The following is a 170,140-nucleotide window of genomic DNA, read 5'->3' on the forward strand; positions in this document are numbered from 1 at the left end:
CTGACCGCCCGTACCGGCCCGGTCGCCGCGCACGGCACCGCCTCGCGCGGCTCCTAGGTGCCGGCGCTCGCGGGGTGATTCCCGGTTCGGCGAGGTCAAGTAGGCGCCGATGTCGGTGAATCGCAGCTGGGGAGGAACGGGCGAGGACCGACCTCGCCCCCGACGACGAGAGGCCCCGGAGGTTGCCGCGTTCCGCCATGACATCTCTCACCCGTGAAATGCGATGCGGTCCGTGCTGGTCGCGCCAGGGGTTTGTTAGATTGCGCAACTACGCAACCTAGGCGAAGTTCCTGCTTGGCCTGCCCGTACACCGCCGCGCACGCCCGGCCGCCCCCTCCAAGGCCCGGCCTGAGGGGCCCGACCGTTTCGTGGGAGTGGTAGATGAGCGACCGGTGGGACGGCGGCCCGGGCGGTCAGGTCACGCGCAGTCGCACCGGCGGGGTGCCGGGACAGCGGGACGGCGAGGGCCACGGACATCGCCCCGGCGGCCGCGCCGCGGCCCGGGCCGCGGCCCGCTCGCAAGGCGGCAAGCGGTCGCGTCGCCGGGCCCGTCCGGTGCGGCGCGGACGGCGGGTGCTGAAGATCGCCGGGATATGTCTGGCGCTCCTCGTCCTGGGCACGGCCGGAGTCGGCTGGTGGTTCTACCAGCACCTCAACGGCAACATCAACAGCGTCGCGCTCAACGGCAAGGGCGGCTCGGAGAAGGCCGACGCCTTCGGCCGCACCCCGATCAACATCCTGGTCATGGGCTCGGACGGCCGGACCAGCAAAGCGGACTGCAAACTGGGCGGCGGCTGCTCGCAGACCGGCGTGCAGAGCGGATACGGCAACGCGGACGTGCAGATGGTGGTGCACATATCCGCCGACCGCTCCAACGCCACCGTCATGAGCATCCCCCGCGACACCATGGTCGACATCCCGGCCTGCAAGGACAGCGAGAGCGGCCAGTCCACGTCCGGCTACTACGGCCAGATCAACGGCGCGCTGCGGTACGGCCCCGCCTGCCAGGTCGCCACCATCCACCAGCTCACCGGCATCCCCATCGACCACTTCGTCAAGCTCGACTTCTCCGGCGTGGTCAAGATGTCCGACGCGGTCGGCGGGGTCTCCGTGTGTGTCAACAGCAACGTGTACGACACCTACTCGCACCTGAAACTGTCCAGGGGCGACCACACCCTCAAGGGCGAGGCGGCCCTGGAGTTCGTCCGCTCCCGGCACGGCTTCGGGGACGGCGGCGACCTCGGCCGTACGGTCTCCCAGCACATCTTCCTCAGTGCGATGATCCGGAAGTTCAAGAGCGCGGGGACGCTCACCGACCCCACCGCGGTCTACGCCCTGGCCGACGCCGCGACCAAGGCGCTCACCGTGGACGACGGCCTCGGCAGCGTGAAGAAGCTGATCGGGCTCGCCGCCGACGTGAACAAGGTCCCCACCAAGCGGATGACCTTCACCACCATGCAGACCGCCGTCGATCCGAACGACACCAACCGGGTGGTGGTGGGCGCGGGTGCCAAGGCCCTCTTCTCCACCATCGCCGCCGACCGGTCCCTGAGCACCGGCTCCGGCAAGAAGTCCTCGGGGGCTTCCGCGACGGCCACGGCCTCGGCGGTCCCGGCCTCCCGGATCGCCGTGACCGTCGAGAACGGCACCGAGATCACCGGCCGCGCCTCCGATGTGGCGAACGTGCTCACCGGTCAGGGCTTCAGCTCCGCCACGACCACGGCCAACGCGCCGAGCCGGGCGACGACCACCACTCTCACCTACGGCACCGGCCAGAAGGCCGAGGCCCGGACCGTCGCCAAGGCGCTCGGGCTGCGCACCTCGCACCTTGAGCAGGGCACCGGCAGCGGCCTGACCCTGGTGATCGGCAGCGACTGGACGAGCGGCACCACGTTCCCGGGCGGCTCGTCCTCGGCGGCGCCCGCCGACGCGAAGGCCGCGGTGTCCAACGCCAACGCCCAGACCGCCGACGAGGCCAAGAAATGCGCCCAGGTCAGCACCTTCAAGACGGTCTCGCTCAACGGGGTCCCGATGACACCGGCGCAGGCGTACGCGGCGGCCACCGGCAAGAAGGACTCCGACGAGTGAGGCGGCCACCGCACCCTTGGTTGTACAGTTGCGCAAGCTGGCAACAATGAGCGCGGAGAAGGGATGTGCGGCATGCTGCGCAACGGACTGGAGCCCTGGCACCTGCTGATCGTGGCGATCATGATCATCCTGCTGTTCGGTTCGAAGAAGCTGCCCGAGGCCGCCCGCGGACTCGGCAAGTCCATGCGCATCCTCAAGAGCGAGGCCAAGGCCATGAAGGAGGACGGCACCGCGCAGAGCACCGTCACCCCGGCCGAGCCGGCCGGGCAGGGCGTCCCCACGGCCGAGGGCAACCCCGCCCACTGAACTGCCGCAGGCCACGCCGGTCCGCCGGGCCGTCCGCGGTCACGGCGGCCCGGCGTCGGCTTCGCCACCCTGCGCTGGGTGGCCGCGACCACGTCGCCGTATGCTCCCGCCCATGAGTGAGGCAGACGAGGGCCCCGGCAGACGAGTCGTCGACGGGCGCTTCGAGTTGGAGGCCCGTCTCGGCGGCGGGGGGATGGGCACGGTCTGGCGGGCCAGGGACCTGGTGCTGCACCGGATGGTCGCGGTCAAGGAGGTCCGTCCGCCCGACCGGGACCTCGCCGAGTACGACCCCGACAGCGCCCGGACCCTGCGCGAGCGGGTGCTGCGCGAGGCTCGGGCCCTGGCCCGGATCGACCATCCGAACGTGGTCACGATCCACCACATCGTCGACGGCGGCGACGGCACCTACCCGTGGATCGTCATGGAGCTGGTCAACGGCGGCTCGCTCGCCGACCGGCTCGCCCAGGGGCCGATGCCGGCGGCCGAGGCGGCACGGATCGGGCGGGGGGTGCTGGCCGCCCTGGCCGCCGCGCACGACGCCGGCATCCAGCACCGGGACGTCAAGCCCGCCAACGTCCTGCTGAGGTCCGACGGGCGCCCCGTCCTCACCGACTTCGGCATCGCCGCGATCCGCGAGACGACGAGCCTCACCGTCACCGGATCCATCATCGGCACCCCCGACTTCATGGCACCGGAGCGGATCTCGGGCCACGAGGGCGGCTCGGCCTCTGACCTGTGGTCGCTCGCGATGATGCTGTACACCGCCGTGGAAGGCCACCACCCGCTGCGCCGCGGCAACACGCTCGCCACGCTCGCCGCGGTCCTCCACGACGACGTGCCGCCGCCGGTGCGGGCCGGCGCGCTGGGGGACGTACTGATGAGCGTGCTCGTACGGGATCCGGCCGCGCGGCCGTCGTCCGACGTGCTGGACCGGCAGCTGGCCGCGATCGAGTCCGGGCGGGGCGGTCCGGCGAGCGCCTGGCCCCGGCCCGCCACCTCCTACCCGCTGAACCCGCCGTCCGCCGCCACGGCCCCTTCCTATCCGGGGGTCTTCGGCCCGCCCACGGCGCCCTTCGCCGGTGCCCCCGCGGGATTCGGTCCGCCCCCTGTCCCCGCGGCGCCCGGTCAGCCGACGACCTCGCCCGTGCGAGCCGGCGGTGGGAACCGGCCCGGTCCGGGCGTCCTGCTCGGGGTCTCGGGGACCTCCCTCGCGGGTGCCCTGGTGCTGCTGTGGTGGCTGGTGCCCTTCGGCGGGGACTCGGGCGGTGGGGGCGAAGCGGGCACCGGCGCCTCGTCCTCGGCCGTCTCGGCCCCGGCGTCGACCGGCTCACCGGCCGCGGCCCCGGCGGCCCGGCAGTCGAAGGAGACCACGGCCACGGCCACGACCCTGCTCACCCCCGCCGGCATCCGCACCGCCATCAAGGAGTTGGAGCGTGAGACCGGCCGGGACCGGTTCGGCGACTTCAGCGTGTACGACGACTTCGTGTCCGCCGAGGTGATGGTCGACGGCAGCGACAGCAAGTACGACACCTACACCTACCGCCCGGGACAGGGCGTGGAGAAGGGCATCATCAAGGGCACTCTGTCCGGCGGCGACCAGCCCTTCCGTCTCGGGGCCTTCGACTGGGACAAGGTGCCCACGCTCCTCGAAGAGGCCCGCAAGAAGCTCAACGTCGACCACCCGGAAACGCGTTACCTGCTGGTGAGACAGCCCAACGACACCTTCGACACCCCCCTCGGCATGGCCGTCTACCTCAGCAACGAGTACAGCCAGTCCGGTTATCTGGAGGCGAGCCCCAAGGGCAAGGTGACCCGCGTCATGCCCGCGGAGGACTGAGGGCGGCCCGGAGCACGGGGTACCGCTCTCAGAGGCCGATGACGACGAGAGCGGTGTCGTCCGTGTTGCCGGTGGGGGGCAGCAGGTCCGACAGGAGCGCGTCGGCCAGGTCCTCGGGGCCCGCGTGCCGGTGCCGGGTGAGCGCGTCGGCGAGCCGGGCCAGGCTGGTGTCGATGTCCTCGGTGCGGCGCTCGATCAGGCCGTCGGTGTAGAGGACCAGCGTGGCGCCCTCGTCGAAGGGAGTGGTCGCCTCCGGGCGGGTGCCGTGTTCGGGGCTGGCGCCGAGCGGCGGGTCGGTGGCCCGGTCCAGGAAGGACACCGAGCCGTCGGGGTGCAGCAGGGCGGGCGGCAGGTGGCCCGCGCAGCTGTAGGTGAGGGTGTGGTCGTCCCAGTCGATGAAGGCCGTGGCCGCGGTGGTCGACTCGGCGCCCGCGACGGAACGGGCGTACAGCCCGAGGGCCTCCAGGGCCCGGGCAGGACCGTCGGCGACGCGGGTGGCGGCGCTCAGCGCGCTGCGCAGCTGGCCCATGACGCAGGCGGCCGCCAGACCGTGCCCCACCACATCACCGACTGCGACGGCGAAACGGTCGCCCGGCAGGTCGACGAGGTCGTACCAGTCACCGCACACGTTGAGGGCGCCGACGGCGGGCCGGTAGCGGACGGCCGCCTGATGGTGGCCCAGGGGTCCGGGGGCGGGCAGCAGGGCCTCCTGGAGTGCCAGGGCGACCTCGCGTTCGCGGGCGTGGGCCTGGCGCAGGCGTTCGTTCACCTCCTGCAGTTCCCGGGCCCGGGTGTACATCTCGGCCTCCAGCACCCGTGCCCGGCTGTCGCCGCCCGGCCCGCCGCGGGCGCGGATGAGTTCGGTGACCTCCTCCACCCGGTGCACGACCAGCGTGACCTTCCCGTCGGTGCCGAGGACAGGGGCGTTGACCGGGCTCCAGAAGTGCTCCTGCCAGTGGCCGGGACGCTGGGGGTCCTCGATGTCGTAGCGCAGGACCGCCATGGTGTCGCGCTCGCCGGTCGCCACCGCGCGCAGCATCGACTCCCGTGTCTCACGCATCCCGGCCGCGGCCGAGTCATTGGGGTTCTCGGGGAAGGCGTCGAAGATGTAGCGGCCCAGCAGCTGCTCGCGGGTGCGGCCGGTGAGGCGCAGGAAGTCGTCGTTGACGTCGACGTACACCAGTTCGGGCGTCAGCAGTGCCACCATGCCGGGCAGGGCCCGGAAGACCGCCGCGTAGTCGATCTGCGGTTTCCTCATGTGCAGCCTGCCTCGACACGAGCCATCATGATGTGATTTTCCACGATAGAGGGGATCAGGCCGGCGTCACGACAGCTACCGTGATCACGCGGCAGTGAACGACCTGGTTCGAATCCGTCGTGGGCACGGCCCCAGGCCGGTCGCCCGAGTCCCGGAAGGACCCACTCGCATGCGTTACGCAGTCCTCGGAACCGGCATCGTCGGCCGGACGATCGCCGGAAAGCTCGCCTCCCTCGGCCACGACGTCGTCATCGGCACCCGCGATCCCGGGGCCACTCTCGCACGTACCGAACCCGACGGCATGGGCAATCCGCCCTTCGCCCAGTGGCACGCCGAGCACGGCCAGGTGCGTCTGGAGACCTTCGAGGCGGCCGCGGCCTTCGCCGAGACGGTCGTCAACACCACCGCCGGCGGGCAGAGCCTCAACGCCCTCCAAGCGGCGGGCGCGCCCAACCTGAGCGGTAAGGTCCTCATCGACGTCGCCAACCCGCTGGACTTCTCCGCCGGGATGCCGCCGACGCTGGACCCGGTCGACACCGACAGTCTCGGCGAACGCATCCAGCGCGCTTTCCCCGAGGCCAAGGTCGTCAAGACCCTCAACACCATGAACTGTTTCGTCATGGTGGACCCGGCCCGGGTGGCGGGGGAGCACACCGTGTTCGTCAGCGGCGACGACACCGGCGCCAAGAAGTCCGTCACCGCGCTGCTGGGCTCCTTCGGCTGGCCCGAGGCGAGCGTCATCGACCTGGGCGACATCACCAGCGCCCGCGGCGTGGAGATGCTCCTGCCGATCTGGCTGCGCCTGTACGGCACGCTCGGCCACGCCGACTTCAACTTCCACATCCAGGGGGCCCGGCCCGGCGCCTGAGACCGTTCTGGGCCGTACGGGTGTCTTCCCGGCAGCGTCCGGGCGGGGCCGCTGGAGCGACCCTCGCGGCGGACGGACCGTCGTCGCGCTTCAGGGCCGTCCCGCACCGGTAATCGGGACTGTTGGCCCTTCACCGCCCGTCGTGGACGGGGGCAGGGTGGTTCGCACGTAACAGCGGACGGTGAAGGTGGGACCGGTCATGTATCGCGACGACGGTTTCCGTGAGCTGGACCGGCAGGAGTGCCTGCGCCTGATGGCGAGGGCCCCTGTGGGCCGGATCGTGCACACGCGTCATGCTCTGCCCGCCGTCCTGCCGGTCAACTTCTGCCTGGACCACGGCGGAGCGGTCCTGCTGCGGACCGCGGCGGCCTCGGAACTGGTCCGCGCGGTGGACGGCGTGGTCGTCGCCTTCGAGACCGACGAGGTCGACACGGTCACCCGGTCCGGCTGGAGCGTCATCGTCACCGGCCGGGCCGACGTGGTGACCGACCCGGCCGAGCACGCGCGCCTGTGCCGGGTCGGGCCACGCTCCTGGGCGCCGTCGCCGGCGGAGGTCTTCGTGCGGATCGAGCCCGAGCTGATCACAGGCCGGGAACTCATCGCCGGACACACCCTGCACGGCACACGGCTGCCGTTCTGAACGGGGGCGGCCTCGGACTCCGTGTGTCGGGCTTGAACGGCGGGGTGGGGGTCCGTCCGGTGTCCCCCGCCCTCGCGCGCATTGCGGAGGGCTCGGCGGCGGATGGCACATGGTGGTTCTTCTGAGCGCGGGTGGTCGTGGCGGTGGCGTGCCGGGCTGGAACCGGGCCGCGCGTCGCAGGGGCGCACGGCATGGGCGCGGGGCCGTCCGGTCTTTGCCGGGGGCGCCGGCTGGTCCCGCGTCGTCGGGAGCGCGGTGGGGCGGGCTGTTGCGGGGGAGACGAGCACATGGGAGAGGGGACGGGGCCGGGCCGGGTCATGGCTGCACCGCGCGTGGTCGGCGGGGTGGAGGTGGCTCACGGTCGCCGTACGAGGGCGGCCAAGGAGGCCGCCGCGCGTCGGGGTGCCGGCCGGTCCGTCCTGTGCGCAGTGACCGGCTGTCACGGTCCTGGGCGGCTGGGTGGAGCGGTGGTCGGGTCGGTGGGGCTGTGGCTGGGGGTGCACGCCAACGGTCTGGCTCGGTCGTGCGCGGCGAGCTGTGGACGTGGCGGTGCACTCCCTGGTGGACTGTCCTGTACGCCGTGACTGGCTGTCACAGCCCCGGGTGGCTCGGCGGAGTGGTGGTCTGGTCGATCAGGCTGCGACTGGGGGAGCGCACCCGCGGTCTGTCCCGGTCGTGCGCGGGGACCAGTGGACGTGGGGGCGCACCCCTGCGTGTCCGTCCTGTTCGCCGTGACCGGCTGTCACGGCCCCGGGCGCAGTGGTGGCCGGGGCGGTGGGGCTGTGGCTGGGGGAGCGCACCCGCGGTCTGGCTCGGTTGTGCGCGGGGACCAGTGGACGTGGCGGCGCACCGCCTGTTGGGCTCCTTGGCGTCGGTACCCGCTGTCACCGGCACGGGGCCGAGCCGCCGCGGCGATCCCGCCGCCCCGTGGTCGTAGGTGAGGGGCACCCGGCCCCGGGGGGTGGCCCGAACGGCCCTGTCGGGTGCCCGGTCGGCGGGCGGAAGGTGGTGGGGCGCGGAAGAGTGCACATTCGCCCCCAGACCCGCCGAGGAAAGGGACACCCGATGTCCGTCGACACGCAGCAGGCGCCCGCCGAGCTCACGGACCACGAGCTGAAAGCCCTGGACGCCCACTGGCGCGCCGCGAACTACCTGTCCGTCGGCCAGATCTACCTCCTGGCGAACCCCCTGCTGAAGGAACCCCTGCGCCCGGAGCACGTCAAGCCGCGGCTGCTCGGGCACTGGGGCACCTCCCCGGGCCTGAACCTCGTGCACACCCACCTCAACCGCGTCATCAGGTCCCGCGGCCGGGACGCCCTGTGCGTCTGGGGGCCCGGACACGGCGGACCGGCCGTCCTCGCCAACTCCTGGCTTGAGGGCACCTATTCGCAGACGTATCCCGACGTCAGCCGGGACGAGGCCGGCATGGAACGGCTGTTCCGGCAGTTCTCGTTCCCCGGCGGCGTGCCCAGCCACGTGGCGCCGGAGACACCCGGGTCGATCCACGAGGGCGGCGAGCTGGGCTACTCGCTGTCGCACGCCTACGGAGCCGCCTTCGACAACCCGGACCTGCTGGTCGCCTGCGTGATCGGGGACGGCGAGGCGGAGACCGGCCCGCTGGCCGCCTCCTGGCACTCCAGCAAGTTCCTCGACCCCGTCCACGACGGCGCCGTCCTGCCGATCCTCCACCTCAACGGCTACAAGATCGCCAACCCGACCGTGCTCGCCCGGCTCCCCGAGTCCGAACTCGACGCACTCCTGCGCGGCTACGGCCACGCGCCGATCCATGTCACCGGCGACGACCCCATGGCCGTGCACCGGGCCATGGCCGCGGCCATGGACGACGCGCTGGAGCGCATCGACGCGATCCAGCGCAGCGCCCGCGAGGACGGCGTCTGCGAACGGGCCCACTGGCCGGTGATCGTGCTGCGCACCCCGAAGGGCTGGACGGGCCCCGCCGAGGTCGACGGCCTCCCGGTCGAAGGCACCTGGCGTGCCCACCAGGTCCCGCTGGCCGCCGTCCGGGACAACCCCGAGCACCTGCGGCAGCTGGAGGCGTGGCTGCACTCCTACCGCCCGCGGGAACTGTTCGACGAGCAGGGACACCCGAGCGCCCAGGTACTGGCCTGCGTGCCCGACGGCGCGCGCCGGCTCGGCGCGACCCCGCACGCCAACGGCGGTCTGCTGACGCGCGAACTCCCGCTGCCGGACCTGGAGTCGTACGCCGTCGAGGTCGACAAGCCGGGCGCGACGATCCACGAACCCAGCCGTGTTCTGGGCGACATGCTGGAGTACGTCATGCGCCGCACCGGTGAGCGCCGCGACTTCAGGATCGTGGGCCCGGACGAGACCGCATCCAACCGGCTCCAGGCCGTCTACGGGGCGAGCGGCAAGGCCTGGCAGGCGCAGACACTCCCGGTGGACGAACACCTCGAGCGGCACGGCCGGGTGATGGAGATCCTCTCCGAACACACGTGCCAGGGCTGGCTGGAGGGGTATCTGCTGACCGGACGGCACGGGCTGTTCTCGTGCTACGAGGCGTTCGTGCACATCGTCGACTCGATGGTCAACCAGCACATCAAATGGCTGCGCACCACCCGCCGGCTGGGCTGGCGCGCGCCCATCCCCTCTCTCAACTACCTGCTCACCTCGCACGTCTGGCGCCAGGACCACAACGGCTTCTCCCACCAGGACCCCGGCTTCGTCGACCACATCCTCAACAAGAGCCCCGAGGCCGTACGGGTCTACCTGCCGCCGGACACCAACACCCTGCTGTCCGTCGCCGACCACGTGCTGCGCAGCCGGGACTACGTCAACGTCGTGGTCGCCGGCAAGCAGCCCTGCTTCGACTGGCTGTCCATGGATCAGGCTCATGCGCACTGTGCGCGCGGCGCCGGGATCTGGGACTGGGCCGGGACCGAGGACGGCGGCCGGGAACCCGACGTCGTCCTCGGCTGCGCGGGTGACGTGCCCACCCAGGAGGTGCTGGCCGCCGCCCAGTTGCTGCGCCGGCACCTGCCGGACCTGACCGTCCGGGTGGTCAACGTCGTCGACCTGGCCAGGCTGCTGCCGCAGGAGGAGCACCCGCACGGCATGCCGGACGCGGAGTACGACGCGCTGTTCACCCGCGACAAGCCGGTGATCTTCGCGTACCACGGCTACCCGTGGCTGATCCACCGCCTGGCCTACCGCCGTGCCGGGCATCCGCACCTGCACGTGCGCGGCTACAAGGAGATCGGCACGACCACGACCCCGTTCGACATGGTCGTCCGCAACGACCTCGACCGGTACCGGCTGGTCATGGACGTCATCGACCGCGTGCCCGGTCTGGCGGTGCGGGCCGCCGCCGTACGACAGCGGATGGAGGACACCCGTCTGCGGCACCACGACTGGATCCGCGCCCACGGCACCGATCTGCCCGAGGTCGCGGACTGGACGTGGGACGGCTGACCGGCGGGACGGGCTGCCCGGGCCGCACTGTCCGCGTCCCGACCGGTTTCCGTGTCGGTCCCGGGCTCCGGACCATAACCTTGGCAGATGACGGCAAGAAGGCCGGCTGAGGGGTCTGGAGGACTGCTGGTGGGTGTCTCGGAGGGGACCGGGGAGGCCCGCGTCAGGCTGCCGCAGCTGAGGCTGGACGAGCTGCTGGAAGAGCTGCAGGCCCGGCTCGACGCGGCTCGCGGTACGCGTGACCGGGTGCACAGTCTGCTGGAGGCGGTGCTCTCGGTCGGCCGTGAGCTGGACCTGGAGCAGGCGCTGCACAGCATCGTCGAGGCGGCCGCGGCGCTGGTCGACGCGCAGTACGCCGCCCTCGGCGTGATCGGCCCCGACGGAAAGCGGCTGTCCGCCTTCCACACCGTCGGGGTCAGCGACGAGCAGATCGCGAGGATCGGCCCGTACCCGGAGGGGCACGGCATTCTCGGGGAGCTCATCCACCATCCCGAGCCGCTGCGGCTGGCCAGGCTGTCCGAGCATTCCGCGTCGTACGGCTTCCCGCCGCACCACCCGCCGATGAACACCTTCCTCGGTGTTCCGATCCGGGTGCGTGAGCAGGTCTTCGGCAACCTGTACCTGACCGAGAAGCGGGGCGGCGTCCAGTTCGACGAGGAGGACGAGGCGGTGCTGTCGACGCTGGCCGTGGCGGCCGGAGTCGCCATCGACAACGCCCGCCTGTACGAGGACTCCCGGTTGCGTGAGCGCTGGTTGCGGGCCAACGCCGAGATCACGCATCGCCTGATGTCGGGTGGTGCGCAGGCGGAGGTGCTGCGGCTGATCGCGGACCGGGCCCGGGAGAACACCGGCGCCGCCCTCGCCCTGGTCGCGATGCCGATGCAGGGCACGGACTCGCTCGGCGTGGAGCTGGCTCTCGGGAAGGACGCGCAGGCCCATCAGGGGCTCGTGCTTCCCGTGGACGGCAGCCTCATGGGGCACGCCTTCACCACCGGGTCTCCGGTGACGTGCGTGGATGTCTCCGTCGACGAGCGGGTGGCGGTCGCTCCGGAGCGTTTCGCCGGGCTGGGGCCGGCGGTCGCGGTGCCGATCGGGTCGGGGGCGGAAGGGGTGCGGGGCGTCGTCCTGCTGGTGCGCGAGGCGGGGCGGACCGTGTTCACCGACAAGGAGATCGAGCCGTTGAGGGGGTTCGCCGCGCAGGCGGCGGTGGCGATGGAGCTGGCCGAGCGCCGTCAGGACGCCGAGGAGATCGCGGTGCTCAAGGACCGTGACCGGATCGCCCGTGACCTGCATGACCTGGCCATTCAGCGGCTGTTCGCGACGGGCATGACGCTGCAGAGCGCGGGGCGTCTCATCGAGCACGCGGAGGCCTCGGAGCGGGTGGTGCGGGCGGTGGACGACCTCGACGAGACCATCAAGATCATCAGGTCGACGATCTTCGGTCTGCGGTCGCGTGAGGGCGGGGCCGGGTCGGGACTGCGGGCCCGGGCGGTCCGCGTGATCGGCGAGGCGGCGACCGTGCTGGGCTTTGCTCCCAGCATCCGGATGGAGGGCCTGGTCGACACGGACGTGCCCCGCGAGATCGCCGACGACGTGGTCGCGGTGCTCTCCGAGGCGTTGACCAACGTCGCCCGGCACGCGCGGGCCGGCCGCGCCGACGTGGTCCTGGAGACGGACGGGCGCGAGGTACGGCTGACCGTGACGGATGACGGGGTGGGCATCGCGGCCGGGGGCCGGCGCAGCGGACTGCGCAACCTGGCCGAACGGGCCGAGCGGTACGGCGGGACCCTGACCGTGGACCGTCCCGAGACGGGCGGCGCGAGGCTGGTGTGGCAGGTCCCGGTGGGGGACTGATACCGAGGCGGTCCCGTTTGGACGCCGGACGCCAGCACGGGGGCGGCGACCCCGCCGCCCCTGGGCCGGCCGCGCCGCCGTCCCCGGCTAGTGGGGAGACGTGCGGGACGACCCCGCCCGACCGCTGTGAGCGGACGGGCAGAGGGCTCGGGCGGGCACCACGACCACGGGTCCGGAGGCCTCGCGCACGACGTCGCGGGCCACCGCGCCCAGCTCACCGGTCCGGCTCCGGCCCACGACCAGCAGGCCGGCGTCCGCGGACCGCAGGATCAGGGCCTCGGCCGGCGGCAGATGCCGTACGTCCTCCAGGACCGCCACGTCCGGATACTTCTCCCGCCACGGCCGCAGCGCGTCGGACAGCAGCTGCACCTCGTGGTCCTCCCAGGCGGCGCGGTCCTCCTCCGGTACGCCGAAGGGCAGTTCGGCCGCGCAGGAGGGGAAGCGCCAGGCATGGACGGCACGCAGACGCACGCCCCACAGCCGGGCACAGTCGAAGGCGAAGCGGACCGCGCCGTCGGCGGGCCGGCGGGCGTCCACACCGAGCACGATCTCGGGGACCTGGTGCGTGGGCTGCTGCATGAGCGTGTCTCCTGCCGGTCGGTGGAGGTCCGTGCGCTGCGGCTCGTTCACGGGGGCGCCAGGACCACCGTTCAGCCCGCGGGGCGGGGGCGCAACCGCTGAGGGCGTCAAGCAGACGCGGGCCGACCCGCCCTCACGCCGCCGCGTCCGGGAGCCACAGGTCGGGGCCGAAGACCTCGTAGCGGATGGCGCGCGGCGGAACGCCCCGCTCCAGCAGTTGGGTGCGGACCGCGCGCATGAAGGGCAGCGGGCCGCACAGATACACGGTGGCGTCGACGGGCACGTCCAGCCCGTCGAGGTTCATCAGGCCGACGCGGGCATCGGGCTCGGCGGCGCCAGGGCGGTCGTACCAGAAAACGCTCCGCGCCCGCGGGAGTCGGCCCGTCAGCTCGCGTGTCTCGGTGCGCAGGGCGTGCTCGTCGGGGGAGCCGTCGGCGTGCAGGACGAGGACGGGGCGGGTGGAGCCGGTCGCCGCGAGCCGGGCGAGCATGCCGACCATGGGGGTGCAGCCGATGCCGGCGGAGGCGAGGACCAGCGGGGTGTCGGACTCGTCGAGGACGACGTCGCCGAAGGGCGCGGACAGGGTGAGTTCGTCCCCCGGCCGCACCATGCGGTGCAGCAGGTCGGACACCTCGCCGTCGGGGCCGCCGTCGGCGCCGGTGACCCGCTTGACCGTGATGCGGCGCAGATCGCCGCCGGGGTCGCCGGACAGGCTGTACTGGCGCAGCTGGTGCACGCCGTCCGTCATCCGGGTCCGGACGCTGACGTACTGGCCGGCCTTCGCCGCAGGGGCGGGCCGGCCGTCGGCGGGACGCAGCAGGAAGGAGACGACGCCGGGTGCCTCCTCGCGGCGTTCGACCACGGTCCACGGCCGCCAGATCTCGCCGGGGGCCACGCCGGCCGCCTGGTAGATGCGGGCCTCCTGGGCGATGAGCGCGCCCGCCATCAGCCAGTAGACCTCGTCCCAGGCGGCCGCCACCTCGGGGGTGACCGCGTCGCCGAGGACCTCGGCGATCGCTCCGAAGAGGTACTTGTGGACGATCGTGTACTGGTCCTCGGTCACCCCGACCGCGGTGTGCTTGTGGGCGATCCGCGCCAGCAGGGCGTCCGGCCGGGTGCCGGGGTCGGCGAGGAGGGCGGTCGCGAAGCCGGCGATCGACCCGGCCAGCGCCCGCCGCTGATCGCCGCTGGCCTGGTTGCCGCGGTTGAACATCCCGTCCAGTAGCTCGGGCCGGTCGCGGAACATGGCGGCGTAGAACCGGGCGGTGATCTCGTCGAGGGCCCCGGCCACGGCGGGCAGCGTGGCCTTCACGAGGGTGGCGGACTCGGCGGACAGCATGAAGCCTCCAGGGGTGGGGAGTTCGATGACCGCTGATCGCATGGCGGCCGACCCTGTATAGCAACAGGAATTCCGGCATTCAGGGGTGTTTCGGGCCTCGGTGAGGAGGGGCGGGACCATCGGCGCCGAGGTCGGGACCAAGGTCCCGATCCGTCGTGCCGGGCCGGGGCCGACCGGGCCGCGATCAGGGCCGTTCGGCCCACGGCCCACGGTGGACGGGCGGACGGGTAGACGGACAGGCGGATGGACGGGCAGGCCGTGCGGCGCCGAGGTCCGGCCGTGAGTGATCTCGGCACCACCGCTTTCCGTGACCGGTACCGGTACCGGCCTGCCCTCGTGTACCGCGCCGAGCGACGGCGGTCTCCCCGACCGGGGCCGACCGGCCCATGCGCTCCGGGCGGGAGTGGCGGATCCTGAAGACAGGCGTAGTTCCGCAGCTTCACCGGAGGCCGCCATGCCCGGCACCCCGCACACCGTCAGTGACGTGATGACCTGCACCGTCGTCGCCCTGAGCAGCGACACGCCGTTCAAGGACATCGTGAAGGCCATGGAACGGTGGAGGGTCAGCGCCCTTCCCGTCGTGGACGGTGAGCACCGGGTCGTGGGGGTGGTCTCCGAGTGCGACCTGCTGCCCAAGGAGGAGTTCCGCGACGGCGATCCCGACCGTTACGCCCGGTTGCGGCGGCTCCCCGACCTCGCCAAGGCGGGGGCACGCGTCGCCGAGGAGATGATGGCGGCCCCCGCCGTCACCGCCCCGGCCGACGAGACGCTGGCGAGGGCCGCGCGGACCATGGCGCGGTTCGGCGTCAAACGGCTGCCGGTGGTGGACGCCGACGGGGTGCTGCGGGGCATCGTGAGCCGTTCCGACCTGCTCAAGGTGTTCCTGCGGGACGACGAGGACATCGCCCGTGAGGTGCGCCGCGAGGTCGTCGCGTTGCTCTTCCCCGACCCCGTCGAACCGATCCGGGTGGAGGTGCGGGACGGGCTCGTGACCCTGACCGGCCGGGTGCCGGACACCTCGATCGTGCCCGTCGCCACGCGCCTCGTCCGGGCGGTCGAGGGAGTGGTGGACGTGGACTGCGCGCTCCTGGGCACACCACGCAGGCCGGACCTCGACCCGGACCTGCCCGCCGTCGCTCCCGTCGGCGGGGCGCACGAGGACCGTACGGACCGAACAGGCGACCGGCCGGCCTGAGGCCGCGTCCCGCGGCCCCCGGACGCCCGCCCGCAGAGGAGATGGGGTGACGGCTCATGGTGAGGACGGGTCGCGCGCGCCTGCGGAAGGTGTGGTGGTGGAGGTGGCGGCGCAATCCGCTGCGCAGGCGAAGCGACAGGCTGGAGGCATGGCTCGTCCTGGTCACCTGGACCCTGGCCCTGCTGGGCGGCCTGCTCGCCGGAGTGGAGGCGGGTGCCGCGATGGCGGGCGACCTCGCCGCCCGCCGTGCGGCCTTGCACACCGTGTCGGCCGTACTCGTCGAGAAGGCGGATCGCACGGGGACCGTCACGGCGGACGGTACCGCCGAGACGGTGCGGGCCAAGGTGCGCTGGAAGGCACCCGACGGATCCCCGCACACCGGACTGGCCCGGGTCGCACCGGGCAGTGCGGCGGGCACGTCGGTCACCGTGTGGAACGACCGTGACGGCGACCTCGTGCGTGCACCTCTCAACATGGCGGAGGCGCGCCTGCAGTCGGTGCTGACGGGCGTCCTGGTCGCGGCGGCCGCCGGCGCCGTCGTCTGCGGAGGCGGACACTGGGCACGGCTGCGGCTGGACCGCCGACGGCTGCGGGACTGGGAGGCGGAATGGGCGCGCGTCGCCCCGAGCGGCGGACGGACATGACCGGTTGACGGCGTCGGCGGGCTTCCGGGTGGGCTGTCGAATCAGCTCAAAGGGCGCCGATGCAAACAGCCGATACAAACAGGGGCCCATAGACGCAAAGGCTGACACAAACAGGGGGAGAGTCATGAGCGAGCAGTCGAGTGGCCGGTCCGGTGATCTGCGGGAGACCGTCCGGCAGCGGTACGCGGCCGCGGCCCTGAGGGTCGCCGAGGGCGCCGGCGCCTCCTGCGGACCCGAGCCGGTCGAGGCCGACGACACCTTCGGTTCGACCCTGTACGCCGCGGACGAGCGCGACACGCTGCCCGCCGAGGCCGTCGCCGCCTCCCTCGGCTGTGGCAACCCGACAGCCGTGGCCGAACTGCGCGAGGGTGAGCGCGTCCTCGACCTCGGCTCCGGCGGCGGCATCGACGTCCTGCTCTCCGCGCGCCGCGTGGGGCCGGCGGGCCGGGCGTACGGGCTGGACATGACCGAGGAGATGCTCGCCCTGGCGCTGGCCAACGCGGCGAAGGCGGGTGCCACGAACGTGGAGTTCCTCAAGGGCTCCATCGAGGCGATCCCGCTGCCCGCGAACACGATCGACGTCGTGATCTCGAACTGCGTGATCAACCTGTCGGTCGACAAGCCCGCTGTCTTCGCGGAGACCTTTCGCGTCCTCCGGCCCGGAGGACGCGTCGGCGTCTCCGACGTAGTCGCCGACGACGCCCTCACCGCCGAACAGCGGGCCGAACGCGGGGACCACGTCGGCTGCATCGCCGGAGCCCTGTCCTTCGCCGAGTACCGCGCGGGTCTGGAGGCCGCCGGCTTCACCGGCATCGAGATCATTCCCACCCACCCGGTCGCCGACGGCCTGCACTCGGCCGTCGTCCGGGCTCTGAAGCCTGAGGCCTGAGGTCAGCGGGGCCTCGGCGCGGGAGGCGGCCCCCGTCTTGCGGAGCAGATGCTCGATGTGGCTGTGAACCGTCCGCGGCGAGAGGAACAGAGCCTGCGCTATGGCCTGATTGGTCCGGCCGGTCGCCGCCCGGGTGAGCACCTCCAGTTCCAGGAGGCTGAGCCCGTACGGCAGCTCGATGGGCGCTTCGTGAACCAGCACCGCGTCCGCCGGGAGCGCCGAGTCCTGCCCATGCCTCCGGAGCATGACGCGGTACGAGACGCCGTCCTCTGGCCCCGTCCTGCGCCGGCTCGTCGAGCACGGCCACGGCTTCCACCCGCTCGGCCGCCCGACCCCGGAGGACCTGCGCACGCTCTCGGAGGCGACGGCCGCGGCCGGCCGGCACACCGCCGATCTGGAAATTCCCGCGCTCCTGGGCCTCAACCGCCCGCCACCGTGTCCACGTGCCGCATCACCTCGCGGCAGAACGCTCCGACCGCCTGCGGGTCGTCGATGAACTGGTTCGGTTTGGCGCAGAACGTGGTGAAGCCCTGAGGCCCCCCGCGGTCGCCGCCCCCGGTTCACCGCCCGCCCTCTCAGCCGGCCGCCGGCCGCACCGAGTCCCGGATCACGAGCTGTGTGCTCAGCACGACGTGGTTGTCGGACGCGAACTCCACCTCGCGTTCCAGAGCCAGACGTACGGCGGTGCGGCCCAGTTCCTCGTACGGGACCCGCACCGTGGTCAGGGCAGGTGTCAGGTCGGCGGCGAAGGGGACGTCGTCGAAGCCGACCACGGAGACCTCGTCCGGGACGCGCACTCCGGCCTCGCGCAGCGCGGCCAGCGCCCCCAGCGCGACCATGTCGGACCCCGCGAACACCGCTGTGAACCCGAGGCCCGCGCGCAGCGCCTCCCGGGTGCGCAGGTAACCCGACCCCCGGGTGTAGTCCCCGCTCGTGTCCAGTTCCCCGGCGAGCGGGATGCCGTGGGCGCGCAGCGCGTCCTGGTATCCGAGGCGCCGCTCCTCCGCGCTGCTGAAGCCGGGCGCACCACCGAGGAACAGGACCCGCCGGTGACCGGCCGTCAGCAGCTGCGCGGTGGCCTGGAAGGCGCCGCCGCGGTTGTCGTAGTCCACGACGGTGGCCGGCACCCCGGCGGGCAGCGGCGGCCTGCCGCACAGCACGAGCCGGGACCCCGCCAGGTCCAATGCCTCGGCATAGCCGGCCATACGGCGGTGATAGGCGTCGTCGATCACGGTGCCGCCGACGAGGACGACCGCCGCCGCGTGCTGTTCCCGCATCAGCTGGACCAGGTCGTCCTCGCGCTCGGGGTCGCCCTTGGTCGAGCAGACCAGGCTGAGGCGGCCCCGTCTGCCGGCCTCCTCCTCCACACCCGCCGCCACGTGGGCGAGGGAGGGGCCGGTGATGTCCCGCAGCACCAGGGCGATGGGCCCGGCGACCCGGCCGGAGAGTGCCTTGGCGTGGACGTTGACGACGTAGTGGAGGGAGTTCACGGCGGCCATGACCCGCTCCCTGGTCTCCGTGGACACCGGGTAGTTGCCCGCCAGCGTCCGGGAAACGGTTGCTACGGAGACACCGGCCTTCGCGGCGACGTCGCGAATCGTGCTGGGCCTGTCGGCCGGCCCTCTCCTCCGCTTGGCCCGACGCGTCTCCCGGGCGCCGGAGGGCCCGTCATCCTCGTCCGTCACGGCCCCGACGTTACTGCACCGGCTCGTATCGGTGAGCCGGCCGGTCGGGAACACCCCTGTCGATGCAGTAACCGTTTACGCGGCTCACCGGTCGAAGTAGGCCTCGGCGACCGCGTGCGTGTCCTCGTACAGGTGATAGCGGGTGATGAGCCCGTCCCGGACGGTGACGTGCAGGGCGAACGCGGTGTCGATGTCCCGGCCCGTCTTCCTGACCTCGGAGACCATGTGCCCGAGGAGCACCACGTCCGCGCCCTCGGCGATGACCTGACGGAGGCCGAACTCCTTGGGCCGCACATGGGTCTGCAGCAGTTCGAAGAACGTCCGCATGCCGTCCGCCGAGTCGACCTCCGGCACCCACGGAATGCCCGGCGGGTGCGGGATGGAGAAGGACACCGAGTCGGCGAACAGGGTCGCCGCCTCGGCGCTCTTTCCCTCGGCGAGCAACGGGAACAGGCGTTGCACGGTCTGTGCCGGTGACTCTGTCGTCATGTCGGCCGACCCTACCGGCCGGACGACGGCTCAGCTCGGTTTCAGGACGACCGCCTGGCCGCCCGCCGGTGCCATGGCCACGCTCAGGGTGCTCTCCGCGGTGACCGACAGGCTGCTGACCACGACCGGGGTCTGATGGGGCGCGGCACCGGGGGTGCCGTCGGCGTACACGGTCGCTGTGTACGCCCCGCCGCCCAGGAACGACAGCGGGACCGACAGGATCCGGGAGGTCTCGTCGGTCATGGCCCCGAGGTACCAGGTGTCGCCGCTCCGGCGGGCGACCGCCACGTACGCGCCGATCGACCCGGCCAGGGTCCGGCTCTCGTCCCAGGTCGTGGGGACCGACTCGAACCAGGGCAGTCCGGGCCAGCCGGCCGGGTCGGCGTACTTGGACGGCTTGTCGTACCAGAAGAGGAAGTTGAGGGGCTGGTAGTACACTGCGGCCATCGCCATCTGGTGGGCGTTGGTCGTCCTGTCCCGTGACTGGCCGTAGCAGATGGTGTAGTCCATGGGGCCGCCGATGTTGCGCGCGAAGGGGAGCGTCACGTTGTGCGTGGCGGTCGGGAACTGCTCGTTGCCCCGCACGCCCTCCAGGCTGATCCAGTTGGGGTAGGCGCGCTCGTGGCCGAACGGCCGGACGTCGTCGTGCATGTCGATCAGCAGCCGGTGTCCGGCGGCCGTCCTCGCCCAGTCGGTGATCCGGCCGGTCATCGTCTGCGTGCCGTCGTTGATGAAGCCGAGCTTGACGCCCGCGACGCCCCAGCTCCGGTAGAGCCCGAAGAGGGAGTCCGCGTCGGTCAGCGCGAGCCGGTTGACGTAGAGGAGGACACCGATGCCCTTGCTCGTGGCGTACGAGATCACGGAGGGGAGGTCGATGACGGCGATCGGCCTGGTGGCGTCGGTGGTGGTGAACTCGGGGCCGTACCAGCCGGCGTCGTACTCGACGTACTGCAGGCCCCGGGCCACCGCGAAGTCGACGCCCGCGAGTCCGGCGGCGGTGCTGAGCTCGCAGCGGAAGACTTTGCCCGGCTTGATCCACGAGGTGTCGGCCAGGGCGTTGGGCGGCGCCAGATTGAGTATCAGCTCGGCGTTGTCGACCAGTTCGGCGTGCGTGGAACCGATTACTACCGCGCGCCACGGTGTGGCGAAGGGGGTGGTGACCGTGGCGGTCGGCTCGACCGGGCCGGTGCCGCGGGCGGTGTGCTCCATCAGGAAGGCGGAGAGGGTACTGGGCTGTCCGTCGACCGAACCGAGCATCAGACGCGGGAAGTCGAGCCGGGCCGACTCGCAGACGCAGGCGATGAGCCCGTCCGTCAGGGTGGCGGTGAGGGGCAGGTCGGTCAGGGGGCCGTGGTCCGTGCCGGAGGCGCCGGTGACCGGGATGGAGCCGGGCGGCACCGGGAGGTAGGCGTCCTCGTCGCGGGCGCTGTAGACGGTGGTGCCGTCCGGGAAGGCGAACGTGGTCAGCTCGTCGGAGACGGTGGCCGTGCCCTCGTCGAGCAGGAGGTGGCGCAGGGCGACTCCGGTCCGGTAGGCGCGGATCTCGACGCCGAAGCGGATTCCCGAGACACGGTCCCGCAACTGCCAGCGCTGTTCCTGGTAGTGGTCGGTGACGGTGGCGTTGCGGCCGTACACCGGGTTCCAGGTGGTGCGGGCGGTCCGGTGCTGGTTCCGGGTCACCGTCACGTCGCTGCCGAGGACGGTCCCGTCGCTCAGCGCGAGTCCCAGGACGGAGGTGTCGACGACGGTCCTGCCCTGGTGCCGGACGGACCACCGGAGCGCTCCGTCCACCACCGACATCGTGATGGCGTTGGCGCCCATGCGCGCGGTCGCGCGGAACGGCGGCCTCGCCCGGGCAGCTTCGTCGGCGGCGTGGGCCGGCTGCGCCAGGGTCCCCGCCGCGGCCAGGCCGGCGGTGACGGCCGCGCCCTTGAGCACCCGTCGACGCGACGGCACCCCAGGGGAGACGGCTGCGTCCCGCGCGGGCTCTTCCCGGTCCTGTGTGGTTCTCATGGTGGGCGCGGCCTCTCCGTGGACGTGGAGTAAACGTTTTCTACGAGAGCATGGTGGACGGAGCGAGGAAGCCGGGTCAAGACCCGCGGAAGGCCCGGCCGCTGTGGGTCCGCCCGGCGGCCGGGGCGCGCCGCATGCTCAGGAGCCGGGCCGGCGAGGCCCGTCGAAGCCGTGCCGGGACGCTTCGTTCTTGCGCATCCGGACGGCCACGAAGAACGGAGTCCGGTGGGTCTTGAGGTAGCGGCTCTCGTCGACGCGACGGGCGGCCTCCGTGGCCCGGGGCTCCACGAACCGCTCCAGGGCGAACCCGGTGTCGAGGAGTTCGCCCAGGAAGGTCTGCATAGTCATGCGGCGGTAGGAGTGGGTGGTGCCGCTGTCCCCGAACCGCGTCTCGACCCGGTCCTCGTCGAAGTAGGACCCGCCGTGCCAGACCCAGTCCGCGGTCGGGTGGACCGTGGAGACCAGCAGGGTGCCGCCCGGACGCAGGACGCGGTGCGCCTCGGCCAGCAGTTGCCGCCGGGCCTCCAGATGATGGTGGACCAGGGCGATGACCACCAGGTCGAACGAGTCGTCGGACAGGAAGCCCAGGGGTTCCTCCAGGTCGTGCTGGTGCAGGGCGACGGCTACGTCGTCGCCGACGCGGGCACGGGCGTGGCGCAGGAGCGTCGCGCTGCCCTCGACGCCGACCACCTCGGCCGCGCCTCGTGCCCGCAGTTCCGTGATGTAGTGCCCGGCCCCGCAGCCGGCGTCCAGGACGCGCAGCCCGGTGACGTCACCGGCCAGGTCGAGCATGGCGGGCCGGTCGGTGTGGGCGTTGTAGGGGCCGTCGGTCGCGTTGTCGGCGAAGTGCTCGCCGAGGGCACCCTCGTGGGCGGTGTGGATGCGCATCACGGCATGCTGCCGGAGGGGTCAGGCGGGGACAACCGGTGCGGGCAGGGGGTCCCGGTCTCCGGCCAGCCGCAGTGTCGCGAGCGCCGCGAGGCCTGACATGACCCCGAAGGTGAGGGCGGCCGGGACGCCGGTGCCCAGCGCCGAGAACACGTGCACGGGCCCCCACACGGCGCCGGTGTCGTCGACCGCCATGTGCAGGACCTGACTCGCGAGCAGTCCCAGCACGGTCGCGCACACCGCGCCCAGCACCATCGCCGGCGCGGTGGTCCGGGTGAGCAGGCCCGGCAGCAGGCGCAGCGACCACCACACCACGACCAGCAGGAGCACGTCGGCGGCCCGGTACAGCAGCCAGTGGCCGACAGACGTGGTCGACGGGCCGCTCCAGGCGCCCAGCAGGAGCCACAGGCGCAGCAGGTCACCGGGCTCGGACAGCAGGCCCGACCCGCTGAACGACGTCTGGATCCAGGCCGCCACCGACTGGTACGACAGCACCACCAGCGACACCGCGACCACCGCCGTTCCGACGCCGGCGGCCGCGCGGGCGGCACGCGGCGGCACACTGCGCCGGGGGAGCGGGTCCGCGCCCTTCGCGGTGACCCGCGCCACGACCACCGTGAGGAGGGCGGTCGCCAGCCCCGCGAACACGGCGACCGGCCCGCTCGACGCGATCACCGCCGCGAGCTGCGGCAGGACCCGGTAGCTGCCGCGGCCCCCGGACGCGATCAGCCAGGGTGCGGAGACCGTCACGGCCAGGGTCGCGGCCACCGGGGCCCAGGCCCACAGCGCGAGCAGGGTGGCCGGGGTACGGCCCTGGGCCGGCGGAATCCTGCGGAGCAGGAGCAGCGCGCCCGCCAGGAAGAACGCGAACAGGGCCACGAACCTGATCTGCATCGCGGTGCGGTACAGATCGGAGTACCGGGTGGCTCCGCCCCCGTCCGTGCCCGCGCCGGCGGTCCCGTCGGACGACAGGGCCGTCGAGGGGTCGTACGACCAGGGTGTGAGCCAGCGACGGAGTTCGTTCACGGAGTCCACGTCGAACACGCTGGTGCTGCCGCGCAGTTGGAGTGCCTGCGCGCTCGCCCCCGCCCACCACAGCAACAACGTGATCAGCAGGCCGCCGACCAGGGCCGGTATCACCGCGCGCCGATATGTCATGTGTGTCTGCCCCCGCCTTGACCCGGTGTCCGTATGCGTTTCGGTCCGTAGGATTTTCGAACAGAGGAAGAGTAGGGCGTGGTGATCGCGGGCGGCGTGTGAGGGTGTTCACGACGTCGGCCCGCCGGTCCGTGGCCGCCACCCGGCCGGCGCAGCGGACCGGCACCGTACGGCGGCGCGGATTCGGTGGCGGCCGCACGAGGCTCCGGTACGGCTCCGACGCCGGCCGGGAGCATCATGATCCGCTGCCGCGAGGACCCGGAACCGGCCGCCCCGGATATTCGCTTGCATGCGCCCGTCACACGGGCCAACCTCGCCTGACCGACGACGAAGGCAGAGAAGTGACCACGCAGACCCACCCCGTCGACCACGAACTCGTCCAGGCCGCGGCGGATGTCGCCCGCACGCGTTGCCGGGGTGACAACCACACCATGGCGGCCGCGGCCCGTGCCCGGGACGGCCGGATCGTCACCGCCGTGAACGCCTACCACTTCACGGGAGGCCCCTGCGCCGAACTGGTCCTCATCGGTGCGGCGGCCGCCCAGGGCGCCTACGAGCTGGACACGATCGTCGCCGTGGGTGACCGCGACCGCGGTGTCGTTCCCCCGTGCGGCCGCTGCCGCCAGGTCCTGCTCGACTACTTCCCCGACCTCAAGGTCATCGTCGGGACGGACGCCCGCACCCGGACCGTGCGCATCACCGACCTGCTGCCCGAGACCTATGTGTGGGCCGATCACCAGCTCGACGCCGAGTGACCGCGCCGACCGTGTCGCCGAGAGCGTGGCATGGTCAGCAGTGGGGTGGACAGCAGCAGGGACAGCAGCCTCGCCGACCCTGCCACTGAGTCGGCGGCCGGCACCGGAACAAGGAGCGACAACCATGCGGTACCGCACACTCGGCAGCTCGGACCTGAACGTCTCGGAGATCTCGCTCGGATCCTGGCTCACCTACTCCGGGGGCGTCGAGGCGGACGCGACCCGCGCCTGCACGGAGGCGGCCTTCGACGCCGGCATCAACTTCTTCGACACCGCCAACGCCTACGGTCAGGGGGCCGCAGAGACGGCCTGGGGCGAGATCCTGTCCGCCCACCCCCGCGACTCCTACCTCCTGGCCACCAAGGTCTACTTCCCGATGTCGGACGACCCGGCGGACCGGGGACTGTCGCCCGCCCACATCGCCCAGCAGATCGACGCCTCTCTCACCCGCCTGCAGACCGACCACGTCGACCTGTACCAGGCGCACCGGTTCGACTCCAGGGTGCCGATCGAGGACACCGTCGAGGCGTTCCAGAAGGTCGTCGAGCAAGGCAAGGCCCGCTACATCGGCTTCAGCGAGTGGACCCCGGAGCAGATCCGGACGGCGATCGACCTCGCCGGTCCGGATCTGTTCGTCTCCTCCCAGCCGCAGTACTCCATGCTGTGGCAGGCCCCCGAGGCCGAGGTCTTCGGTCTGTGCGCCGCGAACGGCATCTCCCAGATCGTCTGGTCACCGCTCGCCCAGGGCGTCCTGACCGGTAAGTACAAGCCGGGGCAGCCCGTACCGGAGGGCAGCCGGTTCGCGTCCGCGGACATGGCGGTCTCCCAGGACCTCGTCTACAGCGACGCCATCCTGGAGGCGGTCCAGCGGCTCGTGCCGATCGCCGAGGGGGCGGGGATGAGCATGCCCACCCTGGCGCTCGCCTGGGTCCTGCGCCGCACCGAGGTCGCCTCCGCCATCACCGGCGCCTCGCGGCCCGAGCAGGTCCACGCCAACGCCGCCGCCTCCGGCGTGGAACTCTCCGAGGACCTCCTCACCGCCGTCGACCAGGCCCTCGGCGACGTCCCGGTCACCGAACCCACCCTCGCCCCCGCCGCCCAGGAGGGCATCAAGCACCGCTGAACCCGCGGGTTCCTGACCGCCCTTGAGGTCCCCGCGCGATTGACGCCCCCGTGGCGTCTGCCTACCGTCGCCCCAACACATCTGAACAGGCAGGTCGACGATGACAGACTCCTCGGGATCCCCCGACGACAGATCCTCCGACGCCGTGTCCACCGTCGGCGGATCCACCACCGAGAGATACACAGCCCGGCAACTCCAGGTGGAGACGCACGGCCTGGACGTGATCGGCGACTCCGAACGCAAGGGCACCCCGAGGACGCTGTTCTGGCCGTGGTTCGGGGCCAACGTCAGTGTCCTCGGGCTGAGTTACGGCGCCTTCGTGCTCGGCTTCGGGATCTCCTTCCGGCAGGCCCTGGTGGCCGGCGTGATCGGGATCGTCTTCTCGTTCCTGCTGTGCGGGTTCGTCGCGGTCGCCGGAAAGCGGGGTTCCGCACCGACGATGGTGCTCAGCCGCGCCCCCTACGGAGTGCGCGGCAACCGTCTCCCGTCGGTCGTCTCCTGGGTGCTCACCGTCGGCTGGGAGACCGTGCTGTGCGCCCTCGCCACCCTGGCCACGGCGACCGTCTTCGGACGGCTCGGCTGGGGCGGCGGCACCGGGACCCAGGTGATCGCGCTGGTCGTCGTCGGGGGACTCACCGTCGTCGGTGGGGTGATGGGCTTCGACCTGATCATGCGGCTGCAGACCGTGATCACCGTGGTGACGGGCGTACTGACCGTCGTGTACGTCGCTCTCGTCGCCGACCACATCCACTGGAGCACCGTCAGCGCCCTCCCTGCGGGCTCCGCCCAGGAGTTCATCGGCGCGCTGGTCTTCATGATGACCGGCTTCGGCCTCGGCTGGGTCAACGCCGCCGCCGACTACTCCCGCTATCTGCCCCGGAGTTCGTCGAGCCGGGGCGTGGTCGGCTGGACCACCTTCGGCGCCTCCGTGGCCCCGCTGCTCCTCCTGGTCTTCGGACTGCTGCTGGCCGGGTCGTCGACCAAGCTCGACGACGCCGTGGCCGCGGATCCGATCGGCGCGCTCACCACCCTTCTGCCCACCTGGTTCCTGGTGCCCTTCGCCGTCGTCGCGGTCCTCGGCCTGGTCGGCGGCGCGGTCCTCGACATCTACTCCTCCGGCCTCGCCCTGCTCTCGGCGGGCCTGAGGATCCCGCGCCCGCTGGCGGCCCTCGTCGACGGCGTCCTGATGATCGCGGGCTCGATCTACATCGTGTTCCTCGCCGACGACTTCCTGGGCCAGTTCATGGGCTTCCTCACCACCCTCGGCGTCCCCATCGCCGCCTGGTGCGGCATCCTGCTCGCCGACCTCTCCCTGCGCCGCCGCGACTACGACGAGACGGACCTCTACCGTCCGAGCGGCCGCTACGGCGACGTACCGCCCACCCCGCTGATCCTCACGCTCCTCGCCACCGGCCTCGGCTGGGGCCTCGTCACCAACTCGGCCGCGAGCTGGCTGGACTGGCAGGGCTACCTCCTCGGCCCGCTCGGCCTCGGCGGTACGTCCGGTGCCTGGGCGTACGCCAACCTCGGCGTGCTGGCCGCGCTGGCGGTCGGTTTCCTCGGCACCCTGGCCCTCGGCCGCGGACGGGTCCGCGCGCAGGAGGGCGCCGTATGACGACAGGATGGCTCGCCGTCATCGACATGCAGCGCGTCTTCGCCGAGCCCGACAGCCCCTGGGCCGCGCCTCGGTACGCCGAGGCGGCGGCAGGCGTACGACGACTGCTGCCGGCCTTCACCGAACGGGTCACGTTCACCCGCTTCGTCGCCCCGGCCGAACCCACCGGCGCCTGGCGGGCCTACTACGCGCGGTGGCCCTTCGCCCTCCAGCCGCCAAAAGCCCCGCTGTGGCACCTCACCGACGAGTTCGCCGACCGGGCAGGTCACGTCGTCAACGCGACCACCTTCGGCAAGTGGACCCCCGAACTGGCCGCCCGTGTAGGCCCCGAGGGCCGTCTGGTCCTGGCCGGTGTCAGTACCGACTGCTGTGTCCTGTCCACCGCCCTCGCCGCCGCCGACGCGGGCATCGAGACCCTGGTGGTGTCCGACGCCTGCGCCGGGGCCGACGACACCGCGCACACCAAGGCGCTGGACGTGATGGAGCTGTACGGGCCACTGATCCGGGTCGTCACCGTGGACGAACTGCTCTGCGCCTGACCGCACTTGGCGATATCCGGTCGGGCGGGAGATCATCGAACGCACCGCGGCCCCCGGGCCGGCGCTGCTGGCACGCCGGGCGGAGACCGAGCGGCTCACGCACTGTCCCGAGGACACTCACGACGACTTCCTGAAGGCCGGCCTCCACACGTCGGCCCGACAGCCCCGACCACGTCGTCCTCGACGGCACCTGGCCGTACTCCTCGGGCGCCCCCTGCTCCACCCACTACGTCGGCCAGACCCTGCGCGCGGGCGACCCGCCCGTCCCGCCCGTCCTGTTCGTCGCCCCGCGTTCGGTGTGGACGGTCCTCGACGACTGGCGCGGCACCGGATCCCAAGCCGCACGGCAACCCCATGTACGCGGGCCCCGCGCCCAGCTTCTTCCACGGCGAGCCGGCCGCCGTCATGATCGGCATCGCGTACGCCGCCGCCGACTGGACGGAAGCCTGCCGCCGCAACGTGAGCGAGGCACCCTAGGGCATCCTGTTCCGCACGGTCGGCTCCCGCCACGCGCGCGACGGCGAACGGATGCAGCGCTACTTCCGGGATGCAGCCACGTACTGGACCCATGTGGGACCCGGCAGGTACGAGCCGTTGCTGCGGCGGGTCGGATGCGACACCCTCGGTCTGCCCTCGGAGCACATCGCGCTGATTCCCTGACGTCCCGGCGCATGCTCTCGGCACGCTCGGGTACGCGAGCAGCACCGCGCCCTGGGCGATCATGCCCGGGGCGGGGCCGCAAGACCGCCGCTACCAGGGGATCTGCCATGGACACACCCGCCAATGACCACAGCACCACACCGGCTCAGCGGGCGCTGGACGCGCTGACGCAGAACACCGAGGACACGACGGCGCTGGACACGCTCGCCACCAGTGACGTGCTCATTCCGGTGCCCGACGACGCCGCGGACGAGGACACGACCGTGGCGCTGCCGGTACTGGAGCAGCAGGACGGTGCACCCGTGGTGCCCGTGTTCACCTCGGAGACGGAGATGGCCGAACTGCTTCCGTTCGTCTCCCGCTACCGTCTGGTGCCGCTGGGCGCGCTCGCCGCGCAGTGGCCGGACGGTGATCTCTCGCTCTCGATCGACGCCAGCTCCACGCACCCGCTGACGCTCACGTCCGAGGGCGTGCGCACGCTGCTGGCGCGGCCGCAGGGCTGACCGCGTGCCGGCCTCACACGGTGGGGCCCGGCCACCACGTGCGACGGAGGGGGAGCGGCCGGGCCCGCAGAGGGGCACGACCTGCTCCCGCTGCCGCACCCTGGTTCTCGCATGCGAAACAGGGATGAGCGGCGCCGACCCTGCTCATCCCCGGCGCGCTCTGCGATCGCCGTGACCCGACCATAGGACCGTTCCGGCAGCCCGTCGCTCCGGAATGCGTGGCGGATGTCCGCAAAGCGCGGCGGATGGGTGGGCGGGACGGCTCACCCGGCGCGCAGTGTCTGCGAGGGGGACTCCCCGAAGCGCTCCCGGTACCGTCGCGCGAACCGGCCCAGATGGACGAACCCCCACGTGTGGGCCACGTCCGTCACGGTCGTCGTCCCCGGCGCCGCCGCCCGCAGCTGCCGGTGGACGCGCTGGAGCCGCACCTCCTGGACGTACGCCATGGGCGACATGCCGACATCCCTGCGGAAAGCTTCCTGCAGAGTGCGCAGACTGACCTGGCCGATGGCCGCGAGCCGGTTCGCGTCGTACGGCTCGGCGGGCAGTTCCTGTACGGCGTCCATGACCCGCTTCACCGACACCGGGCGCATCGGCGGGGGAGGAGCCTCCAGCGCCGCGCGGAAGGTGTGGTCGGTGGCCAGCAACATCCCCTCCAGGAGGGTCTGTTCGAGCCGGCCGCGGATCATCGGCCGGCTCAGCAGACCGAGCGGGACGTCCCGCTCCAGCAGGTTCCACAACGCGAGGCGCATCCAGCTCAGGCCCGGTCCCCGCGAGACGTCCATGTACGGCTCGAAGCGCGGGGGTTGACGCACCGACCGGCCGAGCAGCACCTCCAGCTGCCGGAGCACCGCCGCCTTGTCGATCTTCACGGTCAGTGCCCGGCAGTCGGCGGACCAGGCGTCGATGTGGATGTCCCGGGCCGGATCGAACACCACCGCCCGCCGCTCGGTCGCCAACTGCACGTCCCTGTGCCCCTCCTGGACGCTGAAGCGGCCACCGAACGGCACGGCCACGTGGTACACGCCCGGCTCGCCGAAGCTCATCCGCATCTCGGTGCCGAAGCGGATGTCGCCCACGACGAGCGCGCCCAGGTCGACGACGCTGAGACTGGTCGCGAACTGCGCGCTCCGGCCGGTGACTTCGAGTCGCAGATCGTAGTAGTGGGCCGCGATCGCGTCGTGCGCCTCCTCCACCGAGGTCGTCGCGTAACTGCTGAACTCGGCGGCCCGCTCCGCTTCCCCGGCCAAGGCGCGTCAGCCCCTTCCCCGCTCGGCGTCTGCTGTTCAGCATGACCCGCGGACGGCTCCTCATACCCGGCCGAGGACGACGCGGATTTCACAGCGCCGTTCCGGGACCGGACGAGGCGGTGACGAGCCGGCCGCAGGCCTTCCGCCGTGTCCGGCGCGATCCCGTCGTCCGGACGGGCGGAAGGGGAACCCGGCGGCGCAAGCTGAGGTCGTGGACGTCGGTGGCCGGAAGGGGCGGAGAGGCTCGCGGCCCGGCCGCGGTCAGCAGTCCCTAGTCGTCGAGCATCTTCGCCAGCACCTCGCGCTGGAGAGGCAGCACCGCGGAGTGCAGGTCGCGGCCCTTGCGGGTGAGGGACACCCAGACGCCCCGCCGGTCCTCCACGCACATGGACCGCTCCACGAGGCCGTCCTTCTCCAGGCGGCCGATCAGGCGGGACAACGCGCTCTGGCTCAGATGCACCCGGCCGACGAGGTTCTGCACCCGGCACTGGTCGCCCTCGCGGGGCGACTCGGTGGCGAGGATGTCGAGCACCTCGAAATCGCTCGCACCCAGCCCGTGCGGGTGCAGCACGCGGTCGATCTCGCACATCGTTCGCGCGTGCACCGACAGGATGTCCCGCCACCGCTCCTCAAGGCCGGTCGCGACCGTGTTCACCGCCATACATGCACGGTAACACCGATCCGGCCTTTGTTGCCTGTGCAACTAGTGCGTATGCAAGCAAGCGTCAGGCCTGCGGATCCTGCGTGATCCCCACCAGGTTGCCGTCCGCGTCCTTGACGAAGGCGATCAGCTTGCCGCCGCCGACGTCCTGGACGTCCTGCAGTGTCTCCGCGCCCGCCGCCACCAGTGCCGCGAGCGTGGCGCGGATGTCGTCGACGTGCCAGTAGGGCACGGGGCCGGTCATACCCCTGGCGTGCCCGTTCGGGTCGAGGCCGACGTCCTGTCCCGCGTCCTTGAAGCCGACGTAGTACGGCTCGTCCGCGTACGGCTCCACCCCCAGCAGCGCGCTGAACAGGTCCTTCGCCGCGGCCAGGTCCTTCACGGGGTAGATGATCGTCTTGAGGCCGGCAGTCATGGTGTGCTCCTTCGCGTGGTGTCCCCGACGGTCCGTGTCGGTGGTTTCACGCTAGGCCGGGGGAGGGGAGTCGCGCTTCTCCGATCCTGATCGGTCAGAGGTGGCCCACATGCCGGCGTCCCCTCGTGGCCCGGCATCACGCCCGCGACCGGAGCCAAGGCCATGTACGCAGACTCCGGCGAGCGGGTGATGGCGACGGCGTACACGAGGCGGAGCCGACTCCGGGGTGCGTAAGCCGGCGCGTTGTGGTCGAGGTCCGTACGAGGCAGTACCCCGAGACCCCGCTCAGGTCGACTCGCGTCGCACCAGCTCCGTGGGGAGGATCACCGCCGCCGGATCCTCGCCGCCCAGCTGGGCCAGCAGCAGCCGGACCATCTCGGCGCTGATGCGGTCGTACGGCTGGCGGATCGTGGTCAGGGTGGGCGTGGCCTCCGTCGCCGCGATGGAGTCGTCGAAGCCGCCGACGGCCACGTCCTCGGGGATCCGGCGGCCCGCCCGGCGCAGTGCCGTCAGGGCGCCGAGCGCCATGAGGTCGGAGGCGACGAACACGGCGTCAAGGTCGGGTGCCTGGGTCAGCAGCCGTTCGGTGCCCGCCTCTCCGGCGGCCCGGCTGTAGTCGCCGGAGACGACGAGCCGCTCGTCGACCGCGAGGCCCGCCTCCGTCAGCACCTCCCGATAGCCGGCGAGACGGTCGACGCCGCCGGGCGAGTCCAGCGGGCCGGTCACGATGCCGATCCGGCGGCGGCCGAGCGAGAGCAGATGGCGGACCATGTCACGGGCGCCGTCGCGGTCGTCCGCGGCCACGTAACTCACCTTCGAGCCGGACCTCATGGGCTTGCCGCACTGCACGACGGGCACGCCCGCCTTGTGCAGTTCCTCGGCCACCGGGTCGGCGGAGTGGCTGGTCACCAGCAGGACGCCGTCGAGGTGGCCCGCCGTGATGAACCGCTTGATCCGGCGCCGTTCGTCCTCGGTCCCGGCCAGCATCAGCAGCAGCGGGATGTCGTGCGCGGCCAGTGCCTGGGTGCAGCCGCGCAGCAGCACGTTGAAGTTGGGGTCCTCGAAGAACCGCTCCTGGGGCTCCGTGAGCAGGAAGCCGACCGAGTCGGAGCGGCCGGTGATCAGGGAGCGGGCGTGCCGGTTGACGACGTAGCCCGTCTTGCGGATGGCGGCGTTGACCGCCTCCAGGGAGGGAGGGCTGACGTAGTGTCCGCCGTTGAGCACCCGCGAGACGGTGCCCCGCGAGACCCCGGCCTCGCGGGCCACGTCGTGGATCGTCGGCGGTCTGCGCCGGGCCCCCGCATTGTTCATGGTCAAGACTCTAAGGCCCCTGGGCGCCGGGAAAGGGCGCTCGTACCGCGGGACGGCGAGCAGGGGCTGGGACGGTTCTGGGATCGTGCACAGAAAAGTGTCAGGTCAGGCACTTGGCAAGGGTTACCTCTGTGCGGTTATCTTGGGCCGTGTACTGCTGGAGCAGTGTGTGCACGTTCCCAATCCATCGAAACGGGAGAGACCCATGCCGGAGACCACCCCCAGGGGCCTCACCAGGCTTGCCTTCGGCGGGGACTACAACCCGGAGCAGTGGCCCGAGAGCGTCTGGGACGAGGACGTCCGGCTGATGCGCGAGGCCGGGGTCACCATGGTCAGCGTGGGGATCTTCTCCTGGGCGCTCCTGGAGCCGGAACCGGGCGTGTACGACTTCGGCTGGCTGGACCGCATCCTCGGCCTGCTGCACGAGAACGGCATCCGCGTCGACCTCGGCACGCCCACGGTCGTCCCACCCGCCTGGTTCTACCGCGCCCACCCCGACGCCCTGCCCACGACAGCCGACGGTACCCGGCTCGCGTTCGGCTCCCGCGGCGCCATCTGTCACAGCAACAGCGCCTACCGGGCGGCCGCCGCGAACATCACCACCCGGCTCGCCGAGCACTACGCCGACCACCCGGCCCTCGCGATGTGGCACGTGCACAACGAGTACGGCGTCCCCGTCTCCGCCTGCTACTGCGACTCCTGCGCCGCCCACTTCCGCCGCTGGCTGCGGACGGCGTACGGCGATGTCGACGGCGTCAACGAGGCCTGGGGCACCGCCTTCTGGGGCCAGCACTACACGAGCCTGGAGCAGATCGACCCGCCACGCACCGCGGCCACCGTCGGCAACCCCGGCCAGGCGCTGGACTACAAGCGGTTCGCCGACGCCACGATGCGCGAGAACTTCGTGGCCGAGCGGGACATCCTGCACCGGCTCTCCCCGGGCGTCCCCGTCACCACCAACTTCATGACCGCGCTCAGCCAGTGCGACTCCGTCGACTACTGGGCCTGGGGCCGCGAGGTCGACATCGTCACCAACGACCACTACCTCATCACCGACGGCCGCCGCACCCACATCAACCTCGCGATGGCCGCCGACCTGACCCGCTCGGTCGCGGGCGGCGCCCCCTGGATCCTGCTGGAGCACTCGACCTCGGGCGTCAACTGGCAGCCCCGCAACCCCGCCAAGGCCCCTGGCCAGATGGCCCGCAACTCCCTGGCGCACGTGGCGCGCGGCTCCGAGGGCGCCATGTTCTTCCAGTGGCGCCAGTCCCGGCGCGGCGCCGAGAAGTTCCACTCGGCGATGGTCCCGCACGGCGGCACCGACACACGCGTGTGGCGCGAGGTCGTCGAACTGGGCGCCTGCCTCGACTCGTTGCGCACGATCCGCGGCACCCGCACCCAGGCGGACGTGGCGGTCCTGTGGGACTGGCACTCCTGGTGGGCGCAGAACCTCGACTGGCGCCCCAGTGAGGACCACGACGCCCGCGAGCGCGCCGACGCCTTCTACGAGGCCCTCTACGACCGCCATCTCACGGTCGACTTCGCCCACCCGGAAGCCGACTTGTCGGCTTATCCCCTTGTCGTCGTGCCCGCCCTGTACCTGATGACGGGGGCCGCGGGCGCCAACCTCAAGGAGTACGTCGAGCAGGGCGGCACCCTCGTCGTGTCGTACTTCTCGGGCATCGTCGACGAACACGACGCCGTCCACGAGGGCGCGTACCCGGGAGCGCTCAGGGACGTCCTCGGTCTGACCGTGGAGGAGTTCTCGCCGCTGCTGCCGGGCGAGTCGGTCCGTATCACCGGCCCCGACGGCTCCGAACTCACCGGCGACGTGTGGACCGAGTTCGTGGTGCCGGGCACTGCCGAGACCGTGTGGACGTACGCCGACGGTCTGGCCGCCGGTCACCCGGCCGTCACGCGCAACCGGCACGGCGAGGGCACCGCCTGGTACGTCTCCACGCGCCTGGCCGCCCAGGGCCTCGACGCGCTGCTCGGCTGGGCGGCCGAGGACGCCCGGCTCCCCGCGCGCGCCGACCTGCCCCACGACGTCGAAGTGGTCCGACGCAACGGAGAGTCCGGTTCCTACGTCTTCGTGGTCAACCACACCGCGTCGGAGGCCAAGGTGCCCCTGGATGCGGCGGGGACCGAACTGCTGACCGGCGAACGTGCCGCCGGACGACTCGCCGTCCCGGCCGGTGCCGTCCGGGTCGTACGACTCGACGGCTGAACCGACTCCCCTCCGCCCGCGAGACCACGAGCCGCGGGCGGAGGGGGCCCCAACTCCCTTTGCGCGGACCGCACTTCCCCTGCCCACCGCCGTGTCGCGGACCAGCTCTCCGCCACCGAGGAGCTCGATCTCGGACAAGCTCCGTGACCCCGGGACAAGGCGCCTTCGGCTGCGGGACAGTGGACAGACGCAGAAGGAGGGGCGGAGGGGACGAGATGCTGAGGACTCCGGCCGACCAGAGGCGCCTGGACATCCTGGAGTGGCTCAAGGACCCGGCCGCGCACTTCCCGTCGCGCCGGCACGGGGACCTCGCCCGGGACGGTGTCACCGCCGCCGCGATCGCGGGCAAGCTCGGCGTGCCCCGCTCGGTCGCGCAGACCCATCTCGGCCTCCTCGTGGACATCGGCCTGCTGCGCACCAGGAGAATCCGGTGGCGTACGTACTACCGTCGCGACGAGATGCGCATCGCCGAGGTGGCGCGCATGTTCGAGAAGGGCTGGTAGTGACCCGCACCGGAAGGGCAGACACTCGATGGACCGTCCCACCGCACTGATTCCCCGCCATTACGTCGCGATCGGCGGCCACGGTCCCGAGGACGTCGTCGCCGACGCCCGCGGCCGGGTGCTCGCCGGAGTGGAGGACGGTCGCATCCTGCGCATCGACGGACTGGCGGACCCCCGCTCCGCCCGCGTCGAGGTGCTCGCCGAGACCGGCGGCAGGCCGCTCGGCCTCGAACTCCTCCCGGACGACGCCCTGTTGGTGTGCGACGCGGAACGCGGACTGCTGGGCGTCGACCTGGCCGACGGCACCGTACGCGTGGTCGCCGACGAGGTCGAGGGGGAGCGGCTGAGGTTCGCCAGCAACGTGGTCGCGCTGTCCGACGGCAGCGTGTACTTCACCGTCTCCAGCTGTCGTTACCCTCTCGACCAGTGGATCGGCGACATCGTCGAACACACCGGCACCGGCCGTCTCCTGCGCCTGGCACCCGGCGACGACACCCCCGAAGTCCTCCTGGAGGGGCTGCAGTTCGCCAACGGCGTGGCCGCGAGCGGCGACGAGTCCTTCCTGGTCGTCGCCGAGACCGGGGCCCGCCGGCTCACCCGCTACTGGCTCGACGGACCACTGGCCGGGCGCGCCGAGCACTTCGCCGAGAACCTCCCCGGCATGCCCGACAACATCTGGCGCGGCGGACCCGACGGCCCGATCTGGGTCTCCCTCGCCGGACCCCGGGTCCCCGCGCTCGACCTGCTGCACCGCGCCGCCCCGCCCGTACGCCGGGCCGCCGCCCGCGTCGCCGTACGCGCCCCCTACCGGCCCACGGGCAGCATCGGCGTCCTCGCCGTCGACGACACGGGCGAGGTCGTCCACCACCTCGCCCGCAACCGGTCCCGCTTCCGCATGGTCACCAGCGTCTGCGAGGCCTCCGGCCACCTGGTCCTCGGCAGCCTCCGGGAGCGCGGCATCGCGCTGTGCGAGCCGCCCGCCGTGAAGTGACCCCGGCGGCGCCCCGGCGTTAGGCTGGTGCCCGGTCGCGATCATCCTCGCGGCGCGGCGGTGGGGCCCGCCGTACCCGAACCGCGGCGAAGGCGCCGCCAACGGTCCCTGCTTGCGAGGGAGCGCGCCCGTGTGTCCGGGCCCCGGCGAGTAGGAGAGAACACGGCCATGACAGCCCCGGAGAGTCTGCGCGCCCCCGCCGGACCCGCACGCCGGTCCCTCGGGCAGGGCCAGGCGCCCGTGGTCGCGGTGGTCGCGCTCGGCGGCGCCCTGGGCGCCACGGCCCGGTACGCCCTCTCCCTCCACTGGCCCACCCCGCCCGGCGGGTTCCCCTGGGCGACCTTCTGGACCAACGTCGTCGGCTGTGCCGTCATCGGTGTGTTCATGGTCGTCATCACCGACGTGTGGGCCGCCCACCGCCTGGTCCGCCCCTTCTTCGGCACCGGCGTCCTCGGCGGCTTCACCACCTTCTCGACCTACGCCGTCGACATCCAGAAACTCGTCGACCACGGCCGGCCAGCCACGGGCCTCGTCTATCTCGCCGCGACCCTGCTCGCGGCCCTCGCGGCGGTGTGGCTCGCGTCCACGGCGGCCCGCCGCGTGCTGAAGCGGAGGCAGCCATGACGCGCGTCCTGAAGTGGGGGCAGCCATGACGAGGCTGACCGGCAACGCCCTGCGCGTGACCGTCTACATCGGCGAGAACGACACCTGGCACCACAGGCCCCTCTACGCCGAGATCGTGCACCGCGCCCACGCGGCCGGTCTCGCCGGGGCCAGCGTCTTCCGCGGCGTCGAGGGCTTCGGCGCGTCCTCCCTGATCCACACCTCCCGGCTGCTGTCGCTCAGCGAGGACCTGCCGGTGGCCGTCGTCATCGTCGACACCGAGACACGGGTACGGGAGTTCCTGCCGCAGCTCGACGAACTCGTCACCGAGGGGCTGGTGACCCTCGACGCCTGCGAGGTCATCCGCTACGTCGGCCGCGACGAGAACCGGGGCATAGCGGACACGAAGGGTAAGAAGTCGTTGTGAACTGGCTGCTGGTCGTCCTGGGGGCCATGGTCGGCGCCCCGCTGCGCTATCTCACCGACCGCGCGGTGCAGTCCCGGCACGACTCGGTGTTCCCCTGGGGCACCTTCGCGGTCAACGTCACCGGCTGTCTGATCCTCGGTCTGCTCACCGGCGCGGTGGCCGCGGGGGCGGCCGGGGCCCAGCTCCAGCTTCTCCTGGGCACCGGCCTGTGCGGGGCCCTGACGACGTACTCGACCTTCTCCTACGAGACCCTCCGGCTCACCGAGACCGGGGCAGGTCTCTACGGTGTGGCCAACGTGGCCGCGAGCGTGGTGGCCGGGCTCGGGGCCGCCTTCGCGGGGGTGGCGCTGGCGCAGGCTATGTGGACGTAGGCGCGACGGCCTGAGCCGCGGGGCGGACCCTTGTCCGCGTGTAGTAAGACTGTGCCCTCCGCACCTGCCTTCCCCTGAGAAGAACTGGATCCCATGAGCGTCATCAGCGTCGGTCAGGCCGTCGTCCTCGGAGCCGTCGAGGGAGTGACCGAGTTCCTCCCCGTCTCCTCCACCGGCCATCTGAAGATCGTCGAGGGGTTGATGCACATCCCCGTCGACGACGACGCCGTCGTCGGGTTCTCGGCCGTCATCCAGGTCGGCGCGATCGCGGCCGTGCTCGTGTACTTCTTCAAGGACATCGTGCGGATCGTCTCCGCGTGGGGCAGGGGCCTGGTCAACAAGGAGGAGCGCTACCACCACGACTACAAGTTCGCCTGGTGGGTGATCGCCGCGACCGTCCCGATCGTCGTCGTGGGCCTGGCCGCCAAGCCGCTCATCGAGGGGCCGCTCGCCTCCCTGTGGGTGGTCGCGGGCTCCCTGATCGTCGGCAGCGGTGTGATGTGGGCGGCGGATCAGATGGGCCGGCACAAGCGCGGCGAGGACGACACCTCGTTCAAGGACGCGATGCTGGTCGGCAGCTCGCAGATCCTCGCGCTGCTCTTCCCGGGCTTCTCCCGCTCCGGCGCGACCATGTCCACGGCCCTGATCCTGGACCTCGACCGCGTGGCCGCTACCCGCCTCTCCTTCTTCCTCGGCATCCCCGCCCTCACCGGCGCCGGAATCTACGAGCTCAAGGACGCCCTGGGCGCGGGCGTGGGCGCGGCCCCGCTCGCCGTCGGCACCGCCGTCTCGTTCGTCGTCGCCTACGCCTCCATCGCCTGGCTGCTCAAGTTCGTGGCCAAGCACTCCTTCAACGCCTTCGTCATCTACCGACTGGTGGTGGGCCTGCTGCTCTTCGGCCTCCTGACCACGGGCACGCTCGACAGCTGACGGCCGGGGGAGGGGTGCGGGCCGTCCGATCGGCCCGTGTCGGCACGCACGAGGGTGAGGGAATGCCCGAGCCGTAGAAGTGCGGCGCACCTGACCAGCACGGAGTGCGGGCCCTGTCGCCGGAGCGCGAGTCGGTCCAGCGCCACGGGGTCACGCCACGAGGATGCGGCCCGCGCCGCGGGGTAGCCCGCGCCTCAGCTGTGTGGTGCACCGGAACCGAACGGGGTGTCAGGCCCCGTCGCAGGGGCGGGTGCAACTGGCCGGCACGAGAGGTGTGCGGGGGCGGCCGCGTCGGAGAGGTGCGGGGTGGCCGGCCAACCCCAAGGTTCCGGCGCCCCGCTCTGGCGCGGGGGCCAGGTGCGGCCGGTGCCGCAGAGGGTGGGGTAGCCGACCATCCGGGATGCGGCCCCCACCGCAGCGGCCAGGCTGCCTGCGCCAAAGAGGGTGCTCCGCAGGGTCGCAAGGCAGCTCACGGTCACGGGCGTGTGGGGCGGCCCGTGCCGGCGAAGTGCGGGGTAGCTGACCAGCCCGGGGTTCCAGCCGCCTGTCGGCGGTCGGCATCGCAGGGGCCAGGCGGCCTGCGCCACGCAGGCGCGCTCCGCAGGGCCGCAGGGCAGCTCACGGTCACAGGTGTGCGGGGCGGCCCATGCCGGTGACGTGCGGCGTAGCTGATCAGTCCGGGGTTCCAGCCGTTTCTCACCGCGGTGGGCACCGCACGGGCTGCGAGGCGGCCCGCCGGCGCGGGGCCCGGGGGGCCTGCGCCACGGTGACGCGCTCCGCAGGGTCCCAAGACAGCTCACCTTCACGGGCGTGCGGGGGCGGCCCGCACCGCAGGGCCTGCGCGTGGTCTGTCGGCGCCGGGGGCCAGGGGGGCGGCCTCCGCCTCGAAGGCGCGCTCCGCAGGGGCCGCGAGGCAGCTCACCGGCACCGCTGTGTGGGGGTGGCCCCGCCGCAGAGGAGCCAGGCCACCGACCAGCCCGGGTTCCAGCCCCCACACGGCGCGAGGCGGCCTACATCACTGAGGTGCGCCGGCGCAGGCGGCCGCGAGGCAGGTCATCCGAGCGAGGCGGCCAGGTGGTGGCCCCGTGTCGTGGCGCGTCGGGACCGCGATCGCGCGCACCCCGTGCCGCCGCCCCCTTGACAGCACCCTCCCGCCGCCCGGAGTATCACTCCCGTGAACCTGTCAGACAGCCGGACAGCCAGTCAGCCGCCGAGGCGTGTCAGCGCCATGGAGGCGGTGCTGGCGCATCTGCGCGACGCCATCGAGCGGGGGGAGTACGCCATCGGCGACAAGCTCCCGTCCGAGGCGGAGCTCTGCCGCACCCTGGAGATCAGCCGGCCCGTCCTGCGCGAGGCCCTCAGGGCCCTGCAGACCATGGGGCTGACCGTCTCCAAGACCGGCAAGGGCACCTTCGTCGTGGCCAACGCGGTGGAGGACCCCACCTTCGGCGACTACGCGGCCAGCGACCTCCTGGAGGTGCGCCGCCACGTCGAGATCCCGGTCGCCGGGTACGCGGCCCGGCGCCGCACCCACGAGAACCTCGACCACCTGGCCCACCTCCTGGACCGGATGGAACGGGAGACCGACACCACCGCGTGGGTCGCGATGGACACCCTCTTCCACCTCGCGGTGGCCGAGGCCGCCCAGAACCCGGTCTTCCGCCGGGTCATCGAGGAGATCCGCGACGCACTGGCGCGTCAGTCGGCCTTCCTCAACGAGCTGGGCGGCCGCCGGGAGCAGTCCAACCGCGAGCACCGCGCGATCGTCGAGGCGCTGATCGACGGTTCCGAGCACGACGCGGTGGAGGCGATGTCCCACCATCTCGACCGCGTCGAGACCACCCTCACCGACATCGTGCGTTCCCCGCGCACGGACAGTTCCACGGAAGGCGGATCAGAGGCGTGAGCGAGCAGTCCCTGCACGACGGCGTGCAGAAACGTTCCGGCCATGTCGATGCCGGAGACGAGGGGTACAGCAAGTCCCTCAAGTCACGGCACGTCAACATGATCGCCATCGGCGGCGCCATCGGCACCGGCCTCTTCCTCGGCGCCGGCGGCCGCCTGGCCGACGCCGGGCCCTCCCTGTTCATCGCCTACGCGGTCTGCGGCGTCTTCGCCTTCCTCGTCGTCCGCGCCCTCGGCGAACTCGTCCTGTACCGGCCCTCCTCCGGCGCCTTCGTGTCGTACGCCCGGGAGTTCCTCGGCGAGAAGGGCGCCTACGTCGCCGGCTGGATGTACTTCCTGAACTGGGCCACCACCGGCATCGCCGACATCACCGCCGTCGCCCTCTACACTCACTACTGGGGCATGTTCTCCGACATCCCGCAGTGGGTGATCGCGCTCGTGGCGCTCGCGGTCGTCCTCACCGTCAACCTCATCTCGGTGAAGATGTTCGGCGAGCTGGAGTTCTGGTTCGCCATCATCAAGGTGGGCGCGCTCGTGGCGTTCCTGCTGATCGGCGTCTTCCTGCTGGCCACCCAGCACCCGATCGACGGCCACCACCCCGGCCCGGCCCTGATCACCGACAACGGCGGCGTCTTCCCCAACGGCCTGCTGCCCATGCTGCTGATCATCCAGGGCGTCGTCTTCGCCTACGCCTCCGTCGAACTGGTCGGCGTCGCCGCGGGCGAGACCGAGAACCCCGAGAAGATCATGCCCAAGGCGATCAACTCGATCATGTGGCGGGTCGGTCTCTTCTACGTCGGCTCGGTGCTCCTGCTGTCGATGCTGCTGCCCTGGAACAAGTACACGGGCAGCGAGAGTCCCTTCGTGACCGTCCTGTCCAACATCGGCATCCCGGCGGCCGGCGGCGTGATGAACCTCGTCGTCCTCACCGCGGCCATGTCGTCGCTCAACTCCGGCCTGTACTCCACCGGCCGCATCCTGCGCTCCATGGCCATGTCCGGCTCGGCGCCCAAGTTCACGGGCGTGATGAGCCGCAGCCAGGTCCCCTACGGCGGCATCCTGCTCACCAGCGGCGTCTGCGTCCTCGGTGTCGGCCTCAACTACGTGGTCCCCGCCGACGCGTTCGAGATCGTGCTGAACTTCGCCGCCATCGGCATCCTCGCCACCTGGGGCATGATCATGGTCTGTCACCTGCTCTTCTGGCAGAAGACCGAGAAGGGCGACCTGACCCGCCCCGGCTACCGACTGCCGGGATCGCCCTGGACCGAACTCGTGACGCTGGCCTTCCTCGCCTCCGTCCTGGTCCTCATGTACGCCGACGGCGGCGCCGGCCGCACCACCGTGCTGTGCCTCCCGCTGATCGTCGCCGCCCTGGTCGCCGGCTGGTTCGCCGTCCGGGGCAGGGTCTCGCGCACCTCCCAGAACCCATCGACCGGCGCGTGATCGCTCGCGCGCGTTCCCGACCCGAACCCACTGGCACGCACGCGTGATCCGCGTGGCGTTCCCGGAGAAGCAGGAAGTGATGTACAGCAGTTCCGTCGCGGCCGCACCCCTGGTCCGTGAGCCCCTCCACGCCCCGGTCGCCCACCTCATCCGCGGTGGGCTGATCGAGGGCACCCACTACGGTTCCGTCGTCGTCCTCGGCGCCGACGGGGACGTCCGCTTCCAACTCGGTGACATCGAGGCCGCGTTCTATCCGCGGTCCGCGCTCAAGCCGGTCCAGGCCGTCGCCATGGTCCGGGCCGGCCTCCCGCTCGACGGTGAGCTCCTCTCGCTCACCGCGGCCAGCCACTCCGGCGAGGAACGCCACCTCGCCGGGGCCCGGCGCATCCTGGACCTGGCGGGTGTCTCCGAGGACGCCCTGCGCAACGTCCCGGACATGCCCTACGCCCCGCAGGTGCGGGACGAGTGGATCCGGGAGGGGCGCGGGCCGTCCCGGCTCGCGCAGAACTGCTCCGGCAAGCACGCGGCGATGCTGTACACGTGCGTGCTCAACGACTGGCCTCTGGAGGGCTACCTCGACCCGGCGCACCCGCTCCAGCAGGCGATCGCCGAGATCGTCGAGGACCTGACCGGACAGCGGATCGCCCGGGTCACCGTCGACGGCTGCGGTGCGCCCCTGTTCTCCGTCTCCCTGCACGGCCTCGCCCGCGCCGCCGCGCGCATCACCTCGGCTGCCCCCGGAACCCCCGAGGCCCGGGTCGCCGACGCGATGCGCGAGCACGCCGAGATGGCGTCCGGGGCGGGACGGGACGTGGCCCGGCTGATGAAGGCCGTGCCCGGACTGCTTGCCAAGGACGGGTTCGAGGGCGTTCAGGTCGCCGCGCTGCCCGACGGGCGGTCGGTCGCCGTGAAGATCTCCGACGGGGCGAACCGGGCGCGGGTGCCGGTCGCCGCGGCCGCGCTCGCGTGGGCCGGGGTCTCGCCGGATCTGCTCACGGAGTTCCAGGGTGAGGCGCTGCTCGGTGGTGGCGTCGAGGTCGGGTGTGTGCGGCCCGTTCGCTCCCTGGAGCCGGTTGCCGTGTCTGCTTGCGCCTAGAAAGCAGCCAGATCCCTCGGATGGCGACCGCGGGTGCGTAGGGGCTGGTCGCGCCCGCGCGGCGGAGCCGCACATCGATACAGCCCCGCGCCCCTGAAAAAAGCTCAACTGATCCTCCATGGAAGAAGGAACCGTTCCCTCATGACTGCCCTCGTCAGCCGCCGCGAGCACGATCTGCTGGGCGACCGGGATGTTCCGGTCGACGCCTACTGGGGTGTGCACACCCTGCGGGCCACCGAGAACTTCCCCATCACCGGGACCCGGATCTCCGCCTACCCCCATCTGATCGACGCCCTGGCCGCCGTCAAGGAGGCCGCCGCGCTCGCCAACGAGGAGCTCGGGCTGCTGGAGCCCAGGAAGGCCGCCGCGATCGTCGAGGCCTGCCGGGAGATCCGGGAGGGCAAGCTGCACGACCAGTTCGTGGTCGACGTGATCCAGGGCGGCGCCGGCACCTCCACCAACATGAACGCCAACGAGGTCATCGCCAACCGGGCGTTGGAGCTGCTGGGGCACCAGAAGGGGCAGTACTCGTTCCTGCACCCCAACGAGGACGTCAACCTGGGGCAGTCGACCAACGACGTCTACCCGACCGCCGTCAAGATCGCGACGGTCTTCGCGGTCCGTGGACTGCTCGGGGCGATGGCCGTACTGCAGGACGCGTTCGCCCGCAAGGCCGTCGAGTTCCGCGATGTGCTCAAGATGGGCCGTACGCAGTTGCAGGACGCGGTGCCCATGACGCTGGGGCAGGAGTTCTCCGCGTACGCCGTCATGCTGGGCGAGGACCGGTCACGTCTGGACGAGGCCGTCGAGTTGATCCACGAGATCAATCTGGGCGCCACGGCCATCGGGACAGGACTCAACGCCCCCGCGGGGTACGCCGAGTCGGCCCGGCGGCACCTCGCCGAGATCACCGGGCTCCCGCTGGTCACCGCGGCCAACCTGGTCGAGGCGACCCAGGACTGCGGGGCGTTCGTCCAGATGTCCGGTGTGCTGAAGCGGATCGCGGTCAAGCTGAGCAAGAGCTGCAACGACCTGCGGCTGCTGTCCTCCGGACCGCGCGCCGGTCTCGGGGAGATCAACCTGCCGCCCGTGCAGGCCGGTTCGTCGATCATGCCCGGCAAGGTCAACCCGGTGATCCCCGAGGTCGTCAACCAGGTCGCCTTCGAGGTGATCGGCAACGACGTCACCATCACCATGGCCGCCGAGGCCGGACAGCTCCAGCTCAACGCCTTCGAGCCGATCATCCTGCACTCCCTGTCGGAGTCCGTCACCCACCTGCGGGCCGCCTGCCTCACCCTGGCCGAGCGCTGCGTGGACGGCATCACCGCCAACACCGAGGCACTGCGCCGGACCGTCGAGAACTCCATCGGCCTGGTCACCGCCCTCAACCCGCACATCGGCTACACGGCCGCCACGGACATCGCCAAGGAGGCCCTCGTCACCGGCCGCGGGGTGGCCGAACTGGTCCTGGAGAAGGGGCTGTTGCCCGCCGAGACGCTCGCCGAGCTGCTGCGCCCCGAGGTCCTGGCGAACAGCGGCTCCCCCGTGGCCTGACAGCCCCACCTGCGCGGACACGCACCAGGACCGGCCCGGAGGCACAATAGTGATCATGACAACGACGTCGTCGCTCACCTTCCAGCCGGTCCTGGAGCGCATCGCCGAGGAGATCGAGCGGACCCCGGCCAGGGGCACGCCGGCCGACTACATCCCGGCACTCGCCGCCTGCGACCCGCGCAGCTTCGGCATGGCCGTCGCGGAGCTGGACGGCACGGTGTACGGCGTCGGGGACTGGCGCGAGCCGTTCTCGACGCAGTCCATCACCAAGGTCTTCACCCTCGCGCTCGACCTGGCCCGCGAGGGCGACGAACTCTGGGAGCACGTGGGCCGCGAACCCTCCGGCAACCCCTTCAACTCCCTGGTGCAGCTGGAGTACGAGAACGGCATCCCGCGCAACCCGTTCATCAACGCGGGCGCCCTCGTCGTCACCGACCGACTCCACAGCCGTACCGCGGACGCGGCGGGCGAACTGCTGTCGTTCCTGCGCGAGGAGAGCGGCAACCCGGCCCTGGACTTCGACGAGGAGGTGGCCGCCTCCGAGGCCGCCCACGGCGACCGCAACGCGGCCCTGGCCCACTTCATGGCCGCCTACGACAACATCGACAACGACATCCCGGTCCTGCTCGACCAGTACTTCCGTCAGTGCTCCGTCAAGGCGTCCTGCGCCGACCTGGCTCTCGCCACCACCTTCCTGGCCCGCCACGGCATCCGCGCCGACGGCACCCGCCTGCTCACCCTCAGCCAGGCCAAACAGATCAACGCGATCATGCTGACCTGCGGCACGTACGACGCGGCGGGCGACTTCGCCTACCGGGTGGGGCTCCCCGGCAAGAGCGGAGTGGGCGGCGGGATCATCGCGGTGGTCCCCGGCCGTTGCACGCTGTGCGTGTGGAGTCCGGGCCTGGACGAACGCGGCAACTCCGTGGCGGGAGTGGCGGCCCTGGACAGGTTCACGACGCTGACGGGTCTCTCCGTGTTCTGAGGCGGGGGAGCGCGCCCGCGCCCGACCACGCACCGGTCACACCCCGGTCGCCACCTCGTCGCTTTCCAGCCACCCACGACTGACACGCTGCCGATGTGTTGGCCAACGTTCCCGTCGATCTTCGCCGCTGCCGGATCCTCGGACTGGTCGGCACCGCCTTCCTCGCCGCGGGTGGGGAGAGCGCGGGAGCCCTCCCCGTCCGTGAACTCCTCACCCCGGCCTCGCCCCAGGCGGCTCTGGGTCTGGTCGGTGCCTACTTCGGCCTCGTCCTGCTGATCGCGGCCTGGCTCCTCCTCGGCCGGCTGGTGCGCAGCCCCGACCGGCGGCCCGGCCCGCGTGAGCTCATGGCCGTCCTCGTCGTCTGGTCGATTCCGCTGCTGCTCGCCCCGCCGCTGTTCAGCCGGGACGTCTACAGCTACCTCGCCCAAGGCGCCATGGCCGACGCCCACATGGACGTCTACGCCCACGGCCCCGCCCTGCTCGGCGGCCCCCTCGCGGACGAGGTGGCCCCCATGTGGCGCGACACGGGTGCCCCGTACGGCCCCGTGTTCCTCGGCCTGGCCTCCGCGCTGGCCAGACTGTCCCGCGGTGAACTCCCCGCCGGCCTGTTCGGGTTGCGGCTCGTCGCCCTGCTCGGTGTGGCCCTGATGGCGGCCGCGCTGCCGCGGCTGGCCCGCCACAGCGGTGCCGATCCGGCCGCGGCGCTCTGGCTCGGCGCCCTCAATCCGCTCGTCCTGCTGCACCTGGTCGCCGGTGCCCACAACGACGCCGTCATGCTCGGTCTGCTCGGCCTCGGCCTGGTCGCCGCCCTCGGCCGGTGGCCGATCCTGGGTGCCGTGCTCGTGACACTCGCCGCCCTGGTCAAGGCCCCCGCCGTGCTGGGACTCGCCGCGATCGTCGTGCTGCGCGTCCGGGCCGGCGACCGCCCGGTGAAAGCCGCTCTGACGGCCCTCGCCGCGGCGGCCGCCACCACCGTCGCCGCGACCGCCGTCGCCGGCACCGGCTACGGCTGGATCGGCGCCCTCAACACCCCGGTGTCGTCCGGGAACTGGGCCCTCACCAGCCTCCTCGGCCGTGCCACCGCGGCCCTGCTGGAACGGCTCGGCAGCGATCTGGCCCCGCTGGCCGTCCCGTTCTGGCACGCGCTCGGCATCGTCACCGCCGTCGCCGTCATCGGCCACACCTGGCTGCGCCTGCGTCCGCGACCCGTCTACGCCCTCGGCCTGAGCCTGGCCACGGTCGCCGCCCTCGGCCCGGCGATCCGGCCCTGGTACGCGCTGTGGGGGCTGTTCCTCATAGCGGCCGCCGCGCCCAGCGCCTCGGTACGCCACCGGGTGGCCGCCGTGACGGGCGTGCTCGCGCTCGCCACCCTCCCGAGCGGTGGCTCGGCCGACGCCGGGCAACTCGTCCTCGCCGTCTCCGGAGGGGTCCTCGCCCTCGTCGTGCTCGTCCAAGCCCACCAGACGGCCCAGGCCCCGGCCGCAGGGCGTACGGCATGAGGGCGCCGGCCACGGACCGCGGACGGCTGCTGCTGGTCCTCGCCGCCGGCACGGTCGTCACCGTGTTCACGGCGACCGTGCCGCTCCTGCGCGACTGGTTCGACCTGCGCGTCTACCACGGAGCCGTCGACACCTGGGTCCACCACGGCGGACGGCTCTACGACTACCGGGTGCCGGGGACGGCGTACGGCTTCACCTACCCGCCGTTCGCGGCCGTCGCCATGCTCCCGATGGCCCTGCTCGACCTGCGCGCCGCGATCGCGGTGGGCCTGCTGCTCAACCTGGCGGCGCTGGCCGTGGTCGTACGCCTGCTCACCGGCCGGGCCTGGCGGCGCCACGGCTGGTACGGCTGTGCCCTGGGCGCCTGCGCGCTCGCGCTGTTCGAACCGCTGCGGGACACCTTCAGCTTCGGCCAGGTCAACCTCCTGCTGCTGGCCCTCGTCCTCGTCGACGCGTGGCTGCTCGCCACCGGCCGGGAACGATGGGCCGGTGCCGGGATCGGCCTGGCCGCCGCGGTGAAGCTCACACCGGCGATCTTCATCGGCCTGCTGCTGCTCGCCCGGCGTGGGCGCGCGGCGGCGGTCGCCACGGTCGTGGCCCTGACGGCGACGGGGTTCGCGGCCCTCGTGGCGCCGGACGCCTCGCGCTTCTACTGGACCGACGCGCTGTGGGACACGAGCAGGGTGGGCCGCCTGGACTATGTCTCGAACCAGTCGCTGCAGGGCATCCTGGCCCGCCTCGGGGAGACGGACCGCGCGCTCTGGGCGGTGGCCGTGCTGCTGACCCTGGGCGTGTGGGCCGTACGGGCACGGCGGGCCGTGGCGGCGGGGGACTGGGCGGCCGCGTTCGCGCTGACCGGGCTGACCGCCTGTCTGGTCAGCCCGATCACCTGGGTGCACCACCTGGTGTGGCTGCTGCCGTCCTTCGCCGTTCTCGTGCGTACCGGGCACCCGCGGATCGCGGGCGCCCTGTACGCCGTGCTGTGCACCAGTGTGGTGTGGCTGTGGTTCGACGACGCGTCGGGCGTCGACGGCTTTCTCGGCAGCAACCTCTACACCTGGGTCACCCTCGGCCTGTTGCTGCGGCTGCCGGTGGGTCAGCCGGCCGCAGCCCGCCCGAACCGGGCCCGCAGCGCCAACGCCATCGAACCCGCGCCGAGCCCTGCGGCGCCCAGGATGGCCCAGGTCTCCAGCCAGCCGGGCCCGTCGGCCTCCGGTGCGACGGCCGCCGCGACCGGCGCCGCCTCGGGCCCGGGCTGCGGCCTCGCCCGGAGCGCGTCCAGCGAGCCCACCGGCTCCACCCGTCCGGCCGCGCCGAACCCCCAGTCGAGCAGCGCGCGCGCCTCCTCGTAGACCGTGAAGCCGCCGCCCGACTGAGGGTTCATCACCGTCACGACGAGCGTCCGGTCGCCCCGGCGGGCGGCGGCGACGAGCGTGTTGCCGGCGTGGCTGGTGTAGCCGTTCTTGATCCCGATCAGCCCGTCGTAGGGCTCCACCCCGTCGGCACCGGTCAGCAGCCGGTTGGTGTTCCGGATGCCGTACGACCAGCCGCCCCGGCCGGGGAACTGCGCCTCGGCCGTGCCGCAGTACCGCGCGAAGTCCGCGTTGCGCAGCCCCGCCCGCCCGAAGACCGCGAGGTCGTACGCCGAGGAGACCTGGCCCGGTGTGTCGTAGCCGTCGGGGGAGCGGACGTGGGTGTCCCGGGCGCCCAGGGCACGCGCCTTGGCCTGCATCCGGGCGGCCGTGGCGCTCCAGCCGCCGCTGAGCCCGGCCAGGACGTGCACGGCGTCGTTGCCGGAGTTGAGGAAGACGCCGCGCCACAGGTCGGCCACCTGGTAGGTCTGTCCCTCGGCGACCCCGACGAGACTGCTGCCCGGCCCGATGCCGGCGAGTTCGTCCGCACCGACGGTGTGCCGGAGGCCGCCGGGCAGCCCGGGCAGGACGGTCAGGGCGAACAGGGTCTTGAGCGTGCTGGCCGGCGGCAGCCTGCGGTGGGCGTCGTGGGCCGCGAGGACCTCCCCGCTGCGGGCGTCGGCCACCACCCACGACAGCGCGGACACCTCCGGCACCCGGGGCACTCCGGGGTGCGGCCGGACCTGGACACCGGGCCGGTACAGGAGGGCGGGTGCGGCGGCCGCGGGCGGTGGCGCGCCGGGGTCGGAGCCCGTGCGCGCGGCCGCCGTCGCGGGGGCGAACACCAGCAGCCCCGTCATGCACAGTGCGCAGGCCGAGACGGCAACCCGGGAGGGAAATCCGATAGTCATACTGCAAAGCTAGGAACGGACCGCCCGTACACCGCGGTGCCCGGGCCGTGCGGGGCGCGTGAGCACCCGGACGGGGGATGGCGGTCCGTCAGGCGGCGGGCAGGGTCGGCTGGATGCGGCGCAGGAAGGTCGCGTTGTCCGGCGTCTCGCGCATCCGCTGGAGGAGCGTCTCCAGGTTGCCCTGGCCGTCACCGTTCTGCAGCGCCCGCCGCAGTCCTCGTACGGCGGTCAACTCCGCCGGAGTCAGCAGGCGTTCCTCGCGACGGGTGCCCGAGGGGTTGACCGCGACGGCCGGGAAGACACGGCGGGAGGCGAGTTCGCGGTCCAGGCGGAGCTCCATGTTGCCGGTGCTCTTGAGCTCCTCGAAGTAGAAGTCGTCGGCGCGCGAGCCGGTCTCCACCAGGGCGGTGGCGAGGATGGTGAGCGAGCCGCCCTCCTCGGCGAGCCGGGCGGCGCCGAAGAACTTCTTCGGCCCGATCAGCGCGGTCGCGTCGACGCCGCCGCTGAGGGTGCGGCCGTTGCCGGGGGCCGCGTTGTTGTGGGCCCGGCACAGCCGGGTCAGGGAGTCGAGCAGGATCACGACGTCCTCGCCGGCCTCGACGAGCCGCTTGGCCCGCTCGATGACCAGCTCGGCGAGCGCGATGTGCTGCTTGGGTGTGCGGTCGAACGTCGAGGCGTACACCTCGCCGCGCACGGAGCGCCGCATGTCGGTGACTTCCTCGGGGCGTTCGTCGAGCAGCACCACCATCAGGCGGCACTCCGGGTGGTTGCCGGCGACAGCGGCCGCGATCTGCTGGAGCAGGACCGTCTTGCCGGTCTTGGGCGGGGCCACGATCAGCCCGCGCTGGCCCTTGCCGACGGGCGCGATCAGATCGGCGACCCGTCCGGTCAGGCCGGACGCCGGGTGTTCGAGCCGGATGCGCTCGCGCGGGTGCAGGGGCGTGAGGTCGTGGAAGGCGTGGCGGTTGCGGCCGGGTTCCTGGCCGTTGACCCGGGCGACCTCGGTGAGGGCGCGCTGGGTGCCGCGCACCCCGTCGACGACGTCCCCCTTGCGCAGGCCGAACCGGCGGATGAGGGCGGGGGAGACCTGGAGGTCGGAGGGCGAGGGCAGCAGGCTCGCGGCGCGCAGGTGCCCCTTCCCGCCGGCGTCGATGTCGAGGACGCCGGTGACGGCACGGACCGGAGGCTGCTGATGAACCGGAGGGGTATCGAGTGTGATGGTCATGAGGTGTGTCCTTTCGAGGACGGAAGGCATGGGACATGCGCAAGGAGGGGGAAGCCGCGAGAGGGAAGGCGGACCACGCCTTCGGGCGGCGGAAGACAGCACCCGCGGAATCTGCGAGGTACTGAGGAGAAGCCGGTACGACGACCGGCGAGGTGAGAGAGAACTGGCACCGGCGCCCCGAAACGGGCGTACACAAGTGCTAGCAGGACGGTACCACGGCGACTCAGCGTGTGGCGAGGAGTCCGTACAGCAGCGGGATCCGCGGCTCGGGGAGCCGCCACCAGCCGGACGGCGTGCGGGTCATCCGCGGCCAGCGCGGCCAGGGCAGCTCATCGCTCTCGCGGAGGCTGCGGACGCTCAGTCCCGCCCCCGTCAACGCCGTGACGACCTCTCCTATTCCGTGCATCCACTCGAAGCTCTCCGTGGCGCCCTCGACGGCCGGACCGTCGGTGTAGGTGTGGGTGGCGTCCCGGCGCACGGGGCCGTCGCCGCCCAGGTAGTCGTGGCGCAGGAGGAGTTCCGGCCCTTCGTCCGGGGCGGGTTTGGGGCCCAGCGAGTTGAGCAGCGGATGGAACTCGACCACGTACAACAGCCCGCCCGGGCGCAGCAGCCGGGCGATCACCTCCGCCCACCGTTCCAGGTCCGGCAGATAACACAGCGCGCCCTTCCCGGTGTACACGACGTCGAACTGCCGTCCTCCCAGCGCCTCGACGGCGTCGTACACGTTCGCCCGCACGAACTCGGCGTCCACGCCCGCCCGCGCCGCGATCCCCTGAGCGGCCGCGACGGAGGCCGTGGAGAAGTCCAGGCCCACGGCCCGGGCGCCACGGCGGGCGAGGGCGACCGTCTCCGTGCCGAGATGGCACTGCAGATGGAGCACGTCACGGCCGGTGAGCTCGCCGAGGTCCGCCCACTCGAAGGCGGCGAACCAGCGCTCCGGATCGAGGTCCTGGTCGAGGCCGTAGAACCGGCTGGCGAGGTGGACGGGGGTGCGGGCGTCCCAGTTGGCCTGGTTGACCCGCATCAGCCGAGCGTGCTCGTCGGACGTCATGAGCCCATCCAATCGTGGAGCGGGACTTTTTTCCGCGAGCCGGTGTCGATTCGGGCCGGTGCCGTTCGTCGGGTGGGTGTAGGAAGCTCATGAGGACCGGGAGGATCCATGAAGTACATGCTGCTCGTCTGCGGCGACGACACCAACGACGCCTCGGGCATGGCCCCCGTCGAACCCTGGGTCGAGGAGCTCGGCGACCGCCGTGCACGCCTGCACGGACACCGGCTCGCCCTGCCCGCGGATGCCGTCACCGTGCGGGTGCGCGGCGGTGAGGTGCTGCGCACCGACGGGCCCTTCGCGGAGACCAAGGAGTACGTCGCCGGATTCGACATCCTGGAGTGCGACAGCCTGGAGGAGGCGGTCCAGGCGGCCGCACAGCACCCCGTGGCGACCGTCGGAGCCATGGAGGTACGGCCGTTCTGGGAGGACGAGGACGGCGAGGCGGAGATCCGCCGGCTCGACGCCGCCCTGACCGACGCGGCGCGCGCGGGGGACGTGGAGCGGCTGCTCGCCTGCTACGCGCGGGACGCGCAGGTCGTGGACAGGGGCCGGCCCCACCGGGGCGTCGAGGAGCTCCGCAAGGCCTGGTCGGCGACGGCCCCGGTCGCCCGAGAGGTGTTGGAGTCCGCCGTCCACGTCGACGAGAGCGTCGCGTTCGGCCACGCCCTCGTCCGCACCGGCGACACCCTGCTGCGCGTGACCACCGGCTACCGCAACGTCGGTCCGCGCTGGCTGATCGTCCACGAGCACGTCACGGAGGCCACGTCATGAAGTACGCCCTGCTGATCTGCACCCCCGTCGCCGGCGAGGAGCTCAGCCCCGCCGAGATCGCCGAGGACCCCCGTTTCACCTCCTACATCGAGGAGGTCCGCAGCCGGGACGTCGTCAAGGGCGGCGCCCGGCTGCGCCCGGCCTCCGACGCCACCACCGTGCGCGTCCAGGGTGACGAGGTGCTGCTCACCGACGGCCCGTTCGTGGAGTCCAAGGAGTACATCGCCGGCATCGACATCATCGAGGTCGCCGACCTGGACGAGGCGATCTCCCTCGCGTCCCGGCACCCGGCCGCGCTCGGCGGCGGCTCGGTGGAGGTACGGCCGGTGTGGGAGTGAACCGGTGACCCCGGAAGAGGCCGTCGCCGCCGCCTTCCGGGAGGAGTGGGGCCAGGTCCTCGCCACCCTGATCCGGGTGACCGGCGACTGGGACCTCGCCGAGGAGTGCGCGCAGGACGCCTTCGCCCAGGCCCTCGACCGGTGGCGGCGCGACGGCGTCCCGCGCCGCCCCGGCGCCTGGCTCACCACGACCGCCCGCCACCGGGCCATGGACGTGCTGCGCCGGGAGGCCGTCGGAGCGCGGAAACTGCAGGAGGCGGCGATGCTCACGGCCCCCGAGGAGCCGTACGACGACAGCGGTGTCCACGACGACCGACTGCGCCTGATCTTCACCTGCTGCCACCCGGCGCTGCACATCGAGGCCCGGGTGGCGCTGACCCTGCGCACCCTGGCCGGACTGACCACACCGGAGATCGCCCGCGCCTTCCTCGTCCCCGAGGCGACCATGGCCCAGCGCCTGGTGCGGGCCAAGAAGAAGATCCGCAACGCCGGCATCCCCTACCGCGTGCCGCCCGCCCATCTGCTGCCCGAGCGCACGACCGGCGTGCTCGGCGTGATCTACCTGCTGTTCAACGAGGGGTACGCGGCCACCTCGGGCGCCGATCTCGTACGACGGAACCTGTGCGCGGAGGCGGTCCGGCTGGCCCGTGTCCTGGCCCGCCTCATGCCCGACGAGCCCGAGGCCCTGGGCCTGCTCGCGCTGCTCCTCCTGCACGACGCCCGCCGCGAGACCCGCGTGGACGCGGACGGCGAACTGGTGACGCTGGAGGACCAGGACCGCACGGCGTGGGACCACGCGGAGGTCGAGGAGGGCGCCGCCCTGCTGGAGACGGCACTGCGGCGCGGCCGTCCCGGGCCCTACCAGATCCAGGCCGCCATCGCCGCCTGCCACACCACCGCCGCCACGGCCGCGGACACCGACTGGGCCGACATCGCCGCGCTCTACGGCGAGTTGGCGCGCCTCGTGCCGTCCCCGGTGGTCCGCCTCAACCGCGCGGTGGCCCTCGGTATGGCCGACGGCCCCGACGCGGGGCTCGCCCTGGTCGCCGAACTGGAGCGGGAGGGCGAGCTGAACGGCTACCACCTGCTCCCCGCCACGCGCGCCGACCTGCTGCGCCGCAGCGGCCGCAGGACCGAGGCGGCCCGGGCCTACGAGCGGGCTCTTGAACTGGTGGAGAACGACGCCGAGCGGCACTTCCTCGAAAGGCGGCTCGCGGAGTGTCGATCGGCGTAGGACGCGTTCGTCGGTGGGCGGCGTGCGATCAGGAGGCGGTCCTCGCTTCCGACTCCCTTGCCGCCGCCTCCTTCGCGATCTCCTCGAACCGCGCCCCCATCGCCGCCGCCAGAGCCTGGGCCCCCGACAGCGGACGGACCATCACCATGAACCGGTCGATCAGGCCGTTCTCGTCGACATGGATGAAGTCGCAGCCGTCCAGCGCCCGTTCACCGACCCGGGTCGCGAACACCAGCGCGTGGTCGCGGCCGTCCTCGCTGCTCAGCTCGCTCACATAGCGGAAGTCCTCGAAGACCTTGACGACCGCGCCCAGGATCGCCGCCGTGATGGCCTTGCCCTCGTACGGCTTGAACACCACCGGACTCGTGAAGACCACGTCCTCGGCCAGCAACGCCTCCACCGCGCCGAGGTCCCCCGCCTCGACCGCTTCCCGGAACGCTCGCATCATGTCTCCATAGTCAATTTGTTGAGTAGGTGTGGAGTAGATTAATCACCCGCTGCTAGCCTGTCCATATGTCGCTCAAGTACGCCGTCCTGGCCGCTCTGCTGGAGGGTGAGGCCTCGGGCTACGAACTCTCCAAGGTCTTCGACGTCTCGCTGGCGAACTTCTGGCCCGCGACCCCTCAGCAGCTCTACCGCGAGCTGGAGCGCCTCGCGCAGGACGGGCTGATCGAGGCACGGGTGGTGCAGCAGGAACGCAGGCCGAACAAGCGGCTGTTCACCCTCACCGAGACCGGCCGGCGCGAGCTGAGCGCGTTCGCCGCCGAACCGCCCCGCAGGCCTGCCGCTCTCCGTGACGAGTTCCTGATCAAGATCCAGGCCATGGACGGCGTCGATCCCGAGGTCACCCGGGCGCTGTTCGAGGAGCGCCTGTCCTGGGCGCGCGGCAAACTCGCCCGCTACGAGCGGGTCCGCGACCGGTTCCTCGACGGCCGCACCGAGGAGCGGTACCTCGCGGAGGTCGACCGGATCGGCCCCTACCTCACGCTCCTGGGCGGAATCGCCCTGGAAACGGAGACCGTCCGCTGGTGCGAGCGCGCGCTGGCCATCCTGAAACGCCGCGCTCCCCTAAGCTGACGCGGTGTTCAGCCCAGAAGGCCCCAGCCTCCGCGAACTCGCCGTCCAGGCGATGTCGTCCGTCGAGCGCGGCTACGACCTGCTCGCCCCCAAGTTCGACCACACTCCCTTCCGTACGCCCGACGCGGTGCTGGACGCCGTCGCGTCCGCGCTGCGCCGGACGGGCCCCTTCGACTCCGGCCTCGACCTGTGCTGCGGCACCGGCGCCGGGGCCGGGGCGCTGACGCGGGTCTGCCGGGGGAGCGTGACCGGGGTCGACTTCAGCGCCGGGATGCTCGACGTGGCCCGGAAGCGGACCCGGTCCCAGGGGCCGCGCCTGTCCTGGGTGCGGGGGGACGCGCGTGCCCTCCCGTTCGCCCCCGCCTCCTTCGACCTGGTCGTGAGCTTCGGGGCCTTCGGCCACTTCCTGCCCCGCGAACTGCCCGGACTGTTCGCCCAGGTTCGCGCCGTGCTGCGCCCGGGCGGCTGCTTCGCCTTCCCGATCGTCGCCCCGCCCCGGCCGTCGTCCCCCGCCTACTGGATGCTCCATGGGTTCGACGCCGTGATGCGGGTGCGCAACGCCCTGTGGCGACCGCCGTTCGTCATGTACTACCGGGCCTTCCGGCTCGGGGACGTGCGACGGGAGCTGGAATGGGCGGGGCTTCGGGTGGACCTGCACGCCCTGCCCGAGTTCGGTGTGCGCCGGGACGGCAGTCCGCGGGTCCGGATGGTCGTGGCGAGGCGCCCGGACTAGTCGGTCCGAATTTCCAACTTACTCGTTTGATTTTCCAACTCGCCAGGTTATGGTGAGGCGCGTGACCACATCCACCGAGCATGAGACGCGGATCGACCCTCTGTGGCGGTCATGGGAGGGGGCGCACGGCGGTCATGTCGCCGCTGTCGCCCTGGCGGCCGTACGCGCGCAGTTCGCCGGGGGAGACCAGCCCGTGCGTACGCTGACCACGCACTTCCTGGCTCCGGCCGCCGCCGGTCCGTTGCACGTCTCGGGCGCCGTGCCCGCCTCCGGGCGCCGCACGGCCGCCTGCGTCTTCTCCGGTCACCAGGACGGCCTGCCGGTCGTCGTCGGATCGGCCCTGTTCGGCTCCGGGCGCCCGGGGACGTCGTACGACGGACAGCCCGCCCCGGACGTGCCCGGTCCCGAGGACCGCCGGGCCGTCGAGTTGCCGGGCCGGCTGGCGCCCTTCGCCCGGCAGCTGGAGATACGGCCCGCCACCGCCGACCTCCCGCTGGCCGGTGGTGAGCGGGCGGAGCTGCTGGCCTGGGTGCGGTTCACGGACGGCCGGCCGCTCGACGCGGGAGCGGTGGTCACCCTCACCGATGTGCTCCCGCCCGCGCTGTACGCCGTCTGGCGCAGCCCGCGTCCCGTGCCCAGCGCGGAACTCACCGTCCACTTCACCGACGCCGTCGACGAGAGCGCCGGTGACGGCTGGAGTCTCGTGCGGATCAGGACCGATCACGCGGGCGCCGGCTGGGCCGTCGACGACAGCGCTGTCTGGGCGGCCGGCGGCCGTCTGCTGGCACTGGGCCGCCAGTCCCGCGTGGTGCGCGGCGAGCGTCCCTGAGGCCGGTGGCGGGGCCCCGCGCTCACAGGGCGCTGTACAACGCCTCGATCAGTGCCGTCTTCCGCGGGTCGTCGGCGATGTGCGGCCCCATCCGGTTCATCACATAGCCCAGCGCGACACCCGCCTCCGGATCGGCCAGACCGCACGACCCGCCGAAGCCGTCGTGCCCGAAGGCCCGCGGATTGGGCCCGTACGAGCCGTTCGGCCCGCTCAGCCACAGACCGAGCCCGAGCTCCGTCTCCCTGTCGAGTCCCGCTCCGAGCACCAGGTCGCGGCACCTGCCCTGGCTCTCCCGGACCCGCTCGGCGGCCTCGGCGGACAGGACGCGGTGGCCGCCGTGGGAGCCGTGGCCCGCGAAGATGCCGTAGAGCGCGGTGACGGCCCGGGCCGTGCCGTGGCCGTTCGCGGCGGGGATCTCGGCGGCCCGCCACTCGGGCGTGTTCGCCTCCGCGGCGCCCACCAGGGGGTTGGTCAGGGCGGCGAGCGCCGCGGGAGTCAACTGGGCGAAGACCGCCGCCTGTTCGCTCGCCGACGCGGCGGGCGGATGCACCAGCTCGGCGGCCCGGCCGGCCTCCTTCTCCGGCAGGCCGACGGTGAAGTCGATGCCGAGCGGCCCCGTCACCTCCCGCTCCAGGAAGGCGCCCGGCAGCAGCCCCGAGACCCGCCGGACGACCTCGCCGACCAGGAAGCCGTACGTGAACGCGTGGTAACCGGACACCGTGCCCGGCTCCCACCAGGGCTCCGTCGCCGCGAGCCGCCGTGTCGTCAGTTCCCAGTCGAAGAGCTCGGCCAGGGTGTGGGGCTCGCGCAGTCCGGACAGCCCGGCCCGGTGCGACAGCAGGTGCCGTACCAGAACCCGCTCCTTGCCCGCCGCGGCGAACTCCGGCCAGTACGCGGCCACCGGGGCGTCGAGGTCGAGCAGGCCCCGGTCGGCGAGGAGATGGGCGCACAGGGCCGTCGGGCCCTTCGTCGTCGACCACACGTTGACCAGCGTGTCGTGCTCCCAGGGGCGGGTGCGGGCCGCGTCGGCCCAGCCGCCCCACAGGTCCACGACCATCTCGCCGCCGACCGTGACGCACACCGCGGCGCCCAGCTCGGCACGGTCTCGGAAGTTTTCCTCGAACGCCGTCCGTACGGCCGCGAAGCGCTCGTCGCAGTGGCCGTGGACAGCCGGCCGGTACTCGGACATGGGCCCTCCGTCGTCGCCGGAAACCCGGACCGCGACACCGCGATCCGGGGTCCCGTGAACATACCGACTGGTCGGCCTGGAGGGAAGGTTCCCTGCGGGACTCAGGCGTACGAGCGCAGCCAGCTCAGCTTCGCCGCCTCCTGGTAGGGGCCGCCGCCCTCGTGGTCGTTGAAGTCGTAGACCTCGATCGCCTTGTCGGCGTGGCCCCAGGCGTTGAAGGCCGCGAAGACGGTGGAGGGCGGGCAGGTCTGGTCCTCCAGCGCCGCCGAGAAGAGCGCCGGGGTGCGGGCGCGGCTCGCGAAGTGCACGCCGTCGAAGTAGGCGAGCGTGCCGAGGACGTCCTCGAAGCGGCCGCGGTGCGTCTTGAGGTACAGGCCGATCTCCCGGTACGGGTGACGGTCCGTCACGGTCGCCGCGCGTGGGAAGTCGCACAGGAACGGCACGTCCGGGGCGACCGCCGCCAGGTCCGGCACCAGGCCGCCGACCGCGATCGAGATGCCGCCGCCCTGGCTGCCGCCGAGCACGACCGTGCGCGCCGGGTCGGTCAGCGGGTGTGAACGGGCCGCCTCCACCGCCCGCACGCCGTCGGTGAACACCCGGCGGTAGTAGTAGTTCTCGGGGGCGTCGATGCCCCGGGTCATGAAGCCGGGGTACGCGGGCGCGCCGGCCACCGGGTCGGCGGTGCCACCGCCGCCGCCCCAGGCGCTGCCCTGGCCGCGGGTGTCCATCACGAAGTGCGCCCGGCCCGTCGACGCCCACAGCAGATGCTCGTGCGGCAGGCCGCGGCCGCCGCCGTACCCGATGAACTCCACGACCACCGGTATGGGGGCGGAGACCTCGGCGGGGAGGGTGAACCAGCCCTTGACCGGGTGGCCGCCGAATCCGGCGAAGGTCACGTCGTACACCTTCACCGTGGACAGACCCGTCTCGACGAGCTCGAAGCGGGCGTCCAGGTCGTGCTCGCGGGCCTCCTGAAGGGTCTTCGACCAGAACGCGTCGAAGTCCTCGGGCTCGGTGGACTCGCTGCGGTACTCGCGCAGCTCGTCGATGGGGAGGTCGAACAGGGCCATGCAGGACCGCCTTCGCGAAGGGACAGTGCCGGATGATCACACCGTACGTGCGTGGTCGGACGACTCGCCAGGCCTTTGCGGCACCGCCCGGCGGCTGCCGCCTCCTGGAGGGTGGTGGACCTGCTGGTCAAGGGCGCGGAGCCGCTCGTCGTGGACGGAGCGGGTGAGCACTGACGATCGGTCGGCCCGCGTGAATGGTCGGGTCACCGCCGTCGGCGTATCCCGGAGGTCGACGTCGTCAGGCCCGGCGGCGGGTCCACTGCGGTTCGGTGAGGGCCCAGTCCCGTTCCCACTCGGCGAGCCGGTGGCGGCCGGCCACACCGCGCACGAGGGAGTGGCCGAGGACGAGCACGGCGATCGTGGCGCCCGCACCGCAGGCGCCCATCACCAGGGTGTGCTGCCAGATCGCGGTCGCGTCCGGCGGCGGGGCCACGCTGCGGCCCCGGGAGTCGAACCACACGTCGACCCGCTCGCCCCGGTCGGTACCGGCCGGGACCCGGGCCGTGGCGGTCTTCGTCGCCCCGGCTTCCGTCCAGCGCACGGTCACCCGGTAGGAGCGCTCCCGGCCGCCCTGGACCGAGGGCCGCGAGTCCGGGACGCTGCCGACGACCTCCGCGCGGACCCGGTGACGTTCGGAGCGCTGCTCGGCCGCCACCGCCCGGGCGTCGTCATGCGCCCACCGGCCCACGACCGCGCCGATCAGCGGGGCACCCAGCAGCATCAGCACAGCGACGGCCAGCACTGTCCACGCCTCGACGACGTCCGACCGGCGCCTGAGCGGATTGCGCCGCCAGCGCCAGCCGCGCACCCGGGTTCCCATGTCGACCTCCGCACCACGCACCCCTGCGAGTGGTCACACAGATGTAGTACCCCTCCATCCGCGTCGTTCACTTGCGGGGTGCGCACCTGCGCAGCCGGCGCGCGGCTCACGTGCGTCAGCCGAAGCGCTCGATCCGGATCCGGTCCCTCGGCTGACCGGCCTCCACCAACAGCCGCGAGGCATGTTCGGCGAACGCGTTGGAACCGCACACATAGGCCTCCCACCCACCCTCGGGCCGCTCGGCCAGGAGTGGCGCCACATGTGCGGCCGACATGCGTCCCACGGGCACCCCGTCCGGGGCGCTCCGCGTGAACACGGGGGTCGTCTCCGCGCCGAGCTCCCGCGCGTAGATCAGCTCCTCGGGGCCGCGCGCCGACACCAGCATCCGCAGCGGCACGGACAGCCCGCGCGCCCGGTGGTGGCGCACCATCGACATCAGCGGTACGACCCCGGAACCGGCCCCGATCAGCAGCGCGGGCCGGTCGCCGGGCCAGGCGAAGAAGCCGCTCAGCGGCCCCCGCACCTCGACCTGGTCACCGGGTTCGGCCACCGTGTGGAACCAGCCCGAGACCTCACCGCCCTCGACATGATCCAGGGTCAGCTCGACATGCCCGGAGTCCTCCGGCGGCGACGCGATCGAGTAGTGGCGCTGGGCGGTGTAACCGTCCTCGGCGGTCAGCCGCAGCATCAGATGCTGGCCGGGCACATGCCCCTGCCAGGCGGGCACCGCGAAGCGGAACGTGGAGGCGTACGGGGTCTCGCGGCGGACCTCGGTGAGCGTGGCGGTCTGCCACACGGAGGCGACGCCGTCGCCCACGGCGATGCGCCCCGGCACCGCGAACCGCGTGACGGGAGCGAAGATCTCAGTCACCGGAGTACCGCTGCTCCTCCCACGGGTTGCCCCGCGCGTGATAGCCGTTCCGCTCCCAGAAACCCGGCTCGTCGTGGTCGAGCAGCGTCAGCCCCGCGACCCACTTGGCGCTCTTCCAGAAGTACAGGTGCGGCACCAGCAGCCGCGCCGGACCGCCGTGTTCGGCGGGCAGCGGCTTCCCGTCGTACTCCCACGCGATCCAGGCCCGACCGCCGGTCAGGTCCGCGAGCGGCAGGTTCGTGGTGTAGCCGGTGTGCGAGTGGGCCACCGCATGGGTCGCGGACCCATGGGGCCGCGCCACAGCCAGAAAGGCGTCCAGCGACACACCCGCGAACCGGACCCCGAACTTCGACCAGCTCGTCACGCAGTGGATGTCACCCTCGTAGGCCGAGGCGGGCAGCGCGTGCGCCTCGTCCCAGTCCCAGGTGTGGGGTCGTTCGACCAGTCCGTCCACCCGGAACGTCCAGTCCGCCGGCGACAGGTCCGGCGTGACCTCCGCGGACAGGACGGGCCAGTCGTCGCCCGCGTCGTACTGTCCGGGAGGCAGCCCGGCGTTGTCGACGCGGGGGCGTCCGGTGAAGCCTCGGGTGACCTTCATGCTTCAACCGTACGCTGTCGTCGGGCGTGCTCCGCCCCAGGTCAGTGCCCCGATTGTTGCGGCTGTACGAACTCTGTCCGAGCCCGGGAATAGCTGACGCGTGCCGCTCCTTGGCGCTGGAGTGCCGGGCCGGTGTCCCGGTGACAGTGCGAGGAGAGCGAGGAAGCAGATGCCCAAGGCGTACGTCTTCACGCGGTACGGCGGTCCGGAGACCGAGGCGTTCGTGGACGTGGACCGGCCGAGCCCCGGACCCGGCCTGCTTCTGGTGGCCGTCCACGCGGCGGGAGTGAACCCAGTGGACTGGAAGCAGCGCAACGGCTTCCGCCGCCCCGGTGAGCGCGACGAGCGGATCTTCCCCGCCGTGTTCGGCAACGAGGTCTCCGGTGTCGTCGAGGAGATCGGGGACGGCGTCGAGGGCTTCGCGGTCGGCGACGAGGTGTTCGGCAGCGCGTCGGCCGGGGGGTACGCCGAGTACACCCTGGTGCCCGCCGCCGTCGCCGCGCACAAGCCCGCGGAGCTGCCCCACACAGTGGCCGCCACCCTGCCCGTCGCCGCCGCGACCGCGTACGACGGCGTTCGCCAGCTCGGGCTCCCGCCGGGCGCCACGCTGCTGGTGACCGGCGCGGGCGGGGGCGTCGGCGCGGCTGCCGTACAGATCGCCCGCGCCTTCGGCCTGAGGGCCGTCGGTCTCGCGAGCGAGGGCAAGAAGGACTTCGTCGAGTCGCTCGGCGCCGTCCACGTCGCCTCCGGCCCCGGCTGGGCCGAGCGGGTCCGGGCGGCCGCCCCGGACGGCGTCGACGGGGTGTACGACCTCGTCGGCGGCGAACTGCTCGCCGAGTCCGCGGAGTTGCTCACCGACCGGACCAGGCTGATCACCGCAGGGGCCGCCGAGGAGGACGTGCGGCGGCTGGGCGGCGCCCGCGTGACACGGGCCCGCACCGCGGCCGTGCTGGAGGCGGTCGCCCGGCTCGTGATCGACGGGGACCTGGACCCGCACATCACCGGGACGTTTCCCCTCGACCGGGCGGGCGACGCGCTGCGCACGGTCGAGGAAGGCCACGCCCGCGGCAAGACGGTCATCGAGGTCGCCCGGTGACCGCCGGCGCGCCGCACGTCCTCGACAACCCGGCCCTGGCCTCCCTGACCGGCCCGCACGCCCACCTCGCCGAGAAGCATGGCCGGGTCCTGCGCTACCCCGTCGACGTGTCCCCGTGGCTCGCCCTGCCCGACGAGCCCGACGCCGGCGACTGGGCCGACCTCGCGGCGCTCGCGGGCGCCGGTGCGGAGGTGCCGCTGTCGGCCTACGCCGGCCCGGTGCCCGCCGGCTGGGAGATCACCTTCCACGTCGAGGGCGTGCAGTTCGTGGACGACGGTCTCGCCGCCGCGCCCGACCCGGAGGTGGTCCGCCTCGGCCCCGCCGACGTGCCCGAGATGCTCGACCTGATCGCCCGCACCCGTCCGGGACCCTTCCTGCCCCGCACCATCGAGATGGGCACCTACCTGGGCATACGACGGGAAGGAGCCCTCGTCGCGATGGCGGGGGAGCGGCTGCACCCACCGGGCTGGACCGAGATCAGCGCGGTCTGCACCGACCCCGCCGTCCGCGGTCAGGGTCTCGCGACCCGGCTGATCCTGGCCGTCGCCCACGGCATACGGCAGCGCGGTGAGACGCCGTTCCTGCACACCGGCGCCCGGAACGCCCAGGCCATCCGGCTCTACGAGTCCCTCGGCTTCCGGCTCCGGCGCACCACCGCCTTCCTGGCGGCCCGGGTCCCCGAGCGGTCGGCGGAAGGGGAGTCCCGGGCACCCTCGGACGGACTGCCCGAGCGGGCGCGCTAGGAACCCTCGGACGGACCGGGCCAGGCGTTGTAGCGCACGAGGTACCCCGCGAACCGCTCCAGGTCCTCCCGCGACCACTCCGCGAGCCGCTCGCCGACGGCCGCACGGCGGCTCACCGTGACCTGGCCCAGGATGCGTCGGCCGGCCGCGCTCAGGTGCAGCAGTTGAACACGGTGGTCCTCTGGGTCCTGGCGCCGCTCGACGAGTCCGGCCCGCTCCAGAGCGGCGACCTGGCGGCTCACGGTGGACTTGTCCAGCGCGTAGTGGGCGGCCAGGTCGGTGGCGCGGCAGCCGTCGTGCTCCTCCAGATGCCCGAGCAGGGTGTACGACACCAGTGACAGCTCGGGGTGCAGGCGGCCCGCCGAGGCCCGGGCCCGCCGCGCGAAGACCGTCATCTCGCGCTGGATCGTCTCCACGGCCGTTGCCGCTTCCATCGGACCTCCCTCACCGTACTGGTTGCAGAGTACAACTCACGCCGCCCTGAGGTAGGGTGGCCCTCCGGCTGAGGGCAGTCCCAGCCGTGACGCACCGAGGAGGTGAGACCCATCAACGCTGTGTCAGATCGGGTGCTCTCTCCTCGAATCGGCGCGGATCACGGCCCGTAGGCCCAGGTGACCGCGGGAGCGCCCTTCGGCTCTCGAAAGGCTCTCGGCTTCCATGCCTTCACTCTCTCCCCGCCGCACCTCCGCCGACTCCGTCGTCGCCGCCCTGCGCACCGCGGGCTGTGTCTTCGCCGAGGACGAGGCCCGGCTGATCCTCGCCGCCGCCCGTACCCCGGACGAACTGGCCGACATGGTCGACCGCCGGGTCGTCGGTCACCCCCTCGAACTCGTCGTCGGCTGGGCCGAGTTCCGGGGACTGCGGGTCACCGTGGCTCCCGGCGTCTTCGTGCCGCGCCGGCGCACCGAGTTCCTCGTCGACCAGGCCCTCGCTCTGGCGCCGGGCGCCCGCGTCGTCGTGGACCTGTGCTGCGGCTCGGGTGCGGTCGGCGCCGCGCTGGCCGCCGCGCTGGGCCCGGTCGAGCTGCACTCCGCCGACATCGACCCGGCGGCGGTGGACTGCGCCCGCCGCAACACCGCCGACGCGGGCGGCGAGGTCCATACCGGGGACCTCTTCGAGGCCCTCCCCGCCGGTCTGCGAGGGCGGATCGACCTCCTCGCGGCCAACGTGCCCTACGTGCCCACCGAAGAGGTCGCCCTGCTGCCTTCCGAGGCCCGCGACCACGAGCCCCTGGTCGCCCTCGACGGCGGCTCGGACGGCCTGGACATCCTGCGCCGGGTAGCGGCCGAGGCCCCGCAGTGGCTCGCCCCGGGCGGCCACCTCCTCGTCGAGACCAGCGAACGCCAGGCCCCCGCAGCCGTCGACGCCTTCGCCCACAGCGGCCTGACACCCCGCCTGGCGGTCTCGGAGGAGCTGTACGCCCACGTCGTGACCGGCACCAGGACCTGACGAAGCACTACTGGGCCCAGCCCGGTGCCCAGGTCCCCGCCCCCGGCTGTTCGGGCCGGGTGGCGTGCAGGTGCGCCCGGAGGGCGGCGAGGGACGGGTGGGAGTTGTCGGAGCGCCAGATCAGGGAGTGCGGATAGACCGGTGTGGGCCCGTGGACCGGGATGCGGCGCAGGTCCTGGTCGGACAGCCAGACCAGACGGGCCAGCCCACCGACGAGGGTCGCCAGGGCCGGGGCGTCGGCGATGGTGCCGAGCAGGGGGTCGACGGTGAAGACCGGGTCGGCGTTCCTGAGCCCACCGGGCCGGCGACGGCAGCGCGAGGGCCGGGGCCGCACGACGGCCGGCGCTCTCCCCGGCGTGCACGGCATCGGCCCGCGGGTCGGACCCCGGTCTTCTGCGAGGCCGGGGCTCAGGCGTCCCTCAGGGCACCGGTTTCTGCACGCGCGCGATGAGCAGCGCCACGTCGTCGGAGTTGTCCGGCTGGTGCAGTGTGCGCAGCAGCAGGTCGCAGACCTCCTCCAGGGGTCCGTCGGGGGTGTCGAGCAGGTCGAGGAGCGCGTCCAGGCGTTCGTCGAGCGGATGCTGGCGGGTCTCGACGAGACCGTCCGTGTACAGGACGAGCCGGTCACCGGGGGCGAGGTCGACGGTGGTCGTGGAGAAGGCGACACCGCCCACGCCGAGCGGCGCCCCCGTGGGCAGTTCGAGCAGTTCGGGGGGCCGGCCGGGGCGCAGCCGCACCGGGGGCAGATGCCCGGCGTTGGCGATCCGGCACTGCCCGAGCCGTGGATCGTGCACGGCGTACACGCAGGTGGCGATGGAGTGGTCCAGTTCCTCGGTGATCCGGTCGAGGTGTTCGAGGAGCTTGGCCGGGTCGAGGTCGAGCGAGGCCAGCGTGTTCGTCGCGGTGCGCAGCCGGCCCATCGTCGCGGCGGCGTTGATGCCGCTGCCCATCACGTCGCCCACGACCAGCGCGGTCTTGCCCTCGTCGAGCGGGATCACGTCGAACCAGTCGCCGCCGACCTCGGCGGTGGCGCCCGCGGGCTGGTAGCGGGAGGCGACCTCCAGGCCACCGGTCACGGACGGGTGGCTGGGCAGCAGGCTGCGCTGGAGGGTGAGAGCGGTGTTGCGGGCGTCCTGGTACCAGCGGGCGTTGTCGATCTGGACCGCCGCGCGGGCCGCCAGCTCCCGCGCCAGCAACAGGTCGTCCTCGCCGAAGGGCTCCGGATGGTGGACGCGCTTGAGGTCGAGGGCGCCCAGCACCTCGCCGCGCGCGATCAGCGGCACGGCCAGATAGGAGTGCACCCCGGCCCTGGCCAGCAGCGCGGCGGCCTCGGGTGAGCGGGCGATGCGGAGCAGGTCCTCGGGCCCGACCTGAGCCACCAGGACCGGGCTCCCCGTGCGCACGCACTCGGTGACCAGGCGCTCGGGGGCGTACCGGGCGACCTGCCCGGGCGGATCGGCCGCGCGCAGGGCGTCCGGGGCACCGGCCGCCTCGACGGCCAGGGGACGCATCACGGCGGGCTCCGTGGGCCGCAGGGTGCTCGGCCTGCCCTGCGCCACCGCCTCCAGCAGGTCCACGGCCGCCACGTCCGCGAGCTCCGGCACGGCCACGGCGGCCAGCTCGCGGGCCGTGCGGTCCAGGTCGAGGGTGGTGCCGATGCGGGCGGAGGCGTCGGCGACGAGCGCGAGGCGGCGCCGGGCCGTCTCGGCCTCCACCGTCGCCAGATGCTGCTCGGTGACGTCCAGCACCGAACCCGCCACCCCGAGGACCGTCCCCAGCGCGTCCTCCAGGCGGTACAGCGAGACCGACCAGGCGTGGTCCGTGTCGGGATCGGCGGGCGTACGGCCGACCGTGTGCTGGTCCACCAGTGGTGTGCCGGTCCGCAGCACCTCACGGGCGGCGGCCTCGAAGGCGGCCACGTCGAGCTGCGGCAGCACCTCGCCGATCTTCCGCCCGACGTGTTCCGCGGCCGGTACGCCGTTCATCTGCTCCAGAGCCGGGTTCACCGAGACGTAGCGCAGCTCGGCGTCCAGCACGGCCAGCCCGATCGGGGACTGGGAGACCATCCGGGTCGACAGCGCCACGTTCCGCTCCAGGCGGCGCACGGTCGACTGGTCGGCGCACAACCCGAGCGCGTACACGTCGCCGTGGTCGTCCAGCAACCGCATGTTGCGGAACTCCACCAGCCTGGTGCCGCCGTCCTTGCGCCGGACGGGGAAGGCGCCGGCCCAGCTCTGGCCGGTCTCCATGACGTCCGCGAACAGCTTGACGACCAGGTCGGCGTGCTGCTCGTGGATCATCAGGTGGGCGGCGTACTGCCCCAGCGCCTCCTGGGCGCCGTAGCCGAACAGTTCCTCGGCCTGCGGGCTCCACAGCACGATGCGGCCCTCGGCGTCCAGTACCACCGAGGCCATGCCCAATTCGTCGAGCAGCCCGCTCGGCCGTACCGCCCCGCGTGGGGGCTCTGCGCCCTCGGACGCGGGTATTCCGGCTGCACCCATTGCACGAACCGCCTTCGACCGTCCTCGCGGCACGCCGTACCCCCGTGCCGACTCCCCTTGTTCTACCGCGTTCAACCGCCTCCGTGACCACGCGGTCGTGTTCTTCCACCATCCCTCAACACGAGGGGGCGCGTCCGGTGAAGTGCGCCGGGGTGACGAAGGCCGCTTGTTCATTCGATTGGCCTGTACATGACCGGCTTGTGGGCGCCAGACTGTCCGCCGACCCACCTCACCCCCCGCTCCAGGAGCCTCAGGAGTCTTCCATGCCCCTGCGCGCCAGACAGCGTTGTCACGCGCTCCTCGCCGCCCTCGTCACCCTCACCGCGACGGCCCTCCTGGCCGCCGCACCGCCGGCCTCCGCCGCCGACACCTGGACCGAGGCCGGTTCCGACCGCGCCGACCCGCTCACCGAGAGCCAGGGCCTCACCTCGGTCGAGGTCCCCGCCGGCTCCGCCAACCGGTACACCGGCATCGGCACCATCCCGATCGGCGTCTCCACCCGCGGCTGGAACCACGTCGGCGACCCCGACGCCTCCTACGACGGCCACTACATCGAGCCCTACCAGGCCGACTCCGGCACCGCGAAGATGTACCGCGTGCAGGCGCCGAACGGGGCCTGGTCCGAGTACGTCCACACGCTCGGCCCGGGCGAGGCGCTCAACAACTCCTGGGTCGCCGTCTCGCCGGACGGACAGTGGATGCTGTCCGGTGAGTGGGGCACCATGACCCGCTTCCTGGTCTTCCCGACGCCCGGCGTCAACGCGAGCACCTCGCCCTCGGCGAACCTTCCCCAGGCGGCGACCGTCACCCTCGACCACGCCGTCCGGGACGTACAGGGCTGCGACTTCGTGAGCGCTACGCAGCTGCTGTGCTCCTCGGACGACCCGGCGGGCACGCTCTTCGGTTACACCAAGCCGCTCCTCCAGATCGACCTGAGCGCCGCCCCCACCGGCTCCGGGAACGTCTCCGGGCATGTCACGGCACTGCGTCAACTGCCCCTGAGGAGCTCCTGCTCGGGCTCGTTCGAGGCCGAGGGGATCGACTACGACCGCCGTACCGGGACCCTGCGGGTGATCGTCGTCTCGCCCGGCTTCTGCGTCCTGACGGACAGCAAGACGTACCGCTTCACCAGGAGTTGAGCCCCTGACGGGCGGGTGCCGGCCCTGCGCGAAATGAGGGTCGGCACCGATGGCCGGGCCCGGGGGCCGGATGCGACGGTGGGACGAACACCCCACGACACCAAGGGAGATCTCGCATCCACCCCCGTGAAACACAGCCTGTACGACGTCCCGCCGCACCCCCGGGGGAGGTGACCCGTGGGACACGCTGACACCCTGCTCGCCATGGGCGGCGCCTTCCTGGCCGCCGCGTTCCTGGCCCGTCTCGGCGGCCGGATCGGACTGCCGACGATCCCGCTGTTCATGCTCGCCGGCATCCTGCTCGGGCCGCACACCCCCGGCCTGGTCCTGGTCGAGGACCCGCACGACTTCGAGATGCTCTCCGCGCTCGGCCTGGTGCTGCTGCTGTTCTACCTGGGCCTGGAGTTCCACGTCGACGACCTGCGCACCGGCGGCAGGCGCCTGCTCGCGGCGGGCGGCATCTACCTCCTGGCGAACGTCGGCGCCGGTCTCGGCTTCGGGTTCGCGCTGGGCTGGGGGACCCGGGAGGCGCTGGTGCTCGCCGGGGTCCTCGGCATCTCCTCGTCCGCGATCGTCACCAAGATCCTCATCGACCTGGGGCGGATCGGCCGCCCCGAGACCCGGCTGATCCTCGGCGTGATCGTGGTCGAGGACATCTTCCTCGCGCTCTACCTGGCCGCGCTGCAGCCGGTCATCAGCGGTGCGCACGGACCGGTGGAGGTGCTCCTGCAGGCGGGCAAGGCCTTCGGGTTCCTGCTGGCGCTGGCCGCCGCCGCCCGGTACGGGACGCGCTGGATCGGCCGGCTGGTCCAGGTCCGGGACGACGAACTCCTGGTCATCAGCTTCCTCGGCGCCGCGGTGCTCGTCGCCGGGGTCTCCGAGGTGCTCGGCGTCGCCGACGCCATCGGCGCCTTCATGGTCGGGCTGATCCTGGCCGGCACCCCCTCGGGCCCCCGCATCCGCCGACTGGTGCACCCGCTGCGCGACGCCTTCGCCGCGATCTTCTTCTTCGCCTTCGGGCTCTCCATCGATCCCGGCGTCGTCACGTCCGTCGCCGGACCCGTCGCCGCGGCTGCGGCCGTGACCGTGGTGATGAACATCGTCGCCGGACTGCTCGTCGCCCGGCTCTACGGCTACGGCGCCCAGCCCGCCGCCGACATAGCCACCACCCTCGTGGCCCGGGGCGAGTTCGCCCTGATTCTCGGCGCGATGGCGGCCAGCGCGGGGCTGGACGCACGTCTGGCGCCGTTCATCGCCGGGTATGTCCTTGTCCTGGCCGTACTCGGCCCCGTGGCCGCGGGGCGGGCCCATCTGCTGGCCCGCGTCCTGGGGTCGCGTCGTCGGCCCCGGACGCCGGGGGAGGACACCGCACCGGCGCCGGTCTCCGTCGCGGTGGGGGCGGACGCCGAACGGTAGGGGCCGTGTGAAGGAGGAGTCATGCGCCAGCCCGACGACGAACACCTGGTCGATCTCGCGGCACGGCTGGAGCGTGACGACCCACGGTTCGCCCGTGCGCTGGGATCGGGCCGTCCCGCCCGGCCCCGCGAGTACCGGCGCACCGGCGCCTGGGGGACCCTGGCCGTCGCCCTGGCCCTGCTGGCCGCGGGCATGGCGGTGCCCGAGGGCCTTCTCGTGGCGCTGGGACTGGTGTTGGCCGGCATCGCCGTACCTCTGTTCGATCCGCAGCGGGATCGTCCGCAGCGCGGACCTCGTCGCCGGTAGTGCTCCGGGAAAGGTGGTGCTTTTCTGGGGGTGTGGCGCGGCTCGCGGGGAACCCGGCGGTCCGGTCATCGCCACGAGAGGAGCGACCACGATGGATCGTGAGCAAGCGCACGAGGAGTCCGTCTCCCTGGAGATCAGCGGATGCAGCGCGGAGGACGCGCGGATCGTCTTCGACACGCTGGCCGCGTGCTTCGAGTCGGACCGGGGTGCGGACGAGGCGCCGCAGCAGCTCCATGAATCGCGGCCGATGGTGTGGCTGGGGACCTTCGAGGTGACCGAGACGCGTTCCTGTCCGCCGCCCGCGCCGTTGTCGTCCTCGGTCGAGGCCGATGCGCAGGGGGGCTACTGGGCCATCGAGAGGCTTCGGACGACGTTGGACTCGATGTTCACGGTGAAGGACCTCGCGTCCGCGTCGGGGGATCAGGAGCGCGAACTGCACGTGCGGCTGGAGAGCCGCTGAGCCCACCGGCCGCGGCACCGCCGTGGCCGGTCGCGCAGGTCCCCCGCGCCCCTGAAGGGGCGCGGGGAGGTGTTCCCCCTGTGATCAGCCCTGGCGTACCGGCACCACCACCATCTCCGCCACGTTGACGTTCGGCGGCGCCGCCGTCGCGAAGGCGACGGCCTCCGCGATGTCCTGGGCGGTCAGGGGGTTCACCTCGGTGCGCATACGGGACAGCGCCGCCCGGGCCCCGGCGTCCCGCATGTCCCCGCCCAGCTCGGTCGTGGTGACCCCGGGCTCGATGTTCTTCACGCGGACGCCGCGCGGACCGAGCTCGGCGCGCAGATTGCGCGTGAGGTGGGCGACGGCCGCCTTGGTGGCGCAGTAGACGGACCAGTCGGGGAAGAGGAGATGCCCGCCCACGGAACCGACGTGGACCAGGTCGGCCGGGCCGCCGCGGGAGGCCGCTTCGAGAAGGTCGTCGGTGAAGGCGCGGGACGTGTGCAGCAGACCGCGCAGGTTGACGTCGATCATGCGATCCCATTCGTCGGTCGCGGCGCGCTCGAAGGGGGCGCCCAGCATCACGCCGGCGTTGGCCACGACCAGGTCGACGGTGCCGAGCGTCCCGGTGACGGCGGTGGCCGCCCGCGCCACCGCCTCGGCGTCGGTCAGGTCCACGGCGACGGGCAGGACGGTTCCGGTGGCGGAGGGGCGCAGTTCGTCCGCCAGCGTCTTGAGGCGGTCCTCGCGGCGGCCCAGCAGGGCCACACTCGCTCCGCCGTCGGCGAGGCGCCGGGCCGTGGCCGCGCCGATCCCGCTGGTGGCACCGGTGACGACCGCGACGCGGTGGGTGTGGTTCCAGGTGTGTGTCATGCCCTCCACGGTGGGCTCGGCGCCGGCCGGTGACCAGGCCGTGTCCCCCCGAGGAGAGCGGATCGTAGGAGTACCGCGGCCACCTTGCGGGCTCCCGTGGGGCCGCCACCCGCCCTAGGGTCGAGGGCATGGACAGTGACAACCGGCTCGGCCTGTTCCTGCGTGCCCGCCGTTCCCTCGTCCGGCCCGAGGACGCGGGACTGCCGGCCGGGAGCCGGCGCCGGGTGGCGGGCCTGCGCCGCGAGGAGGTCGCGGTGCTGGCCGGGGTCAGCACCGACTACTACGTGCGCCTGGAGCAGGGACGCGAGCGGAACCCCTCGGCGCAGGTGGTCGACGCGCTGGCACGGGTGCTGGGTCTGGAGGAGGACGCCGTCGACCATCTGCACGGCCTGGCCCGTCCCGTGGCCGACCGGTCCGGGGGCGGCCGGCGGTCGGAGGCGGTGAGCCCGGCGCTGCTGCGGATGATGGAGGGCTGGCACCGCACTCCGGCGGTGGTCCTGGACCGCTGCCTGACCGTGCTGGCCCACAACGTCCTCGGCGGCGCGCTGTTCGCCGGGCACACCCACAGCGGGGATCTGCTGCGGCTGGTCTTCCTCGACCCGGACGCCCGCGAGTTCTATCCGGACCGGGAGTCCGTGGCGGTGAACACCGTGGCCGCGCTGCGGGCCGCCGCCGGGACCGGTCAGGAGGATCCGGGGCTGGTCGCCGCGGTCGGTGAACTCTCGCTGCGCAGCGAGGAGTTCGGCCGGCTCTGGGCCCGCCACGACATCCGCCGCAAGACCCGCGAGAGCAAACGCTTCCGGCATCCGCTGGTCGGTGAACTGACCCTGGACTACGAGTCGTTGACCGTCAACAGCGCCCCGGGGCAGCAGCTGGTCGTTTATCAGGCCGAGCCCGGCAGCCCGTCCGAGCAGGCACTCGCGCTGCTGGGGAGCCTGGCCGCGCCCGGGACCGAGAAGTCCGGCGAGCCGAACGGCAGGGGCACGTACACCTGACGCGGCCGACGTGCTCCGGATCACCCCGCCCGGTTGTGCAACTAGTTGCATAAACATGTCGCGGTCCTCTACAACAGAGAGCACGAGACCGCGACGGAGGGGCCCGATGAGCCGTTACCCGCACCTGCTGAACCCGCTCGACCTGGGCTTCACCACCCTGCCCAACCGTGTGCTGATGGGCTCCATGCACGTCGGCCTTGAGGAGGCCGAGCGTGGCTTCGAGCGCATGGCCGCCTTCTACGCGGAGCGGGCGCGCGGGGGAGTGGGCCTGATCGTGACCGGCGGCATCGCGCCCAACGAGGAGGGGCGGCCCGCCGAGGGCGGCGCCAAGCTCACCACCGACGCGGAGGCCGAGCAGCACCGGACCATCACCGAGGCCGTGCACCGCGAGGGCGGCCGGATCGCGATGCAGATCCTGCACTTCGGCCGGTACGCCTACCACCGCGACCTCGTCGCCCCGAGCCCCCTCCAGGCGCCGATCAGCCCCTTCGTGCCCCGCGCGCTCACCGACGCCGAGGTCGAGCGGACCATCGACGACTACGCCCGCACCGCCCGCCTCGCCCGGCAGGCCGGCTACGACGGCGTGGAGATCATGGGCTCCGAGGGCTACCTCGTCAACGAGTTCATCGCCGCCCAGACCAACCACCGCACCGACCGCTGGGGCGGCTCGTACGAGAACCGCATGCGCCTGCCCGTGGAGATCGTGCGGCGGGTGCGTGAGGCGGTCGGCGAGGACTTCATCATCGTCTACCGGCTGTCCATGCTGGACCTCGTCCCGGGCGGCTCCACGCTCGACGAGGTGATCACCCTCGCCAGGGCCGTCGAGGCCGCCGGCGCCACGATCATCAACACCGGCATCGGCTGGCACGAGGCCCGCATCCCCACCATCGCGACCTCGGTGCCGCGCGGCGCCTACACCTGGGTGACGAAGCGGCTCATGGGCGAGGTGTCCATCCCTCTCGTGACCACCAACCGCATCAACACCCCCGAACTCGCCGAGGAGTTGCTCGCCGACGGGTACGCCGACATGGTCTCCATGGCCCGCCCGATGCTCGCCGACCCGGAGTTCGTGAACAAGGCCGCGGCCGGGACGCCCGAGGCCATCAACACCTGCATCGGCTGCAACCAGGCCTGCCTCGACCACACCTTCGGCGGGAAGATCACCTCCTGCCTGGTCAACCCGCGCGCCTGCCACGAGACCGAGCTGGTGCTGGCCCCGACCCGGCTGAAGAAGCGGGTTGCGGTCGTCGGAGCCGGTCCCGCGGGTCTCGCCTGCGCCGTCTCCGCCGCCGAACGCGGCCACGAGGTCACCCTGTTCGACGCCGCGAGCGAGATCGGCGGCCAGCTCAACGTCGCCCGCAAGGTCCCCGGCAAGCAGGAGTTCGACGAGACCATCCGCTACTTCCGCCACCAACTCGACGCCCACGGCGTGGACGTACGGCTGAACACCCCCGTGGACGCGGGGGACCTGTCCGCCTACGACGAGGTCGTCGTCGCCACCGGCGTCACCCCGCGCACCCCCGACATCCCGGGCGTCGACCACCCCAGCGTGGTCGGCTACCTCGACGTCCTGCGCGACGGCGCCCCCGTCGGCGACCGGGTCGCGATCCTCGGTGCCGGCGGCATCGGCTTCGACGTCGCCGAGTTCCTCACCGACGGCGGCGACAAGGCGCACGAGAACCCCGAGACGTACTTCCGCCAGTGGGGCGTCGACATGGACTACGCGGCACCCGGCGGACTCGCGGCCCCCGAGCGGCCCGCCCCGCCCCGCACCGTGCACCTCCTCCAGCGCAAGACCAGCAAGGTCGGCGCCGGGCTCGGCAAGACCACCGGCTGGATCCACCGCACCGAGCTCAAGCACCGGGGCGTCACCATGGTCCCCGGGGTGCGCTACGACCGCATCGACGACGCCGGACTGCATGTCACCGTCGGCGAGGAGAGCACGGTCCTGGAGGTCGACACCATCGTGCTGTGCACCGGGCAGGAACCGCGCCGGGACCTGTACGAGGAGCTCGTCGCCGCGGGCCGCAGCGCGCACCTGATCGGCGGGGCCGACGTGGCCGCCGAACTGGACGCCAAGCGGGCCGTCAAGCAGGGCACCGAGGTCGCGGCCGCCCTCTGAGGCGCGTCCCTAGGATGAGCCCATGTCACTCCCGCACGCGATCCTCACCGCACTGCTCGAAAGGCCGTCGGCGGGGCTGGACCTGACCCGCCGGTTCGACAGGTCGATCGGCTACTTCTGGTCGGCCTCGCACCAGCAGATCTATCGCGAGCTGGGAAAACTGGAGGCCGAGGGCCATATCCGGGCCATTCCGGCGGCCCAGCCGACCCGCGGGCAGAAGAAGAGCTACGAGGTCCTGCCCGCGGGCCGCGCCGAACTCGAACGCTGGACGGCCGCGGCGCAGGACCCCAAGCCGCACCGCGACACCCTGCTGCTGCGGCTGCGCGCGGCGGCCGTCGTCGGCACCGAGGGCCTGGAGGCCGACCTGCGCCGCCATCTCAACCTGCACCGGCGGCAGTTGGCCGAGTACGAGGAGATCGAGGAGCGCGACTTCCCGCCCGGCAACGACAGCGCGCAGGCCAGGCTTCAGCACCTGGTCCTGCGCGCGGGCATCGAGCTGGAGACCTTCTGGACGCAGTGGCTCACCGAGGCACTGCGCGAGTTCGCCGAACTCCCTGACAGCTGAGGGCTTTTCGCGGGCCTTCAGAGGCGGTACGGCCGCGAGCGGCGGCGCAGGAACCACCCCGCGGCCACCGCGCCGACCGCCACCAGGCCGCCGCCGACCGCCAGCGTCAGGGTGCCGTAGTCCTTGGTGGCGCCGCCGAGACCGCCCATGACCCCGCGGGACGGCGAGGCCGTGGCCGTCGCCGAGATCGTGGGTGTGGCGGTCCCCGAGACGATGATCGACTGGGTGCCCGCCGTGCTGTTGTCGAAGGCGCACATCACGATGACGGTGTACGTGCCGGGGCTCACGTTCGACCAGGCCGCGGACTGGAGCGAGGTGGTCCCCGACAGGGCCGCCTGCCGGCCCTGGCTGAAGTTCGCCTGGCTGCTGGTGAGGAGTGAGGCGGTGCCCCAGCCGCCGGTGGTCGCGGTACGGGAGCAGGCGGTCGTCGTGACGGAGACCGTGGATCCGGAGGTGCTCACGGAGATGCCCGATGCCGCGGCGGCCGGCCCGGCGGTCAGGGCGAGCGGCAGCGCGGCGACGGCCGCGACGGTCAGGCCGGAGCGGAGAAGTAGCTGTTCAGTGCGCATGGACTGCCCTCCGGCGGCACGGTTGGCGGTACATCCGTGGCGCCGCCTAGGTGGGGGAAGCCCGTGCTGCCTCAAGGACAGCCAATGGGTGCGGGGCCCGGGCCGCACGCGGAGCGCCGCCGGACAGGTGACGGGCCGCTCCGCCCGGCGTGGACGTGAGTGGCCGTCATGGGGCGGCGGGGGCGCCCGTCGTCACCGACCGCTCCGCCGACAGCCCGCCCCAGGTGCCGTCGGGCAGCCGCGCCCGGATCCGCACCCGGTGCCTCTCCCCGGCCTCGCGTCCCAGATAGAAGCCGTACGTCGCCCTCCCGCGCGGAGGTGCCCCGCCGAACACGAGCGAGGTGGCGGACCTGCCGTCGAGGTGGACCTGGTACTCCGTGACGACACCGTCCGTCCTGGGCGGCGTCCAGGACAGGTCGAGGTAGTACGCGCCGTCGGCCTGCCGCCGGGTGCTCGCACGGAAGTCCGTCGGTGCCGTGTCCCGGCCGTCGTCGGTGCCCGGCGTGGTGAGGCGGACGGTGTCCCCGGCGGGCGAGAGGTTGTCGGCGGCGTCCCGGGCCCGGACGGTGAAGGAGTAGCGGGTGCCCGGACGCAGCCCGGTGACCACGGCCACCGTCTGGTCGCCGCCCACACTGTGGATCTTCGTGCCGCCCTGATAGATGGTGTACGACACCACATCCCGGTCGTCCGCCGAGGCGGCCCAGCTCAGCTGGACGGCCCGGCTGCCCGCCGTCCGGCCCCGCAGCTCACCCGGACGGGTCGGGGCGGAGCGGTCCGCCGCCGCGGCCGCCGGAGTCGTGGCCCGCACCTCCCGGCTCGGCGGCCCGAGGCGCCCCTCGGTGTCGCGGGCCCGCACGGTGAGGACATACGGGGTGCCGGGCCTGAGCCTGGTGACATCCACCATGTGCTGTGAACCAGGCACATCCCGGACCTTCGTGGTGCCGCGATATACCTCGTAGCGCTCGATTCCCGTGCCGACGGCGTTCCACATCAGGTGCACGCTGGTCGCGCTGCCCGCGGCGGCGGTGACGCCCACGGGGGCGGCGGGCAGCCGGCCGCTCTCGCCGTCGTCCGGTCCGCCCCATCCGCAGGAGCCGACCAGGACGAGCGCGGCGCACAGGCACAGGGATACGGGAACGCCTCGCACGTCTCTGCCTCCCGGGAGAACGCCACGGCAATGGTCCGGACCAATATGGCGCCGGTCGGTTGCCCGCGGCAAGAGGGCGGCCGTGCGGGCGGGTCCGGGGAGGGTTACGTATGCTGAAGACCTTCTCGGCCGAACTCTCCACCAGGGAACCGGAGTTCGTGCCGGTGGCGCGGGCCGCTGTCGTCGCTGTCCCCGCGCCGTCGGGTGGCCGGGAGGCCGGAGTTCGTCGAGGACTCCGGTCCCCGGCCCCTGCCCCGTCCGGCCCCTCTGCGGTGGCCGCCCGGCTGAAGCGGCATCAGATTGGGCTGAGTGCCCGTCAATGCCCCCGAGGAGAGGGTCCCTTATCGTGCGTGTCCAGTCGCTGACGCTGGCCGCGGCAAGTGCCGCTCTGCTCGCCCCGACCACGCCCCCCGTCATGGAGCACGCCACCGCCCGGACGGAGCCGGTGGTGCGGGCGGAGGGGAAGGTCGCGGCCGCCGACCTCCTGGCCAGGGTGCGCAGCTGCGACCCCGTCTCACGCGGCAGGTACCGCAGTGACGACGGCACGGCCGCGAACATCCCCGTCTGCGGCACCCCGGAGGCCGTCTTCTGGAAGGCCGACATGGACATCGACTGCGACGGCCGGCCCGGCCCCCGCTGCAACCGGCGCACCGATCCGCTGTTCTCCGACGCCACCGCCTTCGAGCAGTCCGACGGCCGCTACCTGAGCGCCGAACGCCTGCCGTACATCGTGGTGCCGGCCCCGAGCCGGATCTGGGACCACCGCGAGCACGGGGTGCGCGGCGGCTCGGTCGCGGCCGTCGTCTACGGGGACCGGGTGCTGTACGCCGTGGTCGGGGACGTGGGCCCGGGCCACATCATCGGCGAGGCGTCCTACGCCACCGCGAAGGCCCTCGGGATCCGTCCCGATCCGCGCGGGGGCGGCACGCCCTCCGGCGTCACCTACATCGTGTTCAGGAACACGAAGGTGAAGCCGATCGAGGACCATGCCGCCGCCGTCGCGACGGGGGAGCGGCTGGCGGAACTGTTCGTCCAGCGGAAATGAACCCGCCGGGATCCGCCGCACCGCCGTCCGGCCGCCGTGGTGGAAGCCGTCACACCTTCCGGTAGGTGTACGCCTCCGCGGCCGCCGCCTCCACCGCCGCGAGGTCCGCTCCGGCCGCCGCCGTGACGACCGCGGCGACCGCTCCCTCGACGAAGGGCGCGTCCACCAGCCGGGTGCCCGCGGGGAGTTCGTCCCCTTCCGCCAGCAGCGCCTTGACGGTGAGCACCGCACTGCCGAGGTCGGTCAGGACGGCGACCCCGGCGCCCCGGTCCACGGCGGCGGCCGCACCGGCGATCAGCTCCGCACTCGTACCGAGTCCGCCGCCCTCGGTGCCACCGGCCGCCGCGACGGGTACCTCCGTGCCACCGCCCGCGAGCCCCTTCGCCAGTTCCGCCACGGACGCGGCGACCTCCGCGCTGTGCGACACCAGCACGATCCCGACCAGCTTCCCGTCACTCACCCGCGGCCTCCGCGAGTGCGGCGATCAGCAGGGCGGCCGAGGTCGCGCCCGGGTCCTGGTGCCCGATGCTGCGCTCGCCGAGATAGCTCGCCCTGCCCTTGCGGGCCTGCAACGGCGTGGTGGCCAGGGCCCCTTGCTCGGCGGCCGTCCGCGCGGCGGCGAAACCGTTGCCCAGCGCGTCGACGGCCGGCACCAGCGTGTCGATCATGGTCTTGTCGCCCGGGGCGGCCCCGCCGAGCGTCATGACCGCCTCCACACCCGCCCGCAACGCCTCGGCGAGCTGTTCGGCCGTGACCTCACCGGCGTCCCCGAGCGCCTTGCCGGTCCGTCGCAGCAGGGTCCCGTACAGGGGGCCCGAAGCGCCGCCCACCGTCGAGATGAGCGTGCGGCCGGCGAGGACGACGATCGCGCCCGGCGTGTCAGGGGCCTCTTTCTCCAGGGCCGTGGCCACCGCGGTGAAACCGCGTTGAAGGTTGCTGCCGTGGTCGGCGTCCCCGATGGGGGAGTCGAGGGCGGTGAGTCGTTCCGCCTCGCGGTCGACGGAGGCGGCCGTCGCCGTCATCCAGCGGCGGAAGAAGTCGGCGTCGAGCACTGGATCTCCTTGCGTGGTCGGTACGTTGATCGCTTGCTCACACTCCCCAGCGCAGCCCCGGAGTCCGCACCGGAGCGTCCCACAGGCGCAGCAGCTCCTCGTCCACCTGGCACAGGGTGACCGAGGCGCCGGCCATGTCGAGCGAGGTGACGTAGTTGCCGACCAGGGTGCGGGCGACGGCGACCCCGCGGTCGGCGAGCACCCGCTGCACCTCGGCGTTGAAGCCGTACAGCTCCAGGAGCGGGGTGGCTCCCATGCCGTTGACCAGGACGAGCACGGGGTTGCGCGGGCTCATGTCGTCCAGGATCGCGTGCACCGAGAAGTCGGCGATCTCCCGGGAGGTCATCATCGAGCGGCGCTCCCGGCCGGGCTCGCCGTGGATGCCGACCCCCAGTTCCAGCTCGCCGGCCGGCAGGTCGAAGGTCGGGCTGCCCTTGGCGGGCGTGGTGCACGCGCTCAGCGCGACGCCGAAGCTCCGGGAGTTCTCGTTGACCTGACGGGCGACCGCCTCCACCCGCTCCAGCGGCTGCCCCTCCTCCGCCGCGGCGCCCGCGATCTTCTCCACGAACAGGGTGGCGCCGGTACCGCGCCGGCCGGCCGTGTAGAGGCTGTCGGTCACCGCCACGTCATCGTTGACCAGAACCTTCGCGACCTGGATGCCCTCGTCCTCCGCGAGCTCGGTCGCCATGTCGAAGTTGAGCACGTCGCCCGTGTAGTTCTTCACGATGAACAGCACACCCGCCCCGCTGTCCACAGCGGCCGCCGCGCGCACCATCTGGTCGGGCACCGGGGAGGTGAAGACCTCGCCGGGGCAGGCCGCGGAGAGCATGCCCGGTCCGACGAATCCGCCGTGCAGCGGCTCGTGCCCGGAGCCGCCGCCGGAGATCAGGGCCACCTTTCCGGCCACGGGGGCGTCCCGCCGTACGATCACCCGGTTCTCGACATCCACGGTCAACTCCGGATGCGCGGCCGCCATGCCGCGCAGGGCGTCGGCGACCACGGTTTCCGGGACGTTGATGAGCATCCTCATGGGTATCTCCTGGTGGGATGGGCGGATGGGCTGTTACCTGTGTTTATCAGGTCACCGTGGGCGGGGTCGGTAGGGGATCTCGGCGGCCCGCGGACCTGGGGACGGGGTTTCCGGCGGTGCCGACGCCGGTCGGCTGATGGCTTTCGTGGCGGCCCGTCAGAGCTCCATCGGTGGTCGGCGGCGAACGGCGGTGACGCTGCTACCGGCAGTATCGACCTTGTGGCAGCGAAGGTCACGTGCGCGGATGCGCTCAGGTGCGCCCGGGGGCTCGGCTCGGGTGACCGCTGCGGCGATCGGCGTCATTCGATGCGCGGGGAGCGTGGTGGCACGGCACGCGGCGGGCTTCGCGCCCCGTGCCACGAGCCGGGCCGAGCCGAGTGCCGGGCTCACAGACCGTGGGCGGTGGGGTGCAGCGGTTCGTACAGGGGAAGCTCCGCGCCGCTGGGCAGCCGGATCGCCGTCAGCCTGCCCCAGCGCTGTTCGCTGACCTGGCGGGTGATCTCGACGCCCTGGGAGCGGAACTCCCGGAGCTGGGCATCGAGGTCGTCGCACATCAGGTAGAACTCGTGCCGGGGCGGTTCGTCGCTCGGGTGCACGGCGACTTCGGCCGGGGGCAGCTTGAGGACGAGCCAGCCGCCTCCCGCGTCGACGCCGGGAAACCCGAGGACGTCACGGATGAAGACACGGTCGGCCTCGGCGTCCTGGCTGTAGAGGATGACATGTGCACCGCTGATCATGGCTGGCTCCTGCCGTCGGCGTGCTGACCGGTTCCTCCAGGGTCTCGCAGCACGGGCCCCCAGGACGACTCTTGACCTGCTCCTTCACGTCGTGTCTCGCGCCGCGCGGTCACCTGTCGTCGACGCGGCGCCCGGTGCGTAGGTGGTGCCTACAATGGATCTGAAAGTCTTGTGACCTGGATCACAGGAGGAGCGGCAAAAATGAGCACCCCGACCACAGAAACCGGAAACATTGCGGACCCCGGCCCGCTCGGCCTCGCCGCCTTCGCCGCGACGACCTTCGTTCTCAGCACCTTCAACGCCGACCTGATCACCGACAAGAGCCTCGTCGCCGTTGTCCTTCCGCTCGCCCTCTTCTACGGCGGGCTGGCCCAACTCCTCGCCGGAATGTGGGAGTTCCGCAAGGGCAACACCTTCGGGGCGACCGCGTTCTGCTCCTTCGGCGCCTTCTGGCTGTCGTACGCCGCCTACGCGAAGTTCGTCGCGGGCGACCTGCCGGCGTCCACCGCGCACCAGGCCAGTGGGCTGTTCCTACTGGTGTGGGCGGTCTTCACGGTCTACATGACAGTCGCCGCGACCCGCACCACCGGGGCGATCCTCGCGGTGTTCGTCACCCTGTCCGCGACGTTCATCGTCCTGTGCGTCGCCGACTTCGCGCAGTCCCCCGACACCGTCAAGGCCGGCGGCTGGCTGGGGCTGGTCACGGCCGTGTGCGCCTGGTACGCCTCCTTCGCCGGCGTCACCAACTCCACCTACCACCGCTCGGTCGTGCCGGTCTTCCCGAAGATCGGCGAGCACCTGGGGTCCCGCCGTACCCACCACCGCGGTCCCTTCGGAGCCCACGCATGACCGACACCGGCGGCGAGACACTCTCCAACCTGCTGCGGGAGGAACGGCGGTTCCCGCCCCCGCCCGAGCTGGCCGCCGCGGCCAACGCCACCGCGGCGGACTACGAACAGGCCGACACCGACCGCCTCGCCTTCTGGGCCGCGGCGGCCGGTCGGCTGGACTGGGCGCAGCCGTGGGACGAGGTGCTGGACTTCAGCCGCGCCCCGTTCGCCCGGTGGTTCGTCGGCGGTCGCCTCAACGCCGCCTACAACTGCCTGGACCGGCACGTGGAGGCCGGTCGCGGCGGCCGGGTCGCCTTCCACTGGGAGGGCGAGCCGGGCGACACCCGCACCCTCACCTACGCCGAGCTGACGGCCGAGGTCTGCCGAGCGGCCAACGCCCTGCGGGAACTCGGGGTCACCGCCGGCGACCGGGTGGCGATCTACCTGCCGATGATCCCGGAGACCGTGGTGGCGATGCTGGCCTGTGCCCGGATCGGCGCCCCGCACACCGTGGTCTTCGGCGGCTTCTCCGCGGAGGCGCTGCGCGGCCGGATCCTCGACTGCGACGCGCGCGTGGTGATCACCGCGGACGGCGGCTACCGCCGGGGCAAGCCCTCGGCGCTGAAACCCGCGGTGGACGAGGCCGTGAGCGCGTGTCCCGACGTACGCAGTGTGCTGGTGGTCCGGCGCACCGGACAGGAGGTCGACTGGACCGACGGCCGGGACGTGTGGTGGCACGACCTGGTGGACGCGCAGCCCGCCCAGCACGAGGCCGAGGCCTTCGACAGCGAACACCCGCTGTACATCATGTACACCTCCGGTACGACGGCCCGCCCCAAGGGCATCCTGCACACCACGGGCGGCTACCTCACACAGGTGGCCTGGACGCACTGGGCGGTGTTCGACGTCAAGCCGGAGCGGGACGTGTTCTGGACGGCGGCGGACATCGGCTGGGTCACCGGCCACTCGTACATCGTGTACGGCCCGCTCGCCAACGGCGTCACCTCCGTGCTGTACGAGGGGACACCGGACACACCGCACCAGGGGCGCTGGTGGGAGATCGTCGAGAAGTACCGCGTGTCGATCCTCTACTGCGCCCCGACCGCGATCCGCACCTTCATGAAGTGGGGCGGCGACATCCCGGACGGCTTCGACCTGTCGTCGCTGCGTCTGCTGGGCTCGGTCGGTGAACCGATCAACCCGGAGGCGTGGATGTGGTACCGCAAGTACATCGGCGCCGACCGCTGTCCGGTCGTCGACACCTGGTGGCAGACGGAGACCGGCGCGCAGATGATCAGTCCGCTGCCGGGGGTCAGCGTGTGCAAGCCGGGCTCGGCCCTGCGCCCGCTGCCCGGCGTCGCGGCCGAGGTCGTCGACGACGCGGGCAAGCCGGTTCCCGACGGCTCCGGTGGCTATCTGGTCCTCACCGAACCCTGGCCGGCGATGCTGCGCACCATCTGGGGCGACGAGCAGCGGTACATCGACACGTACTGGTCCAGATTTCCCGGGATGTACTTCGCCGGGGACGGCGCCAAGAAGGACGAGGACGGAGACATCTGGCTGCTCGGCCGGGTCGACGACGTCATGAACGTCTCCGGACACCGCATCTCCACCACGGAGGTCGAGTCGGCCCTCGTCTCCCATCCGACGGTCGCCGAGGCCGCCGTGGTCGGCGCGACCGACGCCACGACCGGACAGGGCGTCGTGGCCTTCGTCATCCTGCGCGGTGACGCGGCGTCGGCGGGATCGGCCGATGCCGAGGAGGTGGCGGCCGAACTGCGCGCCCATGTCGCCAAGGAGATCGGCCCGATCGCCCGTCCGCGGCAGATCCTGGTCGTCGCCGAACTCCCCAAGACCCGCTCCGGCAAGATCATGCGCCGCCTGCTGCGGGACGTCGCCGAGCACCGCGACCTCGGTGACGTCACGACGCTCACGGACTCCTCGGTGATGGACGAGATCCGGGGTCGGCTGCCCGCGGGTGGCTCGGCCGGAGGCGAGGAGGTGTAGCCGGGCGGTCCCCGGCCGGGCGGTCATGCCGTGAGCAGTTTCCGGCCCAGCCGGTCGGCGGAGTCGTGGACACCGGGCAGGGCGAAGAAGTGGCCGCCGCCGTAGGGAGATGTAGTCGACGACGGACTCGTTGGTGACGGACGAGCCGGGGTCGGCTGCCCGCGGGTGGCTCGGCCGGAGGCGAGGAGGTGTAGCCGGGCGGTCCCCGTCGGGCGTGCCGGACTGACCCGGCGGGCGCACGCCGGGGGGCCGCGCCCAGCCCTGAGCACCCGCCCCTCGGCCCCGGGCACGTCGGCGTCGTCGCCGGCCGCCCGTCCACACCTGCGGCAACCGTGCCCAGGCGCCGGGCGCACCAGTGTGGGCGCCCCTCCCTCTCGGCCTGCCGTGGTCGCTGGTCGGCGAAAGCGCGCCTTGCCTGCGCCGGCCGCCATGAGGGCAGGGAGGCCGGCATCCGGTCGTGGAGCTGTCCGCGCAATGGGGCAGCAAAGATCGCCATCGGCGGGGCCGGGCGGCGAAGTCGAGGACGCACGCCGCCGGTGGCCAGGTGACGACCGGCCGGTGCCCGGCCCCGCGGCGGACCGGGCCGGGGTCAGCCGCGCAGGGGATTGGCGCGGGTCGTGGCCAGGAGGTACCAGGCGGTGGCGCCGGTGTGCCGGTAGGGGTAGTAGCCGAACCCGAAACCGGTGTCGAGCGGGCTGCTCGCCGAGACCACCCCGGAACGGGCCGGAAGGGCCGTGCCGCCGACGGTCTGGGCGTCGCCGAGGAGTTCCTGCGCGCGCTCGATCGAGCCCAACAGCCCGCGGGCGCGCTTCTCGTCGCCGGGGTGCCCCCGGTGGCGCAGGGCGAGCGCGAGGTGGGCGGTGCCCTCGAACCAGACGCCGTTGCGGTCCGGCCGGGGCTGACCGTCGGCGATGGGAGCTGCCTCGTTCGCCAGCAGGCTCGCGGAGCTGAAGGTGACGCCCTCGTACGACTGACCTGAGGGAACCGTGCTGTTGGGGCGGTCGGCCGTGTCCAGGACGGCCAGCTCGGCCGCGGCCCAGTCGAGGGAGCGGGCGTGGGCCCGGGAGGCGAGGGCGAGCTGGGTCCAGGTCTGGGTGTCCTCCGGGATCGGGGACCTGTTGACCGTCACGCCGTCGTTGGTGCCGGTGTAGAAGAAGCCTCCCGACGGCTCCCACATCTTCTCGACGAAGGCCCTGGCACGCGCGCGGCGCTCCCGCCAGACCTTGTCCCCGGTCAGCCGGGCGAGCCGCCCGAACAGGCCGACGAGGTCGGTGTTGTGCTCGGTCGAGGTGAACGGCAGCTTCTTGTCGGCCCCGTCGACCCCGAACTTGTAGCCGCCCAGCGGCTCGTCGGTCCGACCCACCCGCTCGATCCACTCGCCGATCCGCACCGCGCCGGTGAGGAAGCGCCGCCCACCGGTGCGTCCGGCGAGCGCGGCGAGCGCGATGCCGGCCCACGCCATGTCGCCCACGGCGGTACCGGTGAAGCCGAACTGGGTACCGACGTTGGCCGTGCCGTCCGCCCTGACGAACCCGTCCGGCTGCGGGGAGCCGTCGTAGAAGGTGTACGGCCCGACGTTGTAGGCCTGCCGCAGTCGGCCGTCGTCGTGCGCGGGGTCGTGGGCCTGCGCGTAGAGCAGCGCGTCACCGAGGGCCACGGCCCGCGACTCGCCGGCGGGGCACGCGAGATGGGCCAGGATCGCGAGGGCGTTGTCGTACGTGAACGCGGTGCTGAACAGTCCCGCCTGGTCCGTGTAGCTCTGGGTGAGCCGGATCGCTCCGTGGTCCGGGTAGGCGTCCATGGCGGCGGTCAGGAAGGCCTGCGCCCGGCGGGCCGCGGAGGCCGCCGACGGGCCCGGGGCCGCCTGGGCGGTGCCGGTGCCGGTCGCGGCGAGAACCGCGGCCCCGAGACCGGTCCCGATGAGCGTGCGGCGGCTGAGGGGCGGGCGGGGGCTGCCGGTCATGGGTCTCCTCGGGAGGTACGGGCCGGGTGTTCTGAGAGCGCTCTCAGAGGGCGGGGTCATTCTGCTGTCGTGTCGGAGGCGGGTCAACGTCTGGGAGGTGAGCAGTAGTTGGCCCCCGCTTGACGGCGAGGCGGTGTTCCTCCCCTCCGGCCCTGCGTCCACGTCCGGCTCCGCCGCCTTCAAGTCCGGTTCCGCCTTTTCGTCCGGCTCCGCCTTCACGCCGGGCCGGGAGGGATCAGCCTGCCCTGGGCGATGAGGGACGCGGCCTGTTTGAGGCGGCGGACGCGGATGCTGACGCTGTAGGCGTCGATGCCGGGGACGGCCGCCACCCGAGTCGTGAGGTAGCGATAGAAGTCCTCCGCGTCCAGGCAGTTGGCGACGACCATGATGTTGTGGTCGCCGCTCATGGCGCCGGCGAAGGCCACCTCCTCGTGGTCGGCCAACTCCTCGCCGACGCGCTGGAGATGGGCCGGAGCCGCCCGCAACCAGAGGATGGCGTTGAGGTGATGGCCCAGCCGCTCGGGGAGCAGGTCGACGTCGTACGAGAGGGCGCCCGAGGACTCCAGGGCGTCGAGCCGTCGGGCGACGCGCGCCTTGGACCAGCCGGTGAGTTCGGCGAGCCGGGTGTGAGTGGTCCGGCCGTCCTCGGCGAGGGCGTCGAGCAGGGGTGTGTCCTCGGCGGTGAGCGGCTGCAGGGGGCCGGTGGGCGTGGCCGGCCGGTCCGCGGTGAGCAGCGCCACCTGGTCCGGGGTGAGATGGCCGCCGTATCCGGACCATTCGGAGGCTCCGGCCGTGCCGAAGGGATGGATCAGCAGGTCGATGCTGACGTCCAGCACGGAGGCCGCCTTGGGCAGTTGCCGCAGCAGGATGTCGTCGCGGGGTGCGTCGACCGGTGAGTGGATCACGCAGATGATCTCCGAACCGCCCGAGGCGAGACCGACGTAGGCGATGTCGGGCCGGCGGGTGAGGGCGTCCGCGAGCGGGGCGACCCGGTCGGGGCGGCAGCGGATGCGGGTGATCCAGCGGGCCAGACCGTGCACCTCGGGGTTGATCAGGCCCACCACCCGCATCACCCCCTCGCGGCGCAGTGCCTGGTAGCGGCGGGCCGCGGTCTGCTCCGAAACGCCCGCCACCTCGCCGATGAGCCGGAAGGAGGCACGGGGGTGGTAGCGCAGCGCGCGGAGGATTTTCCTGTCGATCTCGTCGAACATGAGAGAAGTCTGCCAGTAGGGCGGGGTCCGGGTGGATGTTTGTGTTCACTTCTCGTCGTGACGTTGGAGGTTTGGCTCGCTGTCGCCGATGCTGGGGCGCCCGAGAACCAGTAAACGACCGCGGCGCGCGTCGCCGTAGAGGAGTTTCCCCGTGAATGTCACGACCCCGGCAAGCGGGCCGACCGACCGGCGGACGGCCACGCTCGTCATGGCCTGCCTCGGCGTCTTCGTCGCCTATCTGCCGGTCACCACGGTCGCCGTGAGCCTGCCCGCCGTCCAGTCGGCGCTCGGCGCGACGACCGCCCAACTGTCATGGGTCCAGGACGCGTTCGTCCTGCCCATGGCCGCGTTCATCCTGACCGCCGGTGCCGTCGGCGACGTCCACGGGCGAAAGAAGGTGTTCCAGGCCGGGCTGCTGTTCTCCGCGGCCGGTGCCGCCGTCGCGCTCACCGCGCAGTCGGTGCATCTGCTGTGGGTCGGGCAGGCGCTCGCCGGCCTCGGGGCGGCCACGCTGCTGCCCACCACGCTCGCACTGATCAGCCACGCGGTGCCCGACCACAGGGAGCGCGGCAGGTTCATCGGCCTGTGGGCCACCTCGCTGATGGCGGCGCTGGCCGTCGGCCCGATCATCGCGGGCGTGGTCCTGGACCACTTCGACTGGCGCTGGATCTACCTGCCGACGATCCCGGTCTCGCTGCTCGCGACCCTCTTCGCGGCACGGCTGCTGAGCGACTCGCGCGCGCCCTACGAACGGCGGCTGGACTGGCCCGGCCAGATCACCGCCACGGTTACGGTCACCGCCCTGGTCTACGGCGTCATCGAGGGCGGAGCCGACTCCTTCACCGCGCCGAAGGTACTGACGGCCCTCGCGGTGGCCGCCGTCAGCGGGATCGCCTTCGTGCTCGTCGAGCGGCGCGGCGACAGTCCGATGCTCGACCTCGCGCTGTTCCGCAGCCCGGCCTTCACCGCCACCACACTGGTCGCGATGATCACCTTCCTCGGGCTGATCGGTTTCTTCTTCCTGCTCAGCCTCTACTTCGGAATGGTGCAGCAGCTCGACACCCTGCAGGCGGCCTGGCGGATGCTGGTCGTGACCGCCTGCGCCATCCTGGTCGGCGGGCCCGTCGGACGCCTCATGCACCGGGTCTCCGCGCGCGTGCTGATCACGGGCGGCCTGCTGGTCGTCGCCGCCTCCCTCTTCTCCCTGGTCGGTGTCGACGCGCACACCTCCTTCCTCGCCCTAGCCTGGCGGCTGGCGCCGCTGGGGCTGGGACTGGGGGCCGTCATGACCCCGATGACCGCGACGGCCGTGGCCTCGGTGCCGCACCACCTGGCCGGCATGGCCGCGGCGGGCAACAACGCCTTCCGCCAGCTCGGCGGAGCGCTGGGCCCGGCGGTCCTGGGGGCGTTGCTGACCACCCGGGCGTTGGACCGCTTCCCCGGCCACCTGGCCGACGCCGGGCTGACCGGGGCGGCGCGGGAGCGGATCGTCACGGCGGCGGACCACGGGGGACTGGGCGCGGTCGCCGGACTCGACCTCGGAGCGGACACCGGGCGGGTCATGGGCGCCCTGGGGGAGGCCTTTTTGGACGGGTTGCGTCTGTGCCTGCTGGTCGCGGGTTCGCTCACGCTGCTGGCGGCGGTGGTCGCCCTCGTCCTCCTGCGCCGGCCTCGCGGCACGGGAGCGGGTCATACGCAGGTCGCCGCGTCGGGTGGGGCCGGTGGTACGGCGTCCATGGCTGGAGCTGCGGTGCTGTCGGGGAGCGACGGGGGTGAGGTGCGCGGGGAGGTGCGCGGGGAGGTGTGACGTGCGAGGGGGATGGCTGGGGCTGCTGTGGGCGGCGCTGCTTAAGGGGGGCGCCGGTCCGGAAAGGCGGCTGCGCTGCTCAGCGGGTGGGATGGCGATGGTGCCGGTGCCGGTGCCGGTGTCGAGGGGGCGGGATGGCGGTCGGCTCGACTGCTTCGGCGAGGCCCTGCTGTTGCTCGCGCCCCCAGAACGCTGCGGGCGCCTGGGTGAGGGGCACGGGAAGGCCGTGGAGATCGCCGTGCGGGCCATCTCCGACCGGTGGCGTCAACCCGACGCGGGGATCTGGGAGTTGAACGACCAGGTGTGGACCCGCAGCAGGTTCATCTGCGTCGCGGGCCTGCGGGCCGTGGCCGCGACGGCGCCCGCCATCCGCCCGCCGAGACCTGCATCTCCCTGGCCGACACCCTCCTCGACGCCGCCCTGCTGCCCGGCCTACGCGATGCCCTGTCCGCCGCAAATCCGCGCCCCCGGGCCACCGTCGCCCTCGCCACGTACCGTCGGGAAAGGCCGTGGTTCGCCCGCAACCGCGGCGGCCACGGGGCCTCGGGGCTGTACGCCGAGGAGTTCGACATCGCCCGGCGTCAGCTGGGCGGCAACCTCCCGCAGGTCTTCGTCCCCGCACTGCTGCTGGAGGCGGCCGCCCGGCTCGGTGAGTGACCGGGCGGCCGCCTCCAGCAGTCCCAGAGCTGTTCCGGACGGTTACCGCGGGGTCGGCCGCACGACCGGGTCCGCGACATGGCCGTGGACGTCAGCCGCCTCCCGGCCCGCCGCTGCCGAACGAGCCGCTGCTGCCCTCGTCCCAGCGGGGACGTTCGCTCCCCGAGCCGGTACGGGTCGGGCTGCTGCCGTGGTTGCCCAGTTCGTGCGGGGTCAGCCGGGTGTCGCTCCGGGGCACCTCGTCGGGCTCCCGGTGCTCCCTGACCTCGCGGACCGGCCCGCCCTCGGGCAGCCTCGGCTGCTCCTCCGGAGTGGGTGGACGCGACTCGCGGCGCTTGACCCGGGCGCCCAGCCAGAAGGCGCCGATCAGCACCGCCACGACCACCACACCCGCCACGATCACTCCGGCCGCGAGGCCGCCCCGGCCCGCGGCCAGGTCCATCCATTCGCTGTTCAGGGCTTGGTTCATGGAACGCGAGTACCCCCGGACCCCCGGGCGAACCGACCCGCCCCGCAGGGCCGAAAACCCCGGAAACCCCCGGGAACCCCGGGTTTGACGGCCCGGACCCCGGCTACCCGCACCGTGTGACGACTTCGACTTCTCAGCAGGAACTCTTCCGGTTCCTGGAGGACCGCTTCGCGTGCGCCCAGGCGTGCACCGAGTGCGCACGGGCCTGTGCGCTGCGCGCGAGCCTGGTCGATCCGGAGGGGACCGAGGAACAGGAACTACTGCGGCGCAAGGGCATCATGTGCGCCGAGGTGTGCGACGCGACCTGTCGCGTGCTGTCCGAGGAGAGCCATCTCGACGAGGCCGGCATCCGGGTCCAGCTGGAATGGTGCCGGTCGGTCTGCCTGGAGTGCGCTCAGGTCCTCGACCGGCACGCCGGCGCCGAGGACGCCGCCAAGGCGTGCCGGGAGTGCGCGCAGGCGTGCACGGATTTCATGGCGACCCTTCTCTGAGACCTCCGCGCCCACCCCTGCGAAACCTCCGCGCCCGACGGACCCGCCTCACGGACCTCCTCCCGGCCGTTCCCAATTTCTGGAACACGTTCTACGGTGTGCGCCGTCAGGACCGGTCCCGGGAGCCTGGAGGCGCCGTGCATCTCGACCACACACCCGAGCAGCAGCGGCTGCGCAGCGAACTGCGCACCTACTTCGCCGACCTGGTCCCCGACAACGCGCACGCCCGCTTCACCGACCGGGACGCCCAGAAGCGCTTCTACCGCGACACCATCCGCCGCCTCGGCGCCGACGGCTGGCTCGGCGTGGGCTGGCCCAAGGAGTACGGGGGCCGCGGCCTGACCGCGATGGAACAGTTCATCTTCTTCGACGAGGCCGCCCAGGCCGGCGTACCGCTGCCGCTGATGGCCCTCAATACCGTCGGGCCGACGATCATGCGGTTCGGCACCGAGGAGCAGAAGTCCTGGTTCCTGCCCCGCATCCTCTCCGGTGAGATCGACTTCGCGATCGGCTACAGCGAGCCCGGCGCGGGCACCGACCTGGCCTCCCTGAAGACCCGCGCGGTACGGGACGGCGACGAGTACGTCGTCAACGGCCACAAGATCTGGACCACCAACGGCGACACCGCCGACTGGGTCTGGCTCGCCGTGCGCACCGACCCCGACGCCCCGCCGCACAAGGGCATCACCATGCTCCTGATGCCGACCACCGACCCGGGCTACTCCTGCACCGTCATCAACACCCTCGCCTCGCACGACACGACGGCCAGCTACTACGAGAACGTCCGCGTCCCCGTCTCGCACCGGGTCGGCGAGGAGAACCAGGGCTGGCGGCTGATCACCAACCAGCTCAACCACGAGCGCGTCACCCTGGCCGCCCACGGCACCATGGCGATCCGGGCCCTGCACGACGTCCAGCGCTGGGCCATGGAGACCAAGCTCGCCGACGGCCGCCGCGTGATCGACCTGCCCTGGGTGCGCCGCCTCCTCGCCCGGACCCACACGAAGCTCGACGCCCTCAAGCTCCTCAACTGGCGGATGGTGAACGCCGTCCAGGACGGCACCCTCACCCCGCAGGACGCCTCCGCGGTCAAGGTCTACGGCTCCGAGGCCCGCCGGGACGCCTACGCGTGGCTCATGGAGATCGTCGCGGCGGCCGGCGCGCTGAAGGAGGGCTCGGCGGGCGAGGTCCTCCACGGCGAACTCGAACGCGGCTACCGCTCGGCGGTCATCTTCACCTTCGGCGGCGGCAACAACGAGATCCAGCGGGAGATCATCTCCTGGATCGGCCTGGGTATGCCGCGGGTACGGCGTTAGCCTGCGCGTATGACGGACGCGGCGAGCTTCGAGGCGGACGACCCCGGGCTGTTCACCCCGGCCTCGGTGACCTGGCAGATGCACGGCGACCCGATGATGTGGGTCGCCGGCATCCGCGCGCTCTACCTTCAGGCCCTGCACCCGCGGGCGGTGCGCGGGGTCATGCAGAACTCCGACTTCCGGCGCGACGCCTGGGGCCGGCTGATGCGCACCGCGAACTTCGTCGGCACCACCACCTACGGCACCACCGAGGCGGCGGAGAAGGCCGGTGCGCGGGTCCGGAAGATCCACAGCATGCTCGGGGCGACCGACCCCGCCACCGGCGAGCGCTACGGCGTCGACGAACCCGGGCTCCTGCTGTGGGTGCACTGCGCCGAGATCGACTCCTACCTCCAGGTCGCCCGCCGCTCCGGCTTCCGCCTCACCGACGAGCAGGCCGACCGCTACATCGCCGAACACCGGGTCAGCGCCCGCCTGGTGGGCCTGGACCCGGACGCCGTACCGGCGGACCAGGCGGAGATGGCCGCCTACTTCGAGAAGGCGCGCCCCGAACTCGCCGCTACGCCCGAGGCCCGCGCGGTGGACGAGTTCCTGCTCCGCCCGCCGACGCACCCGCTGCTCGTCCCCGCGCGTGAGGTGCTGTGGCGGCGCGTGGCCCAGCTGGCGTACGCCGCCCTGCCGCCGTACGCCCACGAGCTGTACGGCAGGAGAGCCGCCGAACCCACCACCGTCACCCGCCAGTTGCGTGCCACCGGCACCCTGCTGCGCTGCGTTCCCGCACGTCTGCGCTGGCAACTCCCGCCCAAACACATCCTCCGCGCCATGGCCCGCCTCGGCCCGGGCTCCCGGCCCGCCCCGTACAAACTCGGACGATAGGTCGCCATACTGGACGAGCCATGGGAGGGCGGGGCGAACTTTACGGGGGCGGTCGCAGGAGATGGGGGACAGCAGGCTCATCCAGGGGCGGTACCGGCTGCTCGACCTGATCGGGCGCGGCGGCATGGGCGAGGTGTGGCGGGCGCGCGACGAGTCCCTGGGCCGGCATGTCGCCGTGAAGTGTCTCAAGCCGCTGGGCGGGCAGCACGACCAGTCCTTCACCCGGGTCCTGCGGGAGCGGTTCCGGCGCGAGGCGCGCGTGGCCGCCGCCCTCAGCCACCGCGGCATCACGGTCGTCCATGACTTCGGCGAGTCGGACGGCGTCCTCTACCTGGTGATGGAGCTCCTGGACGGCCGCAACCTCAGCCAGCTCCTGGAGGACAACGAACAGCACCCCCTGCCCGTGTCCGACGTCATCGAGATCGCCGACCAGGTCGCCGCCGCGCTCGCCTACACCCACCAACAGGGCATCGTGCACCGGGACCTGAAGCCCGCCAACATCGTCCGGCTGACCGACGGCACCGTGAAGATCTGCGACTTCGGCATAGCCCGCCTCGGCCACGACGTCGACTTCACCTCCCGGCTGACCGGCACCGGCATCGCGATGGGCACCCCGCACTACATGTCACCGGAGCAGATAGGGGGTTCCGAGGTCGACCAGCGCAGCGACCTGTACTCCCTGGGGTGTGTGCTCTACGAGATCGCCACCGGGGCCCCGCCGTTCGACCTGGAGGACGCCTGGGCGATCCTCGTCGGCCACCGCGACACCCCGCCCCGGCCGCCGCGCAGCCACCGCGCCGAACTCCCGGAGTACCTCGACAAGGTCATCCTCGACCTGCTGGCCAAAGAGCCCGGACAACGCCCGCACGACGCACGGGAGCTGGGCCGCCGGATCACCCTGGGCCGCACCACCCCGGCGTACGTGCCCACCGTGGTGACCCCGCGGCCCGACCTCCGGCCGCCGGCCCCCTCCGAACCCGGCCGCCCCCGTGAGACCCGGCTGCCGTCCTGGACCCGGGGCATGACCACCGGCCACAAGGCCACCGGCGCCGGACTCGTCACCACGCCCCCGGACGCCGGGGCCGGTCTGACCGGCGAGTGGATCGCCCGCCCCGCCGGCGGCCGCGTCGAGGAGCCCGCGCCGGACGAGCCGCCCCTGCCCTCGGCGCAGGCCCTGACGGCACTCGCCGGGCGGCACAACGCGGGGCTCAGCCTCGGGCGCCTGGGCCGGTGGGCCGAGGCCGGCGAGGTGCACCGCGCGGTCGCCGCCGAACGCGAGCACCTGCTCGGCCCCGACCACCCCGACACCCTGGCCAGCCACTACGAGGTCGCCTTCACCCTCAGCCGCACCGGCCGCGCCGCGGACGCCCTGCGCGCGTACAAGCACGTGGCCGCGACCAGGACCCGCACCCTGGGCGCCGACCACCCCGACACCCTCGCCGCCCGCCAGGAAATGGCGTACGTCCTCGGCCAGTTGGGCCGCCACCTCGACGCCCACCAGGTCTACCACTCGGTGCTCGCGGCCCGGGAGCGCGGGATGGGCCCGGACCACCCCGACACCCTGCGCTGCCGCCACAACCTCGCCTTCAACCTCAGCCGGCTCGGCCGCCTGGAGGACTCCTACCGGATGGCCGTCGAGGTGGCCGCCGCGCGCGCCCGGGTGCTCGGTCCCCACCACCCCGACACGCTCGTCACCCGATACGAAGTGGCCTATGCGCTCGGCCAGTCGGGACGCTGGGCGGAAGCCCTGCAGACCTACCACGAGGTCGCCGAGGCGCGCGCCCGGGCCCTCGGCCCCGATCACCCCGACACCCTCGCCGCCCGCTACGAGGTCGGCATCAGCCTCGGCCGCCTCGGCCGCAGCGCGGACGCGCTGCGGCTCTACCGCGACCTGATCGAGGACCGCACCCGCGTCCACGGCCCCGCCCACCCCGAGACCCTGCGCGCCCGCCACGGCCTCGGCGTCAACCTCGGCCGCCTCGGCCGCTGGGAAGAGGCCCTCGCCGAGTCCCGGGACGTGTGCGCGATCCGCGCGCGCGTCCTAGGCCCCGACCATCCGGACACCCTGGTCAGCCGTCGCGAGGTCGCCGTGGGTCTCGGCTGGCTCGGCCGCTGGACGGACGCCCTCACCGAGTACCGCACCGTGGCCGCCGCCCGCGAGCGGGTCCTCGGCGCCGACCACCCCGACACCCTCGCCAGCCGCAACGACGAGGCGCACTGCCTGGAACAGCTCGGCCGGGGCGCGGAGGCGGTCGAGCTCTACCGCAGAGCGGCGCTGCTGCGCCGGCAGCGGGAGCCGGGAGCACTGTGACCCGGGGCGTGGGCCGGGTGCGCTCCCCCTCTGGCCGACCTAGATCACCACGTGTTACGAAGAACCATGCCTGCACACGAGGGACTCCACCGCCGCTACGACGCCGTCATCGTCGGCGGAGGTCACAACGGACTGGTCGCCGCCGCCTATCTGGCCCGGGCCGGGCGGTCCGTACTGGTCCTGGAGCGGCTCGGGAACACCGGGGGAGCGGCGGTGTCCACGCGCCCCTTCGCCGGAGTGGACGCCCGGCTGTCCCGGTACTCGTACCTGGTCAGCCTGCTGCCCAGGAAGATCGTCCGCGATCTCGGCCTGGACTTCCGCGTCCGCACCCGCAACGTCTCGTCGTACACCCCCGTGGAACGCGACGGCAGGCCGACCGGACTGCTCGTCGGCGGCGGCGAGCGCCGCACCCGGGAGGCCTTCGCCCGGCTCACCGGCGGTGAAGGCGAGTACCGGGCCTGGCAGCGGTTCTACGACATGACGGGCCGGGTGGCCCAGCGGGTGTTCCCCACGCTCACCGAACCGCTGCCCACCCGGGACGAACTGCGCCTGCGGGTGGACGACGAGGAGGCATGGCGGGTCCTGTTCGAGGAGCCGATCGGTGTTGCCGTGGAGGACCGTTTCGCCGACGACCTGGTCCGGGGTGTGGTCCTGACCGACGCGCTCATCGGCACCTTCGCCGACGCCCACGACCCCTCCCTCAAGCAGAACCGCTGCTTCCTCTACCACGTGATCGGCGGCGGGACCGGCGCCTGGGACGTGCCCGTCGGCGGCATGGGCGCCCTCACGGACGCCCTGGCCACGGCGGCACGCCAGGCCGGCGCGGTGCTCGCCACCGGCCACGAGGTCATGGGGATCTCCGCGGACGGCAGCTCCGCGGAGATCACGTACCGCACCGCCGAGGGCGAGGGCACCGTCGCGGCCCGGCACGTCCTGGTCAACGCCTCCCCGCGGGAACTCGCCGCGCTCACCGGCGACCTGCCGCCCACGCCCACCGAGGGCGCCCAGCTCAAGGTCAACGTCCTCCTCAAGCGGCTCCCGCGGCTGCGCGACAGCGAGGTCGATCCGCGCGAGGCGTTCTCCGGCACCTTCCACATCGCCGAGGGCTACCAGCAGCTGGCCACCGCCCATGCCGAGGCCGCCGCCGGCCGGCTCCCCACCGCCCCGCCCTCCGAGATCTACTGCCACTCCCTCACCGACCCGACGATCCTCGGCCCGGACCTCGTCGAGCAGGGCTACCAGACCCTCACCCTGTTCGGCCTGCACACCCCGGCCAGGCTCTTCGACCGGGACAACGACGCCGTACGGGAGGAACTCCTCAAGTCCACCCTCGCCCAGCTCGACGCCCACCTCGCCGAGCCGCTGGCCGACTGCGTGGCCACGGACGCGGACGGCCGGCCGTGCATCGAGGCGAAGACCCCGCTCGACCTGGAGCGGGACCTGCGGCTGCCCGGCGGCAACATCTTCCACCGCGAACTGTCCTGGCCGTACGCCGAGGAGGGCACCGGCCGGTGGGGCGTGGAGACCCGGCACCCGAACGTGCTGCTGTGCGGGGCGGGCGCGGTGCGCGGCGGCGGGGTGAGCGGGGTGCCGGGGCACAACGCGGCGATGGCCGTGCTGGAGGAGCTCGGCGGCTGAAGCGCCCCGCCCGCCGGCGTTCTCAGGCCCGGCTGCCCCCGTCGACCTGGAGCACCACGCCGGTCACGTACGAGGCACGGTCGCTCAGGAGCCAGGCCGCGGCCTCGGCGATCTCGGCCGGGTGGGCGCCGCGGCCCAGCGGGGTCTGCGCGACGAGCTGCTCGACGATGCCCGGGGAGCTTGTCTCCCACTCGTCGATCATCTCCGTCATCGTGGTGCCGGGGGCGACGGCGTTGACCCGGATGCCCTCCGGGCCGTACGTGGCGGCGGCTGAGGCGGTCAGGCTGTTGACCGCCCGCTTGGCGGCGCCGTACGCGGGCAGCCAGGGGTTGGCCATCAGGCTGCCGATACTGGAGTTGTTGACGATCGCGCCCGTCCCGGCGGTGGCCCGGATCGCGGCGATCTCGGCGTTCATCGCCAGCCAGGGGCCCTTGAGGTTGACGGAGATGACGTGGTCGAACTCGGCCTCGGACAGCTGGTCCAGGGGGCCGGGCCGCTGAATGGTCGCGCCGTTGTTGAAGGCGACGTCGAGCCTGCCGTACAGCTCGACGGCCCGGTCCACGGCGGCCCGGATGCTCGCCGGGTCGGCCAGGTCGCAGTGGACGTGGTCGGCGGTGCCGCCCGCGGCGCGGATCTCCTCGGTGACCGCCTTGAGTTCGGTCTCGGTGCGGGCCGCGAGCAGCACACGGGCGCCTTCGCGGGCGAACAGCCGCGCGGCCGCGGCGCCGATCCCGCGTCCGGCGCCGGTGACGAAGGCGACCTTGTCGGCGAGCAGAGCAGTGGTGGTCGTGGTGTTGTCCATGCCGACGAGCCTGCTGCCGGTGCCCCGGCTCATCCAGGCATCGGCAGTACCTGGCTGGGCACCGCGGCGCCCGCGCACACTGGGAGCGTGGACCGACGAGAACTGGCTGACTTCCTGCGCAGCCGGCGCGAGCGCATCACCCCCGCCGACGTGGGGCTGGCCGCCGGGCCGCGCCGCCGCACCCCGGGCCTGCGCCGCGAGGAGGTGGCGCAGCTCGCGTACATCTCCACCGAGTACTACACCCGGCTGGAGCAGGCACGCGCACCCCGTCCCTCCCTGGAGGTACTGGCGCAGGTCGCCCGTGCCCTGCGCCTGTCGGACGCCGAACGGGACCACCTCCACCATCTCGCCGGCACCCCGCCGGGCCCGCCGCCCGGTCCCTCCCGCGAGGTCCGCCAGAGCATCGTCGACCTGTTGCACCGGCTGCCGCAGGCCGCAGCGATCGTCATCTCGGCCGCCCACGAGGTCATCGCCTGGAACGACCTGGCCGCGGCCCTCATGGAGGACTTCTCCGCCCTCTCGCGCCGTGACCGCAACCTGGTCCGGCGGGCCTTCCTCGGTCCGCACCCGAAAAGCGGGCGCCTGTACGGGGTGTCGGACGGTGCGGAGTTCGCCATCTCCTCGGTCCAGCATCTGCGCGCCGCCTCCGCCCGCTATCCCGGCGATGCCGAGCTGACCGGTCTGGTGGCCGAACTCCTCGACGGCAGCGAGGAGTTCGCCGCACTGTGGGCGGCCCACGACGTCACGGCCAGCCCCACCCTGTGCAAGACCTTCCACCACCCCGTGGTCGGCGCGGTCGTCGTCAACTGCGATGTCCTGGACATCGCCGACCGCGACCAGCGGGTCGTGATCTACACGGCCGCTCCCGGCTCCCCCTCCGAGGAGGCGCTACGGCTGCTCTCGGTCGTCGGCACCCAGCGCCTGGACGTCCCCGGCTGAGCCCTCCACCCGCGGACGCCGATTCCGACGGGCCGCATCCGACGGGCCGAATCCGGCGACGTGAATCTGACGGAGCATCAGAAAACCTCTTCCGTCGTCCGGAGGTCTGCGGCATCCTGCGGCCATGCAGACGGAGCTGAGCAAGAAACTGGGAGTCGAGCACGCCGTCTTCGGCTTCACGCCGTTCCCCGCCGTCGCCGCGGCCATCAGCCGGGCCGGCGGTTTCGGAGTGCTCGGCGCGGTCCGCTACACGGCCCCCGACGAGCTCAAACGCGACCTCGACTGGATCGAGGCCCACGTCGACGGCAAGCCGTACGGCCTGGACGTCGTCATGCCCGCCAAGAAGGTCGAAGGGGTGACCGAGGCGGACGTCGAGGCGATGATCCCCGAGGGGCACCGGCAGTTCGTCAGGGACACCCTCGCCAAGTACGGCGTGCCCGAGCTCGCCGAGGGCGAGGCGTCGGGGTGGCGCATCACGGGCTGGATGGAGCAGGTCGCCCGCAACCAGCTGGACGTCGCCTTCGACTATCCGATCCGGCTGCTCGCCAACGCCCTCGGCTCCCCGCCCGCCGACGTGGTGGCCCGCGCGCATGAACAGAACGTCCTCGTGGCGGCGCTCGCGGGCAGCGCCCGGCACGCGGTGAAGCACAAGGAGGGCGGCATCGACATCGTGGTCGCGCAGGGCTACGAGGCCGGCGGCCACACCGGTGACATCGCCTCCATGGTCCTCACCCCCGACGTCGTCGACGCCGTGGACCCGCTGCCCGTGCTGGCGGCGGGCGGCATCGGCAGCGGTCAGCAGGTGGCGGCCGCACTGGCACTCGGCGCCCAGGGCGTGTGGCTGGGCTCCCTGTGGCTGACCACCACCGAGGCCGAACTGCCCTCGCCCAAGCTGATCGAGAAACTGTTCGCGGCCGGCTCCGGCGACACCGTCCGCTCCCGCGCGCTGACCGGGAAGCCCGCGCGCCAGCTCCGTACCGAATGGACCGACGCCTGGGACTCCGCCGACGGGCCGGGCACCCTGCCCATGCCCCTGCAGGGTCTGCTGGTCGCCGACGCCGTCTCGCGCATCCAGAAGTACGAGGTGGAGCCCCTCCTGGGCACCCCCGTCGGCCAGATCGTCGGCCGGATGACCAGCGAACGCAGTGTCCAGGCCGTCTTCGACGACCTCACCCGCGGCTTCGAGGAAGCCGTCGATCGCATCAACCGCATCGCCGGAAGGAGCGGCCAGTGACGAGCACGCCTCCCGCGGGCTTCTGGGCCCAGGCCGCCCAGGACCCCTCCCGTACGGTCCTCATCGCCCCCGACGGCACGCCCTGGACCGCGGGCCGCCTCCTGGGAGCCGCCAACCAGCTGGTGCACGGCCTGCGGGCCGCCGGCCTCGAACGCGGGGACGCCTTCGCCGTCGTCCTGCCCAACAGCGCGGAGTTCTTCACCGCGCACCTCGCCGCCAGCCAGGCCGGTCTCTACCTGGTCCCGATCAACCACCACTTCGTCGCCCCCGAGATCGCATGGATCGTCGCCGACTCCGGAGCCAAGGTGCTCCTCGCCCACGAACGCTTCGCCGACGCGGCGCGGCAGGCGGCCGACGAGGCGGACCTCCCGGTGAGCCACCGGTACACCGTCGGGGAGATCGAGGGCTTCCGCCCCTACGCCGAACTCCTTGACGGGCAACCGGAGTCGGCACCCGAGGACCGCGAACTCGGCTGGGTCATGAACTACACCTCCGGGACGACGGGCCGCCCCCGCGGCATCCGCAGGCCGCTGCCCGGCAAGCGGCCGGAGGAGGCGTACCTCGGCGGCTTCCTCGGCATCTTCGGCATCCAGCCCTTCGGCGACAACGTCCACCTCGTCTGCTCGCCGCTCTACCACACCGCCGTCCTGCAGTTCGCGGCCGCGTCCCTGCACATCGGCCACCCTCTGGTCCTCATGGACAAGTGGACGCCCGAGGAGATGCTGCGGCTGATCGACGCCCACCGGTGCACCCACACCCACATGGTCCCGACCCAGTTCCACCGGCTGCTGGCCCTGCCCGAGGACGTCCGGGCACGCTACGACGTCTCGTCCATGCGGCACGCCATCCACGGCGCCGCCCCCTGCCCCGACCACGTCAAACGGGCGATGCTCGACTGGTGGGGGCCCTGTGTGGAGGAGTACTACGCGGCCAGTGAGGGCGGCGGTGCCTTCGCGACCGCCGAGGACTGGCTGAAGAAGCCCGGCACGGTCGGCAAGGCCTGGCCCATCAGCGAGCTCGCGATCTTCGACGACGACGGCAACCGGCTGCCGCCCGGTGAACTGGGCACCGTGTACCTGAAGATGAACACCGGCGGCTTCGCGTACCACAAGGACGAGGCCAAGACGAAGAAGAACCGCATCGGCGACTTCTTCACCGTCGGCGACCTCGGCCTCCTCGACGAGGACGGCTATCTCTTCCTCCGCGACCGCAAGATCGACATGATCATCTCGGGCGGGGTCAACATCTACCCCGCCGAGATCGAGTCCGTGCTGCTCCAGCATCCCGCCGTCGCCGACGCCGCCGCCTTCGGCATCCCGCACGACGACTGGGGCGAGGAGGTCAAGGCCGTGGTGGAAGCGGCCCCGGGGCACACCCCCGGGCCGGACCTGGCCGGCGACATCCTCGCCCACTGCGCCGCGCAACTCGCGGGCTACAAGCGCCCGAAGAGCGTCGACTTCATCACCGAGATGCCCCGCGACCCCAACGGCAAGCTGTACAAGCGGCGCCTGCGGGACCCGTACTGGGAGGGGCGCCCGCGACCGGTGTGAGCCCGCCCGGCGTCAGGAGCGCACCCGCACGATCCGCAGCGCGGGCGAGGTCAGGATGTCCTTCTCGCAGAACCGGGACGTCACCCACCTCTTCTCGGAGAACAGCCGGGTCTGGTCGCTGAAGTGCGGCGAGTTCGGGTTCGAGGACTGGGAGTACGTCAGCAGGGTCCGGGCCACCGGACAGCGGCCGCCGTCCCAGCCCACCGCCTGGATGTAGCTGGACCCGGTCGTCACCTCCGTGTATCCGCCGCCCGCCGGGTCCCACACCGGCTCGACCTTGTTCCACACCCCCAGCGACTCGGTGCCGCCCGGAACGGGGACGCGCTTGCCGTTCCGTACGACGAACTGGTGCTCCCCGAGCCGGGAGTCCAGCGCGATGCCCGCCGCCCGGAGTTCGGCGACCGTGTCCGCGAGGGCCGTCGTGAAGGCGGGTGAGCCCGTGTTGAGGGTGTTCGGCGTGTTCACCGGGTCGGCCGCCGAGAACGGCACCTTCCACAGCTGGGCCACGGGCAGCCGCCGCCACAGCCGGTCGAACAGCAGGGCGCCCCGGCTGCCGGTGTTCACGGAGTGGTCCCAGGCCGCGAGCACCCCGCAGGCCTCGCGGACGTCGACGGCCTTGCCGTCGCTGCCCGTCGCCGTGCCGCCGGGCAGAGCCGCACATGCCGTCGCCGCGTCCGCCGCCACGAGGTCGCCCGCGGGCACCCGGTCGGCGAACTGCTGCGCCTGGAGGTCCCGCACGGTCAACCGCCCCCGCGCGGCCATCGCGGACACGTCCTGCAGAGCACCGCGCGTGCGCAGCGTGCGCTGCGTCCCCAGCGTGCCGAAGACCCGCTCGTAACCCGTCAGCGGCCGCTCGGCGTTGGCCAGCCAGGCGCTGTCGTTGGAGTTCTCCGCGTACGGCGCGTCCTTCAGGACCGGCATCTTCGCCGGCCCGAAGATGCCCGGCTGTACGGCGTCCGGGTCACTGCCGAGAGCGCAGTCGCCGTGCGAGCCGTCGAGGATCGCCACCCCCGAGGCGGGGTAGGTGACTTTGCCCAAGGGGGTGGAGCAGCGCTGTGCCAGTTCGTCGGTGATCCGGGGGAGCACCTGGGACTGCGTGAACAGGGTGTGCCCCCGAGCGTCGGCGGCGATCGTGTTGACCCAGGGCAGCCCCTGCGTACGCCGCACCGCGTCCAGCACGTCGCTCGTGCCGCGGGCCCTGCTGAAGCCGAGGGCCGTGTCGGAGGCGCGCAGGTTGGTGGCGTTCGGGTCGTTGAGGGCGTACGCCGTCGTGGTCGTCCAGGGCAGCGGGAGCGTGGCCCCGAGCGAGGTGACGACGGGGCCGTACCGCGTCCACCACTGGGCCCTCGTCACCGGTGCGCCGCCTCGGACGGCGACGGTCACCTCGCGCCGGGTCATCCGTTCCGGCCTGCCGTCCACGAGATACGCGGTCGGGTCGGACGGGTCCAGGGTGAGCTGGTGCAGGTTCAGGGGGACGCCGGTGGCCACGGTGTGGCTCCAGGCCACCTGCGCGTTGTGGCCGATGGAGATCGTCGCCGAGCCGAGCAGCGAGCCGCCCGCGATGTTCAGTTCGCCCGGGATGGTCTGCTGCGACTGCCAGAAGCGGCGGCCGCCCTGCCAGGGGTAGTGCGGGTTGCCGAGGAGCAGCCCGCGGCCGTTCGCCGTCGTGGCCCCGCTGAAGGCGACGGCGTTGGAGCCCATGTCGGCGGTGTCGGCCGCGAAGAGCTCACGAGCCGCCCGTGCGGTGTCCCGGGCGTCCGGTGCGCCTGCCGTCGGGGTGGTGGACACGGGCGGCTGGGCGGCGGTGATGCCGTCCACGGCCCGGCCCTGACCGCCGAGCACGGCCAGCGCGAAACTGCGCGCGGCCACGTCCTGGACCGACACGGGACGCACCCAGTCGGCGCCCTTGCACGCCGGATCGGTGATCCGGTTCTTCTCCAGCCAGGTGTTGTAGCCGGCGGCGAAGCCCCGCATCAGGTCCTTCACCTCGCGGCTCGGACCACGCGGCGCCGGCTCGGCCATCAGCCTCTCCACCGTGCCCGCCTCCCGCACCCCGCGGAAGTACAGGTCGCCGGCGAGGTTCTTCGTGGCCGAGGAGAGCGCGGAGTCCGAGGCCGCGTCGGCCCCGAAGTACCGCGAGCGCTCGCCGCGCACGGTCACGAACCCGTCGGCGAGCGCGCAGACCTGGTCGGCGGCCTGCGCCCACCCGGTGCCGAAGCCCAGGTCCGCGTATTTCTTCGCGAGGATGTGCGGGATGCCGTACTCGGTGTAGCGGATGGTGGCGGACAGACCGCCGTGCGACGGATGGTGCTGTGCGTGCCGGTCCTGCGCGGCTGCGGCCGGCAGTGTGCCGACGGCGGCGAACAGGGCCACGGCCGTGACGACGGCGCGTCTGGGGCGGGTGCGCATCGTGCCTCCCAACGTCATTGAGGGAAGGAGCGGTTGAGCGTACCAACCGGTAGGTTGTCCCGTATGACGCCTGGACACGGCAGTACGGTTGACGGGGTGCTGCGGCGCAGCGCCCGGCGCACCCCGGCGCGCGTCGCGGTGGAGTACGGCGAGCGCTCATGGACGTACGAGGAACTGGACGACGCGGTCTCCCGCGCGGCGCGCCTGCTCCTCGACCAGGGCCTCGACCGCGGTGACCGGGTCGGTGCCTACGGCCACAACTCGGACGCGTATCTGATCGCCTTCCTCGCCTGTGCCCGCGCGGGACTGGTGCACGTGCCGGTCAACCAGAACCTCACCGGCGACGATCTGGCGTACATCGTCGGCCAGTCGGGCAGCACCCTCGTCCTCGCCGATCCCGGCCTCGCGGGACGGCTGCCGGCCGGTGCGCGCACGCTGCCCCTGCGGGACTCCGCCGACTCGCTGCTGACCCGCCTCGCCACGACGCCGCCGTACGACGGCCCCGAGGCGCGCGGCGAGGACCTGGTCCAGCTGCTGTACACCTCCGGGACGACGGCCCTGCCGAAGGGCGCGATGATGACCCACCGCGCCCTGGTGCACGAGTACCTGAGCGCGATCACCGCGTGCGATCTGAGCGCCGGTGACCGCCCCGTGCACTCGCTGCCGCTGTACCACTCGGCGCAGATGCACGTCTTCCTGCTCCCGTATCTCGCGGTCGGCGCGACGAACATCATCCTCGACGGGCCCGACGGAGACCGCCTTCTCGACCTGGTCGAACAGGGTCGCGCGGACAGCCTGTTCGCCCCGCCCACGGTGTGGATCGCCCTGGCCAACCGTCCCGACTTCGCCACCCGTGACCTCGGCGGACTGCGCAAGGCGTACTACGGCGCCTCGATCATGCCGGTGCCCGTCCTGGAGCGGCTGCGCGAGCGGCTGCCGAAGCTGGCCTTCTACAACTGCTTCGGCCAGAGCGAGATCGGCCCGCTGGCCACCGTCCTCGCGCCCGACGAGCACAAGGGGCGGATGGACTCCTGCGGCCGCACCGTCCTGTTCGTGGACGCGCGGGTCGTGGACGAGGACGGCAAGGACGTGCCCGACGGGACGCCAGGCGAGATCGTCTACCGGTCGCCGCAGCTGTGCGAGGGCTATTGGGACAAGCCCGAGGAGACCGAGGCGGCCTTCCGGGACGGCTGGTTCCACTCCGGCGACCTCGCGGTCCGGGACGCGCACGGCTACTTCACGATCGTCGACCGGGTGAAGGACGTCATCAACTCCGGGGGCGTGCTGGTCGCCTCACGCCAGGTGGAGGACGCGCTGTACACCCACGACGCCGTCGCCGAGGTCGCCGTGATCGGCCTGCCCGACGAACGGTGGATCGAGGCCGTCACCGCGGTCGTCGTCCCGCGCGGGGAGGTCACCGAGGCCGAACTGATCGACCACGCGCGCGAGAAGCTCGCCCACTTCAAGGCGCCGAAGCGGGTGCTGTTCGTGGACGAGCTGCCGCGCAACGCCAGCGGGAAGATCCTGAAGCGGGAGCTGCGGGACCGGTTCGCCGGCTGAAGGACCCACCGTCGTTCGCGCGGGGTGTTCTGCCCTCGGCAGAGCCGGGCCGCCGCCGTCCGCCGTCGCGGATACGGTCCCCGGTATGGACACCGTCAAGGCGAACGGCATCACCCTCGCGTACCGGACCTGGGGCCCCGAGGACGCCCTGCCCGTCCTGCTGCTGCACTGCCGTGGTGCCGACGGAGCGGACTGGGCCCGGGTCGCCGAGCGGCTGGCGGCGGGGCCGCGTCCGCGCCGTGTGTACGCTCCCGATCTGCGCGGCCACGGTCGCAGCGACTGGCCCGGAGCGTACGCGTGCGAGGCGATGCGCGACGACATGCTCGGCTTTCTCGCCGCGGTCGGGGCGGGGCATGCCGACGTCGTGGGCCATTCGCTCGGCGGGACCGTCGCCTGTCTGCTCGCGCAGGACGCGCCCGCTGTCGTACGACGGCTGGTCCTGGAGGACGTGCCCGCGCCGCTTCCCCTCGATCCGCCCAGACCGCCCGCTCCGGCCCCGGACTCCGCCCTGCCCTTCGACTGGGCCATGCTGCGGGCCACCGACGCGCAGCGCAACGCGCCCGACCCCCGGTGGTGGGACCGCATGGGGCGGATCACCATGCCCACGCTCGTCGTCGCAGGCGGGCCCTCCAGCCTCGTCCCGCAGGACGAGGTCGCCGCGGTGGCCTCAAGGATCCCCGGCGCCCGCCTGGTGACCGTCGGCGGTGGTCACCTGGTGCACGAGACCAGGCCGGAGGAGTTCCTGGCCGTCCTCGTGCCCTTCCTGGAGGCGCCCGCCGTCACTTCGCGAACGCCGTCATGAAGCGGTCGCGGAACTTGTCCATGCCCCACTCGGGCGCGTTGTCGGCGGGCTTGAGGCCGTCCGTCCAGTGCCAGTCCTCGACCCGGTCCAGGATCCTCGGGTCCTTGGCGACGATGGTGATCGGCACGTCCCTGCTGGTGGAACCCTTGGTGACGGTCGGGACGGGCTGGTGGTCGCCGAGGAAGACCAGGACCGTGTTCTCGTCGCCGTAGCGCTGCATCCACTGGGTCAGGCTGTCCACGGAGTACTGGATGGCCTTGCGGTACTCGGTGCGCACCCGCTCCTGGCTCTTCCAGACCTCCGTCGGGTTCGTGCCCTCCTTCTTGATCTGCTCGAAGACCGAACCGTCACCGAGGTCGTTCCAGTCGATCGTGTGGGCGATCGGCGACCAGGGGTTGTGGCTGGACGCCAGGATGATCTCCGCCATGATCGGGTCGCGGTTCTTCTTGCCGTGCTCCAGCTTCTGGAAGGCCTCCAGGCTGAACTGGTCCGGCACGGGCGTCCAGCTGAAGTAGGGGCCCTTGTAGCCGAGGTGCGTGGAGTCGTAGATGTGGTCGAGGCCGAAGTACTTGCCCTCGGGCCAGGACTTGCGCACACCCGGCACGATGCCGACCGTGCGCCAGTCACCGGTCTTCTGGAAGTAGCTGGTGAGGGTGGCGCGTTTGCTGGAGGTGAGGTTCAGGTACCGCTGCTGGTTCTTGACCCACAGGCCGGACAGGAACGTGGAGTGGGCCATCCAGCTGCCGGCGCCCGTCACCGGGGACCTCAGCCAGCCGCTGCGCGACGCGAACCCGGCCGCCTTGAGCGTCGCGTCGCCCTTCTTCAGCGTCGCGTCCATCTCCGGCGCCATCGCCGGGTCGTCGATCGCCACCCGGCCGTAGCTCTCGATGAAGGTGAACAGGACGTCCTTGCCGCGCAGCCCGGTCAGGAGCTGGTCGGGCGGGGTGGCCGCGAAGGCGTCGACGGCGGACTGCTTCTCGAAGACCTGGGCGTCGCCCAGCCCGTTGCGCACCTGCTGCACCCGGTTGGCGAGGAACTCGGTGTTGCCCTTGGTGGCGAACGAGACGCCGCCGAACTGCACGCCCACCGTGAAGCAGGTGACCCACACGGTGCCGAGGACGAGGATGGTGCCGACGGACCTGGAGCGGTGCCGGGACATCACGTTCGTCAGCCGTAGCGTCGCCCAGGTGCACAGCGCGAGCAGGGCGAGGAACAGGACGATCACGCCGATCACCGCGAGTACCTCGCCGGTGCGGCCGAACGTCTCCTTGAGCCAGTCCGTCGCGTTGCCCAGCATGATCCAGTCGAAGACCAGGTCGAACGGCCGGGCCAGGGTCTGGTAGAAGCCCATGTCCATGAACTTCATGACCGCGAACAGCCCGAGGAACAGCCCGGAGACGACGGCGGCGATCCGGCGTGCCCTGGGCGGCAGCACGAGGAGGACGGCCACCAGGACGATCGCCTCGACGGGCAGCCGGAAGAACGACCGCAGGTTCATGTGGTCGAGCCGGTTCGGGAAGAGCAGCACGAGCAGCACCAGAAGACCGGCCAGCACGCTCGTCCCCACGGACACACCACGGGCCGTACGGGGGAAGCGGCGGCGCCAGCCGAACCAGCCCGGGCGCGGGGAACCACTCGGCGGGGGAGTGGCCTGGTCACCGGTCTCCGAGGTTTCCGAGGTCTCCGTCTTCCCGGGCTCCCCTGTGGCCTCTTCCGTCGCGTCCGCCCCCGTCGCACCCCCACCGTCCGTGTCCTTCTCGCCCCCAGTGATGTCCGGCAGTTGACGAGAGCGAGTGAAGAGTGACACCCGGTGGTCCTTCCGTGCGGTCTTGCTGTGACGTGCGGTCCTGCCGCGACGGCATGACGAACAGGGCCCGCTGACCGAGCCTGCCCTCACCAGTACGGTCGCACGTCACGTTCGGTTCAATCGCACGGGGCCCCGGAACGGACGGTCACCCGTCGGCCGCCACCGCCACCTTCTGCGCCCAGCGGTAGTCCGCCTTGCCGCTCGGCGACCGCCGGATGGACTCCGCGATCACCAGCTGGCGCGGCACCTTGTAGCCCGCGAGCCGTGCCCGGCAGTGCGTCTGGAGGTCGTCCAGGGACATCCGCCCCGCCCCCGCCCGCAACTGCACGACGGCCGCCACATGGTGCCCCCACTTCACGTCCGGCACTCCGGCGACGAGCGCGTCGTAGACGTCCGGATGTGCCTTGAGCGCCTGCTCGACCTCCTCCGGGTACACCTTCTCGCCGCCCGTGTTGATGCACTGCGAGCCGCGCCCGAGGACGGTGACGACGCCCTCCTCGTCGACGGTCGCCATGTCGCCGAGCAGCACCCACCGCTCACCGTCCTTCTCGAAGAAGGTGTCGGCGGTTTTCCCCTGGTCGTTGTAGTAGCCGAGCGGCACGTGGCCGCACTGCGCGACCCGGCCCACCTCGCCCACCGCGACGGGTTCGTGGGTCGCGGGGTCGACCACCTGGGTACGGGAGTTGACCCGCACGCGGAAGCCGCGCTCGGGGCCCGAGTCCTCCGTGGCCGTGCCGTTGAAGCCGGACTCGGAGGAGCCGAAGTTGTTGAGCAGCATGGCGCCCGGGACGAGCGCCCGGAACTGCCGGCTCACCGTGTCCGACATGATCGCGCCCGAGGAGGACACGCTGAACACCGACGACATGTCGGTGCCCTTCATCGGACCCTGCAGCGCGTCGATGAGCGGCCGCAGCATCGCGTCGCCCACCAGCGACATGGCGCTCACCTTCTCCCGCTCGACGGTCCGCAGCACCTCCTCGGGCACGAACTTGCGGTGCAGTACGACCCGTTGGCCGAAGTTGAAGCCGATGAGGGCGGTCAGCGTCGAGGTGCCGTGCATCAGCGGGGGCGTGGGGAAGAAGGTGATCCCCGGCCCGCCCGCCGCGACCCGCTCGGCCAGCTCCTCGGGTCGCTTCACCGGCTCCCCGGTCGGAGCGCCCCCGCCGAGCCCCGAGAAGAACAGATCCTCCTGGCGCCACATCACGCCCTTGGGCATCCCGGTGGTGCCGCCGGTGTAGATGATGAACTGGTCGTCGGCCGACCGCCCCGGGAACCCGCGCTCGGGCGACCCGGAGGCCTCGGCGTCCGTGAAGTCCACCGCCGGCAGCCCGTTCGGCTCCGCCCGTCCGACCCGCACCAGGTGCCGCAGCCGTTGCGTGTGCGGCAGCGCGGCCGCCACCCGGTCCGTGAACTCGCCGTCGAAGACCAGCCCCACCAGATCCGCGTCCCGGTAGAGATAGACCAACTCCTCCTCGACATAGCGGTAGTTGACGTTCACCGGGACGATCCGCGCCTTCAGGCACCCCAGCAGCGTCTGTACGTACTCCACCCCGTTGTAGAGATGCAGTCCGACGTGCTCACCGGCGCGTACTCCGCTGTCGAGGAGATGGTGGCCGATGCGATCGGCGGCGGCGTCCAGTTCCGCGTACGTCAGCCGGCGCTCCGCACCCGTACCGGGAATGTCGAGGTACGCGAGCGCCTCACGGTCCGGCACCACGTCGACGACCGACTCGAACAGGTCGGCAAGGTTGTACTCCACCGTTCCTCCTGAACTGGTCCCGGCCCGGCTCTGTGACGGTTCGCCGGTCATCAGAGCAAAGGGCGGCGTGACTGTGAAGGGTTCGCGCGAAGAAATCTGACTGTCTGTCAGAAAACCCTTGAAGTGCACCGGCGCCTCCTGCAACCTGTTCTCGTTCCGGCAGAGGGGAGAGGGTCGATGGGTGGGACGGAACACCTCGACATCCAGCGCGAGGGCGCCACACTGGTGCTCACGCTCAACAGGCCGGAGGCGAAGAACGCGCTCTCGTTGCCGATGCTGGTCGGCCTGTACGACGGCTGGGTGGAGGCGGACGCGGACGACTCGATCCGCTCGGTCGTCTTCACCGGCGCGGGCGACTCGTTCTGCGCCGGCATGGATCTCAAGGCCCTCGCCGGCCGGAGTACCGGTGGCGAGCGGTACCGGGACCGGCTGAGTGCCGACCCCGACCTGCACTGGAAGGCGATGCTGCGCCATCACCGCCCCCGCAAACCGGTGATCGCGGCCGTCGAGGGGTACTGCGTCGCGGGCGGCACGGAGATGCTCCAGGGCACCGACATCCGGGTCGCCGGCGAGTCCGCCACCTTCGGCCTCTTCGAGGTGAAGCGCGGCCTGTTCCCGATCGGCGGCTCCACGGTCCGGCTGCAACGCCAGATCCCGCGTACCCACGCGCTGGAGATGCTGCTCACCGGACGCCCGTACACCGCGCGCGAGGCCGCCGACATCGGCCTGGTCGGGCACGTCGTCCCCGACGGAACGGCACTCGACAAGGCCCTGGAGATCGCCGAACTGATCAACGCCTGCGGCCCCTTGGCCGTGGAGGCGGTGAAGGCGTCGGTCTACGAGAGTGCCGAGATGACCGAGACCGAGGGCCTGGCCGCCGAACTCAAGCGCGGCTGGCCGATCTTCGACACCGCCGACGCGAAGGAAGGCGCCCGCGCCTTCGCGGAGAAGCGGCCGCCCGACTTCAAACGCGCCTAGCGAGGGAGCCCCCGTGCCCGAAGTCCTCAAAGCCCCCCTGGCCGTCGAATTCCCCTTCACCCGCTCCCTCAGCCCCGTCCAGAGCGCTTTCCTGACCGGACTGCGGGAACGCGTGATCCTCGGGGTCAGGACCCGCGACGGCCGCACCCTGGTCCCGCCAGTCGAGTACGACCCGGTCACCGCCGAGGAGATCGGCGAGCTCGTCCACGTCGGTGTCACCGGCACCGTGACCACCTGGGCCTGGAACCACGCGCCCCGCCGTGGCCAGCCGCTGGACACGCCCTTCGCCTGGGTCCTGGTGAAGCTCGACCACGCCGACACCGCCCTGCTGCACGCCCTCGACGCTCCCGGTCCCGACGCCGTCCGCACCGGCATGCGCGTCCGCGTCCGGTGGGCCGAGGAACGCACCGGCGCCATCACGGACATCGCCTGCTTCGAGCCGTACGACGGGCGGGACTCCGAAGTCACCGTCAACGCGGGCGAGTTCGAGGACCCGGTGCACGGGATCGTTGCCCAGGCCCGTCTCGACTACACCTACTCGCCGGGCCGCGCCCAGACCGCCTACATCAACGCCCTCGCCGAACGCCGGGCCGTCGGCGAGCGCTGCCCGTCCTGCCGCAAGGTGTACGTGCCGCCGAGGGGTGCCTGCCCCACCTGCGGTGTCGCCACGGCGGAACAGGTGGAGGTGGGCCCGAGCGGCACGGTCACGACCTTCTGCATCGTCAACATCAAGGCGAAGAACCTCGACATCGAAGTGCCGTACGTCTACGCCCACATCGCCCTGGACGGGGCCGACCTCGCGCTGCACGGCCGGATCGGCGGCATCCCGTACGACCAGGTGCGCATGGGCCTCAGGGTCGAGCCGGTGTGGACCGAGGGCGGCGGTTACCCGGACCACTACCGGCCCACCGGCGAACCCGACGCGGAGTACGACACCTACAAGGAGCTGCTGTGACCCGTGACATCGCGGTCGTCGCCTTCGCCCAGTGCGACACCCGGCGCTCCACCGAGGAACTGTCCGAGGTGGAGATGCTCATGCCGGTCCTGCACGACGTCCTCGCGCAGACCGGCCTGAAGACCGCCGACATCGGCTTCACCTGCTCCGGTTCCTGCGACTACCTCGCGGGGCGGGCCTTCTCCTTCACCCTCGCCCTCGACGGCGTGGGCGCCTGGCCGCCCATCTCCGAGTCGCACGTCGAGACGGACGGGGCGTGGGCGCTGTACGAGGCGTGGACCAAGCTGCTGTCCGGGGACGCCGACACCGCTCTGGTGTACTCCTACGGCAAGTCCTCGCCCGGCTCCCTCCGGGACGTCCTCACCCGGCAGCTCGACCCGTACTACGTCGCCCCGCTGTGGCCCGACTCCGTCGCGCTGGCCGCCCTCCAGGCCCAGGCGCTCATCGACGCGGGCGACACCGACGAGCGCGAGCTGGCGGCGATCGGCGCCCGCAGCCGCGCCACCGACAACCCGCGCGCACAGCTCAAAGGCCCCGTACCGCAAGGGGATTACCTGGTACGACCGCTGCGCACCGGGGACTGCCCGCCCATCGGTGACGGGGCCGCCGCCGTCGTCCTGGCGGCGGGGGAGCGGGCCAGGGAACTGTGCGAGCGCCCCGCCTGGATCCGCGGCATCGACCACCGCATCGAGGCGCACTCGCTCGGTGTCCGCGACCTGACCGACTCGCCCTCCACCCGGCTGGCCGCCGAGCGGGCCGGAGCCTTCGAACGGCCCGTCGACACCGCCGAGCTGCACGCGCCGTTCACCTCGCAGGAGGTCGTCCTGCGCAAGGCCCTGCGGCTCGACGACGCCACGCGGATCAACCCGTCCGGCGGGGCCCTCGCCGCCAACCCGATGATGGCCGCCGGGCTCGCCCGCATCGGCGAGGCCGCCGCCCGCATCCACCGGGGCGAGTCCGACCGCGCCCTCGCCCACGCCACCTCCGGGCCCTGTCTCCAGCAGAACCTGGTCGCCGTACTCGAAGGGGATCCCCGATGAGCAAGGAGCCCGTGGCCGTCGTAGGCATCGGCCAGACCAAGCACGTCGCGGCGCGCCGGGACGTGTCGATCGCCGGGCTCGTCCGCGAGGCGGCCGTACGGGCGCTTGAGGACGCCGAGTTGGCCTGGGCCGACATCGACGCCGTGGTGATCGGCAAGGCGCCCGACTTCTTCGAGGGCGTCATGATGCCGGAGCTGTACCTGGCCGACGCGCTCGGCGCGGTGGGCAAGCCGATGCTGCGGGTGCACACGGCGGGCAGCGTCGGCGGCTCCACGGCACTGGTCGCCGCGAACCTGGTGGCGGCCCGGGTGCACGCCACCGTCCTCACCCTCGCCTTCGAGAAGCAGTCCGAGTCCAACGCCATGTGGGGGCTGTCCCTGCCCATCCCCTTCCAGCAGCCCCTGCTGGCCGGGGCCGGCGGTTTCTTCGCCCCGCACGTGCGCGCCTACATGCGGCGCACCGGTGCGCCCGACACGGTCGGCTCCCTGGTGGCGTACAAGGACCGTCGCAACGCGCTCAAGAACCCGTACGCGCATCTGCACGAGCACGACATCACCCTGGAGAAGGTCCAGGCCTCGCCCATGCTCTGGGACCCGATCCGCTACTCGGAGACCTGCCCCTCCTCCGACGGCGCCTGCGCCATGGTGCTCACCGACCGGGCCGGAGCCGCGCGGGCGCCCCGGCCGCCGGCCTGGATGCTGGGCGGCGCCATGCGCAGCGAACCCACGCTCTTCGCGGGCAAGGACGCCGTGTCGCCGCAGGCCGGCAAGGACTGCGCGGCCGACGTGTACCGGCAGGCGGGGATCGCCGACCCGCGCCGGGACATCGACGCCGTCGAGATGTACGTGCCGTTCTCCTGGTACGAGCCCATGTGGCTGGAGAACCTCGGCTTCGCCGACGAGGGCGAGGGCTGGAAGCTCACCGAGGCCGGGGTCACCGAGCTGGACGGGGACCTCCCCGTCAACATGTCGGGCGGCGTGCTGTCCACCAATCCGATCGGCGCCTCCGGCATGATCCGCTTCGCCGAGGCCGCCCTCCAGGCCCGCGGACAGGCCGGGGAACACCAGGTCGACGGCGCCCGCAAGGTGCTCGGGCACGCCTACGGCGGCGGCTCCCAGTTCTTCTCCATGTGGCTCGTGGGGTCTGAGCCCCCTGATGGGTGAACCGACTCCCGAAAGGTCCCTCTCACGTGGCCTGTCGGCGGTCGGAGTCGATCGCTAGGCTGGCCGCGGACGAAGCAATCGGGAGGAGCACGGACGTGGCCGAGACCACCATCCAGCAGCAGCCGCTCATGGGCTGGGAGAAGCCGGAGCTGGACCTGAGCAACGCCGACTGGCACTCGAGCAGCCGCGGTCGGGGGGATGTCCAGATCGCCTTCGTCGAGGGGTTCATCGCGATGCGCAACAGCGGCCGCCCGGAGAGCCCTTCCTTGATCTTTACCCCCGCGGAGTGGGGCGCGTTCGTGTCAGGGGCGCGGGAAGGAGAGTTCGACCTCACCTGAGGGTGAGAACAGAGAGGGCGTAACCGACGGGCCGATCCGGCGGTGTTCCTTCCGTTTTTCCGGACACGCGACCTTGAGCACCTTCCCTGGGCCGACGCCTGAGCGAGGCTGACCCCCAGGAAGGGGAGGTCGTTTCCGGAAGTGAGGAACACATGAGCACCCTGCCGGTGATCGCCGCGGTGGACGGTTCGGACGACAGCCTGCGCGCCCTGGACCTGGCGCTCGACGAGGCCCGTCGCCGGGAGGCGCCGCTGCGGGTGGTGCACGTACGGCAGTACGCCGCCTGGGCCCGGCCCGACGTCTTTCTCGCCGGTGCCGCCGACGCGGACGACGATCCCGTCCTCGACCGGGTACGGACCTACCTGGAGGACCGGCCCGACCGGCCGCGGACGGAGTACCGCGGCGTCGAGGGCGCACCCGGTGCCGTGCTGCCCGAACTGGGCTCCACGGCCCAGCTCCTGGTGCTCGGCTCCCGGGGCCGCGGCGGCTTCGCCAGTCTGCTGCTCGGCTCCAACGGCATGGCCGCCGCCCGTGACGCCGAGTGCCCCGTGATCGTGGTGCCCCGCCCCGGGCGCGAGGTCGAAGGCGAGGCGCCTGCCGGCCCAGGCCCGCGCGTGGTCGTCGGCCTGCACGTCGACAGCCCCGACGACGCCACCCTCGACTTCGCCTTCACCGAGGCCGCCCTGCGCGGCGCCCGCCTCCAGGTGGTCGCCGCCTACCAGTGGCCCCTGCGCAGCTGGGCGGTACCGGCCGAGCTGGTCCCGACGATGATCGACCAGGACGCCGTGGCGAACGAGACCCGCGCCCTCGCCGAGGGCTTCCTCGCCCCGCACGCCACCCGCCACCCCGGGGTCGTCGCCGAGCCGTACGTCCCCGCGGGCGGCGCGGCCGGCCACCTGGTCGCCGCCTCCCAGGGCGCCGACCTGGTCGTCGTCGGCCGGCATCGCCGCCGCCTGACGGCGCCGGCCCGCATCCTGGGGTCCGTCACCCAGGCCGTCCTGCTGCACGCGGCGAGTCCGGTGGCGGTGGTTCCGCCGGGGGCGGTGGAGCCGCAGGACTTGCCGGAGGAGTGAGGTCGACCGGGAGTCGGGCCGGTGGCGGGGGCGGCTGTATGTGGTCGCGGCCTCCCAGGGCGCCGATCTGGTCGTCGTCGGCCGGCATCGCCGCCGCCTGACGGTGCCGGCCCGCATCCTGGGGTCCGTCACCCAGGCCGTCCTGCTGCACGCGGCGAGTCCGGTGGCGGTGGTTCCGCCGGGGGCGGTGGAGCCGCAGGACTTGCCGGAGGAGTGAGGTCGACCGGGAGTCGGGCCGGTGGCGGGGGAGTCGCAGGAGCTGCCGGAGGCGTGAGGGCCCGCGGGGGGCCCGGCCGGTGGCTGTGGTGGCGCCTACCATCAGCCGTATGCAGGACACGACCACCAGCGACAGCCGGCTCGCCCTGGACCTGGCCCTCACCGTCCGGCACGACGGACACGGCGGTGTCGCCGACGACCTGAGCGACCTCGCCGGTCTCACCGCCTGGGTCCGGGAGCACGCCGAGACCTTGCCGGACGCCTCGGAGCTCGTCCTCGACGAGGCGACCCTGGCCGCGGTACGTGACCTGCGGGCCGCCGTCCGCGCCCTGTTCGCCCGCGCCGTACGCCCCGGCGCGCCCAGCCCCGCCGACGCGGCACACCTCCTGCCGGTGCCCGAGGCCGTCGCCCGGCTCAACGCGGCCGCCGCCCGCACCCCGACCGTCCCCGTGCTGCACTGGGCCGACGACACCGAACCCGTCGTACACCGGCAGCCGTCGGCGCGGGAGGCCGACCTCACGGCCGTCCTCGCGCAGGCCGCGATCGCGTTCCTCTCCGGAGCCGACCGGCGACGGCTGCGGGCCTGCCCCGCCCCGCGCTGCGTGCGCTACTTCCTGAAGGACCACCCCCGGCAGGAGTGGTGCAAGCCCTCCTGCGGCAACCGCGCCCGGGTGGCACGCCATCATGAGCGTCACCGGCACGGAGCAGACCGTGACGCCGAAGGCCGCGCCCACCCCGCGGCGGGCTGACTCCCTCGTGGGCCGACAAGGGCCCGCCCGGCACCCCCGAGGCGTACGCTGAGGTGCCTGTAGGTCACGGTGTGCGCCCGCTCCCCGCGCGGGTGTGCCGCCGTGACGGGGGGTGCGCCATGATGCAGCGCGGTGTTCGCAGCAGAAAGACTCTCCTGGAGCGGGAGAGCGAACTCGCCACCGTCGACGAGGCGTTGGGCGAGCTCACCGGGCTGCGCCCGGACGGTGCCGAACCGCACGGGCGCCCCCGCGGAGCGCTGCTCGCCGTCGCCGGCCGCCCTGGCATCGGCAAGACCACCCTGCTCACCGAGGTCCGCCGCCGCGCCGCCGCCCGGGGCTGCACCGTACTGGCCGCCCGCGGCGGCGACCAGGAGCAGCGCGTCGCCTTCCACGTCGCCCGGCAACTCCTCCAGCCGCAGTTCGCCGGCGCGGGCGAAGCCGATCTCCGTGCCCAACTGGGCAGTTGGTACGACATCGTCGGCCCCGCGCTCGGCCTGTGCGCCCCGACCGACGGAGCACCGCCCGACCCGCAGGGCCTGCGCGACGGACTCGACTGGGTCCTCACCCATCTCGCCGTCCTGCGCGCCCCGATGGTGCTGGTCCTCGACGACGCCCACTGGGCCGACCCCGAGTCCCTGGGCTGGCTGTCCGCGTTCGCACCCCGGGCCGAGGAACTCCCCGTGCTGGTCGTCGTCGCCTACCGGCCCGACGAACTCCCCGAGCACGCCGAGTCGTTCAGGGCCCTGCCCGGCCGGGCCGGCGGACGTCCGCTCGACCTGGAACCGCTCAGCGCCGTCGCCGTCGCCCGCCTCGTACGGGAGACGCTGGGCGCGCACGCCGACGACGCGTTCTGCCGGGAGTGCTGGGCCGTCACCGCGGGCAACCCCTTCGAGACGGTCGAACTGACCGCCAAGGTGCACGACCGCGGGGTCGCCCCCACCGAGGGCGCCGCCCACCTGCTCCGCGACCTCGCCGCCGCGGTCAAGGGCAGCGGCCTGGTCGCCCGCCTCGAACGCCTCGGCGCCTCGACCGTCCGCTTCGCCTGGGCCTGCGCGGTCCTCGGCACCGAGATCCATCCCCAGCTCGCCGCGGCCGTCGCCGGACTCGGCCACGAGGAGGCCGCCGACGCCGCCGACGACCTGCGCGGCGCCCGCATCCTCACCGGCGTCGAATCCCTGGAGTTCGTCCACCCGCTCATCGCCACCGCCGTGTACCGGGCCATCCCGGCCGGCTTCCGCGTCGCGCTGCACGGCCAGGCCGCCTGGTGCGTCGTGGACGACGGGCGGGGCCCCGCCGCCGCGGCCCGCCACCTCCTGGAGACCCATCCCGACGGCGACCCCTGGGTCGTGCAGCAACTGCGCGCCGCCGCGGCCGAGACCCTGCGCTCCGGCGCCCCCGACGCGGCCCGCAGCTACCTCGCCCGCGCCCTGCGCGAACCCCCGCCCTTCGAGGACCGCGCCGCCGTCCTGTACGAACTGGGCAGCGCCTCCCTGCTCACCGAACCGGCCACCACGGTCAACCACCTGCGCGCCGCCCTCGAAGAGCCCATCGCCGAACCCGACCTGCGCCACCACGTCGTCTACCGGCTCTCCCAGGTCCTCGCCCACAGCGACCGCCTCGCCGAGGCCTCCGACACCCTGGCCCGCGAGATCGAGGTCACCGGCGACGCCCGCGTCAAGCTGCGCATGGTCGCCGAACAGTTCATGTGGGACGCCTTCCGCGCCGACGAACCCGAACACCCCTCCCGCTCCCGCCGCATGGCCCGGCTCGCCGACCGGCTCACCGGCCGCGACCTGACCGAGCGGTACATCATCGGCCTGCGTGCCTGGGACGCCGTCCTGCGCGGCGAACCCGCCCCGGTCGCCCTCCACCACGCCGAGCGCGCGCTGGCCGGCGGCCTCGGCTGGGCCGAGCCCGACCGCGGCTTCGAGGTCCCCGTCCTGGTCGCCCTCGCCTTCACCTACGCCGACCGGCCCGGTCGCACCGAGGAGCTCTTCTCCGCCGGGATCGCCGACTTCGAACGCCAGGGCTGGCGCGGCGCCCACCTCTCCTTCGCCTACACCCTCCTCGCCTACGTCCGCTTCCGTCGCGGCCGCCTCGCCGACGCCGAGGACTTCGTGCGCGCCGGGCTGCGGCTGGCCGAGCGCGTCGGTCCGGGCACCCCGGCCCACTGGTACGCCCTGGGCATCCTGATCGAGGTCCTGCTGGCGCGCGGCCGGGTCGAGGAGGCCGCGCAGATCGCCGAGGACTACTCCTTCGGCGCTCCCTATCCGGCCGCGGTGGTCTTCCCCGACGCCCAGACCGTGCGCGGCGAGCTGCTGCTGGCCCGCGGCCTGACCAGGGACGCGGCCGCCGAACTGACCGCCGCCGGCCGCCGCCTGGAACCGCGCGGTGTGCGCAACCCCGCGTGGTGCCCCTGGCAGCTGCACCTGGCCCGCGCCGAGAGCCACGACACCCCGGAGCGGGCGGTCGCCACGGCCCTCGAAGCGGTGCGACGGGCCCGGCAGTTCGGGGCCCCGTCCGCCGTGGGCCAGGCACTGCGACTGGCCGCCGAGGTCTCGGCGGGATCGGCCCGGGTGAAGCTCCTGGAGGAGTCGGTCACCCATCTGGAACGCTCTCCGGCCGCGTACGAGCTCGCCTGCGCGCTGGTGGCGCTGGGCACGGAACTCCGTCGCGCCGGCCGCGCCCGGGAGGCGGCGGAGAACCTCTACCGTGGCCTCGACACCGCCGTCCAGTGCGGCGCCGACGGCCTGATCGAGACCGCCCGCGACGAGCTGATCGCTGCGGGCCTGCGCCCACGCCGTCTGCACAGCACCGAGACGGACACGCTCACCGCACGCGAACGCACGGCGGCGGACCTGGCGGCGCGGGGGTGCACGGACGCGGAGATCGCGAAGGAACTGAACGCCGACGACCAGACGGTGACCCGCCTGCTGTCGGCCGTCTGCCGCAAGCTGGGAACGGACAGCACCGGCCTGCGAACGGTGAGTGATCCGCCGTAGGGACGCGGGGAACCGCCCGGCCGGCCCGCACGCACCTGCACCCGCACGACCACGTGATGGCCCATTACCATGGGCGCATGTCGTTCCTCCGCCGCCGCAGCGCAACCCCCGCCGGTCCAGACTTCGACGTGCTGGCCATGGACCCGGGCGACTGGCCCGGCAACCTCGGCGCGGGGCTCCTGCCCGCCCCCGACGGCACCTGCCAGGGCGTCTTCCTGCGCTACGACCTCTTCGGCGGCCGCGGCCCCGCGATGATCATCGGCAACCTCCCCGAGGGCTCGCCGGCCCGCGAGGTCCCCGAGGGCCAGGTCCCCTTCGAGGTGGCCCAGCTGCTGCTCGCGCTGGAGAACGACGAGGAGGTCACCGTCACCGACACCGAGGACGTGCCGGTGATGCAGGGCGACAACCTCCTGATCGTGCGCCGTCTCAAGCTCTCCGAGAGCCGGATCTCCTGTGTCCAGTTCGACCGCAGCGACAACGTTCTGGTGACCATCGCCGCCTGGGACCGCCCGATCACGGACGACCTGTACGCCCTCCTCAAGCCCCTGCCCGCGGAGCTCTTCCAGCAGGGCTGACCCTCACCGGCAGCTTTGCACCGCACCCGGAAGGCCATGTCCCAAGACTCATGGCCTTCCGAGCCGCCCGCGTCCGTCAGCGCCGAACGGACGGCTTCACATCGACGTCGGCCGCCCGCACGAACGCCACCCGGTGGCCGTACTGGATCTCGTAGTACCGGTCCTTTCCGACCACGACCTTGTGCGAGTCCGTCGTGAAGGTGACCGCGTAGTAGTACTCACCGGGCACCCGGTCACCGATCACGTACGTCTGGCCCTCCGGCACCTTGTACGGCAGGGGCGACACCGCCTGCGCGGGAACGCCCGCCGGATAGGCGGAGGCCTCGGGGTAGGCGCGGCCGTACACCGGGACGCTGCCGAGGCCCTTCTTCGGTGTCACCACGAGGCCGGCCGCGTTCACCGCGGTCGGGCTGCTCGCGGGGTTCCTGAACCAGGCCTTCTGGCCCAGGTACCAGATCGCCGTCCAGTCGCCGTCCCGGCCGGCGACCGCGTACTGCTGGCCGGTGGAGACCCGTGAGGACAGGTCGTTGACGTCGATCGTCGGCGCCCTGCCGCCCAGACCGATGTCCGTGACGAGGGCGGAGCTCTCGTCGGGCGCCGAGTAGAGCCGCACCTCGCTCGAACCGTGGGACGCGCAGGGCTGGCCCTTGGTGACACAGCCCGTGTACTGCGGCCGGTTGGTGGCGTAGTCGGGCCGGATCGTCACCAGGCCGCCGTGCTGGGGGGCGGTGGTCCTGAACGGGTGGCCCAGCAGCTCGAAGTAGTGCCGCCAGTCCCAGTACGGGCCGGGGTCGGTGTGCATGCCCGCGACGGTCGAGGTCGTCGGTCCCGGCACGTTTTCGTGGCCGAGGATGTGCTGCCGGTCCAGCGGGATGCCGTACTTCACGGAGAGGTACTTCACCAGCCGCGCCGAGGACCGGTACATCGCCTCCGTGTACCAGGCGTCCGGATTCGCCAGGAAGCCCTCGTGCTCCAGACCGATCGACTTGGCGTTGATGTACCAGTTGCCCGCGTGCCAGGCCACGTCCTTCGCCTTCACATGCTGGGCGATGTGACCGTCGGTCGAGCGCAGGGTGTAGTTCCACGACACATAGGTGGGGTCCTGCACCAGGTTGAGGACCCCCTCCCAGGAGCCCTCCGTGTCATGGATGACGATGTACTTGATGCTCTGCGAGGCCGGCCGGTCGCCCAGGTCGTGGTTGCCGTAGTCGTTGTCCCCGAACTCCTCGTACGGCGCCGGGATCCACTCGCAGGACACCGTCCGCGGGCACTCGGTGTCACCCGCGTCCGGCTTCCTCAGACCCGCCCGGGCCAGCTGCGCGGTGTCCGGGGCGAGCTTCGGCCGGCCCGCCAGGGCGATCCGCTGGCCGGCGTCGGTGGTCCGTTCCCCGCCGGTGCGCAGCACGTCGAAGACATCGTTCGCGTACGCCGCCGCGGTGGCGCTGTCGTCCGCGCCGGAGAAGCGGGCCACCGCGCCGTACCACTCCGCGGGGTCCTGGCTCAGCGGCTCACCCAGGTCCCGCTGGGCGGCGGCCAGCAGCGCGGCGCCGCCGGCGACGTTCGCCGCGGGGTCGGTGCGCAGGTCCTGCTTGCTCAGGCCGGTCAGCTCGGCGGCCTTCGGAAGGGTTTCCAGGCGGGCGGGCAGGTCGGCGGGTACCGGGATCCTCGCGTCGGGCAGCAGAGCGGCGCGGGCGCTGTCGCCGCGCGCGTCCTCCGTGCCCTCACTGTGGTGCGGCGCCGAGGCGAGCGCGGTCCGGGCGTCGGTCAGGTGCATCGGGCCGTAGCCCCCGGTCACGCTCGGCGCGCCGGCGTGCGTGTCCCAGCGGGACTGGAGATACGAGACGCTCAGCAGGACACTCTGCGGCACGTGGTACTCGGCGGCCGCCGTGGCGAAGGCCCGCTGGAGACCGGCGGAGGCGTCTTCGGCCGAGGACGGGGCCGCGCCGAGCAGGGGCAGCAGCAGGGCGGTGCCGGCCAGCGTGCCGACCACCCGCCGGGTGGCTCTGTTGGGGTCGGTGGCGGATCCTCGCAATGCAGCCTCCAGGGACGATCGAGCGCGATGAGCCGAGCGTGGCCGGACGTGCGTCAGTGCTACCGGCTTGTCGACGATCCGTCAATCATGCCCACAGGCAGGAGAATTCCCATGTCAATGAGGGGGCGCGGGAGTTTCGTGGCGCGAGCCCGCGGGCCTGCGGAGCGTCAGTGGCGTACACCAATGACCGGCGCCCCGAAGGCCCCCACGACGCCACGGCCTGATGACATACGAAGGTCCGCGGCACGCCGCTCCACAGGGCGCGCCGCGGACCTCCGTCCCCTTCAGCGAGTACCGACCGCCGCGCGTACGGCCCGGCGGGCCAGCTGGCAGTCGTCGTGCAGCCGCCTCAGCAGCAGCCGCTGTTCCTCGCCGGACGGCGCAGCACCAGGGTGGGCCGCGCCCGGTGCCGCCGGGGTCGAGTCGTGCATCGAACGCTGCACGGCCGTCTCGTAGGTACGGATCTCACGGGTCAGCACCAGCATCAGGTTCACCAGGAAGGCGTCCCGTGAGGCCGGGCCCGCCGACTGCGCGATCTGGCTGATCTGACGGCGCGCCACCGGGGCGTCACCGAGGACCGCCCACAGCGTCGCCAGGTCGTAGCCCGGCAGGTACCAGCCCGCGTGCTCCCAGTCCACCAGCACTGGACCGGCCGGTGAGAGGAGGATGTTCGAGAGCAGTGCGTCGCCGTGGCAGAACTGGCCCATGCCCTGCCGGCCCGCCGAGTGCGCGATGCCGTGCAGCAGCTTCTGGAGGTCGCCCAGGTCCCGGTCGGTCAGCAGCCCCAGCTCGTGGTAGCGGGAGATGCGGGCCGCGTAGTCGAGCGGGGCGTCGAAGGTGCCCGCCGGTGGCCGCCAGGCGTTGAGCCGGCAGACCGCGCCGAGCGCCGCCCTGATGTCCGCGCGGGGCGGGGCCTCCGCGGGATGCCGGTGCAGCGCCGCCACCCGCCCGGGCATCCGCTCGATGACCAGGGTGCAGTTGTCCGGGTCCGCCGCGATCAGCCGCGGCACGCGCACCGGAGGCCGGTGCCGGACGAACGAACGGTAGGCGGCTATTTCGTGCCGGATCCGCTCGGCCCATACCGGGGAGTGGTCGAGTAAACACTTGGCGACGGCCGTGCTGCGTCCCGTCGTACCGACCAGGAGCACGGAGCGTCCGCTGCGGCGCAGCACCTGCACCGGGGCGAACTCCGGGCAGATCCGGTGCACCGACGCGATCGCCGTGCGCAGCTGGGCGCCCTGGGGGCCGGACAAGTCGAGTCTCCCGCTGAGCGGTTGGGTGCCGAGCCCCGGAACGCGCCGTGCCCTGCCCGCACCCGGTACGGGGGCCGTCGGCCGCGCGGGGTCGAGGTAGGGGCCACCGCCCGGGCGGAGATGCGGCGACCGGGGCGGGGCGGACACGGAGGACGATGCTGCGTACATGGGCGAGACAGATCCCTTCGTGTGCCTGCTGTGCCTGGAGAAGCAGTGCGCCGCCCGACCCGGATCACCGGGTGCACCCTGGGGAATGTCCCTGTGCGGTCCGGGTCGGGGTGGCGCGTTCCTACCTCACCGCATATGCCACGTGGCACACCATCTGGCGAACCCTGGCGAACCCTGGCGAATAGTCCCGGAGCAACTGACGCGGGGCTACTGTCAACTCAGCCGAGAACCTGGGGGCTTGACGTGAGCGGACAACCCAACGCCCGACTTTCGGACCTGTTCGGCCTGGCCGGCTGGTCCAAGGGTGAACTCGCGAGGCTGGTCAACCGGCAGGCGGCGGCCATGGGCCATCCCCAGCTGTCGACCGACACCTCCCGGGTGCGGCGCTGGATCGACATGGGAGAAATCCCGCGCGATCCCGTGCCGCGGGTGCTGGCGGCTCTGTTCACCGAGCGTCTCGGCCGTGTCGTGACCATCGAGGACCTCGGTCTGGTCCGGCACGGGCGTACGGGGAAACGGCAGGGCGACGGGAGTGCGGAACATCCCGACGGCATGCCGTGGGCGCCCGACCGAACCGCTGCGGTCCTCACCGAATTCACGGGAATGGACCTCATGCTCAACCGACGCGGCTTGGTGGGTGCGGGTGCCGCGCTCACCGCGGGATCCGTACTCAGCAGCGCCATGCACGACTGGCTGCACACCGATCCGGCCCTCACCGCCGATGCCCCCCAGTTCGACGACCCCCTGCACGCCGACCCCGCTGGGTTCGACCGTTACGAGGCCGCCCCCATCGGGTCGCAGGAGATCGAGGAGCTGGAGCGCTCGGTCGAGGTGTTCCGGGCCTGGGACGCGGCCCGCGGGGGCGGGCTGCAGCGCAAGGCGGTGGTGGGCCAGCTCAACGAGGTGGGCGGCATGCTCGCCTACCGTCACCCCGACCATCTCCAGCGGCGCCTGTGGGGCGTCGCCGCCAACCTGGCCGTCCTCGCGGGCTGGATGTCGCACGACGTCGGCCTCGAACCCACCGCCCAGAAGTACTTCGTGATCGCCGCCCATGCCGCGCGCGAGGGCGGTGACCGGCCCCGTGCCGGCGAGGCGCTCTCCCGGGCGGCCCGTCAGATGGTGCACCTGGGCCGGCCCGACGACGCGCTCGACCTGATGAAGCTCGCCCGGTCCGGCTCGGGCGAGCAGGTGCTGCCCCGCACCCGGGCGATGCTCTACACCATCGAGGCCTGGGCGCAGGCGTCCATGGGCAAGGGCCAGGCGATGCGCCGCACCCTCGGTCAGGCGGAGGACCTCTTCGTCTCCGACAAGAGCGACGTGCCGCCGCCGAGCTGGATGCAGACCTTCAAGGAGGAGGACCTGTACGGCATGCAGGCCCTGGCCTACCGCACCCTGGCGGAGCACGAGCCGGGCGCGGCCGCGCACGCCCAGCACTACGCGGAGAAGGCCCTCGCGCTGCGGGTCGACGGACGGCAGCGGTCGAAGATCTTCGACTTCCTGTCGATGGCCTCGGCCTGCTTCATCGCCGACGACCCCGAACAGGCGGACCGCTACGCGCGGTTGGCGCTGGTCTCGATGGGCTCCAACTCCTCCCACCGCACCTGGGACCGGCTGCGCCAGATGTACCGGCTCACCGCCGAGTACTCCAGCTACCCGAAGATCAACGAACTGCGCGAGGAGATCAGGCTGGCACTGCCGAAGCCGAAGGGAAGGGGTGGCAACAGCACACGGGCCTGAGCCGGTCCGGATGAACGTGCCGGCACGAGTTGGTCATGACGTCACCTTGGCGACGAGCACGCAGGCGCCGTCCTCGCGCTCGGTCTCGCCGAACTCCTCCATGACCGTCCGCACACAGTCCTGCGCGGTGCGCGCCCCGCCGAACCGGGGGGCCAGGTCCAGGAGACGGTTCACGGCAGCCGCGTTGTCGCGCCCGGGCACCAGTCCGTCCGTGTGCAGCAGGAGCAGGTCGCCCGGTTCGAGGGTCTCCTCGGCCTGCGCGTAGACGGCTCCCGAGGTCGCGCCGAGGAGCACGCCGTCGGGGGAGTGCAGTCGGCGCCCCGTCCCGTCCCGGAACAGCAGCGGGGCGGGGTGCCCGGCCTGCGCCCAGACCAGGGTGCGGGTCCGGGGGCGGTAGCGGCAGCAGACCGCACTGCCGAGGGCCGGCTGCACGGTGGCGTCGAGCAACTGGTTGAGCAGGGCCATCAGCCGGCCGGGTTCGGTGCCCGCCATCGCCATGCCGCGCACGGCGCCCAGGAGGGTCGCCATGCCGGAGGCCACGGCGACTCCGTGACCGGTGAGGTCGCCGACGCTGAGGAGGGTCTCGCCGTCGGCCAGTTCGAGGGCGTCGTACCAGTCGCCGCCGATCAGGGCGCTCGACGACGACGGCAGATAGTGGGCGGCCAGGTCCAGGGTCTCGGCGCCGTGGTGCGGGAGTCTCAGGGAGCCCCGCCAGGGCGGCAGCACGGCCTCCTGCAGTTCGACCGCGAGCCGGTGCTCGCTGTGCGCGCGCTGCCGGTGGCGTTGTAACGAGTCGCGGGTCTCGCTCACCGCCCGTTCGCTGCGGCGCAGTTCGCTCACGTCCCGCAGCACGGCCCACATCGAGGCGGTGCTGCCGTCGGCGGCGAGCACGGGCTCGCCCATCATGTGCACGGTGCGCACCTCTCCGTCCGGGTGCACGACACGGAACTCGCCGTCGATGCGCCTGGCGTCGACCAGGCAGTCCGTGACCATGACCGTCAGCCTCGGCTTGTCCTCGTCGAGCACCAGGGAGGGAAGCTCGTCGAGGGTGAGCGGGGGAGCGGTGCGGTCGCGGCCCAGGATCTCGTACAGCTCCCCGGACCAACTGGCCTCGTCCGTCAGCAGGTTCCACTCGGCGCTGCCGACCCGGCTGAGCAGCGAGCCGCGCCGGGGAGCGGGCGGCGCGGTTCGCGCGGACGACTCCGGCCCGGGTGCCGAGGGCACGGGCGGTGGACCGTCCCGCAGTTGGGCCAAGTGCGCGTCCAGGTCGCTGAGTTGGTGCAGCGCGAGGTCGTACAGTGCGCGCTGCCAGCGCTCCTGGGGATCCGAGTCGTCGCCGGGCGCGTCCCGTCGTACGGCGTCCACGTCGCCCTTGAGCCGCCGCGCCTGCGATATGAGCGCGTCGACCGATCCGCCTCCTGGCGGCTGGGCGGCGGGGTGGTCCGCGGAGAGGTGGGACGGCATGACGCACTCCGATGCGGGGACGGTTCGGCCAAGGCGGGACGGAGAGGGACCGTTACGACTGTTGCACAGGCCGCGACGCGCTGTAAGGGATTTGGCAACACACGATACGGTGGTGCTTCTGGCATATGTCACAGTCTTCACGGAGCGGTCGTACCGGACGTGTCGTCTACCCTGTTCGGCGCCCCAAGTCGTAGGTGGCGTACGTGACTTGGCGGGTCCGTGAGGTGGCGGAGCCGGTGTTCATTTATGTGTTCGACGGTCTTGTGTTCTAAGGAGTGTGGCACGGACTGATCGGACGGTAGGGCTGTGATGCAGGTCACATAATTGACCCTCGTTCAGGCGTAATGCAAAGGGGGTCTGCGTGCTCCTAAGAACATGGACACGACCTTCGAGCAGCCCGCCCGCGCCCGCCTGATCACCGCGGAGAACCAGGAACTGCCCGTTCCCGCCCTCCTGCGCTACGGCTCCGCCGACCCCCTGGCGGTGTGCGTCGACTTCCCGCCCGAGGTCTCCCTGGACGGGCGGGGGGTGACCTGGACCTTCGCCCGTGCCCTGCTGGAGGAGGGGTTGCGCGGGCCGGCCGGCGGCGGGGACGTGCACATCTGGCCGTGCGGCCGGGACACCACGGTCGTGGAGTTCCACTCGCCGTACGGCCTCGCCCTCCTCCAGTTCCCCACGCCCACCCTGCGCGGCTTCCTGCTGCGGACCTACACGGTGGTCGGCGCGGGGCAGGAGGATCTGAGCGAGACCGTCGAGCGGGGGCTCAGCGCCCTCTTCGGGAGCGTCTGAGCGGTCCGCGGCGGCTCGGCGACCGCCTCCCGCTCAGTACCGCAGCACCCCGGCGATCCCGTCGGAGCCACCCAGCGTGCCGTCCGGTACGAAGCGGACGTCGGCGCCGGTCTCCAGGCACTGCTCGACGATCTCGTCCACGATGTCCTCACCGGCGTCGAGGTCGCCGCTCTCGGCCGGGGTCAGATGATCGCCGCCCTCGTCGCGGACGGTCACCCGGTAGTTCTCCTCGACGGCCAGCAGCCGCACCCGGCCTTCCCGGGCGCTCTGCCAGATCTCGTCGACGCCGGCCGCGAACGCCCGCCGTCCGCGCGCCGATTCGAGCTCGCGGGTCACCGCGTCGGTGCTCTTGCGGGCCTCCGCGGCGATCAGCGGGCCGACCGCCTGCCACACCGCGTCCGGGGTGCCGTGCGCAAGGCCGCCGTGCGGGACGTGCACGGCGTCCTTGGTGAGGCTGCCGACGTCGGCCAGCGCGGACAGCGCCGCGGTCTCGCCGGTGACGTACAGCGGTCGCGGGTCCTCGCGCAGCAGCTTGGACATCGCGGTGTCGGTGTCCCGCAGGAAGTGCCGGGTGTCCTCGTCCCGGAAGGTGCTCGGCATGTCGCCGATCCGCTCCAGGCGCTCGGCGTCGAAGTTCTGGCGGGTCCTGGTCAGCGGGAAGCCGCCGCCGCGGTGCTCGGTGACCCGGTCGACGCCGCCGTTCCACAGGGTGGCGCGGTCGGCGGAGACCGACAGCACCCAGAAGGGCCGCTCGGAGGCCTGCGCGGACACGAGGTTGCGGGTCAGGAAGGTGTCCGAGAGCACCACGCGCTCGGGAACGGCACGGGCCAGGGACCACACCTGGTGCTCCCCCGGCGCGGCGAAGATCACCAGTCCGTCCTCGGCGTGCGCCAGATCGACCTCGGCCAATGCCTGGTCGAGCTGTCGGGCGACGTCGATGCGCCGCTCCCGGGGGACCGCCGGGTCGGTCTCCAGCTGCTTCTTGGCCTCGGCCACCACATTGCGCAGCCGGACCGGATCCTGGGTGTTCTCGGGTTCGCGGCGGTGGGTCGGCGTCAGCACGGACACCGCCGGGTAGGCGCGCGGGCGGCGCAGTTCGGAGAGGGTCGCAGGGCTCAGTGCGTGCTCCATAACAGCACCATAGGACCGTTCGGCCGATCAGGCATTTGGGGCAACTTGATCGGGCATTCAGGGCATTTCATCGTTAGCTTGATCATCTCATGGCACAGAACGACACCGAGACCGGTCGGCGCCGGAGTGTTCTCGCTGCCCAGCCGGTTCGCGCAGGAGACGGGCGTGGCCGGGGCGCTCATCGCCTGGGCCGTGGCCGGCACCGGCACGCTGATGCCGGCCTTCGTCTTCCGGAACCTCGCCGTCCGCCGGCCGGACCTCGACGCCGGTGTGTACGCCTGCGCCAAGGCGGGCTTCGGCGAATACCTGCATCGCCCTGGCCCGCGAGTCCACCGGCGTACGCGAGTACCTGATGCCGCGCTGCCCAACGCCCGAGACCGGCGCTGCCTGGCCGCCGCGGGGGTCACCACGGCCCAGCTCGGCGCGCTGTTCGCCGTGCGGGACGAGCCGGGCATCACCCAGCAGCGGCTCGCCCGCGCACTCGGACTGCGCGAGTCGGCGGTGACCGCTCTGGTCGGCCGGCTCACCGCGGCGGGTCTCGTCGGCAAGAGCGCGTACTGGAGTTGACCGTCCCGGGAGCCGACGCCCTGCGGGCCGCCCAGCCGGAGATCGACCGCTTCGACGCGGAGCCCTAGGGCGCCCAGCGCTCGGGACGTGCCACGTAGATCCAGTCGAAGCCGTCGTAGCCCTCGGTGTCGAGATGCGGGGCCCGGCTGAGTCCCGCACGTTCCGCCACGCGCTGTGAGGCCGTGTTCGTCGGGCGCACCCGGGCGATCAGCGCGAGGTCCGGCACGTGCGCCGCGGCCCAGGCGGTGACCGCGGTGGCCGCTTCGCCGGCGAAGCCCCGGCCCCAGGCCGAGGGGGCGAAACGGTAGAAGAGGTTCAGCACCGGTTCTCCGTGGAGCTCCATCGGCTTGATCCCGCAGAAGCCGAGCTGCCCGGCACGGCCGTGGCGTCCGACGACCCAGTAGCCGTAGCCGTGCCGCGCCCACTGCTTGTCCCAGCGCCGGTACCGCTCTTCGGCCTCCTCGTGCCGGGTGAGCGCGTCGGAGGGGTTGTGCGCGCACGCCTCGGGGGCGCTGTGGACGGCGAGGATCATGTCGACGTCGGTTTCGGCCGGGCGTCGCAGCCACAGTCGGGCGGTCCTCAACTCCTCGGCCGACGTGCTGGGTTCACTCATGCCGAGATCGTAGTTCGAGTGGACCTCACTCCTCGCGTTCGGCCCCGCACGAGCTGCCGTTCGGCGGCAGGCTGCCGTACAGCAGGTAGTCGTCGACCTTGCGGTGCACGCACTTCGAGGAGCCGTAACCGGTGTGGCCCTCGCCCTTGTTGTCGAGGACCACGGCCGAGTCGCCGAGGCGCTTCGCGGTCTCCACGGTCCAGCGGTACGGCGTCGCCGGGTCGCCGCGCGTGCCGACGAGCAGGATCTTCGAGGTGGGGACGTCGCGCACCTTCTCGCGGATGAAGTCGGTGCCCTTGGGACGGCCGTAGCACATCAGGTACTCGGTGAGCCGGTAGCGGCCGAAGACCGGGGACGCCTGTTCGTAGGCCGCGCGCAGCCGGGCCAGGTCCTCGGTGATCCTGGCGGCGCCGGGACGGTCGGGATCGTCCGCGCAGTTGACCGCCATCAGCGCCGCCGGGAGATTGTCGAGCGGCACGTCCTCCGCGTCCACGAGAGGCGCGTGCGTCGGATCGTCCGAGGGCGGGCGCGCGTGGGTCACGAAGCCGGAGCCGCCGCCCGCGAAGCCGAGGACCCCCGTCGTGTCGCCGTCCTCCACGAGTTCGGCGAGCGCCCGCTCCAGTGAGGGCCACAGGTCCTCGCTGTAGAGGGCCTGGCCGATGGCGCCCACCAGGTCCTGTCCGGTGAAGTCGGGGCCGAATCCCGTCGGCACCGGGTCCTCGTCCAGCGACGCCACGAGTCGTACGACCTGCTCCCGGGCGCCCCGCGCGTCGGTGCCGAACGGACAGGCCACGTCCTTCACGCACCAGTCGACGAAGTCCTCCAGTGCCGTCTGCTGCCCGGCCGCGCCCGCCACACCCTGCTCGGACAGCGGCTCGGTGAGGGTGTCCACACCGTCCAGGACCAGCCGGCCCACCTTCTTGGGGAACTGGGCCGCGTACACCGCGCCGAGCCGGCTCCCGTAGGAGAAGCCGAGGTAGTTGAGCTTCTTGTCGCCGAGGGCCTGGCGCATGATGTCCAGGTCGCGGGAGGCGTTCACGGTGCCTATGTGCCGCAGCACGGGCCCGGAGTGCTTGGCGCACTCGGCGGCCGCGTCCCGCAGCCTCCCGAGCACGGCCCGTGGGTTCTGGGCCACGGCCGTCTCGTCGTCGGTGGCCGCCAGCGCCTCGTCGGTGCCGGCGCCGCAGCTGACCGGAGAGGACCGGCCGACGCCGCGCGGGTCGAAGGACACCACGTCGTACTCGTCCGTCAGGCCCATGAAGTCGTCGCCGTAGGCAGCGAGCGAGGGCACGCCCGCACCGCCCGGGCCGCCGAAGTTGATCAGCACGGAGCCGCGCTTGTGCCTGGCCGTGGACCGGTAGCGGGCGAGTGCCAGGTCGAGGCTGCCCGCGCGGGGCTTCGCGTAGTCGAGGGGAACAGTGACCTTTCCGCACTGCAGATCCTTCGGTGCCTCCATGCCCACGCACTTCGACCACCTGATCTTCTGGCCGTAGAAACGCGACAGGTCCGGTCCGGAGCCGTCCGCGGCCACGGCCGGCAGCCCGGCGCCGAGCAGGGCGAGCCCGACAGCTCCGGACACAGCGCATCGTCGCCTCGTCACCTTGGCGAACATCCATGCCTCCAAGGACGCCCATCGGCGCCCTCGATCACGATAAGCGTCCCTCCGACGGCCCGCCTCCGGACGAGCGGGAGCACGGGACGTGCCCTGCCCCGCACCTGCGGTGACCGGCTCCCGCTCACCCCCGCCCGTCCGCCGTCACCGCCGTGAGCAGCACCATTCCGGAGTCGCCGTAGTCCGGGAGGGTGGGATCGGTGTCGACGCGGGTGACGGACAGTTCCCGGGTCAGGGGCGCGAACACCTCCGTGACGGTCTCCGGGCTCACGGGACAGCCCGGCCAGCGCGAGGTCGGCCCGATGCGGTAGGTCGGCATGTTCTCCATGAACGCGGCCACCAGATACCCGCCCGGCACCACACAGCGGGCGAAGGCCCGGCAGAAGTCGGTGAACTCGGCCCGGTCCTCCGTGGCCCCCTCGGCGACGAAGTGCATGGACGCCAGTTCGTAGCCGCCCGGCTCCAGGTCCCGGACGTCCGCGTGGACGACGTGCACCTGCGCCAGCGACCCGGCGAGGGTCCTCGGCAGATCGGGGTTGAGACGCCGGCACAGGGCGTGGAACGGCAGCCAGCTCGCGTCCGGCCCGCAGACGATCTGCCGGTGCAGATAGGCCACGTTGCCCGCGCCGGCCTCGACGGCCTCCACCCGCCGGCTCGCCGCGGACGCCAGGATCAGCGGATAGAGGTTGGGCCCGGCACCGAACTCCACCGAGCGCGCGACCCCGCCCGGTGGCAGACGCCGGTAGAACGCGGAGTGGTGGGCGATCACTTCGGCGTCCGCGGGGTGCAACTCCCGGTAGTTCTCGGCGAGATAGTCGGCGACCGGCCAACGGTCCCAGTCCACGTCGTCGTTGTGCGTCATCATCACCGTATCCACCTCCTCAGACCTTCGGCTGCAGCCGGAACCGCTCCGCCAGCGCGGTCAGTGTCGCGTTGAGCCGGTCGATGTCCTCGTCGGAGTTGAGCGCCGTGATCTGCGCCCGGAAACCGACCCGGTCGCGGGCCACGAGCGGGTGGGCGGCGAGCGTCACGTAGATGCCCTCCTCCCACAGGAACGCGGCGACCGCGTCGAGGTCGGCCGGGTCGGCCAGGGGGATCTCCACGATGGGCAGCCGGTCGGTGTTGAGCGTGCTCACGCCGAGGTCCGCGAGATGGTCGAGCACCCGCACGGTCTTGCGGTACAGGTCGGCCCGCAGCACGTCCCCCCGGCTGTCGTTGACCTCCAGCCCGGCCAGTGCGGTGGCCAGCGACGCCGTGGGCGAGGGACCCGAGTACAGATAGGGCGCCGCGGCCGTCTTGAGACGGTTCTTGAGGCCGGTCGGCAGCGCGAGGAACGCGAGCAGCGACGAGTACGCCTTGGAGAACCCGCCCGCCAGCACGATCCCGTCGTACGACTCCCCGGTGTGCCGCACCACGCTGTTGCCGCGCCGGCCGTACGGACAGGGCTCGTCGGGCGTGCGTTCCCCGATCACCCCGAAGCCGTGCGCGTCGTCGACGTACAGCGTCGCGTCCCGCTCACGGCACAGCGCGGCCAGCACCGGCAGGTCGGGGAGGTTGCCGGTCATGCTGTTCACGCCGTCCATGCAGACCAGCCGGGTGGTGCGGGCGGGCACCGAGGAGAGCAACGCGTCCAGTTCCTCGGGCCGTTCGGCGTGGAAGCGGTGCAGGGTGGCGCCCTGGCCGCGGGCGACCACGCAGCCGTCGTACACCGTCCGGTGCGCGCTCGCCTCGACGAAGATGTGACCGTCGTCGGCGAGGACCGGGATCACCGAGGCGTGAATGAGGGTCAGGGTCGGCAGCAGCAGGGTGTCGGGGGCGCCCAGCAGCGCGGCGAGACGTTCCTCCAGCGCGGGATACAGCCGCGGACTGCCCAGCAGCCGTGACCAGCTGGGGTGGGTGCCCCAGCGGCGCACCTCGGGATCGATGCGGGCGGCGATCTCCGGGTCCCAGTCGAAGCCGAGGTAGTTGCAGGAGGCGAAGTCGATGAGCCAGCGGCCGCGGCTGCGGATGCGGCGGCCGCGGACCTCGTCGATGACCGCGTCGCTCATCGGACTGGTGCGCCGCAGATGTTCGAGGTCCGCCGTGCGCTTCTCGGCGGTGACCGAGGGAGCGGAACGGCGGGCCGGGCGCCCGTTGGTGCCCGCGGAGCCCGGTGCGCAGCGCCCGCCGTCCTGCCGCAGCACCCGCTCGCTCTGCTCCACCGTCATGGGCCGGGCGAACAGGAAGCCCTGCCCGAACCGGCACCCCATCGCGGCCAGCATGTCCCGCTGCGCCGGCACCTCGATGCCCTCCGCGATCACCTGCAGACCGAGCGTGTCGGCGATGCGGACGATGCCCTCGACCAGGGCGACCTGCCGGGCGTCGCGTGTGATGTCGTCGATGTACGTCTTGTCGATCTTCAGTATGTCGATGGGGAAGTCCCGCAGATAGCGCAGTGAGGAGAACCCCGTGCCGAAGTCGTCGACCGCGATGTGCACCCCCAGCTCCTTGAGGGTCTGCAGTACCGCCTGGATCTGGGCGTCCCGGCGCAGCAGCACCGTCTCCGTCAGCTCCAGCTGGAGCGTGCCGGGGGCGAGCCCGGGAGTCCGCAGCGCCCGGTCGACCTGGTCCACGAACCCGGCGTCGCGGAACTGGCGCGCGGACACGTTCACGCTCACGTACGGCGGAGCCGTCGGCCGCGGCACCTGCTGCAGGCCCGCTATGTCACCGACCGCGTTCTCCAGCACCCATGAGCCCAGCGGGGCGATGTGCCCGGTCTCCTCGGCCAGGCTGATGAACCGCTCGGGGGAGACGGGCTGGTGCGGGGCCTGCGGCCAGCGCACCAGGGCCTCGAAGCCGACCACGTCGCCCGCCTCGATGTCCACGACCGGCTGGTAGCGCAGGGTGAACTCCTGCGCGGCGACCGCCCGGGCGAGTCTGCTCTGCAGGTCGTGCCGCTCGACCATGCGGGCGTGCAGCATCGGCTGGAAGCGACGCCACTGCCGTTTGCCCGCCGCCTTGGCCGCGTACAGCGCGAGGTCGGCGTGCCCGAGCAGTTCCTCGGCGTCCGTGCTGTCGCGGGCCGTGGCCACGCCCACGCTGGCCGAGACGGTGACCGTCTCGTCGCCCAGCACGAACGGCCTGGTCAGCGTCTGCACAACCTGGGCCGCCAGCAGTTCGGCGTCGAGCGGTTCCCGGGCGTCCTCCATCAGGACGGCGAACTCGTCGCCGCCGAGCCGGGCCGCGGTATCGGTGCGCCGGAGGGTGCGGGTCAGCCGGTTGCCGACGTCGAGCAGGAGGTGGTCGCCCGCCGAGTGCCCCATGGTGTCGTTGACTTCCTTGAAGTCGTCCAGGTCGATGAAGAGCAGACAGGTCAGGGACGACTCGCGGCGGCCGCGCAGCAGGGCGCGTTCGATCCGCTCCAGCAGCAGCGTCCGGTTGGGCAGCCCGGTCAGCGAGTCGTGGAAGGCGCGCTGCGTCAGCTCGTGCTCCAGCCTGCGCTGCTCGGTCACGTCGCGCAGGGTGACCACCAGCCCGGCCACGGTCCGCTCGTCCCGGAAGTCGCTGCAGCGCACCTCGACCTCCACCCGCCCGGTCCGGTGCCGCACCCACCAGTGGTCGTGGGCGACGCGCGGCCCGTGGTCGCGGACGGCGGTCAGCTCACGGGCCGCCCGCTGCCGGTCCCGGGGATCGACCAGGCCCGGCAGCGACGCCCCGACGAGGTCCGCGGTCCCGAACACGGCGGCGGCGGAGGGGCTGGCGTACCGGATGGTGTCGTCGTCCTCGACGATCAGGATGACGTCGGAGGTGTTGCGCACCAGGGTGCGGAAGTAGGCCTCGTTCTCGCGGCGGATCACCTCCTGGCGCAGCAGCACCCGCTCCATGGCGAGCCCGGCGTGGGAGGCGAGGATCTCCAGGGAGCCGTATGTCTCGGTGAGCGGATCCGCGGGACCGGCGACCAGCAGGACACCCGGGTCATGGGTGGCGGGGCGGTCGGGCGAGGTCATGGGGCACACCTGGACGGCCGGCAGCCCGTCCAGCCGGGCCGCGATGTCGGGGCCGAGGTCCGCGGGGGCCACCCGACGGGCCACACCGGGCAGCAGGGGCGCGGCCTGCTCCGCCGACAGCAGCAGGGTCCGGTGACGGACCGCGGGCCCCAGCAGCATGCCGACGGCCACCTCACAGCTGCGCACGACGTCCTGCTGCCGGACCGCGGACACCAGGGACCCGGCCGCCCGGCGCAGCGCCAGTTCGCGGGCCATGGCGCCCCGGTGGGCCACGACCATGCCGGCCAGCCGCAGGATGACCAGCAGGAACAGCACGGCCGAGAAGGCGCCGATCACCGCCGCGTGGTGGTCGCGGTGGCCGACCGCCCCGTACAGCAGCATGGCCGGGGCGATCAGGGTGACCGCCGCCAGCGTCACGAGCCGGTGGGGCGGCGGAAGCGGAGCCCGCTTCTGGGGTACGGCGGCGGTGAGCGCGGCCATCGAAGGGTGCAGCGCGGCCAGGCCCCAGGCCGTGTAGAAGACGATCCACCCGGAGTCCAGCAGGGTGCCCGCCTGCCACAGCGAGTTGAGCTGGAGGATGCCGTACGCGATGTCGAAGCCGAGCAGGGTCACCGTGCCGACCACCAGCAGCTGCACCGACCGGTTGTTGCCTTCGACCGGACTCGGAGTCAGCAGCCGGGCCAGCAGCGCCAGGACCAGCACGTCACCGAGGGGGTAGGCGATGCTGATGGCCCGCTGCTGCCAGGTCAGGCCCTCCACCTCGGCGAGCGGCTGGACCAGGTACACCCACACGGGCAGGGCCAGCCCCGCGGTGAAGATCAGCGCGTCGAGCAGGCTGGGCAGGTCGGTGCCGGCCCAGCGGTAGCGGATGAGGCCGTACAGGCCGGTCGCGAAGAGCGGGTAGGTGGCGAGGTAGAAGGCGTCCGCGGGGGAGGGGAAGGGGTTGGAGGCGTTGAAGTATTCCTCCATGACGTTGTAGTACGTGTCGCCCGTGATGAAGGTGAGCAGGCCCGCCGCCAGGGCCCACCAGGGCCAGCGGTGGGTGGGCCGGTACAGCCGGATGCCGACGAGCACGGCGCAGACGCCGGCGAGTCCGATGACGGCCCACACCGGGGTGCGCGCGGCTGGGACCGTCATGTAGACGAGAGTGGCGACGGCGACCAGAGTGACGTGGACGGCCATCGGCCGACGTGCCGACTGCACGGGGCAAGCGCCTCCCTGGCCACTGGAGGAGACCGGGGCTTCGACCTGGTCCCGGGATCCTTTTCGATCGTAGGCACGGGGGACAGGTGCTGCATCCCGGGAGATCGGCAGTCAGCGCCGATGGAACCGATGGTGCAACTGCCGTACACGCTCCGTGAACTCGGGCACCGGCCCCGTCACGACCACACCGGGCGCGACCTCGTTGACCGGCAGGGTCCGCACCGGTGGCGCCGGCACACCCAACTGGCTCAGCCACTCGGCCAGTTGCTCGGACGAGGCCGCGTACACGATGCGTCCGAGGCCCACCCAGGCGTGCGCGGCGGCGCACATCGGACAGTGCTCGCCGGAGGTGTACACGGTGGCCGCGGCCCGCTCCTCGGGCGTGAGGTGCGCCGCCGCCCAGCGGGCCAGTTCGAACTCGGGGTGCCGGGTGCGGTCACCGGAGGCCACGCGGTTGTGGTCCTCGGCGAGGATCTCGCCCCCGGCGCTCACCAGGACCGAGCCGAACGGTTCGTCCCCGGCCTCCAGGGCCTCGGCGGCCAGCTCGACGCAGCGGCGCAGATACGGCAGTTCGGTGTCCTTCACGACCATGCAAAGAGCCTAGGAGCATCCGCGCCGCGGCGGAAACGCGGTTCGCCGGTTGAGGACGACCACCCCGAGAGCCACCCCGACCAGCGGCAGCGCCGTCCACGGCAGGGCACCCGCCCCCAGGTCCGCCAGCACCACACCGCCGGTCAGCGAGCCCGTCGCGATCCCGGCGTTGTACACCGTGGTCTGCAAGGACGTGGCCGCGTCCGCCCGCTCCGGGCCCGAGACGTCGACCAGCGCCGTCTGGATCAGCGTCGGAGCGCCCCCGAAGGCGACGCCCCACAGGGCCACCGCGACCAGCAGCACGCCCGGCACCCCGGCGGCAAGCCCCAGCACGGGCATCACGGCCGCGCACAACCCCAGCGCGCCCAGAAGCGCCGCCCGCGGATGCCGGTCCACCAGCATCCCGGTGACCCAGATCCCCACCACCGTGGCGGCTCCGAACACCAGCAGGACCACTCCGGTGCGCCCGAAGCCGGCCTGCGCCGCGAACGGGGCGACATACGTGTACATCGCCTGGTGCCCCACCAGCAGGAACAGCGTGACGCCCAGCACGGCCGGGACGCCCGGCAGCGCGGCGACCCGGACGAGCGGCACCCGCGCGTGCGGCGCCTCGCCCGGCAGCGGGGGCACCCGCCACCGCACCCAGCCCACCAGCAGCACCGCGAGCCCGGCGAGCAGCCCGAACGCCGTGCGCCAGCCCACCGCCCCGGCCAGCGCGGTACCGGCCGGGACGCCCAGGGACAGGGCGAGGGTGATCCCGGCGAGCACGATCGCGATCGCCCGGCCGCGCCGGTCGGCCGGCACCAGCCGGGCGGCGTACCCGGCGAGCATCGCCCAGAGCGTTCCGCCCATGCCCCCGGCGACCAGTCGTGCGGCGAAGGTGAGGGGGTACGACGAGGAAAGCGCCACCACCGCGTTGCTCACCGCGAAGCCGAGCAGGGCGCCGACGAGCACCGCCCGGCGCGGCAGCCCGCGCAGCAGCGCCGTGAGCGGGACGGCGGCGGCGAAGGACGCGGCCGCGTACCCGGTGACCAGAAAGCCGATCCGGGCCTCGGAGACGCCCAGGGACGGCGCCATCCGCGGCATCAGACCCGCGGGCAGCAGCTCGGTCAGCACTGCGGTGAAGGCGGCCGTCGACAGGGCGAGGAGCCCGGACCACGGCAGTGGTTCGGACGCGGGCAGGGTCGTGCCCTTGGCCGGGGAGAGGGTGGACATGGGACCATGCTCGGACCTTCACATCAGTGTGAAGGCAAGGGCGATCCGGGAGCGCGTCATGAGAATCGGTGAACTGTCCCGCCGTACCGGAGTCCCCACCAGGCTGCTGCGCTACTACGAGGAGCAGGACCTGCTCCACCCCGAGCGGGCCGACAACGGCTACCGCGCCTACGGCGAGGCGGCGGTCGGCGACGTCCAGCAGATCCGCGGGCTGCTGGACTCCGGCCTGACCACGGAGATGATCCGCACGATCCTGCCGTACCTGTCGGGGCCGGAGGAGATCCTGCTGCCGCCCGAGCAGCTGACCCCGCAGACGGCCGCCCTCCTGGAGGCCCATGTCGACCGCATCCAGGCCCGGATCGACTGCCTGGCCCGCAACCGCGACCGGCTCAGCGCCTACCTGGCGGCGGTGCGCGCGGAGGCCGGGCGGCCGTAAACGGCGTTGCCGCGCAGGCCTCCGGGTGATGAAGTGAGCCCATGGATCATGTCGCGGTACTCGCCCTCTTCGACCGGAACATGCGCGAAGGCGCCCAGCCGGACGGTCCCGGTGCCCGTGTGGAGCGGGTCGGCAGGGTGGTCCGCCAGGTGGCCGCCGAGCACGGCTGGAACGGCATCGTCTGGTCCGACCTGGACGAGGCCAGTGCCGACGAGGCGATCGCCGAGCAGATCGCGTACTACACCGGGCTCGGCCGCGAGTTCGAGTGGAAGCTGTACGGGCACGACCTGCCCGTCGACCTGGGAGAGCGGCTGCGGGCCGCCGGGTTCACCCCCGAGCCCGAGGAGACGCTGATGATCGCCGAGGTCGCCGACCTCACCCTGGACGTCGAGCCGCCCGAGGGGATCCGCTTCCTTCCGGTCACCGACCGGGCAGGCGTCGATCTCGTGGCGGACGTGCACGTGAAGGCCTTCGGCACCGACAGCTCGCGGCTGCGGCACCAGCTGCTCGCCCGGCTGCGGGACGAGCCCGACACCGTGGTCGCGGTCGTCGCGCTCGCCGGGGACGAGCCGGTCAGCGCGGCCCGTATGGAGCTCGTGCCCGGCACCCGCTTCGCCGGCCTGTGGGGCGGTGGCACCGTCGAGAGCTGGCGCGGCCGCGGCATCTACCGCGCTCTGGTCGCCCACCGCGCCCGCGCCGCCGTGGAACGGGGATACCGCTACCTCCAGGTCGACGCGATGGCCACGAGCCGCCCCATCCTGGAACGCCTCGGGTTCACGCCGCTGACGATCACGCAGCCGCACGTGTACCAGCCGTAGCGGCTCCCGGGCCGGGATGTCACATCCGGGTCCGCCCGATCCGTCGCACCCGTATGACGACGAACCAGCACCAGAACATCCTCCTCGCCGGCGCGAGCGGTGTCCTCGGCCGCCACATCGACCGGGCCCTGACCGACGCGGGTCACAAGGTCACCGGGCTCGGCCGGAGCGAGGGCAACGGGGTCCAAGCCGACCTCATGGACCGCGACGCCCTGCTGCGGGCGGTGGACGGACGGCACTTCGACACGGTCGTCCACGCGGCGACCGCCCTGCGCAAGCCGCCGATGGGCCACCGCGACATGTACGCCACCGACGCCCTGCGCACCGAGGGCACCGCCCACCTGATCGAGGCGGCCCTGGCCACCGGAGCACGCCGTTTCGTCACCGAGTCGATGGTCTTCGGATACGGCTACGGCGACTTCGGCGACCGGACGATCACCGAGGACGACGAGTTCGGCCCGCGGGGCGCCGACCCGCAGCTGGAGCGGCATCTCGCCGGCATGCGGGCCAAGGAGCAGCTCACCTTCGGGACGCCCGGACTGGCGGGCGTCGCACTCCGGTTCGGCCTCTTCTACGGCCCCGGCGGCACCGAGGCCCTCCTGCCGATGCTGCGCAAGCGGCAGCTGCCCGCCCCCGCGGACCGCGGCCGGGTCCTGCCCTGGGTGGAACTCACCGACGCGGCCCGCGCGGTGGCCGCAGCGGTCGAGCACGGGCGCCCCGGGCAGGCGTACAACGTCGCGGACCGCACCCCGATGGGCTTCCGTGCCCATCTGCTGTGCGTCGCCGAGGAGTTCGGGCTGCCGAAGCCCCTGTCCGTGCCCCTGTGGCTGACCAGGCCGATGGCGTACGCGCACACGCTGTTCTCGTCGAGCATGCGGGTGTCGGTGCAGAAGGCCGAGCGGGAGCTGGGCTGGACGCCCGCGTACCCCTCCACCCGGGAGGGCCTGGCCGCGCTGCGGGCCGCGACGACCCGGTGATCACAGGTCGAGCTGGTACTCCACGGCCTGGTGCGTCGGTACGTATCCGAGCGAGGCGTTGACGGCCTGCATCGGTTTGTTGCCGGCCGCGGTGTCGGTGCGGAGCCCGGCCAGTTCCGGGTGCCGTGCGAGGGCGTGCCGGACGGCCGCGGCCTTCATCCAGCGGGCGAGGCCACGCCCCCGGTGCTCGGGGAGGACGGCGGTGCCGTAGTGCTGTCCTTCGCCCGTCCCGTCGCCGGGCACCACCAGTTCGGAGAAGCCGACCACGCCGCCGTCTGCGTCCAGCACGGCGACGGTGTGCAGCAGTTCGCCGCGCCGTGCGACGGCCTCCGCGGCCGCGACCACCCGTTCCACGTCCCAGACGACCCTGCCGAAGTCCGTGCCCTCCATCGGCATGTCGTCCATCGCCCGCCGGGAGTGGGCGAAGGACTGGGCCAGGGCGTCCGGCACGGTGCCCTCCCACTCGGTCAACCGGTAGCCGGGGTGCGGCAGTTCGAGGAGGGCGTCGATCGCGGCACGATCGACGTCGGCCAGCGGGAGCCGGGCGTACGTGAGTGCGAGGACCTGTCGGAAGCCCCGTGCGGCCAGGAACAGATCGGCGGGGGAGTCCTGTTCCGCCTCGGCGATCACGGACCGCCGCCGCTCCGTCCTCGCCGCGTCCACGGCGGCCTCCAGGAGCCGGGTGCCGACGCCCCGCCGTCGCTCGGTGCCGTGCACCGCGAGCCGCAGTTCGGCGAGGTGATCCTGCCCCTCCTTCGTGAACAGCCGCAGGAAGGCTGACCCGAGCGGGACACCGTCGGCCCCGGAGGCCAGCCAGGCCAGGCGGCGGCTTGCGGGGGCGGGCCGGGGATCGGTGAGGGGGGTGATGTCGAAGGACAAGCGGGTCTCCGTCGGGGAGTCAGGGGCGGCGGGCGCTCGAAGCCTGCCGCCGGATCCCGGCGCGCGCAACGGGATTTGCCGTCACGCGGCGCACGGCGGCGCACGGTGGTGAACACGCCGACCCCGGACCGGTACGCAGGGCGTGTCCCAACCGCCGGTCAACAGCCGGTCAATCCTCGTCGCGCGGGCCGGAGCGGTTCTGTTCAGCCTTCTGGCTGTCATGTACCGTTCAAATTCATCATGTATCTATGCGCGTAGTTCCCGTCCCCGCATCACCCTTCCCCAACTCCTCACGGAGGTATGCCGGATGCTCGGGCTCACCCTTCCCCGCCACGGACTCGGCGCCGTCCTCGCCGGCCTCGGTCTCCTCGCCGCAGGCGTCACCGTGCAGGCCACCGCCACCCCCGCCGCCGCTGCCACCCCGCACCGGATCCTCTTCGACGACGGCCACGCCGAGGAGGCGGGCAACGCGGACTGGATCGTCTCCACCAGCAAGCCCGACCCGCTGGGTCAGGACTCCTCGCCCTCCGCCGAGACCGACTGGACCGGCGCCCTCTCCTCCTGGGGCGTCGCCCTGCAGAAGACCGGCGACTACAGCCTCAAGACCGCGACGAGCGCTCTCACCTACGGCGGCTCCTCCGCCACCGACCTGTCGAACTTCGACACCCTGGTCCTGCCCGAGCCCAACACGCTCTTCACGACCGCCGAGAAGACGGCGATCATGACCTTCGTGAAGAACGGCGGCGGCCTCTTCATGATCTCCGACCACACCGGCGCCGACCGCAACAACGACGCCGAGGACGCGGTCGAGATCCTCAACGACCTGATGACCGACAACAGCGTCGACTCCACCGACCCGTTCGGCTTCTCCATCGACTCGCTCAGCATCAGCTCCGACTACCCGAGCGCGATCAGCGACAGCGGCAACCCCGTGCTGCACGGCTCCTTCGGCACCGTCACCAAGAGCCTCATCGCCAGCGGCACCACGGCCACTCTCAAGCCCGCCGACAACGCGAACGTCAAGGGCCTGCTCTACCGCACCGGTTACTCGGGCAACACCGGCGCCTTCTTCGCCACCAGCACCTTCGGCAGCGGCCGGGTCGCCTTCTGGGGCGACAGCTCACCCATCGACGACGGCACCGGCCAGTCCGGCAACACCCTCTACGACGGCTGGAACGACTCGGGCGCCACCAACGCGGCCCTCGCCCTCAACGCCACGGAATGGCTGGCCGGCGGGAGCAGCAGCGGCGGCGGGGACGACGGCGGCGGTTCCACCTGCGCGTCGGCACAGCTCCTCGGCAACAGCGGCTTCGAGTCGGGCAGTTCGACCTGGACCACGAGCAGCGGTGTGATCACGAACTCCACCGACGAGTCCGCCCGCACCGGCTCCTACTACGCCTGGCTCGACGGCTACGGCTCCGCGCACACCGACACCCTGTCCCAGTCGGTGACCGTCCCGGCCGCGTGCACCACGGCCACGCTCAGCTTCTACCTGCACGTCGACACCGCCGAGACCACCACCAGCACCGCCTACGACACCCTCAAGGTGCAGGTGCTCAACAGCTCGGGCACGGTACTGAGCACCCTCGCCACGTACTCGAACCTCAACGCGTCCTCCGGCTACACACAGCGCAGCCTCAACCTGGCGGGCTACGCCGGCCAGACCGTCACCCTCAAGTTCACCGGCACGGAGGGCTCCACGCTCCAGACGTCGTTCGTCATCGACGACACGGCACTGAACGTCAGCTGAGCCGCGCCGGGACCCACCCGGTGGCGGCCGTCACCTCGGCCGCGAAGCCGATCACCGTGCGCCCGTCGGTCACCACGCGCAGCGTGCCGGCGGGCGCACGCTCGACGAGGCGCCGGGAGCGAGTCCGGCGCGGGGGAAGCCCCCGTCGATCACGGCACGGGCCACGGGGTTTCAGGGGCGCAGCCGCCAGGTGCGAAGCACGACCTCCCGGCCCCGAGACACCCTCCTGACCGGCGGCTCGTCCGTGAGCTCGAACGCACAGGCCCGGGCGACCGCCTCGCTCGCCACGTTGGCGGCGTCGATGCGCAGCACCACCCGGCGCGGCCGGATCTCCCGGACGGTGTGCTCGGCGGCCAGCCGCACCGCCCGTCCGGCCAACCCCTGCCCCCGATGGGCGGGTCCGACCCCGTAGGCCAGCTCCACGTCCTGTTCGTCCGCCCCGCTGCGGAACAGCAGGACCTCACCCCGGGGAAGGCCCCCGTCGGTGGTCACGGCCAACTGGATCCTCCGCCCCTCGGCCCGCCCCTCCCGTGCCCCGGCCAGGTACGCCCGCGCCGCGTCCAGGTCGAACGGCGAGGCCACGGGCGTCCACCGGGCCATCTCGGGATCGTCGTAGAGCGCGACCAGGTCGGCGAGGTCGGCCTCGGACCACTCGCGCAGCCGGACGCCGTAGCCTTCGAGACGCACCGGTGGGACGAGGGTGAGGGTTCGGTTCGTGTCCATGAGCCGATCCTGCCCCGAGGAGGCGCTCAGGTGGAGGAGTCCGTGCTCGGCGGCGGCGCCGTCAACGAGGTCGTCCGGGTGGGAGACACCGTGCGGCGATCCCCGTCCGAACGGTCGGGATTCGTGCGGGAGTTGCTCGCCCTGTTCGAGGACGTCGGCTGGCGGGGCGCGCCGCGGTTCCTCGGCGCCGACGCGTGCGGCCGCGAGACCTTCGGGTACATCGCCGGGCGGGCCGCCGTGACCGCGCCCGAGCGCGCCGCGGCCCGCACCGACGAGGCCCTCACGGAGGTGGCCCGACTCGTCCGCGCCTTCCACGACCTGACGCACGGCACGGCGCTCGCCGGGGACCGGGACGTCGTCTGCCACCACGACCTGGCGCCGAAGAACACCGTGTACGCGGCAGGGCGGCCGGTCGCGTTCATCGACTGGGACCTGGCCGCGCCGGGCGAGCGGATCCACGACCTCGCCCATGTGTGCTGGCAGTACCTCGACCTGGGGCCGGGCGTCACGGACGTACGCGCGACCGCCCGCCGCATCCGGCTGATCTGCGATGCCTACGGGCTCGACGAGCGGGACGGGTTGCTGGACACGGTGCTGTGGTGGCAGGACCGCTGCTGGAGGGGGATCGAAGCGGGGGCCCTGCGGGGGGAGCGGGCCATGATCGGGCTGCGCGAGCGGGGGGCGGTGGCCGAGGTGCGGGCCGCGGAGAGATGGGTCGCGGGGCACCGGCACGAACTCGGGGCGTTCCTGCGATGACTCCTGCCGCGGCGCCGCGTACCGCTGTCTTCTGCTGGCTCCTGTGCCGTAGATCCTCTACGGCCTGGGGGCGCTCTTCGCCGCCGTGACGGTGCACATCAGCCCCAGGATCACCGCGAGGGCACCGATGACGATGTTGTTCAGCGCCACACCGGCGTCGGGGCTCTCGCCGACGATCCAGGGGGCGATGATCATCCAGATGCCGACCGCGCAGAAGGCCCAGCTCAGGCCGTACATGCGCTCGGGGGTCTGGGTGAATCCGAGGGCCAGCAGACCGATCGCTATGCCCACGATGAGGTTGTGGGTCACGAGGGCGGGCTGGCTCGTCGTGTAGTGGAGTATCCAGGGGGACACGGCGCAGTACAGACCGAGCAGGAACACCGGTCCGTCCACGAGCGCCACGTCGCGACCGCCGAGCATGCGGGCGTAGCGCTCCCGCATCTCCGAGGCATCGGGGTGGCTGGTGATGTCCCCTCTGGTGTGCGAGACGTTGGCCATGACTCGTCTCCTTCGACTTGCTGGCCTGACCGCGTCTGGTGCGGTGTGCGGTAAGCGCCGCCTGGATCCATTCTGCGCTTATTTTTCCTTTATGTGTAGAGGTGGGAGGGCCTGGGCGCGGAGGTGGCGCCACCGGAGCGGCCCGGCGCTCGGGTCCGGAGGAGGATCACCGCACCGTTTCTGCATCGAATGCGATTCAGGGTTCGTGATCCGGCGCCACCCTTGCCGCAGGCGTTGTTTGGGAGCGGGGGCATCAACTCGCATCGGTTCTGCGTCGTATAGTCGCCCCATGACTGACATACCGGACGAGGAGGGGGCGCGGACCCGGCCGGGATCGCCCGACGCCGCGACGCGCCTCACCACCGGAGCCCTGGCCCGTCGTCTCGGGGTCTCGCCCACCACGCTGCGCTCCTGGGACCGCCGCTACGGCATCGGCCCCGCCGTCCGCACCGACGGCAGGCACCGTCGCTGGACCCCGCGTGACATCGCCGTGCTGGAGTCGATGTGCCGGCTCACCTCGACGGGGGTGCCGCCCGCCGAAGCGGCCCGCGCGGCCAAGGAGTCGGCGGCGTCCGGGCCCGGTGGCGCAGTGCCGCCGGACCCCGCGACCTCCGTCCGGTCCCGGGCGGCCGGCACGCTCCCCCTGGGCGATGTGCGCCAGGAGTGCCGTGGCCTGGCCCGCGCCGCCGTCCGCCTTGACGCGCCCGCCGTGGAGGAGCAGTTGGCCGCGGCGATCGAGACCCACGGTCTGGCCGTCGCCTGGCAGGAGGTGATGGTGCCCACGCTGCACGCCGTCGGCCGCAAGTGGGCCTCGTCCGGGGACCGTTACGTCGAGGTCGAGCACCTGCTGTCCTGGCACATGTCCACCGCCCTGCGCCGCCGCTCCCGCCCCCCGGCCCGGCAGGGCGACACGCTCGGCGCCGGTCCGGTCGTGCTGGCCGGCGTCCCCGGCGAGCAGCACACCCTGGCGCTGGAGGCGCTCAACGCCGGCCTGGGTGAACTGCGCCTGCCCACGCGGATGTTCGGGGCCGCCGTCCCCGTGGAGGCGCTGACCGCCGCGGTGGACCGGCTCGGTCCGGTGGCCGTCGTCCTGTGGGCGCAGGCCCGCTCCACGGCGAGCCTGCCACTGGCCCGGCACATCGCCGGAGCCCAGTGGGGCGTGAAGGGCGCCCGCAGAAGGCCCGTGGTGATGCTCGGCGGGCCCGGCTGGGTCGGCCGCTCCGGCCAGGGCATGCTGCGGCCGACGAGCTTCCAGGACGCCCTGGACAGCCTGGCCGCTCTGTACGCGGCCGGGCCGCTCACGGCGCCCGCCTGACCTCAGTCGCGGCCCCGCGCCTGCTTGAAACGGGCGAGCCCCTCGGACAGCTCCACGATCGGATCCGGATAGTCCAGCGCGGCCCGGTCCAGCCCCCGCAGCTTCCACGGCTCGTGCACCGCGGGCCCCTCCAGAGCGGCCAGTTCGGGCACCCAGCGGCGGACGTACGAGCCGTCGGGGTCGTACCGCTTGGCCTGGGTGACCGGGTTGAGGACCCGGTTGGGGCGGGTGTCGGTGCCCGTGCCTGCCATCCACTGCCAGTTGAGCTGGTTGTTGGCGAGATCCCCGTCGACGAGCAGGTCGAGGAAGTACCGGGCGCCGATCCGCCAGTCCACGTACAGCGTCTTGGTCAGGAAGCTCGCGGTCAGCAGGCGGCCGCGGTTGTGCATCCAGCCCTCGTGACGCAGCTGGCGCATCGCCGCGTCGACGATCGGGTAGCCGGTGCGGCCCTCCTTCCACGCCTCGATGTCCTGGCCGGCGGTCCGCTCGGAGCGCCAACGGTCGTGCTGGGTGCGGTAGTCGGCGGCGGCCGCGGCGGGGCGGGCGGCGAGCACCTGGCGGTGGAAGTCGCGCCAGGCGAGCTGCCGTACGAAGGCTTCGGCGCCCGGACCGCCCGCCCGGCGGGCCCGGTGGACGAGTTCGACGGGGGAGAGGGTCCCGAAGTGGAGATGCGGGGAGAACCGTGAGGTCGCGTCGCCGGCCAGGTCGTCGTGGCGGTCCTCGTACCCGGCCAGGCCGGTCCGAAGCCAGGCGGTGAGCCGCTTGCGGCCCTCCGTCTCGCCGCCCGCGGCGAGTCCTTCCGAGAGTCCGGGCACGTCGTCGCGGGAGGGCAGCGGTTCGGAGTCGACGCCGTCCGGGACCGTTACCGTGCGCGGGGCCGCGAGCGGGTCCCGCAGCCGCTCCTGGGACCAGCGGCGGAAGTAGGGCGTGAAGACGGCGAAGTGGTCCGAGCCGGCCGGGACCACCCCGCCGGGGGCGACGGCCGTGGTCACCGTGTCGTGCACGTGCAGCCGTACGCCCTCCGCCTCCAGGACCCCGCGCAGCCGCTCCTCCCGGCGGTGGGCGTGGGCACTGACGTCGGACGTCATGTGCACCTCGTCGGCGTCCGCCTCGGCGGCGACCTTGCGCACCTGGTCGACGAGGTCGCCGGAGCGCAGGACCAGCCGGCCGCCCCGCTCGCGCAGACCGGCGTCGAGGTCGCGCAGACAGTCGGCGAGGAACGCCAGCCGGTTGGGTGCGGCGAACCCTGCGGCGTCCACGGCCCGGTCCCGCACGAACAGCGGCACGACCTGCTCGGTGCCGTCGAGGGCCGCGGCGAGCGGCGGGTGGTCGTGCAGGCGCAGGTCACAGGTGAACAGGACGACCGAGATGCTCATGGTGCGTACTCCGGGGTGCGGTGAGGAGCCGGGAGGTCAGTGGACGGGGGCGTGCTCGGGATCACGGGATGTCGAACTCCCCGCGGCCCGGGCGATGTTGCGGGCCATGCCGCCGAAGACGATCGCGTGGAAGGGCGACACGCTCCACCAGTAGGCCTGGCCGAGCAGACCGTGCGGATGGAACAGGGCGCGCTGCCGGTAGCGGGTGCGGCCGCCGCTGTCGGTCGCCACCGACATCTCCAGCCAGGCCAGGCCCGGCAGCCGCATCTCCGCCCGCAACCGCAGCAGCCTGCCCGGCTCGATCGCCTCCACCCGCCAGAAGTCCAGCGAGTCGCCGACCCGCAGCCGTGCCGCGTCCCGGCGCCCCCGGCGCAGCCCGACACCGCCGACCAACCGGTCCAGCCACCCTCGTACCACCCACGCGAGCGGGAAGGAGTACCAGCCGTTCTCCCCGCCGATGCCCTCGACGACCCGCCACAGCGCCTCGGGCGAGGCGTCCACGAGGAGCTCCCGGTGGTCGCTGTAGAGACTTCCGCCGGCCCAGTCGGGATCGGTGGGCAGCGGATCGCTGGGGGCGCCCGCCACCGAGGCCGACGACCACCGGGTGGTGACCCGCGCGTCCCGCACCCGCTGCAGAGCCAGTCGTACGGCGTCGTCGAAGCCGATCGGATCGGTTGGCGGGCCGGGGAGACGGCGGACGATGTCGTTCTCGTGGCAGACCACCTCGTGCCGCAGCGACTCGGTGAGCGGCCGGGCGATCGAGGCGGGCACCGGCGTCACCAGGCCCACCCAGTGGCTGGAGAGGCCGGGCGTGAGCACCGGAACCGGCAGGATGACCCGGCGCGGCAGCCCGGCGACCGCCGCGTACCTGAGCATCATCTGCCGGTACGTCAGCACCTCCGGGCCGCCGATGTCGAAGGCCCGGTTGACGTCGGCCGGCATCCGGGCGCTGCCGACCAGGGCCCGGAGCACATCGCGGACCGCCACGGGCTGGACGCGGGTGTGCACCCAGCTCGGCGTGACCATCACGGGAAGGCGTTCGGTCAGGTAGCGCAGCATCTCGAAGGAGGCCGAACCCGAGCCGATGACGACCGCCGCCCGCAGGACCGTGGTCGGGACCCCGGAGTCGAGCAGGATGCCGGCCACCTCCGCGCGGGAACGCAGGTGCGGCGAGAGCTCGGCCTCGGGCACGCCCGCCGGGATGAGTCCGCTGAGGTGCACGATCCGCCGCACACCCGCCTTCCGGGCCTGCTCGGCGAAGATCCGCGCGGCCCTGCGGTCGGTCTCCTCGAAGCCCTTGCCGGAACTCATCGAGTGCACCAGGTAGTACGCCACGTCCACCCCGTCCAGGGCCCGGGCGACGGACGCGGCGTCGGTCACGTCACCCGCCACCACCTCGGCACGTCCGGCCCAGGGATGGTCGCGCAGCCGGTCGGGGGAGCGGGCCAGGCACCGGACGCGGTGCCCCGCGTCGAGCAGTTCGGGAACCAGGCGCCCGCCGATGTATCCCGTCGCACCGGTCACCAGACACCGAGGTCCCGCACGCGTGCCGTCGTGGTCCATCACGTCGTCGCCCTTCCTGTGGTCCCCTGCTGATCACTTCGACCGCCGGGTCCGGTTCGGATGCGGCCCGGGCCCGCGGGAGCGCGGCGCTTCTATACGCTGATCACGTGGCCACAGCGAACCAGCGGGACCAGGACGAGCGACCGGAGTCCGGCACGGGCGGGGCGCCGACCGACCTGTACGCCTTCGCGGTACGGCTGCGCCGGATGAACGGCGAGATCAACCGCCTCGTCCAGGGCTTCGCCGGTGACCACGGTCTGCACGCCACCGACATCCAGGCGCTCGCCGCGATCATGGACGCGGAGGAGCCGATGACGCCCAGCGGGCTGCGCCGCCACCTCGGTCTCACCTCCGGCGCGGTGACCGCCTGCGTGGACCGGCTGGAGCGGGCGGGCCACATCCGCCGGGTGCGGGAGAGCGCGGACCGCAGGGTCGTCCATCTCCACTACGAACCGGACGCCCGGGCCGCCGCGCGCTCGTACTTCCGCCCGCTCGCCGGGGCGACCGAGGCGGCCCGGTCCCGCTTCGGCGAGCAGGAGCTGGCCGTGGTCGTGCGCTTCCTGGAGGCGCTGAACGAGGAACTCGCCGCGGTGCGGCCGAGCGGCGGCTGATCCAGCCCGCACACATCGCCGACCCCCGAACATCGCCGGCCCCCGCACATCGCCGACGACCCGCGGAAGACGGCACTGATCGAGGCGGCCCAGCGCCGGCAGACGGCCGTCGGCCGCCCGGACAGCGCTGTCGTCGACGGGCCAACCGGCGCCCGCGTGATCGGCCCTGATCCGCACGAGACTCCAGGCGTCACCGCCGTAGGCGGGTGCATCCGCAGACCGGCCGTCGGAGGAAGCACAGGCGTCGTCTACGATCACCGGCACGATGTAACTCGATCATTGAGATTGTTTTTCATTGAGTTACCTGTCCCCGAACCCTGGAGACCGATGTCCCCCGCCCGACGCACCCGTGTGCTCGTCCCGCTTGTCCTGCTGGCCCTCTGGCTGGTCGCCGGAGGCGCCCTCGGCCCCTTCGCGGGCCGTCTCGGCGAGGTCGCCACCAACGACCAGGCGGCGTTCCTGCCGCGCAGCGCCGAGTCGACCGCGGTCATCGCCGAGGAGAAGAGGTTCCGGCAGAACGAGACCCTCCCCGTGATCGTCGTCTGGACCGGCGGCGCGGCGGCCGACCGCAAGCCGGACGCCGACCGGGTGCTCAGCTCCCTCGCCGACGTGCCGGGAGTCGCCGGCGAGGTGTCCCCCGCGATCCCCTCCGAGGACCGAAAGGCCCTGGAAGGCGTGGTCCCCCTCCGCCCCGACCTCGGTGACAGCCTGCCCGGCACCCTCGACGCGATACGGTCCGCCGCCGAGCGCGTCCCCGGCACGACCGTCCGGCTCGCCGGACCGGCCGCCACCCAGGCCGACCTGTCCGACGCCTTCGCCGGGATCGACGGACTGCTCCTCGCCGTGGCGCTGGCCGTCGTCCTGGTCATCCTGCTGCTCGTGTACCGCAGCGTGCTCCTGCCACTGGTGATCATCCTGGGCTCGGTGTTCGCCCTGGGCGTCGCCTGCGCCGTCGTGTACGCCCTCGCCGACCACGACGTCGTCCGCGTCGACGGGCAGGTCCAGGGCATCCTGTCCATCCTCGTGATCGGCGCCGCCACCGACTACGCCCTGCTGCTCACGGCCCGCTACCGCGAGGAACTCGCCCGCGGCGCCGACCGGTTCAGGGCCGCGCGGGCAGCGCTGCGGCAGTCCTGGGCGGCGATCGTCGCCAGCGCGGCCACGGTGGCGCTCGGACTGCTCGCCCTGCTGCTGAGCGACCTCACCAACAACCGCGCCCTCGGCCCGGTCGGCGCCATCGGCATCGTCTGCGCCGTCCTGACCTCCCTGACCTTCCTGCCCGCCGCCCTCGCCCTGCTGGGCCGCGCCGCCTACTGGCCCGCCCGCCCCCGCACCGCGGACGATCAGCGCGAGGGCGTCTGGCACCGGGTCGCCGCACTCGTCGACCGGGCCCCGCGCAAGGTCTGGGCGCTCACCCTCGTCGTCCTGCTGGCCGGTGCCGCCTTCGCGCCCTCCCTCGCCTCCAAGGGCGTTCCCCTCGACGAGACCTTCGTCGACGACGCCCCCTCGGTGACCGCCCAGCAGACCCTGAGCCGGCACTTCCCGGCAGGTTCGGGCAACCCCGCTGTGGTCGTCGCGGACGCCGGCCGGCTGACCGAGGTGGTCCGCGCGGCCCGGCAGACCGAAGGGGTCGCCTCGGCCACGCCGGTGAGCGCCTCCGGCCGCCCCGGCGCCGATCCGCTGGTCGTGGACGGCCGGGCCCGAGTCGACGTCACCCTCACCGCGGCTCCCGACAGCGACACCGCCAAGCGGACCGTCGCCCGGCTGCGCACCGCCCTGCACGGGGTGCCGGACGCCGACGCCCTCGTCGGCGGCTACACCGCCCAGCAGTACGACACCCTGCGCACCGCGGAGCACGACCGCACGCTCATCGTCCCCGTGGTCCTCGCGATCATCCTGTTCATCCTGGTCGTCCTGCTGCGCTCGCTGCTGCTGCCCGTGCTGCTGGTGGCCACGGTGGCCCTCAACTACCTGACCACGCTGGGTGTCTCGGCCCTGGTCTTCCGCCATGTGTTCGGCTTCACCGGCACCGACCCCTCCGTGCCGCTGTACGGGTTCGTCTTCCTCGTCGCCCTCGGCGTCGACTACAATATCTTCCTGATGTCCCGGGTCCGCGAGGAGTCGCTGCGGCACGGAGTGCGGCAGGGGATGACCCGGGGGCTGGTCACCACCGGCGGGGTCATCACCTCCGCCGGCGTCGTGCTGGCCGCCACCTTCGCCGCCCTCGGGGTGATCCCGCTGGCCTTCCTCGCCCAGATCGCCTTCATCGTCGCCTTCGGTGTCCTGCTCGACACGCTGGTCGTGCGGTCCCTGCTCGTCCCCGCGCTCGTGCGGGACATCGGGGCCCGCGTCTGGTGGCCGACCTCCGTCGGCGAAACCACGAAGACGTGACATGTACTCCCGGATCCCGGGCAAGCGGACAGGTACGAGACGGTTCGTCAGCGATGTTGGAGGTGTCCGCCGCTATGAGCGCGAAGGTGTTGGAGCGGTTTCCAGCGGGAGCTCCGCGCGGGTCGTGGCCGGCCGAGGAGTACGCGGCGCAGAGGCGGGCGCAGGGTGAGCCGGCGACCGTCGTGATGGACATCCAGTCCGACGCGTTCCTCGTGGTGGTCCCCGGGCGGGACGAGGACTGAACAGGCGGCTCAGCCGGGCGGGGTGAGCGTCCCGCCCAGCCGGCCGGCCCGGCGCACGAACGCCTCGTGCAGGTCCCGGGCGGCCCTCGGCACGGACTCGGCCCTGCGGCGCTGGAGCATCAGCAACACCCGGGTCGAGTCGCCCTCGATCGGCCGGTGGGTGATCGTGCCCTGCCGTTCCAGCGGATCCCCGACCACGCTGAAATCCGGCAGCACGGTCACCCCCAGCCCCTCGGCCACCATCAGCTTGCCCATCTCGGCCCCGTCGGTGGAGTAGGCGAAGGCCGCGTCACGGCCGTCCAGCAGCCGGTGGACGAAACGATGCATGACATAGCCGGTCCGCATCGCGATCAACGGCTGGGCCAGCAGTTCGTCCACGGACACACACCTGCGCGCGGCCAGCGGACTGTCCGGGCGCAGACACACCACCGGCCGCCCGTGCAGCAGCCGCGTGCACTCGTATCCGGCGGGTGTGTCGTCGCCGTCGAGGTGGTTGACCAGCCCCAGGTCGAAACCGCCCTCCGCCAGGGCCCGTTGGATCTCCGTCTGCTGCGCGCCGACCACCTCCACCTGGGTGACCGGATGAGCGGCCCGGAAGTCCTCGACCGCCGGGATGAGCAGCGGCACGGTCGCCGCGTTCACCGTGCCGACGCGGACCATACGGCTGACGCGGTGCTGCTCGCCCGCCGCCGCCCGCAGCCGGTCCACCGCCTCCAGCACCCCGGCGATGTGCGGCAGCAGCTCCCGGCCCTCCGCGCTCATCGTCGCCCCGGACCGCTTGCGCTCCAGCAGGTCGACCCCGAGCTCCCGCTCCAGATTGCGCACGGTCTCGCTCAACGCGGGCTGCGACAGACGCAGTTCCTCCGCCGCCCGGCGCAGTGAACCGAGCCGGGTGACCGCCGCTATGTATTCCAGCTGTTCTGTTCGCACGCCCAGCAGAATGCGGGCCCATTCCCGGCCCGTTCAAGGGTTTCCCTGTCACACGTTCGTGAAATTCAATGGTCCGCGATACGAGACCGGTCGGGTTTTCCTTGACGCCTCTCGCCGCCGGCTGTCACGATCGACGACATGAAGATGCGACTGGACCTCACGCGGCGACGCCATGTCGACCTCGCGCGCGTCTCCAGCGCCTCCTGTTGCGCAGCGGCCTGATCAACCTTCCTCGATCCGCCGCGTTTTCCTCTCCCTCCGAGAGTTTCCACGCCTGAATTCCGTGCGCCCGCGCACCTATTGAATTCGGCGTGCCCGAAAACATTCCGCAACAGGAGTCACGCATGCCTGCCGCGCCCGTGCAATTCGCCTACTGGGTCCCCAACGTCAGCGGGGGACTCGTCACCAGCAAGATCGAGCAGCGCACCGACTGGGGCTACGACTACAACCGCGAACTCGCCGTCCTCGCCGAGAACAACGGCTTCGACTACGCCCTCAGCCAGGTCCGCTACATGGCCAGCTACGGCGCCGAGTACCAGCACGAGTCGACCAGCTTCAGCCTCGCCCTGCTGCTCGCCACCCAGCGTCTGAAGGTCATCGCCGCCGTCCACCCCGGCCTGTGGCACCCGGGCGTCCTCGCCAAGCTCGGCGCCACCGCCGACCACCTCTCCAAGGGCCGCTTCGCCGTGAACGTCGTATCGGGCTGGTTCAAGGGCGAGTTCACCGCCCTCGGCGAGCCCTGGCTGGAGCACGACGAGCGCTACCGCCGCTCCGAGGAGTTCATCACCGCGCTCAGGAAGATCTGGACCGAGGACCACGCCGAACTCGCCGGTGACTTCTACCGGCTGCGAGACTTCTCCCTCAAGCCCAAGCCCCTCAACACCGAGGAGCGGCCGCACCCGGAGATCTTCCAGGGCGGCAACTCCACCGCCGCCCGCGCCATGGCCGGGCGGGTCTCCGACTGGTACTTCTCCAACGGCAAGGACTTCGACGGGGTCACCGAGCAGCTCACCGACGTCCGCAAGGCCGCCGCCGAAGTCGGCCGTACGGCACCGAAGTTCGGCCTCAACGGCTTCCTGATCGCCCGCGACACCGAGGCCGAGGCCCGCGAGACGCTCCGGGAGATCGTCGCCCGGGCCGACCACGAGGCCGTCGAGGGGTTCGGGGCGGCCGTCAAACAGGCGGGCCAGTCCACCGGCGACAAGAAGGGCATGTGGCAGGACTCCTCCTTCGAGGACCTCGTCCAGTACAACGACGGCTTCCGCACCGGCCTCATCGGCACACCGGAGCAGATCGCCGAACGGATCGTCGCCTACAAGCAGCTCGGCGTGGACCTCCTGCTGCTCGGCTTCCTGCACTACCACGAGGAGGTCGAGTACTTCGGCAAACGGGTGCTGCCGCTGGTCCGCGAGCTGGAGGCCCAGCTGCCCGAGTCCGTCCCCGCCCAGGTCTGAGGAGGCCACCGACATGAGCACCGTCACGCACACCGACTGGAGCACCCGCCCCGCCCCCGCCACCGCGCGGGAGTGGATCGCCCGCGCCGCCGAGGTCGCCGCCGTCCTCGCCACCGACGCCGCCGCCCGGGACCGCGCCGGCGCCACCCCGTACGCCGAGGTGCGGCTCCTCAAGGACGCCGGCCTCGTCACCCTCCTCGGCCCCACCGAGCACGGCGGGGGAGGTCAGGACTGGACCACCGCCTACCGGGTGATCCGCGAGGTCGCCAAGGCCGACGGCTCGATCGGCCAGCTCCTCGGCTACCACTACCTGTGGTTCTGGGCGGCCCGCCTGGTCGGCACCCGCGAACAGTGGGAGCAGGTGGAGGCCGAGGCCTCCCGTAACCGCTGGTTCTTCGGCGGCGCGGTCAACCCCCGCGACCAGGACGTCATCGTCACCGAGGACGGCGACGACCTCGTCTACACCGGCCGCAAGACCTTCTCCACCGGCAGCAAGGTCTCCGACGTCACCGTCCTCGAAGGCGTCCTGGAAGGCACCGACCAGCACATCTTCGCCATCGTGCCCTCCGACTCCGAGGGGCTGACCTTCCACGACGACTGGCACAACATCGGCCAGCGCCTCACCGAGAGCGGCGGCGTCACCCTCGACGGCGTGCGCACCCCGTGGGCGGGCGCCGCCGGGTACGTCGACAAGGTGTTCCAGCCGCGCGTCTACAACACCCTCAACGTCCCCACCATCCAGCTGGTCTTCGTCAACTTCTACCTCGGCATCGCGGGCGGCGCGCTGGAGACGGCGGCCACCTACACCCGGGAGAAGTCCCGCTCCTGGCTGCACGGCGGTTACGAGCGCGCCGTCGACGAGCCTTACGTCATCGACACCTACGGCGACCTCACCGCCAAGCTCTGGGCGGCCGAGGCGCTCGCCGACGCCGTCGCCGCCGAGGGACAGCAGCTGCACGACGACCCCGACGCGGTCACCGAGAAGACCCGCGGCGACTTCGAGGTCCGGGTCGCCGCCGTCAAGGCCCGCGCCACCGACGTGGCCCTGGAAGTCTCCGGCCGGATCTTCGAGGTGACCGGTGCCCGCTCCACGGCCGCCTCGGAGGGCCTGGACCGGTTCTGGCGCAACGTCCGCACCCACACCCTGCACGACCCCGTCGCCTACAAGCGCCGCGAGGTCGGCCGCTGGGTCCTCGAAGGCGAACTGCCCGAACCCACCTGGTACTCCTGACCGCTTCCCCGGGGCGCCCCCTCCTGAACAGGGGGCGCCCCCTCCTCCCGAAAGAGGACCCCATGGCCACCGTCCTGTCCGTCTCCGGCAGCCCCTCCGCCTCCTCACGCACCAACCGGCTGCTGCGCCACCTCGACCGGCGCCTGGCCGCCCAGGGCCACGAGGTGATCCCGCTCGACGTGCGCACCATCCCCGCCCAGGCCCTGCTCGGCGCCGACTTCAGGCACCCGGCGATCGTCGAGGCCACCGAGTTGTTCGCGCGCGCCGACGGGGTCGTCGTCGGCACCCCCGTCTACAAGGCGTCGTACTCCGGAGTCCTCAAGGCGCTCCTGGACCTGCTCCCGCAGTACGCCCTCGCAGGCAAGACCGTGCTGCCGCTGGCCACCGGCGGCTCCACGGCCCATGTCCTGGCCATCGACTACGCGCTCCGCCCGGTGCTCAGCTCCATGGGTGCGGCGCACATCGTGCAGGGCTGGTTCACCCTCGACAAGGACATCAGCGTGCACGAGGACGGCTCGCTGAGCGTCGCGCCCGCCGCGACCGAGGCGCTGGCCCAGGTCGTCGACCAGTTCTCGACCGCGCTGGGGCGGCGACCGGTGCTGGCGGCGGCGGGCTGACGGACATGACCGCCCATGTGATCGCCGACGACGCGGAGGCCCTCGCGGTCGCCGCGTCGCTCGCCGGGGAGTTCCGCGCGGGCGCCAGTGCCAGGGACACCGAGCGCAGGCTGCCGCGCGCGGAGCTGGACCGCCTCTCCGCGTCCGGGCTGCTCGCCGTCACCGTCCCCGCCGAACACGGGGGAGCGGACGTGAGCACCGCCACCCTCGCCGAGGTCTTCCGGCTGCTCGCCGCCGCCGACGCGAGCCTCGCCCAGATCCCGCAGAGCCACTTCGTGTACGCCAACGTGATTCACCGTCAGGGCACCGAGGAGCAGCGGAAGTTCTTCTTCGCCGAGATCCTCGCCGGCCGCCGCTTCGGCAACGCGCAGTCGGAGGCGGGCACCAGGCACGTCCTGGACATCCGCACCCGCCTGCACCCGCGGCCGGACGGCTCGTACCGCCTCGACGGTGTCAAGCACTACTGCACCGGCGCCCTGTTCGCCGACTGGATCCCGGTGCTGGCCCGCGCGGAGGACGACGAGCTGCACGTCGCCTACGTTCCCGGGGACGCCCCCGGCGTCACCGTGATCGACGACTGGGACGGCCTCGGCCAGCGGACGACGGCCAGCGGCACCGTCCGCCTGGAAGGCGTCGAGGTCCCGGCCGACCGGGTCCTGCCCCACCACCTCACCTTCCAGGGCCCCCAACTCCACGGAGCTGTGGCCCAGTTGCTGCACGCCGCCATCGACGCCGGGATCGCCGGGGGCGCGCTCGCGGAGGCGGCGGAGTTCGTCCGGACGAAGAGCCGTCCGTGGTTCGAGAGCGGAGTCGACTCGGCGGCAGAGGACCCCCTGCTGATCCAGCGTTTCGGTGAACTCGCCCTCCAGGTGCGGGCGTCCGAGGCGCTGCTGCGGGAAGCGGCCCGAGCCGTCGACGCCGCCCGCGCCGACCTCGCCGACGACTCGGCGGCCGAGGCGTCCATCGCCGTCGCCGCGGCCAAGGTGCAGGCCGCCCAGGCCGCGGTGGACGTGGCGAGCGCCCTGTTCGAGGTCTCCGGTACCCGGTCGGCACTCAACGCCCTCAATCTGCACCGGCATTGGCGCGACGCCCGCACGCACACCCTGCACGACCCGACCCGCTGGAAGATCCAGCACATCGGCCGGTACGTGCTCAACGGCACCCGGCCGCCCCGCCACGGCCTCCTCTAAGTGACACCCGAACGGAGACCCCACGTGTCCCTCACCTTCCACTGGTTCCTGCCCACCAACGGCGACAGCCGCCATGTCGTGGGCGGCGGTCACGGCACGCCCGCCACCGTCTCCGGACGGGACCGGCCCCCGACGGTCGCCTACCTGAGCCAGATCGCCCGCGCGGCCGAGGACCTGGGCTTCGTCGGGGCGCTCACCCCCACCGGCGCCTGGTGCGAGGACGCGTGGCTGACCACCGCGATGGTGAGCCAGCACACCGAACGGCTGAAGTTCCTGGTCGCCTTCCGGCCCGGTTTCGTCTCGCCGACCCTCGCCGCGCAGATGGCGTCCACCTTCCAGCGGCAGTCCGGGGGACGGCTCCTGCTGAACGTGGTCACCGGCGGGGAGAGCCACGAGCAGCGGGCCTACGGGGACTTCCTCGACAAGGACGCCCGCTACCGCCGTACCGGCGAATTCCTGGACATCGTAAGGGGGTTGTGGGAGGGCAAGACCGTCGACCTGCACGGCGAGCACCTCCAGGTCGAGGACGCGAAACTGGCGCGGGTGCCCGACCCGGTGCCCGAGGTCTACTTCGGCGGCTCCTCGCCCATCGCGGGTGAGGTCGCCGCCAAGTACGTCGACGTCTACCTCACCTGGGGCGAGCCGCCCGCGCAGGTCGCCGAGAAGATCGCCTGGATCCGCGGACTGGCGGCGAAGCAGGGCCGCACCCTGCGCTTCGGGATACGGCTGCACGTGATCACCCGGGACACCTCCGAGCAGGCCTGGGCCGAGGCCGACCGGCTCCTGGCGGGCTTCGACCCCGAGACGGTCAGGTCGGTGCAGGCCGGACTCGCCCGCAGCGAGTCGGAGGGCCAGCAGCGGATGCTCGCCCTGCACGGTGGCGGGGCCCGCGACGGCCTGGAGATCCACCCCAACCTGTGGGCCGGCATCGGCCTGGTGCGCGGCGGCGCCGGCACCGCGCTGGTCGGCAGCCACGACGAGGTGGCCGAGCGGATCAAGGAGTACCACGCCCTCGGCATCGACGAGTTCGTGCTCTCCGGTTACCCGCACCTGGAGGAGGCGTACTGGTTCGGCGAGGGCGTCCTGCCGCGTCTCGCCGCCCAGGGCCTGTGGCGGCACCCTGCCGGCGAGCGGGCCGAGTCCTCGCCGCAGGTGCCGTTCGCGAGCTAGCGCGTCACCACGTACGCTCACGGGCTCGACCCGCGCAACCGTCGAGAGGAACAGCCCGTGAGCGACTGGCCGTTGACCAGGACCTTCCGCAGCAGCTCCGGTGAGGTCCGCTGGGACAGCCTCGGGGATCCGGGCCGGGACCCGGTCGTCCTCCTCCACGGCACGCCCTTCTCCTCCTACGTCTGGCGTGCCGTCGCCCGCGCCCTCGCCCGCCGCCACCACGTGTTCGTGTGGGACATGCCCGGCTACGGAGCCTCGGAGATGTTCAGCGGCCAGGATGTCTCCCTGGCGGCCCAGGGCAGGGTCTTCACCGAGCTCCTGGCTCACTGGGAGCTGGAAGAACCCCGGGTCGTGGCCCACGACTTCGGCGGTGCCGTGTCCCTGCGGGCCCATCTGCTGCACGGCGCCCGCTACCGTTCGCTCACCCTGGTCGACCCGGTCGCGCTGGCCCCGTGGGGATCGCCGTTCTTCGAACTCGTCGGCCGGCACTCCGAGGTCTTCGGCCAACTGCCGCCCGCCCTGCACCGGGCCCTCGTCCGCGAGTACGTCGGCTCCGCCAGCAGCCCGGGCCTGCACCCCGCCGTCCTCGACCGCCTCGTCGCGCCCTGGCTCGGCGACCCGGGACAGGCGGCCTTCTACCGCCAGATCGCCCAGGCCGACCAGCGCCACACCGACGAGGTGCAGGACAGGTACGGCGCGATCACCATCCCGGTTTTGGTGTGCTGGGGTGAGGACGACACCTGGATCCCGCTCGACAAGGGGCACGAACTCGTCGCGCTCATCCCGGGCGCACGCCTCGAAACCGTCCCCGGCGCCGGGCACCTCGTCCAGGAGGACGCTCCGGCGCATCTCACGGCCGCCCTCGTCGACTTCCTGGGCTAGATCTCCGCCAGCGCGTCCAGATGCGCGCGGCGCACCTCCGTCGTCTGTCCCTGCACGAGCAGGAACATCCCCTCACGGAACAGCCGTTGGGCCGTACCGCCGAGATCCATGGCCCGGCCGCCGCCGGCCACCACGGCCGCGGTCGTGGCGGCCCGCATCAGGTCGTACGACCGCGTCTTGAGCGCCAGTCTCTCGGCGACGCGCTCGTACGGGACGGGGTGTTCGGCGAGGGCGTACACCTGCCCGCGCACCTCGTCGAGAGGGCCGCGAAGAGCCCCCGCGACCTCGGACTCCCCGGCGTCCTCAAGGACTTGGAGCGCCGCGTACGCCACCCCGAAGACGGCGGGGGAGGCGTTGGTGTTGCGGGGCCGGTCCAGCAGCGCGAACTTCTCCTGCGGGGTGCGCAGCACCAGCGCGTCCTCGGGCAGCCACAGGCCGTCCAGGGCCAGGGAGACCGTCCGGGCCGCGGTGAGCGCGGCGAGCCGCATCGGCTCCGACGCACGCAGTCCCGGCTGCTCGCGGGCCTCCGTGAACGCGAAGACCACCTCGTCCGTCTCGCTCACCCCGGCCAGCAGCATCACGTCGTTCAGGCCCCAGCCCGTGTACCAGGGCACCCTGCCGTCGAACCGCCAGCCGCCCCGCTCGGCCGTGACCCGCACTGGCACCCGGGGAAACGCGCGGACGTGCGCGAACGCGATGCCGGACAGCAGCTCGCCCCTCGCGAGCGGCCCGAGCAGTCGTTCCCGCACCGACTGGTCGGCCTGCGCGAGCATCCGTACCGGTGAGTGGTGCTGCGTCTGCACGAACCAGGTGGAGCAGCACGCCCCGGCGAGGATCTCCTGGACCTCCCGCGCCACCGCGTCGGGGGCGCCCGCCCCGCCGTACTCCGGCGGCGCGCTCACCCCGAGCAGACCCGAGCGCCGGATCGCGTCGAGGTGAGCCGCGGGCACGCCCTCCTGGTCGACCCGCGCCGCATGCGGGGCGAGGAGGCCGTCGGCGAGGGCCCGGGCGGTGGCGAGGAGCGGATGCGGTGCGGTGGTCATGACGAAGATTCTCCCGACTCCGTCGCGCGCGGTGTCGATCCGGGGGTGTGCCGTTCGTGTAGGAGGTGAGACAGACTCACAGGAGGAGATGGACATGCAGTACTACCTGCTCAACGTCATGCAGCCCGGCTGGGACGAACTGCCCGCCCCCGAGGTGCTGGCCGAGATCGGCAAGCGGCTCGACGCCTTCCACCAGGAGCTGCGCGAGGCCGGGGCCTGGGTCTTCGCCGGGGGACTGCACAGCCCCGACGCCTCGACCGTGCTGCGGCCCCGGGACGGCGACGTGCTCATCACCGACGGCCCGTACGCCGAGGGCAAGGAACAGCTCGGCGGCATCTGCATCGTGAAGGCGCCCGACCTGGACGCGGCCCTGGAGTGGGGGCGCAAGGCGGCCCTGGCCACCACCCTGCCCATCGAGGTGCGGCCCTTCCAGCACGAGTCCGAGGACTGATGACCCTGGACATCGAGGGCGTCTTCCGCGAGGAGTACGGCCGTGCGGTCGCCGTCCTCGTGCGCTTCCTCGGCGACATCGACCTCGCCGAGGAAGCGGTCCAGGACGCCTTCACCACGGCCGTGCGGCGCTGGCCCGAGACCGGTCCGCCGCCCAGCCCGGCCGGCTGGATCATCACCACCGCCCGCAACCGCGCGATCGACCGGCTGCGCCGCGAGTCCACCAGAGGAGCCCGGCACGCCGAGGCCGCCCTGCTGCACGCCCCCGACGCACCGCCCGAGGAGGGCCCCGTGCGCGACGAACGGCTCCGCCTCGTCTTCACCTGCTGCCACCCCGCGCTCGCCCCCCAGGCCCGGGTCGCCCTCACCCTCCGGCTGCTCGGCGGCCTCAGCACCGCGCAGATCGCCCGCGCCTTCCTGGTCCCCGAGCCGACGATGGCCCAGCGCCTCGTCCGCGCCAAGGCCAAGATCCGCGACGCCCGCATCCCCTACCGCGTCCCCCGCGACGCCGACCTCCCCGACCGTCTCAAGGCGGTGCTCGCCGTCGTCTACCTCATCTTCAACGAGGGCTACGGCGGCACCCCCGATCTGTGCGCCGAAGCCGTACGCCTGGGCCGGCTGCTGACCGAACTGATGCCGGACGAGCCCGAGGCCACCGGGCTCCTCGCCCTGATGCTGCTCATCGAGTCCCGCCGGGCAGCCCGCACCGACGACCGCGGCACACTCGTCCCGCTGCCCGAACAGGACCCGTCCCGGTGGGACCACGCGCTCATCGCCGAGGGGCAGTCACTCGTACGGCGGTGTCTGCGCCGCAACCAGCCGGGGCCCTACCAGATCCAGGCAGCCATCCAGGCCGTCCACAGTGACGCCCCCACCGACTGGGGGCAGATCCGCCGGCTGTACGACCAGCTCATGGCCGTGGCGCCGAGCCCCGTCGTGGCCCTGAACCGCGCGGTGGCCGTCGCCGAGACCGAGGGATCCGCGCCGGCCCTCGCCCTGGTGGACGCGCTGGACCTCGACGGCTACCACGTCCTGCACGCGGTCCGCGCCGACCTGCTGCGCCGCCTCGGACGCGACACGGAAGCCGCGGACGCCTACGCGAAGGCCGCGGAACTCACCGAGAATCCGGCCGAGCGCAGCTATCTCGACCACCGTCGCCGGTCGCTGTGACCCGGTCGCGGAAAGTACCGGCCGCAGCCCGGAATGCGCCCGGCCGTGAAAAGGTTGCAATATACATCTGACCGTTCGAGACCCAGGCCGCAAGGCCCGCGCACCCCCAGCGAGGCACCCGTGAACCACCCCGCCCCCGAGCAGCCCGCCGACGTCGTCGCCCGACTGCGCGCCACCTTCCGCAGCGGCCGCACCAAGCCCGTCGAATGGCGTACCACCCAGCTGCGCCGCCTGCGCGACCTGCTCACGGAGAACGGCACGCAGCTGGCCGCCGCCCTCCACGCCGACCTGGGCAAGAGCTCCACCGAGGCCTTCCGCACCGAGATCGACTTCACCGTCCGCGAGATCGACCACACCCTGGACCACCTCGCTGACTGGCTGCGTCCCGAGTCCGCCCCGGTCCCGGCCCACCTCGGCGCCGACGCGAGCGCCTGGACGCAGTACGACCCGCTCGGTGTCGTCCTCGTCATCGCCCCCTGGAACTACCCGGCCCAGCTGCTGCTCGCGCCGGTGGTCGGCGCCCTCGCCGCGGGCAACGCGGTGGTCGCCAAGCCCAGCGAGCTGGCCCCGGCCACCTCCGCCGCCGTGGCCCGGCTGCTCCCCGCCTACCTGGACACCGACGCGGTCGCGGTCGTCGAGGGCGGCATCCCCGAGACCACCGCCCTGCTCGCCGAGCGCTTCGACCACATCTTCTACACCGGCAACGGCACGGTCGGCCGCGTCGTCCTGCGCGCCGCCGCCGAGCACCTGACCCCGGTCACCCTCGAACTGGGCGGCAAGTCCCCGGCGTTCGTCGACCGCGACGCCGACCTCACCGTCGTCGCCGACCGCCTGGCCCGCGGCAAGTTCCTCAACGCCGGGCAGACCTGCGTCGCCCCCGACTACGTCCTGACCGACCCGGAGACGGCGGCCGCCCTGGAGCCGCTCCTGAAGAACGCCGTGGAGACGCTGTACGGCAGCGACCCCGCCGACTCCGGTGAGTACGGCCGCATCATCAACGAACGGCACTTCGACCGGCTCACCGGCCTGCTCGACTCCGGCCGCACGGTCGTGGGCGGCACGAGCGACCGTACGACCAAGTACATCGCGCCCACCGTCCTCGCCGACGTCGACCCCGAGGCGCCGGTCATGCGGGAGGAGATCTTCGGCCCCGTCCTGCCCATCGTCACCGTGCCCGGCCTGGACGCCGCCATCGACTTCATCAACGACCGGGACAAGCCCCTCGCCCTGTACGTCTTCACCGACTCCGACACGACACGGCGCCGCATCGCCGAGGAGACCTCCTCCGGCGGCCTCGGCTACGGCCTGCCCCTCGCCCACCTCACCGTCTCCGACCTGCCGTTCGGCGGGGTCGGGGAGAGCGGCATGGGCAACTACCACGGCCGCTACTCCATCGAGACCTTCAGCCACCGCAAGGCGATCCTGGAGAAGCCGCTCGGCTAGTCACCGTCACCGGACGCGATGGGCGGCTGGGCCCGGGAGACCCCCGGGACCCGCTGGGCCATCTGCGCGCGTTCCGCGTCGACGGACCGACACGGCCACCGGCTGCTTCTAGGCTCGGTGGCGAGGACCCGAGAACCGACGACGCACCGTCCGCACGGAGGGAGGGGGAAGCGCCGATGCACGACTGGGCGATGCCGACGACCCGGGCAGCCTCGGTCGAGGCCCGCTCGGGGGACGGCTTCCTCGCCACCCCCTTCTCCGAGCGCTGCGCGGCCCTCGTCGACGCCGGACACCACGTGTTCCTCGGGATCAGCCCCGGCAACGGCTACTTCTCCGAGAACCGGCTCGTCGCGCTGCTGCGCTGGGCCGCCGCCCGCTTCGCCCGGGTCGAGATCGCCCACCCCGACGCCGACACCGTCGCCTGCACCTACCTCGGCCGCGGCTACGAACCCCGGCACGCCCGGGTCCGCGCGCGCCGCGACGTGCGCCAGACGGCCAACCGGATCTCCCGCGCCGTGACCGCCACGCGGATCGACCCGCCCCGGCTGCGGGTCGCGCAGTTCTCCGACTTCTACGACACCCTGGCCTACCGTGCCGCCCTCGAACGCGTCACCCGCGCGCACCGGGAGCAGCCCGCGTTCCACGCCACCCACGCCCGCATGGTCACCGGCGTCCTGCGCACCACGATGCCCGCCGACTGGGCCCCGACCGCCGACCAACTGGCCGCGGGCGGAGAGTACTTGGACCGCGAACTCCCCTTCCTCCTCGACACCCCGGCGGTCCTCGGCGTACCGGCGTCGGTCTTCGCCTACCGCGCCACCCCGGCCCTCGCCGATTTCCTCTACGGCCCGAACGCCAGGCTTCCGGCCGTCGGCACACAGGGATTCGTCACCGTGGAAGCCCTCCCGGCGACGTGACCGCCCACCCGCCCGGGCTCCTCCGGACCCAGTCCGGCAAGCTCGGTGCCCGAAAGAACATCCGCACCCCCGCAGGGAGTTGACGTCATGACCGACAAGCTCACCGTGAGCGTCCTGGGCACCGGCATCATGGGTGCCGCGATGGCCCGCAACCTCGCCCGCGCCGGACACACCGTCCGCGCCTGGAACCGCAGCGCGGGCAAGGCACGGCCGCTGGCCGCGGACGGCGTCGAGATCGCCGACAGCCCCGCCGAGGCCGTGCGCGGCGCCCATGTCGTCCTGACCATGCTGTACGACGGCCCCGCGGCCCTGGACGTCATGCGCCAGGCCGCCGGGGGACTGCGCCCGGGCATCTCCTGGGTGCAGTCGACCACTGCGGGCGTCGAGGCGATCGCCGACCTGGCCGCCTTCGCCCGCGAGCAGGGGCTGGTCTTCTTCGACGCGCCCGTCCTGGGCACCCGGCAGCCCGCCGAGGCCGGTCAGCTGCTGGTCCTCGCGGCCGGACCGGTCGAGGGGCGCGACACGGTGACCCCGGTCCTCGACGCGGTCGGTGCCCGCACGGTGTGGACCGGTGAGGACGGCGCCGAGGGCAGCGCGACCAGGCTGAAGCTGGTCGCCAACAGCTGGGTGCTCGCGGTGACCAACGCGGCCGGCGAGACCCTCGCCCTCGCGAAAGCCCTCGGCGTGGACCCGTCGGGCTTCTTCGACGCCATCGACGGTGGCCCCCTCGACATGGGCTATCTGCGGGCCAAGTCGGGACTGATCCTCGACGGCACACTGTCACCGGCCCAGTTCGCGGTCTCCACCGCCGCCAAGGACGCCCGGCTGATCGTGGAGGCCGGTGAGCGGGGCGGAGTCCGGCTCGACGTGGCCGCCGCGAGCGCCGAGCGGTTCGAGCGCGCCGCCGCCCAGGGCCACGGCGACGAGGACATGGCCGCCGCCTACTTCGCGAGCTTCGACGAGAAGTCCTGACCCCGGGACCGGAACACACGGCGCGGGAACGGACACCCGGAGACCGGAACGTCCGACCGCGAGACCGGAACATCGCCCGACACCGAGGAGGAGCCCCCATGTCCAAGCCCCCGCTGCCGCCCGAGGCCGTCGACCTGCTGAGCCGCCCCAACCCCTGCGTGATGGCGACCCTGCGCTCCGACGGAACGCCGGTGTCGACCCCCACCTGGTACCTCTGGGAGAACGGCCGTGTCCTGATCAACCTGGACGAGGGCCGGATCCGGCTGAAGCACCTGCGCCGCGACCCCCGGGTCACCCTCACCGTCCTGGACGGCGACAGCTGGTACACGCACGTCACCCTCATCGGCCGGGTGATCGAGACGTACGCGGACGAGGACCTCGCCGACATCGACCGTCTCTCCACCCACTACGGCGGCCGTCCCTACCCGAACCGGGTCCGGGGCCGCGTCAGCGCCTGGATCGAGGTCGAGCGCTGGCACGGCTGGGGCGAGATGAAGGACAACGACCAGGCCTCCGGCTGACGGCGACCCGCAGGAAAGGGCGAGGGCGCCGACCGGGGCCCTCGCCCTTCCACGTCAGGCGTCGCTGCTCAGGGGATGGCTGAAGCCCTGGTCGGAGATGAGGCGGGCGCCCGCGGCGAGCTCCGTGGCGAAGCGCTCGACGGCCTCGTAGGGGAAGCGGTGGCTGGGGCCGCTCAGGGAGAGGGAGGCGACGACCTTGCCGGTGCGGCCCGTGACCGGGACCGCCACGGCGGTGAGCCCCTCGTCGAACTCACTGCTGCTGACGGCGTAGCCGCGCTCGGCCGCCTCCGCGACCCAGGCCCGCAGCCGTTCGACCTGTGCCTCGCCCTGCGGTGAGGCGGCCGCGACCCGGCGCAGGAACGCCTCGGAGGCACCCCGCAGCAGGATCTTCGAGGAGGCGCCGGCCCACAGCGGCTGCTCGTCGCCGACGTCGACGACATGGCGCAGCGGATGCGGACTCTCCTCGTGGGCGACGCAGATGCGGTGGACGCCCCGGGCGACGAACAGGTTGACGGTCTCGCCGAGCCGGTCCGCGAGATCACGCATGACCTTCCGGGTCTCCTGCGGCACCTCCCACTGGCCGCGCGCGAGATAGGCCCAGCGCCACAGCGCGGGCCCGGCGGTGAAGCCGTACGGGTGCGAGCTCAGCAGGCCGGTCTCCTCCAGGGTCTGTACCAGCCGCAATGCGGTCGTCTTGGCGAGCCCGGTCGCGCCGGTGATCTCCCGCAGGGTGATCACCGGCCGGTCCTCGGTGAGCAGGGTGAGGATGTCGAAGGCCCGCCGCACACTGCGCACCCCGCCCGCGTGCTGGTCGGCGTCGCCTGCCACCGGCGTCCGTCCCTCGCTCACCCGCTGCCTCCCCGTGTCGTCCCCACGGCCCCTGGCCGCTGTCGCCTCCGACCGTAGTCCGCTCTGCGGACCGAGGAAACCGTGACACAGGAGAAGTCCGGGAGATCCGCACAGTGGAATCGCGGGATCGTGGTCCTGCCGTCCTGCCGTCCTGCCGTCCTGCCGCCGCCCTTGTTCAGACCTTGTTCAGGGAACCGAGGCCGCCTAGGCTGACCGCACAGTGGATCGATCGGACCATCTAGCGGTCACTGGGAGTCCCAGTGACCGACCGCGGGAGCGAGCATGCGTGACACCTCGGAAGACCCCACCCGCGAGTCCTCGCGAGAGACCACCCGCGCGTCCTCCGGAGCGAGCATGCGCAAGTCCATCGCCACCGTCTGCCTCAGCGGCACCCTCACCGAGAAGCTGACCGCCGCCTCGCGCGCCGGCTTCGACGGTGTCGAGATCTTCGAGAACGACCTCCTCGCCAGCCCCCTCGCCCCCGAGGAGATCGCCGCCCGCACGGCCGACCTGGGCCTGCGCATCGACCTCTACCAGCCGATGCGGGACATCGAGGCCGTTCCGGAGGAGCTCTTCGCCCGTAACCTGCGGCGCGCCCGGCACAAGTTCGAGCTGATGCGCCGGCTCGGCGCCGACACCGTCCTCGTCTGTTCCAGCGTCTGCGAGCAGGCCGTGGACGACGACGGCCTCGCGGCGGAGCAGCTGGCCCGACTCGCGGACCTGGCCCAGGAGTCCGGCGTCCGGGTCGCCTACGAGGCGCTCGCGTGGGGAAGGCACGTCAGCACGTACGACCATGCCTGGCGGATCGTCGAGGCCGCGGACCACCCGGCGCTCGGCACCTGCCTCGACAGCTTCCACATCCTCTCCCGGGGCTCCGATCCCAAGGACATCGAGGACATCCCCGGCGACAAGATCTTCTTCCTCCAGCTCGCCGACGCCCCGCTGATGGCCATGGACGTCCTGCAGTGGAGCCGCCACTACCGCTGCTTCCCGGGCCAGGGCGGATTCGACGTCGCCGGACTCCTGCGCCACGTCCTGAACGCCGGATACGACGGCCCCCTGTCCCTGGAGGTCTTCAACGACGTCTTCCGCCAGGCGGACGCGGGCCGCACGGCGCTGGACGGGCTGCGCTCCCTGCTCGCCCTGGAGGAGAACGCCGGAGTGTCCCCGCTCCCGGCTCCGGTGATCCCCTCGGGCGTGGCCTTCGCCGAACTCGCCACCAGCGACCCCGAACCCGTCGGTGAACTCCTCACGGCTCTCGGCTTCACCCGCACCGCCCGCCATCACGGCAAGCCGGTCGACCTCTGGGAACAGGGCGACGCCAGGGTCCTGGTCAACGCGGGCACCACGGGCCGCCGTACCGACACCACCCTGGCCGCCGTGGGTCTGGAGACGGCGGATCCGGCCGCCTCCGCCCGACGCGCGGAGGCCCTGCTCGCGCCAGCCCTGCCCAAGCGCCGCGCCGCCCAGGACGTCCCGCTGGAATCGGTCGCGGCCCCGGACGGCACCGAGGTCCTGTTCTGCGCGACCGGCCGCCCCGGACTCCCCAGCTGGACCGACGACTTCGCGTACACGGCCGAGAGCGCGCACACCCGCGCCCTCACCATCGACCACCTCGCACTGACCCAGCCCTGGCAGCACTTCGACGAATCGGTGCTCTTCCACCGCACGGTGCTGGGCCTCAGCCCGCACGACACCGTCGAACTCGCCGACCCCTACGGCCTGTTCCGCAGCCGTGCGCTGTCCGCCTCCTCCGACGGGCCGCGGCTGGTCCTCAACCTCGCGCCCACCGCGGAGGAGGGCGGTGAGACACGGGCCCGGCACGTGGCGTTCGCCGTCGACGACATCGTCGCCGCCGTCCGCCGCTTCCGGGCGGCCGGGGCAAGGCTGTTGCGCGTCCCGGCGAACTACTACGACGACCTGGAGGCCCGTTTCGCTTTCGAGGAGGGGGAGTTGGAGACCTGTCGCGAGCTCGGCATCCTGTACGACCGCGACGAGCGGGGCGGCGAGTTCCGGCACTGCTACACGGAGACGGTCGGCCATGTCTTCTTCGAGTTCGTGCAGCGATCGGGCGGCTACGCCGGGTTCGGCGCGGCCAACGCACCCATCCGGCTGGCAGCGCAGCGCAGGTAGGAGTTCGGGAAGCGTCGCCGGGGACGGGCCGGCGGTGTGTCATCATCCGCCGATGACCTCCGAAACGATCACCGCGGACGCGGCAGGCACCTGGACACTCGGCGATCTCACCGTCAACCGCATCGGCTTCGGCGCGATGCGGCTGACCGGCAGCGCCGCCTTCCACCTCGGCACCCCGAGCGACCGGGATCGGTCGATCGCCGTGCTGCGCAGGGCGATGGAGCTCGGCGTCAACCACATCGACACGGCGGCCTTCTACTTCTCCTCGCTGCGCTCCGCCAACGAGCTCATCAACAGCGCGCTGTCCCCGTACGCCGACGACCTCGTCATCGTCACCAAGGTCGGGCCGTACCGTAACTACGCGGGGGAGTGGGCCACTTCGGCCCGCCCGGACGATCTGCGCGGTCATGTGGAGGAGAACCTGCGGCAGTTGGGCCGCGATCACCTCGACGTGGTGAACCTGCGGCGGATGCGCCAGGACTCGATCGCCGAGCACTTCGGGGCCCTGGCCGAACTGCGCGAGGCGGGCCTGATCCGGCACCTGGGCGTGTCGGACGTCGAGCCCCGCCATCTCGCCGAGGCGCAGGCGATCGCGCCGGTGGTGTGCGTGCAGAACCGGTTCGGGCTGGACTCCCGCAACCCCGGCACCGACGAGGTCCTGCGGATCTGCGGCGAACAGGGCATCGCGTTCGTGCCGTTCTTCGCCATCGCGGGCGAGGGCGGCTCCCACGGTGCCACCGACGGCCACGACGAGGAGGTCCTGGCCGTCGCGCGGGCGCACGGCGCGACCGCCGCCCAGGTCCGGCTCGCCTGGACCCTAGCCCAGGGGCCGCACGTCCTCGCCATCCCCGGCACCGGCAACCCCGACCATCTCGCCGAGAACGTCGCGGCGGGCGCCCTCCGGCTCACCGACGAGGAACGGGAGACGCTCGACTCGCTGCGCCAGCAGGCCGGTTGAGAGGTCAGACGACCCACACGCCGTCCGCCATGACGTGCCGCCCACGCATCTCGTGCACGCCGTTGAGGGCCTGAACGGCGTGCGGGCGCACCTGGAAGAAGGCGTAGGCGGCGCTGTCCTCGCGCGGATCCCAGCCCGTCTTGGCCCGGAAAGCGTCGATCGCCACGGCCGGCACCTCCGTCCCGCCGTACGTCCGCACCTCCCCGTCGATGAGTACGACGTCCTGGGTGTCCCCGAGGGCCAGCCGGGTCCGGCCGCCGTCCCGCAGGTTGCGGCCCGTGGGATTGGTGATCCGCGTGGACAGCCAGACGGACTCACCGTCCCAGACGAACCACAGCGCGACCAGACACGGCAGCCCGTCGGCGTCCGCCGAGGCCACCCAGATGTCCCTCTCCCGCTCCAGACGGGCCAGTACGTCCCGCTTGCGCTGTTCGGCGGTGCGGCTCTCGGTGATCGTCATGCCCGGGACGCTACCGCCCCCCTCTCCCCGCCGCCTCGGTCCGGGGTCCTACGACCACGGACCGAGGCGACCACTCCTGGGTCCGTTCCGCGCCACGGGGCGGCCTGAAGCGCCTGCGCGGTTTCATCCCGGCCGCGTCGCGGTCACCGCTCCTCGGGCGGCATCGGCCCGGGCGGGGAGCTCGCGCGCTGAGGCGGGGGCCCCGCAAAGGGCGGCGCCCCGACGGCGACGTCCGCGGTCGCACGCACGGCGGATCATGCCGACCGACCCCGTGGGCCTGACGTGCCCCTCGGCAGGGTCTTTGGCCGCGTCGTCGTCACCGCCCCTCCGGGTGGCAGCCGCCCCGTTCGTGGGACCGGCGCGGGCGGGGCGCTCGCGCGGTGAGGCGGGGCCTTCACCACGCGCTCCCGGTGCGGACCGGCCCCGCACGCCCCCACAGGGGCAACGCCCCGACGACGATCACGGCGGATCATGCCGCCCCGTGGGCCTGACGCGCCCTCTCGACGCGGTCCTTGGTCGCGTCGTGGTCGCCCTCCCCGGCCAGGTCCCGCCGTCCCCGGCCGTCCGCGCACCGCGATCCACGGCGCGGCCCCCGCCACCTCGCGGTCCCGGCGCGGGCCGGTCCGGCACGTCCCCCGGGCGGACGTCCGGATAGGCGGGCCGCACGGAGGGCAACGCCCCGACGACG

General features: G+C 72.4%; 154 protein-coding genes and 6 pseudogenes. 101 read left to right on the plus strand and 59 right to left on the minus strand.

Annotation, left to right across the window (positions count from 1 at the left end; genetic code table 11):
* The first annotated feature begins 381 nt into the window (after positions 1-381).
* The 3 genes from AQI94_RS19180 (at position 382) to AQI94_RS19190 (ending at position 4,231) form a co-directional block, all read left to right on the plus strand.
* The gene (locus AQI94_RS19180; protein ID WP_225890215.1) at positions 382-2,088 is read left to right on the plus strand and encodes an LCP family protein; all 1,707 of its coding nucleotides are present in this window, start codon (positions 382-384) and stop codon (positions 2,086-2,088) included.
* Positions 2,089-2,160: 72 nt separating this feature from the next.
* Positions 2,161-2,394: a Sec-independent protein translocase subunit TatA gene (tatA, locus tag AQI94_RS19185; protein ID WP_031053477.1), complete on the plus strand. Its 234-nt coding sequence runs from the start codon at positions 2,161-2,163 to the stop codon at positions 2,392-2,394.
* Between the two features lie 112 nt (positions 2,395-2,506).
* A complete protein-coding gene (locus AQI94_RS19190; protein WP_062229864.1) occupies positions 2,507-4,231 on the plus strand; it encodes a serine/threonine-protein kinase in 1,725 nt (574 codons plus the stop codon).
* Between the two features lie 28 nt (positions 4,232-4,259).
* On the opposite strand, the gene AQI94_RS19195 is transcribed toward AQI94_RS19190, so the two are convergent.
* Positions 4,260-5,489 (minus strand): PP2C family protein-serine/threonine phosphatase, encoded by a 1,230-nt coding sequence (locus AQI94_RS19195; RefSeq protein ID WP_031045893.1) that lies wholly within the window; start codon positions 5,487-5,489, stop codon positions 4,260-4,262.
* 169 nt (positions 5,490-5,658) lie between these two features.
* On the opposite strand from AQI94_RS19195, the gene AQI94_RS19200 reads away from it, so the two are divergent.
* The 4 genes from AQI94_RS19200 to AQI94_RS19215 all read left to right on the plus strand — a co-directional run bounded on the left by AQI94_RS19200 (position 5,659) and on the right by AQI94_RS19215 (position 12,301).
* Entirely contained in the window at positions 5,659-6,357 is a 699-nt protein-coding gene (locus AQI94_RS19200; RefSeq protein ID WP_031045890.1) for an NADPH-dependent F420 reductase, read from the plus strand.
* Between the two features lie 199 nt (positions 6,358-6,556).
* The gene (locus AQI94_RS19205) at positions 6,557-6,997 is read left to right on the plus strand and encodes a pyridoxamine 5'-phosphate oxidase family protein (protein ID WP_031045888.1); all 441 of its coding nucleotides are present in this window, start codon (positions 6,557-6,559) and stop codon (positions 6,995-6,997) included.
* Between the two features lie 1,065 nt (positions 6,998-8,062).
* On the plus strand, positions 8,063-10,447 hold the full coding sequence (locus tag AQI94_RS19210; protein ID WP_031045884.1) for a phosphoketolase family protein: 2,385 nt from the start codon (positions 8,063-8,065) through the stop codon (positions 10,445-10,447).
* 87 nt (positions 10,448-10,534) lie between these two features.
* Positions 10,535-12,301 carry a sensor histidine kinase gene (locus AQI94_RS19215; protein ID WP_404817919.1) on the plus strand — a complete coding sequence of 589 codons (1,767 nt, stop codon included), beginning with the start codon at positions 10,535-10,537 and terminating at the stop codon, positions 12,299-12,301.
* An 87-nt stretch (positions 12,302-12,388) separates the two neighbouring features.
* On the opposite strand, the gene AQI94_RS19220 is transcribed toward AQI94_RS19215, so the two are convergent.
* Together AQI94_RS19220 and AQI94_RS19225 are read right to left on the minus strand one after the other, a co-directional pair.
* Positions 12,389-12,880 carry a universal stress protein gene (locus AQI94_RS19220; protein ID WP_051832231.1) on the minus strand — a complete coding sequence of 164 codons (492 nt, stop codon included), beginning with the start codon at positions 12,878-12,880 and terminating at the stop codon, positions 12,389-12,391.
* Positions 12,881-13,013: 133 nt separating this feature from the next.
* On the minus strand, positions 13,014-14,219 hold the full coding sequence (locus tag AQI94_RS19225; RefSeq protein ID WP_031045876.1) for a globin domain-containing protein: 1,206 nt from the start codon (positions 14,217-14,219) through the stop codon (positions 13,014-13,016).
* Between the two features lie 454 nt (positions 14,220-14,673).
* Between AQI94_RS19225 and AQI94_RS19230 the strand changes: the two genes are divergently transcribed.
* The 3 genes from AQI94_RS19230 (at position 14,674) to arsM (ending at position 16,947) form a co-directional block, all read left to right on the plus strand.
* On the plus strand, positions 14,674-15,414 hold the full coding sequence (locus AQI94_RS19230; RefSeq protein ID WP_031045872.1) for a CBS domain-containing protein: 741 nt from the start codon (positions 14,674-14,676) through the stop codon (positions 15,412-15,414).
* Between the two features lie 56 nt (positions 15,415-15,470).
* A complete protein-coding gene (locus AQI94_RS19235; protein ID WP_031045868.1) occupies positions 15,471-16,058 on the plus strand; it encodes an Rv1733c family protein in 588 nt (195 codons plus the stop codon).
* A gap of 124 nt (positions 16,059-16,182) precedes the next feature.
* Positions 16,183-16,947 carry an arsenite methyltransferase gene (gene arsM, locus AQI94_RS19240; RefSeq protein ID WP_031045865.1) on the plus strand — a complete coding sequence of 255 codons (765 nt, stop codon included), beginning with the start codon at positions 16,183-16,185 and terminating at the stop codon, positions 16,945-16,947.
* Positions 16,948-16,968: 21 nt separating this feature from the next.
* On the opposite strand, the pseudogene AQI94_RS42890 reads toward arsM, so the two are convergent.
* The 7 genes and pseudogenes from AQI94_RS42890 to AQI94_RS19265 all read right to left on the minus strand — a co-directional run.
* Positions 16,969-17,193 (minus strand): annotated as a pseudogene (locus AQI94_RS42890) (response regulator transcription factor); the annotation flags it as partial.
* A 173-nt stretch (positions 17,194-17,366) separates the two neighbouring features.
* Positions 17,367-17,480, minus strand: a pseudogene (locus AQI94_RS45645) (F420-dependent oxidoreductase); the annotation flags it as partial.
* Between the two features lie 42 nt (positions 17,481-17,522).
* A complete protein-coding gene (locus AQI94_RS19245) occupies positions 17,523-18,545 on the minus strand; it encodes a LacI family DNA-binding transcriptional regulator (RefSeq protein WP_225890222.1) in 1,023 nt (340 codons plus the stop codon).
* Positions 18,546-18,716: 171 nt separating this feature from the next.
* Positions 18,717-19,121 (minus strand): nuclear transport factor 2 family protein, encoded by a 405-nt coding sequence (locus AQI94_RS19250; RefSeq protein WP_031045859.1) that lies wholly within the window; start codon positions 19,119-19,121, stop codon positions 18,717-18,719.
* A 30-nt stretch (positions 19,122-19,151) separates the two neighbouring features.
* Positions 19,152-21,134, minus strand: a complete 1,983-nt coding sequence (locus AQI94_RS19255) for a glycoside hydrolase family 97 protein (protein ID WP_062229835.1) — start codon at positions 21,132-21,134, stop codon at positions 19,152-19,154.
* A 138-nt stretch (positions 21,135-21,272) separates the two neighbouring features.
* Positions 21,273-22,022, minus strand: a complete 750-nt coding sequence (locus AQI94_RS19260) for a class I SAM-dependent methyltransferase (RefSeq protein ID WP_051832622.1) — start codon at positions 22,020-22,022, stop codon at positions 21,273-21,275.
* 21 nt (positions 22,023-22,043) lie between these two features.
* A complete protein-coding gene (locus AQI94_RS19265; RefSeq protein WP_062229836.1) occupies positions 22,044-23,180 on the minus strand; it encodes a hypothetical protein in 1,137 nt (378 codons plus the stop codon).
* A gap of 341 nt (positions 23,181-23,521) precedes the next feature.
* Between AQI94_RS19265 and AQI94_RS19270 the strand changes: the two genes are divergently transcribed.
* From AQI94_RS19270 to AQI94_RS19290, 7 genes are all read left to right on the plus strand, one after another.
* On the plus strand, positions 23,522-23,935 hold the full coding sequence (locus tag AQI94_RS19270; protein ID WP_031060294.1) for a cytidine deaminase family protein: 414 nt from the start codon (positions 23,522-23,524) through the stop codon (positions 23,933-23,935).
* 124 nt (positions 23,936-24,059) lie between these two features.
* Complete coding sequence (locus AQI94_RS19275) at positions 24,060-25,058, plus strand: aldo/keto reductase family protein (protein WP_031060291.1); 999 nt, start codon at positions 24,060-24,062, stop codon at positions 25,056-25,058.
* A gap of 100 nt (positions 25,059-25,158) precedes the next feature.
* Entirely contained in the window at positions 25,159-26,673 is a 1,515-nt protein-coding gene (locus tag AQI94_RS19280; protein WP_031060287.1) for a purine-cytosine permease family protein, read from the plus strand.
* Positions 26,670-27,212, plus strand: coding sequence for a cysteine hydrolase family protein (locus AQI94_RS19285; RefSeq protein ID WP_031060283.1), 543 nt, complete (start codon positions 26,670-26,672; stop codon positions 27,210-27,212). Before AQI94_RS19280 ends, AQI94_RS19285 begins: the two co-directional genes overlap by 4 nt.
* A 354-nt stretch (positions 27,213-27,566) precedes the next feature.
* A complete protein-coding gene (locus AQI94_RS46240; protein WP_263973305.1) occupies positions 27,567-27,689 on the plus strand; it encodes a hypothetical protein in 123 nt (40 codons plus the stop codon).
* 51 nt (positions 27,690-27,740) lie between these two features.
* Positions 27,741-27,872, plus strand: coding sequence for a hypothetical protein (locus AQI94_RS46245; RefSeq protein ID WP_263973306.1), 132 nt, complete (start codon positions 27,741-27,743; stop codon positions 27,870-27,872).
* 107 nt (positions 27,873-27,979) lie between these two features.
* Complete coding sequence (locus AQI94_RS19290; protein WP_031060280.1) at positions 27,980-28,375, plus strand: SseB family protein; 396 nt, start codon at positions 27,980-27,982, stop codon at positions 28,373-28,375.
* 263 nt (positions 28,376-28,638) lie between these two features.
* On the opposite strand, the gene AQI94_RS19295 is transcribed toward AQI94_RS19290, so the two are convergent.
* The 4 genes from AQI94_RS19295 to AQI94_RS19310 all read right to left on the minus strand — a co-directional run bounded on the left by AQI94_RS19295 (position 28,639) and on the right by AQI94_RS19310 (position 32,018).
* Positions 28,639-29,625 carry an AraC family transcriptional regulator gene (locus AQI94_RS19295; protein ID WP_031060278.1) on the minus strand — a complete coding sequence of 329 codons (987 nt, stop codon included), beginning with the start codon at positions 29,623-29,625 and terminating at the stop codon, positions 28,639-28,641.
* A 271-nt stretch (positions 29,626-29,896) separates the two neighbouring features.
* Positions 29,897-30,286, minus strand: coding sequence for a MarR family winged helix-turn-helix transcriptional regulator (locus AQI94_RS19300; protein ID WP_031060275.1), 390 nt, complete (start codon positions 30,284-30,286; stop codon positions 29,897-29,899).
* A gap of 64 nt (positions 30,287-30,350) precedes the next feature.
* Positions 30,351-30,701 (minus strand): VOC family protein, encoded by a 351-nt coding sequence (locus tag AQI94_RS19305; RefSeq protein ID WP_031060273.1) that lies wholly within the window; start codon positions 30,699-30,701, stop codon positions 30,351-30,353.
* A 285-nt stretch (positions 30,702-30,986) separates the two neighbouring features.
* Positions 30,987-32,018, minus strand: coding sequence for a LacI family DNA-binding transcriptional regulator (locus AQI94_RS19310; RefSeq protein WP_031060270.1), 1,032 nt, complete (start codon positions 32,016-32,018; stop codon positions 30,987-30,989).
* Between the two features lie 199 nt (positions 32,019-32,217).
* Here AQI94_RS19310 and AQI94_RS19315 point away from each other — a divergent pair, with 199 nt between their 5' ends.
* The 14 genes from AQI94_RS19315 (at position 32,218) to AQI94_RS19380 (ending at position 47,898) form a co-directional block, all read left to right on the plus strand.
* Complete coding sequence (locus AQI94_RS19315) at positions 32,218-34,239, plus strand: beta-galactosidase (RefSeq protein WP_031060267.1); 2,022 nt, start codon at positions 32,218-32,220, stop codon at positions 34,237-34,239.
* Between the two features lie 215 nt (positions 34,240-34,454).
* Complete coding sequence (locus tag AQI94_RS19320; protein WP_031060264.1) at positions 34,455-34,742, plus strand: ArsR/SmtB family transcription factor; 288 nt, start codon at positions 34,455-34,457, stop codon at positions 34,740-34,742.
* Between the two features lie 28 nt (positions 34,743-34,770).
* Entirely contained in the window at positions 34,771-35,733 is a 963-nt protein-coding gene (locus tag AQI94_RS19325; protein WP_031060261.1) for an SMP-30/gluconolactonase/LRE family protein, read from the plus strand.
* 168 nt (positions 35,734-35,901) lie between these two features.
* Positions 35,902-36,357 carry a fluoride efflux transporter CrcB gene (crcB, locus tag AQI94_RS19330; protein ID WP_031060258.1) on the plus strand — a complete coding sequence of 152 codons (456 nt, stop codon included), beginning with the start codon at positions 35,902-35,904 and terminating at the stop codon, positions 36,355-36,357.
* 25 nt (positions 36,358-36,382) lie between these two features.
* Entirely contained in the window at positions 36,383-36,763 is a 381-nt protein-coding gene (locus AQI94_RS19335; RefSeq protein ID WP_031060255.1) for a DUF190 domain-containing protein, read from the plus strand.
* Positions 36,760-37,134: a fluoride efflux transporter CrcB gene (gene crcB / locus AQI94_RS19340; protein ID WP_062229837.1), complete on the plus strand. Its 375-nt coding sequence runs from the start codon at positions 36,760-36,762 to the stop codon at positions 37,132-37,134. The genes AQI94_RS19335 and crcB (AQI94_RS19340) overlap by 4 nt, the downstream gene beginning before the upstream one ends.
* Before the next feature lie 93 nt (positions 37,135-37,227).
* Positions 37,228-38,064: an undecaprenyl-diphosphate phosphatase gene (locus AQI94_RS19345; protein WP_031060247.1), complete on the plus strand. Its 837-nt coding sequence runs from the start codon at positions 37,228-37,230 to the stop codon at positions 38,062-38,064.
* Between the two features lie 1,174 nt (positions 38,065-39,238).
* Positions 39,239-39,970 (plus strand): FadR/GntR family transcriptional regulator, encoded by a 732-nt coding sequence (locus AQI94_RS19350; protein ID WP_078902994.1) that lies wholly within the window; start codon positions 39,239-39,241, stop codon positions 39,968-39,970.
* Positions 39,967-41,412, plus strand: coding sequence for an amino acid permease (locus AQI94_RS19355; protein WP_031060241.1), 1,446 nt, complete (start codon positions 39,967-39,969; stop codon positions 41,410-41,412). Before AQI94_RS19350 ends, AQI94_RS19355 begins: the two co-directional genes overlap by 4 nt.
* Positions 41,413-41,491: 79 nt before the next feature.
* Positions 41,492-42,508, plus strand: coding sequence for an asparaginase (locus tag AQI94_RS19360; protein WP_031060238.1), 1,017 nt, complete (start codon positions 41,492-41,494; stop codon positions 42,506-42,508).
* Between the two features lie 141 nt (positions 42,509-42,649).
* Positions 42,650-44,062 (plus strand): aspartate ammonia-lyase, encoded by a 1,413-nt coding sequence (aspA, locus tag AQI94_RS19365; RefSeq protein WP_031060235.1) that lies wholly within the window; start codon positions 42,650-42,652, stop codon positions 44,060-44,062.
* A 55-nt stretch (positions 44,063-44,117) separates the two neighbouring features.
* Positions 44,118-45,047: a glutaminase gene (locus AQI94_RS19370; RefSeq protein ID WP_031060233.1), complete on the plus strand. Its 930-nt coding sequence runs from the start codon at positions 44,118-44,120 to the stop codon at positions 45,045-45,047.
* Positions 45,048-45,142: 95 nt separating this feature from the next.
* Entirely contained in the window at positions 45,143-46,546 is a 1,404-nt protein-coding gene (mptB, locus tag AQI94_RS19375) for a polyprenol phosphomannose-dependent alpha 1,6 mannosyltransferase MptB (RefSeq protein ID WP_062229838.1), read from the plus strand.
* Positions 46,543-47,898: a glycosyltransferase 87 family protein gene (locus tag AQI94_RS19380; RefSeq protein WP_062229839.1), complete on the plus strand. Its 1,356-nt coding sequence runs from the start codon at positions 46,543-46,545 to the stop codon at positions 47,896-47,898. Before mptB ends, AQI94_RS19380 begins: the two co-directional genes overlap by 4 nt.
* A gap of 83 nt (positions 47,899-47,981) precedes the next feature.
* Here AQI94_RS19380 and AQI94_RS45650 read toward each other — a convergent pair.
* From AQI94_RS45650 to AQI94_RS19395, 3 genes and pseudogenes are all read right to left on the minus strand, one after another.
* Positions 47,982-48,809 (minus strand): annotated as a pseudogene (locus tag AQI94_RS45650) (D-alanyl-D-alanine carboxypeptidase family protein); the annotation flags it as partial.
* Positions 48,810-48,897: 88 nt separating this feature from the next.
* The gene (rho, locus tag AQI94_RS19390) at positions 48,898-50,145 is read right to left on the minus strand and encodes a transcription termination factor Rho (RefSeq protein ID WP_404817921.1); all 1,248 of its coding nucleotides are present in this window, start codon (positions 50,143-50,145) and stop codon (positions 48,898-48,900) included.
* 112 nt (positions 50,146-50,257) lie between these two features.
* Positions 50,258-51,085: a class I SAM-dependent methyltransferase gene (locus tag AQI94_RS19395; protein WP_031048690.1), complete on the minus strand. Its 828-nt coding sequence runs from the start codon at positions 51,083-51,085 to the stop codon at positions 50,258-50,260.
* A gap of 108 nt (positions 51,086-51,193) precedes the next feature.
* On the opposite strand from AQI94_RS19395, the gene AQI94_RS19400 reads away from it, so the two are divergent.
* The 3 genes from AQI94_RS19400 to AQI94_RS19410 are packed head-to-tail and all read left to right on the plus strand — an operon-like array spanning position 51,194 to position 53,428.
* Positions 51,194-51,856, plus strand: a complete 663-nt coding sequence (locus AQI94_RS19400; RefSeq protein WP_031048693.1) for a YciI family protein — start codon at positions 51,194-51,196, stop codon at positions 51,854-51,856.
* Positions 51,853-52,194 (plus strand): YciI family protein, encoded by a 342-nt coding sequence (locus AQI94_RS19405; RefSeq protein ID WP_031048695.1) that lies wholly within the window; start codon positions 51,853-51,855, stop codon positions 52,192-52,194. The genes AQI94_RS19400 and AQI94_RS19405 overlap by 4 nt, the downstream gene beginning before the upstream one ends.
* Positions 52,195-52,198: 4 nt before the next feature.
* Positions 52,199-53,428 carry an RNA polymerase sigma factor gene (locus AQI94_RS19410; protein ID WP_031048697.1) on the plus strand — a complete coding sequence of 410 codons (1,230 nt, stop codon included), beginning with the start codon at positions 52,199-52,201 and terminating at the stop codon, positions 53,426-53,428.
* 28 nt (positions 53,429-53,456) lie between these two features.
* Here AQI94_RS19410 and AQI94_RS19415 read toward each other — a convergent pair whose 3' ends face one another.
* Positions 53,457-53,873: a nuclear transport factor 2 family protein gene (locus AQI94_RS19415; protein ID WP_031048700.1), complete on the minus strand. Its 417-nt coding sequence runs from the start codon at positions 53,871-53,873 to the stop codon at positions 53,457-53,459.
* A 68-nt stretch (positions 53,874-53,941) separates the two neighbouring features.
* Here AQI94_RS19415 and AQI94_RS19420 point away from each other — a divergent pair, with 68 nt between their 5' ends.
* The 3 genes from AQI94_RS19420 (at position 53,942) to AQI94_RS19430 (ending at position 56,067) form a co-directional block, all read left to right on the plus strand.
* Positions 53,942-54,505, plus strand: a complete 564-nt coding sequence (locus AQI94_RS19420; protein ID WP_031048702.1) for a PadR family transcriptional regulator — start codon at positions 53,942-53,944, stop codon at positions 54,503-54,505.
* A 4-nt stretch (positions 54,506-54,509) separates the two neighbouring features.
* Positions 54,510-55,238 carry a class I SAM-dependent methyltransferase gene (locus tag AQI94_RS19425; protein WP_031048704.1) on the plus strand — a complete coding sequence of 243 codons (729 nt, stop codon included), beginning with the start codon at positions 54,510-54,512 and terminating at the stop codon, positions 55,236-55,238.
* 61 nt (positions 55,239-55,299) lie between these two features.
* Entirely contained in the window at positions 55,300-56,067 is a 768-nt protein-coding gene (locus AQI94_RS19430) for an acyl-CoA thioesterase (RefSeq protein ID WP_031048705.1), read from the plus strand.
* Between the two features lie 22 nt (positions 56,068-56,089).
* Here the strand turns inward: AQI94_RS19430 and AQI94_RS19435 are convergent, their stop codons facing one another.
* Entirely contained in the window at positions 56,090-57,256 is a 1,167-nt protein-coding gene (locus AQI94_RS19435; RefSeq protein WP_031048707.1) for an EstA family serine hydrolase, read from the minus strand.
* 101 nt (positions 57,257-57,357) lie between these two features.
* Positions 57,358-58,326: an acetylxylan esterase gene (locus tag AQI94_RS19440; protein WP_031048710.1), complete on the minus strand. Its 969-nt coding sequence runs from the start codon at positions 58,324-58,326 to the stop codon at positions 57,358-57,360.
* A 51-nt stretch (positions 58,327-58,377) separates the two neighbouring features.
* Here AQI94_RS19440 and AQI94_RS46250 point away from each other — a divergent pair, with 51 nt between their 5' ends.
* Entirely contained in the window at positions 58,378-58,500 is a 123-nt protein-coding gene (locus tag AQI94_RS46250) for a hypothetical protein (RefSeq protein ID WP_263973307.1), read from the plus strand.
* Between the two features lie 64 nt (positions 58,501-58,564).
* Here the strand turns inward: AQI94_RS46250 and AQI94_RS19445 are convergent, their stop codons facing one another.
* The 3 genes from AQI94_RS19445 to AQI94_RS19455 all read right to left on the minus strand — a co-directional run bounded on the left by AQI94_RS19445 (position 58,565) and on the right by AQI94_RS19455 (position 60,615).
* Complete coding sequence (locus AQI94_RS19445) at positions 58,565-59,146, minus strand: Rv1733c family protein (RefSeq protein ID WP_031048712.1); 582 nt, start codon at positions 59,144-59,146, stop codon at positions 58,565-58,567.
* A gap of 115 nt (positions 59,147-59,261) precedes the next feature.
* Complete coding sequence (locus AQI94_RS19450; protein ID WP_031048714.1) at positions 59,262-60,017, minus strand: ferredoxin reductase; 756 nt, start codon at positions 60,015-60,017, stop codon at positions 59,262-59,264.
* Positions 60,010-60,615 carry a sulfite oxidase-like oxidoreductase gene (locus AQI94_RS19455; protein WP_031048716.1) on the minus strand — a complete coding sequence of 202 codons (606 nt, stop codon included), beginning with the start codon at positions 60,613-60,615 and terminating at the stop codon, positions 60,010-60,012. The genes AQI94_RS19450 and AQI94_RS19455 overlap by 8 nt, the downstream gene beginning before the upstream one ends.
* Positions 60,616-60,784: 169 nt before the next feature.
* On the opposite strand from AQI94_RS19455, the gene AQI94_RS19460 reads away from it, so the two are divergent.
* Positions 60,785-61,711, plus strand: coding sequence for an NADP-dependent oxidoreductase (locus AQI94_RS19460; protein WP_062229841.1), 927 nt, complete (start codon positions 60,785-60,787; stop codon positions 61,709-61,711).
* The gene (locus AQI94_RS19465; protein WP_051832618.1) at positions 61,708-62,454 is read left to right on the plus strand and encodes a GNAT family N-acetyltransferase; all 747 of its coding nucleotides are present in this window, start codon (positions 61,708-61,710) and stop codon (positions 62,452-62,454) included. The genes AQI94_RS19460 and AQI94_RS19465 overlap by 4 nt, the downstream gene beginning before the upstream one ends.
* Here the strand turns inward: AQI94_RS19465 and AQI94_RS19470 are convergent.
* On the minus strand, positions 62,451-62,888 hold the full coding sequence (locus AQI94_RS19470; RefSeq protein ID WP_031053691.1) for a MarR family winged helix-turn-helix transcriptional regulator: 438 nt from the start codon (positions 62,886-62,888) through the stop codon (positions 62,451-62,453). The two genes, AQI94_RS19465 and AQI94_RS19470, sit on opposite strands and share 4 nt — an antisense overlap.
* Before the next feature lie 223 nt (positions 62,889-63,111).
* On the opposite strand from AQI94_RS19470, the gene AQI94_RS19475 reads away from it, so the two are divergent.
* Positions 63,112-63,903 (plus strand): putative protein N(5)-glutamine methyltransferase, encoded by a 792-nt coding sequence (locus AQI94_RS19475; RefSeq protein ID WP_062229842.1) that lies wholly within the window; start codon positions 63,112-63,114, stop codon positions 63,901-63,903.
* A 7-nt stretch (positions 63,904-63,910) separates the two neighbouring features.
* Here AQI94_RS19475 and AQI94_RS19480 read toward each other — a convergent pair.
* Both AQI94_RS19480 and AQI94_RS19485 read right to left on the minus strand, forming a co-directional pair.
* Positions 63,911-64,180, minus strand: a pseudogene (locus tag AQI94_RS19480) (LysR family transcriptional regulator); the annotation flags it as partial.
* A gap of 142 nt (positions 64,181-64,322) precedes the next feature.
* Positions 64,323-66,404 carry a SpoIIE family protein phosphatase gene (locus AQI94_RS19485; protein WP_062229843.1) on the minus strand — a complete coding sequence of 694 codons (2,082 nt, stop codon included), beginning with the start codon at positions 66,402-66,404 and terminating at the stop codon, positions 64,323-64,325.
* 263 nt (positions 66,405-66,667) lie between these two features.
* Here AQI94_RS19485 and AQI94_RS19490 point away from each other — a divergent pair, with 263 nt between their 5' ends.
* The 4 genes from AQI94_RS19490 (at position 66,668) to AQI94_RS19505 (ending at position 69,725) form a co-directional block, all read left to right on the plus strand.
* Entirely contained in the window at positions 66,668-67,543 is an 876-nt protein-coding gene (locus AQI94_RS19490; RefSeq protein ID WP_031049350.1) for a hypothetical protein, read from the plus strand.
* Positions 67,544-67,720: 177 nt separating this feature from the next.
* Positions 67,721-68,959: a cation:proton antiporter gene (locus AQI94_RS19495; RefSeq protein ID WP_031049349.1), complete on the plus strand. Its 1,239-nt coding sequence runs from the start codon at positions 67,721-67,723 to the stop codon at positions 68,957-68,959.
* A gap of 21 nt (positions 68,960-68,980) precedes the next feature.
* The gene (locus tag AQI94_RS19500) at positions 68,981-69,265 is read left to right on the plus strand and encodes a DUF3040 domain-containing protein (RefSeq protein ID WP_031049348.1); all 285 of its coding nucleotides are present in this window, start codon (positions 68,981-68,983) and stop codon (positions 69,263-69,265) included.
* Positions 69,266-69,356: 91 nt separating this feature from the next.
* On the plus strand, positions 69,357-69,725 hold the full coding sequence (locus AQI94_RS19505; protein WP_031049346.1) for a hypothetical protein: 369 nt from the start codon (positions 69,357-69,359) through the stop codon (positions 69,723-69,725).
* An 84-nt stretch (positions 69,726-69,809) separates the two neighbouring features.
* Here the strand turns inward: AQI94_RS19505 and AQI94_RS19510 are convergent, their stop codons facing one another.
* A complete protein-coding gene (locus AQI94_RS19510; protein WP_031049344.1) occupies positions 69,810-70,577 on the minus strand; it encodes an SDR family oxidoreductase in 768 nt (255 codons plus the stop codon).
* Positions 70,578-70,705: 128 nt separating this feature from the next.
* Here AQI94_RS19510 and AQI94_RS19515 point away from each other — a divergent pair, with 128 nt between their 5' ends.
* From AQI94_RS19515 to AQI94_RS19525, 3 genes are all read left to right on the plus strand, one after another.
* Entirely contained in the window at positions 70,706-71,572 is an 867-nt protein-coding gene (locus AQI94_RS19515; RefSeq protein ID WP_031049342.1) for a helix-turn-helix transcriptional regulator, read from the plus strand.
* A gap of 106 nt (positions 71,573-71,678) precedes the next feature.
* The gene (locus AQI94_RS19520) at positions 71,679-73,694 is read left to right on the plus strand and encodes an NADPH-dependent 2,4-dienoyl-CoA reductase (RefSeq protein WP_031049339.1); all 2,016 of its coding nucleotides are present in this window, start codon (positions 71,679-71,681) and stop codon (positions 73,692-73,694) included.
* A gap of 22 nt (positions 73,695-73,716) precedes the next feature.
* Positions 73,717-74,259, plus strand: a complete 543-nt coding sequence (locus tag AQI94_RS19525; RefSeq protein WP_031049337.1) for a PadR family transcriptional regulator — start codon at positions 73,717-73,719, stop codon at positions 74,257-74,259.
* Between the two features lie 17 nt (positions 74,260-74,276).
* Here AQI94_RS19525 and AQI94_RS19530 read toward each other — a convergent pair whose 3' ends face one another.
* Together AQI94_RS19530 and AQI94_RS19535 are read right to left on the minus strand one after the other, a co-directional pair.
* On the minus strand, positions 74,277-74,828 hold the full coding sequence (locus AQI94_RS19530; protein ID WP_031049335.1) for a hypothetical protein: 552 nt from the start codon (positions 74,826-74,828) through the stop codon (positions 74,277-74,279).
* Between the two features lie 166 nt (positions 74,829-74,994).
* The gene (locus AQI94_RS19535; protein WP_062229844.1) at positions 74,995-75,975 is read right to left on the minus strand and encodes a fibronectin type III domain-containing protein; all 981 of its coding nucleotides are present in this window, start codon (positions 75,973-75,975) and stop codon (positions 74,995-74,997) included.
* A gap of 346 nt (positions 75,976-76,321) precedes the next feature.
* Here AQI94_RS19535 and AQI94_RS19540 point away from each other — a divergent pair, with 346 nt between their 5' ends.
* Positions 76,322-77,020, plus strand: coding sequence for a glycoside hydrolase family 75 protein (locus AQI94_RS19540; RefSeq protein ID WP_031051154.1), 699 nt, complete (start codon positions 76,322-76,324; stop codon positions 77,018-77,020).
* Positions 77,021-77,069: 49 nt separating this feature from the next.
* On the opposite strand, the gene AQI94_RS19545 is transcribed toward AQI94_RS19540, so the two are convergent.
* From AQI94_RS19545 to AQI94_RS19560, 4 genes are all read right to left on the minus strand, one after another.
* Positions 77,070-77,480 (minus strand): PTS-dependent dihydroxyacetone kinase phosphotransferase subunit DhaM, encoded by a 411-nt coding sequence (locus AQI94_RS19545; RefSeq protein WP_031051149.1) that lies wholly within the window; start codon positions 77,478-77,480, stop codon positions 77,070-77,072.
* Positions 77,473-78,072, minus strand: coding sequence for a dihydroxyacetone kinase subunit DhaL (gene dhaL / locus AQI94_RS19550; RefSeq protein ID WP_031051145.1), 600 nt, complete (start codon positions 78,070-78,072; stop codon positions 77,473-77,475). Before dhaL ends, AQI94_RS19545 begins: the two co-directional genes overlap by 8 nt.
* Before the next feature lie 37 nt (positions 78,073-78,109).
* Positions 78,110-79,102 (minus strand): dihydroxyacetone kinase subunit DhaK, encoded by a 993-nt coding sequence (gene dhaK / locus AQI94_RS19555; RefSeq protein WP_031051138.1) that lies wholly within the window; start codon positions 79,100-79,102, stop codon positions 78,110-78,112.
* 386 nt (positions 79,103-79,488) lie between these two features.
* Entirely contained in the window at positions 79,489-79,839 is a 351-nt protein-coding gene (locus AQI94_RS19560; protein WP_031051136.1) for a VOC family protein, read from the minus strand.
* Between the two features lie 201 nt (positions 79,840-80,040).
* Here AQI94_RS19560 and AQI94_RS19565 point away from each other — a divergent pair, with 201 nt between their 5' ends.
* Positions 80,041-80,688, plus strand: a complete 648-nt coding sequence (locus AQI94_RS19565; protein ID WP_031051119.1) for an acetate uptake transporter — start codon at positions 80,041-80,043, stop codon at positions 80,686-80,688.
* Positions 80,685-82,676, plus strand: coding sequence for an acetate--CoA ligase (gene acs, locus AQI94_RS19570; RefSeq protein ID WP_031051092.1), 1,992 nt, complete (start codon positions 80,685-80,687; stop codon positions 82,674-82,676). Before AQI94_RS19565 ends, acs begins: the two co-directional genes overlap by 4 nt.
* Positions 82,677-83,265: 589 nt before the next feature.
* Here the strand turns inward: acs and AQI94_RS19575 are convergent.
* Complete coding sequence (locus tag AQI94_RS19575) at positions 83,266-84,639, minus strand: hypothetical protein (RefSeq protein WP_062229845.1); 1,374 nt, start codon at positions 84,637-84,639, stop codon at positions 83,266-83,268.
* Positions 84,640-84,854: 215 nt separating this feature from the next.
* Positions 84,855-85,850 (minus strand): Lrp/AsnC family transcriptional regulator, encoded by a 996-nt coding sequence (locus AQI94_RS19580; protein ID WP_031061768.1) that lies wholly within the window; start codon positions 85,848-85,850, stop codon positions 84,855-84,857.
* A gap of 151 nt (positions 85,851-86,001) precedes the next feature.
* Between AQI94_RS19580 and AQI94_RS19585 the strand changes: the two genes are divergently transcribed.
* Together AQI94_RS19585 and AQI94_RS19590 are read left to right on the plus strand one after the other, a co-directional pair.
* Positions 86,002-87,657, plus strand: a complete 1,656-nt coding sequence (locus AQI94_RS19585) for an MFS transporter (RefSeq protein WP_225890216.1) — start codon at positions 86,002-86,004, stop codon at positions 87,655-87,657.
* A 303-nt stretch (positions 87,658-87,960) separates the two neighbouring features.
* A complete protein-coding gene (locus AQI94_RS19590; protein ID WP_062229846.1) occupies positions 87,961-88,314 on the plus strand; it encodes a hypothetical protein in 354 nt (117 codons plus the stop codon).
* A gap of 91 nt (positions 88,315-88,405) precedes the next feature.
* Here AQI94_RS19590 and AQI94_RS19595 read toward each other — a convergent pair whose 3' ends face one another.
* Entirely contained in the window at positions 88,406-88,783 is a 378-nt protein-coding gene (locus AQI94_RS19595; protein WP_031061775.1) for a DUF6479 family protein, read from the minus strand.
* Between the two features lie 116 nt (positions 88,784-88,899).
* Between AQI94_RS19595 and AQI94_RS19600 the strand changes: the two genes are divergently transcribed.
* The 5 genes from AQI94_RS19600 (at position 88,900) to AQI94_RS19620 (ending at position 95,415) form a co-directional block, all read left to right on the plus strand.
* Positions 88,900-89,274, plus strand: a complete 375-nt coding sequence (locus AQI94_RS19600; RefSeq protein ID WP_031061778.1) for a ferredoxin — start codon at positions 88,900-88,902, stop codon at positions 89,272-89,274.
* Positions 89,275-89,411: 137 nt separating this feature from the next.
* Positions 89,412-90,590, plus strand: a complete 1,179-nt coding sequence (locus AQI94_RS19605; RefSeq protein ID WP_031061782.1) for an acyl-CoA dehydrogenase family protein — start codon at positions 89,412-89,414, stop codon at positions 90,588-90,590.
* A 9-nt stretch (positions 90,591-90,599) separates the two neighbouring features.
* Positions 90,600-91,466: an oxygenase MpaB family protein gene (locus tag AQI94_RS19610; RefSeq protein WP_031061785.1), complete on the plus strand. Its 867-nt coding sequence runs from the start codon at positions 90,600-90,602 to the stop codon at positions 91,464-91,466.
* 61 nt (positions 91,467-91,527) lie between these two features.
* Positions 91,528-93,777, plus strand: a complete 2,250-nt coding sequence (locus AQI94_RS19615; protein ID WP_062229847.1) for a serine/threonine-protein kinase — start codon at positions 91,528-91,530, stop codon at positions 93,775-93,777.
* Between the two features lie 66 nt (positions 93,778-93,843).
* Positions 93,844-95,415 (plus strand): phytoene desaturase family protein, encoded by a 1,572-nt coding sequence (locus AQI94_RS19620; RefSeq protein ID WP_031043934.1) that lies wholly within the window; start codon positions 93,844-93,846, stop codon positions 95,413-95,415.
* 22 nt (positions 95,416-95,437) lie between these two features.
* Here the strand turns inward: AQI94_RS19620 and AQI94_RS19625 are convergent, their stop codons facing one another.
* Positions 95,438-96,250 (minus strand): SDR family NAD(P)-dependent oxidoreductase, encoded by an 813-nt coding sequence (locus tag AQI94_RS19625; RefSeq protein WP_031043937.1) that lies wholly within the window; start codon positions 96,248-96,250, stop codon positions 95,438-95,440.
* 54 nt (positions 96,251-96,304) lie between these two features.
* On the opposite strand from AQI94_RS19625, the gene AQI94_RS19630 reads away from it, so the two are divergent.
* From AQI94_RS19630 to AQI94_RS19640, 3 genes are all read left to right on the plus strand, one after another.
* Entirely contained in the window at positions 96,305-97,156 is an 852-nt protein-coding gene (locus tag AQI94_RS19630) for a helix-turn-helix transcriptional regulator (protein ID WP_031043940.1), read from the plus strand.
* Between the two features lie 124 nt (positions 97,157-97,280).
* Positions 97,281-98,390 (plus strand): nitronate monooxygenase, encoded by a 1,110-nt coding sequence (locus tag AQI94_RS19635; protein ID WP_031043943.1) that lies wholly within the window; start codon positions 97,281-97,283, stop codon positions 98,388-98,390.
* Positions 98,387-99,940 (plus strand): acyl-CoA synthetase, encoded by a 1,554-nt coding sequence (locus tag AQI94_RS19640; protein WP_031043946.1) that lies wholly within the window; start codon positions 98,387-98,389, stop codon positions 99,938-99,940. Before AQI94_RS19635 ends, AQI94_RS19640 begins: the two co-directional genes overlap by 4 nt.
* 12 nt (positions 99,941-99,952) lie before the next feature.
* On the opposite strand, the gene AQI94_RS19645 is transcribed toward AQI94_RS19640, so the two are convergent.
* Positions 99,953-102,349 carry a penicillin acylase family protein gene (locus tag AQI94_RS19645; protein ID WP_031043949.1) on the minus strand — a complete coding sequence of 799 codons (2,397 nt, stop codon included), beginning with the start codon at positions 102,347-102,349 and terminating at the stop codon, positions 99,953-99,955.
* Between the two features lie 63 nt (positions 102,350-102,412).
* On the opposite strand from AQI94_RS19645, the gene AQI94_RS19650 reads away from it, so the two are divergent.
* Together AQI94_RS19650 and AQI94_RS19655 are read left to right on the plus strand one after the other, a co-directional pair.
* A complete protein-coding gene (locus AQI94_RS19650) occupies positions 102,413-103,909 on the plus strand; it encodes an acyl-CoA synthetase (RefSeq protein WP_031043952.1) in 1,497 nt (498 codons plus the stop codon).
* An 85-nt stretch (positions 103,910-103,994) separates the two neighbouring features.
* A complete protein-coding gene (locus tag AQI94_RS19655; protein WP_037942165.1) occupies positions 103,995-104,711 on the plus strand; it encodes an alpha/beta fold hydrolase in 717 nt (238 codons plus the stop codon).
* Here AQI94_RS19655 and AQI94_RS19660 read toward each other — a convergent pair.
* Entirely contained in the window at positions 104,689-106,518 is a 1,830-nt protein-coding gene (locus AQI94_RS19660; RefSeq protein WP_031043958.1) for an LTA synthase family protein, read from the minus strand. The two genes, AQI94_RS19655 and AQI94_RS19660, sit on opposite strands and share 23 nt — an antisense overlap.
* Positions 106,519-106,663: 145 nt before the next feature.
* Entirely contained in the window at positions 106,664-108,277 is a 1,614-nt protein-coding gene (locus tag AQI94_RS19665) for an acyl-CoA synthetase (RefSeq protein WP_031043961.1), read from the minus strand.
* Between the two features lie 177 nt (positions 108,278-108,454).
* Between AQI94_RS19665 and AQI94_RS19670 the strand changes: the two genes are divergently transcribed.
* The 10 genes and pseudogenes from AQI94_RS19670 (at position 108,455) to AQI94_RS19710 (ending at position 118,366) form a co-directional block, all read left to right on the plus strand.
* Positions 108,455-109,255 carry a crotonase/enoyl-CoA hydratase family protein gene (locus AQI94_RS19670; RefSeq protein ID WP_031043964.1) on the plus strand — a complete coding sequence of 267 codons (801 nt, stop codon included), beginning with the start codon at positions 108,455-108,457 and terminating at the stop codon, positions 109,253-109,255.
* Between the two features lie 13 nt (positions 109,256-109,268).
* A complete protein-coding gene (locus AQI94_RS19675) occupies positions 109,269-110,210 on the plus strand; it encodes a Zn-ribbon domain-containing OB-fold protein (protein WP_031043967.1) in 942 nt (313 codons plus the stop codon).
* On the plus strand, positions 110,207-111,250 hold the full coding sequence (locus AQI94_RS19680) for a thiolase domain-containing protein (RefSeq protein WP_031043970.1): 1,044 nt from the start codon (positions 110,207-110,209) through the stop codon (positions 111,248-111,250). Before AQI94_RS19675 ends, AQI94_RS19680 begins: the two co-directional genes overlap by 4 nt.
* Positions 111,247-112,413, plus strand: coding sequence for a thiolase domain-containing protein (locus AQI94_RS19685; protein WP_031043972.1), 1,167 nt, complete (start codon positions 111,247-111,249; stop codon positions 112,411-112,413). Before AQI94_RS19680 ends, AQI94_RS19685 begins: the two co-directional genes overlap by 4 nt.
* 95 nt (positions 112,414-112,508) lie before the next feature.
* Positions 112,509-112,751, plus strand: coding sequence for a DUF397 domain-containing protein (locus AQI94_RS19690; protein WP_028807758.1), 243 nt, complete (start codon positions 112,509-112,511; stop codon positions 112,749-112,751).
* Between the two features lie 152 nt (positions 112,752-112,903).
* The gene (locus AQI94_RS19695) at positions 112,904-113,824 is read left to right on the plus strand and encodes a universal stress protein (RefSeq protein WP_062229848.1); all 921 of its coding nucleotides are present in this window, start codon (positions 112,904-112,906) and stop codon (positions 113,822-113,824) included.
* Positions 113,814-114,041 (plus strand): annotated as a pseudogene (locus AQI94_RS42905) (universal stress protein); the annotation flags it as partial. The gene AQI94_RS19695 and the pseudogene AQI94_RS42905, both read left to right, overlap by 11 nt.
* A 109-nt stretch (positions 114,042-114,150) precedes the next feature.
* Complete coding sequence (locus AQI94_RS19700; protein ID WP_037945554.1) at positions 114,151-114,789, plus strand: CGNR zinc finger domain-containing protein; 639 nt, start codon at positions 114,151-114,153, stop codon at positions 114,787-114,789.
* Between the two features lie 122 nt (positions 114,790-114,911).
* Positions 114,912-117,791: a helix-turn-helix transcriptional regulator gene (locus AQI94_RS19705; protein WP_404817920.1), complete on the plus strand. Its 2,880-nt coding sequence runs from the start codon at positions 114,912-114,914 to the stop codon at positions 117,789-117,791.
* A gap of 77 nt (positions 117,792-117,868) precedes the next feature.
* Entirely contained in the window at positions 117,869-118,366 is a 498-nt protein-coding gene (locus tag AQI94_RS19710) for a hypothetical protein (RefSeq protein WP_031045328.1), read from the plus strand.
* Positions 118,367-118,442: 76 nt separating this feature from the next.
* Here AQI94_RS19710 and AQI94_RS19715 read toward each other — a convergent pair whose 3' ends face one another.
* Both AQI94_RS19715 and AQI94_RS19720 read right to left on the minus strand, forming a co-directional pair.
* Complete coding sequence (locus AQI94_RS19715) at positions 118,443-120,398, minus strand: N-acetylmuramoyl-L-alanine amidase (RefSeq protein ID WP_031045326.1); 1,956 nt, start codon at positions 120,396-120,398, stop codon at positions 118,443-118,445.
* Positions 120,399-120,682: 284 nt separating this feature from the next.
* Positions 120,683-121,819: an aminoglycoside phosphotransferase family protein gene (locus tag AQI94_RS19720; RefSeq protein ID WP_031045325.1), complete on the minus strand. Its 1,137-nt coding sequence runs from the start codon at positions 121,817-121,819 to the stop codon at positions 120,683-120,685.
* A gap of 243 nt (positions 121,820-122,062) precedes the next feature.
* On the opposite strand from AQI94_RS19720, the gene AQI94_RS19725 reads away from it, so the two are divergent.
* The gene (locus AQI94_RS19725; RefSeq protein WP_031045321.1) at positions 122,063-123,556 is read left to right on the plus strand and encodes a DNA-binding protein NsdB; all 1,494 of its coding nucleotides are present in this window, start codon (positions 122,063-122,065) and stop codon (positions 123,554-123,556) included.
* Positions 123,557-123,589: 33 nt separating this feature from the next.
* Here the strand turns inward: AQI94_RS19725 and AQI94_RS19730 are convergent, their stop codons facing one another.
* The gene (locus tag AQI94_RS19730; RefSeq protein WP_031045317.1) at positions 123,590-125,020 is read right to left on the minus strand and encodes a PP2C family protein-serine/threonine phosphatase; all 1,431 of its coding nucleotides are present in this window, start codon (positions 125,018-125,020) and stop codon (positions 123,590-123,592) included.
* A 375-nt stretch (positions 125,021-125,395) separates the two neighbouring features.
* Here AQI94_RS19730 and AQI94_RS19735 point away from each other — a divergent pair, with 375 nt between their 5' ends.
* On the plus strand, positions 125,396-125,809 hold the full coding sequence (locus AQI94_RS19735; protein ID WP_031045313.1) for an SsgA family sporulation/cell division regulator: 414 nt from the start codon (positions 125,396-125,398) through the stop codon (positions 125,807-125,809).
* A gap of 33 nt (positions 125,810-125,842) precedes the next feature.
* Here the strand turns inward: AQI94_RS19735 and AQI94_RS19740 are convergent, their stop codons facing one another.
* Positions 125,843-126,940: a baeRF3 domain-containing protein gene (locus tag AQI94_RS19740; protein ID WP_031045310.1), complete on the minus strand. Its 1,098-nt coding sequence runs from the start codon at positions 126,938-126,940 to the stop codon at positions 125,843-125,845.
* Positions 126,941-127,054: 114 nt separating this feature from the next.
* Here AQI94_RS19740 and AQI94_RS45655 point away from each other — a divergent pair.
* Both AQI94_RS45655 and AQI94_RS45660 read left to right on the plus strand, forming a co-directional pair.
* A pseudogene (locus AQI94_RS45655) lies at positions 127,055-127,249 on the plus strand (arginine-ornithine antiporter); the annotation flags it as partial.
* Between the two features lie 126 nt (positions 127,250-127,375).
* Positions 127,376-127,507, plus strand: a complete 132-nt coding sequence (locus tag AQI94_RS45660) for a winged helix-turn-helix domain-containing protein (protein WP_234438790.1) — start codon at positions 127,376-127,378, stop codon at positions 127,505-127,507.
* A gap of 64 nt (positions 127,508-127,571) precedes the next feature.
* On the opposite strand, the gene AQI94_RS19750 is transcribed toward AQI94_RS45660, so the two are convergent.
* The 6 genes from AQI94_RS19750 to AQI94_RS19775 form a co-directional block, all read right to left on the minus strand.
* Positions 127,572-128,120, minus strand: a complete 549-nt coding sequence (locus AQI94_RS19750; RefSeq protein WP_031045305.1) for a GNAT family N-acetyltransferase — start codon at positions 128,118-128,120, stop codon at positions 127,572-127,574.
* Between the two features lie 25 nt (positions 128,121-128,145).
* Entirely contained in the window at positions 128,146-129,732 is a 1,587-nt protein-coding gene (locus AQI94_RS19755; RefSeq protein WP_037942338.1) for an alpha/beta hydrolase, read from the minus strand.
* A gap of 124 nt (positions 129,733-129,856) precedes the next feature.
* A complete protein-coding gene (locus AQI94_RS19760) occupies positions 129,857-130,597 on the minus strand; it encodes a hypothetical protein (protein ID WP_031045301.1) in 741 nt (246 codons plus the stop codon).
* Between the two features lie 16 nt (positions 130,598-130,613).
* Entirely contained in the window at positions 130,614-134,900 is a 4,287-nt protein-coding gene (locus tag AQI94_RS19765; RefSeq protein ID WP_031045299.1) for an aminotransferase class I/II-fold pyridoxal phosphate-dependent enzyme, read from the minus strand.
* A gap of 132 nt (positions 134,901-135,032) precedes the next feature.
* Positions 135,033-135,512, minus strand: a complete 480-nt coding sequence (locus AQI94_RS19770) for a nucleoside deaminase (protein ID WP_031045297.1) — start codon at positions 135,510-135,512, stop codon at positions 135,033-135,035.
* Between the two features lie 9 nt (positions 135,513-135,521).
* Positions 135,522-136,727 carry an MFS transporter gene (locus AQI94_RS19775; RefSeq protein ID WP_062229850.1) on the minus strand — a complete coding sequence of 402 codons (1,206 nt, stop codon included), beginning with the start codon at positions 136,725-136,727 and terminating at the stop codon, positions 135,522-135,524.
* Positions 136,728-136,785: 58 nt separating this feature from the next.
* On the opposite strand from AQI94_RS19775, the gene AQI94_RS19780 reads away from it, so the two are divergent.
* From AQI94_RS19780 to AQI94_RS19790, 3 genes are read left to right on the plus strand one after another with little or no spacing between them, the layout of a single operon-like run.
* On the plus strand, positions 136,786-137,163 hold the full coding sequence (locus AQI94_RS19780) for a MerR family transcriptional regulator (protein ID WP_031039267.1): 378 nt from the start codon (positions 136,786-136,788) through the stop codon (positions 137,161-137,163).
* Between the two features lie 41 nt (positions 137,164-137,204).
* Positions 137,205-137,981: a GNAT family N-acetyltransferase gene (locus AQI94_RS19785; protein WP_031039265.1), complete on the plus strand. Its 777-nt coding sequence runs from the start codon at positions 137,205-137,207 to the stop codon at positions 137,979-137,981.
* 53 nt (positions 137,982-138,034) lie between these two features.
* Positions 138,035-138,958 (plus strand): NAD-dependent epimerase/dehydratase family protein, encoded by a 924-nt coding sequence (locus AQI94_RS19790; RefSeq protein ID WP_031039262.1) that lies wholly within the window; start codon positions 138,035-138,037, stop codon positions 138,956-138,958.
* On the opposite strand, the gene AQI94_RS19795 is transcribed toward AQI94_RS19790, so the two are convergent.
* Positions 138,959-139,837 carry a GNAT family N-acetyltransferase gene (locus AQI94_RS19795; protein ID WP_031039259.1) on the minus strand — a complete coding sequence of 293 codons (879 nt, stop codon included), beginning with the start codon at positions 139,835-139,837 and terminating at the stop codon, positions 138,959-138,961.
* 307 nt (positions 139,838-140,144) lie between these two features.
* On the opposite strand from AQI94_RS19795, the gene AQI94_RS19800 reads away from it, so the two are divergent.
* Positions 140,145-141,587 (plus strand): M6 family metallopeptidase, encoded by a 1,443-nt coding sequence (locus AQI94_RS19800; protein ID WP_031039255.1) that lies wholly within the window; start codon positions 140,145-140,147, stop codon positions 141,585-141,587.
* Positions 141,588-141,758: 171 nt separating this feature from the next.
* Here AQI94_RS19800 and AQI94_RS19805 read toward each other — a convergent pair whose 3' ends face one another.
* Complete coding sequence (locus AQI94_RS19805; RefSeq protein WP_031039252.1) at positions 141,759-142,310, minus strand: GNAT family N-acetyltransferase; 552 nt, start codon at positions 142,308-142,310, stop codon at positions 141,759-141,761.
* A gap of 30 nt (positions 142,311-142,340) precedes the next feature.
* Between AQI94_RS19805 and AQI94_RS19810 the strand changes: the two genes are divergently transcribed.
* On the plus strand, positions 142,341-143,066 hold the full coding sequence (locus AQI94_RS19810) for a phosphotransferase (protein WP_031039248.1): 726 nt from the start codon (positions 142,341-142,343) through the stop codon (positions 143,064-143,066).
* Positions 143,067-143,123: 57 nt separating this feature from the next.
* Here AQI94_RS19810 and AQI94_RS19815 read toward each other — a convergent pair whose 3' ends face one another.
* A complete protein-coding gene (locus AQI94_RS19815) occupies positions 143,124-143,564 on the minus strand; it encodes an SPW repeat protein (RefSeq protein ID WP_031039245.1) in 441 nt (146 codons plus the stop codon).
* A 289-nt stretch (positions 143,565-143,853) separates the two neighbouring features.
* On the opposite strand from AQI94_RS19815, the gene AQI94_RS19820 reads away from it, so the two are divergent.
* Positions 143,854-144,879: a MerR family transcriptional regulator gene (locus tag AQI94_RS19820; protein WP_031039243.1), complete on the plus strand. Its 1,026-nt coding sequence runs from the start codon at positions 143,854-143,856 to the stop codon at positions 144,877-144,879.
* Between the two features lie 2 nt (positions 144,880-144,881).
* Here AQI94_RS19820 and AQI94_RS19825 read toward each other — a convergent pair whose 3' ends face one another.
* Together AQI94_RS19825 and AQI94_RS19830 are read right to left on the minus strand one after the other, a co-directional pair.
* A complete protein-coding gene (locus tag AQI94_RS19825; RefSeq protein WP_031039238.1) occupies positions 144,882-146,255 on the minus strand; it encodes a cryptochrome/photolyase family protein in 1,374 nt (457 codons plus the stop codon).
* A gap of 36 nt (positions 146,256-146,291) precedes the next feature.
* Entirely contained in the window at positions 146,292-147,818 is a 1,527-nt protein-coding gene (locus AQI94_RS19830) for an SDR family oxidoreductase (protein ID WP_031039234.1), read from the minus strand.
* A gap of 107 nt (positions 147,819-147,925) precedes the next feature.
* On the opposite strand from AQI94_RS19830, the gene AQI94_RS19835 reads away from it, so the two are divergent.
* From AQI94_RS19835 to AQI94_RS19845, 3 genes are all read left to right on the plus strand, one after another.
* The gene (locus AQI94_RS19835; RefSeq protein ID WP_031039231.1) at positions 147,926-148,429 is read left to right on the plus strand and encodes a MarR family winged helix-turn-helix transcriptional regulator; all 504 of its coding nucleotides are present in this window, start codon (positions 147,926-147,928) and stop codon (positions 148,427-148,429) included.
* Between the two features lie 327 nt (positions 148,430-148,756).
* Positions 148,757-150,820, plus strand: a complete 2,064-nt coding sequence (locus AQI94_RS19840; protein ID WP_031039229.1) for an MMPL family transporter — start codon at positions 148,757-148,759, stop codon at positions 150,818-150,820.
* A gap of 53 nt (positions 150,821-150,873) precedes the next feature.
* Positions 150,874-151,062, plus strand: coding sequence for a hypothetical protein (locus AQI94_RS19845; RefSeq protein WP_030325729.1), 189 nt, complete (start codon positions 150,874-150,876; stop codon positions 151,060-151,062).
* Between the two features lie 9 nt (positions 151,063-151,071).
* Here the strand turns inward: AQI94_RS19845 and AQI94_RS19850 are convergent, their stop codons facing one another.
* Positions 151,072-151,992 carry a LysR family transcriptional regulator gene (locus tag AQI94_RS19850; protein ID WP_031039225.1) on the minus strand — a complete coding sequence of 307 codons (921 nt, stop codon included), beginning with the start codon at positions 151,990-151,992 and terminating at the stop codon, positions 151,072-151,074.
* A 144-nt stretch (positions 151,993-152,136) separates the two neighbouring features.
* On the opposite strand from AQI94_RS19850, the gene AQI94_RS46570 reads away from it, so the two are divergent.
* The 7 genes from AQI94_RS46570 (at position 152,137) to AQI94_RS19880 (ending at position 158,536) form a co-directional block, all read left to right on the plus strand.
* On the plus strand, positions 152,137-152,214 hold the full coding sequence (locus AQI94_RS46570) for a putative leader peptide (protein WP_350786652.1): 78 nt from the start codon (positions 152,137-152,139) through the stop codon (positions 152,212-152,214).
* A gap of 122 nt (positions 152,215-152,336) precedes the next feature.
* Positions 152,337-153,446, plus strand: a complete 1,110-nt coding sequence (gene sfnG, locus AQI94_RS19855; RefSeq protein WP_031039222.1) for a dimethylsulfone monooxygenase SfnG — start codon at positions 152,337-152,339, stop codon at positions 153,444-153,446.
* Between the two features lie 13 nt (positions 153,447-153,459).
* Positions 153,460-154,677 carry an acyl-CoA dehydrogenase family protein gene (locus AQI94_RS19860; protein ID WP_031039219.1) on the plus strand — a complete coding sequence of 406 codons (1,218 nt, stop codon included), beginning with the start codon at positions 153,460-153,462 and terminating at the stop codon, positions 154,675-154,677.
* 62 nt (positions 154,678-154,739) lie between these two features.
* Entirely contained in the window at positions 154,740-155,294 is a 555-nt protein-coding gene (ssuE, locus tag AQI94_RS19865; protein ID WP_031039216.1) for an NADPH-dependent FMN reductase, read from the plus strand.
* A gap of 5 nt (positions 155,295-155,299) precedes the next feature.
* Positions 155,300-156,484, plus strand: coding sequence for an SfnB family sulfur acquisition oxidoreductase (locus AQI94_RS19870; protein WP_031039212.1), 1,185 nt, complete (start codon positions 155,300-155,302; stop codon positions 156,482-156,484).
* 24 nt (positions 156,485-156,508) lie between these two features.
* Complete coding sequence (locus AQI94_RS19875; RefSeq protein ID WP_031039210.1) at positions 156,509-157,654, plus strand: LLM class flavin-dependent oxidoreductase; 1,146 nt, start codon at positions 156,509-156,511, stop codon at positions 157,652-157,654.
* 57 nt (positions 157,655-157,711) lie between these two features.
* The gene (locus AQI94_RS19880) at positions 157,712-158,536 is read left to right on the plus strand and encodes an alpha/beta fold hydrolase (RefSeq protein WP_031039207.1); all 825 of its coding nucleotides are present in this window, start codon (positions 157,712-157,714) and stop codon (positions 158,534-158,536) included.
* Here AQI94_RS19880 and AQI94_RS19885 read toward each other — a convergent pair.
* Positions 158,533-159,579 (minus strand): acyl-CoA dehydrogenase family protein, encoded by a 1,047-nt coding sequence (locus AQI94_RS19885; RefSeq protein WP_031039204.1) that lies wholly within the window; start codon positions 159,577-159,579, stop codon positions 158,533-158,535. The genes AQI94_RS19880 and AQI94_RS19885 overlap by 4 nt on opposite strands.
* A gap of 94 nt (positions 159,580-159,673) precedes the next feature.
* Between AQI94_RS19885 and AQI94_RS19890 the strand changes: the two genes are divergently transcribed.
* The 6 genes from AQI94_RS19890 to AQI94_RS19915 all read left to right on the plus strand — a co-directional run bounded on the left by AQI94_RS19890 (position 159,674) and on the right by AQI94_RS19915 (position 165,052).
* Positions 159,674-160,030, plus strand: coding sequence for a YciI family protein (locus AQI94_RS19890; protein ID WP_031039202.1), 357 nt, complete (start codon positions 159,674-159,676; stop codon positions 160,028-160,030).
* Positions 160,030-161,199, plus strand: a complete 1,170-nt coding sequence (locus tag AQI94_RS19895) for an RNA polymerase sigma factor (RefSeq protein WP_031039199.1) — start codon at positions 160,030-160,032, stop codon at positions 161,197-161,199. Before AQI94_RS19890 ends, AQI94_RS19895 begins: the two co-directional genes overlap by 1 nt.
* 120 nt (positions 161,200-161,319) lie before the next feature.
* Positions 161,320-162,642, plus strand: coding sequence for an aldehyde dehydrogenase family protein (locus AQI94_RS19900; RefSeq protein WP_031039197.1), 1,323 nt, complete (start codon positions 161,320-161,322; stop codon positions 162,640-162,642).
* Positions 162,643-162,818: 176 nt separating this feature from the next.
* Positions 162,819-163,559 carry a tRNA-dependent cyclodipeptide synthase gene (locus tag AQI94_RS19905; RefSeq protein ID WP_031039194.1) on the plus strand — a complete coding sequence of 247 codons (741 nt, stop codon included), beginning with the start codon at positions 162,819-162,821 and terminating at the stop codon, positions 163,557-163,559.
* Positions 163,560-163,646: 87 nt separating this feature from the next.
* Positions 163,647-164,531, plus strand: coding sequence for an NAD(P)-dependent oxidoreductase (locus AQI94_RS19910; protein ID WP_031039191.1), 885 nt, complete (start codon positions 163,647-163,649; stop codon positions 164,529-164,531).
* Positions 164,532-164,629: 98 nt separating this feature from the next.
* On the plus strand, positions 164,630-165,052 hold the full coding sequence (locus AQI94_RS19915) for a PPOX class F420-dependent oxidoreductase (RefSeq protein ID WP_031039187.1): 423 nt from the start codon (positions 164,630-164,632) through the stop codon (positions 165,050-165,052).
* A gap of 54 nt (positions 165,053-165,106) precedes the next feature.
* Here the strand turns inward: AQI94_RS19915 and AQI94_RS19920 are convergent, their stop codons facing one another.
* On the minus strand, positions 165,107-165,901 hold the full coding sequence (locus AQI94_RS19920) for an IclR family transcriptional regulator (protein ID WP_031039184.1): 795 nt from the start codon (positions 165,899-165,901) through the stop codon (positions 165,107-165,109).
* Positions 165,902-166,255: 354 nt separating this feature from the next.
* Here AQI94_RS19920 and AQI94_RS19925 point away from each other — a divergent pair, with 354 nt between their 5' ends.
* Positions 166,256-168,034, plus strand: coding sequence for a bifunctional sugar phosphate isomerase/epimerase/4-hydroxyphenylpyruvate dioxygenase family protein (locus AQI94_RS19925; RefSeq protein ID WP_031039182.1), 1,779 nt, complete (start codon positions 166,256-166,258; stop codon positions 168,032-168,034).
* A gap of 52 nt (positions 168,035-168,086) precedes the next feature.
* Positions 168,087-168,992, plus strand: a complete 906-nt coding sequence (locus AQI94_RS19930) for an oxidoreductase (protein WP_031039180.1) — start codon at positions 168,087-168,089, stop codon at positions 168,990-168,992.
* A gap of 4 nt (positions 168,993-168,996) precedes the next feature.
* Here the strand turns inward: AQI94_RS19930 and AQI94_RS19935 are convergent, their stop codons facing one another.
* Positions 168,997-169,452 carry a pyridoxamine 5'-phosphate oxidase family protein gene (locus AQI94_RS19935; protein WP_031039177.1) on the minus strand — a complete coding sequence of 152 codons (456 nt, stop codon included), beginning with the start codon at positions 169,450-169,452 and terminating at the stop codon, positions 168,997-168,999.
* Between the last annotated feature and the right edge of the window lie 688 nt (positions 169,453-170,140).

Source organism: Streptomyces pseudovenezuelae (genome assembly GCF_001513955.1).
Classification (GTDB): Bacteria; Actinomycetota; Actinomycetes; order Streptomycetales; family Streptomycetaceae; genus Streptomyces; species Streptomyces pseudovenezuelae.

Excerpts from the sequence above, each read along its gene's own strand:
- AQI94_RS19610 (WP_031061785.1), top strand. The coding sequence starts at position 90,600 with ATGACGGACGCGGCGAGCTTCGAGGCGGACGACCCCGGGCTGTTCACC.
- AQI94_RS19345 (WP_031060247.1), top strand. The coding sequence starts at position 37,228 with ATGAGCGTCATCAGCGTCGGTCAGGCCGTCGTCCTCGGAGCCGTCGAG.
- AQI94_RS19705 (WP_404817920.1), top strand. The coding sequence starts at position 114,912 with ATGCAGCGCGGTGTTCGCAGCAGAAAGACTCTCCTGGAGCGGGAGAGC.
- AQI94_RS19655 (WP_037942165.1), top strand. The coding sequence starts at position 103,995 with ATGGACACCGTCAAGGCGAACGGCATCACCCTCGCGTACCGGACCTGG.
- AQI94_RS19490 (WP_031049350.1), top strand. The coding sequence starts at position 66,668 with ATGCCCCTGCGCGCCAGACAGCGTTGTCACGCGCTCCTCGCCGCCCTC.
- AQI94_RS19260 (WP_051832622.1), bottom strand. The coding sequence starts at position 22,022 with ATGCGCATCCACACCGCCCACGAGGGTGCCCTCGGCGAGCACTTCGCC.
- AQI94_RS19685 (WP_031043972.1), top strand. The coding sequence starts at position 111,247 with ATGAGCAAGGAGCCCGTGGCCGTCGTAGGCATCGGCCAGACCAAGCAC.
- AQI94_RS19515 (WP_031049342.1), top strand. The coding sequence starts at position 70,706 with ATGGACAGTGACAACCGGCTCGGCCTGTTCCTGCGTGCCCGCCGTTCC.
- AQI94_RS19300 (WP_031060275.1), bottom strand. The coding sequence starts at position 30,286 with ATGGCGGTGAACACGGTCGCGACCGGCCTTGAGGAGCGGTGGCGGGAC.
- AQI94_RS19205 (WP_031045888.1), top strand. The coding sequence starts at position 6,557 with ATGTATCGCGACGACGGTTTCCGTGAGCTGGACCGGCAGGAGTGCCTG.
- AQI94_RS19825 (WP_031039238.1), bottom strand. The coding sequence starts at position 146,255 with ATGAGCATCTCGGTCGTCCTGTTCACCTGTGACCTGCGCCTGCACGAC.
- AQI94_RS19460 (WP_062229841.1), top strand. The coding sequence starts at position 60,785 with ATGCCCAAGGCGTACGTCTTCACGCGGTACGGCGGTCCGGAGACCGAG.
- crcB (WP_031060258.1), top strand. The coding sequence starts at position 35,902 with ATGACAGCCCCGGAGAGTCTGCGCGCCCCCGCCGGACCCGCACGCCGG.
- AQI94_RS19925 (WP_031039182.1), top strand. The coding sequence starts at position 166,256 with ATGCGCAAGTCCATCGCCACCGTCTGCCTCAGCGGCACCCTCACCGAG.
- AQI94_RS19235 (WP_031045868.1), top strand. The coding sequence starts at position 15,471 with ATGGTGAGGACGGGTCGCGCGCGCCTGCGGAAGGTGTGGTGGTGGAGG.
- AQI94_RS19565 (WP_031051119.1), top strand. The coding sequence starts at position 80,041 with ATGAGCACCCCGACCACAGAAACCGGAAACATTGCGGACCCCGGCCCG.
- AQI94_RS19435 (WP_031048707.1), bottom strand. The coding sequence starts at position 57,256 with ATGTCCGAGTACCGGCCGGCTGTCCACGGCCACTGCGACGAGCGCTTC.
- AQI94_RS19935 (WP_031039177.1), bottom strand. The coding sequence starts at position 169,452 with ATGACGATCACCGAGAGCCGCACCGCCGAACAGCGCAAGCGGGACGTA.
- AQI94_RS19525 (WP_031049337.1), top strand. The coding sequence starts at position 73,717 with ATGTCACTCCCGCACGCGATCCTCACCGCACTGCTCGAAAGGCCGTCG.
- AQI94_RS19195 (WP_031045893.1), bottom strand. The coding sequence starts at position 5,489 with ATGAGGAAACCGCAGATCGACTACGCGGCGGTCTTCCGGGCCCTGCCC.
- AQI94_RS19420 (WP_031048702.1), top strand. The coding sequence starts at position 53,942 with ATGTCGCTCAAGTACGCCGTCCTGGCCGCTCTGCTGGAGGGTGAGGCC.
- AQI94_RS19930 (WP_031039180.1), top strand. The coding sequence starts at position 168,087 with ATGACCTCCGAAACGATCACCGCGGACGCGGCAGGCACCTGGACACTC.
- AQI94_RS19650 (WP_031043952.1), top strand. The coding sequence starts at position 102,413 with ATGACGCCTGGACACGGCAGTACGGTTGACGGGGTGCTGCGGCGCAGC.
- AQI94_RS19905 (WP_031039194.1), top strand. The coding sequence starts at position 162,819 with ATGCACGACTGGGCGATGCCGACGACCCGGGCAGCCTCGGTCGAGGCC.
- AQI94_RS19455 (WP_031048716.1), bottom strand. The coding sequence starts at position 60,615 with ATGAAGGTCACCCGAGGCTTCACCGGACGCCCCCGCGTCGACAACGCC.
- ssuE (WP_031039216.1), top strand. The coding sequence starts at position 154,740 with ATGGCCACCGTCCTGTCCGTCTCCGGCAGCCCCTCCGCCTCCTCACGC.
- AQI94_RS19770 (WP_031045297.1), bottom strand. The coding sequence starts at position 135,512 with ATGGTCGTGAAGGACACCGAACTGCCGTATCTGCGCCGCTGCGTCGAG.
- AQI94_RS19820 (WP_031039243.1), top strand. The coding sequence starts at position 143,854 with ATGACTGACATACCGGACGAGGAGGGGGCGCGGACCCGGCCGGGATCG.
- AQI94_RS19415 (WP_031048700.1), bottom strand. The coding sequence starts at position 53,873 with ATGCGAGCGTTCCGGGAAGCGGTCGAGGCGGGGGACCTCGGCGCGGTG.
- AQI94_RS19750 (WP_031045305.1), bottom strand. The coding sequence starts at position 128,120 with ATGAGTGAACCCAGCACGTCGGCCGAGGAGTTGAGGACCGCCCGACTG.
- AQI94_RS19785 (WP_031039265.1), top strand. The coding sequence starts at position 137,205 with ATGGATCATGTCGCGGTACTCGCCCTCTTCGACCGGAACATGCGCGAA.
- AQI94_RS19475 (WP_062229842.1), top strand. The coding sequence starts at position 63,112 with ATGCCTTCACTCTCTCCCCGCCGCACCTCCGCCGACTCCGTCGTCGCC.
- AQI94_RS19840 (WP_031039229.1), top strand. The coding sequence starts at position 148,757 with ATGTCCCCCGCCCGACGCACCCGTGTGCTCGTCCCGCTTGTCCTGCTG.
- AQI94_RS19575 (WP_062229845.1), bottom strand. The coding sequence starts at position 84,639 with ATGACCGGCAGCCCCCGCCCGCCCCTCAGCCGCCGCACGCTCATCGGG.
- AQI94_RS19445 (WP_031048712.1), bottom strand. The coding sequence starts at position 59,146 with ATGGGAACCCGGGTGCGCGGCTGGCGCTGGCGGCGCAATCCGCTCAGG.
- AQI94_RS19400 (WP_031048693.1), top strand. The coding sequence starts at position 51,194 with ATGAAGTACATGCTGCTCGTCTGCGGCGACGACACCAACGACGCCTCG.
- AQI94_RS19595 (WP_031061775.1), bottom strand. The coding sequence starts at position 88,783 with ATGAACCAAGCCCTGAACAGCGAATGGATGGACCTGGCCGCGGGCCGG.
- AQI94_RS19360 (WP_031060238.1), top strand. The coding sequence starts at position 41,492 with ATGTACAGCAGTTCCGTCGCGGCCGCACCCCTGGTCCGTGAGCCCCTC.
- AQI94_RS19830 (WP_031039234.1), bottom strand. The coding sequence starts at position 147,818 with ATGGACCACGACGGCACGCGTGCGGGACCTCGGTGTCTGGTGACCGGT.
- AQI94_RS19190 (WP_062229864.1), top strand. The coding sequence starts at position 2,507 with ATGAGTGAGGCAGACGAGGGCCCCGGCAGACGAGTCGTCGACGGGCGC.
- AQI94_RS19530 (WP_031049335.1), bottom strand. The coding sequence starts at position 74,828 with ATGCGCACTGAACAGCTACTTCTCCGCTCCGGCCTGACCGTCGCGGCC.
- AQI94_RS19895 (WP_031039199.1), top strand. The coding sequence starts at position 160,030 with ATGACCCTGGACATCGAGGGCGTCTTCCGCGAGGAGTACGGCCGTGCG.
- sfnG (WP_031039222.1), top strand. The coding sequence starts at position 152,337 with ATGCCTGCCGCGCCCGTGCAATTCGCCTACTGGGTCCCCAACGTCAGC.
- AQI94_RS19845 (WP_030325729.1), top strand. The coding sequence starts at position 150,874 with ATGTTGGAGGTGTCCGCCGCTATGAGCGCGAAGGTGTTGGAGCGGTTT.
- AQI94_RS19700 (WP_037945554.1), top strand. The coding sequence starts at position 114,151 with ATGCAGGACACGACCACCAGCGACAGCCGGCTCGCCCTGGACCTGGCC.
- AQI94_RS19670 (WP_031043964.1), top strand. The coding sequence starts at position 108,455 with ATGGGTGGGACGGAACACCTCGACATCCAGCGCGAGGGCGCCACACTG.
- AQI94_RS19225 (WP_031045876.1), bottom strand. The coding sequence starts at position 14,219 with ATGCTGTCCGCCGAGTCCGCCACCCTCGTGAAGGCCACGCTGCCCGCC.
- AQI94_RS19305 (WP_031060273.1), bottom strand. The coding sequence starts at position 30,701 with ATGACTGCCGGCCTCAAGACGATCATCTACCCCGTGAAGGACCTGGCC.
- AQI94_RS19760 (WP_031045301.1), bottom strand. The coding sequence starts at position 130,597 with ATGATGACGCACAACGACGACGTGGACTGGGACCGTTGGCCGGTCGCC.
- AQI94_RS19485 (WP_062229843.1), bottom strand. The coding sequence starts at position 66,404 with ATGGGTGCAGCCGGAATACCCGCGTCCGAGGGCGCAGAGCCCCCACGC.
- AQI94_RS19775 (WP_062229850.1), bottom strand. The coding sequence starts at position 136,727 with ATGTCCACCCTCTCCCCGGCCAAGGGCACGACCCTGCCCGCGTCCGAA.
- AQI94_RS19910 (WP_031039191.1), top strand. The coding sequence starts at position 163,647 with ATGACCGACAAGCTCACCGTGAGCGTCCTGGGCACCGGCATCATGGGT.
- AQI94_RS19765 (WP_031045299.1), bottom strand. The coding sequence starts at position 134,900 with ATGGCCGTCCACGTCACTCTGGTCGCCGTCGCCACTCTCGTCTACATG.
- AQI94_RS19500 (WP_031049348.1), top strand. The coding sequence starts at position 68,981 with ATGCGCCAGCCCGACGACGAACACCTGGTCGATCTCGCGGCACGGCTG.
- AQI94_RS19625 (WP_031043937.1), bottom strand. The coding sequence starts at position 96,250 with ATGAGCCGGGGCACCGGCAGCAGGCTCGTCGGCATGGACAACACCACG.
- acs (WP_031051092.1), top strand. The coding sequence starts at position 80,685 with ATGACCGACACCGGCGGCGAGACACTCTCCAACCTGCTGCGGGAGGAA.
- AQI94_RS19890 (WP_031039202.1), top strand. The coding sequence starts at position 159,674 with ATGCAGTACTACCTGCTCAACGTCATGCAGCCCGGCTGGGACGAACTG.
- dhaK (WP_031051138.1), bottom strand. The coding sequence starts at position 79,102 with ATGAGGATGCTCATCAACGTCCCGGAAACCGTGGTCGCCGACGCCCTG.
- AQI94_RS19580 (WP_031061768.1), bottom strand. The coding sequence starts at position 85,850 with ATGTTCGACGAGATCGACAGGAAAATCCTCCGCGCGCTGCGCTACCAC.
- AQI94_RS19210 (WP_031045884.1), top strand. The coding sequence starts at position 8,063 with ATGTCCGTCGACACGCAGCAGGCGCCCGCCGAGCTCACGGACCACGAG.
- AQI94_RS19800 (WP_031039255.1), top strand. The coding sequence starts at position 140,145 with ATGCTCGGGCTCACCCTTCCCCGCCACGGACTCGGCGCCGTCCTCGCC.
- AQI94_RS19710 (WP_031045328.1), top strand. The coding sequence starts at position 117,869 with ATGTCGTTCCTCCGCCGCCGCAGCGCAACCCCCGCCGGTCCAGACTTC.
- AQI94_RS19380 (WP_062229839.1), top strand. The coding sequence starts at position 46,543 with ATGAGGGCGCCGGCCACGGACCGCGGACGGCTGCTGCTGGTCCTCGCC.
- aspA (WP_031060235.1), top strand. The coding sequence starts at position 42,650 with ATGACTGCCCTCGTCAGCCGCCGCGAGCACGATCTGCTGGGCGACCGG.
- arsM (WP_031045865.1), top strand. The coding sequence starts at position 16,183 with ATGAGCGAGCAGTCGAGTGGCCGGTCCGGTGATCTGCGGGAGACCGTC.
- AQI94_RS19265 (WP_062229836.1), bottom strand. The coding sequence starts at position 23,180 with ATGACATATCGGCGCGCGGTGATACCGGCCCTGGTCGGCGGCCTGCTG.
- AQI94_RS19250 (WP_031045859.1), bottom strand. The coding sequence starts at position 19,121 with ATGACGACAGAGTCACCGGCACAGACCGTGCAACGCCTGTTCCCGTTG.
- AQI94_RS19325 (WP_031060261.1), top strand. The coding sequence starts at position 34,771 with ATGGACCGTCCCACCGCACTGATTCCCCGCCATTACGTCGCGATCGGC.
- AQI94_RS19885 (WP_031039204.1), bottom strand. The coding sequence starts at position 159,579 with ATGACCACCGCACCGCATCCGCTCCTCGCCACCGCCCGGGCCCTCGCC.
- AQI94_RS19510 (WP_031049344.1), bottom strand. The coding sequence starts at position 70,577 with ATGACACACACCTGGAACCACACCCACCGCGTCGCGGTCGTCACCGGT.
- AQI94_RS19790 (WP_031039262.1), top strand. The coding sequence starts at position 138,035 with ATGACGACGAACCAGCACCAGAACATCCTCCTCGCCGGCGCGAGCGGT.
- AQI94_RS19780 (WP_031039267.1), top strand. The coding sequence starts at position 136,786 with ATGAGAATCGGTGAACTGTCCCGCCGTACCGGAGTCCCCACCAGGCTG.
- AQI94_RS19720 (WP_031045325.1), bottom strand. The coding sequence starts at position 121,819 with ATGTACGCAGCATCGTCCTCCGTGTCCGCCCCGCCCCGGTCGCCGCAT.
- AQI94_RS46570 (WP_350786652.1), top strand. The coding sequence starts at position 152,137 with ATGCGACTGGACCTCACGCGGCGACGCCATGTCGACCTCGCGCGCGTC.
- AQI94_RS19695 (WP_062229848.1), top strand. The coding sequence starts at position 112,904 with ATGAGCACCCTGCCGGTGATCGCCGCGGTGGACGGTTCGGACGACAGC.
- AQI94_RS19815 (WP_031039245.1), bottom strand. The coding sequence starts at position 143,564 with ATGGCCAACGTCTCGCACACCAGAGGGGACATCACCAGCCACCCCGAT.
- AQI94_RS46240 (WP_263973305.1), top strand. The coding sequence starts at position 27,567 with ATGTACGCGGGCCCCGCGCCCAGCTTCTTCCACGGCGAGCCGGCCGCC.
- AQI94_RS19870 (WP_031039212.1), top strand. The coding sequence starts at position 155,300 with ATGACCGCCCATGTGATCGCCGACGACGCGGAGGCCCTCGCGGTCGCC.
- AQI94_RS19320 (WP_031060264.1), top strand. The coding sequence starts at position 34,455 with ATGCTGAGGACTCCGGCCGACCAGAGGCGCCTGGACATCCTGGAGTGG.
- AQI94_RS19620 (WP_031043934.1), top strand. The coding sequence starts at position 93,844 with ATGCCTGCACACGAGGGACTCCACCGCCGCTACGACGCCGTCATCGTC.
- AQI94_RS19290 (WP_031060280.1), top strand. The coding sequence starts at position 27,980 with ATGGACACACCCGCCAATGACCACAGCACCACACCGGCTCAGCGGGCG.
- AQI94_RS19315 (WP_031060267.1), top strand. The coding sequence starts at position 32,218 with ATGCCGGAGACCACCCCCAGGGGCCTCACCAGGCTTGCCTTCGGCGGG.
- AQI94_RS19440 (WP_031048710.1), bottom strand. The coding sequence starts at position 58,326 with ATGGCCCTGTTCGACCTCCCCATCGACGAGCTGCGCGAGTACCGCAGC.
- AQI94_RS19645 (WP_031043949.1), bottom strand. The coding sequence starts at position 102,349 with ATGCGCACCCGCCCCAGACGCGCCGTCGTCACGGCCGTGGCCCTGTTC.
- AQI94_RS19755 (WP_037942338.1), bottom strand. The coding sequence starts at position 129,732 with ATGTTCGCCAAGGTGACGAGGCGACGATGCGCTGTGTCCGGAGCTGTC.
- AQI94_RS19280 (WP_031060287.1), top strand. The coding sequence starts at position 25,159 with ATGACAGACTCCTCGGGATCCCCCGACGACAGATCCTCCGACGCCGTG.
- AQI94_RS19635 (WP_031043943.1), top strand. The coding sequence starts at position 97,281 with ATGCAGACGGAGCTGAGCAAGAAACTGGGAGTCGAGCACGCCGTCTTC.
- AQI94_RS19215 (WP_404817919.1), top strand. The coding sequence starts at position 10,535 with ATGACGGCAAGAAGGCCGGCTGAGGGGTCTGGAGGACTGCTGGTGGGT.
- AQI94_RS19730 (WP_031045317.1), bottom strand. The coding sequence starts at position 125,020 with ATGCCGTCCCACCTCTCCGCGGACCACCCCGCCGCCCAGCCGCCAGGA.
- AQI94_RS19560 (WP_031051136.1), bottom strand. The coding sequence starts at position 79,839 with ATGATCAGCGGTGCACATGTCATCCTCTACAGCCAGGACGCCGAGGCC.
- AQI94_RS19915 (WP_031039187.1), top strand. The coding sequence starts at position 164,630 with ATGTCCAAGCCCCCGCTGCCGCCCGAGGCCGTCGACCTGCTGAGCCGC.
- AQI94_RS19370 (WP_031060233.1), top strand. The coding sequence starts at position 44,118 with ATGACAACGACGTCGTCGCTCACCTTCCAGCCGGTCCTGGAGCGCATC.
- tatA (WP_031053477.1), top strand. The coding sequence starts at position 2,161 with ATGCTGCGCAACGGACTGGAGCCCTGGCACCTGCTGATCGTGGCGATC.
- AQI94_RS19805 (WP_031039252.1), bottom strand. The coding sequence starts at position 142,310 with ATGGACACGAACCGAACCCTCACCCTCGTCCCACCGGTGCGTCTCGAA.
- AQI94_RS19520 (WP_031049339.1), top strand. The coding sequence starts at position 71,679 with ATGAGCCGTTACCCGCACCTGCTGAACCCGCTCGACCTGGGCTTCACC.
- AQI94_RS19395 (WP_031048690.1), bottom strand. The coding sequence starts at position 51,085 with ATGACGTCCGACGAGCACGCTCGGCTGATGCGGGTCAACCAGGCCAAC.
- AQI94_RS19230 (WP_031045872.1), top strand. The coding sequence starts at position 14,674 with ATGCCCGGCACCCCGCACACCGTCAGTGACGTGATGACCTGCACCGTC.
- AQI94_RS19285 (WP_031060283.1), top strand. The coding sequence starts at position 26,670 with ATGACGACAGGATGGCTCGCCGTCATCGACATGCAGCGCGTCTTCGCC.
- AQI94_RS19470 (WP_031053691.1), bottom strand. The coding sequence starts at position 62,888 with ATGGAAGCGGCAACGGCCGTGGAGACGATCCAGCGCGAGATGACGGTC.
- AQI94_RS19180 (WP_225890215.1), top strand. The coding sequence starts at position 382 with ATGAGCGACCGGTGGGACGGCGGCCCGGGCGGTCAGGTCACGCGCAGT.
- AQI94_RS19405 (WP_031048695.1), top strand. The coding sequence starts at position 51,853 with ATGAAGTACGCCCTGCTGATCTGCACCCCCGTCGCCGGCGAGGAGCTC.
- AQI94_RS19505 (WP_031049346.1), top strand. The coding sequence starts at position 69,357 with ATGGATCGTGAGCAAGCGCACGAGGAGTCCGTCTCCCTGGAGATCAGC.
- AQI94_RS19255 (WP_062229835.1), bottom strand. The coding sequence starts at position 21,134 with ATGAGAACCACACAGGACCGGGAAGAGCCCGCGCGGGACGCAGCCGTC.
- AQI94_RS19220 (WP_051832231.1), bottom strand. The coding sequence starts at position 12,880 with ATGCAGCAGCCCACGCACCAGGTCCCCGAGATCGTGCTCGGTGTGGAC.
- AQI94_RS46245 (WP_263973306.1), top strand. The coding sequence starts at position 27,741 with ATGCAGCGCTACTTCCGGGATGCAGCCACGTACTGGACCCATGTGGGA.
- AQI94_RS19200 (WP_031045890.1), top strand. The coding sequence starts at position 5,659 with ATGCGTTACGCAGTCCTCGGAACCGGCATCGTCGGCCGGACGATCGCC.
- AQI94_RS19860 (WP_031039219.1), top strand. The coding sequence starts at position 153,460 with ATGAGCACCGTCACGCACACCGACTGGAGCACCCGCCCCGCCCCCGCC.
- AQI94_RS19275 (WP_031060291.1), top strand. The coding sequence starts at position 24,060 with ATGCGGTACCGCACACTCGGCAGCTCGGACCTGAACGTCTCGGAGATC.
- AQI94_RS19615 (WP_062229847.1), top strand. The coding sequence starts at position 91,528 with ATGGGGGACAGCAGGCTCATCCAGGGGCGGTACCGGCTGCTCGACCTG.
- AQI94_RS19335 (WP_031060255.1), top strand. The coding sequence starts at position 36,383 with ATGACGAGGCTGACCGGCAACGCCCTGCGCGTGACCGTCTACATCGGC.
- AQI94_RS19735 (WP_031045313.1), top strand. The coding sequence starts at position 125,396 with ATGGACACGACCTTCGAGCAGCCCGCCCGCGCCCGCCTGATCACCGCG.
- AQI94_RS19740 (WP_031045310.1), bottom strand. The coding sequence starts at position 126,940 with ATGGAGCACGCACTGAGCCCTGCGACCCTCTCCGAACTGCGCCGCCCG.